This window comes from Microbacterium sp. CFBP 8794, assembly GCF_014841235.1.
Classification (GTDB): Bacteria; Actinomycetota; Actinomycetes; order Actinomycetales; family Microbacteriaceae; genus Microbacterium.
Genome location: NZ_JACYTT010000004.1, coordinates 226,923 through 452,816, shown reverse-complemented (window position 1 = coordinate 452,816; position 225,894 = coordinate 226,923). Strand labels below are relative to the sequence as shown.

Below are 225,894 nucleotides of genomic sequence, written 5' to 3'. Positions count from 1 at the left end.
CGAGGGCAGAACCGCCTTCAGGGCGTCGATGCCGGCCTCGTCCACGCGGGCGGGGTCGTAGGTGACCCAGATGGCGCCGTGCTCCATCGAGTGCACGGCGTTCTCGTTCTGCTGGGGCTCGGTGTAGACGCCGCAGTTGAGCCAGATCGGGTTGTGCGGGCCGCCGGCGGGAGGGGTCTGGTCGTACGTGACCGCATCTTGCACGTGATCGGAGCGGTTCTCGAAGGTCTGCACCCCGTCGATCTCGCGCCCGGTGCTGTTGCCGGCCTGGTAGCTCGTGGGGGGCTCGGGGGCGAAGGCGAAGGATGCCACGACCAGGCCGATCACCGCGAGGGCCGCCGTGGAACCGACGACCCACCAGACCAGCTTCCCGCGCTTTCGGCGCGCCATCTGCTTCTGGTATTCGGCGAGCTTCTGCTGCCGCTTCTGCTCGCGCTGCTGCTTGACGGTGAGGTCGATGTCGGCCTGCTTCGCGGGGTTGCCGCTCGCGCGCTTGTCGGAGGGGGAAGTCATGCGCTGTGTTCTGTCTCTCTTCGGGGCGGGACACATCGGCATGCGCCGACGATCCCAGCCTATTCGGGTGAATGGGCCGGTGGCCTGGGAGGAACCCGCGAGCCGGGATGGTGGCGCATGGGGTGGGACGCTAGTATTAACGACGTCGAATCGATTCGAGGTTCGACGATCCCCCCTTTTTTTCTCAGCCCGACTCGTTCGGGCTGTCCGTGTTGCGAAACGAAACTGACGCGTGCTCGATACTGCTTCCCACCCCGTGATCCCCGCAGCGGCTGCCGCCGCGCAGACCCCCACCGGCGCCATCCGCGCGCTGGGCAAGAACCCCGCCACCGCACCGATCGTGCTGCACCCGGGCGACGCGATCCCCGCGTCGCGCCGCGTGCTGTACATCATCGTGCTCGGCGCACTGACGGCACTCGGCCCGTTCACCATCGACCTCTACCTGCCGGCGTTCCCGGTTCTCGAGGCCGACTTCCAGACCTCGGCGGCGGCGATCCAGCTGACCCTCACGGGCACGATGATCGGCTTCGCCCTCGGCCAGCTGATCGTCGGGCCCCTCAGCGACAAGGTCGGGCGCCGTCTTCCCCTGCTGTCGGTGACCGCCCTGCACGTGGCCGCGAGCATCTTCGCCGCCCTCGCGCCGACGCTCGAGACGCTCTCGATCGCGCGCGTGCTGATGGGCGCGGGAGCCGCCGCCGGCGGTGTCGTCGCCGCGGCGATCATCCGCGACCTCTTCGGGGGGCGCCGCCTGGTGGTCATGCTCTCGCGCATGGCGATGGTGTCGGGCGTCGCACCCGTGCTGGCTCCGCTCGCGGGTTCCGCGCTGCTGCTGGTGATGAACTGGCGGGGCATCTTCGTCGTGCTCGCCGTGTACGGCGCGGTCATGCTCGTGTCGGCCATCCTGTTCGTGCCCGAGACCCTTCCGGCGGCCCGCCGCGGCGGCCCGGGAGCCACCACGGTGTGGCAGCGGTACGCGAGCGTCTTCCGCGACCGCGTCTTCATCGGCGTGCTGATCATCGGGGCGATGACCTTCAGCGGTCTGTTCTCGTACCTCTCGGCGTCGTCGTTCCTGTTCCAGGTGACCTACGGCTTCAACGCCCAGCTGTACGGCGTGCTGTTCGCGGCCAACTCGGTCGGCGTGGTCGTCGGCGTGCAGGTCGCGTCACGTCTCGCGGCCCGCTTCGGCCCCCAGTGGGTGATGGCCTTCTCGACCGCGGTGCTCGTGCTCGCCGGGGGTGCCATCGTGGTGACCGACCAGTTGGGACTGGGACTGTGGGGGACCATCGTGCCCCTGTTCTTCTTCATGACCGCGTGCGGCTTCACCTTCCCGTGCGCGCAGGTGCTCGCCCTCGACCGGCACGGCAAGGCCGCGGGGACGGCGCAATCGATCATCGGCGCGGCCAACTTCGGCATCGCCGGCATCATCTCGCCCCTCGTCGGGCTGCTGGCCACCGGATCGGGCATCACCGCCACGACCATGGCATCCGTGATGCTCGGGTGCGCGGTCATCGGCGTGATCTCGCTCTGGGTGCTCGTGCGCCCGCGCACGGTCGAGCGCCTCGCGCCCTGACCTCCCGGCGACACCCCGCCGACACCGGCGGCCGCGAACAGTAGCAGAGCGGGCGTCGGTGTTCCGCGGGGCCTCGGCGAGCGGCATCATGGGTCAATGGATGCCGCTGCGACCGACGACCCCGTTCTCGATGCGCGCCCGCAGCGGTTCCGCGCCGTCGTCGGAGTGGTGCTGGTGGCTGTGGCGTGCGGCCTGGGGGCGTGGGTGTACTTCCGCGGCCCGAGCCCGTTCGCGGTGGACGTCTGGTGGAACCAGTTGTTCGCGGCGGCGCCGTCGCAGCCGCTGTTCGTCTTCGCGCTCGCGATGGACCAGGTGGGCGGTCACCTCACCGCGGTGCTGATCATTCCGCTCGGAGGGGCGCTCGCGCTCTTCCTGTCGCGGCGGCGATGGTCGGCGCTGTACTTCCTGACCGCGTCCGCGGGCAGCGCCTTGTTCGTCCAGGTGCTCAAACAGACCTTCGGTCGCGCCCGTCCCGAAGACATCCTCATCCTCAGCGACTACGGCTCCTTCCCCTCGGGTCATACTGCGAACGCCGCGACGATCGCGGTCGTCGCCGCGGTGATCTTCCCCCACGCGTGGGTGCGTGTGGTGGGCGTGGCCTGGATCGTGCTGATGGCGTTCAGCCGCACCTACCTGCACGCGCACTGGCTGTCGGACACCCTGGGCGGCGCGCTGGTGGGAGCGGGGGCGGCGCTCATCCTGGCTGCCGCGTTCTCGCGGTTGCGGTACCGCGACGCCGACCGGCTCGTGATGAGACGCGCGCGCCGGGCGGATGCCGGGACGCGGGGCGCGTCGTAGGCTGACGCGCATGAGCGCCGCCGCCGACGAGACCCCCGCTATCTCCGACGCCGACGCCGAGGTCGCCCGTCTGAGGGCCGAGGCCGATGCCGCCGAGGCCGAGCTGCGACTCGCCCGTGCGCGCGCCGACCTGGCCGCGGCCGAGGCGGCGGCTGCCCGTGCGCGGGCGGCGGCGGCGCGGCCGGTGGGGGAGCCCGCGGCGGCGCCCGAGGTCGTGCCGACGACGACCGTACCCGCTCCGGCCGGGTCTGCGGCGACCGGGCAGTCCGACCCGTCCGCGTCGCCCCGCACCGCTCCGCCCGCAGACACCTCGGTCGGATCCGCCGCGTCGGGGCCGCTGTCCGACGCCCAGATCGCCGCCGTCGCCGCGGGCTACACCGCCGACGGCGCGACCCTCGACCTCGGCGTGCTGATGAACGGCGGGCCGGTGGCATCCGTTCCCGTACGCATTCCGCTGGCGATGACCAACCGCCACGGCCTGGTCGCCGGCGCCACCGGCACGGGTAAGACGCGCACCCTGCAGGTGCTCGCCGAGCAGCTGTCCGAGAACGGGGTGCCCGTGTTCGCCGCCGACATCAAGGGCGACCTCTCGGGTCTGGCCGCCCCCGGGACGCCGAGCGAGAAGCTCGCCGCGCGGACCGCCGCCCTCGGCCAGGACTGGTCGGCGCGGGCGTTCCCGACGGAGTTCTTCGCGCTCGGCGACGACGTGGGCGCGGGCATCCCCGTGCGGGCGACGGTCTCGGGCTTCGGGCCGCTGCTGCTCAGCCGGGTGCTGGGCCTGAACGCGACGCAGGAGTCGAGCCTGGGACTGGTGTTCCACTACGCCGACGAGAAGGGGCTCGCCCTCGTCGACCTGTCCGATCTGCGGGCGGTGCTGCTCCATCTGACCGCAGACGAGGGCAAGGCCGAGCTGAAGGGCATCGGCGGGTTGTCGGCCGCGACGGCGGGCGTGATCCTGCGCGAGCTCGTCGCGTTCGCCGCGGCGGGCGCCGAGACCTTCTTCGGCGAGCCGGAGCTCGACGTGAGCGTGTTCCTGCGCACCGATGCCACGGGTGCAGGCATCGTGAGCCTGCTCGAAGTGCCCAACGTGGCCGCGCGACCCGAGCTGTACTCGACGTTCCTCATGTATCTGCTCGCGGAGCTGTACGAGACGCTCCCCGAGGTCGGCGACCTCGACAAGCCCAAACTCGTGTTCTTCTTCGACGAGGCGCACCTGCTGTTCCGCGACGCGTCGAAGGCGTTCCTCGCCGCGATCACCCAGACGGTGCGGCTGATCCGCTCGAAGGGCGTCGGCGTCTTCTTCGTGACCCAGACGCCGAAGGACGTTCCCGGTGACGTGCTCGCCCAGCTCGGCTCGCGTGTGCAGCACGCCCTGCGGGCCTTCACCCCCGACGACGCGACAGCGCTGCGGGCCTCGGTGCGCACGTACCCCGACTCGGGCTACGACCTCGAACGGGTGCTGCAAGAGCTCGGCACGGGCGAAGCGATCGTCACCGTCATGAGCGAGCGCGGGGCTCCCACCCCGGTCGCCTGGACACGCCTGTTCGCCCCGAGTGCGTCGATGGCGCCGATCAGCGCCGACGCGATGGCCGCAGCGGTCTCGGCATCGCCCCTCTTCCCGACCTACGGCACTCCCGTCGACCCCGAGTCGGCGCGCGAGATCCTCGGCGCGCGCCTGCAGGCCGCGACCGACGCGCAGGAGGCCATCGAGCGGGCGAAGAAGGCCGCCGCCGACGAGGCCGAGTTCGAGAAACAGAAGGCCGCTATCGACAAGGCCCGCGCCGACGCGCAGAAGAAGGCGCAGCGCGAGTACGACGGGATCCTCAAGACCACCGCGGCCCCGCGCCGTCGGGCGAGCGCCCCGACGGCGCCTCTCGACGATCTGCTGGGGCGCGGGGCGACGAAGAGCATCGTGTCGGGGGTCATCCGCGGACTGTTCGGCAACGGGCGTCGGCGCTGAGCGTGTGCCCGGTCGAGCGGCGTCGTGCCACCGACCCGGGAAGAGCGGAACGGGGAGGGATGCCGTGACCTCCGGCATCCCTCCCCGTTCCGGTGCGGCTACGAGCGGCGGATCTGCAGCGGCATGGTCGAGGTGTCGATGAGCGGGTCGTCGTCCTGACGCTCGACGAGGGCCTCGGCCTCGGCCGTGGTCTCGACGGTGGGCATCGATCCGAGCAGCGGTCGGCGGGCCGTCTCGCGCATGGAGAGAAGGGCGACCAGCCCCAGAGCGGCGAAGAACATGATGTAGAACGCCGGCATGAGGGTGTTGCCGGTCAGGTCGATGAGCGCCTGACTGAACAGCGGGGTGGTGCCGCCGAACAGCGACACGGCGATGTTGTAGGCGACGGCCATCGCCCCGAACCGCGACGCGGTGGGGAACAGGGCCGGCAGAGCGGATGCCGAGATGGCGACGTAGAACGCCACCGGCACCGCCGCCATGCACAGGGCGATCATCACCGCCCACAGCTCACCGATCTGCATGATGAGGAACGCCGGAACCAGCAGCACCAGGGCGGACCCCGCGGCGATGGCGTACACGGGCTTGCGGCCGATCCGATCGCTCAGGCGACCGATCAGGGGGAGGGCTGCCGACATGACCAGCAGAACCGGCACGGTCGCCACCGCGGCCGACAGGTTGGATACGCCCACCTCTTTCTCGAGGTAGGTCGGCATGTAGCTGGTGAGGGCGTATCCGGCGGTGTTGGTGGCGGCGACGAGGGCGATACCGATCAGGAGCGCCCTCCAGTGGTGCCGCACGATGCCGATCAGACCCTGGCGGGCCATCGGGTCGTCCGCATCGATCTCGGCCGAGCCGGTGTGCTCGAAGGCGGGCGTCTCGGGAATGCGCAGACGGAAGTAGATCGCGACGATTCCGAGCGGGATCGCCAACAGGAACGGGATGCGCCATCCGTAGTCGACCATGGCGTTCTCACCCGAGATCGACGTGGTGATCGCGGTGGTGATCGCCACGGCCGAGGCGCCGGCGGCGAAGCCGACGTACGACCCGACATCGAGCCACGACGACCAGAATCCGCGCCGGCGGTCGGGCGAGAACTCCGAGACATAGGTGGTCGCCCCGGCGTACTCGCCGCCGGTCGAGAAGCCCTGCACCATCTTGAGCAGGTACAGGGGGACGATCGCCCACAGTCCGATCTGCGCGGAGGTGGGGAGGATGCCGATGAGCGCGGTGGCCGCGGCCATCATCGCCATCGTGAGGAACAGCACTTTCTGGCGGCCGATGCGGTCGCCCAGCGGGCCGAGCACGAAACCGCCGAAGGGGCGGACGAGGAAGGAGATGGCGAAGCCGAGGAGCGTGACCAGCAGGTTCCAGGGGGCGGGGACGTCGGAGGCGAAGACGACGGTGAGCGTGACGGCGAGGTAGCCGTAGATACCGAAGTCGAACCACTCCATGAAGTTGCCGACGACGGTGCCGCCGATGGCGGTGCGGACGCGCTTCTTGTCGATGACGATCACGTCGTCGACCTCGAGCCGCGCGGCTTCGGATGCCGAGGGGGGTTTCTCGTTCATCGATCCAGCTTCACTCGGATCGGCTTTCGTTTCCAGTCCGGGCGCTGCGCGAGAGCGTGTGATAGCGGAAGGTCAGCACCCGATCGCCCCACCCGCGGCCGGGATGCGCGTCGAGCGGACCGGAACGATCCGGCGGCACGCGCTCACCCTCGCGTCCGTCAAGCCCCCGGCGATGTCGGATGCCGCGCGTACCGTGGCGGTCATGACCGAGCTCTCCGCCCCCACCGGCCGCGAAACCGCGCTCGTCGCCCAGCCCCGGCCCGACGGCTCGGCCCCTCGCGCCCTGGTGCTGGGTGCCACCGGATATCTGGGCGGTCGACTCGTTCCCCGACTGCTCTCGGCCGGCTACCGCGTGCGCGTGATGGCGCGCGATCCGCGCCGCGTCGAGGCGTTCCCCTGGGGTGACGAGGTCGAGACGGTCGCCGGCGACGCGACCGACGCCGACGCGGTCCGCAGCGCCGTCGAGGGGGTCGACGTGCTCTACTACCTGATCCACTCGATGGGCAGCGGCCGCGACTTCGAGGCCACCGACCGGCGCGCGTCGCAGACGGTCGCCGACGCGGCGGCGGCGGCCTCGGTGTCGCGCATCGTCTACCTCGGCGGACTGCACCCCGACGACGCCACGCTGTCGGCGCACCTGCGCTCGCGCGTCGAGGTGGGCGACATCCTGCTGGCCAGCGGTGTGCCCACGCTCGTGCTGCAGGCGGGCGTCGTCATCGGCTCGGGCTCCGCTTCGTTCGAGATGGTGCGCCACCTCACCGACGTGCTGCCGTACATGCCGGCACCCAAGTGGGTGCGCAACCACATCCAGCCGATCGCCGTGCGCGACGTGCTGCACTATCTGCTCGGAGCCGCTCGGGTCGCGCCGAACGTCAACCGCGCCGTCGACATCGGCGGGCCCGACGTGCTGCGATACGGCCAGATGATGAACGGCTACGCCCTCGAGGCCGGCTTGCACCAGCGCGCGATCGCCTCGCTGCCCGTGCTCACCCCCCGGCTCGCGTCGCACTGGGTCAATCTCGTCACCCCCATCCCGAAGGCCATCGCACGGCCCCTGGTCGAGTCGCTGCAGAACGACTGCGTCGTGAAGGACCGGGCGATCGACGACCTGGTGCCTCGTCCCGAGGGGGGTCTGCTGCCGTACCGCGACGCCGTCCGCCGCGCCCTCGGGCGGGTGAACGACGACGCCATCGAGACCAGCTGGCAAGATGCCGAGGTCTCGGGCGTTCCGAGCGACCCGCTGCCGAGCGACCCCGACTGGGCCGGACGCCTGGTGTACACCGACGAGCGCACCATGACGACGACGGCGAACTCCGCGCAGCTGTGGTCGGTCATCGAGGGCATCGGCGGCGAGAACGGCTGGTACTCCTCGCCCCTGCTGTGGGCGATCCGCGGGTGGATGGACCGCCTGGTCGGTGGTGTGGGTCTCGCTCGCGGTCGCCGTAGCCGCTCGGTCGTGACCGTCGGCGACGCGCTCGACTTCTGGCGCGTCGAGGCCATCGAGCCCGGGCACCTGCTGCGCCTGCGCGCCGAGATGAAGGTGCCCGGGGGAGCCTGGCTCGAACTGCGCGCGACCCCCGAGGGCGACGGAGCGCGCTTCGACCAGCGCGCGCTCTTCTTTCCGACCGGTCTCGCCGGGCGCCTGTACTGGCTGGCCGTGCTGCCCTTCCACGGCCTCATCTTCAGCGGTATGGCCCAGCGCATCACCGCTGCTGCCGAGCACGTGCAGCGCGATAATCCGGAGCCGAAGGCCGAGGCGGGTCGCCTCGCGCCCGAGGTCCCCGAGGTCGAGACGGTCTGACGATGCTCTCGTGCGCTCCTCGCGTCTCGTCGCGCTCGTCGGGGTCCGCCGCTCGGGCGTCTGACCTAGGCTGATCCCGTGCCGCACGTCGCCCGGGTGATCACCGTTTCCGACCGCTCCGCTGCGGGCCTGCGCGAAGACCGCGGCGGCCCGCTCGCCGTGTCGCTGCTGCGCGAGGCCGGGTTCATCTGCGCCGACGCGGTCGTCGTGCCCGATGGGGCCGACAGCGTCGAGGCCGCGCTGCGCGCCGCCGTCGCCGAGGGGCCGGGACTCATCGTCACCACGGGTGGCACGGGCATCGCGCCCCGCGACCGCACGCCCGAGGGCACCGCCCGGGTGCTCGATCGTGAGCTGCCCGGCATCGCCGAAGAGCTGCGTCGCCGGGGCCTCGCCGACACCCCCCTGTCGGTCATCTCGCGCGGGCTGGCGGGGATCGTCGACCCCGGGGTGCTCGTCGTCAACCTTCCCGGATCCACGCGCGCCGTAGCATCCGGAATCACGGTGATCGCCGAGATCGCCCCGCACGTGCTTGACCAGCTCGCCGGAGGAGACCACGCATGAGTGCCGTCCGCATCGCCCGCCTGTCGGAGCAGCCGCTCGACCTCGACGTGCACCTCGATGCCGTCGAGGACCCTTCGTCGGGGGCCGTGACCACCTTCGTCGGGCGCGTCCGCGACACCGACCCCGATGCCTCCGACGCGGTGGTCGCCCTGGAGTACAGCGCGCACCCCGACGCCGAGCAGGCGCTTCACCGCATCGCCGAGGACGCCGCTGCCGGCACCGACGCGATCGTCGCCGTCAGTCACCGCGTCGGGCGACTGGGCGTGGGCGATGCGGCCGTGATCATCGCCGTGGCATCCGGTCACCGCGCCGCGGCGTTCGAGGTGTGCCGCACGGTGATCGAGACGATCAAGACCGACCTCCCCGTGTGGAAGCGTCAGGTCGAGGCCGACGGCACCACGGAATGGAAGGGCCTCGGCGGGTAGGTATCAGATCTGATGCCCTCCGGGCGTCGGCCGTTGGAGGTGCAGCGAGTGACGCTCCCCTCCGGGGGAGGGGTCACGGTCCCGACCGTCGCCGAGATCGCCCGCATCAAGGGTTTCCTGATCGTCAAGCGCAGTCAGATGCGCGACTACCTGGACGTCGCCGCGCGTCGCTTCGTGAGGCGCGCTCAGCCGCCCGCGAAGGGCGGCAGCACGTCGACGTGGGTCGCGCCGGTGAGCGCCACGTCATCGTCGTGGCGCGTCCCGTCGACGAGCACGGCGCAGCGATCCAGGATGCCGACGAGGGCGGGGTGGGCGGCGGCGATCGCCGTGCGCAGCGCGACGAGGGTCGTCTCGGCGCGGTCCTCGGCATCCGTGCCGGCCGCCTCGGCGGCGGCGGCGAAGTAGCGCACGCGGACGCTCATGCGGGCGTCCCGTCCGCGGCATCCGACTCGCCCGGACGCCGCCAGTCGCCCGACTTGCCGCCGGTCTTCGACACGATGCGCACGTTCTCGATGAAGGTGCCCTTATCCATGCCCTTCACCATGTCGACGATGGCGAGGGCGGCGACCGAGACGCTCGTGAGCGCCTCCATCTCGACGCCGGTGCGGTCGGCGGTGCCGACGGTGGCCTCGATCTCGACGCCGTCGTCGGTGATCTCGAGCTCCACCGAGGCGCGGTGCACGCCGATGACGTGGGCCAGCGGCAGCAGAGCCGGAGTCGACTTGGCGGCCTGGATGCCGGAGATCCGCGCCACGGCCAGCACATCCCCCTTGGGGGTGGTGCCGTCGCGGAGGGCCGCGACCACCTCGGGCGCGCACCGCACGAAGCCCCGCGCGGTCGCCGAGCGCACGGTGGGCTGCTTGAGCGTGACGTCGACCATGCGGGCGTGGCCCGTGGCATCCAGGTGGGTGAAGGTCATGGAATCAGCATGACATCGAGCGGGTCGCCCACGGCGACGGCCGACACGTCGGCGGGGACGATCGCGAAGGCCTCGGCGCGAGCGAGCGAGGCCGCGAGGTGCGAACCCGACCCTCCGGCCGTGGCCGGGCGCACGGTTCCGGCGACCAGATCGACCGCGGCGGGGAGGTACTGGCGGCGTCCGGGCGGAGTCGTCCAGCTCTCGGATGCCGTGAGGCGGGCGAGGCGTCGGTCGACGTCGGCGCGCCCCTGGAGCGCCAGCAGGGCGGGGCGCACGAACACCTCGAACGACACCGCGACGCTCACGGGATTGCCGGGCAGACCGAAGACGAGGCGACCGTCGGGGAGGACGCCGAAGGCCTGCGGCTTGCCGGGCTGCATGGCGATCCTGTCGAAGGCGATGCGGTCGGCGAGTGCCAGCCGTACGGGCTCGTAGGCGCCCGCGCTCACTCCGCCGGTGAACACGACGACGTGGGCGCGCGCCGCGCGGGCGAGCACGGCGTCGATGCCGGCGGGGTCGTCGCCGATGCGGTCGACGAGGTCGATCTCGGCGTCGGCCTCGGTGACGAGCGCGGTCAGCAGCGTCGCATTGGAATCGGGGGTCTGGCCGCGTTCGGGCGCTGCACCGGGGGCGACGAGTTCGCTGCCGGTCGACACGATCGCCACGCGGGGGCGGCGCGTGACCGACACGGTGTCGACGCCGGCGGCGGCCGCCGCGGCCAGGGCGAAGGCGCCGAGGCGCTCGCCGGGCGAGAGCACGATGTCACCCGCGCGCGTATCGCCGCCGCGGCGACGGATGAAGGCGCCCGCAGCGGCGGGACCCCGGCGCACCTCGACCGAGCCGAGCGAGTCGGCAAGGCCCCCGGCCGTGTCCTCGAACGGCACGATGGCGTCGGCGTCGGCGGGAACGGCCGCGCCCGTCATGATGCGCGCGGCCTCACCCGTCGCGAGCGTCGGGTCGTCGGCGGTGCCGGCCGGCAGATCGGCCACGACCCTCAGGGTCACCGGGGTCTCGGCATCCGCCCCCTCGACGTCGGCGAAGCGCACGGCGAAGCCGTCCATCGACGAATTGTCGAAACCGGGCAGGTCGTGGGCGGCGAGCACGGGCTCGGCGAGGGTGCGTCCGGCCGCGGCAGCCAGCGGCACCTCTTCGGCGGGAAGCAGCGCGACGGCGGCGAGCACGCGGTCGCGGTGCTGTTCGACGGTGAGCAGCGGGGTCATCGGGGCCTCCGGGATCTGGGCGAGACGGGTCACGGGTGCCGCGCGGGCACGAGCGGGAGGACGTCGTGACGCGCACGGAGCGCGTCGATCACGACGAGTCGGCCGAGGAGCGGTTCTCCGGCGCCGGTGATCAGCTTGATCGCCTCGGTCGCGAGCAGCCCGCCGACCTGCACGCAGAGCGAGCCGAGCACGCCGACCTGCGCGCACGTGGGCGGTTCTCCGGCCGAGCCGGGAGGGAACAGATCGCCGAGCACCACGGGCACGTGGCCCTCGGGCGGGGCCGACCAGAACACGGTCACCTGCGCCGCCCACTCCTGCACGGCTCCCCAGACGAGGGGGATGCCGAGGGACTCGGTCGCGGCGGCGACGGCCTCGCGCGTGTCGAAGGTGTCGCTGCCGTCGATGACGAGATCGGCGCCCTCGAACAGCTCGCGGGCATTGTCGGGGGTCAGCCGTACGGTGTGCTCGCGCACGACGGTGAGGGGGGAGAGGTCGCGAACGGCGCGGGCGGCGGATGCCGTCTTGGCGGTGCCGATGTCGTCGACGCGGTGCATCAGCTGACGCTGCAGGTTGGTGCGCTCCACGACGTCGTCGTCGATGACGATGAGTTCGCCGACACCGGCGGCCGCGAGCGACAGCAGCACGGGGGAGCCGAGACCGCCGGCGCCGACGACGGCGATGCGGGCGGCCGCCAGACGCCGCTGTCCCTCCTCGCCGATGCCGAGCAGCACGGCGTGGCGGGCGGTGCGGATCAACTCTTCGGGGGCGAGGGATGCCACCGGCTCGACGAGCGGCTTCATCCGCCGATCGCGCTCATCGTGCGCTCGGGCTGCACGAAGTCGGGTCGTGCCAGACCGACCGTGTCGGAACCGTGGGCGCGGGGCTTGGCCCACATCGCGTCGCGCCACACCTGCGCGAGGCCCTCGTCGTCGGCGCCGTCGCGCAGCACGCTCAGCAGGTCGGTCTCTTCGTGCGAGAACAGGCACGAGCGGATGCGGCCGTCGGCGGTGACGCGCGTGCGCGAGCAGGCGTTGCAGAACGGCTCGGTGACCGACGAGATGATGCCGACGTGACCGGCCAGGGCGGTCTCACCGTGGCGGCGCACCTCCCAGCGCTCGGCGGGCGCGGCACCGCGGCCGCGGGGATCGGCCGACAGCTCGAAGGCCTCGCCGATCGCGGCCCGGATGTCGCGGGCGGGAATGACGTTCGTCGCGGTCCACGAGCGGTCGCCGTCGAGGGGCATGTCCTCGATGAAACGCATCTCGAAGCCGTTCGACACCGCCCACTCGACCAGCGGCACGACCTCGGTGTCGTTGATGCCGCGCAGCAGCACGGCGTTGATCTTGATCGGGCCGAGGCCCGCGGCGCGGGCGGCCTGCAGGCCCGCGAGCACCTTGTCGAGGTGGGGGCGGCGGGTGAGAGAGGCGAAGGTCTCGGCGTGCAGGGTGTCGAGCGACACGTTCAGGCGGGTGAGGCCCGCGTCTTTCAACGCCTGGGCGCGGCGATCGAGACCGACCGCGTTCGTGGTCAGCGCGATCGGCAGGTCGGGATTGTCTTCGCGGATGCCGGCGATGATGAACTCGAGGTCCTTGCGCACGAGCGGCTCGCCGCCGGTGATGCGCAGCTCTTCGGCGCCCAGCGACTGCACGGCCACGCGGACGATCCGGCGGATCTCGTCGGTCGTCATGAGCTGCGACTGGGGGAGCCAGGGCAGTCCGTCGGCGGGCATGCAGTACGTGCAGCGAAGGTTGCACTTGTCGATGACCGAGACGCGCAGGTCGCGGGCGGTGCGACCGAAGCGGTCGAGCAGTCCGCCCTCTTGCGGGGCGCCGGTCGCGCGGACGGCGCCTGGTTCGCGTTGCGGTTCTGCCGTGCGCGATGATCCCGTGCGCGGTTCGCCCGTGCGCGGTGCGCCGGTGGCGCGGATCGCGCCCAGCTGGCCCGCCGGGGCGCCCGCGGTCACGGTGGCGCCGAGCGGCACGACGACCGGGCCCGGCCTCGTGGTGGTGTGCTCGGCATCCATGAGTCGAGCCTAAGCGCGCGGGGGCGGGGGAGGGCGGTGGGGAGCTACGGGGAATCTCCTGGTGTGACAGCTCCGCGAACCGCGCGGGCGATACGGTCGTCGAATGCCGAACACCTTCCGCATCGCCACGGCCGCGCGCCTGCTCGGCGTCAGCGACGACACCGTCCGCCGCTGGATCGACCAGGGCGTGCTGCCGACGACGGGTGCCTCGCCCGTCGAGATCCCGGGGGCGGCCCTCGCGGAGCGGGCCGTGGCGCTCGCCGACGAGCCCGACGACCCGACCGGGGTCGCCTCGAGCGCGCGCAACCGCTTCGTCGGCATCGTCACGCGCGTGCGGATCGACGGCGTCATGGCGCAGGTCGACCTGCAGTGCGGGCCGCACCGCGTGGTGTCGCTGATGTCGGCCGAGGCGGCGGAAGAGCTGGCGCTCGCCCCGGGGTCGCTCGCGGTGGCCTCGGTGAAGGCGACGGTCGTGACCATGGAGGCTCCGCGGGCGTGAGGCGGCGGCCTCGCTGAGCGCCCGACGCGGGCGTGGCTGGCCGGGGTCGACGGGCGGCCGAGCGGGCGTGACTCGCCGGCCTCGACGGGCGGTCGACGCGGGCCGAACTCCTGAGTTTCGGGGCCCGGCGCGCCGGATGGTGCCCGAGGGTGGCCTGGACGCCGTATTTCTCAGGAGTTCGGCTCGGTGCGACGGTGGTGGCGTGGAGCACCGGAAGGGCGAGTGCGGAGAATTGCGGCCATATTGTCCGCAAATGAGGGCACAATGGAGGTCGCGGGCCGCCGGCGCCGCCGAAAGGACCACCGTGCGCCGCCCCCTCCGTCTTCTCGTCGTCCTCGCCGCTGCCGCCCTGCTCGCCGCCTGCGCGAGCCCGACGGCATCCCCCGCCCCCGCGGCATCCGGGTCCGCCGCGTCCGCAGCCACGCTCGACGGAACCGTCGAGGTGTACGCCGCCGCCTCGCTGCAGCGGTCGTTCGACGAGATCGCCACGGCCTTCGAGGCCGCCCACCCCGGGGTCGCCGTGAGCGCCGTCTACGACGGCTCGAGCACACTCGCCACGCAGATCGGCGAGGGCGCGCCCGCCGACGTCTTCGCCTCGGCCGACGAGAAGAACATGGCGAAGGTGGCGGACCAGGCTCCCGACCCGCAGCTGTTCGCGGGCAACACGCTCGTCATCGCGGTGCCCACCGGCAACCCCGGCGCGGTGTCGACCCTCGCCGACCTCGCGCGCGTGACCACGGTGCTGTGCGCCCCCGAGGTGCCGTGCGGCGCGGCGTCGGCGACGCTGCTGTCGAACGCCGGCGTCACGGTGACGCCCGCCAGCGCCGAGCAGAACGTCACCGCCGTGCTCACCAAGATCGCCGCCGGCGAAGCCGATGCCGGACTCGTCTACGCCACCGACGTGGTCGGCCGGGATGACGTCGAGGCCATCGTGCCCGAGGGCGCCGACGCCGTGGTGAACCGCTACCCGATCGCCGCCCTCGCCGACGCCCCGAACCCCGACGCGGCCGCGGCATTCGTCGCCTTCGTGCTCTCGAACGACGGTCAGCGGATCCTCGCCGACGCCGGGTTCCGCGCCCCGTGAGAGCAGCGGGCTACGTTCCGCGCTGGCTGATCGTTCCGGCGGTCGTCGGGCTGCTGTTCCTGCTCGTGCCCCTGACCGCGCTCATCGCCCGGGTGCAGTGGGCGACGCTCTGGAGCGACGTGACCTCGGAGGCCGCGCTCTCGGCGCTCGGTCTGTCGCTGGGCACGGGGGCGGTGGCCACCGTGCTCTGCGCGATCGTCGGCATCCCTCTCGCGCTCGTGATCGCGCGGAGCCCGGGGCGCACGGCGGCGCTGCTGCGGGCGCTGGTCACCGTTCCGCTCGTGCTGCCGCCCATGGTCGGCGGCGTCGCTCTGCTGTACCTGTTCGGGCGGAACGGGTGGTTCGGCGCGCTCGGACTGCCGTTCACCACCCCCGCCGTCGTGCTCGCTCAGGTGTTCGTGGCCCTGCCGTTCCTCGTGCTCGCGGTCGAGGGGTCTCTGCGCAGCACCGGTGTCGAGTTCGAGCGGGCGGCGGCGTCTCTCGGGGCGAGCCGCGCGATGATCCTGCGCCGGATCACGCTGCCGCTGGCCGCCCCCGGCATCGTCGCGGGGATCGTGCTGTGCTTCGCTCGCGCGATCGGCGAGTTCGGTGCGACCGCGCTCTTCGCCGGGAACCGCCCCGGGGCCACGCAGACGATGCCGTTGGCGATCTACACGGCGTTCAACGGCGCGGGCGTCTCGCAGGGCACCGCGGTCGCCCTGTCGCTGCTGCTGCTGATCACGGCGGTCGCGGTGCTGCTGCTCGTGCGCGGGTGGCGGCCGGGGGTGGGGCGATGACGGCTCGGGATGCCGCGGTGCTCCGCGCCGAGGTGCGCGTGCGCCGCCGTGATTTCGACGTCGACATCGCGCTCGACGTCGCCGCGGGTGAGACCGTGGCCGTGATGGGCCGGAGCGGCGCGGGCAAATCGACGCTGATGGGTGCGCTCGCGGGTCTCATCCCGCTCGACGGCGGCGAGATCGCGGTGGACGGGCGCGTCCTCGATCGAGCCCCGGGGCTCCGCACGGCGCCGATGCACCGAGGCATCGTGCTGCTGGGGCAGGACGCGCGGCTGTTCCCGCACCTGACCGCGCGCGAGAACGTCGCCTTCGGCCCGCGTGCGGCCGGGGTCTCGGCATCCGTCGCCCGCTCCGGCGCCGACGAATGGTTGGCTCGCGTGGGGCTCCCGGGGGTGGGGGACCGGCGCCCCGTGGAATTGTCGGGCGGCGAACAGCAGCGCGTCGCCGTTGCTCGGGCGCTCGCCGCCGAACCGCGGGTCGTGCTGCTCGATGAGCCGCTCGTGGCGCTCGACGCGGTGACGGCCTCGGAGATCCGCGCGATGCTGCGTGAGCACCTCGCCGGAGTGACGGCCGTCGCGGTGACCCACGACGCCGTCGATGCCGCGGCCCTGGCCGACCGGCTCGTGATCGTCGAGCGCGGACGCGTGACGCAGGCCGGGCCCGTGCGCGAGGTGTTGACCGCTCCGGCGACCGACGTCGCGGCACGGATCGCGGGCCTGGAACGGCTCGTCGGGGTGGCCCAGGGGGGAGCGTTCGTGCGGGGCGGGGTGCGATTGACCGCATCGGATGCCGCGTCTCGCGCGCTCGCGGGCGTCGACGGCACGCCGCTCGCGGCGGTCTTCCGCGCGGTAGACGGGCGTCTCGGCGAGGGCTTCCGGGCGACCGTCGCCCACCTGGAGGCGACGCCGACGGGCGTGCGGGTCGTCACCGATGCGGGAGCCGTCGAGGTCACGCCGGAGGCCGCGGGCAGGCTGGGCCCGGGCGACGTGGTGTCGATGAGCGTCGCGCCCGAGCGGGTGCGGTTCGTTCCGGCGCCGTCAGAGGGCGCTCACGAGAACCGGGGCGGTCGCTGACGAGCGCGCTCCCTGACACCCGGGACCATGCGCCCGCCCTCCAGGCGCACCTCGCGGTCGACCAGCCCGGCGGGCACCTCGACGTGCGACACGAGCACCACGGCGCGATCGCGTCCGACGGCGCCGAGCAGATCGTGCAGCAGGGCATCGGATGCCGCGGGGTCCACGCCCGCCGTCGGCTCGTCGAGCACGAGCACGGGGAAGCCGCGCAGCAGCGCCCGCGCCAGCGCCAGGCGCTGCGCCTGCCCGCCCGAGACCAGCGCCCCGCGATCGCCGACACGCGCGTCGAGCCCGCCCCGCTCGGCGACCCAGTCGTCGAGGCCGACGCGGGCCAGGGCGGCCCGGAGGTCGTCGTCGGTGGCGGTGTCGCGGGCGAAGAGCAGGTTCTGGCGGACGGATTCGTCGAACAGATGAGGGGACTGCTCGACGAGACCCACCGTGCGGCGCAGGTCGTCGCCCGACAGGGTGCGCACGTCCACTCCGCCGATCTCGTATGTCCCCGCGACGTCGAGGAAGCGGACGAGCACGTGCGCGAGCGTCGTCTTGCCGGCGCCGCTCGGCCCGCTGACGAGCACGCGCTCGCCCGGGGCGACGTGCAGCGAGACGTCGTGCAGCCGCCCGGCGTCGGCATCGGTGTCGCCCCGCGCGGGCCAGTGCGCCGAGACGCCGACGAGGGAGAGGCCCGAACCCAGCGCCGGCGCGGAGCCCGTGGCGGCCGGCTCGTCGCGGGGAAGGCCCTCGGGCACGCCGTCGGGCACGGCCTCGGCGATGCGCTCCGCGGCGCGCCGGACCTGCCGCCACGACGCGAGCGCCAGCGGCACGGGACCGAACACTTCGAACACCGCCATCGGCAGCAGGACGACCACGGCGAGGCCCGGTCCTGACAGGGTGCCGCCGGTCACCGCGGGGGCAGCCACCAGCAGGGCAGCCACCGAGGCGAGTCCCGCGAGCACCGACACGGCCCCCGCGGTGAGTCCCTGCGCCCCGCCCCGGCGCACGACGGCACGGCGCAGCGCCCGGTCTGCCCGGCTGATGCGCTCGCGGGCGGCATCCCCCGCCCCGTAGGCCGTCAGCACGTCGAGGTTCGTCAGCAGGTCGTGCAGGGCGTCGGCGACATCGGCGCGGAGCGGCGAGATCGAGCGCTCGGCGCGGGCCCCCGCGGCCCACCCCACGGCGACGGCCACGGCGAAGGCCGCGGCGAGGCAGGCGAACAGCACCAGGGCGGCCGGCCACGACACGAGGGCCACGAACACCACGGCGGCCAGGGCCGTCAGCACCGCGGTCGCCAGCGGCAGCACGACGCGCAGCGGCAGGTTCTGCAACTCTTCAACGTCGTCGACGACGCTGGACAACAGTCCGCCGCGGCGGGCGCGGCCGAGACCATCGGGAGCGAGGGGCACGAGGTCGCGCACGAGCTCGGCGCGCACCCCGGCCAGCTGGTGAAGAGCGGCGTCATGCCCGCTCAGCCGTTCGAGGTAGCGGAACACCCCGCGCGACAGTGCGAAGGCCCGAACGCCCACGACCGCCAGCGACAGGTACATCACGAGGGGCTGCTCGGCCGCCCGCGCGATCAGCCACGCGCTCGCTGCCAGCAGCGCGATCGCGCTCGCCGCCGACCCGAAGCCCGACATCACGGCCGGAGCGAAGCGCCTCGGCGACGGCAGGGCGGATCGCAGGATCCCCCGCACCCGGTCGTTCACGACCGCGCCGCCCGACTCGCGCGCGAGTCGCCAGGATTCGTCGCCGCGACGAGCGCGGAAGCGACAGATCCTGGCGACTCACGCGGGGGGTCCACCTCGACCACGCGGTCGGCGATCGCGCGCGCCGACCGGCGGTGCGAGACGAGCAGGACCCCGCGGCCGGCGTCGGCCTCGCGGCGCAGCGTCGCCCACAGGTGCGCCTCGGTCGTGGCATCCAGGGCGCTCGAGGGCTCGTCGAGCACGATGAACGGCGTCCCCACGACCCGTGCCCGGTACAGCGCCCGGGCGACGGCGACGCGCTGCGCCTGCCCGCCCGAGAGTCCCGCGCCGTTCGCGCCGAGCGGGGTGGCCGGGTCGAGGTCGGCGGCCCCCGCGTCGTCGAGGGCGAGACGGATCGCCGCGGCGTCCGGGGTCGAGCCCAGGGCCACGTTCTCGCCGACGGTGCCCGTCACGAGTCCCGGCCGCTGCCCGGCCCACGAGATGCTGTCGCGGGCGTGCGGTACGGCGGTCCCGTCCAGGCGCACCTCGCCGTCGTGGTCGGCGAAACCGAGCAGGGCCGCGATCAGGCTGGACTTGCCGACACCGCTCGGCCCCGACACGACCACCACCTCGCGCGGCCCCACCGACAGCGACACCCGCGGCGAGCGGTGCCCCTCGCGGTGCACGCGCACCCCCTCGAGCGCGAGCGTCGTCCCGCGCGCCGGGGTGACGGCATCCGGAACATCGGCGGCGTGCGCGGCGTCGAGGGCGTCGAAGATCTGCTCGGTCGCCGCGACCCCCTCGCTCGCGGCGTGGAACTGCACGCCCACCTGCCGCAGGGGCAGGTACGCCTCGGGGGCCAGCAGCAGCACGAAGAGCCCGACGAGCAGGCTGAGGTCGCCCGCCAGCAGGCGGAAGCCGATGGTGACGGCGATGATGGCGACCGAGATGGATGCCAGGAACTCCAACGCGAAGCCCGAGAGGAACGACACGCGCAGCACCGTCATCGTCTCGCGCTTGTAGTCGCGCGTGACCGTCTCGATCGTGTCGGCGGCCCGGTGCTGGCGGCCGAACACCTTCAGGGTGCCGAGCCCCTCGACGGTGTCGGCGAAGCGCGCGGCGAGGCGACCGAGAGTGCGGTACTGCTTCTGCTGCACGCCGCGGGTCGCGAGGCCGATGAGCACCATGAACAGCGGGATCAGGGGAATGGTCAGCACGACCGTGAGGCCCGACAGCGGGTCGGCCAGGGTCATCGCGCCGATGAGGATCGGCAGGGTGATCACCGTCGCGACCAGCTGGGGCAGGTAGCGCCCGAAGTACGCGTCGAGGGCTTCCAGGCCGTGCCCCGCCGTCAGGGCGAGGCTCGCCGAGTTGCGCTGCGAGAGCCATGCCGGGCCGAGGCGCGCGACCGCCGCGACCAGCGCTCGCCGCAGCTGCAACGAGGCCGCCGCGGCTCCGCGCGCCGACACCCGCTCGGAGGCGGCGATCAAGAGCCCGCGCAGCAGGGCGAGCGAGGCGGCGATCCCCACGTAGCCCCAGAGCTCCGCGAGCGGTCGGCCCTCGATCGCGCCGACGAGGGCGGCGGTGAGCGCCCCCGCGAAGCCGACGATCACCCCCGTCTGGGCGAGGACGATCGCCGCCGTGACCGCGAAGAAGCGGCGCGAGGCGGTGGCGTGGCGCAGCAGCCGGGGATCGACGGGTTTCAATGCGCCACCAGCGCGGCCTTCTCGATGCGCGCGCGGGTCACGCGCTTGCGGAACACCCAATACGTCCAGCCCTGGTAGGCGAGGATCAGCGGCAGGAAGATCAGTGCCGCCCAGCTCATGATCGTCAGGGTGTAGTCGGTGCTCGAGGCGTTGTCGATCGTGAGGCTCGATCCGGCCCCCAGGGTCGAGGGCATCACGTTGGGGAAGAGCGCGAAGAACAGGGCCGCGACCGCGGCGACGATCGTGACCGCGCCGAGGGTGAACGCCGTCCCCTCGCGGTCGCGGAGGTTCGCGACCCACGCGCCGATGAGCGTCAGAGCGGCGATGCCCGCGAGGGCGACGACCCCGAGCAGCAGGGGTGCCTGGGCGTTCGCGGCGTTCACGATCGTCCACCCGAGGAACAGCGCGGCGAGGGCGATGGTCGCGAGCCCCGCCTTCTTCGCGAGCGACCGGGCGTCGGCGCGCACCTGCCCGTCGGTTTTCAGCGCGACGAAGAACAACCCGTGCAGGAAGAACAGGCTCAGCGTCGTGAGTCCGCCCAGGATGCCGTAGGGGTTCAGCAGGGTCAGCACGGTGCCGACGTACTCGTGGTCGGCGTCGAGGGGTACGCCCTGCACGATGTTCGCGAACGCCACGCCCCAGAGGAAGGCGGGCAGTGCCGAGCCGATCACGATCATGCGGTCGAACGAGCGCTTCCACCGCAGGGAGTCGCGCTGGTGGCGGTACTCGAACGAGACGCCCCGGGCGATGAGGGCCAGCAGGATCGCCAGCAGCGGCAGGTAGAAGCCGCTGAACAGCGTCGCGTACCACTCGGGGAACGACGCGAACAGGGCGGCGCCGGCGACGATGACCCACGTCTCGTTGAGGTCCCATACGGGACCGATCGTGTTGATGATCTGCCGGCGGGCGATGTCGTCCTTGCCGAGGAAGGGGATCGACATGCCCACGCCGAAGTCGAAGCCGTCGAGCACGAAGTAGCCGACGAAGAGGAAGGCGACGATCCAGAACCAGAGGTGTGCGAGGTCCATGAGGGGCTCCTAGTAGACCGTGGTCGGGGTGTTCTCGACGGAGTCGTCGTGCACGGCGTCCGGGTCGGGCAGGGGGTCGGGACCCTTCTGCGCGTACTTCTTGATGAGTCCGAACTCGACGACGGCGAGGCTGGCGTACACGAGGGTGAAGGCGACGAGCGAGATGAGCACGCTCCAGCCCGGCACGCTGGGCGAGACGCCGTCCTGCGTGAGCATGAGGCCGAACACGATCCAGGGCTGACGGCCCATCTCGGTGAACACCCATCCGACGAGGCTCGCGAGCATCGGCAGGGGAGCGGCCCAGATCGCGACGCGCCACATCCACGGAGCGACCGGGCGGGTGGCCTTCTTGCGCGTGACCCAGAGGCCCACGACGCTGACCAGCGCGGCGATACCGCCGAGGGCGATCATCCAGCGGAACGCCCAGTAGGTGACCCACAGCACGGGCGCGAAGTTGCCGTCGACCTGGTCGGCGAACTGCGGGAACATCTGCTGGCTGTACAGCGTGTTCAAGTCGTTGATGCCCTCGACGCAGCCGTCGAGCGAGTGCGTCGACAGGATGCTGAGCAGGAACGGCACCCGGATCGAGAACAGCTCGCTCGTGCCGTCGGGGGTGCCGAGCGTGAAGATCGAGAACGAGGCATCCTGACCGCAGACGGTGTGGAACGTCGCCTCGGCGGCGGCCATCTTCATCGGCTGCGTCGCGACCATGACCAGGCTGAGCTGGTCGCCGACGACGGCGACGAGGACGAACGATACGAGCGTCGACCACAGGCCGAAACGCAGGGTCTTGCGCATCATGTCGGTGTTCTGGCCGCGGGCCATATGCCAGGCCGAGATGGCGACGATGATCATGGCGGCGAACATCCAGCCCGCGAAGATCGTGTGCGGGAAGGCGGCGAGGGCGACGGGGTTGGTCAGCAGGGCCCAGAAGTCCACGAGTTCGGCGCGATGCCCCTCGGTGGACATCTGATACCCGACCGGGTTCTGCATGAAGGCGTTGGCGGCGATGATGAAGTACGCCGAGAGGGTGGCGCCGATCGTCGCCATCCAGATGCTCGCGAGGTGGGCGAGGCGGGGGAGCTTGTCCCACCCGAAGATCCAGAGGCCGATGAAGGTCGCCTCGAGGAAGAACGCGAGCAGTCCCTCGAAGGCGAGGGGGGCGCCGAAGACGTCGCCGACGAAGCGCGAGTACGACGACCAGTTCATGCCGAACTGGAACTCCTGCACGATCCCCGTCACGACGCCCATGGCGAAGTTGATGAGGAAGATCTTCCCGAAGAAGCGCGTGATGTGCAGCCAGCGCACGTCTCCGGTGCGGTACCAGACCGTCTGGAAGATGGCCACGACCAGCGACATTCCGAGCGTCAGCGGCACGAAGAGGAAGTGGTACAGGGTCGTCAACCCGAACTGCCAGCGGGCGAGAGCCAGGGGGTCGAGCCACTCCATCAGGAGCCTCCGATCGAACCGGGTTGTGTGGTCAGACCACATGCTACGCCGGGCTCCGGAGCGCCGTTCGGGGTTGCCTCGGCGTCGAACCATATACTGAGCAAGTCATTTTCGAGCCCGCCGGGAGGCCGCCGTGTCGGTACGTCAGAGCCTGCTCGCGATCCTCGATCGCGGTGCCTGCTACGGCTCTCAGCTGCGCGCGGAGTACCAACGGCGCACGGGCGCCACGGTCAACGTCGGGCAGGTTTACACGACCCTCGAACGCCTCGAACGCGACGGTCTCGTGGTCGGCTGCGGCCTCGACGACGAGGGGCGCATGCTGTGGGAGCCCACCGAGGCCGGACGCCTCGAAGCGCGCACCTGGCTGTCCACCGCGTCGCAGATCGAGAAGCGCGACGAGGTCGCCCTCAAGATCGCGCTGGCCGTCACTCTTCCCGGCGCCGACGTCGACGGCATCCTCTCGGCTCAGCGCGCGGCTGTGCGGCAGGCGCTTGCCGACCCCGAAGCGCCGAGCGAGACGACGGATGCCGTCTCGGCGGCCATCGTGCGCGCCGCACGACGCGCCCGGCTCGACGCCGACCTGCGCTGGCTCGACGACGTCGAAGAGCTCACGCGCGAGAGCGCCCCGTTCGCGCTGTCGGCCGATCGGCCGCGACGCGGTCGGCCCGCGCGCTCCGCGCTCTGACCCGCGAGTATCCCCGTCCGGGCCTTTCGTCAAGCCCGCGGTGCGTCACCGGGTCGCGTCGCAGTCTGGAGGGACGCGGACGACCCAAGGAGCACTCGCATGGTCATGGAAGCACCTCTCACCAGCCGAGGGTCGACGAAGAAGGTCGCCGCGAACGCCTCCTCGCCCGTCACGTCCCCCGCCTTCACCGAGATCCCGTGGACGCGCATCGACCTCGACCTGTACGAGGTCGCTCGCGACGGGTACATCGTCGGCTACGTCGAGGTCGTCGGAGCGGTCTTCGTGGCCCTGGGCGGCACGCGCTACGACCGCGCGGTCGAGGTGTCGCAGAACGTCACGTTCCATGCCGCCGTCGACGCGCTGCTGCGGCGCGTGCTCTGACCTCGCCCTCGAGAGGGCGGTCTCAGCGGGCGAGCGTGTAACCCGCCTCGTCGATCGCCGCGGCGAGCTGAGCTTCGTCGACGGCGCCCGTCGAGGCGATGCGCACGAGCGATTCCCCTCCGACGTGCAGCTCGACGTCGACCACCTCGACGCCGTCGAGGGCGGAGAGCTCTTCGGTGACCGCGCGCACACAGTGGTCGCACGTCATCCCCTCCACGCGCAGGGTGTCGGCGGCCGCCACGGAAGCAGCGGAGACGGCGGAGGCGGCGGGCGCCGACGCGTGTCCGCAGCCGCAGTCCGAGCCGCAGCCGCCGACGTTCGTCGAGGACAGGCCGAGGTCGAGGCGTCGTTCGGTCATGGGGGTCTCCTTCGATGGGGCGCTCACGGCGCGAGGGTCGTTGCGGAGGATGTGGCCGAGATTACGGTCGCGGTCGCGCCGACGGGGCCGCGGAGTCGGCGCTCGGCACGATCGGAGAGGTGCGCTCCGCCCGCGTCGCTCATGAGCGGACCAGACGCGCGATGGCCTGGTTCGCCTCTTTGAGCTTCTCTTCGGCGACGGGGCCGCCCTGTTGGGCCGCCTCGGCGACGCAGTGCGACAGGTGGTCGTCGAGCAACGAGAGGGCGACGTTCTCGAGGGCCTTGGTGACCGCCGACACCTGCGTGAGGATGTCGATGCAGTACTGGTCGTCGTCGACCATGCGGGCGATGCCGCGCACCTGTCCCTCCGCGCGGCGCAGGCGCTTCAGGAGATCGTCTTTGTGCCCCTCGTATCCGTGCATGTGTCGATGATACCCCCGTGGGGTATGCCTAGCACGGCGTCCCCCACTGTCAACCCCCTCGGCAGCGAGGCAGGAGTGACGGATCGTGGAAAGTCCAGGAGGTCGACATGTTCTCTCGTCGCACCGGTGGTGGTCAGCGATGACCGCCGATCCCTTCCCCACCGGCCCCCACCGTCCCGTGCGCATCCCGCACCTGCCCCCGTTGCGTTCGCAGCGGCGAGAATCGGAAGATGACGAGAACCCTGGCGGCGCTCCCCGGCGCGGCACGGAAGCTGTGTCTCAGCCGAAGAAACGGCGAGATCTGCACCCGTGAGGCCGGCCACCGAGGCCTCCACCACCGCCGTGGTGGGCGTCTGCTGTGGGACGACCTGCAGGCCGATCCGCCCGAGTGCGCGGGCGCGGGGACCCCGGCCGAGGCCGCCCCTCCGTTGCCCGACGGCTACCCCGGCGGCCGGGCGCTCTGCCCGGTGTGCTGGGCGTTCGTCGATCTCGAGGACGGGCGCCTCGCCCCGCACGATTCCTGGCGCGGAGACGAGAGCCGCGGCGAGGCCGACCGGCGGCGGGAGTGGTTCAACACCGTCGGGTGGTGACGCCCACGCTCCTCATCCCCGGCGGCGCGACCTCGCGCTCACGCCGGCGACGCCACGAGTGACGCCCGCCCGTCGACCACCTCGACCGTCGCATCCAGTGCACCCGCGTGCACGAGGTCGTGCGTGACGAGCAGCGTGGCCGTGTCGCGTTCGCGGGTGAGACGCGAGAGGAGCGCCATGATCTCGGCGCCTCGAGCGCTGTCGAGGGCGCTCGTCGGCTCGTCGACGAGCAGCACCCGCGGCTCGTGCACGAGGGCGCGCGCGATCGCCACGCGCTGACGCTGGCCACCCGAGAGCTGCGCGGGGCGGCGGTCGGCGTGGTCACCGAGGCCGACGGCATCCAGCAGCTCATCGACGCGGCCGCGCACGGCGGCCCGGCGCGCGCGCCGCCCTCGCCCGCCGAGCTCGGCCATCACGCAGAGCTGCTCGCGCGCGGTGAGGGCGGGGAGCAGTTGCGGCTGCTGGAACACGATGCCGATGCGCTCGCGTCGCAGCGCCGTGCGGCCCGCGGCGCTGAGCCCGGTGGCATCCACCCCGTCGACGACCACGCGTCCGGTGTCGGGGCTCGCGAGGGTCGCGGCGAGGGCGAGCAAGCTCGACTTGCCGGAGCCCGAGGGGCCGGTGATCCCGGTGACGAGCCCGGGGCGCCCCTCGAGCGAGACGTGGTCGACCGCGGTGACGCGGGCGTCCCCGTCGGGGTAGGTGAGGGTGACGTCGTCGAGAAGGATCATCGAGTGCTCCCGAGAGCGGTGAGGGGGTCGGATGCCGTGACGATGCGCAGCGAGACGGCTGCGCCGAGCACGCCGAGGGCGATCATGACGAGCGCGGGGGCGAGGGTGGTCAGCGGACTGAGGACGAAGGGCAGCGCACCGCCCGCGAGCGCGCCGAGTGCCGCGGTGAGGCCGATGCCGACTCCGACGCCCGCGACCAGCACGATCAGCGCCTGTCCGAGCGCATCGCGGAGGAGCATCGGGGTGCTCGCCCCCAGCGCCTTCAGCACGGCGACGTCGGCGGCCCGCTGCATCGTCCAGACGGTGAAGAACGCGCCGACCACCAGCGCCGAGACCGCGAACAGCATGGCGATCATGAGGGCGAGCGAGCCGATCTCGGAGCGGAACGTCGGCAGCGCGGTGAGGCTGGCGACGGGAGCGGATGCCATGGTGCCGGTGGCGGCCGAGGCGGCCGCCCAGTCGGGCGTCCCCGACACCGCGAGCACGGTCGCGTCGCCCTGCCCGCCCAGCCGGCGGTCGATGTCGGCCCACGCGGCGGGGGTCATCGCGACGACGGGGGAGTGGCTGTACCAGGAATCGCCGGTGACCTCGTCGACGCGGTACGCGGAGCCCGAGATCGTCACGTCGTCGCCCGCGGTGGCGCCGAGCGCTTTCGCCGCCCCCGCCGACAGCACGACGTCGCCGTCGGCGGTCGGCGAGATCCCGGCCGCGTCGAGCCCGAACAGGGCGACGCCGCCGCTGCCACCCGGCCCCGCGGCGCGGGTCTGCACGATGCCGACGGGCGTGACCGCCCGCACGCCCGGCGTCGCGGTCCACGCGGCGACGGTGGCGTCGCCGAGGCTCGAGTCGGCGAAGGTCGCCGCGGCGCCTCCGACCGGCTGCAGCACGAGCCGGTCGCCCGGCAGGGCCAGCACCGCCGAGACGTTCTGCGCGGCGAGGCCGCCGGTGAGCCCCGAGAGGAAGCCGACGAGCAGGGTGATGAGGGCGACGACCGCCCCGATGAGGGCGAACCGCCCGCGGGCGAACCGAAGATCGCGCCATGCGACGTACACGTCGCCTCCTTCCGCCGGCGGATCTCCCCGGCTCCTTCCACTGTCGCCGTGGCGCGGCGGCGGGTCATCGGCGGCCGGGACGAACTCCCTCTCCACCTTTCGGATGATCCGCCCGTGGCGCGGCATCCGTAGCCTGGAGATCGACATGCCCCACCGCACCCTCGCTCCCGTCTTCGCGGGCCTGCGCGCCGGACTCCACGCCCTCTTCGGCGGCCTGCTGGCGCTGGTCGTCGTGCGCGTGCTGCTGACGAACGGGCCGGTGCTCGCCCTGGTCCTGGCCGGGCTGCTCGGCGCGGTGTACCTCTCGGGGCTCTGGCTCGCACGGGGTGCGCGCTCCCGCGCCGCAGTCGTATGGTTGGCGGCCCTCACCGTCGTCTGGGCGGCGCTGGTCTGGCTCGTCCCCGAGGCGGCGTACCTCGTCTTCCCGCTGTTCTTCCTCTACCTGCACCTTCTGCCGGGCGTCGCGGGGCCCCTCTCCGTCATCGGCACCACGGCGCTGACGATCGCGGCCTTCGCCGTGCACGGCGGCCTCACCGTCGGCGGCGTGGTCGGACCCGTCGTCGGAGCCGGAGTCGCTCTGCTGATCGGCCTCGGCTACTCGGCACTCGAGCGGCGCGCGGCCGAACGCGAGGCCCTCATGGCCGAGCTGCTGGCGACCCGCGACCGGCTGGCCGCCGCCGAGCGCGAGCAGGGCACTCTCGCCGAGCGCGCCCGCCTGGCGCGCGAACTGCACGACACGGTCGCCCAGGGGCTCTCGAGCATCCAGATGCTGCTGCACGCCGCCGAGCGAGCCGATGCCGAGGGGCCGGGCATCGCGCACGTGCGCCTCGCGCGCCAGACCGCGGCCGACGGCCTGGCCGAGACGCGGCGTTTCATCCGCGAGCTCGCGCCACCCAGCCTCGATCGGGGACTCGGCTCCGCCCTCGAGCGTCTCGCCGCCGGCTGGGGCGCCCGCGAGAAGATCCCCGTCGACGTCGATGTGGATGCCGCGGTGTCCCTGCCGATGGATGCGCAGACGGCGCTCCTGCGCATCGCCCAGGGCGCTCTCGCCAACGTCGCCCAGCACGCCCGTGCCCACCGCGTCGGCATCCGGCTCAGCGCCGACCGGGGGACCGCGCGTCTGACGATCACCGACGACGGGGACGGGTTCGATCCGCGCGGCGCCGAAGACGCGGCATCCACAACCGACTCCTTCGGCCTGCGCGCCATGGGCGAGCGGGTCGACCAGCTCGACGGGCGACTCGCCGTCGACAGCATCGCGGGCTCGGGAACGACGATCACCGTGACGCTGCCGGGGGCGACGCCGTGATCCGCGTGCTCATCGCCGACGACCACCCCGTGGTGCGGGCGGGCGTGCGGGCGCTGCTCGATGCCGAGACCGACATCGACGTGGTGGGCGAGGCCGCCACCGCCGACGAGTCGGTCGCCCTGGCCGACACGCTCGCTCCCGAACTCGTGCTGATGGACCTGCAGTTCGGTGACCGCGCGGCCGGTGCCGACGCGACACGGCGGATCCGCGCGCTCGCCGCACCCCCGTACGTGCTCGTGCTGACCAACTACGACACCGACGGCGACATCCTCGGCGCCGTCGAAGCGGGGGCCAGCGGCTACCTGCTCAAAGACGCCCCTCCCCACGAACTGCTCGCCGGAGTGCGCGCCGCGGCCGCCGGCCAGAGCGCCGTGGCCCCCGCGATCGCCGGGCGCCTGCTGGCGCGGCTGCGCGAACCCCGCGTGACGCTGTCGGTGCGTGAGATCGAGGTGCTCCGGCTCGTCGCGCGCGGGGCCTCCAACGCCGACGTGGCCGCGCACCTGCACATCACCGACGCCACGGTGAAGTCCCATCTCGCGCACGTGTTCTCGAAGCTGGGCGTCTCGTCGCGCACCGCCGCGGTCTCGAGCGCGCGAGCCCTCGGCATCGTGCGCTGACCGGGTTCGCCGCGTCGCGGCACGTACGATGGGCGACATGATCCGGGTGCGCGTGGTCGGTGTGGCCCTCGACCCGGCCCAGCAGCACGTCATCCTGTTGAAGCCGGTCGACACCGCCACCGACGGCGACCTGGTGCTGCCGGTGTGGATCGGCGCGCAGGAGGCGATGTCGATCCTCGTCGCGATCGAGGGCACCGGCAGTCCCCGCCCCCTCGCGCACGACCTGACCACGGCCATGCTCGGGGAGCTGTCGGCCTCGGTCGAACGCGTCGAGGTCACGCACCTCGACGCGGGCACGTTCCATGCCCGTGTGCTGCTGGCGACGCCCGCGGGACCGCGCACCTTCGACGCCCGCCCGTCCGATGCCATCGCGCTCGCCGCCCGTTCCGGCGGGTCGATCTGGGTGGCCGCCGACGTGCTCGCCGAGGCCGGCGTGCCCGACGACGCGGTCGAGATCGAGCCGTCCGCCGAGGACGACCGGGTCGAGGAGTTCCGCCGATTCCTCGACGACGTCGACCCCGACGATTTCCAGGGCTGACACATCGACCGAGCGGCGCCGGGCGCTCCTAGACTCGCGGAGGGGCCGCCCGCGCGGCCGTGATCCACGAGGAACGGGGAACCAATGCAACTCGCCATGGTCGGGCTCGGACGAATGGGCGCCAACATCGTCCGCAGGCTCATGAAAGACGGTCACGACTGCGTCGTGTTCGACGTGAATCAGGATGCCGTGGCCGCCCTCGTGGCCGAGGGGGCGACCGGCGCCACCAGCATCGCCGACCTCGCCTCGAAGCTGACCAAGCCCCGTGCCGTCTGGCTGATGATCCCCGCCGGCCTCACCGGCTCGGTCGTCGACCAGGTCGCCGAGGTCTTCGAACCCGGCGACATCATCATCGACGGCGGCAACTCGAACTACCGCGACGACGTGCGTCGCGCCGCCAAGCTGAACGACTCCGGCATCCACTACGTCGACGTCGGCACCAGCGGCGGCGTCTTCGGGCTCGAGCGCGGCTATTGCCTCATGGTGGGCGGCCACGACGAGGCCGTCGCGCACCTCGAGCCGGTGCTGCGCACCATCGTCCCGGGACCGGGCGAGGTCGAGCGCACGCCCGGCCGCACCGGCGATTTCTCGACCGAGGAGCGCGGCTACCTCCACTGCGGGCCCTCGGGCGCCGGGCACTTCGTGAAGATGGTCCACAACGGCATCGAGTACGGCATCATGGCCGCGCTCGCCGAGGGCCTGAACGTGCTGAACAACGCCGACGCCGGGTTGCACCAGGGGGAGCACTCCGCCGAGGTGGCGCCGCTGGAGGAGCCCGAGTTCTACCAGTTCGACATCGACACCGCCCGCGTCACCGAGCTGTGGCGTCGAGGCTCGGTCATCTCGTCGTGGTTGCTCGACCTCACCTCGGCCGCTCTCACGCAGAACCCCACGCTCGACGGCCTGGCCGGTCGCGTCTCGGATTCGGGTGAGGGTCGCTGGACGGTCAAGGCGGCCGTCGACACCGGCGTTCCCGTGCCGGTGCTCGCCGCGTCGCTGTTCGAGCGTTTCGCCTCGCGGGGCGAGGACCACTTCGCCAACCAGGTGCTCTCGGCGATGCGTCTGCAGTTCGGCGGGCACCAGGAGCTCCCCGCCGGCGACGTGCTCGAGGCGGGCCAGAAGAAGGCCGAGAGCGGAACGAACTGACCCGCTCCGCCGGGTCAGCGGGTCAGCGTGATCTGACAGATGTGCAGGCCCTCGCCGTCGGTCCAGACCTCGACGGCGGGGGCGACGCACGGCCCGCTCTCGGCGGTGAGCAACTGCACCGCGCGCTCTTCGTACAGCGCGTACGGACCCACGGTTCCGCGGACCGGGGTGGAGATCCCCGAGGGGAGCGTCCCGGTCGTCGCGAGGGCGTCCATGAGCGGCACGCTCGCGGTCTCGGTGTAGTGCGACGCCGCGTCGTAGTCGCGGCAGTTGGCCGTGTCGTCGGCGCCGACGGGGAACCCCGTGCCGAGGCAGTAGCCGCCGACCGGCATGTCGGGGAGGGAGCCGTTCTCGGCGCGGTACTTCTCGAAGACCTCCTGCCACTGCACGAGGCGCCCCGTGGCCTCGGCGTTCGGATCGGACTGCTGCGCCGACAGGAACCACGCCAGAAAGGCGAGTGCGCCGACGACGAGGACTCCTCCGACGGCCAATGCGGTGACGGCAGCGGGGTGAAGGCGGGCGGAGGACTTCGTGGGCGTCGACATGGAGCGGACTTTCTCGAGGGACGCCGCAGCGCCGAGCGGGGGAGGAACGACCGGTGTAGGTTGCCACGCGGGCACGATCGACCCTCGCGACGGATGCGCCATCGCGCGCGGTATCGCCCGCGGGTTCACCTGCCGGTTCATCCGTTCGCCGTGCGGGGGACAGACGCGTCGCCGGCGCGGGGGAGACTAGAGGGATGAGCAGTTCCGCGTCGTCCTCGTCCTCCGACCGTTACGTCGTCGCCACCGACGGCGCGTGCAAGGGCAATCCCGGCCCGGCCGGCTGGGCGTGGGTCGGCGAAGACGGCCATTGGGCGGCCGGATCCATCCCCGAGGGGACCAACAACATCGGCGAGCTGCTGGGCCTGCTGCACGCGATCACCGACCACACCGACGTGCCGGAGCTCGTCGTGCAGGCCGATTCGAAGTACGCGATCGACACGTACTCGTCGTGGATGGACGGCCACCGGCGACGCGGCTGGGTCACGAGCGCGAAGAAGCCGGTGGCCAACCGCTCGATCCTCGAGGCCCTCATCGTCGCGCGTGACGCCCGACGCGAGGCGGGCATGCCCGACGTGGTCCTCGAGCACGTCCGCGGTCACAGCGGGCACGTGCTCAACTCCTGGGCCGACGAGCGTGCGGTGCGCGCGTCGCAGCACGCCGCGAAGGGCGAGGAACTCGTCTGGACGTCGTTGCGCGGCCTCGACCGCCTCGAAGTCTCATCGGCGCCGCCCCGCTCGGCGGCGGATCGCAACGGGCGCTGACGCCGCACTCTTCAGATCCGGCCACCTGACCGTTCCGGCCGCGAGGGGTCTTCGGCGTTCTCCCGCCGGGCGCGGCGCCGGGGCGCGGGTCAGGGCACGGGCGTGCCCGGGCGGGCTGCCGTCAGTACGACTTCGCGGCCAGCGACGGATCCTTGGCGATCTGGGTCTTGAGCACCTTCTCGCCCGCGAAGAGGGTGTCGCCGGACAGGTCGCCGAAGGCGAAGGGCGCGCGCATGTGCCAGATCGAGGCGCCCGTGCACCACCGTGATCGCAGCGGTGCCCGCAGCACCGAGGTGTACAGCAGCGCCTGGACGTCGTGGTTCGCCGCCCCCGTGGGAGGGGTGCTGCCCTCTTGCTGCGCGAGCCCGTCGACCCTGGGCTGCGCCCCGACCTCGGTGATGAGGAAGGGCATGCGCAGCTGGTCGCAGACGGCTTCGAGCTTGCCGAGGTGGTCGTCGGTCCGGCCTCCGGCACCCCGCCACCCGGCGACGAGCTCGTCGACGGTGATGTTGGGGGCGTCGGGGGTGTACACCTTGTCGGTCAGCCGGATCCACGAGTTGATGCCGAACACGTCGAGCAGCTGCGCCATGTGCGGGGTCTTCTGAGGCAGCCAGTAGGTGTACAGAAGGAACAGCTCGAGGGTCGTGAACGCCGCGGTGAGCTTGATGGCGGGGTGATCGGCGCGCACCTTCGCCAGCATCGGCACCCACCGCTCGTACTCTTCGGCGGTGGTCTGCGCCGGCTGTTCGCACGCCACCGACAGGTACTCGACGTCGTTGTCGGTGCACAGCTGCGCGAAGTGCGACAGCTGATCGGCCCAGCTGTCGAAGAAGGCGTCGACCGAGGCCGGGGTGTACTTCGCTCGGTAGAAGCTGTCGCCGTCCTTCACCGTGGCGATGTGCGGCTTGACGAGGGTGATGCGCACACCGCGGTCCTTCGCCAGCGCGAAGACGGCGTCGATGCGTTCGTCGGAGACGCGGGTGAAGGTCGTCGAGTCGGGGTCGGGGATGTAGCAGAGGATGACGAGCGTCGCGTTGGCGCCGAGCGCGGCGATGCGGTCGAGTTCGCGCGCGGTGACCTTGAGCGGCGTCGTCGCATCGAGGCTGAGCGAGATGCTCAGATCGCGCTTGATCTCGCCGACCGCGCCCGCGAAGGCCTGTCGGCGGCGGTTGTCGCCGTGGCGCACCTCGACCTCGAAGGCGTACGGTCCGGTGTCGGTGAGCCTGCCCGCCAGGGTCGATCCCGCGATGGCGAGACCGGCCGGCAGAACGCCGCGGGTCACCGCGATCGTCGCGTCGTCGGCGGGCGACAGCGAGCGTCGCACCGTATCCCAGACGTGCAGGTCGAGATCCTTCGTCGACGGGGTCGTCGCGTTCGCCGTCGGGCTCGGGGAGTGCGTGGCGCCCGAGGCGGAGGGCGTCGGGGCATCGGGTGCCCCGTGCGTCATCATCTTTGCCGCGGCGACCGACCCGGCGCCGAGGCCGATGATGCCGAGCGCCCCGAAGAGCACGCTGCGTCGTGTCAGCTCCACGCGGGCTCCCCTCTCGATGCGATGGCGTCGTCGACCGATGAAGGGGTGGTGCGTGCGCGCGGTTCGGCTCGCGCGACTCCCCGGCTTCCAGGGTACGGGGCCGCGCGGTCGCGACCCCCTCCCCTCGACGAGTTCCGGGCCGACTCACGTGCATTCTGCGGGGAGGACTCCGCGCCGACGACGCACCCACCCCCGCCGCGGCGGGCCGAACTCCTGAGAAACCGGAGGCCGAGGCCGACTCCGCCGCGAATCGACGCGCCGCGCGCTGCGCCGCCGTCGCGATTCTCAGGAGTTCGGCCCGCACCGGCCCGGTGGATACGCTGGGGCGACCCGCGCCGACAACGGTGCGGGAGAAAGAGCTCTGATGTCTTCCCGCACCACGACCGTCCGTTCCCTCCGCACCGCGTCGCTGGCCATCGCCGGCATCGGGGCGTCGATCTCGATGGGATCGCTCGGATCGTGGTGGACACCGGTGATCCTGCTCATCGCCACCGCCGGGGCGCTGCTGGTGATCTGGCGCACCGACGGCGCCCTCGTGGGATCGCGAGCCGTCGTGCCCGTGCTCATCGTCGTCGTCGCCCTGACCGCGGCGGGCCTGCTCGCGCTCACCGGTGCGCTGCCGTCGGCGTGGATGTGGGCGGCGCTCGGCGCCTACGCCGTCGCCTGGGGCGAGTACCTCGTGTCGCAGACCATCGCGCGCTCCCGCGGCGTGACCGCGCGCTGATCGTCCCGTCCCGCACGCGCAGAAACGTCGAAGGGCCCGGATGCCGTGATCGTGGCATCCGGGCCCTTCGGCGTCGCTGAGGTCAGACGCGGGCTGCGGCCGTGGTCGGCTGCCAGCCCAGGGCCGGAGCGACGTGACGAGCGAAGTTCTCGACCAGGCGCAGGTTGAACTCGACGCCCATCTGCGACGGGATCGTCAGCATGAGCGTGTCGGCGCTCATCACGGCGGCGTCGTTCTGCAGCTGCTCGATGAGCTTCTCGGGAGGCGCGGCGTAGGTCTTGCCGAAGGTCGAGCGCATGCCGTCGATGACGCCGATCTGATCGGAGCCCGCCGAGCCGCCGAAGTACATCTCGTCTTCGGCGGTGACGATCGGGAAGATGCTGCGGCTGACCGAGGTGCGGGGCTCACCGACGTGGCCGGCCTCGCGCCAGGCGGCGCGGAACGCGTCGAGCTGCTGAGCCTGCAGGATGTCGAAGGGCGTGCCGTCGGCCTCGGTGAGCAGGGTGGACGACATCAGGTTCACGCCGATGCGCCCGGCCCACTCGGCCGTCGCCGTCGTGCCGGCACCCCACCAGATGCGCTTGCGCAGCCCGGGGGAGTGCGGCTCGATGCGCTGCAGACCCGTGCCGCCACCGAAGGGGCTGTGCGGGTCGCGCTCGGCGAGACCCTCGCCGTCGATCGCGCGCAGGAACAGGTCGAAGTGCTCGCGGGCGAGGTCACCGCCACGCGGGTCGTCCGACCCCGTGTAGCCGAAGGCCTCGTAGCCGCGCACGACCGTCTCGGGTGAGCCGCGGCTCACACCCAGCGCGAGCCGGTTCGCGCTGATCAGGTCGACGGATGCCGCCTCCTCGGCGAGCATGAGCGGGTTCTCGTAGCGCATGTCGATGACGCCGGTACCCACCTCGATCCGCGAGGTGCGGGCGGCGATCGCGGCGAGCAGCGGCATGGGGGCCGCTTGCTGACGGGCGAAATGGTGCACGCGGAACGAGATGCCGTTGACGCCGAGGTCGTCCAGGCCCTGGGCGAGGTCGATCGCCTGGAGCATCGAGTCACCGGCGGTCAGGTGGTGCCCGCCGCCGAGGGGACCGTAATGGCCGAAGGAGAGGGTGCCGAAAGAACGCATGCCTGAGAGAACGCACCGGCGCCTGATCTATTCCCTCGCATGTATCAAGGGGCGGCCTCGGTGCGCTGCGGGTGTGGAAGCATTCAGGCATGGACGACGAGGTGCAGGACGAACTGCGACGTCTGCGGGCGCGGGCGTACGGCCCGGGGGCCGACATCGCCGACGATCCCGTGGCCGTCGCGCGTCTGCGCGAACTCGAGGAGCTCGACCGGACGCGACAGCACACGACGCTTCCGTCCGACGCCGTCGTCGAGGGCGGTGCCGAGGCGGAACGGACGGGTGTCGCGGCATCCGCAGGGCTCGACGACCTCGACTCGGCCGACATCGACCAGACACCGCGGCCCCCGCTCCTGCGCACGCGGAGGCGTGTATGGGTGGCCGCCGTCGGCGTCGCGGCCGTCGTGGTGGCGGCCAGCGCGCTCACCGCCGTCGGCATGTCGTTCACGACCGTCGAGCGCACGCCGGGCATCGCGCAGACCGACGCGCTGACGCCCGCCCCCGACCTCGATCCCGCGGCGGTCGGCTACCTCGGGTTCGATCCCGAGCAGTCGCGGGGCTTCGAGGACTACTACGGGCTGACGGCGTTCGCGGGGCCGACGCAGATCGACTCCGAGGGCAATCGGGCCGACTGTCTGCTCATCTCCGACACCGCCGATGTGGCAGACTCCGGCGGCGCTCTCCGCTCGAACGCGGGCGTGCGGTTCGGGGGCTGTGCGGCGGGGCTCTTCCCTGCGACGGCGGAGTTCATCGTGAACTCCACGTTCCCCGAGCAGTTCCGCGCCCGTTATCCGGTGGGCACGGCGGTGCAGTTCGTGCTCGACGGCGACGACGTCGGAGTCTTCTCCGACGCGGGCTGACGCCCCACGGATGAGAGGGTGGGGGAGTGACCCCCCTCCTCGAACTCGTGCCCGTCGGTGCCGACCCGGATGCCGTCTACCTGGGCTTCGTCGACTGGGCGGTCGCGCGCGGCCTGACGCTGTACCCCGCGCAAGACGAAGCGGTCATGGAGATCGTGTCGGGTGCGAACGTGATCCTGTCGACCCCGACCGGCACGGGCAAATCCCTGGTCGCGGTCGCCGCCCACGCGGCATCCCTCGCCCGGGGCGGCCGCACCTATTACACGGCGCCGATCAAGGCGCTCGTGAGCGAGAAGTTCTTCGCGCTGGTCGACATCTTCGGGGCCGAGAACGTCGGCATGGTCACGGGCGACTCGTCGGTCAATGCCGATGCGCCGATCATCTGCTGCACGGCCGAGATCCTCGCGAACCTGGCGCTTCGCCAGGGCGCCGACGCAAACGTCGACCAGGTCGTGATGGACGAGTTCCACTACTACGGCGAGGCCGATCGAGGCTGGGCCTGGCAGGTGCCGCTGCTGCTGCTTCCGCGGGCGCAGTTCATCCTCATGTCGGCCACCCTCGGCGACGTCACCGAGATCGCCGAAGACCTCTCGCGACGTACCGGCCGGCCCACCGCCCGGGTGACCGGCGTCGAGCGTCCTGTGCCGCTGCACTTCGAGTACGCGCGCACGCCCGTGCACGAGACGGTGCAGGAGCTGCTCGACACGAAGCAGGCGCCCATCTACATCGTGCACTTCTCGCAGGCGGCGGCGATGGAGCGGGCGCAGGCGCTGTCGTCGATCCGCATCATCGGGCGCGAACAGCGCGACGAGATCGCCGAGGCGATCGGCGGGTTCCGCTTCACGACCGGCTTCGGCAAGACCCTGTCGCGCTACGTCCGCGCCGGCATCGGCGTGCACCACGCCGGCATGCTGCCGCGTTACCGCCGCCTGGTCGAGACGCTCGCGCAGCGGGGGCTGCTGCGCGTCATCTGCGGCACCGACACCCTCGGCGTCGGCATCAACGTGCCGATCCGCACCGTGATGATGACGGCGCTCACCAAGTACGACGGTCAGCGCATGCGCCAGCTGACCGCGCGGGAGTTCCACCAGATCTCGGGCCGCGCGGGCCGCGCCGGGTACGACACCGCGGGCACGGTCGTGATCATGGCGCCCGACCACGAGATCGAGAACGCCGCGCAGATCCTCAAGGCCGGCGACGACCTGAAGAAGCAGAAGAAGATCGTGCGCAAGAAGGCGCCGCAGGGCTTCGTGAACTGGACCGAGCAGAGCTACGACCGCCTGGTGGTCGCCGAGCCCGAGCCGCTGCAGCCGCAGATGAAGCTCAGCGCCGCGATGCTCATCAACGTCATCGCGCGCGGCGGCGACGTGTTCGCCAACGTGCGCTCGCTGGTGTTCGACAACCACGAGCCCCGCGCCCGCCAGTACGAGCTCGCCCGCCGGGCCCTGGCGATCTTCCGCACGCTGGTGCAGGCGGGTGTGGCCGAGGTCATCCCGCGCGAGTCGCCGGATTTCGTCGCTTCAGACGGCTCCGAAGCGACGATTTCCGGCGACTCGCGCATCCGGCTCACGGTCGAGCTGCAGGCGAACTTCGCGCTCAACCAGCCTCTGTCGCCCTTCGCGCTCGCCGCGATCGAGATGCTCGACCCCGAGGTCGAGCTCGGACGGGGACCGGATGCCACGGCCGCCAGCGACAGCGTGGGCACCGGCCACTACGCGCTCGACGTCGTCAGCGTCATCGAGGCGACCCTCGACGACCCGCGTCCGATCCTGTCGCAGCAGCAGTTCCGCGCGCGCGGCGAAGCGGTGGCCGCGATGAAGCGCGAGGGCATCGAGTACGACGAGCGCATGGAGCTGCTCGAGGAGATCACCTGGCCCAAGCCGCTCGACGAGCTGCTCGCGCAGGCGTACGAGGTGTTCGCATCCAGCCAGCCCTGGATCCGCGACTTCGAGCTGTCGCCGAAGTCGGTCGTGCGCGACATGTTCGAGCGGGCATGCTCGTTCGGCGAGTACGTCTCGCTGTACCAGCTGGCCCGCAGCGAGGGGCTGGTGCTGCGCTACCTCAGCGACGCCTATCGCGCGATCCGTCAGACCGTGCCGGTCGACGCGCAGACGCCCGACCTGCTCGATCTGATCGCCTGGCTCGGCGAGCTCGTCCGTCAGGTCGACTCGAGCCTCGTCGACGAGTGGGAGCAGCTCATCAACCCCGCCGACGACCCCGATGCCCCGGTCGTGCCGCCGGCGCCGCCGTCGATCCTCACCAATCGGCGGGCGTTCGTCGTGCTGGTGCGCAACGAGATGTTCCGTCGCGTGCAGCTCGCCGCCCTGCAACGCGACGACGAGCTCGTCGAGCTCGACCCCGACATCGACTGGCCCACCGTGCTCGACCGCTACTTCGACGAGCACGACACGATCGGCACCGGGGGAGCGGCGCGCTCCTCAGCGCTCGTCGAGATCGACGAGTCGGCGGCCGCCGACGGCGTGTGGCGCGTCGAGCAGACGATCGACGACCCCGCGGGCGACCACGACTGGCGCATCCGCGCCGAGGTCGACCTCGCGGCCTCGGAGGAAGAGGGCACGGCGATCGTGCGGGTCACCGAGGTTCTCAGGCTGTAGCGGCGTTGCGCCGACGCGCCATCATCCGGCGCAGGACGAGGCCGACGACCGCGACGGCGATCGTCACCCCGATCACGCGCAGGCCCAGTTCGGGTTGGGTGAGGGCCGAGACGAAGACGTTCACGCCGTAATCGGCCATTTCGGGGAGGTCGGAGGCGAGCACCCGGGTGCCCGCAGCGGAGGCGAGAGCCGTCGTGAGCGGTGGGACGACCCAGACGAGCAGCAGCCCGACCACCCCGGCCACCACCCGCCCCACCGTGTCGACGCCCGTCCACGCGATGGTCGCCCCCACGAGCACCGGACCGAGGAAGAAGGTCAGGGGCAGGATGGCCGAGAAGGGCGACTCGGAGCCGAAGGGCAACGTCATCCACGCTCCGACCCAGATATCCGTCGCCAGTGCGCCGATCGAGAGGGCGACCCCCGTACCGGCGCGGGGAGCCGTCGACACCAACGACGCAACGAGCAGCGAGACCACGAACGCGAGCACGGCCACCGCGGTGAGCAGCACCAGGTACACGATCGATTCGAATCGCTCCTGGAGCACGTTCCACGTCGCGAGCGCGGTCTGAACGATCGCGACGAGCTGGACGAGCGCGAGCCCACCCACCGTCGCGAGTCCGCGCAGAACCCCCGGACGCGAGCGTTGCGCGCGAGCGATGATGCCGGCGGCGGCTCCGCCGACCACGAGCAGCACGATGATCGTCGTGATCTCGTACTGGCTGTACGGCAGCAGCACGAACGGCCCCTGCCGCGACACATCGTCGGCGTCCTCCAGGTTCTGCAGCGGCAGGAACGGTCCGCTCGTCAGCCAGGGGAGCAGCCCCACGACCGCGCCGAGCGCCCCGAAGAGCAGGAACCACGCGACCCTCCGTCGCGGGGGAACGTCGAGTGTCGGATCGGTCGTCATCAGGGTCCCCGTCCCCCGGCGATCCGCCGGACGCTCCGACGCTATCGGAGAGGGGGCGGGGACCGCTGTCGTGCGCGTCATCGAGTCGTTGCAGCTCCCACGGATTCTCCCCCGGCCAGGGGCGGGTGAACTTCTCCACCGATCACCGATCGAGGCTGTCGACGGCCGTGCGCACGCGGGTACCCTGTCGACACGCACACCCCGGAAGGACCACCGTGAACCTCGACGCGGCTCAAGCCCTCATCGCCCTCGGGGCCTTCTTCCTGACCTTCGCCGCCGCGATCCTCAGCGGGATGAAGTGGATGCTGGACCGCGTCGAGCGTCGCACCGAACAGAATTTCGCTCAGGTGGACCAGCGCTTCGCCCGCATCGAATCGCGCATGGAGCGCGCCGAGACACGGGTGGAGAGGGCTGACGCCCGCTTCGACGAACGCATGGTGCAGATCGACGCGCGAGAACGCCGGATCGACGCGCGTCTGCTCACGATCGACGGCAACATCGCCGAGATCAAGGCCTCCGTGTCGCGTCTCGAGGGGCCACGCTCGCCGTTCCTGATCGCCCGCAGCTGAACGCCCGCACGCAAAAACGCCGGATGCCGAGGCCACGACGAGGCCTCGGCATCCGGTGTGTACGTCGTCGTTCAGCTGCGGGCGACGCGGTTCTCCGCGCTGACCATCCACGACAGCTGCTCGAGGCGCTCGAGGATCGAGTGCAGGATGTCGGCGCTCGTGGGGTCTTCGTCGTCGACGTCGTCGTGCACCTCGCGGACGGTGCCGACGGTGGCGTCGAGGCGCTCCGTGATCAGGTCGACGACCTCCGAGGTGTCGACCTCGCCCTGGGGGAACTCGGGGAGGGTCGTGGTCTCGGCGATGGTGTCGCTGCGGCCGTCGGGAAGAGCGTGCAGGGCGCGCATGCGCTCGGCGACGGTGTCGCTGAACTCGCGTGCCGCGTCGATGATCTCGTCGAGCTGCAGGTGGGTGTCGCGGAAGTTCTTGCCGACGACGTTCCAGTGCGCCTGCTTGCCCTGGATCGACAGCTCGATCAGGTCGATGAGCACGCGCTGAAGGTTGTCGGTGAGCTCCTCCGAGGCCTGGAAGCCGCTCTCAGCGTTCTGCTCCTCGGTGGTTTCGGGGCCGTTGCCGCCGCGGGCGGGGCGACGGCGGTTCTTGGTGGTCTCCTGGGTGGCGGACATGCGCCTTCCTTTCACTCGCGGTCGGTAGCGACGTTAGGCGCTTCGTCGGCGGGCGCGGCAGGGGTTGCGAGCCTTCGCACAGCGGGGTAACCGCCGACGCGTGGGTCGGCGCCGTAGCCGCTCCCCTCGGAATGGACAACCCCGGCCTTGCCCCACCGCGCCGTTCTTAGCGTGGAGACGTGCCCCACACACCCCCTGCTCCGTCTCGCCCCCTCCGCGACTACGCCGCGATCGGTGACGGTCGGACGGTCGCTCTGATCGGTCTCGACGGATCGGTGGACTGGCTGCCGCTTCCGAACATCCACTCGCGCCCCGTGTTCGCGCGACTCGTCGACGAATCGGCCGGCGGGTGCATCGAACTCGCTCCGGTGGAGGAGTACGAGGTCACCCGGCGTTACCTGCCGCACACGAACGTGCTCGAGACGACCTTCACGACCGCGTCGGGGGTGGCCACCGTGACCGACGCCATGGTCACGGGCATCGCCGGACGCCTCCCGTGGGCCGAGCTCGCGCGGCGCGTCGACGGGGTGAAGGGCGACGTCGAGTTCGCCTGGTGCGTACAGCCCGGCACCATGCTGCGTTCCGCCGCCCCGTGGACCGAACGCATCGACGGCTTCTCGATCATGCGCATCGGACACGTCTCGCTCGCCGTGGTCGGCCATGAGCACGGTCTGCACGGCGACCCGGATGCCGGCAACGAGAGCATCGACGGCGCGTTCACGACGTCGAAGGGCTCGCGCCATCTGCTCGTGATCGCCGCGACCGAGGGGGAGCCGCTGCGCATCCCCGACGCGAAGAACGTCGACCGCGGCATCGACCGCACCGTCGACGGGTGGACGACGTGGTCCGACGAGTTCTCGTACGAGGGACCCTGGGCCGAAGACGTGCAGCGCAGCGCCCTCGCGCTGAAGCTGCTGTTGTTCAGCCCCACCGGGGCGATCGCGGCGGCGGCGACGACGTCGCTCCCCGAGAACCCCCGCGGGGGCAAGAACTGGGACTACCGCTACGCCTGGGTGCGCGATCTCGCCTACACGGCGCACGCCTGGGTGGGTTTCGGTCTGCGCGAGGAGACGCACGCGGCCATCTCGTGGCTGCTGCGCACGATCCGCAAGAACGGTCCCGAGGTGCAGGTGATGTACACCCTCGATGGTGAGGCCGAGATCGGGCTCGAGAAGCACGACGTGCCGGGTTGGAACGGCAACCAACCGGTCGTGACCGGGAACCCCGCGCAGGGGCAGCTGCAGCTCGGCGTATACGGCGACCTGATCGCCCTGTGCCGCACCTACGTCGAGGCGGGGAACCGTCTCGACATCCAGACCGGACGCCTGCTCGCCGACGTCGCCGACCGCACGTGCGACCTGTGGCGCCGCGAGGACTCGGGCATGTGGGAGCTCCCGGAGCTGCGTCACTACACCTCGTCGAAGATGGGCTGCTGGAAGGCCCTCGACGACGCCCAGTGGCTCGCGGCCGGCGGACACATCCCCGACAACGCCGACCGGTGGCGCGCGGAGCGCGACCGCATTCACCGCTGGGTCGAAGAGCACTGCTGGTCGGAGGAGCTCGAGGCCTACACGCTCGCCCCCGGAAGCTCCGATCTCGACGCGTCGGTGCTGCTGCACGCCCCCACCGGCTTCGACCGGGGCGAGCGCATGTCGAAGACCCTGGATGCCATCACCGAACGCCTCACGACGGAGAACCACCTCGTCTACCGGTACACCGGCATGGACCAGGAGGAGCAGACGTTCGTCGCCTGCGCGTTCTGGCGGGCCACGGCGCTCGCCTGCGTCGGACGCCACGACGAGGCGGTCGAGGCGATGGACGCCCTGGTCGCCCAGGCGAACGACGTCGGCATCTACTCCGAGATGATCGCCGAATCGGACGGGGCGTTCTGGGGCAACCTCCCGCAGGCGCTCAGTCACCTGGCCCTCATCAACGCCGCGCTCGTCATCCGCGAACTCGTGGATGCCGCCGAGCTCTCCGGCCGCTGATCCTCTGCCGCGACGTCTCGTCTCGGCATCCATCCCCCATGAAAGGACTCGCCATGAGCACGCAGTACACGTTCACCGATCCCACCAAGCTCTACGCCGACATCGAGCCCCAGGCGCAGGACCAGCCCGAGCCCGGCCTCGACGCCGAGCTGACCCCGAAGGCCGCGCTCGGTGAGGACACCTACGTCGGCAGCGAGCGGCTGAAGGGCCGCAAGGCGCTGATCACCGGAGCCGACTCGGGGATCGGCGCGGCCACCGCGATCGCGTTCGCCCGCGAGGGGGCCTCGGTGGCGATGTCGTACCTGCCGGAGGAGAAGGTGGATGCCGACCGCATCGCCGGAATCCTTCGTGAGGCCGGCGCGACCGTCGTGCAGATCCCCGGCGACCTGCGCGAGCGCGAGTACGCCCGCACGCTGGTCGAGGAAGCGGTCGAGGGCCTCGGCGGCCTTGACATCGTCGTCAACAACGGCGGCAAGCAGATCTTCAACGAAGACCTGACGACGCTGGACGACGAGCAGTTCGACGACACGTTCAAGACCAACGTCTACGCGATGTTCTGGATCTGCAAGGAGGCCATCCCGCACCTGCCCGCGGGCTCGGCCATCATCAACACCACATCGATCCAGGCGTACTCGCCCGCGCCGATCCTGGTCGACTACGCCTCGACCAAGTCGACCATCAACACCTTCACCAAGGCCCTCGGCCAGCAGCTCGCGCCCAAGGGCATCCGCGTGAACGCCGTCGCGCCCGGCCCGATCTGGACGCCGCTGCAGGTGACCGACGGTCAGCCGAACGAGAAGGTCGACGAGTTCGGCGAGGAGACGCCGCTCGGGCGCATGGGCCAGCCCGCCGAGCTCGCCCCCGCGTACGTGTACCTCGCCTCGGCGGAGTCGAGCTACGTCATCGGCGAGACGCTCAACGTCAACGGCGGTATGCCGACGCCGTAAGCGTGACGCGCAGAAGGGGCCGTCGTCCGGGACCGGGCGGCGGCCCCTTCGTCTGCGGTGCGCCACCCCCCCTGTTGAGTGTCCGACACACGCCGCGTTCGCGGTCGGCACTGCGGCGTGTCGTGGACGCTCAACAGGGGGGTGGCGTCCTGCTCAGGCGGTGAGCGGCTTGCGGTAGAAGATCTCGCCGTCGGCGGTGGTCTCGGTGCGGTGATACCCCTCGCGCTCGTACAGACGCTGGTTGGCTTCGCTCAGGCCGCCGGTGAAGAGCTCCGCCTCGGTGGCGCCGGCTTCGCGTCCGCGCTGCTCGACCGCTGCCAGCAGCAACGTTCCGAGACCGGCGCCCTGCTGATCGGGGGCGATCGCGAGGCGCCCGATCAGCAGCAGTTCCCCGTCACGGCGTGCGCGGACGGCGCCGACGATCCGGTGTCCGTCGACGGCGACGCAGCCGAGGTTCTCGACCAGCTCGGCTTCGAGCTCGGGCAGGGTCTGCGTGAGCGGAGGCATGTCGGGATCGCCGTAGATGAGCGCTTCGCTCGCGAAGGCGGCGCGCTGGATCGTGAGCACCTCTCCGGCGTCGTCGGGATGGATGGGGCGCACAGCGGGCGAGTCGGCCACGGGTGTCTCTCCTGGTGAGTCGGGGTGAGGGGGGTTAACTATCATGGGCATGAGCGGTCCGTTTTCCAGCGGTTCGCCGTCCTCGCCTATGAACGATTTCTTCGACTCGCGCGTCCGCACCGATGACGTGGCCGACACGCAGGCCTGGCTGCAAGAGCAGTACGGGCGGGTCGACGTGCTCGCCGAGAGGGCCTCGATCGCGGAGCACGCGGTCGGTGACGCGGCGTTCGCCCTGCGGCACCTGACCTGGGACTGCCGGGCCGAGATCGTCTACGAGGCGGATCGGTTCTACTTCGCCACCTCGAATCCCGGGTTCTCGTGGACCATCGGCTCCGAATCCGGCGACTACAGCGTGGAGCCCGGCATCGTGCAGCCCGGTCGCGAACTCATCGGGCGACCGATCGACACGTCGGTGCAGCTCGTGGCCTTCGACGCCGAGTGGCTGAGCGAGACGGCCCGCACGATCTACGGCGACGAGACGCTCGTGGCCCGGTTCGCCGGCACGGGACCGGTGTCGCGGCGCCTGGGCGACTACTGGCTCGCGACGCTGCGGTGGTCGCTGACGCAGGTCCCCCTGCTGGCGGAGCCTCTCGTGCGGGCGCACGTGCGACGCGCCCTCGCCGCGGCGACGCTCGAGGCGTTCCCCCTCGTGGGCGACGCGCGCGAGCGGCGGGCATCGGCCCTCGAGCAGGCGACGATCTACACCGCCGCGACGTCGTGGATCGACGATCACGCGTCGTTGCCGGTGACGGTCGACGACGCGGCGCGTGCCGTCGGCACGTCTGCCACCGGTCTGCGTCGCGCATTCGCGGCCAACGGGCAACTGGCATCCTCTCCCGAGGAGTACCTGTCTGCGGCGCGTCTGAGCGCGGCTCACGCGGACCTCCTCGACGCCGACGCGGGATGTGCATCGGTCGGGGAGGTCGCCGCCCGATGGGGTTTCGCCGATCCGGACGCCTTCGTGCGGTCGTACGTCGAGGTGTATCGCGTCGCACCGCAGCGCACGCTCGAGCGGTGATCGCCGGGTGCTGACCGAGGGACTCTGATCGCTCAGCGGTCGCGGTCGGTGTACTCGCCGGGGTTGTCGAGGTCTTCGTGCGCCTCGTCGCCGCTCGGCAGCTCGACGTCGGTGTAGGCGCCGGCCTCGTCGGTGCGGGGGCGCGACTCGCTCCCGTCGGCGTTCTCGCGGTCGACGTACTCGCCGGGCGCGTCGGCGCTCCCGCGGTCGTCGTCTCCGCCGGGCAGCTGCACGTCGGTGTACTCGCCTTCTTCGGGTCCGGTGCCGTGTCCGTTGACGTCGCGCTCAGTCATGTCCGCCTCCTGGGGGTCGTGATGACAGCGACGCTAGTCCGCGGATGCCGGGGGCGCAGCGGTCTTGACACGGCTTCCGCCGCGCAGCCCGCACGGCGCCACCCGCACGGCGCCACCCGCACGGTGTCAAGGGCGCAGACGAGGGGGCATCGACCCGGCAGAGTGGGACCATGCCCGCTCTCGCCATCATCCTCGTCATCGTCGGTCTCGTGCTCCTCTTCCTCGGCATCTTCGTCGAGGCCGTGAAGTTCCTGCTCTGGATCGGCGTGATCATCCTGATCATCGGTGTGATCGCCGCGCTCATGCGGTTCATCCGTCGCCAGGTCTGACCGTTCGTCCCCACCCCCGGATCCGACCGAGGTCGGAGCGATCAGAGGCCGTCCCCCGTGTGCCGCACCGACGTGCGTCACGCGGCCGGGGCGGCCTTTCGCGTGAGGCCGGCTCAGACCGAGAACAGGTCGCGACCGCGCGGGGGGCGCAGGGCCGCCACCGCCTCGAGTGCCGGGGCCAGCTCGGGATAGCGGAAGACGTAGCCCGCCTCGGTCAGCACGCGGGGCACCGCCCACCGGCTCTTCAGCACGAGTTCGGGCTCGTTGCGCAGCAGCGCCATCGCCGGATCGAGCATCCACCGGAACGCGGGCAGGCCGATCGGCGCCCGCGCGATGCGCCGGAGCTCTCGCATGAGGGTGCGGTTGTCGCTCACGGCGGGCGCGGCCAGGTTGACCGGACCGACGATGTCGTCGCGGTCGCGCAGGAATCGCACGGATGCCACGACGTCATCGATGTGGATCCAGCTGAAGCGCTGGTGGCCCGAGGTGCGGTGCCAGCTCGACCACAGGCGCCCCGTGGGGCGCGCGCCGATCCCGCGGTACCGGCGGTGGGGGAACCACCAGCTGTCGATCTGCGGGCCGCCCAGCCCGAGTCGGGCGAGGGCGAACAGCATGCGGGTCGCCGGACCGTCTCCGAGCACGATCGCCATGCGCAACGCCACACGGCGCGTGCGGGGCAGTTCTCCCTCGAAGAACGCGCGTTCCCAGCTCGTGGCCACATCGACCGAGAACCCCTGGCCGATCTCGCCGTCGACTTCGTCGTTGCCGTGCTCGGTGGCGTGGCGGTAGATCGTCGCGGTCGAGGCGTTCATCCACACCGCGGGCGCGTGGGCCGCGTGCGCGACGGCGGAGTGCAGGGCACGGGTGGTGTCGACGCGAGAGCGCAGGATCTCGTCACGGTTCGCGTCGGTGTACCGGCACGACACGATCTTGCCCGCCAGGTTCACCAGGACGTCGGCGCCGTCGACGACCTGCGCCACGGCGGCCGGATCGGCCCAGGTCGCGGTGCCGGTGCGGCCGATCGTGTCGACGTCGTAGCCGTCGTCTCGGAACGCGGCGACCAGCGCTCCGCCGACGAATCCGCTCGCTCCGGCGATCACGGCGCGGGGTCGGGGCACGGCATCCTCCTGGGTCGGGTGGCCTCAGCCTAGGGGCGGAGGCGTGCTGATCGCCCTCCTGTTGCTCGACGCCGATGCAGTGCGCGGAACGCGCGGGGAACCCCTGCCACAATGGAGGCCATGCGACGACGGGCACGGGGCGTACGCGTCGCGCGCGGGGGCGTCGCCGCATCGATCGCCACCCTCGTCGCGTTGCTGTCGCACGTGACCGGCGGGGGAGCCGTGCCCGGCTGGATGGGTGTCGTCGTTCCGCTCGCGCTGTCGTTCGTCGCCTGCACGGTCCTGGCCGGCCGCCGGCTCTCGGCCTGGCGTCTGAGCGCGGCCGTCGTCGTCAGCCAGCTGCTGTTCCACGCGCTGTTCGTGCTCGGCAGCTACGACCTCGGCGCGGCCGGCCACGTGCACGGGGCCGTCTTCCCGGCGGTCGCCGCGGATCCGGTGGGCGCCGCACTGACGCCGGATGCCACGATGTGGCTCTGGCACGCGCTCGCCGCGGCCGTCACCTCGCTGGCCTTGCACCGCGCGGAACGCACCCTGGGGGTGCTGCGTGCGCTCGCGGACCGCGCGGTCGAGGGGCTGCGTGCGCGCGTGCGCGTGATGGCGGCGACGTTCGGGCCCGTGTCGCCGCGCCATCGCGTTGCGGTCGTGGTCGCCGTCGTGCGCCCGACCTCGGTGCTGCTCGCCGCGAGTGCGCGACGTCGCGGGCCGCCGGTCTCGGCATCCTGACCCTGCTCCGCGTCACGCCGCGCCGTGAGCGGTGCGTCCCGGCCGTCTGACGGACCGGGCGGGCGGTCGCGCACGCCGAGTGCTCTCGCGCCGGCGCGACTCCCTTCCACGTCCCCTCGGGACGCCCCCCTTCCTCGGTCATCGTCGAGCGGCGATGTCGTATCCCGTGGCGCACCGCCCCGCGGCGACGTCGACCGCGCGCGGGACCCCGGCCCGTCGTGCACGCGCGCGGCGGCGCCGACCGACGGGCGCCACCCGGTGCCCGGAGAAGAGATCCTCCATGTTCCGTTCCCCTCCCCTCACCCTGCCGGCGTCGGTCGTCGCGGCATCCGCTCCCGACGAGTCCGCCCCGCCGTCCCCGTCGCCCCCGTCGCCCCCGCCGCCCGCGCCCGCCCCCGGCCGCCCCGTCGAGCCCGGGGCGCCGTCATGACGGCATCCACCCCGTCGAGTGTCCACAACACGCCGTCGGGAGACGACGCGGTGCGGCGTGTTCCGGACACTCGACGGTCGGGGAGCGGGCCGGGTGCTCCGCGACGAGGCTGGTTCACCGCGCTGCTGCGCCGGCTGCACTTCTTCGCGGGGCTGCTCGTGGGGCCGTTCATCCTGGTCGCGGCGCTGAGCGGCGCGCTGTACGCCCTCACGCCGTCGCTCGAGAGGGTCATGTACGCGCACGAGGTGACCGCCACCTCCACCCTGGTCGGGATGCCGCTGGCCGACCAGGTCGAGGCGGCCGAGGCCTACGTGGGCGGCGGGGCCTCACCGGTCGCCGTACGGCCCGCCCCCGCGCCCGGTGACACCACGCGCGTCCTGTTCGCCGACGAGGCGCTACCCGAAAGCACGACGCGGGCGATCTTCGTCGACCCCGCGACGGCCGAGATCCGTGGCGACCTGCCCGCGTACGGCACGAGCGGCGCGCTGCCCCTGCGGCACTGGATCAGCGACCTGCACCGCTCGCTGCACCTGGGCGAGCCGGGCCGGCTGTACAGCGAGCTCGCGGCATCGTGGCTCGGGATCGTCTCGCTCGCGGGCCTCGGGCTGTGGATCGGCCGCTTCGTGCGCAGCCGCCGCGGGCGCCGCGACCTGCTGCGCCCGAACCGCGCGCACCGGGGGTACCGCAAGCTGTCGGGCTGGCACTCGGCCGTCGGGATCTGGGTCGTGCTGGGCGCGGTCTTCCTCGCGGCGACGGGCATCACCTGGTCGGCCTCGGCGGGCGCGCACGTCTCCGACCTGCGTGCCGCAATCGGTGAGGGGACACCCGCGTTGACGACCTCGCTCGGTGCGGAGGCGGAGGCCGGCGGCGAGCACGCCGGACACGGCGGCGGGGCGCACGCCGACACCCCGGGGGCGGCGGACCCGGCCACGTTCGACGCCGTCCTCGCCGTCGCGAAGCGCGTCAACGTCAACACCGGCGACGTCGAGATCCGCCCGCCGGCCGCCGTCGGCGACGCCTGGGTCGTGCAGGAGGTGCACCGCAGCTTCCCGACCGAAGTGGATGCCGTGGCCATCGACGCATCGACCCTGCACGTGACCGATCGGGTCGACTTCGCCGACTATCCGCTGCTCGCCAAGCTGTCGCGCTGGGGTGTGGACCTGCACATGGGCACCCTGTTCGGTCTCGTCAACCAGCTCGTGCTGTTCGCCCTGGCGATCGGCATCGCCGCGCTCGTCGTCTGGGGCTACGCGATGTGGTGGAACCGTCGCCCGACCCGCGGCCTCGCGTCGGCGCCTGCGCGCGGCGCACTGCGCGGGGCGCCCTGGTGGGGGATCGGGGCGGTGCTCGTGGTCGCGGTGGCGATCGGGTTGTTCCTGCCGCTCGTCGGCTACACGCTCGCGGCGTTCGTGGTGCTCGACGTACTGCTCGGTCTGCGGGCGCGGCGGCGGTCCGGGGCGAGGCGGCCCACGGTGTGACGGCGCGGCGACGGGCCGCGGTGCGGCGGCCCGCTCAGCCCTCGAGCAGCAGGTGCATCGTCACCGAACCCGTCGTCGGCTCGGTGAAGCCCAGGCTGCGGTACAGCGCCTGACCCGGAGGGTCGGCCAGCAGGGTCACGTAGGCACCCTCGGGGGCCTTCGCGCGGATCTCCGCGAGAAGGTCCTCGAGGATGCGGCGGCCGAGACCGCGTCGCTGGTACTCGGGCAGCGTGGCCATGTCGGCGATGAGGAAGTACCACCCGCCGTCGCCGACGACCCGGCCCATCGCGATCGATCGACCCGTGGCATCCACGATCCGACGCCAGGCCCAGCTGTTCGCGAGCGCGGGCGCGCCCTGATCGGAACGCTTGGGGGTCAGGCCCGAGGCACGGCGCAGCTCGAGGTAGTCGTCGAGAGAGGGGGCGAGGGGTTCGAGGCGGAGGTCGTGCATGCCTCCACCTTCGCGTATCTCCGTCTCGCGAGGGAGGCGGCGTGCGAAGCGGGTCCGTAGCGTGGAAAGCCCCCCTCGGAAGGACTCCCGTGACTCTCGCCCGTCGCCTCGCCGCCGCCCTCTCGATCGCCACGATCGCCGCCCTCACCGCGTGTACCAGCTCCGCGCCCGACACTCCCGCAACCCCCGCGGCCTCGGTCGAGGTGCCGGCCACCCCCGTGGGGGAGCGGCTGACCTGGGTGATCGACGTGCTCGAGGCCGAGGCCGACACGACGGCCGGCGACTGGTCGCGCGTGCTGCACGAGGACTTCCAGCAGCAGGTGTCGGCCGACGACATCGCCGAGCTGCTCAATCGGCAGATCCGCCCGGCGGCGCCCTTCACCGTGACCGCGTACCAGGGCACCGAGACCCAGGCGGTCGCGACCCTCGCCGGGACGCTCGGCGACCCGTTCGATCTCTCGCTCGCGATCGACGGCAACGACCGCATCACCGGCATGGTGTTCGCCCCGGTAGCCGAGCCGTGGGAGCCCTCCGCCTCGCTCGACGAGGTGGAGCAGCGCCTGGGCGATCTTCCCGGCGAGGTCAGCGCGCTGATCCGGCGAGGAGACGACGACGTCGTGGCGGTGGACACCGAACGGGCAGCTCCCCTCGCCTCGATCTTCAAGCTGTACGTGCTGCTCGCGGCGGCCGATGCCGTGGCATCCGGGGATCTCGCCTGGGACGAGACGCTCGTGCTCGACGACGCCGACCGCAGCCTGCCCTCGGGCGAGCTTCAGAACGCCCCCACCGGTACCGAGGTGTCGGTGCGCGAGGCCGCCTCGGCCATGATCCGCATCAGCGACAACACCGCCACCGACCTGCTCATCGAGCGGCTCGGGCGTGAGCGCGTCGAAGCGGCGGTCGCGCGCAGCGGCCACGCCGACCCCGCCGCGTTGACGCCCTTCCTCTCGACCAAGGAGCTGTTCACCCTGGGCTGGGGCGACCCGGCTCTGCGCGAGGAGTGGGCGCGTGCCGACGACGCCGCGAAGCGCGCGCTGCTCGACCGCATCGACGCCGCCCCGCTGACCGTCGGCGTCACCGACGTGACGACCCCGGTCTGGCAGGACGGGTTCGACTGGTTCGCCTCGGCCACCGACATCGCCGCCGTGCATCGGGCGCTGCAGCAGACCCAGGATGCCGAGGTGCTCGCCATCGTGAGCGAGAACCCCGGTGCGGGACTCGACGTCGGCACGTGGCCCTACGTCGGCTTCAAGGGCGGTTCGAGCCTGGGCGTGCTGACCGGCAGCTGGTTCGTGCGCGACGACGAGGGCGAGGCGACGGTGGTGCTGCTTCTCTCGGCCGACGACGCGCAGGCCGTGACCGCGGCGATGGGCGACTTCTTCCACCTCGCCGAAGACGCCCTGCGCCTCGCACGCTGAGCCTCGCCGCCGCGGGAGGTCGGGAGCCCGCCGAGGGGCCGCGTGCGGGGGCGACCGGAGGGCCGCCCCCGCCGGGGTCACGCGTCGTCGGGGTCGGGCAGGCTCTGGGCGATCTTGCTGGATGCCGCGGAATCACGGCCGACGCCGGGCTGGAACTTCGCGATGGGGTCGTCGGCGTCGACGTGCGGTTCGCCCTCGGCCGGTGTGTCCGAGGCCGCGTGCGCGGTGGCGGAGCCGCCGCCGGTGTCCTCGGTGTGCCGTGAGGTCGAGCCGCCCTCGCCGCGGGCGTCGTCGGTGCCCCGCTCGGTGAGGCCGTCGGCGGCGCGGGTGCCGACTCCGGGCAGGTCGTTCTGGCTCGAGATGCCCTGGATGCGGGCTTCGTCGTCGGCGTCGATCTGCGCCGCTCCGACGGCACCGGTGTCGGCGCCGGCGTCGCCGGCGGGCACATCGGCGGCCAGGCCCTCGGACTCGGGGACGATGTTCTCTTCGTCGGCTCCGGGGAGCCGGTCGGCGGGAGTGTTCATGGCGTTCCTTCCGTGGGGTGTGCCGCCACGCTAGAGGCGACCGCCGACCGCGCGAACGGGCTTGACGACCGCCACGGGGTGCGCAGGGGGCGTCCGGTGAGGCGCGGCCCCGGTGCCGGACACGCTGGATAGGCTCGGAACCAGCTTCGAAAGGAACCGCAATGCAGCAGCGTCCCCTCTCCCGCACCGGCCGTGACGTCTCGGTGATCGGCCTCGGTACTTGGCAGCTCGGCCCCGACTGGGGCGGTGTCAGCGAAGACGAGGCCCTCGCCGTGCTGGCCGCCTCGGCCGACGCCGGCGTCACGCTCTTCGACACCGCCGACGTGTACGGCGACGGCCGGTCCGAAGAGATCATCGGAAAGTTCCTGAACGACACCGCCGCCACGGGCATCACCGTGGCGACCAAGATGGGCCGTCGCGAAGACCAGGTGCCCGAGAACTACACGATCGAGAACTTCCGTGGGTGGATCGACCGCTCGCGGCGGCTGCTCGGCACCGACACCCTCGACCTCGTGCAGTTGCATTGCCCGCCGTCAGCCGTGATCGACGACGACGCCACCTACGACGCGCTCGACCAGCTCGTCGCCGAGGGTGTCATCGCCGCCTACGGTGCGTCGGTCGAGACGATGGAGCAGGCCCTCTCGGCGCTCCGCCGGCCGAACCTCAGCAACCTGCAGATCATCTTCAACCCGTTCCGGCTCAAGCCCCTCGACGAGGTGCTGCCGATGGCGGCCGAGAAGAACGTCGCCGTGTTGGCCCGCGTGCCGTTGGCGAGCGGTCTGCTCTCGGGCAAGTACACCGCCGACACGACGTTCGACAAGGACGACCACCGCACGTACAACCGCAACGGCGAGGCGTTCGACAAGGGGGAGACGTTCTCGGGCGTCCCGTTCGCCGAGGGGGTGTCCGCGGCCGACGAGCTCAAGGCCTCGCTTCCCGAGGGAGTCACCCTGCCCGCCGCTACGCTGGCGTGGATCGCCTCGCGCGAGGGCATCACCTCGGTGATCCCGGGCGCCCGTTCGGTGGCGCAGGCCACATCGAACGCCGGGGCCGCACAGCTCCTCGACGAGGGCTTCGACCTCGACGCCTTCGACGCGTTGGTGCGTGACGTCTACGACCGCCGTCTGCGGGCGGAGATCCACCCGCAGTGGTGAGCGTCTGACACGCGAAAGCCGGGTCCGCCCCGAAGGGTGGACCCGGCTTTCCTGTCTATGACGTCAGCTGACGTCGCCGCGCCAGGCGCCGGACTCGGCACCGCGCGACTCGATGTACTTCTTGAAGTTGTCGAGGTCCTTCTTCACCGAGTGGTCGTCGGCGCCGAAGACGGCACCGAGCTTCTCGAGGACTCCGGTGGGCTCCCAGTCGATCTGCACGGTGACGCGCGTCTCGTCGTCGGAGAGACGGTGGAACGTCACGACACCCGCGTGGTTCTCGTCGCCGCCGACGCTGTTCCAGGCGACGCGCTCGTCGGGGTGCTGCTCGGTGATCTCGGCGTCGAACTCGCGCTCGGCACCGGCGATCTTCACCTTCCAGTGCGTGAGGGTGTCGCTCTTCTGCGTGATCGACTCGACGAAGCTCATGAAGTGCGGGAACTCCTCGAACTGCGTCCACTGGTTGTAGGCGACGCGGACGGGAACGTTGACGTCGATGGTTTCGATGACCTGTGCCATGGTGTCCTCTTTCGTGTGGTTTCCGGGGCTGGTCCCAGTCTTCGCTCGTCACGGGCGAGCTGCCCCCGGGGTTGAGGGATCGGCTCGCGTGCCCTATGGGCGTGCGCGGCGCGCCGGGGTCGTTCGGGGATTCGCCCCGCGGCTTAGGCGCGACCGCGCAGGATCAGGTGCCAGTAGACCCAGGGCAGCACCCGACGGTCGGCGATCCACGACAGGGCGCGCTCTCGATACAGCGAACGCCAGAAGGGGATCGTGGGCTGCAGGCGCCCCTGACGATCGAACTCGGCGAAGACGACGGTGCCGCGCGACACCGTGAACGGCACGACGCTGTAGCCGTCGTACTTCGCGGAGGGGGAGCGCCCGGCTCTCACCGCCGTCATGTTCTTCACGAGGGCTTTCGCCTGCTGCCGGATCGCGCCCCCGGAACGGCGGGTCGCCACCGCGGCGGCATCGCCGACCGACCAGATCTCGGGATACCGCGTGTGCTGCAGCGTCTCGGGATCGACGTCGACGAACCCGTGCGGATCGTCGGATGCCGCCAGCCCGCTGCCGGCGATCCACTCCGGCGCCCGCTGCGGAGGGACCGCGTGCAGCACGTCGTACGCCAGGGTCTCTTCGGCCTCGCCGTGACCGATCGTGATCGTCTGCGCCTCGGCATCCACCGACCGCACCTCGCGGCTGTAGTGCACCTCGATGCCGTACTCGTCGAGTTTGCGCTGCAGCTCGCGGTCGATGGCCGGGATGCCGAAGGGCACGGGGTCGGGGGCGACGAAGACCACGCGCAGGTCGTCGCGCACACCGATCGCGCGCCACCAGTCGCACGCGAGGTACATCGGCTTCTGCGCGGCCGCGCCGCAGGACGCGGGCTCGGGCGGCTGGGTGAACACGACCGTGCCGGAGCGCAGGTCGCGCAGCACCGGTGAGGCTTTCGCGGCGAGGTCGTAGTCGTAGTTCGAGATGCCGTTCGGTGCCGCCATGGCCTCGGGCAGGCCCGGGATCTGCTCCCATGCCATGCGCAGGCCGGCGCACACCACGAGCTGGTCGTAGTCGAGATGACCGCCCGACACGAGATGCACGCGGCGGGCCGCGGCATCCACCGTGAAGACCTCGTCGCGCAGCCAGCGGGTGCCCGGGGGGATCACGTCGGCCTGCGCGCGGACGGCCTCGCTGGCCCGTGCCGCGCCTCCCGCGATGTGCGACTGGAGGGGCGCGAAGACGTGCTGCGTCCGCGGCTCGATCACGGTGATGTCTCCGGCGCGGGCCCGGTGGAGGCGTCCGGCCACCGACAGTCCGGCGTTGCCCCCGCCGATGATCACGATGCGGGGGGTGTCGGCGCGAGCGACGGTGCGGCTCGAGTCGTTCATGGGGGATCCTCTCGTCTCCCTCACCGTGTCGTCATCGGCAGCGGGATACCACCCGGTTGACAGCGTCGGTCGGGCGGACGACCCGGGCGCTGGGGAACGACGAAGAGGGCTCGCCGTCGGCAGGAGCGCTTCTCCCGCGCCGGAGCGGGGGCGCACCCGTCGAAGCGCGTGGTCCGTGCGCGGGCCGGGCCTGTCAAGGGGCGGGGCGCGGCCGCGTCGGCATCGTTGGATGGAGGCACCGCCGATCAGCGGTGACGCACCCCGGTGCGTTCGACGAAAGGATCCTCATGAGCGACGCCTCGATCGACCCGTCCCCCGCCGACTCGTCGACCCCCGCCGCCGACGTCGGCATCGCGGGCGTGCAGCCCCTGCGCGACGGCGACACCTCGATCGAGCCCGACCCCGCGCTCGACCCCGCCCAGGCGGAGTGGGATGCCACGACGGCCCTCGACGAGGGCGTCGACCCGCAGGACATCGCCCCCGCGACCGCGACGGGCGCAGACCCGGCCGAGATCGCCGCCGACGACACCGACATCCCGTTCGACGACATCCACCCCGGGTCCACCGGCACCGACTCGCAGGGTCAGGATCCGGGCGTCGTCGAGCTCGGCGAAGAGGGCCAGGGCGACCTGGCGCCCGAAGACCTCTGAGCGACGCGCGAGAGAGGGGTCGGTCCGTTCGGGCCGACCCCTCTCTTCGCGATGGATTACTGCTCGATGAGCTGCGGTTCGCTCTCGTGCGCCCGGATGACGCCGTCGTGGTCGTCGGTGGCCACCGCGATGCGGCGCGGCTTCGCCTTCTCGCTCACCGGGATCGTGACCGACAGCACCCCGTTGCGGTAGGCGGCGCTGATGCCGTCGGTGTCGATGCCCTGGCCGAGGTTGAGCTGGCGGACGAAGGTGGCCGTCTCGCGCTCGCGGGTGATCCACTTGACGTCGTCGCCGGTGGCGAGGGTGCGTTCGGCGCGGATGGTCAGCAGCTGACCGTCGACGTCGATGTCGACCGAGCCCGGGTCGACCCCGGGAAGGTCGGCCGAGAGCACGTAGTGGTCGCCGTCGCGGTAGAGGTCCATCGGCATCCGGCGCGGTCCGCCCCCGCGACGGGCGTCGAGAAGGGTCGACGCGAGGCGGTCGAGGTCGCGGAAGGGGTCGTAAGTGGCCATGGTCGGTTCTCCTTTTCGGTCGGTCCGGATATCGGCATCCGGAGTTCGATGAAGTTGAGCCTTGTGCGCTCAACGTGGCAGCAGATTAGCACTCTCGATAGGAGAGTGCCAAGACCGTCGAGTGTCCAAGACGCGCCGTGCCGGGGTCGCTTTCTGCGGCGTGTCCTGGACACTCAACGGGCTGGCGCGCTGGCGCGGTGACGCCGTGGCGCGGTGACGCGATGGCGCGGTGACGGAGCGGGTCAGCGCGTTCGAGCACGGCGCCGCGGTAGCGTCATCGGGTGATGGATGCCGCGGCGAAGCCGCCCCTCGTGCGGGCGCTGTGGGGCGCGACCCACCCGGGGCCGACCCTGGTCGTGACCGTTCTGTCGCTGGCCCTCGGCCTCGCCGCCGGGGTCGAGCCCGGGCGACTCGCGCTGCTGGTGATCGCCGTGTTCGCGGGGCAGGTGTCGGTGGGCCTGTCGAACGACGCGATCGACGGCGCGCGCGACGCCGCCGTCGGCCGCTCGGACAAGCCCATCGCCGGGGGAGCGATCACTCCGGAACGTGCGCTCGGGGTGGCCGTGGCGTCCGCGCTCCTCGCCGTGCTCCTGTCGGTGCCGCTCGGCCCCGGACTCGTCGCCGCGCACGCGGTGGCCTTGGCCTCGGCGTGGGCCTACAACGCCGGGCTGAAGTCGACGCCGGTGTCGATCGTGCCGTTCGTGCTGAGTTTCGGGCTCTTTCCGTCGTTCGCGACGCTGTCCCTCGCCTCTCCCGCGCTGGCTGCCCCGTGGGCGTCGCTCGCGGGAGCCACCCTCGGCGCGGCCGTGCATCTGACCAACGTCGTTCGCGACCTCGACGACGATCGGCGCACGGGCGTGCGGGGCCTTCCGCACCGCCTCGGTGCGCGGGTCTCGGTGGTGCTCGCGGCGGTCGGCGTCGTCGCCGGAGCGGTGGCGGTGCTGATCGGCACGGATGCCACGGTGCTCGGCGCGATCTTCTTCACCGCCGTCGTCGCGGTGGCGGCCACGGCCGTGGTGCTCGTGCTCGTGCGCGCGCCCGGACGCGCGGTGTTCCAGCTCACGATGCTGGCGGCGCTGCTGCTCGCCGCTCAACTCGTCGTGACCTGACTCCTCCCACCCGGGCGGCTCGTCAGTCGCGGGCGGCGCGATCCAGTCGCATGGCGTACGCGCGCGTGAACAGCGCGCCCCCCGCCCCCCGCAGCATGGTGCGCAGCGCCCCGGTGCGCAGGGGGTGGGCGAGCGGGCCCGTGGCTCGCCCGAGCATCGTGTTGAGCCACGCCAAGCGCGCCGCGTGCCGCGCCGAGGCCAGACGGTCGGTCTCCCATCGTCCGAGGCCGACCGCCTCGCCCGTCCGCACCCACCCGGGCAGCAGCGGGGCCAGCGTGAGGGCGTCGAGCAGTCCGAGATTCATCCCCTGACCGCCGATGGGGCTCACCTCGTGGGCGGCGTCGCCGACCACCACGACGCGTCCGCGCCGCAGCGCCGGGGCCACGGCGCGCCGCACGCGGAACGTCGTCGCGTCGGCGATGTCGACCTCGAGCCCCGCGCGCTCGGCGACGGCCCGCGCGAGGGTGCCGGCGGCATCCGCCACCTCGTCGGTGCCCGCCCACGCCACCAGCCGGCGGCGTCCGCCGGGCAGCGGGAACGATTCCAGCACGCCCTGGCGTTCCAGGTGCACCCGGGCGATCGGGCCGCCGGGAGCGACGACGTCGGCCATGACGTAGCGGTCGGGGTAGTGGTGCGTCCGAACGGCGCCGGGGCGGTACACGAGGTCGCGGCCCGCCCATCCCGAGGCCACGACGACGACGCGGGCGCGGATCTCCTCGTCGCCGTGCGGACCGGTGGCGCTCACGCGTACGCCCGGGCCGTCGTCGTGCACGGCGGTGATCGCGACCCCCCGACGCACGCGCGGCGCGAGGCCGGTCAGCACCTCCATCGTGTCGGCCTGGGGGAGTGCGGCGACGTAGGGATGACGCGCCCGCAGGCGATCGAAGCGGATCGCCGCGAGCAGCCGGCCGTCGGCCCGCGCCTCGCCGCGGACGATCCTCTCGGCGCGCGCCAGCAGGGCCTCGGTCGCGCCCGACGCCTCGAGGAGGGCGAGAGCGGGGGAGTGGATGCCGATGGCCCGTGACCCGGATCCGGTGCCGGCGCGCTTCTCGACGATCTCGACGTCGACCCCGCCCACCCGCAGGTCGGCCGCCAGCGCGAGGCCGACGGGTCCGGCTCCGACCACCAGCACCTCAGGCACGCTCCGCCCGCCCCTCGGCCACGGCGAGAACACGGAAGGGCGCCGGCGTCTCGACCCGCCAGGGTGTTCCGAGCGCGGCGGCCAGCTCGGGGGCGCGATAGCTGCGTCGGATCGAGCGCAGTCCGTCGACGCGCAGGAACGTGCCGGCCGACAGCGGGGCGATCCCCGCGGCGTACAGGGCGTAGGCCAGTCGGCCGCGGGCGATGTCGGCGTGCAGCACCCGACCGCTCGAGAGGGCGAGCGAGTCCTCGGCGAACGTCGCCAGGGCCGCGGCGTCGAGGTGGTGCAGCACGTGGTTCGACACGACCAGGTCGTAGCGTTCGCCCGCGGCGCGCAGGGCGCCCGAGTCCTGGGCCACGAACCGCACGCCCGGTCGTTCGCGCGCGCGGGCCGAGGCGATGGCGCGGGGGTCGGGATCGGCGCCGGTCCACTCGACGTCGAACCCGTCGCGCGCGGCCAGGCCCGCCAGACGGACGGCGACGTCGCCGCCGCCGCACCCCAGGTCGAGCGCGCGGGCGGGGCGGCCGAGCGCCTGCAACTGCGGGCGGACGCGCGTGCGGTACACGTGCCCCCAGGCCGAGACCAGGCGGTTCACGACGTCGAACCGCCGATACGTCGCCGCCAGGGCGCGCGGGTCGCAGTCGGGGTCGTCCATCAGTTCGGTGAGCGCCGCATCGCGTCGGGCGAGGCTGCGCCAGAGGCCGGTGGCTCCGTCGCTGGTTGCGGGGCCTCGCGCGGCGCTCACGGGCGGCGCAGCGTCAGACGCGCCGCCTCGACCGTCAGGCCGGGGCCGAAGGCCAGCGCGGCGATCCGCTCCCCGTCGGGGTGCGCGACGTCGGCCAGCAGGTCGCGCAGGATGAACAGCAGGGTCGCACTCGACATGTTGCCGTGGGCGCGCAGCACCTCCCGCGAGGGCGCCAGGGCGGCGGCATCCAGGGCGAGAGCGCTCTCGACGCGGTCGAGGATGCTGCGGCCGCCGGGATGCACGGCCCACGCGTCGACGTCGCTGAGGTCGCCCAGCACGTCGGCGGCGATGCCGGCGATCTCGCGCCCGATGATGCGCGGCACCTCGGGGGTGAGGGTCATCTCGAATCCGGAGTCGCCCACCGTCCAGGCCATGTCCTTCTCGCCCTCGTCGGTGACGTGGGTGGCGAAGTCGTCGAGGTCGAGACCGGGGTGCGATGAGTCTCCGGATGCCACGACCGCGGCCGCCGCGCCGTCGGCGAACACCGAGGCGGCGACGATCTGGTCGGGGTGCGACGAGGTCTGCCAGTGCAGCGAGCACAGCTCGGCGCACGCCACGAGTACGACGGCGTCGGGGTCGGCGGTCACGATCCGCGCCGCGAGCCGCAGCGCGGGGATCGCGGCCGCGCATCCGATGAAACCGAGGTGGTACCGCTCGGCCGAGGTCGGCAGGCCGAGGTCGCGCACGAGGTGGTAGTCGGGACCCGGCGCGAACATGCCGGTGCACGAGACGGTCACGACGTGCGTGATGGCATCCGGCGTCCGCCCCGAACCCTCGATCGCGGCGCGCGACGCCTCGGCGAACAGGGCGGGTGCGGTGCGGCGGTACTCCGCGTTGCGGGCTCCCGTGGACGGCATGAGCAGCGTGTCGCCGTCGCGGACGCCGAGCCCGCCCCCGGTGCCGCCGGCGAGCTGCGGCAGCACGACGTGGCGGGTGTCGATGGCGGCGGCATCGAAGGCCGCACCCACCAGGCGTTGGCCCTTGCGGTCGAACCCGGGCTGCGCGGCGAAGAGGTCGCGCAGGGCCGATTGCTCGACGCGGGTCTCGGGCAGGGCCGTGCCGATCGAGAGGATGCGCGCGGTCATGCCCCACTGTAGACACGGATCGGAGCACCGGCGGCGGGGATAGCGCGGTGTCGGTGCGGCGTCTATGGTGACGCGCGGCCTCGCGTGAGCCGAGACGTCACGGAGCGCGCCGACTTCCCATCCCGTAGACGACGACGTTGACGGCGGGGACGGCGAGAAAAAGCATCCAGGACCACGCCCAACCCCCGGCCGCCCCGAGCGCGAAGGCCAGAGAAACACACACCGCCTGCACGATCAACGCCGCCACGACGCCCCAACCGCCGCCGAGGGGTCGCCTCGGCACCGAAGCATCGTCGATGCTCAGTCGCCCCATGACTCGCCACCGTATCCGGGTGTCGCGGAGGACGTCCATCTCGTGCGCGCCCGGTCTGTTTCTCGCCACCCGCGCGTGGGGCGAAATCCGTCGGTCCCGTGCCACAGGGGGACGGTGCTCTCACCCCGCGCCGAGGGTCAGGCGGCCAGGACGCTCGGCAGCAGCAGGCTCGAGATCGCACCGCGGTAATCGTCGACCATGCGCTTGCGGTCGATGCGCGTGCGCGCGGCGAGGGCGGCGCGGCGCAGCTCGCTGCGGCGACCCAGCGCGTCGTCCCAGGCGGCGGCGATCGCGGCGGCGTCGCGGGGCGTGACGAGGCCGAAGCCCGCGACCATCCGGGCGGCGTCGCCGACGTCGGTGGTCACGGGGACGGCTCCGGATGCCGCTCCCTCGGCCAGGCAGAGGGGCGAGGCTTCGCCGAAGGCGCTGGTGAGGGCCACGATGTCGGCCGCGCGATACAGCTGCGGCATGTCTTCGCGCAGTCCCAGGGCGTGCAGCGCCACCGCGCCGTCGATGCCGTTCTCGGCGAGCAGGGCGGTGAACAGGGGATTGTCGCGGGTCATGCCCGAACCGCACATGACGTAGTGGGCGCCGGGGGAGTGCGCCGCATGGCGCGCCACCGCCGCGAGGAACAGCCCCGGGTCTTTCATGGCGTCGAAGCGTGCCGCCAGCAGCACGACGGGGGCGGACTCCGGGATGCCGAGACCCTCGCGGATGCGGTGACGCTCGGCCCGGGTGCCCGGGCGGAAACGACGGGTGTCGATGCCGTTGTCGATGACCCACGCCTGCTCGGTGACGACGCCGGCGCGGGCGTAGGCGGTCGACGTCGACGAGGCGCAGGCGATCGTGGCCGACACGGCGCCGGAGGCCCCGGCATCGCGCAACCACCCCAGCGCCGGCCCCGAATGCGTGGGATCGGAGCGGTGCAGGCACGCCGCCACCGGCCGTGCGGGCAGGAGCCCGGCGCGATCGAGGGCCACCACGAGGCTGAGCGGCTGCTCTTTCAGTGAGAGCACGACGTCGGCGTCGGCGAAGAGATGGGCCGCCCGCTCGAGTTCGGGCCGGGTGAAGTCTTCGGGGTGCACCGGGTGATCGCCCGCGATGCGGTCGAGGGCGTCGATGCGCACCCCGGCGCGGCGCAGACGGCGATAGCGCGTGTCGTCGCGGGCGAGCTGCAGCGACGCGTCGCGACGGGCGGCGGAGGTGAGCGAGAGCACCCGGTGGTGCTGCGCACCGCCGGCGGCGAGACCCGCGATGACGTCGGAATGCAGAATCCGTGCGCCCCCGGCGAAGAAGCCCTCGTACAACGACAGCACGCGCAGGGGTCGAATCATCGAGGGGCCTTCCGGGGGAGGAGCACCGCTCGTGGCGGTGCTGTCGCCGATCACCGCGGATGCGGTCGTCCCATGCTGAAGGGTGGGCCCGGTGCGGCGGGTTACGCCGTGGAAACCATCGTATGAACGCCCGGACACAGGCCGACGCGCCGGCTCCCGGGGGCGGGAGCCGACGCGTCGGCGGAAGGGGCGGTGGTTCAGGCGCGGGGCGCGACCACCATCGGCTCGACGATCGTGCGGGTGCGCGACCAAGGCCAGCGCGGGGCCGGACGCGTCCCCCGTCGGTCCTCGGCCGCCCTCGGCACGATGCCGTTGCCCATCGCGGTCGACATCGCGATGCTCCACACCGAGCCCGCGTGCTGGGCGTCGTCCTGTGCGCCGTGTTGTCCGTAGATCATGGTCTTCTCCTCGCTCCCGTCTCCCGACGGAACTGTCCTTCCTCCGTCATAGACCGGCGGCGAGCGGCGGGGCCCGCCCTTGACAGCGCCGCCCTGCTGCGCATGCGGGGCAACGCCGCGGGTCCAGACGACGGGCCCGGCTCGAGGCGGAGGAGACGAGGGCATCATCCGGCTCCTCCGCGTCGCGACGAGACGGCCTCTGGGATGGAGTCGCTACGATCGGGGGTCGTGCAGACGTCTTCCGATTCTTCGTCGTCCCCCTCGCCGGGGTCCGACCTGGGGCGCGCCCTGCTCGCATACGGCGAGGCTCGGCGCGTCGCCGCCGCCGCCGCCCGCCGCGAACTCGCGCTTAACGAGCTCGACGCCCGCGCGCTCGTGTTCGTCGCCGACAACCCCGGCGCGCGTCCCTCCCACGTGCGCGATCACCTGGGGATCACCTCGGCCGGTGTGACCACCCTCATCGACCGTCTCGTCCAGCGTGGCGCCGTTCGCCGCGATCTCGACGAGGACGATCGGCGGGTCAACCACATCACGGCGACGGTCGATCTCGACAGCCCCCCGTGGAACGCGCTGCGCGCTTTCGACGACGGCATCGAGGCGGCGATCGCCGGCCTGGATGCGGAGCGCGCGGCTGCGGCGGCGTCGCTGCTGCAGCACCTCATCGCGACGGTGGCGATAGCGGACGAGCGCTGAGTCGCCACGCTGAGGCGTGACCGCTCGACCTCCACACCGCGGTGGAGGCGAGGGTGTCAGGCTCGCGCGAGGAACGCCTCGGACCGGGCCTGCAGGAACGAGCACAGTGCCGCCAGGGTGGCCAGCTCGCCGGACAACGCCATGACCCGACCGGCGGGCAGCGGAGCCGCGTCTTCTCGAGGTTCGAAGGTGACGGCCCAGTCGGTCGATCCGACCTCGCTGCTCGGCGCCACGTAGAAGGTCGTCGAGACGCTGCGCAGCTGCGCGGCGACGAGGCCGGCGTCGGCGCCGTCTTCGCCATCCTGCGGGATGACGCGCAGGATCTCCGCGTCGTCGAACCCGAGCGCCCGGAAGTCGTCGACCCACTCCTGGAGCGTGCTCATCGTGCGAAAAGGCATCGGCATCCCCTCGGGTATCGGCACACCCGGCGGCGGCTGCCTCCATTATGTCCGTGCCGGGGCTCCCGCGCGGGGTGGGCCGTCTCGGTGCGGGGTCACGAGCGCCGTACCGAGACGATCCGACCGTCGCGCCGGGGAACGGGGGACGCCGGATGCCGCACCCCGAAGGAGCTGCGTCCCAAATCTTCCCGAGCACGGCGGTGGCGGTCAATGCGATGTGAGACGGGTTGCGCGCCCCGGCCGGAGGTGCGCGCGCGGCGGCCGACGGCGCTGTGGCTGCTTGCTATGAATTGCCCCAGTACGCTGGAACGTGGATGGGGGGCATCCAGGTTCGTGCACGGACGCCCGCGGAGCGCGCGTGAGAGCGGTCCCATATCGATCCTTGCCACGGAGCGCAATGGTCTTGCCGCACGACTTCGGACAATTTAGGAAGACCTCGTGGAGCATACGAACATCGAGACCCGCGACGCCGAGACGGTGGAGCAGTTGTGGCAGTCGGTCGTCCCGGGCGCGCGCATCTCGCGCGCGGAGGTGATCCAGCCCGGTCTGTCCTGGCATGCCGCGACGGAACCGGGGTTCGGTTTCTTCGACTACACGATCGGGTCGACCATGCTCGTCGAGTCCGACCCGCTCGATCACGTGGTCGTCGGCCGTATCGCGGGGCCGCGGGTCGCGGGAACGTATCGGCGGGAGCGCATCGACACCGCGGTGCCGTTCATGGTCGTCGACCGTCCGCTCGAGATCGCGTTCAGTGGGCGCATCGCCGGGGCCGGCGTGTCGTTCGCGCGATCGGAGTTCGACGAGGCCGCCCGGCGTCTGTCGGGCGATGACACGCTGCGCGTGCGGCCGACCGGCTACGCCCCCGTCAGCGAGCAGCGTCTGCGCTACTGGTCGCGCACCTGGGAGTACGCCCGCGACGTGCTGCTGCGCTCGCAGGAACGCTCGCCGCTCGTCGAGAAGCAGGCGCGCACGCTCATGCTCGAGGCGTCGCTGCTGACCTTTCCGACCACGTTGACCGAGGTCCTCGCCGCCGGGCGTCCGGCCCGCCCGCTCCCCGCTCCCGTCCGCCGGGCGAAGGCCTACGTCGAAGCCCACGCCGCAGAGCCCGTGGTGCTGGCCGACATCGCCACGGCGGCTCGACTGTCGCCGCGGGGGCTGCAGTACGCCTTCCGTGCCGCGACCGGGCGCACGCCCATGCAGTACCTGCGCCGCGTGCGGCTCGACGCCGCGCGCGCGGAGCTGCGCAGCGCCGATCCGTCGGTCGACACCGTCGCCGCCGTCGCCGCACGTTGGGGGTTTTCGAACCTCGGCCGTTTCGCGGCGATGTACCGCGGCGAGTTCGGCGAGACGCCGTCGACGACGCTGCGCAGCTGACCCGCGCGCGCGTCGGCGCGTCGCGGTGCCCAGCGGAGCGCGTGGGACGAGGGGAGGACGTTTCTCGTCCTGGCATCCTCCCTGCGTCGCAGCTCCTCCGCTCCGCACGCCGTTGGCGATCCGGGCCGGCTCCGCGGCGCGCCGTCGGTGGTCACGGCCTCGCGCAGCCGGCGTGTTGCGGTGGCGGTGTCGCCCCGGCGTCGGCCTGTTCCGGTGCCCAGCGGAGGGCGTGGGATGAGGGGAGGACGTTTCTCGTCCTGGCATCCTCCCTGCGTCGCATCTCCTCCGCTCCGCACGCCGTCGGCCTGGCCCCCACCCGCGTAGAGGGGCCCCGCGCAGCCGGCCCCGCCCAGCCCGCATGGCGCGGCCCCGGAGCGCAGCCGGTGTCAGTGCCCGGCGCCGAGCCCACCGGTGAGGCGCCCGTGGAATCGGGCGGCGGCGGTGTTCATGCCCTGGAGTTCGACGGTCGTGCCCAGGTGCGCGTACTTGGTCTGAACGGCGTCGAGGGCTGCCACCGTCGAGGCGTCCCACACGTGCGAGCGCGACAGGTCGATGACCACGTGCGCCGGGTCGTGGTGGTAGGCGAACTTCGTCGTCAGGTCGTTGCTCGAGGCGAAGAACAGCTCACCCTCGACGGTGTAGCGCGCCACCTCGCCGTCGACCTCGCGGGTCACCGTCGTCAGGCTCGCGACCCGGCGGGCGAAGAGCACGGCCGCGGCGATCACGCCCACGCCCACACCGATGGCGAGGTTGTGCGTCCACACCGTGATCGCGACGGTCGACACCATCACGACCGTTTCGCTCACCGGCATCCGGCGCAGGGTCGAGGGGCGGATGCTGTGCCAGTCGAACGTGGCGACCGAGACGACGATCATCACGGCCACGAGCACCGCCATCGGAATGATCGCGACGACGTCGCCGAACACGAGCACCAGCAGCAGCAGGAAGACGCCGGCCAGGAAGGTCGAGATGCGCGTGCGCGCGCCCGACGCCTTGACGTTGATCATCGTCTGGCCGATCATCGCGCAGCCGCCCATGCCCCCGAACAGGCCCGACAGCACGTTGGCCGCGCCCTGACCGAGTGACTCGCGCGTCTTCGACGAGGGGGTGTCGGTGATGTCGTCTACGAGGGCGGCGGTCATCAGCGATTCGAGCAGCCCGACGATCGCCATGGCCACGGCGAACGGCAGGATGATCGCGAGCGTCTCGCCGTTCAGCGGCACGTTCGGCAGCAGCAGCGACGGCAGGCTCTCGGGCAGCGCGCCCTGGTCGCCGACGGTCGGCACCGAGATGCCGAACACCACGGCAGCGCCGGTGAGCAGCACGATGGCCACGAGCGGCGCGGGCACGGCCTTGGTCAGTCGCGGCAGCAGGTACATGATCAGCAGCCCCGCCACGGCGATCGGATACACCGCCCAGGGCACGCCGATCAGCTGCGGCACCTGCGCCGTGAAGATGAGGATCGCGAGCGCGTTGACGAAGCCCACCATGACGCTGCGGGGGATGTAGCGCATGAGTTTGGCGACGCCGAGGAGGCCGAGGATCACCTGCAGGATGCCGCCGAGGATCACCGTGGCGAGCAGGTAGTCGACGCCGTGCTCGCGGGCGACGGGGGCGATGACGAGGGCGATCGCGCCGGTCGCGGCCGAGATCATGGCCGGGCGACCGCCCAGGAACGCGATGGCCACGGCCATCACGAACGAAGAGAACAGTCCGAGGCGCGGATCGACCCCGGCGATGATCGAGAAGGCGATCGCCTCGGGGATGAGGGCGATCGCCACCACGAGGCCGGCCAGCACCTCGCGGGTGAGCAGGCGGGGCGAGCGGAGTGCCTGCAGCACGGTCGGCTCGGGGCGCGGACGCGCGAAGACGTCGGTCATGGAGATGCTCCCGGGGGACGCGGCGGAGGGATCCCGCCGATGAGCGGGGAGAATGAGGGGGTCGCGATCGCGACCGAACACACTCTACCGTAACGAGAGGGTTGCGGGATCGGGGATGCCATGAGCGACGCGCGACCGATGCAGATCGGCGAGCTCGCGGAGCGGACGGGCCTGTCGATCCGCACGCTGCGCCACTACGACGAGATCGGGCTCCTCGTGCCCTCCGCCCGCAGCGACGGCGGCTTCCGCCTCTACACGCCCGACGACGAGTCGCGCCTGCTGCTGATCCGCCGGATGAAACCGTTGGGCTATTCGCTCGAGCAAATGGGGGAGTTGCTCTCGGTGGTCGACGGCCTCGCCGACCGGCCCGATGACGCCGCCCTCGGCGAGCGTCTCGAGGCCATCCGGACCGAGGCCATGGAGAGGCGCGAGACACTCCGCCGCCAACTCGACGCGGCCGACGAGTTCGTCGCCCAACTGGCCGCGCGATGACCGTCCACGACATCGAGTTGACGGGGTTCGGCGTGCGGCTCACCCCGGCCCACCCCGACGACGCCGCCGCGGCCTGGCCCCTCACCGACGCCGACCTCTGGGCCCGGATGACCACGCCATGGCCCGAGTCCGTGCCGGCCTATGCCGCGCGCGTCGAGGAGCAGCGGGCGGCACCGGGACTCTTCGCCTTCACGGTTCGGGATGCCGCGACCGGCGAGGTCCGCGGCTCCACGACGCTCTACGACTACGCGCCGTCTCAGTCCCGGGTCGAGATCGGCACCACCTGGTACGGCCGGGCGTTTCAGGGCGGTGCCACCAACCCCGCCGCGAAGCGGTTGCTGCTCGCGCACGCCTTCGACGGGTGGGGCGTGAACCGTGTCGCGCTGCGCTGCGATGCACGCAATGAACGCAGCGCGCGAGCGATCGAGAGGCTCGGCGCCACCCGGGAGGGTCTGCTCCGTCACCACCGCATCGCACCCGACGGCTCCATCGGTGACACGCTGTACTTCTCGATCCTCCGTGCGGAGTGGCCGGCGGTGCGTACGGGGCTGGATGAGCGCCTCGGGCGCTGAGTTCCGGGGTGTCGTGCCCGTGCCGCGGTAGCGGTGGATGCCGTACCGGTCATGCCCTCGCGGGGACAGGGTCCCGGTGTCAGTCGGTGGGGGCCGGTGCGTCGGTGCGGCTGCGCCGCACGTCGCCGGGCTGCGCGACGTCGGTCGGATCGGCCGTCGCGATCATGTGCTCGACCATTCGCAGGTGCTTTTCCATGGCGGCTTTGGCGAGTTCGGGATCGCGCGCGGCGATGGCCGCATAAATTGCCTCGTGCCCCTCGTGCGATGTGCGCCGTGATTCGCTCGTGATGTGCGATTGCTGGCGCACGCCGGACACCCATTCTGCGGCCAGCTCCTGCAGTGTGGAGAGCAGTGGATTGCGGGCGGCGTGGGCGACGAGCTGATGGAACTCGATGTCGAGTCTCAACGATTCCGAAGGCGTCAGTCCGCTGTGGCTTCGTTCCAGGGCGTCCCGCAGTTGTACCAGGTTCGCCCGGGTCGCCCGTTGCGCGGCGAGGGCGGCGATCGGCGGCTCGATGGTGGCTCGCAACTCGGCGGCGTGTGATTGCTGGGTGCTGCGCGCCGAAATCAATGCACCGAACTGGGGGCGGTGGTCGGTGTCGAGAACAATGGTGCCGCGACCGCGCGTGCGCTCGATGAGGCCCTTTGCCTCGAGCTCGTACATCGCTTCTCGCAGTGTCGTTCGAGACACCGACAAAGTGGTGGCGAGTGCTCTTTCCGCGGGGAGGCGCGAGCCTGCCTCGAGATGACCGGTGACGATGAGGTGCTCGAGGTGCGCGGCCAGATTCACGGCGACGGACTCCACGCGTTGCGGAGCGGGGGGTACTACGACGGGGTCCACACTTCGCCTTTCCTGGTGATTCATCCTAGGGGCCCGCCGTAATCGTCGAGATATTTCGGGACGATCACCACTCGTGAAGTTCCTGTTACGACGACGGGACGACGTCGAGGATGCCCCTAACGTCAGTGGTCCAACCATCCAACCAATTGCATCCTGCCGCTGACCTCCCGAAAGGCTCGCCATGTCCTTGCGTCGTCCCGCCCTCGTGTTCACCGCCGTCGCGCTCCTCGCCCTCACCGGTTGTTCCGGTGGCGCCTCCTCTTCCCCCGGTTCCTCCGGAGACTCCGCGGCTCCCGCGAACGCGACCGACTTCAGCGCCGTCGCCGACTCGGCGGCCTGCGCGAGCCTGCGTGACGCGCACCCGGATCTGGTCGGCACCACCCAGACGAACGCCATCAACCCGTTCACGCCCGGCTACGAGACCGTCAATCCCGAGAACCCCGACGAGTACCAGGGTTTCGACATCGACCTGGGCAACGCCATCGCCGCGTGCCTCGGCTTCACCGTCGATTACGTTCCGGTGGGCTTCGCCGAGCTGGTCCCGACGGTGGCGAGCGGTCGCGCGGACTGGATCATCTCCAACCTGTACGCCACGAAGGAGCGCGCCGCGGGCGGAGTCGACTTCGTGAACTACTCCAAGGTGTACGACGGGGTCCTCGTGGCCTCGGGCAACCCCAAGAGCATCACGGGCATCGACACCTCGCTGTGCGGCCTGACCGTGGCCTTGAACAAGGGCTACGTCGAGGTGCCGCTGGTCGAGGCGGTCGGTCCCGACTGCGAGGCCGCGGGGCTGGACGCCCCGACCCTGAGCCTGTTCGACAGCAGCGCGGACTGTGTCCAGGCGATCCTCGCGGGCCGGGCCGACGCCTACATGAACGACGTGAACACGGTGAACCGGTACATCGCCGAGCACCCCGACGAGCTCGCGTCGGCCGACACCGTGATGCTCGACTACACCATCGGCATCGGTGTGCCCGCGGGCAACACCGACTTCCGCGACGCCGTGGTGGGAGCGCTGACCGAGATCCAGGGGTCGGGTCTGCAGGCGGAGTTCGCGACGAAGTGGCAGCTGGATGCCAACGCGGTCGCGGAGCCGACCATCCTGAGCGCCGACTGAGCACGCAGCCTTCCACGAGCAGAGATCGAGAACCATGGACGAGTTCCTGCGATATCTGACCTTGCCGTACCTCTGGCAGGGCATCTCCTTCACCGCCCAGCTCACCGCTCTGGGGTTCGTCGGTGGTCTGCTGCTCGGAGGGGTCTTGGCTGCCATGCAGCTGACACCCTTCCGGGTGGTCCGCGGCATCGCCCGGGCCTACGTCGTGATCTTCCGCGGCACCCCGCTGATCCTGCAGCTGGTGTTCGTCTTCACGGCGCTGCCGCACGCGGGGATCTCGCTCCCGCCGATCCTGGCGGGCGGTGTCGCACTGGCTTTGAACGAGGCCACGTTCATCGCGGAGATCATCCGCAGCGCCATCCGTGGTGTGGACCCGGGGCAGACGGCCGCGGGTCGCTCCCTGGGGCTCGCCCCGACCCGGGTCCTGCGATCGGTCGTCTGGCCGCAGGCCGTGCGCTCGATGGTGCCCGCGCTGGGGAACGAGGCCGTCGCGACGATGAAGAACTCGGCCCTGGCCTCGGTGATCGCCGTGCCGGAGCTGACGTTGCGCACGCAGCAGCTCGCCTCGGCGACGTTCGACTACTTCTCGATCTACTTCGCCACCGGCGTGATGTATCTGCTTCTGACGGGGGTGCTCACGGGGGTGCAGCTGCTGCTGGAAGACGTGCTCGACCTCGATCGCACGCACCGTCGGTCGCTGCTCGGGCGCATGTTCGGTGGTCGGCGCGGCCGAAAGGCCGCGCCGACTCCGATCGAGCCGCTCTCCGAGCAGAAGGCCCGTGAGCTGCAAGCGGAGGTCGCCGATGCGTTGACCACCGAAACTCGCCCAGCCGGTGAGGTGCTCGTGCGCCTCGAGGGCGTGGAGAAGTCGTACGGAGACACGACGGTGCTGCGCTCGGTCTCGCTCGAGGTGCGAGAGGGAGAGGTCGTGGCACTGCTGGGCCCGAGCGGTTCCGGCAAGAGCACACTGCTACGGGCGATCAGCGCGCTGGAACCGTACGACGGCGGGCTCATCCAGATCGGCGACGCACGGATCGGCTTCGATGCCGCCGGCAAGCGGCTCGGGGAGCGCGCGCTCGCCGCGCAGCGCCGGACGGTCGGCATCGGAATGGTGTTCCAGCAGTTCAACCTCTTCGCCCACCTCACCGCTCGGGCCAACATCGCCCGACCGCTGCAGTGGGTGCGAGGAACGTCGAAGACGGACTCCGCCGAGAGGGCGGAGGAACTGCTCCGCCGGGTGGGGATGTTGGGGCGCGCCGACGACCTTCCCCGCCGACTGTCGGGAGGACAGCAGCAGCGCGTGGGCATCGCGCGCGCGATCGCGATGGACCCGCGCGTGCTGCTGCTGGACGAGCCCACCAGCGCCCTGGATCCGGAACTGGTGATCGAGGTGCTCGCGGTGATCCGTGGCCTCGCACACCACCACGGGCTGACCATGATCATCGCCACCCATCAGCTCGGCTTCGCCCGCGAGGTCGCCGACCGCGCCGTGTTCATGGCCGGGGGAGTGGTCGTGGAAGAAGGCCCCGCCCGCACCCTCCTGACCGCGCCTCGAGAAGAGGCCACCAAGCGCTTCGTGCGCACGATGACAGAGGCAGAAGTATGACCCAGCTCCAGAGATTCACCTTCGACCCTGGCACCGGCGCACCGCCGCCCGTCGGACCGTTCTCGCACGCCACCCGGTGGGGCGACCAGCTCTTCGTCACGGGGCAGATGCCCACCGATCCCGCCACCGGTGCGCTGATCGCCGGCGGGGTCGTCGAGCAGACCCGCCAGGTGATGCGCAACTTGCAGGCGGTGCTCCAGCCGTTCGGCGCCTCGCTCGACGACGCCCTGATGGTGCGGGTCTACCTCACCGATTTCGGGGACTTCGCCGCCATGAACGAAGAGTACGAACGATGGTTCTCCGCCCCCAGGCCGAGCCGTACCTGCGTCGGCGTCACCGGACTCGCCGTCGACGCCCTCGTCGAGATCGACCTCATCGTCGGACTCCCCGACGATGCCGCACACCGCACGGAGGGCACATGAGCGCTCACATCCTGCAGCCGCACACCGGCGCGATCCGGGGCGACCGCTATCTCGCATCCGACCCCGACACGGTCAGCTGGGGGTGGCTCGCCAATCGGGCCACCGCACCGGTCGCCTCCCTCGGATCCGGGCAGTCGATCACCATCGACACCGTCAGCCACGAGGGGATCCTCGACGACCAGGGTCGCGACCCCCTGCGTTACCTCGCTCAGTTCGGCGTCGACCGCGCAGCCGTTCTCGACGACGTCGTCGCCATCGCCGGCAGCTCCATCGCGAACGGCCCCGACGACGGTCCCCATGTGGTCACCGGGCCCATCCACGTGGATGGCGCGAGACCCGGCGATCTCTTGAAGATCGACATCCTCGATCTGGCACCGCGCGTGCCCTACGGCTTCGTGAGCAGTCGACACGGCTACGGATCCCTCGTGGACGAGTACCCCGAACCCGACGGGTGGCGCCACGACGACGACACGATCACCGCCCCGGGGACCATCTCGCACTTCTGTCGGGTCCGCGGGGCCGACGGGTCACCCGCCCAGGGCGTGCTGGACGCCGGGAAGGGGCGCACCCTCCCCTTCGACCTGGCGCCCTTCCTGGGGCTCATGGGGGTGGCCGTCGACACCGACGACCCCGTTCCCTCGGTCCCACCCGGACGGCACGGCGGGAACATCGACGTGAAGCACGCCGTCGTCGGCACCACGCTGTACCTCCCGGTGCAGGTCGACGGTGCGGGCTTCTACACCGGGGATCCGCACTTCGCCCAGGGCAACGGCGAGGTGGCCCTCACCGCGCTCGAAGCGTCGTTGCGCGCCACTCTCCGGCTCACCGTCCTGCCGGCGAATCTGCTGGCGAGCACCGTCGGCGGCGTCGACGTGCCGTTCCTCGAGACGCCGACGCACTGGATCCCCACCGGAATGGACCCCGACCTCGACGTGGCGACGCAGCGGGCGGTCCGCAACGCCATCGCGTTCCTGAACACCAGATTCGACGTGCCCCGCTCCATCGCCATGGCGTACCTCTCGGCGGCCGCCGACTTCGAGATCTCCCAGGTCGTCGACGCCGTGAAGGGCGTGCATTGCATGATCCGCAAGGCCGACTTCGCCACCTGGATCTGACGCGCACTCACGGAGCGATGGCGGGGTCGGCGGCGCTCGCCGTGTAAGCTTTCCCGTTGGAAGTGTGTCCGAGCGGCCTAAGGAGCATGGCTGGAATCCATGTAGGCGGGGTAACTCGCCTCGCAGGTTCAAATCCTGTCACTTCCGCCGAACGAAGAGCGTCGTCCCTCACCGGGGCGGCGCTCTTCGCTTTCCCCGGCGGACCGCGACGCCGACTCCGAGCAGAGCTTGGACTCGACGCGCGACCGGTCCCGCCCCCTACCGTCCGACGGGTTCGCGCTCCGCGGACGCCGCACCCGGGCGCACGAGCAGCGAACGCGGCGCGAGTCGCGCGCCGAGGCGCCGGGGACGAGAGGCCGCGGCGGCGAGCGTGACGCGCGTCCGGTCGACGGCGTCGGCGAGGCCCGCTCCGGCGGAGGGGTCTATCGCGTCTCCGGCGTAGCTGACCTGCTCCAGCGCCGCGCGCAGCAGATCGAGGGCGTCGGCATCAGCGCCGTGGTCGGCGATCAGCCGCGCCGCGAACGCGCGGGGCGACTCGGCGGCGGGCGAGGGGATGCCGAGGTCGACGGCGTCTTCGCGCAGGGCGGTCCACGCGGCGACGGCGTCGCCCGCGCGCGCGGCGTGCAGACGTCGGCGACGCACGACGAGGCGCACCACGGCGGGGGTGGCCGCGAGCAGCACGACCAGCAGACCGGCGAGCGCCGCCGGCACCCAGGCGGCACCCCGGCCCGCGCCGGCGCCGGTGCCGACGCCGTCCTGGTCGCCGACATCGACGCGTCCGTCCTGCGAGGGCGCCGTCGACGGCTGGGCGCCGGGGGTGGCGGCATCCTGCTGCGGCGTGGCGGGGGCGTTGGACGCCCCGTTGGGCGACGACGAGGCGAAGTTCGTCGGCACGCCGAGGCTGTTCGTCGGTTCGAACGGCACCCATCCGATGCCCTCGAAGTACACCTCGGGCCACGCGTGCAGCTGGCTGGAGCTGACGACGAAGGTCGTCCGTCCGTCCGAGGGGGTCCCGGTCGCCGAACCCGGGAGGTAGCCCACCACGATGCGCGACGGCATGTCGAGCGTGCGCGCCATCACGGCGAACGCCGAGGCGTAGTGCACGCAGTACCCCGCGCGCACCTGCAGGAAATCGGCCACGGCGTCGAGCCCCGCTCCGTCGAAGCCCGAGTCGACCGGGGCGTCGAGCGAATAGCGGAACTCGCTGCTGCGGAACCAGGTCTGCAGGGCGATCAGCGCGTCGTACGGGTTCTGCGTGCCCGCCGTGACCTCTCGCGCGGTGTCGCCGATGATGGCGGGCACGTTCGCCGGGAGCGTGCGCACCGCGTCGCCGAGGTTGCCGCCGCCGACCGGCCGCGCGCGGATCTGCTCGAGGGTGGGACGCGCGACGGTCGACTGCACCTCGTACACCTGATCGCGCGTGGAGCCGGAGCGTGAGACGACGGTGCGGTTCTGCGGCATCCCGAGCCAGTCGCCCTGCAGACCCGTCACCGTGGAGGCCGGGTAGGGCACCGGCAACCAGGGGCTGTCGAGCTGGTCGACGTCGATGTCGGTGGTCCAGTCGGCCACCGCGATCTCGCCGTCGACGACGAGCGGGTCGAACACGGGTGCGTCGTCGCGCACGGGCACGGTGTCGGAGCTGTCGGGCTGCCACACCGAGCCGTCGAAGCTCGACAGGGTCACCGCGCGCAGGTAGGGCGCCGACGGCGCGGTCGTGCGCACGCTCAGCACGTCGACGTCGCGCGGCTGACGCAGGTCGTTGCCGAGTTCGAGGTTGGGGTTGATGGTCGTTCCCACCCCGCCCGTGCCGCCCGAGGCGAAGCGCAGGCCGGGCTGGGGCAGCAGGGGGGTGGCGACGACGGCCACGATGACCGCGACGGCGGCGACGCCGAGGGCCGTCGCCGACGCGCCGACACGGCGCGGAGTCCTCGGGCGACGCGCGACGGGATCGGCCTGCACCCGCGCGCGGGTGTCGATGCGCAGCAGGAAGAGCAGAGCCGCGGCCAGCACGACGAAGCTCCAGACGTCGACGTCGGAGGGGATCGCGATCGTCGGGATGAGCGACACGGCGACCAGTCCCACGCCCGCGAGCAGGGGCATGCGCGCCGTCAGGACGACGTGATCGAGCACGATCGCCAGGGCCCCGAAGGCGGCGACCAAGAGGAAGCTCAGCCCGGTGGCGGCCGACACCGGGGCCACGCCGACGCGGATCTCCTCCGCCGCGGCGTCGAGCAGTCCGGGAACGGATGCCACGGTGGCCGGCGTCGGGATCAGCCCGAGCAGCGCGGTCGGACGCCCGAACATCGCCGTCAGCAGCACCACCCAGACGACGACCTCGACGAGGCTGGCCGCGAGGGCCGGCAGACGCGCGAGCCGCACGCCGAGACCCGCCGCGAGGACCGCCGCCGAAAGACCGGCGGCGCCCGCCACCCACGAGCCCGGCGCGATGACCGAGAACGCCGGCAGCATCGCCGCGGCGAGGGCGACGAACAATCCGATGCTGAGCAGTGTCGCATCGCGTCGGCGCCGCGGGGAGCGCAGCACCGTCACATCACCGGTCGACACGGGCGTACCCCTGTTCCATCGCTGCGTCCCAGCTCTCGGCGATGTCGCCGCGGGGTCGCAGGGTGCTCGCGCGCCAGCCGGCGTGCCGTAGGGCGTCGAGCTCGGTGTGCTCGGCCACCGCGAGCAGCACCGCGAGAGACGATCGCGGAGCGGTCGATCCGAGGCCCGCGCGGTCGTCGGGGGTCAACGAGCCCGTGACGACCACGAGCGGTCCGAGCAGGGCGGCGGCCGAGGCGGGCAGCACGCGCCGCGACTCGTCGTCGGGCCGCGCCGTGAGCGTGGCGAACATCGCCGCGGCGGCGCGCGCCTCGACGTCGTCGCCGCCCTCGACGGGGTCGACCAGCAGGGTGCCGTCGCTGTCGACGACGTCGACCGTGTACCCCTCGTGCACGAGACGCGCGAGAACCGAGACGCAGGCGCTCACCGCCGTCTCGAACGCGGGGTCGCTCGCGGGGGCAAGCGCGGCGGCCGACGACCAGCGCGAGACGGCGCGGTCGAGGACGACGGTCGCCGCGGGGCTGGACTCCTGCTCCTCCTGGCGCACCATGAGCATGTCGCGGTGCGCGGTGGCGCGCCAGTGGATGCGGCGCATCGAATCGCCGGGCGCGTAGGGACGGGCGACGAGGTTGTCGGCCCCTTGCCCCAGCTGCAGCGCGGCGGTCTGCCGTGTTCCCCCGGCCTCGCCCGCAGCCGAGGGGAGGGCGGCGAGGTCGATCACGGCCGGGGCGACGGTGACGGGGGTCGGGCGGCCCAGGCGCAGGCGTCGCCGGATCACCCCGAACGGATCGGTCGTGGTCACCTCGAGCGGTCCGAGCGAATGGATGCCGCGCGCCGCGCCGACGACGTCGTAACGCAGCTCCACCGCGGCGGCGGCGGGGAAGCTGCCCCGGGCGCGTCCCGCGAGGCCGGCGGGAACGACGTCGCTCCATCGCCCGGCCGACGCGGGGAGGGCGCTGCGCAGACCCGCGCGCACGACCACCTCGGCCCGAGCGCCGACCTCGGGCACATCGGGTGAGACCGCGCGGGTCACCTCGCCCGCGCCGCGGGTCAGCAGCAGCACGACGGCCGAACCCGCGAGCAGCGCGACGAGCAGCGTGCCGAAGTACATCAGTTCGGGGATGCCGGCTTGCCGCGCCACCACGAACGACGTCACCGCCACCACCAGCGCCCCCGTGCCTCGCAGGGTGAAGGGCCAGAGTCGACTCACGCGGGGCTCACGGTCGCGGGGCGAGCGGCACGCGCACGCTGGCGGCGATCCGATCGAGCGCCTCGGCGACCACCGCGGCTCCGGCACGCCCACCGGCCGCTGAGCGATTGGCGATGAGGCGGTGGGCGAAGACGGGCGACAGCAGCGCGGTGAGGTCGTCGGGAATGACGTACGAGCGCCCGTCGAGGGCCGCGCGCACCTTCGCCGCGCGCACGAGCTGCAGGGTCGCGCGCGGGCTGGCGCCCAGACGGATGTCGGGGTGGCTGCGGGTGGCCTGCGCGAGCGCCACGACGTACTCCTCGAGCGCGGGGGCGAGGTGAACACCGCGTGCCCACGCGATCATCGCGGTCACCTGTTTGGCCGTGACGGCGGGCGTCAGGGCGTCGAGCGGATTGACCGTGTCGCGCTGGCGCAGCATGAGCGCCTCGGCCGCGGCATCGGGGTAGCCCATCGAGATGCGCAGCAGGAAGCGGTCGCGCTGCGCCTCGGGAAGGGCGTACGTGCCCTCCATCTCGAGGGGGTTCTGGGTCGCGACGACCAGGAACGGCGAGGGGAGCACGTGCGTGCGCCCGTCGACGGTCACCTGGCGCTCCTCCATCGCCTCGAGCAGCGACGACTGCGTCTTGGGGGAGGAGCGGTTGATCTCGTCGGCGATGACGATGTGGGCGAACACCGCGCCGGGGGTGAATTCGAACTGCCGCTGGACCGGGTTGAACACCGACACGCCCGTGATGTCGCCGGGCAGCAGGTCGGGGGTGAACTGGATGCGACGGACGTCGGCGTCGACGGTCGCGGCCAGCGCCCGCGCGAGCATGGTCTTACCCACGCCCGGCACGTCTTCGATGAGCAGGTGGCCCTCGGCCAGCAGCGCGATCAGGGCACTCCGCACGGCATCCTGCTTGCCGTCGATGACGCGCGAGATGGATGCGACGATCTCCCCGGTCAGACGGGCGAACGTCGCCGCGGTGAGCGGCTCGTCGATCCCGGGCCGTGCGGGGGCGGTGTCGGAGCGGCGCATCCGTGAGGCCGCATCGGGCATGACCGTCTCGTCCATGGCATCCCTTGGGTCGCGGGCGGAGGCGCGTCGTGGCCACCGTGACCTGATCGTAACCCGGGCCGCGGACACCGGGGCCCGAAACCAGCGGGTGCCCAGGCGTCACTCGGTCGATGCACCGGCCCCTAGGATCGGGGAGCGTTGATCCACCCGAGGAGCCGCGCATGTCCGATGCCACCCCGTCCCTGCCCGTTTTCACCCACGTGCTCGCCGTCGACATCGGCGGTACCAAGGTCGATGCGGCCCTCGTGTCGGTCTCGGGCGAGGTGGTGCGCGAGAGCGTGACCCGCCGTCCGACCGGCCGCGAGAACGATCGCGCGACCATCGCGAGCAACGTGCGCGCGGCCGCCGAAGAGGCGCTCGCCGCGGTCCCCGGGGCCTCCGTCGGGGCGATCGGGGTGGGCAGCGCCGGTCCCGTCGACCTGCCGTCGCGCTCGGTCTCGCCGCTGAATCTGCCGCTGGCGGCGGGCCTTCCGATCGACGAGGTCTTGGCCGGCCTCGTCGACGGCCCCCTGCACCTCGCCCTCGACGGCACGTGCATCGCGCTCGCCGAGCATTGGCGCGGCGCCCTGGTCGGGTGCGACGACGCGATGGCCATCGTCGTGTCGACCGGGGTCGGCGGGGGCTTCGTTCTGGGAGGTCACCCCGTCACGGGTGCGAGCGGCAACGCGGGGCACCTCGGTCAGACGTTCGTGCGCACGATCGAGGGCGATGACGTCGTGGCCTCCACCCTCGAGGCCGCCGCCGCCGGGCCCGGCACCGTCGCGTGGGCGCGCACCCAGGGCTGGACGGGCGAGACGGGACTCGACCTGGCGGCCTCGCACGCCGCGGGAGACGCGATCGCGATCGCGGCCGTGAGCCGCTCGGCGACCGCGGTCGGGCAGGCGATCGCGGCGGCGGCGACGCTCTGCGACTTCGAGGCGGTGGCCATCGCCGGCGGGTTCTCCCAGGTCGCTCCCGACTACGTCGATCAGGTGCGCGCCGCAGCCCACGCGGCGTCGCTGCACGCCTACGCCCGCCGGTGCCGCGTGGTGGGTTCGGGTCTCGACGGTGACGGTCCGCTGCTCGGTGCGGCGGCGCTGGCGCTGCAGTCCTGACCGCCCACGGTGTCGCTGCGCCGCGTGGGGTCGATCCCCGCGCGGGCGTAATCTGAGGCGCAGGGCCCGCGCCGCGGACCGACGAGCGGAGGCGGGGGCCATGCGTACGGGATCCAACCTGCCCGCCGTGGGCGAGTACAACCAGACGCTGGTGCTCGACCTCATCCGCCGCTCGCCCGAGGGGCTCAGTCGCGTGGAGCTCTCGGCACGCACGGGGCTGAGTGCCCAGACGCTCAGCAACGTGACGCGCCGTCTCGCCGACGAGGGACTCATCGTCGAGGCCGGCAAGGTCATCTCGGGACCGGGAAAGCCCCGCACCCTGCTCAAGCTGCAGCCGCGCTCGCGTTTCGCGGTCGGGGTGCACCTCGACCCCGTCGTCGACACGATCGTGGTCGTCGACATGGCCGGCGAGGTGATCGCGCACGACGAGATCCCGCGTCTGCCGCACGCCGATGCCGCTGAGCTCGTGGAGGCCGTGGGCGCCGCCGTCGACGCGATCGTCGAGCGCGCCGGCATCCCGCGGGAACGCGTGCTCGGCGTCGGCGTCGCGGCCCCGGGCCCCTTCGACGCGCGCGGGGGCCGGCTGCTCGACCCGCCCCTGCTTCCGCAGTGGCACAACGTCCACGTCCGCGAGGATCTCGGGGCGGTGACCGGGCTTCCCGTCGTCGTCGAGAAGGACGTCACCGCGGCCATGATCGGCGAGATGTGGTTCGACCGCTCCGACGTGCTGAGCGACGCGATGTTCCTGTACTACGGCGCCGGAGTCGGCCTGGGAGTCGCCATCTCGGGCGCTCCGGTGCGCGGACGCACCGGCAACGCCGGCGGCATCGCGCACGTGGTCGTCGATCCCGACGGACCGCCCTGCGCGTGCGGGTCGCGCGGGTGCCTCGGGGTGTCGATCGAGCCGCGCGTGCTGTTGGCCGAGGCGGGCTACGACGCGGTCTCCGCCGACGACACGCGCCCCGATCTCGACCGTCTTGTGTGCGAAGCACGCGACGGGCACGCTCCCGCCGTCGCGGTGCTGCAGCGCACGGGGGAGCGGATCGCGCGCGCGCTGGTCGTGACGAACAACCTGCTCGACGTCGACGAGGTGGTGCTGGGGGGTCCCGTCTGGGAGCGTCTGGCCGAGGTGCTGCACGACACGGTCGCGACCCGCGTGGCGACCGACCCGGTGTCGACGTCGACGCGGGCGATCGTCGTCCGCGCCTCGAGCGTGGGCCTCGACGTCGCGGCCGTCGGCGCCGCCTGCCTCATGCTCGACGGGGCCTTCGCGGCTCGCCCGGCGCGCATGATGATCGCGATCTGACCCGTAATCCGGCGGGTCATAGCGCGCCGTGTCCTGATCGTTACGTCGCCGGTGGCCGCGCGACTTGCCGAGTTAGTCCATTTGATTTATAAAAGGTTCTGGCGACGCGGTGTCTCCACCCGAGCAAGGGAGCTTCCATGAAGAAACTGACGATGGCGGGCGGTCTTCTGACCGCGACCGCCCTGACCGTGGCCCTGGCCGGCTGCTCCGGCGGCAGCGGCGACGCGGGCGACGCGAACACCATCCGCGTGGCGTACCAGACCACGGCGACCTTCAACTCGATGCAGACGTTGATGGAGAACGCCAAGACGCAGTACGAGGCCGCGCACGAGGGCATGACGGTCGAGCTCGTTCCGATCCAGGCCGAGGGCGCCGACTACTACACGAAGCTCGCGCTGATGAACAAGTCGGCCAGCACCGCCCCCGACGTGCAGTACGAAGACACGTTCAAGATCCAGTCCGACGCGGCCGCCGGCTACCTGCTGCCCCTTGACGACTACCTCGCGAAGTGGGAGGACTGGTCGCAGTTCGCCGAGGGCGCCAAGCAGGCCGGCCTCGGCCCCGACGGCAAGACCTACGGCGTCTCGCTCGGCACCGACACCCGCGGCCTCTGGTACAACAAGGCCGTCTTCACCGCCGCCGGTATCCCCGTACCGTGGCAGCCGAAGACCTGGGACGACGTGCTCTCGGCCGCCGAGAAGGTCAAGTCGTCGAACCCCGACGTCATCCCCCTCAACGTCTACTCCGGCAAGACCGCCGGTGAGGCCGCGTCCATGCAGGGCCTCGAGATGCTGCTCTACGGCACCGAGGACACCCTCTACGACACCGACGCCAAGAAGTGGGTCGTCGGCAGCCAGGGCTTCAAGGACTCGCTGCAGTTCGTCTCCGACGTCTACCAGGGCGGCCTCGGCCCGTCGCTGCAGCAGGCGCTCGACCCCAACATCTTCACCAGCGTGACGGCCGATTGGCTGCCGTCGGGCAAGCTCGCCATGGCGCTCGACGGCTCGTGGCAGTCGGCCGCGTGGGTCGAGGGCGGCTCGGCCGCGTGGCCGGAGTGGAGCGACGCCCTCGGCATCGCCGCCATGCCGACCCAGGACGGTCAGGCTCCCGGCTCCACGAGCATGTCGGGCGGCTGGACCCTCGCGATCGGCAAGAACACCAAGAACGCCGACGCCGCGTGGGACTTCCTCTCGACCGCGGTGAACAAGGACAACGCCACCGCGTACGGCATCGACAACAGCCAGATCGCCGTGCGTGCCGACGTCGCCGAGTCGAGCGAGTACCTCGACGCGAACCCGAGCTTCAAAACCTTCTCGAGCTTCGTCGACACCACCCACTTCCGCCCCGCCACCGAGGACTACGACAAGATCTCCAACCAGATCCAGGTCGCCATGGAGGCCGTCATGACGGGCCAGTCCAGCGTCGATGACGCCGCCGCCGCCTACGACCAGGCCGTCATCGGCATCGTCGGCGAAGAGAACACCCAGCAGGGCTGATCGTGACCGCCCTGGCTTCCCCCGGGGCGACCGGAACCGGCCGGGGGTCGCGCGTGAAGACGCGCGGCCTCCGGTCGTCGGCCCGGGCGCTCCCCCTTCTGCCGGCAGCCCTGCTGCTCGCGGTGTTCCTGCTCGGCCCCATCCTGGTGTCGCTGTGGGGCTCCCTCACCAACGCCACCCTCTCGGGCTCGACGGCGGTGGACTCGCAGTTCATCGGATTCGACAACTACACCCAGCTCTTCCAGGCCCCCGACTTCCCGGTCTCGGTGATCAACACGATCGTGTTCGTGTTCTTCTCCGCCGTGATCGGTCAGAACGTGCTCGGCCTCGCTCTGGCGCTCATGATGCGCTCGGCGAACCGGGTCGTCACCGCCGTGGTCGGCACGATCGTCGTGACGGCGTGGGTGCTGCCCGAGATCGTCGCCGCGTTCGCCGCGTACGCGTTCTTCCGTGACAACGGCACGCTCAACGGCATCCTCGCGATCTTCGGTGCGGAGCCGGTGAGCTGGCTGTTCACGATGCCGGTGCTCATGATCATCTTCGCCAACATCTGGCGCGGTACGGCGTTCTCGATGATGGTCTACTCGGCCGCCCTCGCCGACGTCCCGCCCGAGATCACCGAGGCCGCCGAGGTCGACGGTGCCAGCGGCATCAAGCGCCTCTTCTTCATCACGATCCCGATGATCCGTTCGACCATCGGCACCAACTCGATGATCGTCACCCTGCAGACCCTCTCGGTCTTCACCCTGATCTTCGTCATGACCGGCGGTGGTCCGGGCAACAAGAGCACGACGCTGCCGATCCTCGCTTACCAGCAGGGTCTGAAGTTCGGCGAGCTGGGCTACGGCACGGCGATCGCGACGATCATGCTGCTCATCGGTGCGGTCTTCTCCTTCTTCTACGTCCGCGCCCTGCGCGAGGAGGTCTCGTCATGACCACCGCCACACTCCCCGAGGTGTCGGGCCGCAGCCGGGCCGCCGCCCGAGCCCCGAAGCGCACGAAGGCGTCCCTGTCGTCGCCCCGCACCCGCGTGCTGAGCTGGATCTCGAACACGCTGCTGATCGTCGTCGCCATCCTGTTCGTGGTGCCGCTCATCTGGCTGGTCACCGCCTCGCTCGACGCGCAGCCGACGCTGGCGATCAAGATGCCCGAGGTCGTCACCCTCGACAACTTCGCCGCCGTGATGAAGCCCGACCTGCTGTTCCTGCCGCTGTGGAACAGCGTGATGCTCGCCGGTGGCACCGCGATCGCGACGGTCGTGCTCGCGTCGCTGGCGGCGTACCCGCTGTCGCGCTACAAGATGCGCGTCGGAAAGCCCTTCCTCTACGCGGTGCTGTTCGGCACGTGCCTGCCGATCACGGCGATCATGGTGCCCGTCTACAGCCTGTTCGTGCAGCTGAACCTCATCGACTCGGTCGGCGGGACGATCCTGTTCCTCACCGCCAGCGCGCTGCCCATCGCGATCTGGATGATGAAGAACTTCATGGACGGCGTGCCCGTCGAGCTCGAGCACGCCGCGTGGATGGACGGCGCGGGTTCGATGCGCACGCTCGTGCAGATCGTGCTCCCGCTCATGCGCCCCGGCATCGCGGTGGTGTTCATCTTCACGTTCATCCAGGCGTGGGGGAACTTCTTCGTGCCCTTCGTGCTGCTGCTCAGCCCCGACTACCAGCCGGCCGCCGTCAGCATCTTCAACTTCTTCGGGTCGTTCGGAGCCGTGGCGTACGGCCAGCTCGCCGCGTACTCGATCGTCTACTCCCTTCCCGTCCTCGGCCTGTACGTCCTCGTGCAGCGCGGCCTCGGTGGTCCGTCGGCCCTCGCCGGCGCGGTCAAGGGCTGACCCGTCCCCCCAGACAAGGAACACTTCATGCACGACCGCACCGCGCTCATCGAGATGCGCATCGACCGCTTCATCCGCGAGCGGCTCGCCCCCGCCGTCTACCGCACCCGCGAACCCCTCGACGTCTCGGCCTGGGAGGCCCCGGGCGAGCCCGTGACCTTCGCCGAGGCCCGGGATGCCGAATACCGTCCCTTCGCCGTCGGCACGCCGTGGGGCCGGGCGTGGGGGACCACCTGGTTCGCCGTCTCGGGTCGGATCCCGACCGACTGGCGCGACGCCGCGGGCGACCTGCCCGAGGGCACGGTGGCCGAGCTGGTCATCGACCTCGGCTTCACCGCCGGCCAGAGCGGCTTCCAGTGCGAGGCCCTCGTCTGGAACCGTGACGGGGCGCCGATCAAGGGCGTCTCGCCGTTCAACAACGCCACCCCGGCGGCCCTCGACGCCGACGGCCGCGTCGACGTGCTCGTCGAGGCCGCGTCGAACCCCGACGTGGGGAGCCTCTTCACCTTCGAGCCCACGCACCTGGGCGACCTCGCCACCGCGGGCGACGCTCCTCTCTATACGCTCCGCGACATGTCGATCGGTCTGCGCGACCTCGCCGTGTGGGAGCTGCTGCAGGACTTCCGTCTGCTGCAGGGCCTGCTCGCCGAGCTCGACGCGACTTCCGCGCGCCGCGCGACCCTGCTGCAGGGCATGGATGCCGCGATCGACGCGGTCGATCCCGACGACGTCGCGGGCACGGCCCCGGCCGCCCGCGAGGTGCTCGCTCCGCTGATGGCCGCGCCCGCGGCATCCAGTGCGCACGTGCTGCACGCCGTCGGCCACGCCCACATCGACTCGGCCTGGCTCTGGCCGGTGCGCGAGACCGCCCGCAAGGTCTCGCGCACGTTCAGCAACGTGCTCTCGCTCATGGACGAGGACCCCGAGTTCGTGTTCGCGAGCTCGTCGGCTCAGCAGTTCGCCTGGATGAAGGAGCACTACCCGGCCCTCTGGGAGCGGCTGAAGGCCCGCGTCGCCGAGGGGCGCTTCGTGCCCGTGGGCGGCATGTGGGTCGAGTCCGACACCAACATGGTGGGTGGCGAGGCCATGGCCCGTCAGTTCGTCGAGGGCAAGACGTTCTTCCTCGACGAGTTCGGCATCGACACCGAAGAGGTGTGGCTCCCCGACTCGTTCGGTTACAGCGGCGCGCTGCCGCAGATCATGAAGGCCGCGGGGGCCCGCTGGTTCCTCACGCAGAAGATCTCGTGGAACGAGACCAACCGCATCCCGCACCACACCTTCCGCTGGGAGGGCATCGACGGCTCGCGCATCTTCACCCACTTCCCGCCGGTCGACAAGTACAACTCCGAGGTGACCGCCGCCGACCTCGCGCACGCCGAGCGCAACTTCGCCGACAAGGGCCGCGCCCGCACCTCGCTGCTTCCTTACGGCTTCGGCGACGGCGGCGGCGGACCCACCCGCGAGATGACCGCGACGATCGCCCGCACGCACTCGCTCGAGGGTGCGCCGATCGTGAAGCACTCCACCCCGCGGGAGTTCTTCGAGACGGCCGAGGCCGAGTACGCCGACCCGGCCGTCTGGGCGGGGGAGCTGTACCTCGAGTTCCACCGCGGCACCTACACCAGCCAGCTCCGCACCAAGCAGGGCAACCGTCGCAGCGAGCACCTGCTGCGCGAGGCGGAGCTGTGGGCGGCGACCGCGACCGTGCGCACGGGAGCCGCCTACCCGGCCGAGACGTTCCAGCGGCTGTGGCGTCTGGTGCTGCTGCAGCAGTTCCACGACATCCTGCCCGGCACCTCGATCGCCTGGGTGCACCGCGACGCCGAGCGCAACTACGACGCGATCGCCGCCGAGCTCGAACAGGTCATCGCCGACAGCCTCCGCGCCCTCGTGGGCACCGGCGACCGCGCGGTCGTGGCCAACGCCGCCCCGCACCGTCGCGCCGGCGCCCCCGCGCTCGCGATCGCCCCCGTCACGCCCGCGGGCGACGTCGCCCCGCGCGCCGCGGGCGAGGCGTTCGTGCTCGACAACGGCATCGTGCGCGCCGAGATCGACGGCCGGGGCCTGATCGTCTCGCTCGTGGATCTGGCATCCGGCCGTGAGGTCGTCCCGGCGGGGCAGGTGGCGGGACTGTTCGAGGTGTTCCGTGACACGCCCACCCAGTGGGACGCGTGGGACATCGACGAGACGTACCGCCGACACGTCACGCCCCTCGACGCGGCCGACAGCGTACGCATCGAGGGCGACGCCCTCGTCGTCGAGCGATCCTTCGGCGAATCGACTCTCGTCACGCGCATCGCGCTCGGCGAGGGGGCGCGCACCGTGCGTCTGTCGCTCGACGTCGACTGGCACGAGCAGCAGAAGCTGCTCAAGCTCGGCGTCCCCGTCGACGTGCACACCGACCGCGCGGCATCCGAGATCCAGTTCGGGCACATCGTGCGCCCGACCCACACGAACACGTCGTGGGATGCCGCGCGTTTCGAGACCGCCGCGCACCGCTGGGTGCGTGTCGCCGAGCCCGGCTTCGGCGTCGCGGTGACGAACGACTCCACGTACGGCCACGACATCACGCGGCACGAGCGGGCGGCGGGCGGCACGTACTCGCTGGTGCGCCTGTCGATCATCCGCTCGGCGGTCTTCCCCGACCCGGGTCAGGACCAGGGCGCGCATCACCTCGAGGTGGGTATCGTCATCGGCGCCGACGTGGTCGACGCGGTGGCCGAGGGCTACCGCACGAACCTGCCCGCGCGAGTGGTGACGGATGCCGCGGAAGAGCACGTGGCGCCCCTGGTGGCGATCGACACCCCCGGCGTCGTGGTCGAAGCCGTCAAGCTCGCACAGGACGGCTCGGGTGACGTGGTCGTGCGTCTCTACGAGGCCCTCGGGCAGCGCTCGCACGCGCGGCTTGAGGCGGGCTTCGAGGTCGACGGAGTGAGCGAGACCGATCTGCTCGAACGCGAGATCGACGCCGTCGCGGTGTCGAACGTCGCGGGCGGCGCGGTCGAGCTCGACCTGCGCCCCTTCCAGCTGGTGACGCTGCGGCTGAAGCGCTGAAGACGGGCGCCGTCGGGCGCGAGAGAGACGCGGTGCGGCCGGGGTGCGAGATGCCCCCGGCCGCATCGTTCGTTCGCGGGTGCCCTGCCGGGGGTGGTGGGGGTGACCACGAGCGCCCGTTCCCGTCGGGTAAGCTGTACACGGCTCTCCGCGTGGCGGTATCCCGGCCAACTCCCCCAGGACGGAAACGTAGCAAGGGTAACCAGGCTCTACCGGGTGCGCGGAGGGTCTTTTCTTTTGCCCCGACGCTCGAGCGGCGCCTCGTCTCAGGCCCGCGCGAAGGGTCCGTCGAGCACCGCCCACTGCAGCAGCAGGATGGTCTTGGCATCCTGGATCGCACCGTCGCGGATCATCGACAGGGCGTGATCGATGTCGTACTCGAGGATCGCGATCTCTTCGCCCTCCTCGATCAGACCACCGTGTGCGCCGACTCCGCTCGCGCCGTCGTAGGGGGCGGCGAAGAAGTGCAGGCGCTCGGTGACGGAGCCGGGGCTCATGTAGACGTCGAACACGTGCTGCACCTCGGCGACCCGCACCCCGGTCTCTTCCTCGGCCTCGCGGCGGATCGCGGTGACGGGGTCGTCGTCGTCGAGGAGCCCCGCCGCGGTCTCGATCAGCATCCCGTCGGGGTGGCCGTTGACGTACACGGGGTAGCGGAACTGCCGGGTGAGCAGAACCGTGCGCCGTGACGGGTCGAACAACAGGATCGTCGCCCCGTTGCCGCGGTCGTAGGTCTCGCGCGTCTGGGTGGACCACTCGCCGCGGTCGTCGCGGTAGCGGAAGGTCGTCGCGCGCAGCACGTGCCACCCGGCGGCGAGGAGCTCCACGTCGGTGACCTGCACGCGGGGGTTCCGGTCGAGGTCGCGTCCGGTGAGGTGCAGGCCCGTGCGGCCGCGGTGGTCGGGGACGGTGGTGCCGGGGCGCGCGGGGGAGAGATCAGCCATGATTCGGAACAATAATGTAGAAACGTGAAAGAATGCGAAGCGTGTTACTCCCCGCCGCTCGCAGAGACGCCCTGCTCGACCGCCTGCGCCGGGACGGTCGCCTCGTCGTGAAAGACGTCGCGCTCGACCTCGGCCTCTCCGAGGACAGCATCCGTCGCGACCTCCGCGAACTGGATGCCGCGGGCCTCGCCGTGCGCGTCTACGGCGGTGCCCTTCCGGCTTCGCCGGCAGTCGCCGACTACGACACCCGCGCCCGTGTCGCCCGAGACAGCAAGACGCGCGTGGCCGAGGCCGCGGTGGCCCTGATCGAACCCGGCGCCACCGTGCTGCTCGACGGCGGCACGACGACGCTCGCGCTCGTCGACGCGCTGCCCCGCACGTTCGCGGGCACGCTCATCACGCACTCGCCCACGATCGCGGCGGCGCTGCTGCACCACGACGCCGAGGTCGTCATGCTCGGCGGGCGCCTCTTCAAGCATTCCGCCGTGGCGTGCGGGGCCGCGGCCGCCGAGGCCGCCCGGGGAATCAGCGCCGACGTGTTCTTCCTCGGCGTCACGGGCGTCCACCCCTCGGCGGGATTGACCACCGGCGACGCCGATGAGGCGGCGATGAAACGCGTGCTCGCCGAGCGGGCCGCCGAGACGTTCGTGCTCGCGAGCGAAGAGAAGCTCGGCGCGGCCTCGCGATTCGGCATCCTCCCCCTCGACGCGGTGGCGGGCGTGGTCGCCGATCTCGATGGCGACGCGGTCCTCGCCGACGAGCTGACCCGGGCGGGCGCGCGGCTGATCGGCACGGGGGCGCGCCGCGAGACCTGAGCGGGCGCATCCCGATCACTCGACGCCGAAGCAACCCCGGTGCGATGTCCCCGGGCCGCAATAGGCTGGCTGCGTGACGCAGAGCATCTACATCACGTCCGCCGAGGGGCACTCGGGCAAATCCTCCGTCGCGCTCGGAGTGCTCGACGCACTCAGCCGCGTCACCCCGCGCGCGGGGGTGTTCCGGCCCATCGCGCGATCCACCGCCGAGCGCGACTACGTGCTCGAGATGCTTCTCGACCACGACAGCGTCGACCTGGCGTACGACGACTGCGTCGGCGTCACCTACGACGACGTGCGCGACGACGCCGACGCCGCGCTCGCCCGCATCGTCGAGCGCTACAAGGCCGTCGAGGCCCAGTGCGACGCCGTCGTCATCATCGGCAGCGACTACACCGACGTCGGCAGCCCCGCCGAGCTCGCCTACAACGCGCGTATCGCCGCCAACCTCGGCGCACCGGTGCTGCTGGTGCTGGGCGGTCGTGCGCAGCAGGGCCACAGCGAGACCCTGGGCCTGTCGGTCGCGCGCACCCCTCAAGAGGTCGGGCAGATCGCCTCGCTGGCGATCTCCGAACTGCAGCACGAGCGCGCCGCCCTGTTCGCCGTCATCGCGAACCGCGCCGACGCCGACCGGCTCGACGAGGTCGTGGCATCCGTCCGCCAGGTCGTCGATGCGGCGCACGTGGCAGACACCGCCGAGCGGCGCCGCGTGCCGGTCTGGGCCCTGCCCGAAGACCGATTCCTCATCGCCCCGTCGGTGCGGGGCGTGCTGCGCTCGGTCGAGGGCGAGCTGATCAAGGGCGATCCGGCCCTGCTCACCCGCGAGGTGCTGGGCGTGGTCGTCGCTGGCATGTCGATGGTCAACGTGCTGCCCCGGCTGAAAGAGTCCGCGGTCGTGGTGATCCCCGCCGACCGCTCCGAGGTGCTGCTCGCCGCCCTGCTCGCCAACGCGTCGGGCACCTTCCCCTCCCTCGCCGGCATCGTGCTCAACGGCGGGTTCGAGCTGCCCGACGCGATCGTTCGTCTCATCGACGGCCTCGGCTCGCCGCTGCCGATCATCGCCACCGACCTCGGTACGTACGACACGGCCGTGCGCATCATGAACACCCGCGGGCGCCTGGCCGCCGACTCGCAGCACCGGTACGACACGGCGCTGGCGCTGTTCGAGCGTCACGTCGACACCGAGCTGCTCACGAGCGAGCTCGGCGTCGCGCGCCCGAGCGTCGTCACCCCGCTCATGTTCGAGTACGGCCTGGTCGATCGCGCGCGCACCGACCGCCGCCGCATCGTGCTGCCCGAGGGCACCGACGATCGCGTGCTCCGCGCCGCCGCCACCGTGCTCGCGCGCGGGATCGCCGATCTCACCATCCTCGGCGAGCCCATCGAGGTGCGCGGGCGGGCGATCGAGCTCGGCATCGACATCCGCGACGCCGAGGTGCTCAGCCCCTTCGACGCGGTGCACGTCGAGAAGTTCGCCACCGAGTACGCGCGGCTCCGCGCGCACAAGGGCGTCACCCACGCGCAGGCCGCCGACACCGTCACCGACGTGTCGTACTTCGGCACGCTGATGGTGCACCTGGGACTGGCCGACGGCATGGTCTCGGGTGCCGCGCACACGACCGCGCACACGATCCGCCCCGCGTTCGAGATCATCAAGACCGCACCCGGCGTCTCGGTCGTCTCGAGCGTGTTCCTCATGGCGCTCGCCGACCGCGTGCTCGTGTACGGCGACTGCGCCGTCATCCCCGATCCCACCAGCGAGCAGCTCGCCGACATCGCCGTGTCGTCGGCCGCGACCGCCGAGCAGTTCGGCATCGAGCCGCGCGTGGCGATGCTGTCGTACTCGACCGGCGAGTCGGGCACCGGCGCCGACGTCGAGAAGGTGCGCACCGCCACGGCCCTCGTGCGCGAGCGAGCCCCCGAGCTTCTCGTCGAGGGCCCGATCCAGTACGACGCCGCCGCCGACGCCGCGGTCGCCCAGGCCAAGATGCCCGGATCCGAGGTCGCGGGCCGCGCGACCGTGTTCGTCTTCCCCGATCTGAACACCGGCAACAACACCTACAAGGCCGTGCAGCGCTCGGCCGGAGCCGTCGCGATCGGCCCCGTGCTGCAGGGGCTCAACAAGCCCATCAACGACCTGTCGCGCGGCGCCCTCGTCGACGACATCGTCAACACGATCGCGATCACCGCGATCCAGGCCCAGGGGAGCCCCGCGTGAGTGTCGTGCTGGTCGTCAACAGCGGTTCGTCGTCGTTCAAGTACCAGTTGCTCGACATGGAGCACGAGCAGGTGCTCGCCTCGGGACTGGTGGAGCGCATCGGCGAGCCTTCGACGGGCCCGGGGACCGGCGGAGTCGCCCAGCACACCGTGAAGGCGGCGGCCCTGGCCGCCGGCGACGGCCCCGCACCCGCGGTGACCGACGCCACCTTCACCATCGAGCGCGAGATCCCCGACCACACGGCGGGCTTCGCCGTCATGCTCGAGGCGTTCGCCGCGCACGGACCCTCGCTCACGCAGCGCCCGCCCGTCGCCGTCGGCCACCGGGTGGTGCACGGAGGCGCGCGCTTCTTCGAGCCGACGGTGATCACGCCCCTCGTCGAGATCAACATCGACGAGCTCTCGGTGCTCGCCCCGCTGCACAACCCCGCCAACCTCGCGGGCATCGTGGCGGCCAAGAAGGCCTTCCCCGGCGTGCCGCACGTCGCCGTCTTCGACACCGCGTTCCACCAGTCGCTGGCGCCCGAGGCGTACACCTACGCCATCGACCGCGAGGTCGCCGAGGCCCACCGCATCCGCCGTTACGGGTTCCACGGCACGAGCCACAAGTTCGTCAGCGAGTCGGCGGCGGCCTTCCTCGGTCGCCCGCTCGGCGAGCTCAAGCAGATCGTCTTCCACCTCGGCAACGGTGCGTCGGCCGCCGCGATCGAAGGCGGTCGCTCGGTCGACACCTCGATGGGCCTGACCCCCCTCGAGGGGCTCGTGATGGGCACGCGGTCGGGCGACCTCGATCCCGCGGTGCTGTTCCAGCTCGCGCGCCGAGCCGACATGTCGATCGCCGACCTCGACACCCTGCTCAACAAGCAGTCGGGGCTCAAGGGGCTCGCCGGCGTCAGCGACATGCGCGACATCGGCGAGCGACGGGATGCCGGTGACCCGGCCGCCCAGCTGGCCTTCGACGTCTACATCCACCGGCTCCGCGCGTACGCCGGTGCCTACCTGGCGCAGCTCGACGGCGTCGACGTCATCTCGTTCACCGCCGGGGTGGGCGAGAACTCCTTCCGCGTGCGCGAAGAGGCGATGGCCACCCTGGGCTTCGCCGGCGTCGAGATCGACCCCGAGCGCAACGCGCGGCGCGAGCGCGGCATCCGTCGAATCTCCTCCGACGCCTCGCGCGTCGAGGTGCTCGTGGTTCCCACCGACGAAGAGCTCGAGATCGCCCGCCAGACCCTGTCGGTCACCTCCTGAGTCACCCCTCGCCGCTACGCTGATCACCGCGGCGCCAGGGGCGGCCGTTCGCCCTCTTCGCCGATTCGGAGCCCGCCATGACCGACACCTCCACGTTGCCCGACCTCACCGCCTACGACGCGGTGCTGTTCGACCTCGACGGAGTGCTCACGCCCACGGCCGAGGTGCACATGCGCGCGTGGAAAGAGATGTTCGACGAGCTGTTCGCCGTGTGGAAGATCGAGCCGGCGTACACCGATCGCGACTACTTCGAGTACGTAGACGGCAAGAAGCGCTACGACGGCGTCGCCAGTCTGCTGCGCAGCCGTGACGTCGAGGTGCCGTGGGGCGATCCGTCGGACGACCCGTCCGAAGACACCGTGTGCGGCGTCGGCAACCGCAAGAACGCCGTGTTCTCGCGCATCCTGCGCGCCGAGGGCATCGCTCCCTACCCCGGCTCGGTGGCGCTGCTGGACGTGCTCGAGACCGCGGGCATCCCCATCGCCGTCGTGTCGAGCTCGAAGAACGCAGTCGAGGTGCTTGAGGCCGCGGGCCTGCGCGAGAGGTTCCCCGTCGTCATGGACGGCATGGTCGCCGAGCGCGACCACCTGGCGTCCAAGCCCGCCCCCGACGTGTTCGCCGAGGCGGCGCGCATGCTCGGCGTCGACCCGGCCCGGTCGGTCGCCGTCGAAGACGCGCTCAGCGGTGTGCGCTCCGCCGTCGCGGCCGGATACACCGTCGTCGTGGGCGTCGATCGCGGCGTCGGAGCCGAAGACCTCGCTGCAGCCGGCGCCACGGTGGTCGTCGACGACCTCGCCGCGTTCGTAGACTGAGCCGTCGCCACCCGCGACGCCCCCACCGTCGTCCCCACGACGAACCCGAGCTCCACCCGCGCGAACGGCATGCCGCCTTTTCGCGGAGACCCGAACCCGCCACCGGAAGGCACGCCCCGATGATCGATCGCGATCGCTTCCCCATCGACGAATGGCGCCTCGTCGAGACCGAGTTCTCGCTCGACGACGTCGGCGTCACCGAGACCCTCTTCGCCCTCGGCAACGGCTACCTGGGCCTGCGCGGCAACTCCATCGAGGGCCGCTTCGCTCTCGAGCAGGGGACCTTCATCAACGGGTTCCACGAGACGTTCCCGATCCGTCACGCAGAACAGGCCTACGGCTTCGCCGAGGTCGGTCAGACGATCATCAACGCGCCGGATGCCAAGGTCATGCGCGTCTACGTCGACGACGAACCGCTCTCGCTCGACGTCGCCGACGTGCGCGAGTACGAGCGCGTACTCGACATGCGCCAGGGGATCCTGCGTCGCACCCTGCTCTGGGTCACCCCCTCGGGCAAGCACGTGCGCATCGAAGACGACCGCTTCGTGTCGTTCGACGAGAAGCACCTCGCGGTGCTGCGTCTCACGGTGACCGTGCTCGACGCCGACGCACCCGTCACCGTCAGCAGCCAGCTGCTGAACCGTCAGGACGGCGAGGGCATCTACGGCGGCTCGCCGATGGCATCCAAGCAGTCCGGTTTCGACCCGCGCAAGACCGAGAAGCTCAGCGACCGTGTGCTGCAGCCGCGCGAGTACTGGCAGGACGGCAACCGTTCCGCGCTCAGCTACGAGGTCACCGAGTCCAACATGACGCTGGCCGTCATCGCCGACCACCTGGTCGACACCGAGAACGACTACACCGCGCGTCAGCTCATCGAGCCCGACATCGCCAAGAACGTCTTCCGGGTGCACGCGCGCGCGGGGGTGCCCACCACGATCACCAAGCTGGTGAGCTACCACTCCTCACGCGGCGTGCCCACGGGGGAGCTGCTCGACCGGTGCCGCCGCACCCTCGACCGCGCGGTCGAGACCGGCATCGACAAGCTCATCGAGAAGCAGATCGCCTGGTACGCCGACTTCTGGGAGCGCTCCGACGTGCGCATCGGCGGTCACGGCGACCTGCAGCAGGCCACCCGCTGGTGCCTGTTCCAGCTCGCCCAGGCGGCGGCGCGCGCCGACGGCCAGGGAGTCCCCGCCAAGGGCGTGACCGGGTCGGGCTACAGCGGCCACTACTTCTGGGACACCGAGGTCTACGTGCTGCCGTTCCTGGCGTACACGTCGCCGCAGTGGGCCCGCAACGCCCTGCGCATGAGGTATCTGATGCTTCCGGCTGCGCGCAAGCGCGCGCACCAGCTGAACGAGGCCGGGGCGCTGTTCCCGTGGCGCACGATCAACGGCGAGGAGGCCTCGGCGTACTATGCCGCCGGCACCGCGCAGTACCACATCAACGCCGACGTCGCCTTCGCGCTGGCGAAGTACGTGCGCGCGACGGGTGACGAGGAGTTCCTCGCCCGCGAGGGCGTGGACATCGCCGTCGACACGGCGCGGCTGTGGTCGACGCTGGGCTTCTGGCGGTCCAGCGACGCCGCCGAAGACGGCGAGCACGACTCGTTCCACATCCACGGTGTGACGGGTCCCGACGAGTACACCACCGTCGTCAACGACAACCTCTTCACCAACGTCATGGCCCGCTTCAACCTGCGCTTCGCCGCGCGGACGGTGCGCGACCTCGCCGACAACAACCCCGACGCGTACGCCCACATGGCCGACCGCATGAACCTCGACCCCTCCGAGCCCGAGCGGTGGGAGCGCGCCGCCGAGGCGATGCACATCCCCTTCAGCCCGGCCCTCGGCATCCATCCGCAAGACGCCGTGTTCCTCGAGCGCGAGATCTGGGACCTCGAGAACACCCCGCCTGACCAGCGTCCCCTGCTGCTGCACTTCCACCCGCTGGTCATCTACCGCTACCAGGTGCTCAAGCAGGCCGATGTGGTGCTGGCGCTGTTCCTGCAGGGCAATCACTTCACGGATGCCGAGAAGCTCGCCGACTTCGAGTACTACGACCCATTGACCACCGGCGACTCCACGCTGTCGGCGGTCGTGCAGTCGATCCTCGCCGCCGAGGTGGGGTACCAGGACCTGGCGCTGGAGTACTTCCGTCAGGCCGCGTTCGTCGACCTCGGCGACCTGCACCACAACGCCGCCGACGGCGTGCACGTCGCGTCGGCCGGTGGTGTGTGGACGGCGCTCGTCAGCGGCTTCGGCGGCATGCGCGACCACTTCGGACTGCTGACGTTCGACCCGCGCCTACCCGCCGACTGGCCCGAACTGTCGTACGTGCTGCACTGGCACGGCACTCGGCTCAACGTCACCCTCACCGCCGATGCGCTCACGCTGCGCGCCGGGGAAGAAGGCGACTCCGTCACTTTCGCCGTGCGCGGCGTCGACTACACCGTCGCGCCCGGTGCCACCGTGCGGGTGACCCTGCACGGACAGGGCCCGGTGCGCCCGGGGCGCCCCTCGATCCGTCAGCTCGAGGGCTCGGTGCGCGAGGACGGCACTCTGCTGTCGGCCTCGGTGCCGATCGTCACGGCGACGATCCCGGTCCTGAACGACGAGGACTCTCCCATCGCGGTCGGCCTCGACGGCGGTTTCTGACCCGCGCGCACGCGGCGGCTCCCTATGCGGGGGTCGCCGCGTGCGGCGTTTCCGGCGTGCCGGGTCTCCAGCCGTAAGTGGCGGCTGGTCGGGCCGCGAGGTGCGGGTGGCCGCGGATGAGCGGGAACATGCCCGCGCCCGTGCGGGGCGGAGGGTCGGGGACCGGGGGAGGACCTGGGCGCCCGTGGCATCCTCCGTTCGTCCCTCGTCCTCCCCTCGCCCCGCGTCGCTGCGCCTTCGCGCCCCGCGCGGTCGCTGTGCCTGCGCTCGCGACGCGCAGTCGAGGTTTCGGACCCGGACGGACGAGGCCGCGGAGGCGATGTCGGAGGTACGCCGTAGGCTGTTCGGGTGACGACAGCCCTGTACCGCCGATACCGCCCGCAGGCGTTCGGCGAGATGATCGGGCAGTCCCAGGTGACCGACCCGCTCATGACCGCCCTGCGCAGCGACCGGGTCGGCCACGCCTACCTGTTCTCGGGTCCGCGCGGGTGCGGAAAGACCACCTCGGCCCGCATTCTCGCCCGCTGCCTCAACTGCGCGGCCGGTCCCACCGACACCCCGTGCGGCGTCTGCGACAGCTGCGTCGAGCTCGGTCGCGGCGGGGGAGGGTCGCTCGACGTCGTCGAGATCGACGCGGCCAGCCACAACGGTGTCGACGACGCGCGCGACCTGCGCGAACGCGCCATCTTCGCGCCGGCCCGCGATCGCTTCAAGATCTTCATCCTCGACGAGGCCCACATGGTCACGCAGCAGGGCTTCAACGCTCTGCTCAAGCTCGTCGAAGAACCCCCCGCGCACGTGAAGTTCATCTTCGCCACCACCGAGCCCGAGAAGGTCCTCGGGACCATCCGCTCGCGCACGCACCACTACCCGTTCCGGCTCGTTCCGCCGGCGGCCATGCTCGAGTACGTCCAAGAACTCTGTGAGACCGAGGGCGTCGCCGTCGAGGCCGGAGTCCTGCCTCTCGTCGTCCGAGCCGGCGGGGGATCCCCGCGTGACACGCTCTCGCTGCTCGATCAGCTCATCGCGGGGTCCGACCCCTCGACGGGGTCCGAGACCGCGCAGGCCGGACAGGTGCTCGTGCGGTACGAACGCGCCGTCGCCCTGCTGGGGTACACCCACTCAGAGCTGCTCGACGAGGTCGTCGACGCGTTCGCCGCGAACGACGGCGCCGGCGCCTTCGCCTCCATCGACCGCGTCGTGCAGACCGGCCAAGACCCCCGGCGCTTCGTCGACGATTTGCTCGAGCGCCTTCGCGATCTGATCATCGTCGCCGCCACCGGGGCCGGAGCCGCGGCCGTCCTGCGCGGCGTCCCCGACGACGAGCTCGAGCGCATGTCGCGTCAGGCCACCGCTTTCGGTACCGCGCGTCTGTCGCGCACGGCCGACCTCGTCGTCGCCGCCCTCGACGAGATGACGGGGGCCACGTCACCGCGTCTGCAGCTCGAGCTGTTGGTGGCGCGCGTGCTCACCCACGCCGGGGTGTCGCAGGGGACGTCTCCCGCCACCGCGCACGACGTCGAAGCCTCGCGCACCTCCGCACCGGCGACGGGGCGTCCCGCCTCGCCGGCGGGCGAGATCGCCGCGCCGGCTGCTTCCCAGTCGCCTGCCGCTCAATCGCCTGCCGCTCCGCGCGTTGCGTCGCCGGGTGCGGCGTCGCCCCGCGTCGCTTCTCCGGGCGCATCCGCGCCGGGGGTCGCGAACCCCGGCACCGCCTCGTCGGGCGCCGTCGCAGCTCCCACGCGCGTCACCGCGCCGGGCATCGCGTCACCCGGCATCGCGACGCCGAACGTCGCGTCGCCGGGCATCGCGTCGCCGGGCATCGCCTCACCCATCGTCGAGTCGTCGGGAGTCGCATCGCCGACGGTCGCCGCGCCCGGATCCGCGGCACCCGCCGTCGCGTCGCCGGGAGCCGCACAGCCGCCGCGTTCCACCCCGACCCCGGCGCCCGCGTCGAACACGTCCGACGATGACGCGCCGCCGCCGTTCACCGACGACGATGCTCCTCCGCCCTACGGCGACGACGACGGTGCGCCGGTCGACACCGGGTCGTTCCGGTCCGGTGCTCGTTCGGGAGCAGGTCGCCCGACGGCTTCGGCTTCGAGCACGGCCCCCGCGGCCGAAACCGAGGAGCCGGTGACGTCCCGTCCGACGGCGGCCGCCAGCTCGCCGCCCGCGGCGGCGTCCGACACCATGTCACCTTCGTCCGCCGGGTCGCGCCCCGCGCCGGCCGAAGAGGCGCACCCGTTCGACACGGCGCCGACTGCCGCCGATGACGCGTCCGACGTCGACGCGTTCCCGGCCGCCCCCACCGACACCGGTTCGGCCGACGCGGCGGATGCTCCCGCGGTGGATGCTCTCGCGGCGGATGCTCCTGCGGCGGATGCTCCCGCGACGGAAGCCCCCGCGACGGAAGCCCCCGCGACGGAAGCCCCCGCGACGGATGCTCCCGCGACGGATGCTCCCGCGACGGATGCTCCCGCGACCGAAGCCCCTACGGCGGAACCTCCCGCGCAGACGGAACCTGCAACGGATGCCCTCACGGCGGACGCCCCGGACGCCTCGGCGGCCCCCGAGGCATCGCCGCTCGAACCGTCGGCCCCCACCCTGCCGGCCACGCCCGTCGGGCCGATCGAGCTGGGCCACGTGCGTGACGCGTGGCCCGAAGTGCTCGGCCAGCTCGAGGTGGCGAGCCGCTCGTCGTGGCTGGTGGTCTCGACGTCGACCGTCGCCGCCTTCGACGACGACGTGCTCACCCTGTCGTTCCGCACGGCGAGTGACCTGGGTGCCTTCAAGACGCGGACCCCCGAGGGAGGCCCGAGCGAAGACCTCCGCCAGGCCATCCAGGCCGTGCTGGGCGTGCGGGTGAAGTACCTCGCCCGTCTCGAGGGCGACCCACCCGGTTCCGGTGGTGCGGGTCCGGGCCGCCCCGGTGGACCCTCCCGTGGCCCCGCCGGCCCCCCGCCCCCGTCGGCGAGCCCGTCGGGCGCGCGGTCGTCGGCGCCGTACGCGTCATCGGTCACCGAGTGGGCCGTCGCTCCCATCCCCACGTCGGGTGGTGCCGCCCCCGAGGCGCGGCGTGCGCCGATCGCCCCGACCACGGCTCTCGCCGTCGACGACGAACCGGCCGACGCGGCGGGCTCGGCTGAGGCGGTCGTCGTTCGCGAGGGTGCCGTCCTTCCCCCGCGCGATGTCGTGGCCTCCGTTCCGGCCCCCGACGAGGTCGACGACGACGACGTCATCCCGCCCGCCGACGAGGTCGAGGCGCCGCTGCCGCCCGTCGTCGTGCCGCGCATGGCACCGCTCGGTGGTGGCGTTCAGCGCTACGGCGAGGCGGTCGTCCGCCAGATGCTCAGCGCCACCTACGTGCGCGACGAGCCCTACGAGCCCCCGACGAGGTTCAACTGATGTACGACGGAATCGTTCAAGACCTGATCGACGAGTTCGGACGCCTGCCCGGCATCGGGCCCAAGTCGGCGCAGCGCATCGCGTTCCACATCCTGCAGTCGCCCTCGTTCGACGTGTCGCGACTGTCGACGCTGCTCGGTGAAATCCGTGACAAGGTCAAGTTCTGCGAGATCTGCGGCAACGTCTCCGAACAGGACCGCTGCTCGATCTGTCGCGACCCCCGGCGCAACCCGGCGCTGATCTGCGTCGTCGAAGACGCCAAGGACGTCGCCGCGATCGAGCGCACCCGCGAGTTCCGCGGGCTGTACCACGTGCTCGGGGGCGCGATCAGCCCGATCGCCGGCATCGGTCCCGACGACCTGCGCGTCACGCAGCTCATGCAGCGTCTCGCCGACGGAACGGTGCAAGAGGTCATCCTCGCCACCAACCCCAACCTCGAGGGCGAGGCCACCGCCACGTACCTCAGTCGGCTTCTGCACACCCTCGAAATCCGCGTCACGCGTCTCGCCTCCGGCCTGCCCGTCGGCGGCGACCTCGAGTACGCCGACGAGGTCACCCTCGGCCGCGCCTTCGAGGGGCGCCGCACGCTCTGACCGAGGGCCGCCGCACGCTCTGACTGCTGCCGCCCGACCCGCGCGACGCGGCGGCGCCTACCGCCGCGTCCGCGAACGCGCCCGCACGACGCTCGACAACGTCGCCCGCAACGGCTGCCCCAGGTAGATGCCCAATGACGCGCCCACGGCCAGGGCGATACCGATCGTGGCCGCCCCGGCCAGGGTGGTGACGCCCGTCATGAGCACGGCCGGGTCGTCGCCCGACTCGACGATGCCGAGCAGGCCGCGGAAGACCGCGGCACCGGGGACGAGAGGCAGGATCGCCGCCGTCGTGATCGCCACCGAGGGCACGTGCAGGCGGTAGGCGACCACGATGCCGATGAAGCTGCCGATGAAAGCGCCCAGGCCGCTGGCCGCCGCCACTTCGAACCCGAGGGTCGAGGCGCCCACGTACCCGGCCCAGGCCACCAGGCTGAGAGCTGCGCTGACGACGATGATGCGCGCGCCGGCGCCGTTGAAGACGGCCACGGCGATGGCGATGACCGCGGCGCCGATGAACTGCACGGTGACGGGGCCCAGCGGCAGGGCGTTCGACGGAGGCGACATCCCGAGCCCGATCACCCGCACGGTCTCGAGGCCCGCGAGGATGCCGAGTACCACGCCGAGCGTTTGCGTGGTGAGTTCGAGGATGCGCCCGGTCGCGGTCAACGCGAATCCGTCGATGGCATCCTGGGCCGCGCCGACCACGGTGAGTCCCGCGAGCATGAGCACGATCCCGGATGCCACGATCACCGACGGGCGGATCGCCGCGGCGGCGTCGAGCCCGGTGTACCGCAGCAGCGGTGAGAGCGCCGCGACGACGGTGAGCACGAAACCACCGGCGATCTGCGCGAAGAAGTAGGGAACGCGGGCGCGGGCCATCAGATGCTGGGTCGTGGCCGCCAGCGCGGCCGCGATGAACGACAGCACGAGGGCGAGCCAGTTCGCCCCGAACATGATGGCGACGCCGGCCGCGAGCGACGCCTGCGAGGCGATGACGATCGCGGGACGGTACCGGAACGGCAGACGCCGGATGGCGCGGCACCGGCTGATGGCGTCGTCGAGCGCGAGCCCGCCCGTGATCTCGGTGATGAGCGCCTGCAGGCGCTGGAGCTTGGCGTGGTCGGGCACCGATCCGCGCACCACGCGCAGCAGCGTCGTCGGGCGGCTCGCCCCCGGCCGACTGTGCGCGATCGTGATCGAGTTGTAGGTGACGTCGACGTGCACCGGGTCGAGTCCGTACGCGCCGCAGACCCGCACGATGGTCAGCGTCACCTCGCTGGCGGGCGCCCCGACGACGAGCATGGTCTCGCCGATGCGGATCGCGAGGTCGAGGATGCGCGTCGACAGCGCCTCGTCGATGACGGGCAGCAGCTGCGTGTCGGGGCTCGCCTCGTCGTCGGTGTGCACGAGACGGCGAAGCGACGACAGCAGTCGACGCGAGGTGGGGGACAACCGCGGGCCTCCAGGAACACGAACCGGGCGGGAGGGCTCGATCCTATCCGCGCGGGGCTGGGTGCACGCATGACGGGGGCGGCATGCGGCCGCCCCTAGGATGGGTCCTCGGGCGCGGCATCCGAGCGCCCCGTCGTGGCATCCCGACGCCCGACCCATCCGGGAGTTCCTCTTATGGCGCTGATCGTCCAGAAGTACGGCGGTTCCTCCGTCGCCGATGCCGAGAGCATCAAGCGGGTCGCGAAACGCATCGTCGACACGCGTCGCGCCGGTCACGAGGTCGTCGTCGCCGTCAGCGCCATGGGCGACACGACCGACGAACTGCTCGATCTGGCGAACCAGGTCGCGCCGATCCCCGCCCCCCGCGAGCTCGACATGCTGCTCTCCAGTGGTGAGCGCATCTCGATGGCGCTGCTGGCGATGGCGATCCACTCGATGGGCTTCGAAGCGCGCTCCTTCACCGGCAGCCAGGCGGGCATGATCACCGATGCCACGCACGGCGCCGCCCGCATCGTCGACGTCACCCCCGTGCGCTTGCGCGAAGCCCTCGACGAGGGGGCGATCGTCATCGTCGCCGGTTTCCAGGGCTTCAACCGCGACACCCGCGACATCACCACCCTCGGCCGTGGTGGCTCCGACACGACCGCCGTCGCGCTCGCCGCCGCCCTGAAGGCCGACGTGTGCGAGATCTACAGCGACGTCGACGGCATCTTCACCGCCGACCCGCGCGTCGTGCCGCTGGCCCGCAAGCTCGACCGCGTGGGCAGCGAAGAGATGCTCGAGCTCGCCGCCAACGGCGCGAAGGTGCTCTACATCCGCGCCGTCGAGTACGCCCGCCGTCACGGCGTGCTGATCCACGCGAGGTCCACGTTCAGCGCGGGCGAGGGCACCTGGGTGCTCGACGCCTCCAAGAAGTCCCCGCTCGTCCCCGAGGGAGCCACCATGGAAGAGCCCATCGTCGCCGGCGTCGCCACCGACCTCAGCCAGGCCAAGATCACCGTGATCGGTGTTCCCGACGTCCCCGGCAAGGCCGCCGACATCTTCAAGATCGTCGCGAAGTCCGGCGCCAACGTCGACATGATCGTGCAGAACGTGTCGGCCGCCGCGACCGCTCGCACCGACATCTCGTTCACGCTTCCCAAGACCGACGCCGCGACCGCCCTGCGCGCCCTCGCCGGCGAGCAGTCCGAGGTCGGGTTCGAGAGCCTGGTGCACGACGACCAGATCGGCAAGCTCTCGGTCGTGGGCGCCGGCATGCGCACCCACTCGGGCGTCTCGGCGACCCTCTTCGAGGCGCTCAGCCTCGCGGGCGTGAACATCGAGATGATCTCGACCTCCGAGATCCGCATCTCGGTGGTCGTGCGCGGCGTCGACCTCGCCGAGGCCGCGCGCCTCGTGCACACCGCCTACGGCTTGGACGGCGAGGCCGAGGCCACCATCCACGCCGGCACCGGTCGCTGACACTCCCGTCCGGGCGTCGCGGGTGCGAAACTCCTGAGTTCCGCCGCGCCGCTTGCGCGCATCCGCGCAATACCGCCATCCACCGGCGCATCCAGGTCGACTTCTCCGGAGTTCGGCCCCCGGCAGCCGACCTGTCCCGGCCCGCGCGCTAGCCTGACCCGAACGCCGCGTTCGCGGCATCCACTCCCGAACACCCGAGGACCTCGCATGACCCGCATCTCCGATTCCGGAATCTCCCTCGCCGTCGTCGGCGCCACCGGCCAGGTCGGCGCCGTCATGCTCGAGATCCTCGCCGAGCGTGCGTTCCCGATCCGCGAGCTCCGTCTGTTCGCGACGGCCCGCTCCGCCGGCTCCTCCATCGAGTTCGCCGGACACTCCGTGATCGTCGAAGACGTCGCCACGGCCGACCCCGCCGGTGTCGAGGTCGCGCTGTTCTCGGCCGGTGCCACCGGCAGCCGCGCGCACGCCCCGCGTTTCGCCGAGGCGGGCGCCCTGGTCATCGACAACTCCAGCGCCTGGCGCATGGATGCCGAGGTGCCCCTCGTCGTGAGCGAGGTCAACCCCCACGCCATCGACCAGGCCGTCAAGGGCATCGTCGCCAACCCGAACTGCACGACGATGGCCGCGATGCCCGTGCTGAAGGTGCTCGACACCGAGGCCGGCCTCGAGCGTCTCATCGTCAGCACCTACCAGGCCGTCAGCGGCTCCGGTCTCGCCGGAGCGCAGGAGCTGCTCGGTCAGGTCGAGGGCGTGCTCGCCCAGGGCGGCGTCGAGCGCCTCGTCCGCGACGGTTCGGCTCTCGACTTCCCGGCGCCCGAGAAGTACGTCGCGCCCATCGCCTTCGACGTCATCCCCTTCGCCGGCAACCTCGTCGACGACGGCCAGAACGAGACCGACGAAGAGAAGAAGCTCCGCAACGAGAGCCGCAAGATCCTCGAGCTCCCCGACCTCCGCGTCGCCGGCACGTGCGTGCGCGTTCCCGTGTTCACCGGTCACTCGCTCAGCATCAACGTCGAATTCGCCCGCGATCTCACCCCTGAGCGCGCGCGCGAACTGCTCGCCGAGGCCCCCGGCGTGCGCCTCGAAGAGGTCCCCACGCCGCTGCAGGCCGCCGGCACCGACCCCAGCTACGTCGGACGCATCCGCGCCGACCAGTCCGCCCCCGAGGGCAAGGGGCTCGTGCTGTTCATCAGCAACGACAACCTGCGCAAGGGCGCGGCGCTGAACGCGGTGCAGATCGCCGAGATCGTCGCGCAGAAGCTCTCCGCCACGGTCTGAACCTCGGCATCCGGATGCCGTTACCCGGGGTTGTCTCGACATCGAACCGACCGATCTCTCGATGTCGAGACACCTCTCGGCGCGCACCTAGAATCGTCGGGTGACTGAAAACGTCGATGTTCTCCTCATCGGTGGCGGCATCATGTCCGCCACTCTCGGCACGCTGCTGAAAGACCTCCAGCCCGATCTGAAGATCGCTGTGCTGGAGCGCTTGAGCGACGTCGCGCAGGAGAGCTCCAACGCCTGGAACAACGCGGGCACCGGACACGCGGCGCTCTGCGAGCTGAACTACATGCCCGAGGGCAAGGACGGCTCGATGGACCCGGCCAAGGCCGTCGCCATCAACGAGCAGTTCCAGCAGAGCCGCCAGCTGTGGGCCTCGCTGGTGGCCGAAGGCGTGCTCGATGAGCCGTCGACGTTCATCAACGCCACCCCGCACATGACGTTCGTCCGCGGCGAGAAAGACGTCGCGTTCCTGCGCAAGCGCTACGAGGTGCTCAAGCTGCAGCCCCTGTTCGCGGGCATCGAGTACAGCGAGGACTCCCGCGTCATCAACCAGTGGGCCCCGTTGCTCATGCAGAAGCGTCGCAAGGGCGAGCCGTTCGCCGCCACGCGCGTCCCCGCCGGAACCGACGTCGACTTCGGCTCGCTCACGCGCCAGCTGTTCACGAACCTGCGCGAGAAGGGCGTCGACGTCGCCACGAACCACGACGTCAAGAAGCTCAAGAAGCAGAAGGACGGGTCGTGGCAGGTCTCGTACCGCCACGTCATCGGCGGTACGCCCGGATCGATCAATGCGAAGTTCGTCTTCGTGGGGGCCGGTGGCTGGGCGCTCAAGCTGTTGCAGCGTTCGGGCATCCCCGAGATCAAGGGCTACGGCGTCTTCCCGATCGGCGGACAGTGGCTGAAGACCTCCGACCCCGGCATCGTCGCCCAGCACCAGGCCAAGGTCTACTCGCAGGCGTCGGTCGGCGCGCCGCCCATGTCGGTGCCCCACCTCGACACCCGCGTCGTCGACGGAGAATCGGCTCTGCTGTTCGGCCCGTTCGCGACCTTCAGCCCCAAGTTCCTCAAGAACGGCTCGATGCTCGACATCGTCACGCAGGTGCGTCCGCACAACCTGCTGCCGATGCTCAAGGTGGCCGTCGACAACCCCGGTCTCATCAAGTACCTCGTGAGCGAGCTGGTGAAAACGCACGCGAAGAAGGTCGACAGCCTCCGCGAGTTCATGCCCACCGCGAAGGACGAGGACTGGGAGCTCCTCGACGCCGGTCAGCGCGCCCAGGTCATGAAGCGCGACAAGGACAAGGGCGGCGTGCTGCAGTTCGGCACCGAGGTCATCACCGCCGAAGACCGCTCGATCGCGGGACTGCTCGGCGCCTCGCCGGGAGCCTCGACCGCCGTGTCGATCATGCTGGGACTCATCAAGACGTGCTTCCCCGAGCGCATGGCCGAGTGGGAGCCGCGTCTGCGCACGCTGATCCCCAGCTACGGCGAGACGCTCAACACGCGTCCCGAGGCCGCCCGCACAGAGCTGGATGCCACGGCCCAGGCGCTCAAGATCAACGCCTGAGGTCGTCGTGGCGAAGCTGTACTTCCGCTACGGGGCGATGAATTCGGGCAAGTCGACGGCCCTGCTGCAGGCGGCGTACAACTACGAGGAGCGCGGCCAGCGCGTGCTCCTGGCCAAGCCCGAGATCGACACCAAGGGTGCCGACCAGATCGACAGTCGGCTCGGCGTGAATCGCCCGGTCGACTTCCTGGTCGCTCCCGACGACGACCTCCGCGCCGTGTTCCAGAGCGCGGCGGGGCACGCCCCGGTGGCGTGCCTGCTGGTCGACGAGGCGCAGTTCTTCACCCCCGCGCAGGTCGACGACCTGTTGCGCATCGCGGTGCTCGACGGCATCCCGGTGCTCGCCTACGGCATCCGCACCGACTTCCGCACCGAGGCGTTCCCGGGTTCTGCGCGGCTCATGGAGATCGCCCACAGCCTCGAAGAGCTCAAGACCATCTGCCGGTGCGGGCGCAAGGCGATCTTCAACGCGCGCCTGGTCGGCGGGCGGTTCGTCTTCGACGGCGATCAGGTAGCGATCGACGAGGGCCAGATCGCGGGCGAGGTCACCTACGAGTCGATGTGTGCCGTGTGCTACCTGCGCGAGTCGGGCGGGCGGCTCGACGGTCGCTGACGGGCGCCCCGCTGCGAGGGCCGCGGGCGCCGGGCGATAGCCTGGGGGCATGCGCGTACTCCTGGCCGGCGGTGCCGGTTATATCGGAACCCACACGGCCGTAGCCCTTCTCGAAGCCGGGCACGACGTCGTCCTCCTCGACGATCTGTCGGGCACGCACGCCGTCGCCGCTGAGCGCGTCGAGCGCATCACCGGCAAGCCGGCGCCGCTCGTGGTGGGCGACGCCGCCGACGATGCCGTCGTGTCGGCCGTCTTCGACGAGCACGGCCCGATCGACGCGATCATCCACCTGGCGGCGTTCAAGGCGGTGGGGGAGTCCACGCAGAAGCCCCTGGAGTACTACTCCAACAACCTCGACACGACCTTCGCCCTGCTGCGCGCCGGTATCGCCCACGGCATCCGCTCGTTCGTGTTCTCGAGCACCGGCACGGTGTACTCCGACCCGGCCGACCTGCCGTTCACCGAGGAGTCCACCACGAGCGTCGACCTGTCGAACGCGTACAGCAAGTCCAAGCGCATGAACGAGGTCGTGCTCGCCGACGTGGCGCGCGTGAACCCCGAGCTCAACGTTACGGTGCTGCGCTACTTCAACCCCGTGGGGGCGCACCCGTCGGGCCTGATCGGCGAAGACCCCGCCGGCATCCCGAACAACCTCATGCCGTTCGTGTCGCGCGTCGCGATCGGAACGCTCGACGAGATCGGCGTCTTCGGCTCCGACTACGACACCCCCGACGGCACGGGCCTGCGCGACTACATCCACGTCGTCGACCTGGCCGAGGGGCACGTCGCCGCCCTCGAGCAGGCGCAGCCCGGTCACCAGGTGTTCAACCTCGGAACCGGTCGCCCCGTGAGCGTTCTCGAACTCGTCGCGTCGTTCGAGAAGGCGGTCGGCCACGATCTGCCGAAGAAGATGCTCGACCGTCGTCCCGGCGACGTCGCCGCGACGTACTGCGACCCGACGAAGGCCGCCGACGTGCTGGGGTGGCGCACGCGCTTCTCGATCGACGACGCCTGCCGCGACTACTGGAACTGGCAGACGACCAATCCGGCGGGCTACGCGAGCGCCGACGCCTCCTGACGAGGGCACACGTAAGGTGGTGTGGTCCGGCCACGCCGCCTCGGTCGGTCGAACGGGGGATGCCATGCCGGACACCGCACCGCGCGCCTGGCAGGTCGTCCTGGAGCGCATCGAGGCCGACCTGCGCGATGGACGCCTCACCGCCGGTGATCGGCTGACGCCCGAGCGCGAACTCGCCGCCCAGCTCGGGGTGGGACGCTCCAGCGTGCGCGAGGCCATCCGCGTGCTCGAGGTGCTGGGCGTCGTCCGCACGGCAACCGGCTCGGGACCGAACGCGGGGGCGATGATCGTCACCACACCGCGTGGGGGACTGGGGGCGTTCCTGCGCCTGCAGGTGGCCGCCAACGGCTTCCCACTGGCCGACGTCGTGCGCACCCGCGTGGTGCTCGAGTGCGACGTCGCCGAGCGCCTCGCCCGGGGCGACGCCGACCTCACCGAGGTCACCGGCATCTTGGATGCCATGGATGCCGCCGACCTCGACCCCGTCGAGTTCCTCGCCCTCGACGCGCGCTTCCACCAGGCGCTCGCCGAGGTGTCCGGCAACGCGGTCGTCTCGGCGATGATGGCGGGGCTCCGGAGCTCCATCGAATCGTACACGCAGGCGGGGGCCGCGCGACTGAGCGACTGGCCCGCCACCGCCGCCCGGTTGCGCGGCGAACATCGCCGCATCGTCGCCGCCGTCGCGGCGGGCGAGGCCGCGCAGGCGCGCGAGAGCGTGCGAGCGCACATCGCCGACTACTACGCCCAGGTGGCTGTCGCGCTGAGTCCCGACGACCGCGGCGACGCCGCCGTCGCCGGTGCGGCGCGAGACGCCGCGACCGTGGACCGGGCCTCGATGCCCGCGAGAGAGGACCCCTCATGACCGACCGTCCCGCGCGCCCGCCGCGCCCCCAGCACGTTCTGCACGTCGTCGCGACGGAGCGGCTCACGCCGCACCTCGTGCGCGTGCGGGCACGGGGCGACGACCTCGCCGCGTTCCGAGAGAGCCCGCACACCGACAAGTACGTCAAGATCACGTTCGCCAAGGCGGAACTGGGATTGGAGCCGCCGTACGACCTGGCGGCGCTGCGCGAGACGCTGAGTCCCGAGGATCTTCCGGTCACCCGCACCTACACGGTGCGTCGGGTCGACGGTGACGAGCTCACCATCGACTTCGTCGTGCACGGTGACGAGGGCCTCGCGGGCCCCTGGGCGGCGTCTGCGCGTCCCGGCGACCGCCTGGTGGTGTCGTCACCCGGGGGAGGCTACGCGCCCGACCCGGCGGCCGCCTGGCACCTGTTCGTCGGAGACGAGTCCGCCATCCCCGCGATCGCCGCCGGCCTTGAGGCGCTCGCCCCGGATGCCATGGGCACGGCCTTCCTCGAGGTGCAGAACGCCGACGAGCAGGTCGAGCTGGTCGCCCCGGCCGGCGTCGAGGTGCACTGGGTGTACCGCGGCGCAGCGCAGGCGGGTGCGTCAGCGGTGCTGGCCGACGCGGTGGGCTCGTGGCATCCGCTTCCGGGGCGGGGCCAGGTGTTGGCCCACGGGGAGCGCGAGGCGATGAAAGCCCTGCGCGACATCGTCTTCACCCGGTGGGGTCTCGCCCGCGATCAGGTCTCGCTGTCGGGCTATTGGGCCTACGGCCGGACCGAGGACCGGTTCCAGGCCGAGAAGCGCGAGCCGATCGGTCAGATCCTCTGACACGGGCATCGCCGCGGCCTCGGCCCGGCTCACCGAGCCGGGCGCGACGTCAGGCGCCGGTGCGCTCCGGCAGTGTGGGCACGAGCGTCTCGAGGAACGCGGCGGTGTCCTCCCACCCGTGCACGGCCTGGCACTCCACGCCCATCGCCAGCACGGGGTAGTCGTTGCCGTCGGGGTCGAGGCGGTCGCCGACGAAAAGCATGTCGTCGAGGGGGATGCCGGTGGCCTCGGCGAGCTTGTTCATGCCGTAGGCCTTGTCGATGCCGCGGTGGGTGATGTCGACGGACGTCGACCCGCCCGAGCGCACCTCGAGATCGGGGATACGGGCGGCGACGGCTTCGCGCAGGGCGTTCTTCTTCTCGCCCGTCGGGTCCCACGCCATCTTCGCGTCGAGGGGAGCCGACTGTCCGAGCGCCGAGAAGGTGATCTGCGAGCCCCGGTCCTCGAGGATGTCGCCCCAGGGCTCGGCCTCCCACAGCCCCAGGCGCTCGGCCTCTTCCTTCACGGCGGCCAGGGCGCGCTGCTTCTCGTCGTCGGTGAGCGAGTGGGCGTAGACGGTCTCGATGCCGTCGGTCGACAGGCGGTAGTACTGGGTGCCGCACGTGGGCATGAGGTGCAGGTGTGCCAGAAGGGCCGGGTCGGCCTGCGGCAGACGCTCGACGACCTGGCTGCGGAACTGCTGCAGCTGCCCACCCGAGATGATCGCGACCTCGACGCGCTCGGCGAGAGCCAGGAGCAGGTCGCCGATGCGCGGATCGATCGCGGACTTCGACGGGGCGAGGGTGTCGTCGAGGTCGAAGGCGACGAGGCGGGGCGAGGCGTCGGACACGGTTCTCCTGAGGAGGTCGGTGGTCGTCGCCACGCGGACGTGCGGGGCGCGGGCCGGCGGAGTGCGCTGCCTCGTCGATTCTACGGGCGAGGGTGTGCTCGCCCCGTCGACCGCGGAGACGGCCGAGGTGGGTGACCCGGTGAGCTGCGGCGTCTCACGCCGCGCGGGTCAGGGTGCCGATGCGCGTGCCGTCACGGTCGAACACCGTCATGGTGTCGCCGTCGACGCGCGCGCGGGCGGCGGTCCGCAGCCAGGTGTCTACACCGAGGCAGGCCTTCATCGTCGACATCCCCCGCCGGAACTCGAGCGTATCGCCGTCGCGCACGTAGGAGCCGGCGACCCCGTTGCAGCCGTCGCTGCCGCGCAGATCGCCGTCGGTGAACTCGAGGAATTCGGAACCGTGCCCGTTCCAGCGACCCTCTTCTTCGGCGGGGGAGGACCCATTGATCCGCCCGCCGCCGGACACCATTCCGATTCCGACGAATGCAGTTGCGGCGAGGGCGAGAATGCGGGGGAACATGAGAGTCTCCTCATTTACGAACGAATGCGGAAAAAAAGTCATAAAGAACTATCAGGTTGTCGTAGGGTAGGCCGCGACGCTGAGAGGTGGGTGGGGACCCGAATGGCGATCCCCGTCCTTCTCGTTGTGCGTTTTTCCATCAAACACATGAGATGAGACGATGACACGAAACATGAAGCGTTTGGGGTGGGCCGGAGCATCGGCCGCCGTCGCGCTCACCGCGTCCGGTCTGCTGGCCCCTGCTGTGGCCTTCGCCGGTGAAGACCAGTCGACCGCCCCCACCACGGGCCCCGAATTCGATGCCACCGCGCAGCGGCTCATGACGAGCAGCGACCAGGTGCAGGGCGTCGCCAAGGACGGCTCGGGCAACGTCGTGGTGTACACCACGGCCGACGAAGCCGACCTCCAGGGTGAGGCCAAGTCGTTCGTCGACACGAAGTCGAACGTCGTCGTCAAGAAGATCGACCCCATCAAGGCTGCCGCGACCAACGACCTCGTCGGTGGCGCCGGATACCTTTCCCCCGCCGGTGGCAACTCCGTCGCCCTCTGCTCGGTCGGTTTCACCGGCTGGACGCCGCAGGGTGACCCCGCGGTCATCACCGCCGGTCACTGCAACGCCGACGGCTCCCTCACCGAGAGCCTGCTCTCGCTCCCCTCGGGCGACCCGGCAGGCGGCGGCGACAAGAACAACGCCGACATCGCCGTCAAGGCGCCGCTCGGCACCCTGGCGTTCTCGCAGTTCGGCGGACCGGGCAACACCCCGGGCGCCGAGGGCGACACCTCGTCGGTCGACATCGCCACCATCGATGTGACCAACACCGACCTCGACCTCCTCCCCGAGATCACCGACTGGACCACGGCCTCGTCCGAGGACCTGTCGGCGTCGACGACCGACGTCCGCGCCATCGGCTCGGCGCAGGTCAACCAGCCGGCTTCCAAGTCGGGCCGCACGACCGGTCTCACCACCGGTAACGTCACCGGCGTCGAGGGCTGGATGCGCGTCGCCGAAGAGAACGACGTGCGTTGGGTCTACGGATTCGCCGTCGAAGGCGACATCGACACCGTTCAGGGTGGCGACTCCGGAGGAGCCGTCTTCCAGGGCACGACCGCTGTCGGCGTGGTCTCCGGTGGTAACGAGACCGGTACCTTCCTCTGGGCCGCCGACCTGCAGGCCGGCCTGGCTCGCACCGACGGCTACTCGGTCGCCGTGAAGGTCGACGCCCCCGCACTGACGACCCCCGCCGATGGCGGCACGGTCGGCGTCGGCGGCGCCATCTCGGGCACCGCCCCCGCGGGCACCACCCTGAAGGTCACCCCCGAGGGTGGCGACACCTTCGACGTGGCCGTCGACGGTTCGGGCAACTGGAGCTTCACCGCTCCCGACAAGCTCGGCACCTTCTCCTTCTCGCTGCGCGCGGTCAACGGCTTCAACAAGTCGGCTTCGGTCGACGCGTCGGTCGAGGTCAAGGCGGAGGCCCCGGTCATCACGAGCCCGGCCAACGGTTCGACCGTCGAGAACGAGGTCACCTCGATCTCGGGCACCGGTCTCGCCGGCGCCACCGTGACCCTCACGGGTGACGCGAAGGGCAGCGCCAAGGTCGCCGCCGACGGCACCTGGTCGGTCACCACTGACCTCGCCATCGGCACCTACTCCGTCACCGCCACGCAGGCGCGCGACGGTCAGACCTCGGCCGAGGCCACCTCGTCGTTCACGGTCGCCCCGTCGGCTCCGACCATCACGGGCATCCAGGACGGTGCCTCGTACTCGGGTGCGGCGATCCCCACCTCGGTCTCGGGCACCGGTGTCAACGGTGCGGCGATCTCGGTCACGATCAACGACGCGAAGGTCGGCGAGACCACCGTCAAGGACGGCAAGTGGTCGATCGTGCTGAAGAACGCTCTCGGTGAAGGCGCCTACGCGGTCGTCGCCACCCAGACGGTCAACAGCGTCTCCAGCTCGGCTTCGGTCAGCTTCTCGGTCGCCGCGGCTCCCGCCCCGGCGCCCTCGCCCTCCGGTACCCCTGCCCCCGGTGGCAACCCCGGTAACGGCAACGGCAATGGCAACGGTGGCGGCGGCCTCGCCGTGACCGGTATGGGTGACCCGACTCCGCTGGCCTGGGGTGCTGTCGCGCTCCTGCTCGGTGGCTTCGGTGCCTTCGGTTACCGTCGTCTGCGCCGCGCAACCCGCTAAGCGCATCTGAAGAGCACCCCCGGTGCCTCCCCGTTTCGGGAGGTACCGGGGGTGCTTTTTGTCGCGTGGGCCGTTCCCGTCGCCGCGCGGACGTCGTGTCCTCGAAGGTCCCCCGGAGGGCACGTTCATTCCGGTTGATCGAAGGGGCGCAGAAGAATGCGAGAGCACGGGGATCATTCCTCGCGCTTCGGCTTCGCCGGCTGACCCGAGAATGCGGGCTTCGCAGCTGCCGGCGTCCACGTCGCTGTGACGTTCGCCGCACGGAGAGAATGCCCCCGCTCTCTCGCGAACATTCGCGGCCCCGAGAGAACCAGAAAGGCCCCCCGCTTCGCGGAGGGCCTTCTGTGATGCAGTGGTCGGGGTGACAGGATTTGAACCTGCGGCCTCGTCGTCCCGAACGACGCGCGCTACCAAGCTGCGCCACACCCCGTTGCAACTAGGAAAGTCTACCCCGTCGGGCGGCATGCTTCGAACCATTGCGGGATTCGAGCGCGTTCGGGAGGGCGTGTTCCGGTGTCCTGGTTCGTCCACGTGGGTTTCGTCCGCGCTGCGCCCGCGCAGGGAGGCCGCGCGTGACGCAGCGGCCTCCCCGCGGCTCAGGACCGCGGAGTGCGACGTCGCCGGGCCGTGTGGGCCGCGACGAGCCCCGCACCGAGCAGCACCACCGCGAGGCCGCCAGTGGCGCCGAGCGAGGCCGTCGTGACCCCCGTGGCCGCCAGCACGGGTACCGCGGGCAGCGCTGCGGGTGGCGCCGTAGGCAGGGCAGCCGGCACCGGAACCACCGTGGCCGCGGGTGTCAGCGCGGGTGTCGGGTCTGCCGGGGGCGTCGGAACGAGCTGCTCGGTCTGCGTGGGCGAGGCGAACCGCTCTACCCACAGGAAGGACGGCGGCAGGTGCGGCACGACATCCGCATCTTGCGCGGAGCGCTCGATGCGCCAGACGGCCGTGTACACACCGGCGCCCGGCAGATCCGCCTCGGTCTGCACGGTGTACGTTCCCGCCCCCTCGAGCGGATCGGTGCGCAGCGTGAGCTGGGCCACGGGCTTCAGCGACGCCGGGACCTCGTCGGCCTCGGCGGGGAATGCGCCCGTCCGGTAGACGTCGGCGGTGGCCGAGAGGATGACGAACGACCCGTCCGCCCGGCGAGGCCACACGCCGTCCTGTGTCGACACCGTGACGTCGTCGACGAAGCGGCGCCCGTCGAGACGGGCGACCGTCTGCACGCGCGGCGAGAACTGCACGGGCCGGGGCGCGGCATCCTGGGTCGAGAGTTCGAACGTCTGGGGGCCGGCGGGACCGGCGGACTCCTGCTGATCGGGTGTCGAGTAGTACCGGATGGCGGCGGCGCGCACCGAGAAGGAGCCCGTCGCGCGCACCGTGTAGGGCCGCCCGTCGTCCGAGGCCGAGGCGGGGGCGATGATCGCGTAGGTCGCACCCCCGCGCACGTCGTGTCGATCGGCGGACCCCGTGTCGGCGAACACCGCGTTCTGCAGATGCAGTGTGCCCGTGGCATCCGGGTCGACGTCGACGGAGAGCGTGCCGCGCGTGGGGTCGTCCTGCGCCGCCGAGAGCGTCAGCGAGCCGCCGGTGCGGGGCACCCGGATCGCCTCCGCTTCGGCGAGGTACTGCAGGGTGCGTTCCTGGATCGCCGCGCTGTTCTCGGGGCTCGCGCGACGCATGATGAAGTCGATGGCCTCCGGTAACTGGTCGCCGGAATACCCCCACGAGTGGAGCGTCGTGTCACGGTCGACGATCGCCTTCACGGCCCAGCCCACGCTGGCCGCCTGCACGGCGTCGTCGGTCTGGCCGTACGTGCTGACGAGGTGGTTGATCGAGACCAGCTGCTGCGGGCTGAGGCCGTTCACGTCGGAGGTGACGCCGTGGTCCGTCGTGGGCCCGGTGGCGACGGGCAGACCCGGGTGGATGCAATAGGTGTGCACGTCGCCCACTCGCATGGAGCCGTGCCAACCGGTGCGCGAGAGGGGAGCCCAGGTGCCGAAGCCGGTGCCCTGATCGGCGGCGTGGGCGACCGGAGCGATGGTCAGGCTGCTGAGCAGCACGGCCAGGAAGGCCAGGAAGGCCGGGAGGCGACGGCGGGTGGGCGGGGGAGCATGGTTCATGCGGAGTCCCTTCGGTCGAGGAGACTCGATCGTGCTCGCTGAAGGGATGCCCCGGACGGCGAAAGGGGCCGTTCCGTGGAAGGAACGGCCCCTTTCGAGGATGGGGAGAACGGGTCAGCGGGGGAGCAGCGTGAGCAGTGTCGCCTCGGGCCGGCACGCGAAACGCACCGGGGCGTAGATCGAGTGCCCCAGGCCGGCGCTGACGTTGAGGGGCACCGTGCGCCCGTCGTACGTCCACTCGCTCAGGCCGCGCGCCTGGTCGAGCGGCAGGTCGCAGTTGGAGACGAGCGCCTTGCGGCTGAACGGCACACGCACCTGGCCACCGTGCGTGTGGCCCGCGAGCAGGACGTCGGCGCCGAGACCCGTGAACGTGTCGAGCGTCCGCCGGTAGGGCGCGTGCATCACGCCGATCCGGAGGTCGGCGGCATCCAAGGTGTCGAGCACGGGCGGGATGAGCTCGGGGCGATCCCAGTTGCGGTGGGCGTCGTTCACACCGAACGCCGTGATGCGCGTGCCCTTCACCTCGAGCGAGACGGCCGTGTCGTCGAGGATGCTCCATCCCAGATCCACGGCGAAGAAGCGATCGAGCGCGTCGATGTCGAGGTGCTTGTGCGCGGGAAGGTGGCCCGAGGGGCCGAGGAAGTACCGCAGCGGGTTGCGGGGCGCGGGCTCCTGGAAGTCGTTGGATCCGTGGACGACCAGACCCGGAACGCCGCGGAGCGACGAGAAGGCGGTGCGCACCCCGACGAGACCGTCGCGGTGGCCCATGTTGTCGCCGGTGTTGACGACGAGGTCGGGGGCCAGCTCGACGAGCCTCGACATCCACTCCTGCTTGCGGTGCTGCCAGGGAGCCATGTGCGCGTCGGACACATGAAGCACCCGGAGGGGCTCCGCACCCGGCCGCAGCACGCGGACGGCGTGATAGCGCACGGTGAAGAGATACCGCTCGATGCCCGCTCCCCACACCGCTGCCCCGACAGCGGCCGCCCCCGCGACCCCGAGGGGTGCGAGGGCGGCCGTCGCGAGGGGGCGCGTCACGGGCAGTCCTTGGCGACGATGGCCAGCGTGATGGGCGTGCTCTTGTTCGCCGAGGTACCGCCGGAGGGGCTCGTCGAGGCGACGCGTCCCTCTGCGGGCGCATTGCCGTCCCGCTGACAGGACCCGATCGATACGGTTCCGAACCCGGCCGACAGCATCGCCGCACGCGCGGAGCTGACCGGCTGCCCGGACACATCGGGAACGGTGCCGCCCTGCCCGTTGCCGGGGCTGAGCGTGATGACCGAACCCGCGGCCGCCGAACCCGCGCCGGGGTTCATCGCGGCCACGCGGTCGCCGCCGAACTCGGAGTCGACCGGGTCGCCGATCGAGACGCGGAAACCGGCGCCTTCGAGGGTGGACCGGGCGCTGTCGATGCTCTGACCGACGACATTCGGGAGGTCGCGCTGGATGGTGCGCAGCAGGTTGGAGGCGGGGTCGGGGAACCGGTCGCCGCCGTAGAAGTCGTCGGACGAGCGTTGGACGTCGGCGGCGAGCGGGTAGCGGATGTCGGACAGCGCCCGCCCGCCCCAGTACTTGCGGAACAGGTCTTCGCTGCCCTCGTAGTTGCCGACCCAGGCCGCGGTCGTCGTGTTGGTCGACGACTCGATCATCCAGGTCTGCCATCCCTCGTGGGTACCCGTCTTGCCGAGCACCGGGGTGCCGTCGCGCGGGTTGCCCTGCGAGCCGGTGCCGCCGCCGGCCATGACGCCCTGCAGGGCGTAGGCCGCGGTCGCCGCGATCTCGGGGGTCAGCGCGGGCGAGCACGTGCGCTCGGGGATCGCGCGGTCGGCGCCCTTGTTGTCGGTGATCTTGTCGATGACCTTGGGCTGGCACAGCGTGCCGCCGTTCGCCACGGTCGCATACGCGCCGGCCATGGCGATGGGCGAGACGTTGTCGTTTCCGATGACGTTGTTGGCGTACTGCATCGTGATGTCGGTGCCGTCGCCCCGGGTGACGCCCAGCTTCTTCGCGGTCTTGGCGATGTCGCAGAGATCCAGCTGAGCGGCCATCTGCAGGTAGCCGGTGTTCAGCGAGTCGCGCGTGAACATCATGGGGGTTCCCACGTAGCCGCCGTTGTTGGCGAAGTTGTTGATGCGGTCGTTGTTCATGTTGACGTAGTTGCCGGTGCAGGAGTTCGTCATGTTCGGCACCGGACCCATGCGGCCGTTCAGCGTCTCGTTGAGCGAGTGGCCCTTCTCGAGCCAGTCCACGAGCGTGAAGAGCTTGAACGTCGACCCCGCGCTGAAGCCGATCGAGCCGCCGTTCGTGCTGTCACCGGCGAACACGACCGAGTTGAACGACGGATCGGCCTCGGCCTGACCCGGGTCCTGCGTGAACTTCGTGTTCTGCGCGATCGCGAGGATGCGACCGGTCTTCGACTCCGTGTTCACGACCGTCGAACCGAACTTCATGCCGTCGAAGCTCTGCGGCGCGTAGGCGTTCATCGCGTTCTGCGCGGCATCCTGAACCCGCCAGTCGAGCGTCGTCTGGATCGTGAGGCCGTCCTGACGCAGCGCGCGGACGCGCTCGTCGGTGTCGGTGCCGAAGGCCGGGTCGCTCAGGATCGTCGAGACGACGTACTGGCAGAAGTACGGAGCGGCCGACGAGGCGCAGCCCTGGCTGGTGGGCGTGATCACCGGGCTGATCGGCTCGAGGGCGGCCGCCACGTACTGCTCGTGCGTGATCTTGCCGTCGACCTCCATGCGGCTGAGCACGTAGAGCTGTCGGCCCTTGGTCTCGCTGTAGCCGTCGGCGGCGTTGAGCAACTGCTCCTGCGTGATCTCGCCGTTGTCGCGCAGCGTGTACAACGCCTGGATCGTGCCCTGATCGACGTCGTCGATCGAGCCGTCGGGCTGCTTGTTGTACGCCGTGCCGTCGTTGTCGAAGATCGACCCCTCGGCGCGGTCGATGCGGAAGCGGTTGGGGTTCTGCACCATGCCCGCGAGGATCGCCGACTGGCTGACGCTCAGCTGCGAGGCCGGGGTGTTGAAGTAGTACCGCGCGGCGGCGTCGATGCCGTACGTGGTGCCACCGAAGTTCGCGATGTTCAGATAGCCCAGAAGGATCTGATCCTTCGTGTACTCCTTCTCGAGCTGGATGGCGTAGCGCATCTCCTGCAGCTTGCGCTGGTAGCCCTCGGTGCCCTCGGACTGCACGGCCTCGAGGGCGCACTTCTGAAGTGCCTCGTCGCGCGTCATGCCGGGGTCGCTGTCGGTGGGCTCGACGGCGCGGGCCTCGAGCTCGCAGCGCTGCACGAGCACGTTCTTGACGTACTGCTGGCTGATCGACGAGCCACCCTGCGTCTCGCCGCCCGAGGCATTGCTCAGCAGCGCGCGGGTGGTGCCGATGAGGTCGACGCCGCCGTGCTGGTAGTACCGCGGGTCTTCCGACGACAGGATCGCGTCGTACATCACCGGGTTGACCTGGTCGAACGTGACGGGGGAGCGGTTCTGGTCGTAGAACTTCGCCAGCACCCGGTCGCCGGCCATGAGCGTCGTCGGCTCCATGAGCTCGTCGGGCTGCAGGTAGCTCGGCATCTTGTCGAAGATGGTGATGGCGCTGGAGGCGGCGGCGCCGGACACGGCGATGGCCGGCGTCACAGCGGCGGTGACCAGGAGTCCGGCGACCGCGCTCAGGCCGACGAGGCCGACGATGCCGCCGAGGGCACCGCTAGCCGTACGTTTGTTCTCGGGCATAGGGTTGATGCTAAGCGACGTTGCTGGGCGATGCCTCGAAGGCGTGCGCCCGCACGCGTACGCGTTCATCCCGCGCGCACGAGTCTGCGCGCGCCGAGTCACCGCCGGGAGCCCGAATGATCACGTGGGAGTACGTCACCACGCCGCTGTTGATCCACAACACCGCCGCGATCCTCAACAACTGGGGCAAGCAGGGCTGGGAGCTCGTGCAGGTCGTGCCCGGTCCCGAGGGTGGGCTCGTCGCCTACCTCAAGCGGCCCACGGGCGGCGGGACGGCCAACGCCGGTCTCGGCGCGGCCGAACAGGCGGCCCGCCAGTTCGAGGGCCAGCAGTGAGCGTCTCGCAGCGCCTGGCGGAGCTGGGCGTCGAGGTGCCCGCCGTCGTCCCGCCCGTGGCGTCCTACATTCCGGCCAAACGGTACGGTGACCTCGTCTACACCTCGGGCCAGTTGCCGATGGTGCAGGGATCGTTGCCGGCGACCGGCAAGGTGGGGGAGTCCGCCGGACTGGTGAGCCCCGCCGACGCCCGCTCGTTCGCCCGCCAGTGCGCGTTGAACGCGATCGCCGCGGCCGCCGCCGTGGCCGGCGGTGTCGACAATCTCACCGGTGTGCTCAAGCTCACCGGATTCGTGGCATCCGTTCCCGAGTTCACCGGTCAGCCGGGAGTCATCAACGGGGCGAGCGAGTTCCTGGGCGAGGTGTTCGGCGAGGCCGGCGCGCACGCCCGCTCCGCCGTGGGCGTTCCCGTGCTGCCGCTCGACAGCCCCGTCGAGGTCGAGGTGGTCTTCACCGTCGTGTGAGGATCGATTCCGGATGCCGGGCACCCGGCGAGACGAAGGGGACGTGCGGTCGTACCGCGCGTCCCCTTCGTCGTTTCTCGTCCGCGACGGGGATGGCGTCGCGAACGATGGTCTCTGCGATGGCGCCACGCGCCCGCACGGAGTGAGACCGTCGGTCGTGGACGCCGTCGAACACGGCATCCACGACCGGTGATCACTTCACCTGGGCGCTGATCACGCTCATGACGGCGGTGTCGGCGAGCGTCGTGGTGTCGCCCACCTCGCGCCCCTCGGCGACGTCGCGGAGCAGCCGGCGCATGATCTTGCCCGAGCGCGTCTTCGGCAGCTCGCCCACGATGTACACGTCGCGGGGACGCGCGATCGGACCGATCTGCTCGCCCACCCACCTGCGCAGCTCGTCTCCGAGGCCCTCCACCGGGTTCTGCTTGAGGAAGCGGCTCTTGATGATGACGAACGCCACCACCGCCTGCCCGGTCGTCTCGTCGGACGCACCGACCACCGCCGCCTCGGCGACGCCCTCGTGGCCGACCAGGGCCGACTCGATCTCGGCGGTCGACAGGCGGTGGCCCGAGACGTTCATGACGTCGTCGACGCGCCCGAGCAGCCAGACGTCGCCGTCATCGTCGAGCCGAGCGCCATCGCCCGCGAAGTAGTACCCCTTGTCGGCGAACTTGTCCCAGTAGGTCTCGCGGTAGCGGTCGGGGTCGCCCCAGATGCCGCGCAGCATGCTCGGCCACGGCTCGGTGACCACGAGCAGACCGCCTCCGCCATTGCCCACCTTCTCGCCCTGCTCGTCGACGACCGCGATCGAGACGCCGGGGATCGGCACCTGGGCCGATCCGGGCTTGGTTTCGGTGACGCCCGGCAGGGCCGAGATCATGATCGCGCCCGTCTCGGTCTGCCACCAGGTGTCGACGATCGGAGCCTCGCCGGCGCCGATGATGTCGCGGTACCAGATCCACGCCTCGGGGTTGATGGGCTCGCCCACCGAGCCGAGCAGCCGGATCGACGACAGGTCGAACTTCTGCGGGACGTCGCGCCCGATCTTCATGAACGAACGGATCGCGGTCGGAGCGGTGTAGAACACGCTCACACCGTGCTTCTCGATGAGCTCCCACCAGCGGCCCGGGTGCGGCGCGTCGGGGGTGCCCTCGTACAGCAGCTGGGTGGCGCCGTTGGCGAGCGGACCGTAGGTGACGTACGTGTGGCCGGTGATCCACCCGATGTCGGCGGTGCACCAGTACACGTCGGTCTCGGGGTGCACGTCGTGCACGACGCGGTTCGTGAAGGCCGCCTGCGTCAGATACCCGCCGGAGGTGTGCAGGATGCCCTTCGGCTTACCGGTCGTCCCCGACGTGTAGAGGATGAACAGGGGCGTCTCTGCCGGGAATGCCTGCGCCTCGTGCTCGGCCGATGCCGACGGCACGACATCGTGCCACCAGAGGTCGCGGTCGTCGGTCCAATCGACCTCGTTCGCGCCGCGCTTCACGACGATCACGTGTTCGACGGTCTCTTGGATGCCGGATCCGTTGCGGTCGGCGAGAGCCTGATCGACCGCGGGCTTCAGGGGCGACACCTTGCCCTTGCGCCACCCGCCGTCGGCGGTGATGACGACCTTCGCCCCGGCATCGTCGATGCGGGCGCGCAGGCTGTCGGCCGAGAATCCGCCGAAGACGACGGAGTGCACCGCGCCGATGCGGGCGACGGCGAGCATCGACGCAATCGCCTCGGGGATCATCGGCAGATACAGCGCGACGCGGTCACCCTGCTCCACGCCGAGCTCGGTGAGGACGTTGGCGAGGCGTTTGACCTCGTCGGTGGGCTCGGCGTAGCTGACGTTGCGCTGGTCGCCGGGCTCACCCTCCCAGCGCAGAGCGATGCGGTCGCCGTGCCCGGCCTCGACGTGGCGGTCGAGGCAGTTGTAGGCCACGTTCAGCTCGCCGTCGCCGAACCACTCGGCGAACGGCGGGTTCGACCAGTCGAGCACGCGGGTGAAGGGAGTGCGCCAGTGCAGCTCGCGAGCCTGGTCCGCCCAGAAGCCCTCGCGATCCGCGGCGGCGCGCTCATACAGGCTACGATCCGCGACGGCTTGCGCTGCGAACGACGCCGCCGGGGCGAACCGGCGGGTCTCGTTGAGGAGATGGTCGATCTGGCTGCTCATCGCGGCGCTCCTTCGCGTTCACGCGACGCCGCGTCGGTGCGCGACGTCATCACCCGGGTCACGCTATCGACCCCCTCCGACACCGGCCACCTCCGATAGTTGGCATCGGCTCGGGATCAAAACAGGTGATATATCGGGGTGAATGGGTCTGGGAGTTGGCCAGGCCGTTCTCCCACGCGTAACCTAGTCATGCCGGAACATTGTTTCGGCACTCGCGTCGGGGGGAGCCCCCCAATTTTCCTCCGGCGCCTGGCGGCATCCCTCGCCCCCCACTGTAGGGATGCCGCCCCCTCCTCTTTCCGCGGCCGGTGGCCTGCGATGCCGGCCCCGAGGGGCCATCCCTCGCCGGGGCGCACACCCGCTGACGCGGCGAGAACGACCGTTCCTCCCCACGGTGTCGATGCGTCGGAGCATCCACCGATCGCTGTTTTCGCTCGACGCGCGCGGGGGCGTCCTCCCTACGTTCGTCGTCGTGTCTTCCGTCATTCCCCTGCACCGGCCCGATCCCGCTGAAGCGCCCCCCGTCTGGGACGATCCGGCGTTGGCGTTCCTGCGGCCGTTCCTCGACGACGGGTCGGTGACCGATCTCTTCGTCAACGGAGACCGGGGACTCTTCATCGATCGAGGGCGCGGCATCGAATGCGTGGCGTCATGGCGCGCGAGCGAGCTCGAGGTCCGTCGGCTCGCGGTGCGTCTCATCGCGCTCGGCGGTCGCCACCTCGACGACGCGTCGCCCTGCGTCGACGTGCGGCTCGAACGCGGGGTCCGCGTACATGCCGTGCTCGCACCGGTCGCCGTGGGCGGAACGAGCATCTCTGTGCGGGTGCCGCGGTGGGACGCCCCCGATCTCGTCGGGCTCGAACGCGGGGGCATGTTCACCGCGACGCAGCGCGCGCGTCTGGAAGACATGGTCGATCGGCGGTGGAACATCCTCATCAGCGGCGCCACCGGGGCCGGCAAGACGACGTTGCTCGCCGCCCTGCTGGGGCGAGTCCCCGCCGGGGAACGTCTCATCACCGTCGAAGAGGTGGCCGAGCTCCGGCCGGATCACCCCCATCACGTCGCGCTCGAGGCCCGCCAGGCGAACCTCGAGGGCGCCGGGGCTCTCACCGTGGCCCGCCTCGTACGCGAGGCGCTGCGCATGCGACCCGACCGCCTCGTTCTGGGGGAGTGCCGCGGCGAAGAGGTACGCGACCTGCTCATGGCGCTCAACACCGGCCACGACGGAGGCGCCGGCACGCTGCATGCGAGCAGCCTGCGCGACGTGGCGACGCGACTGGAGGCTCTGGGATCGCTGGCGGGAATGGATGCCACCACCACCGGCCGGCAGGCCGCGAGCGCCATCGGTGCCGTGGTGCACGTCGAACGTCGTGACGGACGCCGCCGGGTCACGGGATGGGGGCGCCCGGTACTGAGCGACGGGCGTCTGCGCATCGATGCGGAGCCGTGGTGAAAGCGGGGCGCGCCGCGATCGGTCGCGCCGACGCCCTCGAGACCACGATGCGTCTCGCCGTGCTGCTGGGCGCGGGGCTGACCCCGGCGCGCGCGTGGGCCGCCGTCGCCGAGCAGGGGGATGCGACGGCGGTGGGCGCGGCACGGGCGGCGGCGCGCGGCGACGATGTCGCCGAGGTCCTGCGCTCGGCGGGTGAGACCTGGAGCGATGTCGCCGCGGTCTATGCGGTCGCCGTCGATGCCGGTGCGCCGTTGGCCGATACGCTGCGCACGATCGGGGGAGCCCTGCGGGACGCGGCCGAGATCTCGGCCGACGTGCGCGTGGCACTCGCCGAACCCGCGGCGACCGCGCGGCTGCTCGCGTGGCTCCCGGTTCTGGGGGTTCCGCTGGGGCTCGCCCTGGGCTTCGATACAGTCGGCATCCTGGTGACCGATCCGCTCGGCACGGCCTGTCTCGTCGGGGGCGCGCTCCTCGTCGTGGCCTCACGCCTCTGGGCCCGCCATCTCGTGCGCCGAGCGAGGCCACCCCGAGGTGTGCCGGGTCTGAACGCCGAGCTGTGGGCGGTCGCCCTCTCGGCGGGGATCTCGGTCGATCGGGCGCGTCAGCTCGCCACCGCAGCCGGCCGCGTCGAGCCGCCGCTCTCCGAGGCCTCGGGGGACCAGGCCATCGAGGCGACCCTCGATCTTGCCGTGCGCGCCGGTGTGCCGGCGAGCGAGCTGCTGCGCGGCGACGCGTGGATGGCACGTCATCGCGCCCGCACCGAGGGGCGCGCGGCGGCCGCGCGCCTGTCGACGCACCTTCTCGTGCCGCTCGGCGCCTGCACCCTGCCCGCGTTCCTCCTGCTCGCCGTCGTGCCGATGATGCTCGGCCTGCTGCGTTCCAGCGGGTTCCCCTAGCGAGGGGTCACTCTCGCCCCCACCCGCTCACCTCCCCTCGATCCGATGGGCGGAGATGCCTCTTCGCCCGGGTCTCTCACCGAAAAGGAGTCGCCATGACCATTCCCTTCCTTCCCACCGCCGCCGACGCTCGTCACGAGACGTGCGTCCCCGCGCTGACCTCGAGGCGCGCGGGTGCCCTCTTCCTCGATGAGAGAGGAGCCGCGACCGCCGAATACGCCATCGCGACCATGGCCGCCGTCGCCTTCGCCGGGCTGCTCGTCGTCATCATGCGCAGCGACGAAGTGCGCGGGATCCTCACCGATCTCGTTCGTCGTGCGCTGACGGTGCAGTGATGTCCGCGGTTCGCCGGGCCGAGCGTCGATGGCCGCGGCTCGACGAGCGCGGTGCCGTGACCGCGGAGTTCGCCGTCGCGCTGCCCGCGCTGATCGTCGTGTTGGCGCTGGGGGTGGGGGCGCTCGGCTCGGTCGCCACGGCCGTCCGGCTGCAGCACAGCGCCACCGAGGCCGCGCGACTGCTCGGGCGGGGAGACGGCGGCGGGCTCGCCGTCGTCGACGGCGTCGGGGGCAGCGCGTCGGTCGAACGCGTCGACGGCCTCGTCTGCGTCACGGCTTCCGCCCCGATCGCGTCGGCGCTCCCGCTCGCGCCCGTGACCGCGCGGGCCTGCGCCCTCGACGGAGGGCGCTGATGGCGGGCACGGTCGCGGTGGTCGGCGTCACCGCGGTGGTGGCGGGCGCCACCGTCGCTCTCGGACTCGCTCTCGGCGCCGTGGTGCAGGTGCAACGGCTGTCGGGGATCGCGGATGCCGCCGCCCTCGCCGCGGCCGACACGGTGAGCGGGGCGGTGACGGGGGTGCCCTGTGAGGCGGCGACGGTCGTCGCCGAGCAGGGGGGTGCGAGCCTGCAGGAGTGCGATGTCGACGGCCTGGTCGCCACCGTCACCGTCGCTGGGGCGTACGGTGGGATTCCATTCGATGTGCGCGCGCGGGCCGGACCACCCGATGTCCCGAGCCCATGAGTCCTCCCGGAACCCCGCCAGGCAGGCGTGTGTATGGTGTGCATCGACGAAAGGACCCCAGTGGCAAACGGCAAGAAGCTCGTCATCGTCGAGTCCCCGACGAAGATGAAGTCGATCCAGGGATACCTCGGCGACGACTACGAGGTGCTCAGCTCGGTCGGTCACATCCGCGATCTCGCGTCGAAGAAAGAGATCCCGGCCGACAAGAAGGCGGCGTACGGCAAGTACTCCATCGACGTCGAGAACGACTTCGACCCGTTCTACGTGGTCAACGACCGCAAGACCAAGACGGTGGCCGAGCTCAAGCGCGCGCTGAAGACGGCCGACGAAGTCCTGCTGGCCACTGATGGTGACCGCGAAGGCGAAGCCATCGCGTGGCACCTGCTCGAGGTTCTCAAGCCCAAGGTCCCCGTGCGTCGCATGATCTTCCACGAGATCACGAAGGACGCCATCCGCGAAGCCGCCGAGAACACTCGCGAACTCGACGTGTCGCTGGTCGACGCGCAGGAGACCCGTCGCGTGCTCGACCGCCTGTACGGCTGGGACGTCTCGCCCGTGCTCTGGCGCAAGGTGGGATCCGGCCGCGAGGGCACGGCGCTCAGCGCCGGCCGCGTGCAGTCCGCCGCGACCCGCATGGTCGTCGAACGCGAGCGGGAGCGCATGGCGTTCGTGTCGGCGTCGTACTGGGACGTCGAAGCGCTCGCGTCGCAGACCGGGTCTTCGTTCACCACTCGCCTCGCCCGTCTCGACGGCGCTCCCATCGCCCGCGGCAGCGACTACGACGACAACGGAAACCTCAAGAAGGCCGTCGTGGTGCTCGACGAGGCGAAGGCCCGCGCACTCGCCGCGGCCATCACCGCCGCCGGCCGCGCGACGGTCGCCAAGGTCGAGGCCAAGCCCGGCACGCGCAGCCCCCGCGCCCCCTTCACGACCTCCACCTTGCAGCAGGAGGCCGGCCGCAAGCTCTCGATGAGCGCCAAGCACGCCATGGGCGTCGCGCAGCGTCTGTACGAGAAGGGCTTCATCACTTATATGCGTACCGACTCGGTCGCCCTCTCGGGGCAGGCCATCTCGGCGGCGCGCGCACAGGCCGTCTCGCTGTACGGCGACAAGGCCGTCCCCGCCAACCCGCGCGTCTACAAGAGCAAGTCGAAGAATGCGCAAGAGGCGCACGAGGCCGTCCGCCCCTCGGGTGAGACCTTCCGCACGCCGGCGTCGCTCGCGTCGTCGCTCGACCGCGACGAGCAGAAGCTGTACGACCTCATCTGGAAGCGCACGGTCGCCAGCCAGATGGCCGATGCCAAGTACGAGACCACCACGGTCACCCTCACCGTCGCCGCGGGCGAGCAGGTCGCGGAGTTCACGGCATCCGGAACCGTCTACACCTTCAAGGGCTTCCTCGAGGCCTACGAAGAGGGCAACGACGAGAAGCGCAACGGGCGTGACGACGACGAGGACCAGTCCCTGCCCGCGGTCGCGGCGGGCGACGAACTCACCGTCAGCGACGTGGAGCCCAAGGGGCACAGCACCTCGCCCAAGCCGCGCTACACCGAGGCCAGCCTCGTCAAGGCGCTCGAAGAGAAGGGCATCGGCCGCCCGTCGACGTTCGCCAGCATCATCGGCGTCATCCTCGATCGCGGCTATGTCTCCAAGCGCGGCCAGGCCCTGGTGCCCAGCTGGCTGGCCTTCAGCGTCGTGCGCCTGCTCGAAGAGCACTTCGCCGATCTCGTCGACTACGACTTCACGGCCGCCCTCGAAGACGACCTCGACGCGATCGCCCGCGGGGAGCAGCGTCGCACGGAGTGGCTGAAGTCGTTCTACTTCGGTTCGGAGAAGCAGGTGGGCCTGCGGCACATCGTCGACAACCTCGGCGAGATCGATGCCCGCGAGCTCAACTCGACCCGCATCACCGACACGGCCACCCTGCGCTTCGGCAAGTACGGTCCGTACCTCGAGATCACCGAGCCCGGAGCCGACGCCGAGGCGAAGCCACGCATCGTCAACATCCCCGAAGAGCTCGCGCCCGACGAGCTCACGCCCGAGAAGGCCCAGGAGCTCATCGACGCCCCCGTCGCGGGCGACCGCGTGCTCGGCGAGAACGCCGAGAACGGCAAGCTCGTCGTCGTGAAAGACGGCCGCTTCGGTCCGTACGTGCAAGAAGTGGATGCCGAAGAGCCCGACGAGGTCGACCAGGCCACCGGCGAGGTCGTCGAGCAGCCGAAGAAGCGCGGCGTGAAGAAAGAGGTCGCGCCCAAGCCCCGCACGGCCTCGCTCTTCCGCTCGATGTCGGTCGACACGATCGACCTCGACACCGCGCTGCAGCTGCTGTCGCTTCCGCGCGTCGTCGGCGCCGACCCCGAGACCGGTGCCGAGATCACCGCGCAGAACGGGCGGTTCGGGCCGTACCTCAAGAAGGGCACTGACTCGCGGTCGCTCGACGATGAGAAGCAGATCTTCGAGATCACGCTCGACGAGGCGATCGCCAAGTACGCCGAGCCGAAGTACGGCGCACGTCGTGCGTCGAGCGCCCTGAAGGAGTTCGACGCCGATCCGGTCAGCGGCAAGGCGATCAAGCTCAAGGACGGCCGCTTCGGACCGTACGTGACCGATGGCGAGACCAACGCCACGGTCCCGCGCGGTGAGGACGCCATGGCCGTCACCTTCGAGCGCGCCGTCGAGCTCATCGCCGACAAGCGCGCCAAGGGTCCCGCGCCCAAGAAGGCTCCGGCACGCAAGACGACGGCGACGAAGACGACCGCCGCCAAGACGACCGCTGCCAAGACGACGGCGGCCAAGACGACGGCGGCCAAGACCACGGCAGCCAAGACCGCGGCGGCCAAGACGACCGCGGCCAAGACGGCGGCCAGCAAGACGACCGCCGCCAGATCGACCGCCAGCAAGACGGCGGCAGCCAGCAAGACGGCCGCGCCGAAGGCCACGACCACGCGCAAGGCGCCGGCGACGCAGTCGTGACCGTCGAGGACACCCGGCCGCTGCACGCCCCACGCGCGGCGGCGGCCGGGGGCCCCGGCCTCTTCGTCACCTTCGAGGGCGGCGACGGGGCGGGCAAGACCACCCAGGCGTCGCTGCTCGAGCAGTGGGTGCGCTCCGGCGGTCGCGACGTGGTGCGCACGCGCGAACCGGGCGGCACCGAGGTGGGCGTGAGGATCCGCGACATCGTGCTGCACCACCGGGGGCACATCAACGCCCGCGCGGAGGCTCTGCTGTACGCCGCCGACCGCGCGCACCACGTCGAGACGGTCGTGCAGCCCGCCATCGCCCGCGGTGACGTCGTCATCCAGGATCGGTACCTCGACTCCTCCGTGGCGTATCAGGGGGCGGGCCGCGTCCTCGACGCCGACGACGTGCGGGCGCTGTCCCTCTGGGCGACCGACGGACTGCTGCCCGACCTCACGGTGCTGCTCGACCTCGACCCGACCGCCGCGCGAGCGCGCCTCGATGCCGACGACAAGCCCTTCGACCGCCTCGAAGCCGAGAAGAACGAGTTCCACGCCCGGGTGCGCGACGGCTTCCTGGCTCTCGCACGACGTGAGCCGGAGCGTTTCCTCGTGCTCGACGCGACCGAGGCGCCCGAAGTTCTGGCCGCGCGCGTGCGCGACGCCGTGACGGCGCGACTGCGCTGACGCTTCCTCGACCGCGGTACCCCGGCGGTATCGACGTCCGTCGCCAGCCGACGAGTGCGCCCTCCATCACGCTGTGACGGGCCCGGGAACGCTGTCGGTGCCCCCGGTTAGGCTGGATCCCATGTCCGTCGCCCTCGACCCGCCGTCCACGCCCGCCGCGGCGGCGCCGTTCCCGTGGGACGCCGTGTGGGGGCAAGACGACGCCGTCGACACCCTGCGCGCCGCGGCATCCGACCCCGCCGCCCTGGCTCACGCCTGGTTGATCACGGGCCCTCCCGGGTCGGGGCGCTCGACCCTCGCGTACGCGTTCGCGGCGGCGCTCATCGCCGAGCCGGGCGACGAGCGGGCGCAGCAGCAGGTGCTGGCCCGCACCCATCCCGACCTCACCGCGCTGCGCACCGAGCAGGTCGTCATCCGCATCGACGAGGCCCGCCGTCTGGTGGAGCGATCGTCGTTCGCGCCATCGCTCGGGCGACACCGGGTGATCGTCGTCGAAGACGCCGATCGCATGGCCGAGCGCACGTCCAACGTGCTGCTGAAGGCCCTCGAGGAACCCCCCGAGAAGACCGTGTGGGTGCTGTGCGCCCCGAGCGACGCCGACCTTCTGCCGACCATCCGCTCCCGCGTCCGACTCCTGCGCCTGCGAGAGCCCTCGGTCACCGACGTCGCCGCCCTCATCGTCGAACGCACGGGTGTCGCCCCAGACATCGCCGAGGAGTCCGCGCGCCACGCGCAGCGCCACATCGGCATGGCCCAGCGCCTCGCCACCGACGACGACGCCCGCGCCCGTCGTGCCGAGACCCTGGCTGCGGTCCTCGCGGTGCGCGGCATCGGCGACGCCGTCGAGGTGGCGGGACGCATCGTGCGCCTGGCCACCGACGACGCGAAGGCCCTCACCGCCACCCGCGACGAAGAAGAACGGCGTGCGCTGCTGCGCACCTTCGGTGTCGCCGAGGGGGCCGCGGTGCCGCCGTCGGTCCGCGGCCAGGTCAACGCCCTCGAAGACGACCAGAAGCGGCGCGCCACCCGCAGCCTGCGCGATGGCATCGACCGCGTGCTCACCGACCTTCAGTCCCTGTTCCGCGACGTCGTGATGATCCAGTACGGCCGCGAGGGCGACCTGGTCAACAGCGAGCGCCTCGACGACCTGCGTTCCCTCGCGGCCGAGTGGACGCCGAGCCGTACCCTCGGCGTGCTCGACCGCATTTCCGACACCCGCTCGCACCTCGAGCAGAACGCGGCGCCCCTCTTGGCATTGGAGAGTCTCATGATCACCGTCGCGAATGGTTCCGCCCCGTGAGCGCGCGCCGTCGTCTGGCCGCCGTCATCGCCGGCACGGCCGGGGTCGCCCTGGCCCTGTCCGGTTGCCTGTACGCCCAGATCCCGCCGATGGCGCCCGACGGGGGGCGCTCGCTCGCTCCGCAGACCGAGGGCGTCGACGCGGCACTCCTGCCGTACTACGGCCAGACGCTCGCGTGGGAAGCGTGCGGAAGCGCCGGGTTCGACTGCACGACCGTCACCGCTCCCCGCGACTACGCCGACCCCTCGGCCGGTGACCTGCAGCTGGCCGTCATCCGCCACCGGGCGACGTCGGGGGAGCCCCTGGGCTCCCTGCTGACCAACCCCGGTGGGCCGGGGGTCAGCGGCGTCGACACGGTGCGAGACTCGCTCTCGCTCGTCGCCGACGAGGCGCTCACGAGCGCGTACGACGTCATCGGGTTCGACCCGCGCGGAGTGGGTCAGTCGTCGCCGGTGACGTGCTACGACGCCGCGGGCATGGACGCCTACCTATACGACATCCCGCCCGGAGCGCGCGGCAGCGACGAGCGCAACGCCGCCCTCGAGCAGCGGCAGGTCGACTTCGCCCAGGCGTGCGAGAGCAACAGTGCCGGTATCCTGCCCTACGTCTCGACCGAGAACTCCGCGCGCGACATGGATCTTCTGCGCGGCGTACTCGGCGACGCGAAGCTGAACTACCTCGGATTCTCGTACGGCTCACTGCTGGGCGCGACGTACGCCGGCCTGTTCCCCGAACGCGTCGGGCGCATGGTGCTCGACGGGGGCATCGACCCGAGCCTCCCGGCCAGCGCGAGCGGGATCGCTCAGGCGGTCGGTTTCGAGAACGCGCTGCGGGCGTTCATGGCCGACTGCGTGACGACGTCGGACTGCCCGTTCACGGGCTCGGTCGACGACGCGATGGCCGATCTGTCGTCGCTGCTCGAGCGGGTGGACGCGCGACCGATCACGGCGGGTGACGGTCGTCAGCTCGGAGCGGATTCGCTCATGACCGCGATCATCGCCGCGCTGTACAGCGACCAGAACTGGCCCTACCTGCGTGCCGCTCTGAGCGGGGCGCAGAACGGCGACGCGTCGGTGGCGTTCCAGCTCGCCGACTTCTACAACGGTCGCACCGACGGCGTCTACACCGACAACACGATGCAGGCGCTGCGCGCGTACAACTGCGTCGACTACCCGGCCGAGAGCGAGGCCGACAGCGACGCGCTGCTGGCCGAGCTCGAGCAGAAGGCCCCGGTCGTGGCGCCGTACTGGGTGGGACCCGATCCCTGCGACGCGTGGACCGCCCCGCCGACGGGAACGCGTGCGGCCATCACCGCGCCCGGCTCGCCGCCGATCGTAGTGCTCGGAACGACCGGCGATCCCGCGACCCCGTACGCCGAGGCGCGGAGCCTGGCCGACCAGCTGTCGCAGGGCGTGCTGGTGACCTACGTCGGCGAGGGACACCTCGCCTACAACAAGGGCAACGATTGCGTGAACGGCGCCGTCGACGACTACCTGGTCGACGGCACGGTGCCGGCCGAGGGCCTGCGCTGCGAATGACCCCGAACCCACCGCCGGCGCCCGCGCCTAGGCTGGATCCGTCACACCCCGAGGAGACCCCCATGACCGCGCCCACCGCCGACCTGGCGTCGTACATCGACCACACCCTGCTCAAGCCCGAGGCCACGCGCGCCGACGTCGAGCGCATCATCGCCGAGGCAGCCGAGCTCGGCACCTACAGTGTCTGCCTGTCGCCGTCGTTCCTGCCCGTCGAGGTGCCCGCGGGGCTCAAGGTCGCCGTCGTCTGCGGCTTCCCCAGCGGCAAGCACCACGCCGAGGTCAAGGCCGCCGAGGCCGCCCTGTCGGTGGCGCAGGGCGCCGACGAGATCGACATGGTCATCGACGTCGGCGCGGCGATCGAGGGGCGCTACGACGTCGTCGAGGCCGAGATCCGCGCGGTGCGACTGGCCGCTCCGGCCCCGACCGTGCTGAAGGTCATCATCGAGTCGGCCGCACTGTCCGACGAGGCCATCGTCGCGGTGTGCGAGGTCGCGGTCGCCGCCGACGCCGACTTCGTGAAGACCTCCACCGGTTTCCACCCCGCCGGCGGGGCCAGCGTGCACGCCGTCGAGTTGATGAAGCGCACCGTCGGCGATCGCGCCGAGGTCAAGGCATCCGGAGGCGTCCGCACCCGTGCGGCGGCCGAAGAGATGATCGCCGCGGGCGCGACCCGCCTGGGCCTGTCGTCGAGCCGCGACATCCTCGCCGACCGTTCGGCGACCGGAGACTACTGATCCCACCCCGGCGCGCGTACCTCAGACCCCGCTGGAGCATGTAGAATCGATGATCGTGCACGCGACAGCGCGCACATGCCGCCTTAGCTCAGACGGCAGAGCGATTCACTCGTAATGAATAGGTCAAGGGTTCGATTCCCTTAGGCGGCTCCACCAGACCCTCACCCGCATATCGGGTGGGGGTCTTTTGGTTCGTCGGCGAGACGAACCTCGGAGCGACCCGCGGTGTACCCGTGCCCCTCGGGCTGACGCAAGTGTGGATGCGGCGTCGCGAGCGTGGAGCTGCGGGGGCGGGGGAGCCCGCCCGATAGGCTGGGATCCGTTTCGTCCCGTGCCGTGCGGCGGCGATCATCCGCCCGCTGACCGCAGGAGCCCCCGTGTCGAACGCGCTCGACGCCCTCATCGAGATCTTCACGTGGGTGGGGCTCGGTGGGGGCATTCTGCTCGCGTTCGTCGCTGTCGTCCTGGTGCTCGCCGACGGCACCTGGGTGCCCACGCGTGCCGTGGTCGAGCACGCCGAGGGCGGACGAGTGGTGCGGTGGTTCGACGAGGGCGGCGGTGTCAACGAAGCCCCTCTGGCGCCGCACGACGACGCCCGCCTCGGCGACGCGGACATGGCCGACATCTTCTACCGGCGGGGCTCGGCGCACCGCATGCGGTTGACGCGGTCGTCGCCGTCGGTGCGATTCGTCTCGTTGCTCGCGGCCGGAGTGCTGGGGCTCGGAGCGGTGTCGTTCGTCACCTCGATCGTGCTGCTCTTCGTGCAGGGGTAAGACTTGACGCGAGGGACATATTGCTAGATAAGCTAGCGATATGTCCGGTTCTCCTGCGCCCACCCCGTCTCGACGCCGCGCTTCCGGCGACCCCGCCTCGTCGCGAGGCGACCGCCGACGCCGCTCCGCGCCCACGGTGTCGCGGTGGCTGCGCATCGGCATCCCGAGTCTGCTCGTGCTGCTCTGGGTGGTGGGCGGCTCGATCGGCGGACCCTTCTTCGGCAAGGTCGACCAGGTGGCCACGAACGACCAATCGTCGTTCCTGCCGCAGTCGGCGGACGCGACCGAGGTCAGTGAGCGACTCACCGATTTCACCGGGGGCGACACGATCCCGGCGCTCGTGGTCGCGGCCACCGACGACGCCAGCGCGCTCACCGACGCGCAGCTGAGTGCACTGCAGACCCTCGCGACCCAGGTGGCCTCGATCGACGGCGTCGCGGGCGAGGCGTCGGTACCGCTCGTGTCCGACGACGCCACGGCCGCGCAGATCTTCGTGCCGATCGACAGCTCCGGTGAGGTGCGCGAGGTCGTCGAGCAGGTGCGGGAGCGCGTCTCGGCCGACGTCCCCGCCGGGGTCGAGGCGTGGGTGACGGGACCCGCGGGGTTCACCGCCGACCTGGTGAAGGGTTTCCTCGGCATCGACGGGCTGCTGCTGATCGTCGCGCTCGGCGCGGTGTTCGTCATCCTCGTGGTGGTCTACCGCTCGCCGCTGCTGCCGCTGCTCGTGCTGCTGACGTCGGTGTTCGCGCTGTGCGTGGCGCTGCTGACCGTGTGGTGGCTGGCGTTCGCGGGGATCGTGGTGCTGAACGGGCAGGTGCAGGGGATCCTCTTCATCCTCGTCATCGGCGCGGCCACCGACTACGCCCTGTTGTACGTCGCCCGATTCCGTGAGGCGATCGGTGAGGGCGAGAAGAGGTGGGATGCCACGATCCGGGCCTGGAAGGGAGCGGTCGAGCCGATCCTGGCCTCGGGCGGAACGGTCATCGCGGGCCTTCTGTGCCTGCTGCTCTCCGACCTCGCCACCAACCGAGCGCTCGGGCCCATCGCCTCGATCGGCATCGCGTTCGCCGTGCTGTCGGCTCTGACCTTCTTGCCGGCGCTGCTCGCCCTCTGCGGCCGCGCCGCCTTCTGGCCGTTCCTGCCGAAGCCGGGAGCTGCGGCCCTGCCCGCCGACCTCACCGCGCCCGCGAAGGGCGTCTGGCCGCGACAGGCGCGGTTCGTCGCGCGCCGCGCACGCCCCGTGTGGATCGTGTGCACCCTGGTGCTCCTCGCCGCCTGCGTGGGGGTGACCCAGCTGCGCGCCGACGGCGTTCCCGCCAGTGACCTCGTGCTCGGCGCCTCCGAGGCGCGCGACGGACAGGCGGCCCTGGCCGAGCACTTCCCGGGCGGATCGGGCAGCCCCGCCTATGTGCTGGTGCCCGAGGGCCGGGCGGCCGACGCCGTCGCGGTGCTCGAACGCACCGCCGGCATCGACAGCGTGGGCGTCCTCGCCGCCGACGCCCCCGGCGGACAGGCACCCGTGTCGGTGAGCGACGGTGTCCTGCAGACCACCGCTTTCGGTGCACCGGGAACGCCCGCGCCCGCGCCGACCGTCTCCGACGGTGACGTGCTGCTGGCCGCGACGCTGTCCGATACCGCCGACTCCCCGGCCGCCGACGACACGGTGAGGTCATTGCGCGCCGACCTGACCACCGAGCTCGGCGAGGGGACGGCGATTGTGGGCGGCGTGACGGCGACCGACATCGACTCGGTCGACACCTCGATCCGCGACCGCACCCTGATCATCCCCATCGTGCTCGTCGTCATCCTGCTCATCCTCATGGCGCTGCTGCGCTCGATCGTCGCGCCGCTCATCCTGATCGGGACCGTCATCGTGTCGTTCGGCGCGGCGCTGGGCGTGAGCGCCCTCGTCTTCGACGGCGTGTTCGGGTTCCCCGGTGCCGACCCGTCGGTTCCGCTGTACGGATTCGTGTTCCTTGTCGCCCTCGGCGTCGACTACAACATCTTCTTGATGTCGCGGGTGCGCGAGGAGTCCCTCGTGCACGGCACCCGTCCCGGCATCCTGCGGGGACTCGTCGCGACGGGCGGCGTGATCACTTCGGCCGGCCTGGTGCTGGCGGCGACCTTCGCCGCCCTGGGTGTCATCCCGATCCTGTTCCTCGCGCAGATCGCGTTCATCGTCGCGTTCGGTGTGCTGCTCGACACCTTCGTCGTGCGTTCCCTGCTCGTTCCCGCGCTGGCCTACGACCTGGGACGCCGCATCTGGTGGCCGTCGAAACTCGGCCGGGCCGATGCCGACGCGCGTAGGCTCGACGCATGACCCGGGCGCTGTTCATCGTCGATGTCCAGAACGATTTCACCGAGCGCGGAGCGCTGGGCGTCGAGGGCGGTGACGCGGTCGCGGAACGCATCTCGCGCCACCTCGAGGCCCACGCCGACGACTACGCGGTCGTCGTCGCCTCGCGCGACTGGCACCACGGCGACGACGACAACGGGGGCCACTTCTCGGCCACCCCTGATTTCGTCGACACCTGGCCGGTGCACTGCGTCGGCGGCACGTACGGGGCGGACTACGACGAGGTGTTCGACACCGCGCGGGTGACCCACCACCTCAAGAAGGGGCAGGGCAAGCCCGCCTACTCGCTCTTCGAGGGCGTGTCCGACGACGGTGAGACGGCCGCGGGCATCCTCGACGAGCATGGCATCCGCCACATCGATCTCGTCGGCATCGCGACGGACTACTGCGTGCGGGCGTCGGCTCTCGACGCGATCGCCGCGGGGCGTTCGGTGCGCGTGCTGACCGACTTGATCGCCGGCGTGCACCCGACCTCGAGCGCCGCGGCGCTGGCCGAGATCGAGGCGGCCGGCGCAGAGCTCACGCGCTCTCGGCGATGACGTCGTCGGCGCGGGGGATCGTGATGGTCACGCTCGTCCCCTCGCCCGGGTCGCTCGCGATGCGCAGCGTCCCACCGTGCGCCGACACGATCTGGCGGACGCTCGCGAGGCCGATGCCGCTTCCTCCGTCGCTCGCGTCGGCGTAGCGGCCGCGCTGGCCCTCGGTCGTGATCGTCGCCAGGTCGTCGGGGTGGATGCCCCGGCCGTGATCGCGCACGCGGACGGCTGCACCCTCGTCGGTCTCGAACAGGTCGATCTCGATGACGTCGTCGGAGTACTTGGCGGCGTTCTCGAGCACGTTGGCGACGGCGCGACGGAGCCCCAGGACGTCTCCCAGCACCGGAACGGCGTCGACATGTCCGAACTGCACCCGGGTGGGCGCGTGTCCGGGAAGAACGAGAGCGACCGCACCGCGGGTGATGAGGTCGAGCGTCGCGCGGCGGCGACCGCGATCCGCCGTCGTGGTCGAGTCCGCGAGCAGCGCCTGGGCCATGGCGATGAGGTGGTCGCTCGCCTCGCCGGCGAGACGCAGCAGGCGGTGATCCGGGTCGAGCTCCTCGCCGATGAGATCGAGGTACCCGCGCAGAGCGGTCACGGGCGAGAGCAGGTCGTGCGCGAACGTGCGCTGCAGCGCGTCGCGATGGTCGACCTCCTGCTTCTCGGTGGTGAGGTCGCGCACGATCTTCACGAAACCGAGCACCTGGCCCTGATCGTTGCGGATCGCCGAGATCGTCACGCGGGCCCAGAACTCACTGCCGTCCTGCCGCACGCGCCAGCCGGTGTCTTCGACGTGCCCGTCGCGCTGGGCGGCGGCGAGCAATTGGTCGGGGACGCCACGACGCCGGTCTTCTTCGCGGTAGAAGGTCGAGAAGTGCGACCCGACGATCTCGGCTTCGCTGTACCCCTTGATCAGTTCGGCGCCGAGGTTCCACCCCCGCACGAATCCGCCGCTGTCGAGCTTGACGATGGCGAAGAGGTCGACCTGACCGTCCCAGTCCGCCGGCATGGAGCGTCGGATGGGTAGAGGAGTCGGCTTCGCAGAAGAAGGAAGGTGGGCGTCTGTCATCGGAGGCTCGCTCTCTGCGGTGCTCATCGGCGCACGCAGAAGCGGCTCGGGATGCTTGCTGAAGGCATTCTCCGATCATCCCCGACGCGGCGACCCCGCGACAGAGATTGACAAGATCAATACGCCTCCGAAACCGTCACGACACGGTGACGAGGGTGCGCTGCCACCCGCTGGAGCCGTTGGGCGCGATGGGGGCCGCGTCCTCGATCTGCACGTTGCCCTGCTTGTCGGTCGCCCGCACGGCGATGTAGTGCGTGCCCTTCTCGGCGGTCCAGTCGTACTTCCACTGCACCCACGACTGATCGTTGATGGGCGTCGACAGGGTGGTCGGCTGCCACTCGCCGTTGTCGATGCTCACCTCGACCGTGGCGACGCCGATCGGCTGCGCCCACGCCATACCGGCCACGGTGATCGCACCGGCGGTGACCGGCGTACCGATCTTCGGGGTGTCCACCCGCGACGACATCTTGATGGGGGCTTCGGCGGAGTAACCGCGGGGGGTCCAGTAGGCCTCGACCTGGTCGAAACGGGTGACGGTGAGCTTGGTGACCCACTTCGTCGCCGACACGTAGCCGTAGAGACCCGGGACGACCATGCGCACGGGGAAGCCGTGTTCGAACGGCAGGGGTTCTCCGTTCATGGCGACGGCGAAGATGGCATCCAGGTTGTCGTCGGTCAGCGAGCCCAGGGGAGTGGATGCCGTGTACCCGTCGACGCTCTCGGAGAGCACCATGTCGGCCCCGGACTGCACCCCCGCCATCCGAAGGATGTCGCGGATCGGCACGCCGGTCCAGATGGCATTGCCGACCAGACCGCCGCCGACCTCGTTCGACACGCAGGTCAGGGTCACGCCGTACTCGTCGAGACCCATGTTGACCAGGTCGTCGAAGCTGAGCTCGATCGGTGTGTCCACCATCCCCTCGATCGACAGGCGCCAGGTGGTCGGATCGACGTTCGGAACGGTCAGGGCGGTGTCAACGCGGTAGAAGTCGGCGTTGGGCGTGATGATCGGGCTGAGGCCCGGGAGCTCCCAGTTCGCGCCCTCGGGGAGGGTGACGGTCGTGCGGGCCGTGGGCAGGCGCAGGGCGTCGCGCGCGGCGGCCACCGACGAGCTGGTCGCGTTGAGCACGCGGGCACCCACGCCGACGACGACCGCGCCCACGGCGGTGAGGCCGGTGAACAGCAGGAAGCCGCGTCGATCGGTGCCGCGCGTGTCGGCGTCGGCTGCGGCAGCGGTCATCCAGCGGCGCAGCTTGGTGGTCGAGAACATCAGCACGAACACGCCGGCGGCGGTGCCGATCACGGGGGGCAGCCAGGCGAGGGCGCCGGCTCCCGTGCGGGTGAGGATGGCGACGGTGGCGAGGACGCCGCCGATGGCGAGCACCACGGCGCCGGCGGGGCGCAGGCGGTACTGCAAGATGCCGGCGATGGCCGCGGCGACGGCGGCACCGAGTCCGACGCCGGCGAGGAGGGCGATCTTGTCGGTCTCGCCGAACAGCGTGATCGCGAGTTCCTTCAGCGGCCGGGGCACGATGTCGACGATGACGGAACCGACCGCGAGGATCGGGCTCGCCGACCGCGCGAAGAGGGCGGCGAGCAGCTCGGCGACGGCCAGCAGGACCGCCGCCGACACGATGCCGGCGAACGCGGCCCACGGCCACGCGTGCCGCTTCCGGGCCTTCGTCGGGGTGGAGTTCTTCACCGCGGTGTCGGTCGACATGGCATCCCTCGTTCCTGCTCCCCACGCACGCGCGGTTACGCCTCACCTTCTGTTCGGAGCGGCGGGCGAAACGGATGTCGCGTCGAGCGGCCGAGCGGCGCGTCGGGGCGCCGAGGTGAAGACGACGACTCCCGTGACGATCAGCGCGAGCGCCACGGCGAGGCCCGCCGTCAGCGGCTCGTGCAGCAGCGGGACCGCGACGAGGGCGGTGAGGACCGGGCTCAGGGCTCCGGCTGTCGCGGTGATGCTGCTGCCGAGGTTCTTCACCGCGACGACGTAGCACGCGGTCGAGAGCAGTCCGGTGCCGATGCCCTGCACGAGGGCGTAGGTGCCCAGGCTCGCGAGGTCGGCGGTGCCGGCAAGAAGGTGCGAGGGCATCGCGCCCGTGGCGATGAGCACGACGGCGGCGAGCGTGGAGCTGAGTGAGACGAGGACGATCACGCCGAGCGGATCGAGCCGCGTCCGGGCGAGACCGAGCGTGTAGACGGCCCAGACGAAGCCGGCGCCCACGAGCACGGCGACGCCGCCGACGCTCGCGGTGTCGCCGGTGAGGGCTGCGGCGGCGGCGATGCCCGCGACGATCGCCCCGAGCGCGAGCAGGCGCCGGCGCGAGACGGCGGCGCGATGGCGGAGGAAGAGCAGGACGGCGACGAACAGGGGCACGGTACCGGGCACGAGCAGCCCGGTGAGCGCCGCCGAGGTGAGGTGCGCGCCCCACGCGAAGATCAGGAAGTGCGGAAGGCCGGCCAGCAGCACGAGCGCGACGACGGCGGGGCGTTCGGTGCGCAGGATGCGGAGGGTCCGCGGGATCCACGGGACGAGCAGCAGGCCGGGCACGGCGAAACGCACGACCGCGGCGTCGGCCACCGTCAGCCCCGCGCCGTCGAGGGCGCGCGTCGACAGGGCGAACGCCGACCACAGCGTCACGACGGCCACGAGGGCAGCGATGCCGACGGCGACGCGGGGCGACAGCAGAGAAGGGCGGGGGAGGGCGAACGTCGTCACCCCTCGACGGTAGGGAGCGCCGCGCCGCAGCCGATTGCGAATATTGCCGAACAGTGACGTGGATTGGCAGAATCTGCTGCATGCACTCGCTCGACCGCATCGATCACCTCATTCTGCGCGAACTCCAGCAGGACGCCCGCCTGACCAACCAGGAGCTCGCCGACCGCGTCGGGCTGTCGCCCTCGCCCTGTCTGCGGCGCGTGCGACAGCTGGAGCAGGCGGGCATCATCGAGGGCTATCGCGCCGTCGTCTCGCCCCGCGCCGTCGACCTCCCCATCACCGCGTTCGTGCGCCTGCGCCTCGCCTCGCACGAGGGGGCGACGGTCGACGCCGTCGAGGAGCGCCTGCGCGCCATTCCGCACATCGTCGAGGCGCACCTGCTCGCCGGAGACTGGGACTACCTCGTGCGCATCGTCACGTCGAGCTTCGACGCGTACGAGCGACTGCTGCGCGAACACCTCCGCGCCATTCCCTCGCTGGCCTCGATCGACACGACGTTCGCGTTCGGGGTCACCAAGCCCGTGTCGGCGTTGCCGCTCGACGCCCGGTGAGCGGTGCCCCTTCCGCCGGGGGCGGTGTCTCACGCCGCACGATCGCCCGGCGAGCAGGGCGGTGCCGACGGATCGCGCGTCGATACGATGAGATGACCCGTGGTCACGGCATCCGGGATCCGTTCGTGCGAAAGGAACCCGCGACGTGGACGACCTCGCCCGCTGGGCCGCGGCTCTGACGACGATGGTCGGTCTGGGACTCACCCTCGGGCTGAACCCCGCTCTGTACGGGGCGACCGCCGACATGCTCGCCCAGAACACCCGCGTCCCGGCGCGGATGGGGTGGATGGTCGGGGGCCTGGCGACCGGGGCGACGATCCTGTACCTGCTGCTGCAGAGCTTCGACCCCACCGAGTTCGTCGCAGCGGCCGAGCGCAGCACGACCGAGGCGGTGCTCGACCGGCGGGTCGACCTGATCGCCGGAACGCTGTTCCTGCTCGGTGCGGCTGCGGTGGCGTGGTGGAAGCTCCGCGTTCCGGTGCGTTCCACCGCGCGCCGACCGGTCCAGGCTCGCGCGCACTCGTGGAGCTACTACGTGCTCGGCGTCAGCTGCTCGGTCATCGGATTCACCACGCTGCCGATCATGTACATGACCGGGCGGATCGCCGACGGCGTCAGCGACCACCCCCTGCTGCGGTGGCTGGCCTACGCGGTGTTCCTCGTGGCGCTCGCCGCGCCGTTCGTGCTGCTGGCCACGGCGTGGATCCACTTCCCCACCACCGCGGCACGGGTGAACCGCGTCTACTCGCACCTGATCGATATGGATCATCGGTGGGTCTACGCGACCGTGCTCGCGGTGGCGGGCGTGGCCTGCCTCGTGCTCGGAGTCCTTCCGGGGCGCTGAGCTCTCAGCGCGCGTTGCGCTGCTTGAGCAGCTTCGCCTGCACCTTGCGGCGGATCTTCTGCACCTTCGGGTCCTTCCAGACCCGGTAGGCGACGGTCCCCGCCGCAGCGGCACGACCGATCGCCGTCCGCGCGAGCACAGCGCCCGCGAGTCCCACCGCTCCGGTTCCGATCCAACGTCCGACACCCATGGTCACTCCTCGTTCTGCGTCGTGGGGTTCCCACTCAACGCGAACGGATGCCGGATACCGCGGCGGTTGCGCAACGCCCGCCGATGTGGGTGAGGGTCAGCGCAGCGATCCGCCCACCGCCGCGGCGAACGGCTCGAGGGCGGCGATGACGTCGTCGGTCAGCGTGACCTTGCTCGCGGCGACCGCGTCGTCGATCTGGCTCGTGCGCGAGGCGCCGATGATTGCCGTCGTGACCACCGGGTCGCGCAGCACCCACGCCACGGCGAGCTGGGGGATCGACAGGCCGGCCTCGCGCGCGACGCCGTCGATCCCGCGGATGCGGCGGAGGTAGTCGTCGGTCAGGGCGGACTCGTCGAGGAAGCGGCTGTCGGCGGCGCGCGAGTCGGCGGGCACCGTGCCGTCGAGGTACTTGGCCGTCAGCAGTCCCTGGGCGAGGGGCGAGAAGACGGCGCTGCCGACCGAGAGGTCGCGCAGGACCGGGAACAGCTCGGCCTCGGGCGTGCGGTCGAACAACGAGTACCGCGGCTGGTGGATGAACAGGCGCACGCCCTCGGCGGCGAGCAGCTCGTGCGCGCGCCGGGTGAGGTCGGCCGGGTAGTTCGAGATGCCCGCGTACAGCGCCTTGCCGCTGCGGACGATGTCGGCGAGCGCTCCGACGGTCTCTTCGATCGGGGTCTCGGGGTCGACGCGGTGCGAGTAGAAGACGTCGACGTAGTCGGTGCGCATGCGCGTGAGGCTCTGCTCGAGCGAGCGGATCAGGTACTTGCGCGAGCCGCCGTCACCGTACGGGCCGGGCCACATGTCGTAGCCCGCCTTCGTCGAGACGAACAGCTCGTCGCGGTACCGGCGCAGGTCGGTGTCGAGCACCGTGCCGAAGGTGGTCTCGGCGGCGCCGTAGGGCGGGCCGTAGTTGTTGGCGAGGTCGATGTGCACGACCCCGCGGTCGACCGCGTGGCGCAGGATCTCGCGCTGCGTGTCGAGCGTGCGCCCGCTGCCGAAGTTCTGCCACAGACCGAGCGAGATGCGAGGAAGGGGGATGCCGCTGGCCCCGGCGCGGGCGAAGGGCACGTCGTCGTAGCGAGTGGGTGCCGCCTCGAACGGGGAGGACAGGCGGGGGTCGTCGGCGGCGATGGGCATGGTTCTCCTCGGAACGAAAAGCGGTGTGATCCGACTCTGCCACGCCCACGCCGCCCGCGTGGCATCCGCCGTTCGGGACTCAGGCGGCGGTGCCGGACAGTTCGTCGCGCAGCAGGGCCGCCCCGGCCGACAGCGCGCTGAGCTTGTCGAAGGCGACACCGCGCGGTAGCGGAGCCATGCCGCAGTTGGAGCTCGGGATGAGCTTGTCGGCGTCGACGAACTCCAGCGCGCGCCGCAGGGTGTCGGCCACCTCTTCCGGGGTCTCGATCCGCTCGCTGGCGACATCGAGCGCTCCGAGCATGATCTTCTTGCCGCGGATCAACTCGATGAGATCGATCGGCACGTTCGAGCGGTGGCTCTCCAGCGACACGATGTCGATCGACGACTGCTGCAACAGGGGGAACGACTCCTCGTACTGCCGCCACTCCGATCCGAGGGTGGCCTTCCAGTCGGTGTTGGCTTTGATGCCGTAGCCGTAGCAGATGTGCACGGCCGTCTCGGCGCGCAGGCCTTCGGCTGCGCGTTCGAGCGCGGCGACACCCCAGTCCTTCATCTCGTCGAAGAAGACGTTGAAGGCGGGCTCGTCGAACTGGATGATGTCGACCCCCGCCGCTTCGAGCTCGCGTGCCTCGTGGTTGAGGATGGTCGCGAACTCCCACGCCAGCTTCTCGCGGCTGCCGTAGTAGCGGTCGGAGAGCGTGTCGATCATCGTCATGGGTCCCGGCAGTGCCCACTTGATCGGCTGATCGGTCTGCGTGCGCAGGAAAGCGGCGTCGTCGACGAACACGGGGCCGCGGCGGCTCACGGCGCCGACCACGGTCGGAACGCTCGCGTCGTACCGGTTGCGGATGCGGACCGTCTCACGGTTCTCGAAGTCGACGCCGTCGAGGTTCTCGATGAACGTCGTGACGAAGTGCTGACGCGTCTGCTCGCCGTCGCTGATGATGTCGATGCCGCGTCGCTCCTGCTCCTGCACCGCGGAGCGCAGGGCATCGTGCTTGCCCTCGACGAGGATCTCGCCCTCGAGCTCCCACGGCGACCACAGCACCTCGGGCTTCGCGAGCCACGCGGGCTTGGGAAGGCTGCCGACGGTGGAGGTGGGAAGAAGGGTGGGCACGGGGGTGGATCCTTCGCGGGTCATCGGACGGGGGCGGCGTAGGCGGCGGCCCACTGGTCGAGAACGAGGCGGTGGGGTTTCACGAAGTGCTCCTCGGCGTAGCGCCCCTGCGTGACGGCGAGCTGGCTGCGCTCTTCGCGGTCGTAGTCGATGCCGGTGCGCACGAAGTCGGGCTGGTCGAGCGTCGGACGGTAGACCGCGCCGGCGGGGGTGACGGCGTTGTAGACCTCGGGGCGGTAGATCTTCTGGAAGGTCTCCATCGTGCTGATGGTGCCGATCAGCTGCAGGTCGGTGTAGTCGCCCAGCAGGTCGCCGCGGAAGTAGAACGCGAACGGCGCCACGCTGCCCCGCGGCATGAAGTAGCGCGCCTGCAGGCCCATCTTGGCGAAGTATTCGTCGGTCATCGAGAACGAGTCCTGCTCGTACTCGATGCCCAGCACGGGGTGCACCACGCCCGTACGGCGGTAGGTACGGCTCGTCGACACGCTGATGCAGATCACGGGCGACTGGGGGAAGCGCTTGCGATAGGCGTCGGAGTCGAGGAAGTGCTGGAAGAGCTTTCCGTGCAGGATGCCGAAATCGTCGGGCACCGTGAACCCGGAGCCGCTCGCATTGGCCGCGGGCAGGACCACGCTGAAGTCGTAGTCGCGCAGGTACGACGAGAAGTTGTTGCCGACGATCCCTCGATGGCGCTCGCCGGTGACGGTGTCGACGACGTGCACGTCGAGCACCTCGATCACGGGGATGTGCTCGTCGTCAGCGCCGTCGGTGAACTGCAGCTGCACCGAGACGATGTCGAGCTCGACGCGGTACCGGTCGCCGGTGGGGTTGTCGTCGCTCGCGAGGTCGTTGAAGCGGCGGTCGATCATCGAGAGGGCGTTACGCAGGTTCTGCTGCCGGTGCTCTCCCCGCGCGAGGTTGGCGAAGTTCGTCGTGACGCGCGAGGTGTCGGCCGGGGCGTAGTCCTCGTCGAAACGGGTGGTGCTGATGCTGAACGTGATGTCGTTCGCCATGAGAAGCCAATCGGGGCCGAGAGGCACGGGCCTCGGGGAAGTCGGTGATTCCATCGTGCTCGGATGCCGCGGTCATCGGGTAATTTCGCTCAGCTATGCACGCCTATAGCCTGGGGCTATGGCCAAGCGCACGAGCGGCATCACCCTGCAACAGCTCCAGTACTTCATCGAGGTCGCCGCCGAGGGATCGATCACCGCCGCGGCCGACATCCTGTTCGTCGCGCAGCCGACCATGTCGGCCGCGATGAAAGACCTCGAGCACCGGGTGGGACGCGATCTGCTCACGCGTTCCGCGCGCGGGGTCACCCTCACCGTCGACGGCGTGGAGTTCCTCGGCTACGCGCGACAGGTCGTCGAGCAGGCCGAGTTGCTCGAGCAGCGGTACCTCGGCCGGCCGCCCTCGCGGCGCCTGCTCGGGGTCTCGACCCAGCACTACTCGTTCGCGGTCGACGCGTTCGTGCGCATGGTCAAGGGCACGAACGCGGCCGAGTACGAGTTCTCGCTGCGCGAGACCCGCACCTTCGACATCATCGAAGACGTCCGTACTCTCCGCAGCGAGCTCGGCATCCTGTTCCGCAACGACTTCAATCGCAACGTGCTCGACAAGCTGCTGCGCGACTCGGGGCTCGCGTTCCACCCGCTGTTCGTCGCCGAGCCGCACATCTTCGTCTCGCGACGCAACCCGCTCGCCCGGCGCACGCGCGCCACCCTCGACGACCTCGTCGCCCTGCCGCGCCTGACCTTCGACCAGGGGGCGAACAACTCCTTCTACTTCGCCGAGGAGATCCTCTCGACGCTGTCGAGCGCCCAGGAGATCCGGGTCTCGGACCGCGCCACGATCTTCAACCTCATGATCGGTCTCGACGGCTACACGATCTCGACCGGCATCATCAGCGACGACCTCGACCCCGAGATCGTCGCCGTGCCCCTCGACGTCGACGAGCACATCGAGATCGGCTGGATCGGCCGTACCGCGATCCCCCTCACCGAGCAGGCGCAGCGGTACCTCGCCGAGGTACGCGACGTGGTGGCGGGGTTCGGCGTGGAGGTGCTCGGGTAGGGGGAGCGGATGCCATGTCTCCCGCCCGCTGTCGGGTGCGGCGCTGACCGTCAGAGTCCGAGGCGACCCAGGCGCTCCTCGACGCGAATCTGCACGTCTTCCGGCTCGTCGTCCGTGGACTCGGTCCACATCGCGGCGAGCTCTTTCTGGACGGACTCGGGGAGTGCGGCGAACTTCTCGTCCCACGCGGCGACCGGCGTCCAGTATCCGACGACCTTGAACCTGGTCGCGGGCAGGCCGAGCTCCTTGCGCAGGTATTTGCGGACGTCTCGCAGCGCGACGGTCTCGCCGGCGACCCAGACGTAGCCCTCGTCGAGTGGGAGACGCGCGTCTACGACGCCGCGCACCAGGTGACCCAGAGCGCTCGGGCTGTGGCCGTTGCCGCCGATCACCCAGGTGACCTCGACATCGGGGCCCGCGTCGAAGGGCAGCCGGTCGTCTTCGTGGGGGACCTCGAGCACGACGCGGGTGCGCACGCCCTCCGGCGCGTTCGCGGCGATGCGTGCCGCAGCGGGCAGGCCGGTGAGATCGGCCACCAGAACCTGCCAGGTGATGCCGGCCGGGGGAGCGTACAGACCGGTCGGCGCGTTCAGGCCGAGCACGTGGCCGGGCTCTGCGCGGAGCGCCCACGGCCCCGCGACACCGGATTCGTGGGTCACGAAGTCGATGTCGAGTTCGCCGGCATCCTGGCGCACGGCACTGATCGTGTACGTGCGCATCGGAGCCTCCGGCGCCCCGCCGGGGTCTCCCACCAGTCCCCGGCGGGAATGGGCAGTGAGACGTCGGTGGGGTCCTCGCCGTGCGGGAAGAACACGCGCACGTATTCGTCGCCGATCCCCGTGCTCACGAAGTCAGCGACGCCGTCGCCGCCGAGGGTGATGCGGACCAGGTTCGGGGTGAGGGTGGTGGTGCTGCTGACGATACCGCGGTGGATGATCACGGAGTCTCCGTCTCTGGGCTCGGGGAGGGCTGGCGGGGGTAACGGGTGGTCGTGTTCTGCGCCGAGGGGGTCTGGGCGGTCCAGGCGTCGCGGTAGAGCCCGTCGACGGCGAGGAGCGTCTCGTGCGTGCCGCGCTGCGTCGGACGCCCGTCGGCGAAGACGACGATCTGCTCGGCCGTGGCGGCCTGCTGCAGCCGGTGCGCGATGAGCAACGCCGTGCGGCCGTGGCGCAGGGCGGTAATCGCCTTCTCCACCGCGTCGCGGTGGTGCAGCCCGACGTCGGCGGTCGCCTCGTCGAGGATCACGACCGCGGGATCGGCCAGGAACGCCCGCGCGATGGCGAGCTGCTGAATGCGGCCCTCGTCCAGGGGCACGGCGGGCTCATGCGACGAGTTGGAGCCGCCGGATTGCGCGGTGAGCGCGTCGACCGCCCAGTCCGCCCCGACCGCCCTCACCGCGGCGACCATCTGGTCGAGGCTGGCGTCGGGTGCCACCAGGCGCAGGTTGTCGGCGATCGTGCCCCGGAAGTGGTGCAGCTCCTGCGAGAGGTAGTAGGGCGCATTCGCGGTGGAGGCCAGGTGCACGCTGCCCGACGTCGGCGGGTGGTGTCCGGCGATCACCCGGGCAAGGGTGCTCTTGCCCGACCCCGAGGCGCCGACCAGCGCGGCGGTCGTGCCCGCAGGCACGTGCAGGTTCACGTCGCTGATACCGCGGCCGGTGGTCGGGTAGTGGAACGTCACCTGCCGCACCTCGAGCCCTCCGGATGCCGTCGAAGCGGCATCCGATTCCCCCTCCCGTGCGCTCGAGGGCGCCGGAGCGAGGTCGATGACGCCCACGAGGCGCGCGAGTCCGATCGCCGCGCGCTGGATGTCGTCGAGTCCGAAGATCAACTGACCGACCGGCCCGAACAGCCGATGGAAGAGCAGTGCCGCCGTCGTCACCATGCCCACCGTGATCGCCCCGGCGGACTGCAGCAGAAAACCCGTACCGAGGATCGCGGCCAGGCCGACCAGCTCTCCGGCGTTGATCCACCGGAACAGCCGGTTCGTCACCCGGACGCCCTCGATCTGCATCCGGATCGAGGCTTCGGCGCGCTCGGACACGCGAGCGAGCGCGTGATCCTGCTCGTTGAACGCGGTGAGCGTGTCGATGCCCTCGACCGCCTCGAGCACGGCCTGACTGCGCGCGGCCTCACGTATGCGCACCTCGCGGAAAACGACGCGCGACCGACGCAGGAACGCCCGGGTCCCGAGCACGTAGAACGGCGCCGAGGCGATACCGGCGAGCGCGAGCCAGGGGTCGAGCGCGGTCAGTGCGACCACCGAGACGGCGATGGCGAAGGCGGCGGACAACAGGGTGGGCGCGACGTTGCCCCCGGCTTCCGCGACGGCGTCGACGTCACCGGTGAGGCGGGAGAGCAGGTCGGCGCTCTCGCCGTCATCGACGGTGCTCACCGGCAGGCGCATGGCCGAGGTGAACACGTCTTCGCGCAGGCGGGCGAGCATGTCCTGCACCAGTGCGGTGAGCACACGCACCGCCCAGAGCATCACGACCGCAGATCCGATCGCCCCGGCACCGGCGCCGATGACCCAGCCCGCGATCGTGAGGGATCCCGCGTCGGACGAGACGGCGTCGACGATGCGCCCCAGACACGCGGGCATCACGATGCCCAGAGCGGATGCCGCGAGGAACAGCACGGCGACGCCGGCCACTCTGCCCGGGTGCTGTCTCAGCAGTGCCCCGATCGCCGTGCGCACGCGCGCGCCGGAGGCGATCGGCAGAAGGGGCGGGGCGGTGTCGAGGGCGTCGCTCATGCCGACTCCGATCCGTGGGAGGAGAGTTCGATGACCCGGTCGCAGGCTCCCAGCAGCACGGGGGAGGTGGTGATCACGATGACGGTGTCGCTGTGTCGGGCGAGCGAACGGGCGATGTGCGCCTCGGTGACGGCATCGACGGCCGAGGTCGGCTCGTCGAGCACGAGAACGTCGGCATTCGCGTGCAGTGCGCGGGCGATCCCGATGCGCTGCCGTTGTCCTCCGGAGAGTCGTCGGCCGGCCTCGCCGACCGGCGAGTCCCAGCCCCCGATCTGCATGACGGTGTCCTGCAGCGCCGCCATGTCGACGAGCGAGGGATGCGGGGATCCGTCGGTGCCGTGTCCGCGCACGGCCTCCCGCAGGGTGCCGTTCACGATCGTCTGGCCGTGCGGCGGGGCGACGACGCGGAGGCGGTATTCGACCGGATCCCACTCGGACAGGTCCCGCCGTTCACCGTCGACGGCGAGTTGCACGTGACCCGGCACGGGCGGCGTGCGCAGGCCGAGGCGTCGAGAGAGCGCTCGGGCCGTGTCGCTGTCGGGAGGAAGGATGCCGAGCAGCTCGCCCTTCTTCACCTCGACGAGCGACTCGGGCGCGGCGCCGGCCCGGAAGGCCAGCACGACGTCGTCCGCCGCATCCCGACGGCGCTCGTGCGTCACGGGCGGGGCGAGCAGGTCTTCGGCGTCGATGACCTCGGCGAGCCGCTTGGCCGAGGCGAGCTTGTGGATCCAGTTCGAGGGGAACGAGCCCGCGTAGGCGAGGTAGCCGCTGATGAACTGGGCGAGGCCGAGCACGGCGACCAGCTCGCCGATGCTGATGCGGCCCTCGGATGCGAACCATGCCGACATCCCCGCGAGCGCGGTCGTCGCGACCGCGGCCAGCGTGCTGCTGATCGCCTCGTACGAGGCGAGGGATCGACCGGCGGCCGTCGCGGCTCGCCGGGCGGTGTCGCTCGCGGCGACGTAGCGTCGCACGGCCTCTTCGCGGGCGCCGATGCCCACCAGCACACGGAATCCGCTCAGGAAGTCGGCGGCGACGGCCCCCGCCTCGGTGGCGGCGTGTTGTTCGACGAACCCTCGGCGCTCGAGCGGACGCGAGACGACCTGCATCACGAACATCATCGCGATCGTCGAACCGAACACGACGAGAGTCGCGACCGGCGAGATCACCAGGATCGCCAGCCCGGCGCCGACGATCGCGGCGATCGTGGAGCACTGCTGCGCCACCGACCAGGCGACACCGGCCACGCGATAGGTGTCGGAGGTCACGAAGGTCAGCGCTTCACCCGGCGTCACCGTGCGGCGGGACAGTCGGGGGCGCAGCATCCGTGACAGGGCGAGGTGGCGCAGCGCCTGCTCGCCGTAGCCGTAGATCGAGACCATCAGGCGGGATGCCGACTGGTAGCTCACGGTGAGCACCAGGAACGTCGCGACCAGCACACTGATCCAGACGGCGAGCGCGACCGGGTCGGCGGGGAGCACGGCACGGTCGATCGTCGCGCCGATGAGAACGGGGATCGTGGCCTCGGCCAGCGCGTGCACGATGAGCAATGCGGTTGCCGCGGCGAGGGCCGCACCGCGCCCCTCGGCCTTCAGCGCGATCCCGAAGAGCCGCCGCGGAGTCTTCGTCGCTGTTGTCGTCACGGCATCCGCCGACCGAGCGGCAGCACCAGCGGTGTGCCCGAGACGGGGTCGGTGATCACCGTGCAGGGCAGGTCGTACACGGCCTCCACGAGATCGGCGGTGATGATCTCGCGGGGGTCGCCCTGCGCCACGATGGCCCCGTCGCGCATCGCCACGAGGTGGGTCGCGTAGCGCGCGGCGTGATTGAGGTCGTGCAGCACGGCCACGAGGGTGGTGCCGCTGCGGTGCAGATCGGCGAACAGCTCCATCAGGTCGATCTGGTGCGCGATGTCGAGGAAGGTCGTCGGCTCGTCGAGCAGCAGGTGCGGGGTCTGCTGGGCGAGGGCCATCGCCACCCATACGCGCTGCCGCTGGCCGCCCGAGAGTTCGTCGACCGGGCGGCGGGACAGATCGGCGACCCCGGTCGCCGCCATCGCCTCGGACACCGCGCGCTCATCGGCGGCGCTCCAGGTGCGCATCGCACTCTGGTGGGGGAATCGGCCCCGTCCGACCAGGTCGGCGACGGTGATCCCGTCGGGGGCGAGGGATGACTGGGGGAGGAGCCCCAGCTTGCGAGCGGCATCCTTCGGCTTGAGGGAGCGCAGCTCGGCGCCATCGAGCAGCACGGCACCGGTGCGGGGACGGAGCAGCCGGGCGAACCCGCGCAGCAGGGTCGACTTGCCGCAGGCGTTCGGCCCGATGATGATCGTGAACGAGTTGTCCGGTACCTCCAGCGACAGCTCGGAGATGACGGGGGTCTCCCCGTAGCCCAGCGTGATGTCGTGGGCCTGCAGCGAAGCGATCATGCGTGTTCCTTTCAGGTGCGGCGCGCGTACTGCGCGGCCAGCAGCCAAGCGAGATAGATGCCGCCGATCGAGACCGTCACGACCCCGACGGGGACCGCGACGAGCTGGGCGACCGCGTCGGAGACCACGACGAGGGCGGCGCCGGTCAGCATCACCGGGACGGGGTCCATCGGGGTGTTCGAGCGGGTGAGGCGCTGCGAGATCTGCGGAGCCGCCAACGCGATGAACGAGAGAGGACCGGCGGCCGCGGTGACCAGCGCCACCAGGGCGACGCCGAACACCATCGCGGCGAGCCGAGTGCGGCCGGGAGCGATGCCCAACGCGGTCGCTGCGTCGTCGCCCATCTCGAGCACCGGCAGTGTGCGCTTCAGTGGAAGCGACAGCACGGTGACGATGGCGAACACGATCGCGGCGGGGATCAACTGATCGAAGCCCAGCGAGGCGAGCGAACCCGCCCCCCAGGTCGCCGCCATCATGGCCTTCTCGACGCTGACCGAGATTAGGATCCAGGAGGTGAGCGACCCGAGCCCGGCCGAGACGCCGATACCGACGATGATCAGGCGAAACGACGACAGGGTCTTCTTGTTCGCCAGCACGTACACGAGCAGTGCGGTGAGCAGGCCGCCGACGAGTGCCCCGGCGGCCTTGAACATGTAGGTGTTCAGCTCCAGCACCACCATCGTGAGGGTCACGCCGAACTGCGCGCCGATGCCGAAGCCGATGATGTCGGGCGAGCCGAGCGGATTGCGGGTGAGCGACTGGAAGATGCCGCCGGCGAGGGCGAGAGCGGCGCCGCAGAGCACCGCGAACAAGACGCGCGGCAGTCTCCACTCGAGGACCACCTGGCGGATGTCGGCGTCGGAGGACGGGTCGACGACGGCGCGGATGACCGCCGCGAGGTCCACCTCGTAGGCGCCGATCGTCATCGATCCGAGACCCGCGGCGACGATCACGACAGCGAGCAGCACGCAGACCACGATCGAGCGGACCGGGATGAGCATCGCGATGCGCGCGGTGTCGATCCGGATGTGCCGACGTCCGTGGTCGACGGGCGCGAAGGCTGCGTCGTCGTGTGCGGTGGGGGCGGGGCGCCGATCGATGCTCACAGTCCGCTCACCCGCTCGCGGCGCACGAGCGCGATCAGGAGCGGGGCGCCCAGCAGAGCGGTGACGATCCCGACGCGCAGCTCGCCGCTGGGCAGCACGATGCGGCCCACGACGTCGGCGAACAGCAGGAAGGTCGGGCCGATGATCATCGAGTACGTCAGCACCCAGCGCTGATCGGGGCCCGTGAACCACCGCACGATGTGGGGGATCATCAGCCCCACGAAGGCGATGGGACCGGCGGCGGCGACGCTCGTGCCCGCCAGCAGGGTGACCGCGACGATCACGAGTACGCGGGTGACACGCACCCGAGCGCCGAGCGCCTGGGCCAGGTCGTCGCCGAGGGCCAGCGCATTCAGGGAACGAGCGCAGAACAGCCCGATCAGCAGACCGCCGACGATCAGCGGGGTGGCCCAGGCGAGCTGGTCGAGGGTGCGTCCGCCGATCGAGCCGACGCCCCAGAAGCGCATGACCTGGAGCGTGCCCAGATCGCGCAGCACGATCGCGGTCGTGAGGCCGGTGAGCGCCGCGCCGAGGGCGACCCCGGCGAGCGTCAGCTTCATGGGCGTCGCCCCGGAGGCCCCGAACGAGCCGAGCGCGTACACGACGATGGTCAGCACGAAGGCGCCGGCCAGCGCGAAGGGCACGTACGCGCCGGGGGTGGTCAGCCCCAGCACCCCGACCGCGAACGTGACGGCGAAGGATGCCCCCGCGTTCACACCCAGGATGCCGGGGTCGGCCAGGGGGTTGCGGGTGAAGGCCTGGATGAGCCCGCCGCACACGGCCAAGGCGGCGCCCACGACGATGCCCAGCACCGTTCGGGGCACCCGCAGCTCCACCACCATGAGGTGCAGGGGGTTGGCATCGTCGTAGGCGAACATGGCGTGCAGCACGGTGAGGGGATCGATCGCGCGGTTGCCGACGGCCAGCGAGGCGAGGGCGGCGAGCACCAGCACCACCGCCGAGACGACGAGTCCCAGCACGAGGGTCGCGTTGCGGTGCGGAGAGCCGACTGCCCGGCCCTCCGCACCTGTGTTCGAGACGTCCGTGCCGTCTGCCGTCGTCAGGGACATCTCGCGGGTCACTCTCCCGCGATGGTCGGCATGCCCTGCAGCGCGGCCGCGAGGTCGTCGACGTACGTCGGGAGGATGTACTTCAGCGACAGCACGGTCGGAGCGCTGATCGCGGAGGCCTTCACGGCATCCGCGTAGATCACGTAGGAACCGTTCACGATCGGGTTCCAGCGCGAGACGACCTTGTTCTCGACCGTGTACGTGCCTTCCGCGGCGCTCCCGCCCCAGGCGGCGAAAAGGTCGGCCTGCACGTCGTAGAGCTTCTCCAGGCTGACGCCCGTGTACCAGTTGTCGCCCTCGGCGCTCGCGAGGAAGCTGTCCATGGCCGAGGTGGAGGTGAATCCGAGCGCCTCTGTGATGCGCACGCGGGGGTCGTAGTTCAGATAGACGCCGAGGTCGGTGCCGCCCTCGTTCAGGGTCAGACCCCAGACGAAGGTCTTGTCCTGGAACTCGGGGTGCTCGCCGGCGAGGGTGGTGATCTGCTCCTCGGTCTCGGCGATCAGCTCCTCGGCCTTGGCATCCTCCGACAGCGCTTTGCCGACGGTGCGTGTCATGCCCTCCCAGGTGCCCGGATTCCACGGTCCGTCGATGTACGGCACGGTCGGCGCGATCTCACTGAGGCGCTCGTACTCGATGTCGCTCACGCCCGAGTACAGGCTGAGGATCAGGTCGGGCTTGAGTGCCTTGATCGCCTCGTAGTTGGGTCCGTCTTCGGTGAACGGGATGATCTCGGGGGTCTCGCCGTACTTCTCGGTCACGAACTCCTCGAACCACGGCTGGTAGCCGCTCTCGCCGGCGCCCCAGACCTCTTCGATGCCGACCGGGTTCGTGCCGAGGGCGGCGACGACGTCGGGCGTCATCCAGCCGAGGGCGACGACGCGCTGGGGCTTCTCGGGAATGACGGTCTCGCCGTGGCCGTGCTCGATGACCACGCCACCGGCGGAGGTCGAAGGAGTGGTGGATCCGGCGGTCTCACCGGCGGTCGAGCACCCGGTCAGGATGAGGGCAGCGGTGATGGCTGCGGCGACGAGCGCGGAGGCGCGCCGGATTTTCGGGCGCGCGAAAGCGTGCGACATGGTTCTCCTTGAGAGATGGGAGGGGAGTGCCGCGGCAACGCGGCGAGAAGTTAGGTAAGCATGGCCTAACAAACCGATGCTAGATCGCGGATGCGGCGGCCAGTGTCGATCGACGGACGACTTGTGTCGTCAAACAGACACGCCGGTCGAGCCGGCGCGACAGTCAGCGCCAATAGAGGTGGTGTGCGGAGTCCGCCTGCACGCGTGCGACATGCTGACGCGGGGTGAGTCCGAACCGCTCCTTGAAGCTCGCGGAAAAGGCGCTGGTTGTCGCGTAGCCGCACCGGTGAGCCGCGGCGCCGATGGGGGTGCCATCGATGATCAGCCGGGCGCCGAGGGTCAGTCGAACCCCGGTGCGCCACCGCCCGAACGTCATGCCGACATCGTTCTGGAAGATGCGCAGCACGGTGCGCTCATGCAGGCCGTGGGCGAGGAACAGCTCGCCGGCGCTGCGCGGATCGCCCGGGTCGTCCAGCACCGCCTGCGCCAGCGCGCGCACGCGCTCGTCTGTGGGCAGCGGGACCTCGCCCCAGCCATTGAGCGCGTCGGGGGTCGGCTGCTGCAGCATCTCGATCAGGGTGGACTGGATGCGCACGCGCAGGTCGGTGGGCATGTCGTTGATGCCGAGGTGCAGCAGCATCTCCTGCACGGCGCGCGGCACGAGGACCCGGATGATGTCGTCGATCGGTGTGATCGCGGACGTTGCCGGCAGATAGGTGTAGCAACCGACGGAGTCCCGCTCGTGGTGCGCCGTGTGCGGCGTATGCGCGGGGATCCAGACCCCTTGGCCCGGAGCGAGTCGCCACATCGCGTCCTGCAGGTGGATCCACACGGTGCCGCGGTAGCACCACGCGAGCATCGCGTCGGCGTGCGAGTGCGGAGGCGAGAGCGGGCGGGTGCCGGTGTCTTCCCCGGTCACCACTCCTGTCCCCATCAGGTACGGCTTCACCACGGTCGATGGATGCTCGGGGCTCGCGTCCCAGTCGGCCTGCCGGTATGAGTTCATCGTCTGCTCCAACGAAAACCGCCCCTGGGGACAGGGGCGCGGATACGACAGCGGCCGAGGCAGCGAGTTCCGTAAACATCGCTGTGGGCGATTCTTCGAGTAACAACGAAGTGGTGGGCACGGTAGGAGCAGCCTCCAAAAATTCAGGAGGGCTGCTTCCACCTCTGGAAAAACTGCAGAAGCTGGCCGAACTCGCCGCGGTCGTGCCTACAGATTCAGCCGCTGACCTGGACGAAACGAGTCGCTCCTGGCTCATCCGTCGCCGTCTCGCCGACAAGCAGGTTGCGGAGTTAGTCGAGTTGTACCGATCGGGTGTTGGCACACCGGCGCTCTGTGAGCAGTTCGGTATCTCTAAACCAAGTGTGCTGGAGCTCCTCCATGAACGTGGTGTGCAGATGCGGCGTCAGCCCTTGACGAAGACGCAACGAGCTCACGCTGTTCAGCTCTACGAAGAGGGTCTTGCGATCAAGCCGATTGCGGCTGAGCTTGGCTCCAGCTTCGGCGCGGTGCATCGAGTGTTAAAGGCAGAGGGTGTCAGACTACGTCCGCGCCCTGGGCGATAGAGTCGCATTCACACCGTTAGTTTCGGCTTGCTGACGGGCACCACTTCAGCTCGATCGCGATGCCCGGGCGCTTGATGGAGCAGAACCGAACTCACCAGCTTGCCCCCGATGTGCCCGACCGAACTATTGCCGGAGGTGGTCGAATCGCCAACTACTGGACGACGCAGGACCTAAGGCGAAAGAGCGAGCCCGCCGACGAGGTGTCGGCCCGTCTCACTCTGCGAGCCCTAGCACGCTCCCCGGTCGGAACGTTTGATGTATTCCTGAGCCACAGCATTGCCGACGCGCGAGTCGTGCTTGGTGTTCGACAGCTCCTGATCGCGCAGGGGCTGACCGTCTATGTCGACTGGGTCGACGATCCTCAGCTCGAGCGGTCAGAGGTGTCGGCGGCCACGGCTGCACGGCTCCGTGAGCGTATGCGGTCCTGCCGTTCGCTTCTCTACGCAACCTCGCGCGCAGCACGTAGATCGCGATGGATGCCGTGGGAGCTTGGCTACTTCGATGGGTCCAAGGGGAGCGCACGCGTTTCAATCATGCCAATCGAAAACTGGGGTGGCAACGAGTTCATCGGCGAAGAGTATCTCGGACTCTATAAGTTGGTGACAAAGCCCGACGGGCCGCTAAACCCTTCTAATGCTTACGTTGTACCCCCGTCCGGGCGAGCGGAATCGATCTTCTCTTTCGGCAAAGGGCTCGAGTCTTACAATCTTTACGTACAGCGCTGATTTCGCACCCTAGCCCACTCGATCGAGTCCATCCTGCAGACGCGTCCGTCCGTCTGGGCTGCGCAAAGTCCTGATCCTCAACAGAAGGGCGCTGACCTTCGGGGATTTCCTCGTCCGGGCGGCGCCAACCTTGTTGACAGTGTGTCAAGCAACTGAACCCCTACACTTGGGCTGTTTCATGGGCATCACCTCCGTGTCCGCGCCAGGTTTTCCTTCCGGTGCCAGTCGAATGGCTTTCCGACAACGCCCCGCGGAAGCGTGCGAAGCCATGCTTCGGCTTCTGCTACTTGCTCAGCGGGGAATCGATTGCGGTGACCTCGCAAGCTGACGAGATCCATTGGGTAACGCGTTCGCAGCTCTGACGGCACGGGCGGACCGTCCTTGCCGAAGTAGACGAAGTCGCTACTTATCAATACTCGATCCGATTTAGTGTCGCGTTCGATGTGGATGGGCTCAGGTGTGCCGTCCGCGCGACTGTGACGTGAGTTCTCCTGGACCCAAACTCCTGTCTCGCAGTGATAAATATTGTCCCCGAATCGCACCTTACGGCTACCGGATAGATCCGGTCGCTTACGACCGAACCGCGAATCTCGCCAATAGTCATCGAATGTGAGGGCCTCCTCAATTCGCATGGCGTAGACGAGGTAGCCTGCACGACGATTCTTTGCCGCACCAGTGCCGATGACCCAATCATCAACTTCGGCTACGCGACGAATTTCCTGTTTGCAGGTGGCCAGTGTGCAATAACCGTGGTATGGATTCGGCGCGAAACCGATGTCGTGATCGACAACGTAGCTGTGGATTCGCACGATGATTCAGCAAGGAGCGCGGGGGATCGAGTGAGGGGCCGCGGGCGCACCGTCTGGATTCATCCAGTGGTCGTTCTCCAGCGCATCAATGATTGCGTCAGCGTCCCAGTTCACGATCGAGTCGGCCATGTCCTCCAAACCCTCGGGTAGGTCGTCTGTCGTCGTGCCGGGAGCAAAGATTCCGATGACGCGCTTGTCGGCGAAGCTCTGCGCGTATTCGATCTCCCAGTCAACCCATTCATGCTGGTGTGTCTCCGGTGAAATGATCACGAGTATCTTCCCCGCCCACTCGATGCGTCCTCGCAGCAGACTCTTGATGTATTCCTCGTTGTGCGCGTTGTTGGGATTCTCACTCGTGATGGACGAATCGCTGACCTCAGCGCCCGCGCGCGAAAGGACCTCCTTGAGGTCGGCAACAAGGGCATCATCCTCGTGTCGATGGCTGATAAAGATGTTGTGCTTGGCCACAGTGACTCCTTTCGCAGCTAACCTACGTCTACCCACCGACATTGGTGGCAGACGGACGGCGAGGTCAACATGCCAACTCCCCCCATCCTTGATGTGTTCGTAGTCTGGCATCCAGACGATCCCACAGGCGAGCAACGATTCACCGAGCTACTGACGCACTTCCATGGTCCAGCATTCTCCGGGTTGGTGGGCGGCGCGGTGGAGGTCTACGCGAGGAGCGCACCGTGGGGAGACAGTGACGCGCCGCGACCGTTTGGTATCAAGGAACCGCTTGTGGAAGGGCTGCCTCGGGCGCAGTTCAACGCGATTGTGCCTGTGCTCAGTGTCGAGATGGCTCGAGCAGCTCAAGATACCGGGTGGGACCAGTTCGTCGACTCCATACGTGGTCTGGCAGACGACGATCGGGTTGGTATCTTCTCCATCCCAGGAGACGGAGTCGACCTGGGGTCCGGATCACTGTCGCAGGCACTCGGGCCGTTCCAAACGCTCGATGAGGGCGTGCGACATGATCCCGTGCTGCTAGGCCGTGAACTCGATCAGGCAATCGCACAGCACGTCCGTGGGAGGAGCGGCGATGCGCCGCGGCTGACGGTATTTGTGAGCCACGCCAAGCATAGATCGCTTGCTGAGATGGATGATGATGCGCCGTACATTTACGATTCGGTGAGGTCGCGTATAGCGGACAGTCGTCTCGCCGAGTTCTTTGACGCGAGCGACATTCAGACGGGTACTGATTGGGCTGAAGCACTTGAGCAGAACGCCTCGAATCATGCACTTCTGATTGTCCGCACCGATCGCTACGCGGAACGGGAGTGGACCAAGCGCGAGGTGAAGGCTGCAAAGCAGGCCGGTGCTCCGGTCGTCTCGATGTATGCGCTGCGTTCGGGCGAAGAGCGCGGATCATTCTTGATGGACCATGTTCCGACGGTGGTCTGCAACCTTGATGAACGCGACAGCGGTATAGACTCTGCGCTCGCATCTCTGGTCAGCGAGGCGCTCAAGTCAGCCCTGTGGGAGGCGCAGAGCGCCTACCTCAAGGAAGATGGATTTGACTGGCTGCCTACCCGATCGCCTGAACCAACCACGCTAGCTGCCTGGCTTTCTGAGCATCGTGAAACCCATCCAGACGATCAACACCTTTGGATCATGCACCCAGACCCGCCTCTGGGTGAAGCTGAACGGGACGTTCTGACGCAGCTTTGCGAGTTGGCTGGCTTCAACGCAGACGTCAACATCTACACGCCGCGCACCTTTGCAGCGCGTGGGGGAGCGTCATGACCGACCCGACAGTCGTCCCGCACAATGCGCTTAGCGGGCGCCGGGTATCGCTTTCCGCGTCAGAGAGCGATGATCTAGGACGGTTGGGGTTGAGCGAGTGGCATTGCCGTCTAGTCATCGCTGAACTCGGGCGAGCTTTGATGCTCGCTGGAGCTACCGTGATGTACGGCGGTCGCCTTGGGGCCGACACCTATACCGAAATTCTGATCGACGAGGCGCAGCGTTTCGGCGGACGTCGGCGCACCCTAGAACTCGCGGTTCCGGAGTCGGAATACGCCAAGCTGTCTACGAACCAACTGCGTGAAGCTGATGCCAGACTTGGTGAATTCGGGCGGCTGATTCTTATTCGAGCCTCCGGGGAGCCAGAATCTATCAATGCGTTCGATCGCCGCCCCGTGGCGCTCGTGGACGACGCGTTGGCACTGACGGCCGCGCGTACTTACGTTGCTGACACCTCTGATGCACGCGTCCTTGTTGGTGGGCGGCTTACCGGCTACGCCGGCAGAGAACCTGGTGTCATCGAAGAAGCACGGTTGACAGCAGAGCGCAGCAAGCCAGTTCTCGCAGCTGCCGGATATGGAGGAGCTGCCGCTGCTGTCTCGAACGCCCTCGAGTTCGGCGGAGCGACCGATTGGCAACCATCGAGCTTCCCTGCGCACGCCGATGACGCCGACGTAGTTTCCGCGCTGGGCCGCCTCCGTGCGGCGGTTGTCGATTCGGATGGGCCAGAGGTGGACCATGAGCTTCTTCGCATCCTCACGGTCAGTCATCGGCCGGCTGACATTGCATCGACCGTTGTGCGCATCCTCTACGCGACTTTGCCTCGCGCGTAGCCGGGAGTCGGTTGTCAAGTGCTGTCAGTGCGACCTGACGAAATCAGAACAGGGGTTCGAGTCGGCTCTCTATCTTCGCGCCGAGGACGGGGGCTTTCGGGAGCTTGTCGTTGAGGCCCCATTTGGGCGGAAAGAACAGGGTCATGGGCTCGCTCGTCTGTGAGAACCGGGCTTTGATTCGCGATCTTGCGCTGCGGAGCTCGGGTAACGCTTCTCGGCAGTACTTGTCCGTCTCGCAGAAGAGGCCCTGGGCGTCTATTGCGTGCAGAGGACGTCCCCACAGGCCGTCAAATCTCAGCCCCAACCGCGCGAACTCCTCCTCCTGGTGCTCGACCATCCACATAATCACTTCCCGCGGGGTTAAACCGCCAAAGTCACTGAATACCTTTCTCAGTCCTCGAAGTGCTCCAGGTCCGGGTTGCGTGAAGTCATCTTCGGAGAAGTTAACGAATTCGGAGTAGTTCAAATCCACCGCAGTCTGATACGACATGAAGTCGCCCATCAGGGGAAAGCGGTGAAGCGCCTCGTAGACGGCTTGCAAGGACTGCGCAGCTAGCAACTCGTCCGCAAGCCCCTGAATGACGAACATATCTCGGAACAGCTCGACGTGATTCAAGTGCTTCTGAGTTCGACCATAAGCATTCGTCGCGCATAAGATGAAAGCGCCGGTATAAAGGCCACTGTTTCTTTCCTTGGTCATGGTGAGCGCATTTTCGAACGAGTCGTCCTCGAGGTCGGTAATGCGCGGAGATCGCCCAAGAATCTCAGTTAGCGTGTCCCACGTGCGCGTGTTGCTAAATGTGCGAAATGCAACGATCTGGAAGATTCGATCCTGCGGACTCGAGTCATCAGCGCGGTAGGCGACGTCGCGAATCATGTACTGGGAGACTCGATCCGCAGCCCGGAAAACATTGCAGAACTTGTAATTCTGGATGATCGGGTCATCCGTGAACGGTGCCTCATCTCCTCTGACGCGCGCCTCAAATGTGCGCTGGCGCTCTGCTGCAAACTTCCAATATATTTCGTAAACGCCGGGGCGAGGGGTAGGGCTATTCATGCAAGATTCTCTTTCAATTACTGTTGTCTCAAGAATACTCCGGTACCGTGCAGATTAAAATACCTCGGGTCCTCGAGCAATGGAGTGGCTGCCATGCGCTCGCCCAGGGTGTATCGAAATCTGTCCACACCGGTTAGGTGGTCGAATATAATCGCACCACCCACGACGACGTTATCGCGCAGCGCGGTCGTGGCAGCGGTCGCGGAGCTATAATTATCGGTGTCAATAAACCCTAGTACGACGGGACGGTCTCCAAGCTGTGAAGCCGTCTCTACAATGTCGCCCTTGACCAGTTCGATTTCGGCATCGGACAGATATCGTTGTACTGCCTCGAAGTCGTGAAATTCTGCGCCGGGGTGGTCGTACATGTCTAGTGGTGACCGTCGTGGAGGAAATCCGCCGAATGTATCGAACCCTAAAATCGGCCATGATTGTCGAAGGGCGTAACGGAGTTTCGCCAAGAACATTGTGGTGCCACCCCTGAATACTCCAAATTCCACGAGGGCACCCTTGAGTTCGAGCTCAGCGGCGCGACGAACGCATTGGAATATGTGGGTCAGCGTGTTGGGGTAGCCGTTTGCAATTGATGGGACGAGCAGGTCTGCGAGAAGGGATGAAAACAGGGGATCAGTGAATGAGTAGTGTTCGTACCCCGCTACGACCAGCTTCGGTGAATAGCCAAGATGCGGCAGCGCTGCTCGTATGATCGCTTCCTTCGCTTGATCCTCCATGACCACGACAACTGGTGGTTGATCTAGGCCGAGCGTGGAGAGGGGGCGAGCCGAAGCGGGCCCCGCGTCAGCTAGTGGGCCGCCGCCATACCAGGTGAGTTCGCACCCGGGCAGGTGACTGCGGAACCAGCTGGCAAACCCAACTCCTGCCACGTCTTGGCCGATCATTCCGAACTCGGTGACCCCTTGCGACGCGTGCGTTAGTGCGTCTTCACGGATCTTCTCGATTGCTTGGGGGTTCATCGATCAGCCCCCAATCTCGCGACGGATTGCGGAGACTGCGTCCGGCAAATTTTGCGCGGCGGCGAGCAGGAGCCGGATGGCGGCGTCGCTCAGCGAACGCGCCGCGATCGCTTTCGCGTCCACACTCGTTGCGCTACTCCTCACGAGCAGGTCGAGTTGAGAGAAGAGTTCTACTACCTGCGGCACCTCTTCGCGCACCGTGCCGTGTGGGACATCGAACGGACGTGATGCAATAAGAACCTCGAACCCGGCCGGTCCGTCGCTGTGGGGGCCGCTGGTGGATTCGCCATACAACCCGTGTGCAATCTTCTCGTCTTCGTCCGCCAAGAACGTTTCGTACTTCAATGCGTAGACAGCCAGATCGACAGCGGTGTCGAGGAGACTTTCTGCACCGGTCGGGGCGCCACCCGCGACGTTCTCGAGTCGGTCCGCCTTGCGGGCGAGGTTTGCCATGATGCTGACCTGCTCGCCGCGGCGCTTCCAAGCGCTGCCGTAGCCTGCGTCCTTGCTGCGGTGTAGATCCGCTACCGCCTCGCGAAGGCCGTCGGCGGAGGACTCCGCTTTGTCAGATCGGGGGAGACTGAGCGAATCCCGGAACAGAAGTTCGTGGAGCGCAAAGGCTATGTCGGACTTTCCGAGCTCCTCGACCATTGCGCGGAGCGTACTGTCGCTGGCACCTTGATGCGACGCCCACTTGACCCTCAATGCCCGCAAGAAATCACGCAGCAGCGGGTCCGGGAAGTTGAGAATGTCTGCCTGTGCATCCGAGCCTGATGAAAGCTTGGCTTCGATCTCGAACCATTGGTGCATCACGCCAGAGAGATCCTGCCAGGGCGTTGCAAAGCGCGCTCCGATCCATCCGTCTTCGTAGCCAGCGCGACCGCTGTAACCCGCTAGAGACGCTCTGACCTGTGGAGAGCGTTCGTCGTAGTAGTGGAGCGAAGAAACGAAGAAGGTCACGGGACCTACGTTCGCACCCACCCAGTGGGCCATCATCTCATGAAGAACACTCCACTCGAAGGTGTTGATCCCCGAAAATCCCCAGATCAAATCATTGGAACGAACGACGACGTTGAGATGGAGCACCCCATCTCGCTGTACAAAGTGGAGCCAGTTATTGCACGGCACATCACGTGTCTCGACGTAGTCTCGTGCCGGATCGAAGATGGACATGACGGCGCGTCGCGTCAGTGGGTCTTCGAGGAGGAGCTTCCTCACTTCGTTCACCTGGTCGACGCCCAACCAGTCCCGAAGTCGCGGCCCGTAGGCCCCTCTCCAATGGATACCGTCATCAGAGAACTGCGGCGCACGGGGGAGGTACCGAGAGAGAAAGGATACGTCGTCGCGCCCTGAGAGGACCCACATAGACTCCGCAATCGTGGCGAACGGGTCGTTTCTCCGCCCCGGAATTGTGATGAAGCGTTCCATCGGCCTCTCGATGGTCAACGTTCGGGAGAGTAGCTCACGCGTCCCCGCCCCACGCACCGTGACGCTTTGCCCCGCAGCGTCAACCTGAGACAACTCCCCGATAAATGCTGATGCCGCATTCCTGTACCTCATTGTTCCCCTGCCCCCGAGACCCACGCCCTACACGACACGATCTAGCTGCACTCTCCCACGAACGCAGGACAGACTGTATCTGCCACGCTATGGCGGGCCGCGCATCACACCGCGTGCGACGGTGCGCCGGTGAGGAAGCTTCCAAGCGACCACTCCTGATGGATGCCCGATGAGTCTCTTACCTACAGTGAGCGGTACTCCATCGGTTGAGCGCTGGGTTGCGGGTTGTGTTGTAGATTCAGCGATGACTGGCGCGCCTTGACGGGAGAATCGTGGCGAAAAACACAGGCAAGGGCTATCGCATCGGACAGCAAAAGAACCGCTATCAGCAGAAGAACTTGCTGACCATGCTGTTCGATCTCTTCGATGGGAACGGGAATTATGTCCGCTCGAAGAAGTCCAAGGGAAAGTTCAAGGGTGTAGAAACGCGGCGGGCTCGTAAGCCACCTCGTGGCTAACGAACCGCCACCGAAATGAGGGAGGCGGTGGCCATCGGGCTGACCACCGCCCCTCGTCATGGCTGACTATCCATGTCGCCGCTGCCGTCAACGCGCTCGATCCGCACCTCCAGCGCGGGCGACATCTCTTGCAGAAGCACCGCCCATACCATCGTTTCGACGTAATCGTCTCGGTCGATCGGCTCTTCGTGCCACCGGGTAGCGCCACTCTCACGGGTCCGAACTCGGTACATCCCCGGCTCAAGTAGCCGCCGCCAGAGCTCACTCGGCATGTCTGTGTTCTCACCCTCCTCGTCGGTCAGTCCAACAACCGCGATGTCGCCGACGAGTCGGGCGTCGCGAGCCTGCGGAACGTGAAACCGCCACAGGAACGTGGCGCGCCGATTGAACGGCAGGTCGCGGATAAGTCCTTCCTCGTTGACGTACATCGTGACGCCGAGCTCGGGGATATCGACCGCCTCGATCCAGCCGCCGACGGCCCGCTGGTAGTCCTCCAAGAAATCCAACGTGGTGGTCCTGAGCGGTGCGGTGTTGTCTGCCGGGATGATGATGCCCTGCACCATGGTGGTGTTCCTCCTTTGTGCGTGCGACCGGGAACCGGGGTGGTTCTCGTGGAATCGCAGAGCACAAACGAGGTCGGGCAGTCGGCGCGGGGGAGTGGGGCGGGGCGGCCGACGAGCGAGCGTCCGAATGGACGAAGCTCAAGCCGGCCGCCCGGGTGGGGTGGAGCCGTCAGGTTCCCTGGGGCTTCGGCGGCGTGCGCGGCGTCTTCGGTGCCGGGGCGGCGTTGAAGATTGCCGCGATCGCATCGCGTTTGCCGGCTGCCTCGCGTTCGATCTCGTCGCGCACGTCTTTCGCGCGGCGTTGGATGTGCGGGTCAGTTCGGGCCTTGTCGATCCAGGCTTCGACGGCGAGGCGGACTTCGTCGGTGACGGTCCGGTCGTTGAGCTGGGCGATGATGTCCAGCTGGGTGCGGGTGGACTCGTTAAGTCTAACCGCGAGGGGTTTGATCGGGCCGTAGCCGAGTCCGTTGGCGGACGCGGGCGGGGGCGGGGTAGTGGCGTTGGACTCGCTCACGAGCAGGTTTCCTCCTTGACGGGTGCGGCCCGAGAACTCTCTTGGTTCTCTACAAGACCGCATGCCGGCAACGAAGCTTCGGGAGCGGGTGCCAGGACTGAACTGCAGCACCCGCTGTTCCCAGTGAACGACGGAACGTGTGCGGTGCCAACCATCCGATCGGACGAGCTCGGAGACGAAGAGGCGAGACGAGCAGAGCCGGACAGTGTGACCTTACTAAGTCTCAGGAGAGATGCTCGATCCATCTGGGCCACGCGCATCGTCCATTGCCGCCCTTGAAATCAGGCTGGTCTATACCGCCGACATCATCGCGGACCTTTTCAGCCGCAGCCTCCGGCGCGTTGACGGGACGGAGGTCAGCTGGTCTGGGCGCCTGTCCACATGGGAATGGGCTCGTCGGGTTGTACCCACAGCCACATATAGCCGTATGCGGCTCGGACCCTGTCCATCGCATCCTCGGGTGGTTCGAGTAGCGACTGCGCCACGTCTGCTCCGGTTGACCCCGGGTCGCGGTCAACTGCGTGAGGCGGAAACGTCACTCGGCGATAGAACAAACGACCTGACTCCTCGCCAAAGCGACGCACGAGGCGAGGCCCGACCAAAACACATCGAGACCCCAGCAGCACCGATCGGCGATCCACGAACAGACGAGCGAACGGACCGCTTCGCGTCACCCCTGGGATTGCTTACGTTGCGTCTCGAGCAGGTTCGCTTCCCTTGGCGCTGGTGAGAGCCAGGCCTACGAGCCCAAAGACGACGGCCGGTAGGGTGAATCCGGTTAAAAATACGACCCGCAACAAGACCGGTAGAGTGCTGACCCCGCGCATGATTTCCGCATTGCCATATAAGTTGAGTATGACGATCACCCACGTCCCTGCGAGAAGAACGACTAGTAGGCCGGAAATCTCTAAACGGATCGACAAGATCCGCGCTAGCGAACGCGACTGTGTCATGGCTACCAGTACCGCGAGCGCCGCAGCGGCGAGGCCAAGGACGACGGTGACTCCGTTCTCTCCCTCATCGCTCGATGACCCGAGAGAACCCAAGCTGACAACAGCCCCGAGTCCGCACAAAACCAGAATAGGTAGTCCCGTGAGCACACTTGCAAGGGCTCGCCATAATCTCCGCCGAGACGACTCCAACACTGGGCTCATGAACGGAAGTCCTGGTGCCAACGCTGAATGAGATAGTACAAGGTCATGCGCTTTCTCCCGTATATGCCATCGCCGTTATACCCGGTCAGCGCACTCATTACTTGCGCCGGAGTTAGGTAGCGCATGTCGGTAGCACCTACACTCGTCCGGGTGTTCGCGTAGTACATCATTACCAACAGGCAGGTCTCGATGCTGTACTCGAAATCGGTCGACAGCTTTTGCCAGACCTCCCAGCGATCCCGCCACGCCGAGAATTTGTACTCCCGCTCAGTAATGAGTTTGGCGTCTCGCGCCCAAGTACGTGCAAGAATGGCGGTCCTGGCGAAGATTTGCGCTGGCCCTGTGGACGAGTCGACCTGCTCCGGCGAAGGGACCTCATTACCGTTTGCCGCCTGCTTTTCCAAGTTGCGATAGAACGAGCGAACGTACTCGTCCTTCGCTGCGTCCGACCCCCATATCGCCAAACCCTCCCAAATAAGGGGCGTGAGCACCAGCGCCTTGTAAACTTTGTACTTTCGAGCCAGGCCAGTGATGAATGAATCGTACGTGCGAACCCAGCCCGTGACTGCCTCGCGATTGTTTGTCATAAAAGACTTCTGTAGTGCGGAGTCGCCGTACCCGTAACAATGATCGAACCATGCGGTCCCAAACGCAGCGAATCTCGCGGATGGGATGAGCGGATCGTCTCCGACGTTCGTAGCGGTAGCTAGCGCAGAAACGCCCGCATCCCGACCGGAGACAATATTCTTATCAATCTCGATCATTCCCGGACTGCCGGCAGCTACCGTCAACGTCTGGATCTGGTCGAAAGCCCAATTTGTTGGCAGAGTTTGGCCGATATTGCCTGCGTAGCCAGTTGACATATCACTCACGAAGCTAAAAACCGCCAGCCCAGCTGCACTGACCTGTTTACACACACTACGTGGCCCGTAGATACCCACACGATAGCTTCTGCCGTGTTTCGAAAGGTTGTCATTGACTGCGCGGAAGTAGGGAATAACGTTGCGGGTGATTTCCGGATCAGAGATATCGTAGTCCACGCTGAAGTAGATGACAGCATTGGCTGGAATTCGATTCGCCCACGCCGTGACCGCCGCTTCTTCAGCAACCTCTTTTCCGCGCTGGGCGGTGAAATGTTCCGGCTCGCTCCCACCCGTCTGGAAAAGAGGAAAAATCCGGCCGCCGCTAGAGACGATGCGCGCGGCCTCACCGCGCTTGAGTTCCTTGTCGGGCACGTTGTCGATTGTGTTGGCCAGATACCGACCGAAGTGTGTGTACCCGGCCGCCTTCAGAGTAGAGAGGCGCTGCGACGTCAAGGTCGTGATGCAGTCAGCAGCGGCGCCCGGGCGGGAGTCGTCGCCAGTGCTTACGAGCAGAGACCCCCACGTTTGCACGTTTCCACGGCCAGTCACTGGAAGGGCCGCGAACTGTTCAAAACTTTTCACGAAAGATGCGGTCGTTGCTGTGAATGAGCCACTGAATGTGGAGGCGAAACCATTCACCCTAAGCGCGAAGTTGAACCACCGCACAAAGTATTTAGAGGAGTCGACGGAGCCCTCGCCTATGTTCGCGAGACTCTGGATCTTGGATTTCGTAGTCGGTCCAAAATTGCCGTTGGCGGTGTCGTCATCCAATCCAAGTTCGTACTGAACGGCGTACATCAAGGCGCGGTGGATGTCGCGCTGAAAGACGCCGTCGGTGGGGACTACGTAGAAATTGCGCCGGTTGATGTAACGCGCGTTCATCGCGCGTTGGCCGGCCCGGATCACGGAGTCTCCGTTCGCGACGAGCGTTGCGGCGTCCATGGTCAGCAAGAACTTGAAAATCTTGGGATGGAGATCGCTTGAGGATACGCCGAGCCCTAGATCGCTACGGAGGGAAGTCACGGCCTGCTGCGTAGTAGCGTCCCAGAGCCCGGTAAAACCGCCATTGCCGGCGTTGTACCCCTTACAATATAGGGCGCCCTGAGCAATTTTGACTATATTCGAGATTTTTCCTGGATTGGAAGCACTAAGAGACCCGAAGCTCGTCAGAGCAGCAAGCGTGCCAGCGCCAAAATTATCAGAAAGTGGGCTGACGCCTAGCTCAAATTGAAGTGAGCGCGTAAGGGCGTACATAGTCTGCCACCCGCTGACGCCATCCTCGTCGAGTCTAGAAAAGCCAGCCTTGGGGCTGAAGTTGATGTTCAGCCACTTTTGAGTATTTGAGACCCACGGATCCGACATACGCTATTCCTTCTCAATCTCTCGGTTCAGAACAGTAGGCGTCGGAACAAAGCTGCTGAGGGGTGCGCCTGAAGGGGTGACAGGGTACGCCGCAAGCAGCCTGGTGTCGCGAAATTCGAAGTCGCTCTCAGATGGTCGAAGGACGACGGCCGGCAACCTGATACCAAATTCCGAAGGCTCTGAGTTCGAGGTCTTGACCGCACTGATAATCACAAGTTTGTCACCCGCGGCTATTTCCTCGGCGAGGATGAAAAGCGTTTCTTGCAGACCGTCACCGAGATCCTCTCGTGAGGACGGAATAGACCGCCCTTGATCTCCGTTGATAAGCCCCACCATCTCCGGCGCTCCGTTTGAGCCCCGCAGCGCGAGGTGCGTACCGGGCGGTATCGGCTTCGGTCCCATACTACAAACCTCGGTCACGCCTGGGAGAATTTGACCATCCACGCACAGCCACGTCACTAAAACTTCGGCGCCCCAGGGGCTCGCGGCGCGGTACGTTGCGCTCAAGACGGCCCGCGCGATTTCTTCGCCTGCTTCGGAGTTGAGCTGGAAACAGGTGTCTACTGCATCCCCAACATTCTCCTGGGGATAGAGGTTGATAGCGCGCACGCGAAACAAGACCGTTGAAATACCGGCCGGGACGGCCAGTGTCGCTACGCCGCTCTCAGCTCCGATGACAACAGTCTGGGTGGGCGCGTCCAACTCATCGCTGTCGAGCTGAGCCAAAGGTTCAATCTGAAAGAGCCGAGAATCCCATTTTGCGACAAATAGTCTGCGGTCGTCGGAGAGGCCGACGTCTATCGCACGGGGGAAGAACGCGGTTCCGGCCGAGGCCCAATCACCGACAAAGAACGAGGATTGACCTAGGTCTTGCTCGCTCCACGAGATCTTACTTTCCGGCGTGTTCGCGGAAGCTGTCGCAGCGCGGGAAGCTGGCGGGCCCGCAAGCACAGCGCCTCCGATAGCTGTCGCTACCTGTAGCACCGTTCGTCTGCTGATACTGCTAATCATTTTCTCCATTCGTATGACTTGGGCGCGTCGATGAACGCGGCCGCACGGCGGGGGCAAAAGTTAACCGGTCAATATCGGCGCCCGACACTAGCGACTATCTCGGATACGTCTTGCGGATAAGACAGAAAGGACGCCGAATCTCGTGGCAATGGACGACGATCGTAATTTATGGGCCACAAGCAACCACGTCGGGGACGTCTCCGGGAGGGACTGTGTTCTGCGCGCTCCGCCCGTCACGAATTTTGCAGCACCTTCCCACACCCCACGCGTGTTCGATGAACGGGGAGGGTGGGGTTCGTCGCGAACGCGCCACATCTGGCTGGAGTTGCGGCCTTCAGCATCGATCTCCGGGGCAACTTTGGGCACATCGTTAACCATTCGGGAGTCGTAAGCGGTCGTATGGGACGGCAGAGGTCGACGCTATCGGTTCGCACGAAACTCGTCTGTCCCCCGAACGGTGGACGGCTCAGACGTCAACCCCATTGCAACATCAGCTCGCGTGTGATGCTGGTGGCATCACTGCACGTGGTCGCCTACGCTCTGCCGTATGAATCGACGATCAGTTGCCGTCCTAGGAATCGTTGCGAGCATCGTTCTGCTGGCTGGATGTGCAACTGGGGCGTCGACGACTTCACCCAGTAGCTCCTCCGCTGCAGATGCGCCCACGTCCGGCTCTCCGAGCGCGGCAGATCCTGTCGCCCGAGAACGAGTCGACGAGTGGATGAGCCAGATCAGCCTGCCCTCGGGGGTTCAGGCGTCAGCAGCGGAACCCCGAACCACGCCGAGTCTTGACTCGCAGACTTACGAGTGGTGGTGCAGTCCAATGGAGGAGAAGACTGAGTACTGGACTCTTCCGGGTGCGACGGTCTCGAGCACTGTCCAGTGGCTGGCGGATCACCCGACCTCGGGGCTGATCACATCTGCCGGAGCTGGAAACCTGTCCGAAGACGCGAACATCGCGATGCTCGGTCATGTTCCCTCCCGGAACTCCTTCGAGGGGATCGTGTTCACGGTTGCGCGCATGACTGATGGCGTCGCGATCAAGGCCACTGCTGGCGCCGTCCCCGAACAGGCAACCTGTCCGACATCTCCGTCCGGTGGAACGTTCGGGGGCCCGGGCGAGGGGTGAGTCGGGCAACAAGGTCGAGCACCGCCACCAGCGTCGTACGACGCCCGCCCTTGTGGACATCCGCCATGGGCTCACAGCGCGCGATGGAAAGGCACCTAGCGAGGACCGAACAGCCAGATCACATTCGATCTCCACGTAATCTCTTAAATTTTTGGTTTGTCCCCCAAAAGGACTACAGATCGCGACCGACCGGTGTCGATAAATTGAGGGCGCTAGATGCCGGGCGGCGCAAACGAGGTCCGCAGGTATCGAAAGGGGGAACAAGGTGGGGAATCAGAATCGGACGGTCCTGTCACGACGTCTCTTCTTGCTGACGGCGGGCGCGGGCGCGGCGGCCTTAGCGACGGGCGTTGGTCCGATCAGTGCTGCGAGCGCAGAAACATCGGCAGGCCGGGCAGCGACTCACGCAGCCAGCTCGAGAGCGTCATTGACCCTCGAACAGGTGTGGGCTGAGTACAAGGACGCTATCGCTCGCTTCCCCCTGGCGCTCCCTTCAGGCTGGTCCTTCCCGGCCGATTCGGCTCTGCGCAGTGCAGTCCCGGATGCGTCCTGGGAAGTCGGCAGCGGGGAGTCGGAGGCGTATCTCGTTTGGCAGGAGGCAGTTGCCTTCGCCGCGAACGAAGCCCAGTCTCGCGGGGACCTGGATGAAGCCGACAGAATGTTGAGCTTGCTTGAGGCTGGTTACTCCAGCAACACCCGAAAGCGTGCCCTCGAGGATCCGAACCAGATCATCATGACGGACGCTCTCGACGCCGCTCGCGATGATGAACGCGGTGCGGACTACGAGTCTCTCCTGCAGGCAGTTGCTGCAGGGTGAGACTCCCCGGCGCCTAGGAGTACAAACTCGGATTCGTGGGGCAGAGGTCCGGCACTAGTCCGCGTCACACGTGCCCCTCGCGGGCTGTTCCGCCGGGGGTCATAAAGCGCGAGCAAGATACCTCTTGCCGAGGTGGCTCGTGGGTGCGCCGCCAATCAGATCAAGTTAGACATTAGGGAAGATCATGGCTTGGACCAACACCAACCCCTCTGGCGCCGCCCAGATCAGCGGCGGCACAGTATCGGGATACAGAGAATTCGCGACGTATCGCACTGTCCTCGGGCGTGTCGAGATGCGCTTCACAGACGTCGCGTTCGATAGCGGGTACCAGTTCCAGGCAATGTGGGCAAACCTAGAATTAGCGACTCGCAGCGGCAGTGTGGTTGGACGAGGGCAGCTGAGCAAGGCTTGGGGTGTCATGCCCGGCTTCACTCATCTGGGAACCTTTTCGAACCCCGTGACGGTTCGCCTCCAAATCCGGAGCTCGAACGATACGCCTCGCAACGGCTCGGGCGCGTGGTACCAGTTTCAGTCGCAACTGCGCTGGAACAATCTGACCTAAGTCGCGATTAGCGACGCGGGTAGGCAGCTGCTCCACTGCTGCGCTGATCGAGGCGTCGCTGATCGCGTGTGCTTCTGGGTTTGCGAGCCAGCCTCAAAGCACCGCGGTGACGATGCTTTCTCCGACGATCAGAGTGTGCACGGGGCGGGCGAAGCTCCGCGCGATCCTGCGCGACATGTCGACGGTGACAGTGAGGTTGACGAAGTCGCCGTTCGCGAATCCGCGTTCGCGAAGCTCAGCGGTGATTTGTTTGTGGAGCGCCGGCCTGAAGCTGTGTGGTCCCGAAGCAAACAAGTCAGAAAAATGACTGTCGGATTTCTTCTCGGAAACAACTGCATCGGCTTTCCACGGCAATCGCGTCGCGACGACCGAAGGAGATAACGAGCTACTTTTCCTGACTTCACGTCAGTAGAAGCACTTCACGCGGCCAGGTTATAGTGCGAAGTGTGCCAAACAGCATCGAGCGAATACATCTGGTTGTCGATGGATCCCTTCATGAACTCGGTCCTGAAGAGCGTGTGGACGACCTCGAAGCGCAGATTCTCCAGGCGACACGAGCTGGCGGCGGGTTTGTCAGGGCCACCCTCGATCGCGGACAACGGCTCAGCATCTTCGTCTCGTCCACCAGTTCGATTCAGATCGTGGCGTCAAACGTGCAACCCGACCATGCCTCCGCTGACGACGATGACCATGACGAACGATGGCCAAACTTCATCGACGACGAGGCAAGGCCGTTCGACCACTCCTGATCGAGAATGCGGCTCGGCCACCACAGCTACGAACTCGGTGCTGCGTTCCGGCGTCGATGTTCATGTGCTGATGCGAGGGCAATGCGGATTGCCGCGTTCAGGCGCTCGGCGCTGTCGGTGGTGACTGCGATGAAGCGAGTGCCATCTTCAAGCGGCCCAATGTAGAGGTAGGTGGCCTGAGCGTCCCTCTCCAGCGCCACCACGTAGTCCTCCGCGGTGAGGGGCGCCGGGGCGGAGCCGCCGAGCGTCACTCGGCGGCGCTCTACGACGGGCACAATGTGCCCGTCGCTGCGATGCCAGCGTGGTGGGGAAGGTTCTTGTCCGTCATCGTGGCCGGCACACCACGGTGGACATTCGCTTGCGTTGCCGGTGTGCGTCATGACAGGCCTTTTCGTTCCGGTAATTCGCCAGTCCCGGCGACTGCGGGGTGCGCTCGGTTGCTCAGTCTTACCCTTTTCTGTGCCCCGGTCGACATGTTCGATGACTTACAATTCCGGCTTCCTAAGACACAAGATGCAGACACCAGGGCCCTTCTAGAAGCGGCCTGCGAGAAGCTCGAGGAAATGGCAGTGAAGACTTGGTCTGGGGCACCGGCACCGAAAAACCATCAACGCCCCCACGAAACAGTGGGGGCGTTGATGTTCATAGGGAGACGCGCAAGAGAAGAGCAGGGTCAGGCGTTTGCAGCCTTGTACGCGTCGATCACGGTCGCCGGCACGCGACCACGGTCGCTGACGGTGTGTCCGTTGGCGCGCGCCCATTCGCGCACAGCGCCCAGGTCGAGGTCGCTCTTGGTTCGCGCGCCGCGAGAAGCAGCGGACCGACTCGCAGACCCGATGGAGCGGGCCGCGTCGACAAACGGGGCGAATGCGCCGAAGAGCTTGTCGGCGTTCGTGTCGGAGAGGTCAATCTCGTAGGCGCGTCCTTCGATAGAGAAGGAGATCTGCTTTCCTTCGCCTTCTTCGAGAACGCTGCCATCAAGATCATCGATGAGGTGGGAGATGTGTCGGGTAGCCATGTATAGCAATCTACTCGCCGTGGAGAAGCGAATCCATTCGTGTCGATAGAGGGTCGACGATTTGATCCCGCGCGACCGGCGTTGGGGGAAATCTCACCCGGATGCCTGGTCTTTCAAATTCAGCAGGCCGGCTTTCGCTCTGAGGAGCAACAGATCGGCCCGCCGCCCCATTCGAACGACGGGCCGATCTGTTGCTCCTATCAGGAGTGTGCGCCTGCGCGGCGACGCGCCACTAGGACAAAGGCGATACCACCGAGAATAAGCACGCTTGCCCCGATGCCTGCCGCGGTTGTACTGGAGCGATCGAAGCCCGTCACGGCCAGGCCGTTGGCGACAGTGAGCGAGGCGTAGGCAGAGCCGCTGGTCGCCCCGCGCACCTCGATCCTGTGGGAGCCAATGGCAGCGTTGGACGGGATGGTCACCGTCTTAGAGATGGTGCCGTCTGCGCTGGCCGAGGTCGACAGCAGCTTGATCGGCGTGGAGTGCAACCAGATCTCGACCGACTCACCGGCCGCGAGGCCGCTTGCACTCACCGTGACCTGGTTGCCTCGGGCGACCGTGGTCGACGAGAGCGAGACGGCGACCGGGGAAGCCGATGCAGTGGGAGAGGGGGACGCCGTTTCGGTCGGCTGCGGAGTGGGCGTGGCCGTCGGTTCGGTTGTCGGTTCCGGCGAAGGTGTGCTCGTGGGCTCGGGCGACGGAGCCACAGTAGGGGTGGGGGTGGGGTCGATCTTCTCGGGCACGGTGAAGGTGTAGGGCTCGACGATGTCTTTGGTGCCGAAGCAGTCGCAGTTGAGTACGTAGTAGCTGCGGATGTAGCGGGTATAGGTGCCGGGGGCGAGCGTGATGGTCTGCGTGAAGGCACCCGGGCCTGTGACGTCGAGGAACTGCGTCGTGTCGGAACCCGTGAAGTAGGTGTAGTTCTCGGCATCGTCGACGACGTAGGCCTCAAGGGGGGTGTTGTCGCGCTCGGGTTCCACGCCGGGGCGCAGGTCGTAGCCGAACGAGAGCGTCACGTCGCCGCTGGCGTCGACCGTCTGATCGGGGCCGCTCGTGATCATGGCGTAGGTGTCGTCGTAGGGGCCCGCCTCTGACGGTGTTGCGGACGCCGCCTGGGCAGTCCCTCCGATGGTCAGGACGAGCAATCCGGCGGCAAGGAGGACGGTGGCCGTAGTGCGGCCTGCCCGTCCGGCTTTGCGAGTGGGTACGGGTCGGGTCATGGCGGAATCCCCCAGGTATGCGGATGAGCGCCGAGCAGGGTGGCCGGCGTGCGCCTGTCCAGGACGGCAGGCAGGGTACGTCCGGAGATTACCAATTTCTATTGGTTACCACCAAATCTTCTTGGTCCCAGGCTTGAAGGGTGAGCACCAACCCCGCGAGTACGCCCGAATGGGCAGAGTTCTCGCGGGCGCTCGGAATGAACCTTCGACGACGGAGAGACGCGCTCGGGCTGACGCAGGAGGCGGTGGCCGAACGGGCAGGCATCTCGCTGTACGCGTACCAGCAGTACGAGCGCGGTGCGGTGACGAAGGATGGCGCGGCTACCAATCCTCGGCTTGCCACTGTGCTCATGATTTGCGAGGTGCTCGACGTGTCGGCGGAGGATCTCTTGCTACAAGTACCGCGGTTGCTGCCTCGTCGCGTCTAGGCCACCGAACGATGGCGGGGTTCTCATCCCAATTCTGACGTTGACTGATCGACCGAGGTGGAACAGTCTTATCCCTGAGAGTGGGGGGTACTGTTGAAGGTTCTCATTACTGGCGGCCTTGGATATCTGGGCCAGTGTCTGGCCAGGAAGCTTTCTGGTAAAGCAGCTGTTCATATCTACGACAACGGTCAATACCTGCGCAATAGAGAAGCAAGCTACCGTCGCAAGAAAGATGGGAACGTCCTCGACTACCAGACGCTCGCGTCCCGAATGTCTCAATACGATGTAGTCGTTCATCTCGCTGCCATAGTCGGAGAAGCCGCGTACGCTGTAGACCCGACGTATGCCACCGACGTCAACGTCGGTGGCACAATTAATGTCCTCCGAGCGGCCCGGACACACGGTATCCCATTATTCTTCGCATCTACCTGCTCCGTCCTAGGTAGGCAGCAAGGCGAATCGACGTCGGCCACGCGGGCGCACGAAGGACATTTACCGGCGTACGCATCGAGCAAGCGAATATGTGAGAACGAACTGCTCGCATCCGGGTACGACAAAGTTTACATCTGGCGGTTCGCAAGCTTGTTTGGGGCGTCTCCACGGCTGCGGAATGATCTGGTGATCAACCGCTTCTGCGAGAAGGCCCGCGGACGCGAGGTGTTGGATATTCACGGCGGCGGCGACCAGATTCGCCCATTTCTCCACGTTCGCGACGCGGCTAATATTTGTGCTCAGCAGATCCTCGGCTCTACCGTGCAGTTGCCTAATATCGCAGCCATCGGGCGAACCGACCAAAATGCTTCCATCCAGGAGATTGCTTCCTTGATTGCAGCAAGGGCGGATGTCGAAGTGCGTAGCGTTGACATCTCTCTCGATGGAGATGAGCGATCCTATTTTGTCCAATTTGACGAGCAGTATCTTCCACCTCGCAAACCTGAGGACACCATCAACGCCGGAATTGACGAGCTACTCACATCTGCATCATTTTGGCCCGACTATGCCTGGAATTCAAATGAGACGGGGCTGCGTCATAATCACGCCATTCGTTGACAATGCCGTAATTAAGAATATATTGAGAGTATGGAAATGAGCTATAGACATTCAGTCAGTGTTGCCGGTGTAGTTTACGACGAACGCATCGATTCATTTCTAGTTATAGAAAGAATGGATAACGGCGCCTGGCAGCTTCCCGGGGGTGTACTCGAGAAAGATGAGGACCCTCGGGCCGGTGCGATACGTGAGGTTTTCGAAGAGACGGGCGTGGATGTTGAGCCTTTGCATCTTTCGGGCGTATACAAGAACACCGAGATTGGTGTGATCGCTCTGGTTTTCAGGTGTCAGATCAAGAATGGAACACCACGAGCAACTGCTGAGGCGCGCTCGGTCCGCTGGATGCCCCGGGCTGAGATAGAAAGCTCGATGCCGCCAGCTTTCGCGTGCCGACTTCTGGATACTCTTGGCGACGCCATGCCCTACGTGCGCAGTCACGATGGAATTAACTTGATTGGCTGATCTTGCGAAGAAAAACCGTAGAGCTAAAGACGGCCCTGAGCAATCTTCCCGCTCCTGATACGCACGACTTCGGGCTCGAAGTGAGACGGATTCTTGCGAATCAGGGAGATCTCAGTCGTTACAGCGAGATTGCGATTGATTCTCAGGTTACTAACGATATTCGATTTGCGGCGGTATACGCCACGGGTGTCAGGTTATGGCGGGAGTACCGTGCGGAGGAGTACATTCGACTAGTCGAAGAATACGACGGTACATTAGGAGGTTTCCCTCTATTCGATGTGCTGCGGTCGCAAGCGGAGCGAATGAAGGGCATCGACGCAAGTCATTTGCTCACGGCTCTGGAGTACATGGCCAGAGCCGTTGCGAGTTTGCCGCTGGTCCCGGGCGTTCTTCATGGTTTCGCCGAACTCGTGGCAGCGGCGGAGGAAAGAGGTCTGGGCGTCGGCCGGAAGAAGATCGCTCAAGCTGAGGAGACTTGTCGCCGTGCGATCTCGCTAAGCCAAGGTAAGTATGCGAAGTACCACGCGACGTCGGCGCGGATCCTCGCCTTGCAAGGGAAGTTCGATGACGCAAGGCGGTCCATACGGCGCGCACTGGAGGCCGAGGACTATCAATCGATGGACTACCCGGCGAGAATGACCGAGTATAGGCTCATCGAAGAGCGGGTTAATCTCCTGGAACAGCAGCAAAAAACGCTCTCCGTCGAAGCAAGAGCAATGAGAGAATTGCGGGAATTTCGTGGTCAACTGATTGCGACGCTCGGGCTTCTCGCGGCCGTCATCGCGTTGATCGTAACGGCATTCTCGTCGTCGTCCTCATCCTCAGACTTTGCGACGGCCGCCGCACTCATGATACTTCAGAGTGCATTGATTCTTTTTGTGTTTTGCGGCTTCGCCGTGTCGTTCAGGCTGGGTAGTTGGCGACTGGCGGCCGCAGGGGCTGTGGCATCACTAGCCGCGGCCGCGGTTGCTCTTTGGATTGGTGGTTGGATTCACGCGTGATGCAACTCAATACGTTGGACTTGATCAACGACGCTGGCAGTTCGGTCGTTGCGTCGCAGGACCGCATTGGCGCCAACTCTCATACGCTCTGGGCAGTGGATGGTGCAACGCCTGCCTCCGGCGGCGAGTTAAATACTTCGAAAGACGTCTACTGGTTGGTCGATACTGTGAGTCGAATGATTCAGTCCAGCCAGAGGGAAGAGGATCTAGCGGTACTGTTATCGCGTATCGCTGGTGTTGTGGCTGACGAGCTCGATCCTCGTCAGGTGCACCGCAACAATCCACCGTCGTGTTCGGTCCTCATCGCCCGGGTCAATGGAGACCGGCTGTCGTGGGTGTGCCTGGGCGACATCAGCCTCGCTGTCCAGGACGGCCATTCGCACCGCCTAACCGTTGTGGAGAATGACGTCATGCAACGGCGCGAGGTTGAAGTCATTGCAGCACGTGCTGATTTGGACGATGCGCGTTTCGCAACGTTCTTGACGAAGCGCCGCGAATCAGACATGAATACGCCCCATGGATATTGGGTGCTTGCGGCCAAGCGTGATATCGCTAGGCATGCCCGTTATGGCCAGATTAGTATCTCTCCGGAGTCGACCGTCGTCGCTGCTACGGACGGATTCGCCCGCGGTGTGCAGTTATTTCACCTCTTTTCGTGGCAGGACATGCTGGACAAACCCGACGAGGTCTCGCTAACAGATCGATGCCGTGACATACGAGACATCGAATGCCGTCCCGACCCTCGAAACAGATTCCCACGGATTAAGATTTCGGACGATGCTGCGGCTGTTCTTGTCAGAGTGGTCTAGACCGCATCCATTTGCCACTGGGTGAATCGCGAATAAGGGCACTTCGGAATCTGGCTCAGCTTGTAATCGGAGCCCGTCGGCGTCGCTCGACTTACTTGCTATGTGAACTGCGCTCATAGTCTCTGCCGTCCTTGATCCCCTGAGAGAAGCCGGAGAACCAGGAGCCTTCGCCTGATTGTGCTCTCGCTGTACTTCCGCCGCCGAAGCAGTGCCACATACTGCTTCTTGTCCTGCTCTGTAAGCGCCAGCACATCCTTGTCGCGCTCCACTGCCCACTCGAACCAGTCCTGTAAGTCCGCCCAGTAGGCCCGCGCAGTGTTGTAGCCGTAGTTAATCAGCAGCGCCTCGCGGCGGTCGGCGAACTCGCGCCACCGCTCCGGGATCTCGGGCGCGAACGGCATCCCGTCGTCTGGGTACCGCCCCGAGCTCATGCCCCTCAGGGTAGCAGGGGTGTTATCACGCTTATGCTTTAGCCCAGGTCATGCCCGCTTTTAAGCTCACCTTCGTCACCACTTCGGTGGCCCTGGTCTTACCACCAGGTCAGACGAAAGGAGTCGTCTCATGTTCGAGACGAAGAAGGAGCTGGCGCCGCTGGGTGGTGCCTTCACCTCCACCGGGTTGGCTCAGATGGGCGCTGGTATGCAGCGTCAGACGGGCCGCGAGGTGGAGCGTGTGCAGGGTCAGGCGATCGTGGCGGAGGTGAAGGAGCAGGGCCGCGCGTTCCTGACCAACTCCGTGCTGCAGAGCGTCGGCGCTCTCACCGCACTGGAGCAACACCTGATCCAAGTGGCCCCGCTCGGCGAGGCCCGCTACAAGCACATCGTTGACTCATTCACGATGGGCGCAGCCCAGGCAATCTCCCGGTGGTGACCCCGTGCCTCTGCCCGTCGTCGAAGTGCTCAGTATCCTCGGCGTCTACGTCGCTGCCTTCGCCATCTACATCGTGGTGCTCCTCGTGATCGCCTTCGGTCGCCAGCCTCTGGAGAACTGGATGCGCCAGCGGCGTGATCGCAAGCGTGCCCGTATCGAGGCGGAACTCGACCGCACCCAGGCCGAACTCCGCCAGACGATTCTCCAGATTGCGTCTGCCCTCGGTGGGGACGCGCTGGAGGCCCGCAAGGCCCTTATCCGCGAGTCGTACCTGGCTCGCGGTGAGGTGCCGAAGGAGTAGACCTCCGAACCGGCCGGGGTGGTGACATCACAAACGTGTGCGTGGCTTGCGCCGCCCCGGCCCCCTCCCTGACGAGTACGCCCGTCGATAACGTGGGCGGCTTTTGCCTCCTGTGGAAGAGCGCGTGTGCTTTTCGCAACGTGCTCACGGTTATCCACACCCGCACCTCTGGCGGGACCTTGGCGGGGCTCTCGCATGGCGCGATCGGACGGTTGCTGAAACGCAGCTGAAAGCGCATAACCAGGGGGCAGCCCCGCACGGCCCCTCATACTCGGCCGTCATTCCCAGCGGGTAAAGACCGCTGCCGGAAGGAGCACAACCATGCACACCACCAACATCAATACGCCCCCCGAGGGGAAGACAGGTATCTCGCCGAACGTCACCAAGGAGACCGCCGTCGAAGGCTCGACGAGCCGCCGCCGACGATACAAGACGATTCTCGCCGACGTGCCCTGGCCGACCGGTCAGCAGGGGAAATACGGTGCCGAGCGCCACTACAACCTGATGACCCTCGAGCGCATCAAGGCGATGCCGGTTGGCGACCTCGCCGCCGACAACGCCCATCTCTACTTCTGGTGCTACCCGGCCACCCGCTACATCGCGGAGGACATCATGCGCGGCTGGGGGTTCGAGTTCAAGGACGAGTTCGTTTGGGGCAAGGACCAGATGGGCCTTGGCCAGTACTTCCGCCACGCGCACGAGACGTTGCTGCTGGGCGTGAAGGGGAAGCTGCCGGTCAAGTTTCGCGGCCAGCGCTCTTTCGCGATGCTGCCGCGCCAGGACCACTCCCACAAGCCGGAGGAGGTCCACGTCATGATCCAGCGTCTCAGCCCCGGCCCCTACCTGGAGCTCTTTGCTCGTCGCCCGGCACCTACAAGCGACTGGGATGACGTCTGGGGTGACTCCGTCTCAGCGACCATCTCGATCCCGGGTTACCCCGTGCCCAGCGACATCAAGACGAAGTCCGTCGACAATCACGTCACCCGTGATCAGGAGGCTGACCATGCCTAGCCGCCTTGCCCCGATCCTGACATCCCTCATCGACCGCCTGAATGGAGTGCGCCATGCCCTCGTCCGACCGCGGCCCGCTGGAGGCCGCGAAGGCCTTCGCCTGGGCCGTGTTCCTCGTCGCACTGCTGCTGTGGCTGTCCGTCTGGCTCATCCAGCAGATCTGGGTCTGGCTCCTCGTGATACTCGCCGTCGTCCTGGTCGCGAGCGGGCTCGTCTGGTGGCTGCGCGTGCGCCGCGACCGGTGGTGAAGAGAGCCCGCCAATGAGCCGCTCCTCGTCGCCGAAGCGTGGGCGAGGCCGCCCGCGCCGCGAATACCGCATCCGCGTCCGCGGAGAACGCCGAGAGCACCCGGACTACGACAAGCTCGCCCGCGCCCTCCTTGAGCACGCTGCGATGGAGGAGGCGAAGCGCCGCACGAACACCACGGGCAGCGAGCCGACCAAGCCCGCGAACCTCGACAAGACCGACGCGACGCCTGTCGACACCTTCGACGGGGACGCCGATGACTGACACCTGGCGTCAACTGCACTGGCCGCGGCCCTTCGACGCGGCCACCGCGCTCGGCTTCCTTGAAACGCTCGCCGCCGACGAAGCCCGTGGACCTGTCGTTCTCGAAGCCCGCGCCGAACACGGCAGCATCCGTCACCTCATGGGCGGGCACCGCACCACGCTGTCGGCGGTCAGCAGCAGCCTCCGTCGGCTTCTTCCCGGCGTCGCCGTCACCGACCTTGAGTCCAACCGGGTGCCGGTGGAGCGGGCAGGGCGAGTACGTATCCGGCAGCGCAACCTCGGCCTCAGTCTCGACACCACCGGAGCCGGCCTCCGCGGCCTCTACGCGGCGCTGTCGGGGGCAGTGGGGAAGGGAGATGTCCTGGTGCTACAGGTCGTTCTCGGGGCCAGCGTCCCACCACAGCCGCTGCCGGCCTCCACCCCGGACCCGAACCTCAGCCTGTTCGACCTCATCACCAAGGGCAGCCGCCCCGCGCCGCTGGAGATCCGAGCGGACCTGCGGGACAAGCTCGCCCAGTACCGCTTCCGCGCCACCATCCGCATTGGCGTCGGTGCTGCCAGCCCTGTCCGCCGTCGACTCTTGGTGCACGCTGTCCTCGCCGCGCTTCGTCAGCTGCAGACTGGGTCGACCCGCATCGATCTCGTCTCCGACCGCCCCGAGCTGGTCGACGAGGCAGTCATCCCGACGAGGAAGCCGCTACGCCTGACCGCCGCCGAGGCTCTCTGCCTGGTCGGGTGGCCGACGGGTGACACGCCGCTGCCGGGGATGCCGCCGATCTACCCACGCCGGATTGCCCGGCCCATCGGGTTCGCGCCCAGCAAGGACCGGGTGTTCGCGACCACCAACGCTCCGGGGAAAGCGCTGCCGGTAGGGATCTCGATCAAAGACGCCGTCCGCCACACCCACGCCATGGGACCAAATGGAGTTGGTAAGAGCACCGTGCTCCTCAACCTGATCGCCGCCGACATCGCCGCAGGTCGGAGTGTGGTCGTGATCGACGCCAAACGCGACCTCGCCATGGACGTTCTCACCGTCATCCCGGAGTCGCGCTCAGGCGACGTCGTCGTCCTCGACCCAATCAGCCCCGACCCGGTCGGGCTGAACCCCTTCGCCGGGGCAGGTGAGGATGGTCCGCTCGTCGCCGACCGCCTCCTCGCCGTCTTCCGTGGCCTGTTCCCGTCAGCGTTCGGCCCGAGAACTAGCGACGCCGTTCACGCTTCGCTCCTGACTCTCGCCGGACGAGAAGGGACTACCCTCGCAGATCTCCCGCGCCTGCTCACCGACGACCCCTACCGACGCAGCTTCACGAAGACCATCACCGACCCGTCACTGGTGGAGTTCTGGGCGCAGTACGACGCGACGAGCGCCGGAGCCCGCGCCGCCATGATCGGCCCCGTCCTAACGAGACTCCGCCAGTTCCTCCTGAGACCGTCCATCCGCGCGGTGCTGGATCAACCTGCACCGCGCTTCGACCTCCGCGACCTGTTCACCAAGCCCCGCGTCCTCGTAGTACCTCTGAACCGGGGACTCTTGGGGCCGGTCGCGGCCGAGCTGGTCGGGTCGCTGCTCGTGAGCCAGCTCTGGCAGTTGACCCTGGCCCGTGCCGAGGTGCCAAAAGAGCAGCGCCGCCCCGTCTCGATCTACCTGGACGAAGCCCAGATGTTCGTGAAGCACGAGTCCGATCTCGGCGAAGCGCTGGAGCAGTCCCGGTCGATGAACGTCGCCTGGCACCTCGCCCACCAGCACCGGGCTCAGATGCCGACGAGCCTGCTCGCCGGCATCGCGGCGAACGCGAGGAACAAGATCCAATTCCAAGCAGACCCGGTCGACGCCGCCGCTGTCACGAGATACTCCGCCCTCACGCCGGAGGACGTGATGAAGCTGCCGCCGTACCACGTCTACGTCGATCTCATGGCTGGTGGCGTGCAGTCCGGTTGGTTTTCTGCCGTCACGCTCCCACCGCCCGTCACCCTCTCCGACCCCGATGCGGTGCTCGCCGAGAGTCGCCTGCGCTACGGATCCCAGGTCACGAGTCAAAACCCGCCCGCGACCGACGCGACCGTTCCGACCCCCGAGCAGGGTGACGTGGGCGTCACCCTCAAGGGTGATGGAGCGGGTGATGAGGGTGACGCTGAACCCATCGGGCGACGCCGAAAGGCCCGCCCATGACCACCCAACTCGACAACCTGAGAAGAGGGGAAGCGTGTCCGGTCGCTCGTCCGTTCGCCCGTCCGATCGCTGAAACTTCCACCCCCGCATTCCCGCGTGATTCTGCGGCTCATGGCCTCAGTTGGGAGCGGACTACTCCGCCTCTGGCGGAGTGCTCCGCCGCCGACCAACTCGGCGCCCGCGACACCATCGACGCCCCACACGACAGGGGGCGCTCATGACGATGCGTTTACCGCGCACCGGAGCAGGACCATCCCGGCTGGTGCTGCTGCGGACCGAGCTATCCGTCCGCGACGAAGAGATCCTGGCGTTCTTGAACGATCACCGGTACGCCACCACCACGCACCTGCGCGACGTGTTCTTCGCCGAGCATGCCACCCTCACCGCCGGGACCCGCGCCTGCATCCGTGTCCTTCACCGGCTCCTCCATAACCGGCTCATCGCCCGACTCGAACGACGCGTCGGCGGCACCGCCCGAGGGTCTGCGGCCACCATCTGGTACCTCGACGCCGCCGGCGAACGCCTCACCCGACCAGAAGGCGCCCGCAGGCGACGCTTCGCCGCCGTGTCCACGCCGTTCCTCGCCCACACCCTGACGATCACGGACACCCACGTCGCCCTTATCCACCGCGCCCGAAGCGGAGCGTTCGCGATCGAGCGCGTCGACCTCGAGCCAAACACCTGGCGATCGTTCGTGACGAGCGCCGGGACGGCCTGGATCCTCAAGCCAGACCTCTTCGCCCACCTGACCACCGACGAATACGACGACCTCTGGTACCTCGAAATCGACCTCGGCACCGAGAGCATCCCCGTCCTGCTGGCCAAGTGCCGCACTTACGCGGCCTACAAGGCCACCGGGCGCGCCCAAGCCGAGCACGGCGTGTTCCCCGGGGTGCTCTGGATCGTGCCCACACCGCGGCGCGTGCAGCGCCTCGCGGACGCCATCCACGCCGACCCCGCGCTCCCGAACCGGCTGTTCACCGTCATCACACCCGACCAGCTCGCCGCCACGATCAGCCCGGCCGACACCCGCCCATCCTCACTACGAAAGGAGGAACCATGAACCCCGAAACGCCACCCCCAAATCAAGGCCCCGAGAACCGCTCCTGGAACGACGACCGGTTCGGCCCCGAAGCCGCCGCCGCTGTCGATGCCACCCTCGCCACCCTCGAAAACCCCAACCACGCCCTCCGCCTCCTCACCCTCGCCGAAGAAGCGGGGGCAGGCTTCGCGGCGTACCTGCTGCTGTCCGACACCGACGCGGCGGCCGACGATCTGGACGAAAAGTTCTCGACCGCGTACCTCGACGCCTGGGAGCAGTTCAGCCAGTTCCGCCGCGACGTCCTCGAATGGCTCGGCTGGCTGGACGCCGTGAAGAACGTCATGACCACCCAAGGCATCCCAGAAGACCACCTCACCTGGAACACGGCCGCGATCGACATCCAGATCTTCGACACCTACGACCTGGTCCGCCTCGACGGCTGGTGGCACGTCTTCTACAAGTAGCAGCGCGAGTTTTCCCCAGATCAACGATGATAAAACCACAACGCCAAACATCTCGACTTAAGAGGTGAAGTGAGCGTAAATCAAGGAGCTACGTCCGCCCGAACAGTGGGCAGAAAGGAGGCAAGAATGAGCAAATCAACTACACCCCCGCGCAGGACATCATTCTCGGGTTGGGAGCAGCTCCTCGGTCTCGACGGCTCTGCACCGTCGATCGCCGAGCAAAGCGACGGCCACGCGGTCGTCTATCTGAGAGTGTCCACGCCGCGTCAGATGCTTACGGCGATCGACATTGATGCCGACGGGAACTCCATCGCCACCCAACGCGAAGCCTGTCTCGTGCGCGCCAGACGCGCCAAAGCTCCCATCGCGGCCGAGTTCGTTGAGCCGGGGAACTCGGCTCAGTCCATCGCCAAGCGCCCGGTCTTTCGCGAGATGCTGCGGTATATCGAGGAACACCCAGACATCAGCTACGTGGTGATCTACATGCGCTCCCGCGCCTTCCGTAACCTCGCTGACGCGGCAATCACGAAGCGCATCCTCGCGAGTATGGGGGTGAAACTCATCTCCGCCAAGGAGGACTTCGGCGAGGGGTACATGGCCGACGCCATGGAAGCTGTCACCGACATCATGAACGAAGTCCAAGTCCGCCAGAGCGGCGAGGACATCAAGCAGAAGATGCTGCACAAGGCGATGAGCGGAGGCACAACCGGTCGCGCCAAGATTGGTTACCTCAACGTGCGTAAGGACTTCGACGGACGATTGGTCAACACGATCGACGTCGATCCTCAGCGCGCCCCTTTCATTCGATGGGCTTTCGAGCAGTACGCGACGGGGGAGTTCAGCATGTCGACGGTGCGCGATCAGCTCGCGGTACAAGGTCTGACGACTCGTCCGACGGCGAAGTGGAAAGAGGGGCCGCTCTCACTAAACCAGCTCAGCCTGGTTCTCCGCGATCCGTACTACCTGGGGATGGTGACGTATAAGGGGCAGGTGTTCGACGGCCGACACGAGGCATTGGTCTCGGCGGAGACGTTCGAGCGGGTGCAAGAGGTTCTCGCTTCTCGCCGGCGCCCTGTGCAGCGCGACCAGATCCACGCGCATTTCCTCCGTGGCCTGATGTGTTGTGACAGGTGCCTAGAGTCGGGGCGAGAGCATCGAATGATCTACACCGAAGCGCGGAACAGATCCGGACAGCTTTACGGCTACTTCCTGTGCCGGGGACGCCAAGAAGCGACCTGTGACCTTCCCCATCTTCCGGTGAGAGATCTCGAGCGTGCGGTTGCTCGGGAAGTGAAGGCGCTTACGCTTGCTCCTGACTTCGCCGCAGAGATGAAGCGGCATGTTCACGAAGCGCTTAGCGTTCAGCAGCAGGGTGAGCGTGAAGCTCGTACCCGACTCGCGGCTCAGCTGAAGAAGCTAGAGGTGCAGGAGTCGAATTTGCTGGACATCGCTGCGGATGGGGAACTCGCTGCGGACGCGGTGAGATCCCGTCTACGCGCCCTCGCGGTGCAGCGCCGGAACATCGTTGACAAGCTCGAGCGCTCCGACCAGCAGATCCAGCGGCATGCCGACACCGTGTTGGCATACCTGGATCTCCTCGCGCGCCCCTATAGCTTCTACGTCTCAGCCTCCGACTCAATCAAGCGGCGGATCCTTGAGGCCTTCTTCTCAGTTCTCTGGCTGGAGGACGAGTCGCACCAGGTTCGGGCGCGGGGTGAGGTTCACGAGCCAGTCGCCCTCATTCAGGAGGCCGCTGCCGAGTGGGCGGCGTCTAACGCAAAGAGCGTCAGCGATGTCGCTGACGCTCTAGATTCCACCCCGAGCAACCTTTATCTCAGGGCAATTTGTTCGAGTAAGACAAGTTTGGTGGGCCCCGTGGGGCTCGAACCCACGACCCGCGGATTAAAAGTCCGATGCTCTACCGACTGAGCTAGAGGCCCTCGTCGTCCAGCTTACCGGGCGCGGTGACGAGCTCGTGCTCACCGACGCGTTCGCGCCACGATCCAGAACAGGTAGGCGCCTCCGACGACGGCCGTCAGCAATCCGACGGGGATCTGCAGTGGTGCCAGCGCCCGCTGGGCGATGACGTCGGCGACGAGCAGCACCGTGGCACCCGTGACGGCCGATCCCCACAGGGGGATCCCGCTCGTGCCCATGGTGCGGCGGGCGAGCTGCGGGGCAGCGAGGGCGATGAACCCGATGGGACCGGCGACGGCGGTGGCGGTTCCGGTCAGAAGAGCCGCGACCACGACGAGCAGCAGCCGCAGGCGCCCGATGCGAACGCCCAACGAGCGGGCGGTGTCGTCGCCGAGCTCGAGGGTGCGGAAGTCGCGATGCACCAGGACGAGGACGAATCCCAAGACCCCGAGGGCCCCGACGAGCAGGGCCACGTCGTCGAGCGTGGTCGCGACGAGGCTGCCGTGCAGCCACTGGTCGGCGTTGCGGGCGATCTCGATCGGTGCGCGGGTGAGCAGGTAGTCGTTCACGGCCGCCAGCAGGGTACTCAGCGCGATGCCGGCGAGGATGGTCCGCTCGCGCGAGACGCCGACGCTGCGCGCGATCGCCATGACGACCACGACCGTCAGGATGCCGCCGATCCACGCGCCCGCCGCGGGCGACGCGGTGGGCGCGATGAGCGTGAGTCCGACGAGGGCGCCGGTGGCCGAGCCCGCGCTGAACCCGATGATGTCGGGGCTCGCGAGCGGGTTGCGTGCCAGGGTCTGGAAGACCGCGCCGGCCAGGCCCAGCGCCGCGCCGATCGCGAGGGCGGCGAGCATGCGTGGAACGCGCATTCCCATGACAACGACGGTGGTGGGCCCGTCGGCCGTTCCCACCAGGGCGGATGCCACGTCGCGCAACGAGGTGTGGAAAGAACCCGTCGTCAGGCCGGCGATCGCCGCGAGGACGGCGATCGCGATCGTCACGCCGACCACGAGCGTCGCGCGGCGCCGCCGTCGGGGGAGCGTGCGGCTCGGCGGGTGGGATGCGGCGATCACGACGCCCTCCGAACGACGAGCCAGAGCAGCAGCGGCGCCCCGACGAACGCCGCGACGATCCCGGCTTCGACCTCGCCCGGTATCGCGATGACGCGTCCGATCACATCGCTCGCGAGGGTGAGCGCCGCACCCGACAGGGCGGCGAGGACGATCGTCGAGCGCACGTCGCCGCCGACGGTGCGGCGCACGATGTGGGCGACGATCAGGCCGATGAAGGCCAGCGGCCCCGCGGCCGAGGTCGCGGCGGCACAGAGCAGGGTGATGGCCGCGCCCGCGCCGACGATCGTCAGGGCGGGCGAGGTTCCGAGCGAGCGGGCCAGGTCGGTGCCCAGGCGCAGCTGGTCGAGTCCCCGCGCGATCACGAGGGTCAGGATCAGGCCCGCGATCGCGAACGGGAGCACCTGCGCCGCCACGTCCGCATCGCGCCGCTCGAACGAGCCGACGGCCCAGAACCGGAACGACTCGAACGTGTCGTCGTCGGCGAGCGTGATGATGCGCACGACCGCGCCGAGACACGCACTCAGCGCGACTCCGGCCAGGATCAGTCCGACGGTGTCGCCGCGGCGACCGGGACGGGCGGCGGCGTTCACCAGCAGGGCCGCCGACGCGGCTCCCGCGAAGGCGAACCAGACGTATCCGCTCGCCGTCCCCACGCCGAAGAACGCGATCGCCACGACCACCCCGACGGCCGCTCCCGCGTTGACGCCCAACAAACCCGGATCGGCGAGGGGATTACGGGTGACGGCCTGCATGAGCACACCCGCCACCCCGAGGCACGCGCCGGCCAGCAGGGCGGTGAGCGTGCGCGGAACACGGAGTTCGTGCACGATCACGCCCGCGGCATCTCGCCGGTCCGAGAACAGGGCGGCGATGACGTCGGCGGGGGCGAGCGCACGCGACCCGACGGCGAGGCTGGCGACGGTGAGCACGATGACCGCCACCACCATCGCGACGGTCAGAGCCACCAGACGCATGCGCGCGGCCCTGTGACGGGTGATGAGTCTCGTGACCGCCGTCGGGGGAGTGACGGTGGCGAGGTCAGACACGAAGGTAAGGATAACCTCACTTGGTGACTGTTTTTCGTTCTCCGTCCTTCCGCACCCGTTTTCGTCCTCGTCGCCTCGGCGCTGTCATCGGCGTGACGGCCGTGCTCGCCCTCGCCGGCTGCTCGGGCTCGCCCGCCCCCGCGTCGACCGTCGACGCCGAAGCCGGTTCCACCGGCGAATGGGTCGTGGCGCGCGACCTCGAACCCGGCATGGGCTCGACCGAGCCGGACGGCGTCTTCCCGCGCACGGTGACGCACTTCGAGGGGGCGACCGAGATCCCCGCCGCGCCGACGCGCATCGCCGTCGTGTCGACCGGTCAGCTCGACGCACTCCTCGCCCTCGGCGAGGTCCCCACCGCCGCGACGCGCGCCGAGAACAGCGGGCTCGTGCCGCAGTACCTCGTCGACGCCTTCACTCAGGATGCCGCGGCCCTCAGCGCCATGACCGACATCGGCCAGCGCACCGAGCCCGACCTCGAGGCCATCGCGCAGGCGGCCCCCGATCTCATCCTCATCAACTCCACGCGCGGCGCAGAGCTGTACGACGCGCTCTCGGCCATCGCTCCGACCGTCGTCACCAAGGGCAACGGCGTCAACTGGAAGAGCGACTTCCTGCTCATCGCCGACGCCCTCGGCGACGAGGGCGCGGCGCGCGGCATTCTCGACGCTCTGCACGCCGACAGCGCGGCGTTCGCGCAGACGCACCCGGAGGGGGAGCCGACCGTGTCGTTCCTGCAGTCGACGGGCGACCGCACCCGCATCATGGGGGTGCCGTCGTTCGCGGGCGGCATCGCCGAGGATCTGGGGCTGGGGCGGCCCGCGTCGCAGCAGTTCGACGAGACGTCGCAAGAGATCAGCGCCGAACAGATCGACCTCGCCGACGCCGATCGCCTGTTCTACGCGGGAACCGGCCAGGGCCTGGCGTTCATCGAGGACGCGCCGCTGTGGCCGACCCTGAACGCGGTCGCCGACGGGCGTTCCGTGGCCGTCGATTTCGACCCCTGGTTCATGAATGCGGGTCCGGTCGCCGCGCGCCTGGTCCAGGATGAGATCGTCCGCGCGATCGACGACTGACCCACGAACGAAAGCGAGCGCCGGACCCCCTCGCCTGGGGTCCGGCGCTCGCCGTCTACTTCGGTCGTTGATCGACCGATCGAGTGCGCGGAAACCGCGCAGTCGAGAATTACATCGGGGGCATCAGCACCGAGTCGATGAGGTACACCGTGGCGTTGGCGGTCTGGACGCCACCGCAGATGACGTTGGCCGAGCCGTTGACCGTGATCGAGTCGCCCGAACCGGCGACCGTGACGTCCTGGCCCTCGACCGTGGTGTGGGTGCCGTCGATCTCGTCGGGGGTGATCTGGCCGGGAACCACGTGGTACGTGAGGATCTTGGTCAGCGTGGCCGAGTCGGTCTTCAGGCCCTCGATGGTGGCGGCGTCGATCTTGGCGAACGCGTCGTCGACCGGAGCGAAGACGGTGAACTCGCTGCCGTTCAGCGTGTCGACCAGGTTCACGTCGGGGTTCAGCTGGCCGCTGACCGCCGCGGTGAGCGTGGTGAGCAGCGGGTTGTTCGAGGCGGCGACCGCGACCGGGTCAGCAGCCATGCCGGCGACCGAGCCGGAGCCCGAGGGAACGGCGGCGGCGTAGTCGGCACAGCCGGCACCGACGAGGTTGGCGGCCGGGTCCATCATCGACGACGACGCCGAAGCGGAGGGCGAGGCGGCCATCGAGGGAGCCATGCTCTCCTCAGTGGTGCCGCCCGAGGTGGTGGAGCCGCCGGAGCAGGCGGTGAGTGCGAAGGCCGAGCCCAGAACGAGGGCGAGACCAGCAACGACGGGCTTCTTGTTGATGAGCATGACATTCCTCCGAGAATCATTCGGATCGCGTCTGCGACCCGTCAGGGACACCCCGGTGCGAGGGGCGGTTCACCGTGGAGCGGCTTACACAGGGTCTTCGGGACCCCCGGGGGATCGGATTGCGGATTGTTGCGACCTAGGTCGGATTTCGGCATCCGGTGGCAGGAAAATCGCAGGTCAGAGGCTCGTAAATATTCTTCAGAATCTTTTTGATCCGAGTTCGATCGGCCCGAGGATGGCGGGCCGGCCTCGCCGAGCTGCGCGGCTCGCGCGCGCGCGTACGGGGGTCTCTGTATGCGTAAGGAATGATGGGGGCCATGGTGATCGACGGTTTCGACCTTCCCGACGACGGGACGGAGCCTGTCGATCAGGTCGGAGCGCTGCTGCAGCGCGTCGCGACGGGCGACCGCCTCGCCTTCGCCGAGCTGTACGACGTCCTGTCGGCTCGTGCCTTCGGCCTCATCCTGCGCGTGCTCGTCGACCGATCGCAGAGCGAAGAGGTGCTGCAGGAGGTCTTCCTCGAGATCTGGCAATCCGCCGCGCGGTTTACTCCGAATAGAGGCCAAGGAAGGTCGTGGGTTCTCACGATCGCCCACCGGAGAGCGGTGGACCGCGTGCGGTCGTCGCAGTCCAGTGCCGATCGTGACGTACGCGCGGGGTTCCGCGATATGGACGTTGCCTATGACAACGTCTCTGAAAAAGTCGAGATGAAGATCGAGGGGCGACGCGTCGTCGATGCACTGGCGGCGCTTCCCGAAGCGCAGAAAGAAGCCCTCACCCTGGCCTACTTCGGTGGATACAGCCAGAGTGAGATCGCTACTCTCGTCGGGGCGCCGCTCGGAACGATCAAGACGAGGATGCGCGACGGATTGTCACGCTTGAGGATGGAAATGGGGGTGGACAAGTGAACGAGAGGGACTTCGCCGACCTCGCTGCCGGGCACGCGCTTAACGCGCTCTCGGCAGCAGATGAGCGCGCGTACCAGGAGGCTCTGGCGGGTAATCCGCACTGGGACTCCCACGTTCGATCTGCCGCCGACGCCGTGGCCGCGATCAGCGAAACCATCGAGCCCGTCGAGCCGCCCGCTTCCGTGCGTGCGTCATTGTTCGCCCGCATCTCCGATCTTCCCCAAGACGATTCCCCCGCTGCGGCGACCCCCGCCCCGCTCGACGACGAGGACTTCGCCGCAGCGGGCCTCACCCCTGTCGTGACGGAGCGTGAGCCCGTATCGACTGGTTCCGTCGCCTCGGCATCCGGCTGGGGCCGTCGCCGGTGGTTCACCCTGGCTGCGTCGTTCGCCGCTGTTCTCGCTCTCGGCTTCGGCGCCGTGAGCGTGGGTCAGCTGATGGCACCCCCGGCCGCCGTCGTCGCCCTGGAGCAGATCGAAGGATCGCCCGACGCCCGCTCGGCCACGGCCACCATGCCCGACGGCACCGTCGCGACCGCCCATTGGTCGGCGTCGACCGGACGCAGCGTCCTGGTCTCCGACGGCATGCCCGCGCTTCCGTCCGACAAGACGTACGAGCTGTGGTTCGTGCGCGAGGGCACCCCGATCGCCGCCGGAACCTTCGAGCCGGATGCCGATGGCTCGGCGACCACCGTCCTCGAGGGTCAGATGCACGAGGGCGACGTCATCGCCGTCACCATCGAGCCGGCGGGCGGATCGCCCGACGGAACGCCCAGCACCGACGCCGTCGTCGCCGTCGCGACAGCCTGAGCCCCGGCGTCGCTCTCGGCCCACGGTGAGGGTCGACGCCCTAGCCTGGAACGATGAGCGATTCCTCACGCGAGTTCCACAAGCCCGTGCGACGGCCCGCTGAGCTGTTCGACCGCCTGTTCGCGGCGGAGGACCCCGCCGAGGTGTCGCGCGTCGCGCACAGCACCGCGCAGGCCCTGCTGTCGAGGGTGCGGGCAGACCCCACCGTCGACGTCGTCGAGCGACTGGTCGCCTTCACCGACGACAACGGGATCGACGACATCGCGGAGCTGTGGTCGCGTTCCCCGGCGAAGTCGCTTCCGGGCGCGCTCTGGCGCCTGTACCTGTTGCAGTTGATGATCCACGACGACGCCGCGACCGCGGCTCTGCTCTACGAGCGCGGACGCACCGAGATCGCCACGGTCGACCCCGTCGTGGCGGGCGCGCCCGCCCCCGCCGGCCCGGAAGAACTCGTGCAGCTGATCGACACGATCCTGCGGGGTCTCTTCGAGGGGGACTTCGCCGTGGCGCTCGATCGCGCGGCGGCCTTCTGCCGTGTGCAGGCGTCGGGGTCGAGTCACCTGGCCGACGACTACGAGAACACCGAGTCGGAGCGCGCGACGGCGCTCACCACCCGCGCGTTGCGCCTGGCGACGTACGCCGACGATCTGTCGGCCTCCGCCGCGCTCTGGCGCCGCGACGCGCTCGCCTGAGTCGGAGCGGATGACGCGGCCCGTCGGGCCTGCGGCGGTGGATCGTGGTGCCGCCCGCGTTCCGCCGGCGCCGGACGACGAGAAGAGTGCCGCGCAGACGAGGGCAATGCCTCTCGAGCCTGCGACGCGACGTCTGCCGCAGAAAAGATAAGTGCCGGACCGCAGAACGCCTCTCGGCGCATGGCCGCTCAGAGCGGCAAAAGATGGAGCCCGGGGTTACTGCGGCCCGGCTAGAAGAGTGTAACAAGGGTCGGCCGAAGACATTCCCTTCGCGCGACCCGTTGACAAGCCCCGGGCGTGTCGCTTCGGCGGCCCTAGGCTCGCTGCATGGCTTGGCGTTTCGCTCTCGTGATCGACCCCGTGGCATCCGACGATCAGCGGGAGGACTTCTCCGACACGCTGCACGCGGTGGATCCGAACGCTCCCGTGCTGCCGCTCGGTGAGCTCAGTGCGCAACGGGGCGACGGGGTCTTCGAATCGCTCGGCGTCGTCGACGGCCACCCGCAAGAGGTGGGGCCCCACCTCGAACGTCTGGCCCGGTCTGCGGGGCTGTGCGACCTTCCCACGCCGAATCCGGCGCAGTGGCGGGCCGCGATCGAGCGCGTCGCCGCCGAGGCCGGCGCCGGCGAGAGCGTCATCAAGCTCATCCTCAGCCGCGGTGTCGAATCCGGGGCGTCGCCGACCGCGTGGATCACCCTCGCCACGGCCCCCGACAACGCCCGCGCCCGACGCGACGGCGTACGCATCGCCACCCTCGACCGGGGCTACCCGGCCGACGTCCCCGCCCGCGCCCCGTGGTTGCTGCTGGGGGCCAAGACCCTGTCGTACGCGGTGAACATGGCCGCAATCCGCGAGGCCCAGCGCCGCGGCGCCGACGACGCCGTCTTCGTCACGAACGACGGGGTCGTTCTCGAGGCGCCCACGGCATCCGTCCTGCTGCGCGTGGGCGACCGGTTCGTCACCCCCGAGCCGCAGGTCGGCATCCTGCACGGGACGACGCAGCTGAGCCTGTTCTCCCACCTGGAGTCGCGCGGGTTCTCTACCTCGTACGAGACCGTCCTGCTCGACGACCTCGAAGATGCGGATGCCGCGTGGCTGCTGTCGAGCGTGCGTCTCGCCGCGCCCGTGTCGGCCGTCGACGGTCGTCCGAAGACGGTGGACCGGGAGCTCACCGCCGACCTCAACGCGTACCTGCTGAGCCCGCGCGACTGAGCTCACGCGCCCAGCCCGCGCGACCGGCCCGCCCCGGCGCGGAAACGACGAAGGCCCCGCTGAAGCGGGGCCTTCGTCGTTCTGGCGCTTACCCGAAGCGGCCGGAGACGTAGTCTTCCGTGGCCTGCACGGTCGGCGCGGTGAAGATCGCCGACGTGTCGTTGTACTCGATGAGCTTGCCGGGCTTGCCGGTTCCGGCGATGTTGAAGAACGCCGTCTTGTCGCTCACGCGCGACGCCTGCTGCATGTTGTGCGTGACGATGACGATCGTGTACTCGTTCTTGAGCTCCGAGATGAGCTCCTCGATCGCGAAGGTCGAGATGGGGTCGAGCGCCGAGCAGGGCTCGTCCATCAGCAGCACGTCGGGCGAGACCGCGATCGCGCGGGCGATGCACAGACGCTGCTGCTGACCACCCGAGAGTCCGCCGCCGGGCTTCTCGAGGCGGTCCTTGACCTCGTTCCACAGGTTGGCGCCCTGCAGGGACTTCTCGACGAGGGCGTCGGCGTCGCTCTTCGACATGCGCTTGTCGTTGAGCTTCGCGCCGGCCAGCACGTTCTCGCGGATCGACATCGTCGGGAACGGGTTGGGGCGCTGGAACACCATGCCGACGTGACGACGCACGAGCACGGGATCGACACCGGGACCGTAGAGGTCGTCGCCGTCGATGAGCACGCGTCCCTTGACGTGGCCGCCGGGGATCACCTCGTGCATGCGGTTCAGGGTGCGCAGGAACGTGGACTTGCCGCAGCCCGAGGGGCCGATGAAGGCGGTGACCGAACGCGGCTCGATGTCGATCGAGACGCCCTCGACCGCGAGGAAGTCGCTGTAGTAGACGTTGAGGTCCTGGACCTCGATGCTCTTGGACACGGGAGTGCCTTTCCTAGCTCAGCGCGCCTTCGGCGCGAACACGGCCGCGACGATCCGGGCGATCAGGTTGAAGATGACGACGAGGACGACCAGCAGGAACGCCGCGCCCCAGGCCTGGGCCTGAGAGGCGTCGATGTCTTGGCCGGGGAAGCTGTACGCGGTGTAGGCCATGACGGGGAGGGTCTGCATGGGGCCGTCGAACGGGTTGGCGTTGAAGTTGTCGGTGAAGCTCGCCGCGATGAAGATCGGCGCCGTTTCACCCACCACGCGGGCCACGGCCAGCACGACACCCGTGATGATGCCGCTGGCGGCGGTGCGCAGCACGACCTTGATGATCGTGGCCGAGCGCGGCACGCCCAGGGCGAGCGACGCCTCACGCAGATCGGCCGGCACCAGACGCAGCATCTCCTCGGTGGAGCGGATGACGATGGGGATCATCAGCACGCAGAGGGCGATGGATGCCGAGAAGCCGCTGAAGGCCTTCGGACCGACGACGAGGCTGAACAGCGAGAACGCGAACAGACCGGCGACGATCGAGGGGATACCGGTCATCACGTCGACGAGGAACGTGATCGCGCGGCGGAGCGGGTTGTTCGGCTGTGCGTACTCGACGAGGTAGACCGCGGCCAGGATGCCGATGGGCACCGAGATGAGGGCCGCGATCCCCGTGATGATCAGCGTTCCGGTGACGGCCTGCCAGGCACCGGGGGTCGCGACGACCTCGAGGGTGTTCGGGTCGAAGGCGGTGCCTCCCACCTGCGTGATGAACTGAAGGTTGACCACCGCGAGGCCCTTCGACACCACGGTGTAGAGGGTCGAGATGAGCGGCGCCACGGCGAGAAGGAAGGCCACGGTGACGAGGCCGCGCACGACCCGGTCGACCGCTTTGCGGCGGTTCTCGACGATGCTGGAGCCGACGCCGATGGCGATCAGGTACAGCACGGCGGTCAGGATCAGCCAGGTCGCGATGTTGAAGCCGCCCATGAGCAGCTGCATCGCGGCGACGACGACGGCGACACCGGCGAGCAGCGCGGGCTCGATGTAACGCGGGAGCCGGCCGCTGGTCAGCGCCAGGGGGGTCGAGGCCGCGGGGGTGACGGAGGCGGTCACGAGCGCTTTCCCTTCTTGCGACCCTTGGCCCCCGGGCCCGTCGCGGCGACGATGTAGCGCGCGAACATGTTGACCGCGAGCGAGACGACGAACAGCATCAGGCCCGTGCCGATCAGCGCGGAGCGCTGCAGGTCGGTCGCGATGGGGAAGTTCAGGGCGATGTTGGCGGCGATGGTCTGCGAGTTGTAGCCGTCGGTCAGCAGCAGCACCGAGTAGATGAGGCTCGGCGAGATGATGAGCGCGATGGCCATGGTCTCACCCAGCGCGCGGCCGAGGCCGAGCAGGGTGGCCGAGACCATGCCGCTGCGGGCGTAGGGGAACACCGCGAGGCGGATCATCTCCCAGCGCGTCGCCCCGAGGGCGAGGGCGGCCTCTTCGTGCAGGCGCGGGGTCTGCAGGAAGATCTCGCGGGTGATCGAGGTGACGATCGGGAGGATCATGACCGCGAGCACCACTCCACCGGTGAACATCGTCGAGCCGGTGCTCGACACGGGGCCCTGGAACAGCGGGATCCAGCCGAGGTACTCGTTGAGGAACTGGCTCACCGGCAGCAGCAGCGGGCGCATCACGATGATGCCCCACAGTCCGAAGACGATCGAGGGCACCGCGGCGAGCAGGTCGACGACGTAGCCCAGGGCTCCGGCGATCTTGCGGGGCGCGTAGTGCGAGATGAACAGCGCGATGCCGATGGCGACCGGGGTGCCGATGACCATGGCGATGAGCGCCGCCCAGATGCTGCCGAACAGCAGCGGGCCGACGTACTCCCAGAAGTTGGTCCACGTGCCGTTCTGGTACCCCGCGAGGTCGCCCTCGGTCCAGTTGGCGGTGATGGCGGGAAGCCCACGCAGGATCAGGAAGATCGCGACGCCCGCGAGGATGATCATGATCGACACGGCAGCCGTGGTCGACAGACCCAGGAAGACCGTGTCGCCGACGCGACGCTTCCCGACGATGCTCGCTCGAGGCGGCGGAGGGGACGACGGGGCGGTCTCGGTGTCAGCGACGGTGTCAGTCACGCGGGACCTCACGCTCGGCACGGGTCATGGGGTGCTCCTCGGTCGGGTGTTCTGTGAGGATTCGGCTCAGCGAAACGCTCGATGATGATCGATCGCTTCGATCAGCCCGGCCCGACCCGCACGAGAGGTGCGAGCCGGGCCGAGTCCGACAGATGTTTACTTGATGGCCGAGAGGGTCTCGGCGGCAGCCTCGAGGACCGAGTCCGGCAGCGGTGCGGAGCCGGCGTTCTTGGCCGCGACCTGCTGGCCGAGCGAGCTCGTGACGAAGCCGAGGTACGACTTGACCAGCTCGGACTGCTTGGCGTCCTTGAACGTGCTGCAGGTGATCGCGTACGACACCAGCGGGATGGGGTACGTCTCGGCCGTGAGCTTCGAGTAGTCGAACTTCTTCGACAGGTCACCCGCGATGCCGTTGCTGGCGTCGACGGCCGCAGCCTCGAAGGTCGCGGTGACGGCCTCGGGGCTGTAGGCGACGGCGGTGCCGTCCTGGATGACGGCAGCCGAGTTGAGGTCGCCGACGGCCGAGTGGTCGGCGTAGCCGATGGTGCCCGAGCCCGCCTTGACGGCCTCGACGACGCCGGAGCCGCCCTTCTGCTTCGACACGTTGCCCTCGACCGGCCAGTCCTTGCCCGCGGGGTAGGTCCACACCGACGACTGGGTCGCGGCGAGGTAGTTGGTGAAGTTCTGCGTGGTGCCCGAGCCGTCCGAACGCGCGACGGTCGTGATGGCGCCGGCGGGGAGCTCGGTGCCGTTGTCGGCGGTGATGGCCGGGTCGGACCAGTCGGTGATCTGCAGCGCGAAGATCTTGGCGATCGTCTCGCCCGAGAGCTTCAGCTCGGTGACACCGGGGATGTTGAAGATCATCGCGACGCCGTCGAGGTAGACGGGGATGTTCACGCCGCCCTCGGTGCACAGCGCCACCGACTGCGAGGTCTGGTCGGCGTTCAGCGGCGAGTCGGAGCCGGCGAAGTCGTACGCGCCGCTCAGGAAGTTGGTGACGCCACCGCCGGAGCCCTGCGACTTGTCGTAGTTGATCGTGACGCCCTTGGCCTGGGCGTTGTAGGCGCTGGTCCACGCGGCCTGCGCGTTGGACTGGGCGCTCGAGCCACCGGCGGTGATGGTGCCCGAGAGCGAGGAGTCGATCGTGAACGCCACGTCGGAGGAAGAGGGGGATTCCGAGGAGCCCGCGGCGCCGCCGGAGCTCGAGGGGCCGGCGCAGCCGGCGAGGGTCAGAGAGGCCACGGCGGCCACGGTGCCCAGCTGGGCGATTCGGGAGAGCTTCACTGTGTGAATCCTTCGCATGTCGGGAACAGGAACCCGGTGCAGGGTTCGTCGTGAACGGTAAACAGCGACTCTTACGAGACTGCGCCCCACGGGTGAACGGGAGGTGAACCGGTGTGGCCCGTCCGGGGTGTTTTCCTGGGGGTTGTACTGTTCACCCCCGTGACGAACTCTGCCTCCGCCGCACAGGCTCCGCTGGACCGACGGGATGCCGCGGCTCCTGCGCGCACCCTCATCGATCTGCTCTCGGACGTCGCCGCCCGGCATCCGGAGGCCTCGGCGATCGACGACGGCTCGGGCGCCCTGAGCTACCGGGAGCTGCTCGCGCGCGTCTGGCGCACGGCCGGCGCCCTGCACGCGGCAGGTGTGCGCCGCGGCGACCGCGTGGGGGTGCGGATGCCGTCGGGCTCCAAGGAGCTGTACGTCTCGATCCTCGCGGTCATGGCCGCCGGCGCCGCCTACGTGCCCGTGGATGCCGATGATCCCGACGAGCGCGCCCGCTTGGTGTTCGGCGAAGCCGGGGTCCGCGGCATCGTCGTGGGCGCCGGGGAGTTCGTCTCCCACGACGCGGATGCCGACCTCGTGCGCCTGTACGACGGCGACGCGCCGCATCCCAGCACGAACGCGGTGCCGGTGGTGGCCCCGCCCGGAGTCGACGACGACGCGTGGATCATCTTCACCTCGGGTTCGACGGGCGTTCCCAAGGGCGTCGCCGTGTCGCACCGTTCGGCGGCGGCATTCGTCGAAGCCGAGGCGCGCCTGTTCCTCCAGCAGGAGCCGCTGGGACCGGGCGACCGAGTGCTGGCCGGTCTGTCGGTCGCGTTCGACGCCTCGTGCGAGGAGATGTGGCTCGCGTGGGGGCACGGCGCGTGCCTAGTGCCCGCCCCGCGCTCGCTCGTGCGCTCCGGCGAAGACCTCGCGCCGTGGCTGCTGCGCCAGGGCATCACCGTGGTGTCGACCGTGCCGACGCTGGCGGCGATGTGGCCCGCCGACTCGATCGAGAACGTGCGCCTGCTGATCTTCGGCGGCGAGGCCTGCCCGCCCGAGCTCGCCGCCCGCCTGGTCGCCGACGGTCGCGAGGTGTGGAACACGTACGGGCCGACCGAGGCCACCGTGGTCGCGTGCGCGGCCGCGCTCGACGGCTCGCTGCCGGTGCGCATCGGTCTGCCGCTCGACGGATGGGCGTTGGCCGTCGTCGACGCCGAAGGACTCCCCGTTCCCGAGGGGGGCACCGGAGAGCTCATCATCGGCGGGGTCGGTCTCGCCCGCTACCTCGACCCCGCGAAGGACGCCGAGAAGTACGCGCCCATGCCGACGCTCGGGTGGGATCGTGCCTACCGCTCGGGCGACCTGGTGCGATTCGAGTCGGAAGGCCTGGTCTTCCAGGGCCGCGCCGACGACCAGGTCAAGGTCGGCGGACGACGCATCGAGCTGGGGGAGGTCGAGTCGGCGCTGCAGGATCTGGCGGGCGTGAGCGCCGCCACGGTCGCCGTGCGCACGACCGAGGCCGGCGTGCCCGTGCTCGTCGGCTACCTGGTCATGGACGAGGGCGTCGACCTCGACCGGGGCGCCGCGCGCGCCGCGCTCGCCGAGCGCCTGCCGGCGGCGACCATCCCGCTGCTCGGCGTCGTCGACGCGCTGCCGGTGCGCACCTCGGGCAAGGTCGACCGCGCGGCACTGCCCTGGCCGCTCCCGGGCGTCGACGCCCCCGCGCCCACCGACTTCTCGGCCGACGAGGCCTGGCTCGCCGAGCAGTGGCAGGCGGTGCTCGGCGTCGCCGTCACCGAGCGCAAGACCGACTTCTTCGACCTGGGCGGCGGTTCGCTCGCGGCCGCGCAGCTGGTCTCGCGTATCCGTACGCGGGTGCCGGAGTTCTCGGTCGCCGACATCTACGACGTTCCCCGTCTGGGCGCGATGGCGAAGGCCCTCGGTCCGCAGCTGGTCGACGAGGGCGCGGCGGAGTTCCACCGCGCCGAGCCCACCCCGCGCACGACCCAGTGGGCTCAGACGCTGCTGGGCGCGCCGCTGTTCGTGCTCTCCGGCGTGCGGTGGCTGCTGTACCTGCTCACCGCGTCGGCCGTGCTGCGGCTCCTCCCCGGCTTCGACGTGCTGCCGTCGGTGCCCTGGCCCCTGCTCGTGGTCGGTCTGCTGATCTTCGCGACGCCGTTCGGACGCATGGCGATCGCCGTGGCATCCGCTCGTCTGCTGCTGGCGGGGGTACGCCCCGGGGATCACCCGCGGGGCGGCTGGGTGCACATCCGTCTGTGGCTCGCCGAGCAGATCGCCGACCAGGTGGATGCCGTGGGGCTGGCCGGCGCCCCCTGGGTGTCTTACTACGCCCGCGCTCTGGGCGCGCGGATCGGCCGGAACGTCGACATGCACGCGCTGCCGCCGGTCACGGGCATGCTCGTCGTCGGCGACGGCGCATCGATCGAGCCCGAGGTCGACCTCACCGGGTACTGGATCGACGGCGACCTCGTGCGCATCGGCGAGGTGCGCATCGGTACCGAGGCGACGGTGGGCGCGCGCTCCACGCTCGCGCCGGGCACCCGCATCGGCCGGCGAGCCGAGATCGCCCCCGGATCCGCGGTGTTCGGCCGCGTCAAGGCCGACCAGTCGTGGGCGGGTTCGCCTGCCGTGCGCGTCGGCGGGACGGCGAAGGGATGGCCGACCGAGCGCCCGCCCGCGCCCACCCGCTGGCTGTGGGCGTACGCGGCGTCGGCGCTCGTGCTCGCGCTGCTGCCGCTCGCGGCCTTCACCGTGGGCGCGCTCGTCGTCGCCCAGGGTATGCGCGGCGCGGATTCGCTCGCCGGGGCCGCGGGCGGCGCCTTCGTCTGGCTCGTGCCGGCCGTCGCCGTCACGGGCCTCGTGTTCGCGGCATCCGTCGTCCTGCTCGTGCGGCTGCTCTCGATCGGCCTGACCGAGGGGACCCACCCCGTGCGCAGCCGCGTCGCGTGGCAGGCGTGGACCATCGAACGACTCCTGGATGCCGCCCGCACCATCCTCTTCCCGCTGTACTCGTCGTTGTTCACCCCCGTGTGGCTGCGCCTGCTCGGCGCCGAGGTGGGTCGCGACGTCGAGGCATCGACCGTTCTGTTGATCCCGTCGATGACCCGAATCGAAGACGGCGCGTTCTTGGCCGACGACACGATGGTGGCGTCCTACGAGCTGCGCGCCGGATGGCTGCGGATCGGCCCGGTGCGCATCGGCAAGCGCGCGTTCCTCGGCAACTCGGGCATGGCTGCGCCGGGGCACCGCGTGCCACGCGACGGATTGGTCGCGGTGCTGTCGGCGGCGCCGATGAAGGCCAAGGCGGGTTCGTCGTGGCTCGGCTCGCCCGCGGTGCGTCTGCGCCGTCTGTCGGCCGCGGGCGACGAGTCGCGCACCTACCGCCCCACGTCGGGTCTGCGCCTGGCGCGGACGCTGTGGGAACTGGGGCGCTTCGTTCCCGTCGTCGTCACCTGCGCCATCGGGCTCGGGGTGATCTTCGCCCTCGCCGGGCTCTGGCAGAGCGTCGGACCGGTGTGGACGCTGCTGCTGTCGGGCCTGGTGATGCTGGCCGCGGGGGCGGTCGCCGCCGGGGTCTCGACCGCGGCCAAGTGGGCCATCGTCGGCGTCATCCGCGCGGGGGAACAGCCCCTCTGGTCGAGCTTCGTGTGGCGTACCGAGGTCTCGGACACCTTCACCGAGATGGTCGCCGCCCCGTGGTTCGCGCGCGCGGCGACCGGAACCCCCGCGCTCGCCGTGTGGCTGCGGAGCCTCGGCGCCACGATCGGTGCCGGCGTCTGGTGCGAGAGCTACTGGCTACCCGAACCCGACTTGGTCACTTTGGGGGCCGCGTCAACCGTCAACCGCGGATGCGTGGTGCAGACGCATCTGTTCCATGATCGAATCATGAGTATGGATACCGTCGAGCTGGAAGCGGGGGCGACCCTCGGTCCGCACAGCGTGGTCCTTCCCGCCTCCACCCTCGGTGCGCACGCGACCGTGGGGCCGGCTTCGCTGGTCATGCGCGGTGAGACCGTTCCGGTCGGCTCGCGCTGGAGCGGCAACCCCATCGGTCCATGGCGCGCCGTGAAGGTCCGCGCCTACCAGTCGACCACGTGAGCGCCACCGACTCCTACGCCCCGCAGAGCGGTGACGCCTCGTACGACGTGCAGTCGTACGACCTCGTCCTCGGTTATCGCGTGCGCACCAACCGTCTCGAGGGAACCGCGACCATCGTCGCCGTCGCCCGCGCCGCGGTGACCTCGTTCGCCCTCGACCTCGTCGGGCTCCGCACCTCGCGCGTGCGCGTCGACGGAGCCGCCGCGCGGGTGACCGCCGGGCCGCACGCGATCCGCGTGACGCCCGCGCGCGCTCTCGCCGCGGGGGATCGGTTCGAAGTCGAGGTCGCGTACGCCGGCACCCCGGCGCCCCGTCGCTCGCGCTGGGGGACCGTCGGGTGGGAAGAGCTCACCGACGGCGCTCTGGTCGCCGGTCAGCCCACGGGGGCTCCGACGTGGTTCCCGTGCAACGACCGCCCCGACAACCGGGCCTCGATGCGCATGCAGATCACGGTCGACGACGGCTACGAGGTCGCCGCAACCGGCGTCGCGGGAGCGAGCCTCCGCCGGGGCGGTCGCACCACCCGCGTGTTCACCTCCGACGTGCCCACCGCCACGTACCTGGCGGCGGTGCACGTGGGCCGATATCGCACGCGCCCCCTGGCGGGCAGTGGCGTCGATGTCGTGCCGCCGGTGACCGTCAGCGCCCCGCCGGCGCTGACGGCCGCGGTCGACCGCGCCTTCGCCCCCGTGCCCGAGATGCTGCGGCTCTTCGACCGCCTGTTCGGGCCGTACCCGCAGCAGGCGTGCACGCTCGTCGTCACCGCCGACGAGCTCGAGATCCCGCTCGAGGCGCAGGGCCTCGCCGTCTTCGGCATGAACCACCTCGTGCCCGCGGCGCAGCGCCTCATCGCGCACGAGCTGGCGCACCAATGGTTCGGCAACAGCGTCGGTCTCGCGCGGTGGAGCGACATCTGGCTGAACGAGGGGTTCGCCTGCTACGCGGAGTGGCTGTGGTCCGAGGCCTCGGGCGGCCCTTCGGTGCAGACCTGCGTCGACGACCACTACGCCCGACTCGCCGCCAAGCCGCGCGATCTGCTGCTGATCGACCCCGGACCCGACGACATGTTCGACGACCGCGTGTACAAGCGCGGTGCGCTGACGCTGCACGCGCTGCGGCGGACCCTGGGCGATGTCGCGTTCTTCGATCTGCTGCGCGCCTGGACCGCCGACCACCGCCACGCACTCGTCACGACCGACGACTTCCGCGCCGCGGTGGCTCGGGCCGGGGGAGCGGATGCCGCGGCGGTGCTGTCGGCGTGGGTCGACCGCACCGCTCTGCCGTCGCGGGTGTGAGGTTCCGGCCCCGGTCGCCGGGGCGAGCGGAGGGCGAGGGGCGGAGGGAGGGGGCCTGAGCGCTCCGCGTCCTCCGCTCGTCCCTGGCCCTCCGCTCGTCACGCGTCACGCGTCGCGCCCGCCTTGCCCCCGGCCACCGCTATCGAGCGGCACACGCCCCGGGTGACACCGCGACGGCGACCACGACGCCCGGCGGGCCCACCACGTCGTACCCGTCGTACGGGGCGCCGTCGTCGACCCGACCGACCCAGGTGTCGTCCGCCCGGGGCTCGATCCGCACGCGCGCCGGGTCGACGGTGAGCCCGCGACCGTCGGCCTTGAGCACCGCCTCCACCCGCGCCCAGGTGCGGGCATCCGCTCCCGGCAGGACGTTGTCGATGCCGGTCGCCTCGGCGGGAACCGCGTCGACTCCCACCGACCTCGCTGAGCATGAGGTCGCCACCACGGCCCACCCCTCCACGTACGAGACGGATGCCGTGGCCTCGACCCCCGTGACCCGCACGCGCCCGTGTTCACCGCCGCACGCGGAGCACCGTGACGCGACGTCTGCCCCCGGGAGCAGCTCGGCGAGCAACGACCGCGACACCTCGCGGCGCACCGCGCCCGGCGGGACCTCGCGCCACGCGACGCGGACGTCGGGGGGCAGGGTCACACCGGCGGCTCGTGCGTCTCGATGGCGACGATGCCCGCACCGGGGTGCGCCACCGGAATGTGCACGACCGAGAACCCGCCGGGTTCGAGCGCCGAGGAACTGCCCAGGTACGACCCGCGCATGGTGCCGGTGGCCAGTGCCATCTCGTTCAGGATGTCGGGCAGCACGGGACCGTGGCTGGCGAGGACGACGGGCTTGCGCGCCCGCACCCGCTCGCCGATGACGGTCCGCGCGTCGGAACGGCCCTCTTCCCAGGCGTCCTGGCTGATCTCGCCGCTGACCTGGATGCGTTGTCCGAGCGCGTGCGACAGGGGAGTGACCGTGCGGACGCAGCGCTCGGCGGGGCTCGAGACGATCCGGCGCACGCCGAAGGCGAGCAGCGGTCCGACGATGGCCTCGGCCTGTCGGCGTCCCCGCGTGGTGAGGGGGCGATCGCTGTCTTCGCCCTCCCATTCCTCGCGCGAGCGGGCCTTGGCATGGCGCAGGGCGATCACGGGGAACGTGGGAAGCGCCTGCTCGTCGACCAACCGCGTGAACTCGTCGAGGATCTCGATGTCGACGGGGTAGCTGAGGTTCTTCCGCGCCTTCTTCAGGCTCACCCACTCGACGGCCGCCACCTCTTTGTTCGGCACGAACGTCGAGGTGCGCACGGCGGCATCGGTGGCCTCGGCGGCCCAGTAGTGCACGATCTTGGTGCGCGAGCTCGGCATCCGGTACCGCGACACTCCGACCGGCACGCCCAGCGCCACGCGGATGCCCGTCTCTTCGCGGATCTCGCGCACGGCCGTCTCGGCGAGGGTCTCGCCGGGATCGACCTTGCCCTTGGGCAGCGTCAGGTCGCGGTACTTGGTGCGGTGGATGAGCAGGACGCGCAGCTTTCCGTCGACGACGCGCCACACCACGCCGCCGGCCGCATAGATCGCGGTCTCGGTCACCGCGCCGACCGTGCGCGGCGCTTGCGCTGGACGAGCGCCATCGTGTGCTCCTGCAGGTCGACCAGCGGCGCGCCGTCGGCGTCGACACTGTGACGCACCCACTCGCCCTCGGCACCGAGGTGCCACGAGCTCGTGCCGTCGTCCATCGCGAGGCTGAACAGCGTCATCAGTTCCTGAACCTGCGCGGGATCGACCACGCGCACCAGGGCCTCGACGCGGCGGTCGAGGTTGCGGTGCATCATGTCGGCGCTGCCGATGAACACCTGCGGGTCGCCGTCGTTGTCGAACGTGAAGATGCGCGAGTGCTCCAGGTAGCGACCGAGGATGGAGCGCACGGTGATGTTCTCGCTCATCCCCTCGACCCCGGGCTTGATCGAGCAGATGCCGCGCACCCAGACATCCACGGGTACCCCGGCCTGGCTGGCGCGGTACAGGGCGTCGATGATCTCTTCGTCGACCATCGAGTTGACCTTGATCCGCACGCCCGAGGTCTTGCCCTCGAGGGCGTTGCGACGCTCTTTGTCGATGTGGCGCAGCAGACCCTTGCGCAGGTGCAGGGGGGCGACGAGCAGGCGCTTGAACTTCTTCTCGATCGCGTACCCGCTGAGCTCGTTGAACAGACGGGTGAGGTCGCGCCCCACCTGATCGTCGACGGTGAACAGGCCGAAGTCTTCGTAGATACGGCTCGTCTTCGGGTTGTAGTTGCCCGTGCCCACGTGGCTGTAGTGGCGCAGGCGTCCCTCTTCTTCTCGGATGACGAGGGCGAGCTTGCAGTGGGTCTTCAGCCCCACGAGGCCGTAGACGACATGCACGCCGGCCTTCTCGAGCTTGCGCGCCCAGACGATGTTGTTCGCCTCGTCGAAGCGCGCCTTGACCTCGACGAGGGCGAGCACCTGCTTGCCGGCTTCGGCGGCGTCGATGAGCGCCTGCACGATGGGGCTGTCGCCCGAGGTGCGGTACAGCGTCTGCTTGATGGCGAGCACGTGCGGGTCACGGGCGGCCTGCTCGAGGAAGGCCTGCACACTCGTGGCGAACGACTCGTAGGGGTGGTGCACGAGCACGTCGGCCTTGCGGATCGCGCCGAACAGGTCGGCGCGGCCATTCTGCTCCGCCGGCTGGAAGGCCAGCGCGGTCTTGGGCACGTGGGGCGGGTAGCGCAGATCCGGGCGATCGATGCGCGACAGGTCGAACAGGCCGCGCAGGTCGAGGGCGCCGGGCAGACGGTAGACCTCCTGCTCGGTGATGTCGAGCTCGCTCAGCAGCAGCGAGCGGGTCACGTCATCCATGTCCTCGGTGATCTCGAGGCGGATGGGCGGCCCGAACCGCCGGCGCAGCAGCTCGGCCTCGAGCGCCTGGATGAGGTTCTCGGTCTCGTCCTCTTCGATCGTCATGTCTTCGTTGCGGGTCAGACGGAACGCGTGGTGGTCGAGCACCTCCATCCCGGGGAACAGATCGCCGAGGTGGTTCGAGATGAGCTCCTCGAGCGGCAGGTAGCGCACGCCGGGGCCACCGCTGATCTCGACGAAACGGGGGAGCATCGGGGGCACCTTCAGGCGCGCGAACTCCTGTCGACCGGTGCGCGCGTTGCGGATGCGGATCGCGAGGTTGAGTGAGAGGCCCGAGATGTAGGGGAACGGGTGCGCCGGGTCGACGGCGAGCGGCATGAGCACCGGGAATACGTTGCGCTGGAAGTACTCGGTCAGGCGAGCGGCCGTGTCTTCGTCGAGCGAGTCCCACGACACGACCTCGATGCCGGCCTCGGCCAGCGCGGGGCGCACCTTCTCGGTCCAGGCGGCGGCGTGGCGCTCCTGCAGGCGGTGCGCTTCGGCCGAGATGTCGGCGAGCACGTCGAGCGGTGCGCGGCCCACGTTGGTCGGTACGGCGAGGCCGGTGACGATGCGGCGTTTGAGGCCGGCGACACGCACCATGAAGAATTCGTCGAGGTTGCTGGCGAAGATGGCGAGGAAGTTGGCTCGTTCGAGCACCGGGACCATCGGGTCTTCGGCCAGTTCGAGGACGCGCTGGTTGAACGACAACCAGCTGATCTCGCGATCGAGGTAGCGGTGATCGGGGAGCTGGTCGTCGGCGGCCTCGACGGCCTCGTCGAAGTCGTCGTCGTCGGCGTCGCCGAGCCCGGCATCCAGCGCGTCGTGTTCCATCATTCCCACATCATGTCAGGGGTCGGTGACACGCGAGTGAACACGAGGTGCGTGCGTCGTCAGGAGGGGGAGGATGCCGCGGGAGCGGGGTCGTCTTCGTACACGTTGAAGCGGTACCCGACGTTGCGGACGGTGCCGATCAGCTGTTCGAGATCGCCGAGTTTCGCGCGCAGTCGTCGCACGTGCACGTCGACCGTGCGGGTGCCGCCGAAGTAGTCGTAGCCCCAGACCTCGCTGAGCAGCTGCTCGCGCGTGAACACCCGCGAGGGGTGCGTGGCGAAGAAGTGCAGGAGCTGGAACTCCTTGTAGGTCAGATCGAGGGGTTTGCCGTGCACCTTGGCCGAGTACGAGGACTCGTCGATCGAGATGCCCGAGGTCTGGATGCGCGTGGACACCTGGTCGGCGGCACGGCGCCCCATGGCCAGGCGGATGCGGGCGTCGATCTCGGCGGGGCCGGCGCCGACGAGCACCACGTCGTCGATGCCCCAGTCGGTCGAGACGGCGGTGAGACCGCCCTCGGTGACGATCAGCACGAGCGGTGCTTCCATGCCGGTCGTCGAGATGATCTTGCACAGCGACTTGGCGCCGACGAGGTCGAAGCGCGCGTCGATGAAGACGACGTCTGCGCTGGGCGCGTTCACCAATTGAGCGGGCTCGGCGGGGATCTGGCGCACGCGGTGGCTCAGCAGTTCGAGCGCAGGCAAGGCCGCTCCGCCGCCGGGTGCGGAGCTCAGAACCAGAAGCTGTGCCAAAGGGACCTCCCGCGCGACCTGCCGCGCACCCGCCCATCTTAGGGTGACGCGCCGCCGCGCGCCGTCATCGGCCCGCGCTCGCGCTCTCGGCCCGTCCTGGGTGATGATGGACCCATGTCGACTCCCGACCTCGCGCCGCGCCGGACTTTCGGCGGCATCGTCGCCGTGTGGGTACTCGCGCTGATCGCCGGAGTGGCCATCGGGGTGTTCGCCCCCGAGGGCTGGCGTGCGCAGTGGGTGACCGTCGCGCTCGGTGGTTGCCTGATCGTCGCCTTCGCCATCCAGCTCTGGTACGGGCGGTCGCAGGCGTTCATCCAGCGCATGGCGCTGAGCGCCCTCGGTTCGCTGCTCGTGCTCGGCATCGTCACGGCGGGTTTCGGTCTGGCATCCATCGTCAACGGATGACGGGTCGCGACGATCCGTCGCGCGCGGTTCCCGGATAGACTCACCTCATGGACCTCCTCGCGCTCGAACTCTTCTTCGTGGGACTTCTCGGCCTCGCATCGCTGGCGATCGCTTTCGTCTCCGGCACGGTCGTCTGGAACCTCTATCGCGGCCAGCGCTGAGCGCACCGTGATCGAGATCCCGACCGATCTTCCGGCCGACCTCGTCCCTCTGTCGTGGCTGGTCGGCGTCTGGGAAGGCACCGGCGTCATCGACTACGAGGTCGACGGGCACGCGTTCTCGGGTGAGTTCGCGCATCGCGTGAGCTTCAGCCACGACGGTGGGGGGTACCTCAACTACTCCGCCGACGCCTGGCTGCTCGACGGCGACGCGCGTCGTGCCCTGGTCGCGGAGACCGGGTACTGGCGCCTCGCGCGACCGGCGACCGACGCCGACGCGGGTCCCGCGTTGCTCCCGCCGTCCGCCCCCGCGGCGGTCCGCACCGCCGACGACGTCGAGGCTCTGCGCAACGCCGACGGCGGCTTCGACCTCGAGGTCAGCCTCGCCCACGCCGACGGCGTGCTCGAGCTGTACGTCGGTCAGGTCAAGGGTCCGCGCATCGATCTGGCGACCGACGCCGTGGTGCGCGCTGCCGGCGCGAAGCCGTACGCTGCGGCCACGCGCCTCTACGGTCTCGTCGACAACCACCTGCTGTGGGCCTGGGACATCGCCGCCCTCGGCCGCGAACTGGGCTCGCACGCGTCTGCGCGCCTGGCCCGGGCGGAGTGACCATGGCTTCCCTGTCGCAGGTTCCCGGCGCGGTCGTCGACGACGCGGGGCTGCGCCACGTCGGTTCTCCCGTCGCGGAACAGCGCCGTCTGGCATCCGGAACCGCCCTTGCCCCTCTGGGCGATCGCCGCGTCATCTCGGTGGGCGGCGAGGACCGGCGCAGCTGGCTCGACTCCCTGTCGTCGCAGGCGCTGACGCACTTGGCCCCGGGAGTGTCGACGGAACTCCTGATCCTCGACCCGCAGGGGCGCGTCGAGCACGCGGCGTCGGTCGTCGACGACGGTGAGACGACCTGGCTGATCGTGGACGCGTCCGACGCCGAGGCGCTCCTGACCTGGCTCACCCGCATGCGCTTCCGCCTGCGGGTGGACGTGCGCGATCGTTCCGACGAGTTGTCGGTGATCGGGGGCACGCGTGCCGCCGTCGAAGCCCTCACCGCGGCGGCTCCGGTCTGGGTCGACCCGTGGCCCGACGTCACCCCCGGCGGCTGGGCGTACGCCCGTGTCGACCCGCATCCGGGAGCCGACCGCGACTGGGCCGAGGCCATCGTGGATGCCGAAGAGCTCGACCGCCTGATCGATGCCGCTGTCGCGGGAGAGATGGCGTTCGCGGGTCGTGACGCTGTCGAAGCGCTGCGCGTGGCCGCGTGGCGCCCGCGCGTGAGCGTCGACGCCGACGAGCGGTTGCTCCCGCACGAGATGGACTGGCTGCGCACCGCCGTGCACCTGTCGAAGGGCTGCTATCGCGGTCAGGAGACGGTGGCGAAGGTGCACAACCTGGGCCACCCGCCGCGTCGGGTCGTCGCGCTGCAGCTCGACGGGAGCGACAGTGTGCTTCCCGCGCGCGGTGATGCCGTGCGCGCGGGTGACAGCGTGATCGGCACGATCACCTCGGTCGCGATCCACCACGAAGACGGGCCCATCGCGTTGGCCCTCGTCAAGCGCACGGCCCCCGAGGGCGTGCCGCTCGTGGTCGACACGGCCGACGGCCCCATCGCCGCGGCCGCCGAGACCGTCGTGCCCGCCGACGCGGGTGCCACCGCGTCTGTACCGCGTCTGCCGCGCCTGGGTCGCCGCCGCGCCGCGGAATGAGCGCCGACGACGCGTCGACGACGGTCGGCGTCGTCGTTCCTCCCTCCCGTCTGCGTTCCACCCTGGGGCGACGTGTCGCGCGGGTGCGCGAGTCGCTGCCCGCTATCGTCCAGATCGTGGTCGCGGCCACCTCGGCGTACGCCTTCGCGCACTTCGTCCTGGGCCACCCGGTTCCGCTGCTGGCGGCGACGGTCACGGTGTCGAGCCTCGGACTGGTGCGTGACGCGCGACCCTGGCGTGTCGGTGAGACCGTCGTCGGCATGCTCGTCGGCATTTTGATCGCCGAGATCGTGCTCGTGACCGCCGGAAGCGGCTGGTGGCAGATCGCCGTGGCCATGTCGGTCACCCTGGTGGTCGCGCGCTTCCTCTCGCCGCAGCCGGGGTTCGCCCTCGCGGCGGTGGTGCAGTCGCTCATCGCCCTGGTGGTGGTGACCGGGGCGCCCTTCCTCCGCCTCGTCGACGGGGCCATCGGCGGTGTCGTCGCTCTGATCGTGACGGCGCTCATCCCGCGCACGCTGCGCCGCACCGAGCTCCGCGACGCCGACGAGCTGTTCGACGCTCTCGATGTGGCCATGGCGACGATCGTGCGGGCGCTCCGTCGAGGGGATCGTGCGCGGGCCGAGCGGGGCCTGGAACGCGCGCGGTCTCTGCAGACATACGTCGACGCGTGGAGCGGATCGCTGGAGTCGGGCCGCGAAGTGGCGCGCATCTCGCCGTTCCTGCGCCGCCAGCGCACCGAGCTGCAGCGGCATGCCCGCGTGCGCGAGGCGCTCGATCTGGCCACGCGCAACCTGCGCGTCGTCGCCCGCCGTGCGGCGTACCTCTGCGCCGACGGTGAGGCGCGTCCGGTCCCGGCCGATCTGCTCGCCGAGCTCGCCCGTGGGGCGGGGCTGGTGCGCGACAGCCTCGATGACATCTCACTCGAGCCCGTCGCCCGCGCGGCGGTGGTCGCGGTGATCCGACGCCTCGACCCCGCCGCGCTGCTGCCGGGCGGGGGTGTCGGAGAACTCAACCTCGTCGCGGCCCTGCGTCCGCTCGCCGTCGACCTGCTCGTGGCGGCGGGGATGCCGTCGGCCGAGGCGCGGGCGCTTCTGCCGCGCATCTGAGCGACCACGCCGGGTCGTGCTCAGAGCGGCGCGACGGCCTCCCATGCGATGCCCACCTCGCCCAGCCGCCACCGTTCCCGTCTCAGCAGCGGCCAGCCGGCGTCGGCGAGGGCGATCATGGCGACGCGCCACCGGTGGACGGAGCCGAAGGGCGCGACCACGGCCGCCCGCGTCCACTCCCGCTCGAGGGATGACACGAAGGCGTGCACCCGCTCGCCGTCGACGTTGCGGTGGATCAAGGCCTTGGGCAGACGCTCGGCCGCGATCGCGGGGGACTCGAGCTCCGCCAGACGCAATGAGATGGTGAGGCTGCGGGGAAGGGCATCCGCCCCGATCTCGGCCCAGGTGGCGACGCGCCCGATCTCGTCGCAGGTACCCTCGACCAGGATGCCGCCGGGTTGAAGCCGCGCGCACATGCGGCCCCAGGCGTCGGCCACGTCGTCTTCGTCGTATTGACGCAGCACGTTCATCGCACGGATGACGGCGGGGCGACGCTTGCCCGGCAGCGGCACCTCGAACCCCCCGCGGGCGAAGGTGACGCCCGCAACGCCCTCGGCCTGCGCGCGGGCGCGGGCGACGCGATCGGCGTCGATCTCGAGCCCGACGACCGTGGCATCCGCTCTCTGCTTCGTCAGACGGCCGAGGAGTTCCAGGGGCGTCACCGCGCTCGCCCCGAAGCCGAGGTCGACCACGAGCGGGTCGTCGGTGCGGCGCAGCACCGGATGCCGGGCGATCCACCGGTCCACCCGACGAAGCCGATTGATCCCGGTCGTCCCGCGGGTCGCGCGGCCGACGGGGGAGGGAGTCACCGGAACATGATGCCAGCCGCGCGCGTCGATAGCATGGAGGCATGACCGCGCCTCACACGCTGATCCTCCTCCGCCACGGGCAGAGCGAGTGGAACAAGACCAACCAGTTCACCGGCTGGGTCGACGTGCGACTCACCGACCAGGGCAAGGCCGAGGCGCAGCGCGGCGGGGAGATGCTCGCCGAGTCGGGCGTGCTGCCCGACGTGCTGCACACCTCCGTCCTCAGTCGCGCCATCCAGACCGCCAACATCGCGCTCGACGCCGCCGACCGTCTGTGGATCCCGGTGAAGCGCTCGTGGCGCCTCAACGAGCGTCACTACGGCGCCCTGCAGGGCAAGGACAAGGCCCAGACGCTCGAGGAGTTCGGCAACGAGCAGTTCATGCTCTGGCGCCGTTCGTTCGACGTTCCGCCGCCGGCCCTGCCCGCCGACGACCAGTACAGCCAGGTCGGCGACCCGCGCTACGTCGGCATCGACGGTGAGGTCCCCGCGACCGAGTCGCTGTCGATCGTCATCGACCGCATGCTGCCCTACTGGCACAGCGACATCGTCCCCGACCTCCAGGCCGGCAAGACCGTCCTGGTCACGGCGCACGGCAACTCGCTGCGCGGTCTCGTGAAGCACCTCGAGGGCATCAGCGACGCCGACATCGCCGAGCTGAACATCCCGACGGGTATTCCGCTCGTCTACCGCCTCGACGCCGACCTGAAGCCCCTCGGACCGGGGGAGTACCTCGACCCCGAGGCCGCCGCTGCGGGCGCCGCAGCGGTCGCCGCGCAGGGCAACAAGCACTGACGTCGCAACGGTGAAGGGGGTGGGTGCCGATCGGCACCCACCCCCTTCACCGTCGCTCGATCAGATGACCGGGCTGGGCTCCGCGGCGGATTCGTCGTCGGCGCCGGCCCAGTCGCCCGTCGCGAGGTAGACGACCTTCTTGGCGACCGAGACCGCGTGGTCGGCGAAGCGCTCGTGGTAGCGGCTCGCAAGGGTGGCGTCGACGGTTGCGCCGGCTTCGCCCTGCCAGCTGTCGCTGAGAACCTTCTCGAAAACGCTGATGTGCAGCTCGTCGATCGCGTCGTCGTCGTTGCGGATCTTGTCGGCGATGTTCAGATCCTGCGTGCGCAGCAGCTCGGTCAGCTGGCGGGCCACGTCGACGTCGAGTTCGCCCATTCGGAGGAACGTGCTCTTCAGCCCCTTGGGAATGGCGCGCTCGGGAAAACGCATCCGCGTCAGCTGGGCGATGTGCTCGGCGATGTCGCCCATGCGCTCGAGTGAGGCGCTGACCCGCAGGGCCGTGACGACGATGCGGAGGTCGCGGGCCACCGGCTGCTGGCGTGCGAGGATCTCGATCGCCAGCTCGTCGAGCTCCAGCGCCTTTTCGTCGATGATCGCGTCGGCTTCGATGACTTGCTCGGCCAAGGCGATGTCGCTGGTGCCGAAGGCGCGCGTCGCGCCGTCGATCGCCGTGGTGACGAGTTCGGCGATCTCGACCAAGCGGCTCTGGACGTCCTCGAGGGACTGGTGGAATACTTCGCGCATCGCGGTACCTTCCGTCGGCGGCACGGCACACATACGTCCCGCTACCTTCGGGGATTCTTCCCAGCGAAGGTTAACGAGCGGTGCAGTGACAGTGAATAGTAGCCTCTCCCGACTGCCCGGCGGGGGTGAACGGCGGGTGACGTTCGATCGGCGGCTCTACGCTGGTGCCATGGAACACACGCAGCTCCCGCTGCTCGCGCTCCTCGTCGGACTCCTCGTCGGAGGCTCGGTGGTCGGTCTGCTGGTCGTCGCGCTGCGGGCCCGTGACCGCTCCATGGCGCAGACCTCCGTCGAAGTGCCCGAGGGCGTGGAAGCGATGCTGGGGGCGATGGACGACCCCGCGATCGTGTGCGACATGTCGTCGACCGTGCTGGCGCTCTCACCCGCCGCCGAAGTCTTCGGGCTGCGATCCGGCGAGGTCATCGCCAGCGACGACCTGCGCCGCGTGGCGCGGGTGGCGCGCGACACGGGCGCGGGCATCGGTGAGAACCTCCGGCTCCGCCGCGGTGCGGCCCCGGCCGAGCCCCGGCTGGTCGCCGTCCGCGCCACGCCCATCTCGGGACGCCTCACCCTGCTGGTGCTGCGCGACATCACCGAGCGCGAGCGCGTCGAAGAGATGCGACGAGACTTCGTGGCCAACACCAGTCACGAGTTGAAGACCCCCGTGGGCGCTGTCAGCCTGCTCGCCGAGGCCATCGAATCAGCCGCCGACGACCCCGATCAGGTCCGCCACTTCTCGTCGCGGCTGCAGGCCGAGGCCACGCGCCTGGGGGCGCTGGTCAACCGCATCCTGAGCCTGTCGCGGCTGCAGGCCTCCGATGAGCTGCGCGACGTGCGCGCGGTCTCGATCGACGAGGTCGTCACCTCGGCCGTCGAAGCCCACACCGTGCAGGCCGATCAGGCGCAGGTGACCGTGGTGCGCGGCGGCACGAAGGGGCTGTGGGTGCGGGGAGAACCGCAGATCCTGACCGAGGCGGTCGGGAACCTCGTCGCCAACGCGATCGCCTATTCGCCACAGGGGTCCAAGGTCGGGCTCGGCGTCAAACTCGACGACGGCGTGGTCGAGATCGCCGTCACCGACCGCGGCATCGGCATTCCCGAGGCCGATCAGGCCCGCGTCTTCGAACGCTTCTACCGTGCCGATCAGGCACGCTCGCGCCGCACCGGCGGAACCGGGCTCGGCCTCTCGATCGTCAAGCACGCGGTGCAGCGCCACGGCGGTGAGGTGCGACTGTGGTCGCGGCCCGACCGAGGATCGACCTTCACCATCCGCCTCCCCCTGTCGGAGGCGCCCGACATCGACCCCGCCCGTTCCAAACCGCGTCGCAAGGGCCGTAAGGCCGGCGGCGCGCCGACCGTCCCCGCGAAGGGAGACACCGCATGACTCGCGTTCTGATCGTCGAGGACGAACCCGACCTGGCCGACCCCCTGGCCTACCTGCTGCGGCGAGAGGGATACGAGGTCGAGATCGCCGAAGACGGCACGCTCGCACTCGCCGCCTTCCGCGAGCGGGGAGCCGACATCCTGCTGCTCGACCTCATGCTCCCGGGCATGCCCGGAACCGAGGTGTGCCGCCAGCTCCGGCTGACGACGCAGGTGCCCATCATCATGCTCACGGCGAAGGACTCCGAGGTCGACATCGTCGTGGGTCTCGAACTCGGCGCCGACGACTACGTGACGAAGCCCTACTCCACCCGCGAGCTGCTGGCCCGCATGCGGGCGGTCCTGCGCCGACGCGCCCCGGAGGAGGCCGATCTCGACGACCGCATCCTCACCGGCGGACGAGTCGTGCTCGACATCGACCGGCACACGGTCGCCGTCAACGGTGCCGAGATCAGCATCCCGCTGAAGGAGTTCGAGCTCCTCGAGGTGCTCATGCGCAACGCCGGGCGCGTGCTGACCCGCGGCCAGCTCATCGACCGGGTGTGGGGCACCGACTACTTCGGCGACACCAAGACGCTCGACGTGCACATCAAGCGCATCCGCTCGCGCATCGAAGAGAACCCCAGTGACCCGAGCATGCTCGTCACCGTGCGTGGGCTCGGCTACCGCTTCGAGGGCTGACCCTCCCAGGAACGACGAAGGCGCCGACGATCGGATCGTCGGCGCCTTCGTCGTGTTTCAGGACGAGGGGGTCGGGCTCGGCGTCGGGGTCACCGTGGGCAGCACGGGGATCGGCGTCAGCGAGGGCGACGGGGTCGCGGTCGGCGCCAGCGGCGCGAGGTACTCCAGGGCACCGTCGAGGACGGGGACCTGCATGAGCGCCCCTTCGCCGTCACCGGACTGGAAGTAGACCGACACCGTGGATCCGGGCTGGGCGTCGATGCCGTCGAGGCGCAGGGGCTCGACGTCGTTCGCGAGGTCGCCCAGGCTCAGCGTGCGCTGGGCGGGGACGTTCACCGAGGAACGTACGGCCGACGAGCCCTCGCCGACCTCGATGCGCAGGGTCTGCGGGTCCGTGGTGTCGTTGACGACGGCGGCGACGAAGTTGCCCACCGTTCCGTCGCCGTTCGCGACGATCAGGACGTTGCGTACCGACAGCGGGCCGGACTCCGCGGGGACGTTGATCCCGTCGGAGGCGGAGTAGTCGATGGTGGTCGCCTGCGGGGCGAGGATGTTGCATCCAGTCGTGCCCAGCACGACGGCGGCACCCACGGCGATGGACGCGATCAGGCGCGTTTTCACGGATCCTCCAAGATCGACAGACGACATCGTCATCATCCTACGGGGTTCGCGGTGTCCGCCCGCCCTCGCACGCACGGGAGGGGGAGGTCGGCAAAGGTGGGCGGAACAATAGCGCATCTGAGCCTGTGGTATCCTGGGTGTTGCCGAAAGGACATAACTCCATGCTTTTTGAGGTTGGCGAGACCGTCGTTTACCCGCACCATGGCGCGGCCACGATCATCGAGGTCAAGGAACGCGTCATCAAGGGCGAGACGAAGAAATACCTGAAGCTCAACGTCACGCAGGGAGACCTCGTCATCGAGGTCCCGGCCGACAACGTCGACCTCGTCGGCGTTCGCGACGTGATCGGCAAAGAGGGTCTCGACCGCGTCTTCGAGGTGCTGCGTGCACCCTTCACCGAGGAGCCGACCAACTGGTCGCGTCGCTACAAGGCGAACCTCGAGAAGCTCGCCTCCGGCGATGTCATCAAGGTCAGCGAGGTCGTCCGCGACCTGTGGCGCCGCGACCAGGATCGCGGACTGTCGGCCGGCGAGAAGCGCATGCTCGCCAAGGCGCGGCAGATTCTCGTCTCCGAGCTCGCTCTGGCCGAGAAGACCGACGAAGACCGTGCGGGCCTCGTGCTCGACGAGGTCCTCGCGTCCTGACGCCCGCCGCTCCGGTCGACGGGGCGCGCGCTAGCGTGGGCGGGTGACTTCTGCACCCGCTCCTCGTCTCGCGATCATCGTCGTCGCCGCCGGTTCCGGTACACGCCTGAACGGCGGCGGCCCGAAGGCGTTCGTCGCGCTCGACGAGCACACGATCCTGCACCACGCGTTGCGGGGCGTGTTCTCGGGGTCCGACGCGCAGACCATCGTCGTCGTGCCCGTCGGCTACGAGACCGAGGCCCTCGCCTCGGCGCGCGCCGCGGGCGGGCGCGACGACCGCGTGACGGTGGTCACGGGGGCGCAGACGCGTCAGCAGTCGGTCGCCGCCGGTCTCGCGGCGCTCGGCGCCGAGGTCGACATCGTCCTCGTGCACGACGCGGCCCGCGCGCTCACCCCGCCCGCCGTGTTCGATCGTGTGGTCGCCGCCGTCGCCGCGGGGGCGGCCGCTGTCATCCCCACCGTCCCGGTCGTCGACACCATCAAGCGCGTCGACACCGACGGCCGCGTCGTCGAGGGCGTCGACCGTTCCGAGCTCGCGGCCGCACAGACGCCGCAGGGCTTCCGCCGGGCCGAGCTCGAGGCGGCCGTGGCCGCGGCTGACGCGGATCACACCGACGACGCCGCACTGGTCGCGGCGGCCGGCCATGCGGTGGTCACGGTCGCGGGAGACGCGTCGTCGTTCAAGATCACCACCGCCCCCGATCTGCAGCGCGCCCGCGCGCTCGTTTCATCGTCGGCATCCGCCGAGGCCGCGAACGACGTGCCCCGCGTCGGACTCGGCACCGATGTGCATGGGTTCGGTGGAGAGGGCACGCTCTGGCTCGCCGGCCTCGAATGGCCCGGGGAGCCGGCGCTGTCGGGGCACTCCGACGGTGACGCCGTCGCACACGCGATCGTCGATGCGCTGCTCGCGGCCTCCGGCCTCGGCGACATCGGAACCCACTTCGGCACCGATCGCCCGGAGTTCGCCGGGGCGCACGCCGAGGCGTTCCTGGCCCACACCCTCGGGCTGCTGCACACGGCGGGGTGGCGGGTCGGCAACGTCGCCGTGCAGGTGCAGGCCAATCGTCCGCGCTTCGCCGCGCGACGCGAAGAGGCGGAGCGGGTGCTGTCGGCCGCGCTCGGCGGCGCACCCGTCGCGGTGAGTGCGACGACGACCGACGGTCTCGGCTTCACCGGCCGCACCGAGGGCGTCGCGGCCTTCGCCACCGCCCTGGTCGTTCCGATCTAGAGCTGCCTCGTCATGAAGGTCGACAGGGGGTCGGCCGCGTAGGGCGGGAAGGGCGGGCATTCGACGAATCCCTCGCTCGCGTACAGGCGTCGCGCCGCAAGGAAGTCGTCGGTGCTCCCGGTTTCGAGCCACAGGCTCCGGATGCCGCGTTCCCGGGCGTCGTCGACGATGTGGCGCAGCAGCGCGCGGCCGATGCCCTGACCGAGGAAGCGGTCGACCACGCGCATCGACTTCACCTCTGCGCGGTCGGCGGTGAGGTCTTTGCACGCGCCGATACCGGCGAGTTCGTCGTCGACCCAGGCGGACCAGACGGTCACCCCCTCGGCGGTGAGCAGGTCGATGTCGAGCGCGTGCACGCTCTCGATCGGGGTGTTCTTGAGCATGCCGGCCAGGTGCGCGGCGACCAGGTCGCGGGTCTCGTCTCCGGAGAGGTCGTCGGGACGGATGATGAGGGGCATGTCGGCACCGTACCGAGCGCATGTTTCCCTCACATGTCGTCGTGAGGGGCGGCCGGTAGGCTAGGGCGGTGACTGTTCGGCTGTACGACACGAAGGCGCAGGTCCTGCGCGACTTCGTCCCTCTCGACCCCTCGAACGTCACGGTCTACGTCTGCGGACCGACGGTGCAGTCCGGGCCGCACATCGGGCACGTGCGCGCGGCGCTCGCCTTCGACCTGCTGCGCCGCTGGCTCGCCCACCGGTTCGGGCGCGTGACGTTCGTGCGCAACGTCACCGACATCGACGACAAGGTGCTCGCGAACGCCACCGATGCCGAGCCGTGGTGGGCCCTGGCGTATCGCATGGAGCTCGAGTTCTCGCGGGCCTACGCCGCCATCGGCATCCTCGCCCCCACGTACGAGCCGCGGGCGACCGCATCGATCACCCAGATGCAGGAGCTCATCACCGAGCTCCTCGAGCGGGGGCACGCCTACGCCGCCGACGGCGACGTGTACTTCGACGTGCGCTCCTGGGCCGCCTACGGCGAGCTCACCCGCCAGAGCCCGGATGCCATGGAATCGGCGGCAGATGCCGACCCCCGCGGCAAGCGCGACCCGCGCGATTTCGCTCTGTGGAAGGGTGCGAAAGACGGGGAGCCCGAGTCGGCGATCTGGGCGTCGCCCTGGGGCGCGGGACGCCCGGGGTGGCACATCGAATGCTCGGCCATGTCGCGGCGCTACCTCGGGCCCGAGTTCGACATCCACGGCGGCGGCCTCGACCTGCGCTTCCCACACCACGAGAACGAGATCGCCCAGTCGACCGCCGCGGGTGACGCCTTCGCGCGCTACTGGGTGCACAACGGACTCGTGACCGTCGACGGACAGAAGATGTCGAAGTCGCTCGGAAACTTCACCCTCGCGAGCGATGTCCTCGATGCGCGCGACCCGATGGTGGTGCGCTACGCGCTCGCTGCCGCGCATTACCGCTCGAACCTCGACATCTCCGATCGGGCCTTCGACGAGGCCGCCGCGGCGCTCGAGCGCATCTCGACCTTCGTGCAGCGCGTGCTCCGAGCCGCCGGCGCCGACCCGCTCGCAACCGTGCCGGGCGAGATCCCCGCAGATTTCGCTTCGGCGATGGACGACGACCTCGGGGTGCCCCAGGCTCTCGCCGTGCTGCACGAGACCGTGCGTGCGGGCAACGCGGCGATCGACGGGCACGACCTCGACGCCGCGATCACGGCTCACTGCTCCGTCACCGCGATGCTCGGCATCCTGGGTCTGGATGCCTCGGAGCCCGCGGTCGCGACCGGGTCGACGGACATGGCTCTCGACGCCCTCGTGCAGACGATGATCGCCCAGCGATCGCAGGCGCGAGCCGACAAGGACTGGGCAGGGGCCGATCGCATCCGCGACGCCATCGCTGCCGCAGGAATCACGCTGGAGGACACTCCGGCCGGAACACATTGGAGTATCAATGCCTAAGCCAGGACGCCCGGGCGCGCGCAACACGGGCAAGAAGAAGGGTCCCCTGAAGGGCACCGGCGGGCACTCCCGCAAGGCGCTCGAGGGTCGGGGACCGACCCCCAAGGCCGAGGACCGCGCCTGGCACCCCGCCGGCAAGCGCAAGGCCGCCCAAGAGCGCTACGCCGCCGCCGGGGGCACGTCCAAGCCCGGCGTGCGCGCGGTCGGGGGGAACCAGAACCGCGGTGGCCGTGCCAAGGCGAACGACGACACCGAGACGGTCACCGGCCGCAACTCGGTGCTCGAAGCCCTGCGCGCGAAGATCCCCGCGACCGCGATGTACATCGCGCAGCGCGTCGAGATGGACGACCGCGTCAAAGAGATGCTGTCGATCGCGACCAACCGCGGCATCCCGGTGCTCGAGGTCACGCGCCCCGAGCTCGACCGCATGGCCGGCTTCGACGGCGTGCACCAGGGCGTGGCCCTCAAGGTCCCCCCGTACGCCTACGCGCACCCGCAGGACCTGCTCGAGCAGATCGTCGACCGCGGCGAGCTGCCGCTGCTCGTCGCCCTCGACGGCATCACCGATCCTCGCAACCTCGGCGCGATCATCCGCTCCACCGGTGCCTTCGGCGGGCAGGGTCTGATCATCCCGCAGCGCCGGTCGGCGAGCGTCAACTCCGCGGCGTGGAAGACGAGTGCGGGAGCTGCCGCGCGCATCCCCGTGGCGCTCGCGGCGAACCTCACCGCGACGCTCAAGGAGTTCAAGAAGCAGGGCGTGTTCGTGCTCGGGCTCGACGGTGACGGCGACGTGTCGCTGCCCGCCCTCGCCCTCGCCGACCGGCCCGTCGTGATCGTCGTGGGTTCCGAGGGCAAGGGGCTGTCGCGCCTCGTCACCGAGACCTGCGACCAGGTCGTGTCGATCCCGATCTCGACCGCCACCGAGTCGCTCAACGCCGGCATCGCGGCATCCGTCGCGCTGTACCAGGTGTCGTCGCTGCGCGCCGCCCACTGACCGTCGAGAGGAACACCATGCCCCGCATCGCTGTCATCGGAGGCACCGGCTACGCCGGGAGCCACATCGTCACCGAGGCCGTCCGCCGCGGCCACACCGTCGTCTCCGTCGCGCGCTCGGTCCCGGCCGAGCGCGTCGAGGGTGCGACGTACATCGAGGGCACCGTCCTCGACGTGCCCGGTCTCGTCGCCGAACTCGAAGGCGTCGAGGTCGTCGTGTCGGCGGCCGCCCCGCGCGGCGACATGGAGGGCAAGCTCCGCCCCGCCATCGCCCAGCTGGCCACCGCGCTGCCCGACGGGGTGCGTCTGGGAGTCATCGGCGGCGCCGGCGGTTCGCTCGTCGCCGACGGTGGTCCTCGCCTCATCGACACCGACGGCTTCGCCGAGGAGTACAAGCCGGAAGCCCGCGAGGCCATCGGCATGCTCGAAGACCTGCAGGCCGACGACACCGGCCGCGACTGGTTCTACGTGCACCCGGCCGGGGGCTTCGGCTCGTGGGCACCGGGGGAGCGCACGGGAACCTATCGCGACGGCGGCGACGTGCTCGTCGTCGACGACAACGGCGACTCGTTCATCGGCGGTGCCGATTTCGCGGTCGCCGTCCTCGACGAGATCGAGAACCCGCGCCACTCCCGGGGACGCTTCACCGTCGGTTACTGAGGCCCTCCACGGTTCGAGGCCGTGGCATCCCGGATTCGTCCCGGATGCCACGGCCTCGCCGTTTCAGACGAGATCGCGCCAGTCGACGGCGTCCGTGTCGGTCGTGGGCACCGCGCCGGTCTCGGGCGCGTCGACGTCGGACACCGTCGCGAGCGACATCGTGTCGGTCGGCGGCCCCATGACCGTCGCCTCGTCGCGCCGGTGGCGCAGCACGTCGTCGATGTAGGAGGCGACCACCTCGGCCAGGGGCACGGAGCGCCCCCGCGCCTGCGACATGTACCAGCGGTGCTCGAGCACCTGGTGGAAGACCTCGGCCGGTTCGAGCTTGGCGCGCAGATCCCACGGGATCGCCATCACGATCGGCTCGAACACGCGCGTGAGCCACTCGTGCGCGACCATCTCTTCGTCGGCGCCGAGACGCGAGACCCGGGCGCGGAACTCGTCGAGGTCGTTCAGCAGGCGTCGCGCCTGGTTCTCTTCGACATCGAGGCCGGTGAGGCGCAGGAGACGCCGCTGGTGGTGGCCCGCATCGACGACCTTGGGCTGGATGGACACCTGCGTGCCGTCGCTCGCGGTGCGGATCGACATCTCGCCGATGTCGAACCCGAGCGCGTTCAGACTGTGCACGCGCTCGGTGATACGCCAGGACTCGTCGACGGCGAAGGTCTCTTTGTCGGTGAGGGCCGCCCACAGCGAGTGGTACGACGCCACCAGTCCGTCGGCGATCGCCACGGCATCCACACCGCCCTCGAGTCGCCCGCCGGCCTCGAGGTCCATGATCTCGCCGGCGATGTTGGTGCGCGCGATGTCGAGATCGTGGGCGCGCTGGCCGGGACTCAGGCGGTTGCCGTGCAGCTCGCCCGTCTCGGCGTCGACGAGGTACGCCGCGAACTCGCCGGCGTCGCGGCGGAAGAGGGTGTTCGACAGTGACACGTCACCCCAGTAGAAGCCCACGTTGTGCAGCCGCACGAGCAGTACCGCGAGGGCGTCGACGAGACGCGTGGCGGTGTGCGGGCGCAGCACCTGCGTGAAGAGGGCGCGGTAGGGGAGTGAGAAGCGCAGGTGCGAGGTGACCAGCGCCGCCGGCAACGGGCGGCCCGAGGCGTCGGTGCGCCCGGCGATGACGGCCACCCGCTCGACGCACGGCGACGCGAGACGGTCGAGGTTGCCGAGCATGTCGTACTCGCGACGCGCCATCTCTTCGGTGGTCTCTTTGATCGCCACAACCCGGCCCGACAGGTTGGCGAAGCGCACCAGGTGGCGGGAGATGCCCTTGGGCAGGGCGACGATGTGGTTGCTGGACCAGTCGGCGAGCCCGGTCGACCACGGCAGCTGAAGCAGTCCCGGGTCGACGGTGCTGGCGGTGATGCTGAGCGAATCGCTCACGGTACCTCCGGAAAAAGCGGTGCGGCGCGCCCCTGCCCCCGATGAATCGGGAACCGGGACGCGCCGCGACGGTGCGTCAGGTCAGGCCGAAGCGATGGCCCGGTCGGTCAGACGGTCGCCCGACTCGAGGTCGAACACGTGGATGTGGCCGGGGACCGGCGCCAGCACGACCGTCTCGCCCGCGTTGGGGTGACGGCGGCCGTCGACGCGCGCGACGAGGTCGGTGCGCTTGCCGTTGATGTCGGTGTGGCCGTAGAGGTAGCCGTCGGCGCCGAGCTCCTCGACGAGGTCGACGACGACCTTGAGGCCGCGGCCGTCGGCCGGGGCGACCTGGATGTCCTCGGGACGCACACCGATGGTGACCTCGGAGCCGTGCGCCTTGCCGATGGTGTCGGCCTCGACGGGAACGACCATGTCACCGAACTGCACGCCGCCTTCGGCGAGGTCGACGGTGAAGAGGTTCATCGCGGGCGAGCCGATGAAGCCGGCCACGAAGACGTTCTTGGGCGTCTCGTACAGGTCGCGCGGGGTACCGACCTGCTGGAGCAGGCCGTCCTTGAGCACGGCGATGCGGTCGCCCATGGTGAGCGCCTCGGTCTGGTCGTGCGTGACGTAGACCGTGGTGACGCCGAGGCGGCGCTGCAGCGACGCGATCTGCGTACGCGTCTGCACGCGGAGCTTGGCGTCGAGGTTCGACAGCGGCTCGTCCATGAGGAACACCTGGGGCTGACGCACGATGGCGCGACCCATGGCGACGCGCTGACGCTGGCCACCCGAGAGGGCCTTCGGCTTGCGCGTGAGGTACTGCTCGAGGTCGAGGAGTTTGGCGGCCTCGAGCACGCGAGCGGCACGCTCTTCCTTGCCGATGCCGGCGATCTTGAGCGCGAAGCCCATGTTCTCGGCGACGGTCATGTGGGGGTACAGCGCGTAGTTCTGGAAGACCATCGCGATGTCGCGGTCCTTCGGGGGCACGTCGGTGACGTCGCGGTCACCGATCATGATGCGGCCCGAGTTGACCTCTTCGAGGCCCGCGAGCATGCGCAGCGAGGTGGACTTTCCGCAGCCGGAGGGGCCGACGAGAACCAGGAACTCGCCATCGGCGACGTCGAGGCTGAGCTTGTCGACGGCGGCGCGGGTTCCGCCGGGGTACAGACGGGTTGCGTTGTCGAATGTGACGGACGCCATTTTTTCTTCTCCTTCACCGGCAGGTACGTGCCGGACGATCCGTAGTGAATGGAAAACGGGGGCGACCCCGTGCGCCCGACAGTGGACGCAAGGGTCAGTATGCCACGTGTCTGGTCATTTCCCAGACTGCCTAGCTAGCATCGGTGCTCGTTCGCTCACCCGTGCGTCCCCCCAATTCCTGCGGCAGAAAGCCCGTGCCCGAGAGGTTCCATGTCCAACGACCAGTCACCGAATTCGCCCGCCGAGCGCGACCGCCGCGGGGCGGTCCGCGAGAAGGCGCAGCAGGTCAAGGCGAAGCAGACGCGCTGGCGAATCGCGCGTCGCTCGTTGATCGGCGTCGGTGCGGTGGCCGTCGTTGCCGTGGGTGCCGTCGCGGTGACCTCGGCCCTCAGCTCGCACGACCCGCGTTCCCAGGCCCTGCCGGGAGCTGCGGCCGACGACGGCTTCATGGTGTCGAGCGCCTCCGGCGTCGCCGACCCGGGTGCGCAGCAGACCATCGACGGCAATGCGGCCACGATGGCCGCGGGTGCGGAGCCGACGGCGGAGCCCACGCCGACCCCCACGGGGACGGCGTCCCCCGTCGACATCCGCGTGTACGTCGACTACATGTCGACCGAGGCCCGCGAGTTCGAGACGGCCAACGCCGACCAGCTGTCGAAGTGGGTAGGTGACGACGCTGCCTCGCTGACGTACTACCCCGTCGCGATGCTCACCTCGAAGTCGAACGGCACCAAGTACAGCCTGCGTGCCGCCGGCGCGGCCGCGTGCGTGGCCACCCACGCGTCGGATCGCTTCTTCGCGTACAACCACGAGCTGCTCACGAACCAGCCCGCGGTCGACTCCGACGGCTACAGCGATCAGCAGCTCGCCGACATGGCGCAGGGCGCGGGAGTGGGCGACATCGCCGCCGTGCGTTCCTGCATCGAAGACGAGACGTACACCGGGTGGGCGAAGGCCGCGACCGATCGTGCGATCAAGGGACTCCCCAACACCAACGGTCAGGCACTGACGGCCACCCCGACGGTGCTGGTCAACGGAACGCCGTACGTGGGACGCATGGATGACGCGAAGGAGTTCGCGCAGTTCGTGCTCACGGTCGACAGCAACGCCTACTACTCGACCGCCACGCCGACCCCGTCGGTGACGGCGACGCCCGCGGGCTGAATCGCTATCCCGCAGGTGAACGCATCGCTGTACGATTCAGGTGACATGGACCAGATCGAGGATTCCCCGCCACGCCGTTCCGGCGCGCAGCTGGAGGAGTGGGTGCAGGAGTTCCGCGAGCAGGGACACCTGTTCGCCGGCCGGTTGAAGGTCGTCGAACAAGAAGACGCCGACAGCCAGGACACCGGTCTCGTGGTCATGAGCCTCATGAACGCCAAGGCGTCGATCTACATGCAGCCCAAGGGCTACGACCAGCCCCTGTGGGAGGCGACCCTGACGGGACGTCCCGAAGACCTGACGCTCTCGCCGCACGACATGGCGAGCCTCGCGGCAGAGCTCGTCGTGGCGGGCAACCTCTGCTCGTTCCTGCAGTGGAAGTCGCTCGAATGGGACCGAGAGAGCGGAACGCACGCGAGGTCCAGCGCGTCCTGAGGGACGCCCTAGACTCGTGCTCCGGGGCTCCTCGGGGCCTCACGCCGGCTTGGCGCAATTGGTAGCGCACCGTACTTGTAATACGGGGGTTGCAGGTTCAAGTCCTGTAGCCGGCACCCCGCTCACGCGAAGAGCGCGCGCCTCTCACAGAGGTGGAAAATGCGCGATCCGGTGAGGTGAACGCGACCGAGACCCGGTCGTCGCCGGGCGTGCGATCGGCTCCGTTCCGCCGTCGTCATCCCAGTGCTCCAGGGCGATGACGTCGGCGCCGGGCTCT

Annotated in this window: 215 protein-coding genes, 5 tRNA genes, 1 other RNA gene and 2 pseudogenes (2 of these 223 running past the window's edge); 125 read left to right on the top strand and 98 right to left on the bottom strand. The window is 69.6% G+C overall.

Annotation, left to right across the window (positions count from 1 at the left end; genetic code table 11):
- Window positions 1–513: the 5' portion of a DUF3105 domain-containing protein gene (locus IFU19_RS13045; protein ID WP_055838789.1), read on the bottom strand. Its footprint begins 195 nt before the window's first position; the window shows 513 of its 708 coding nt (coding positions 1–513); its start codon is at window positions 511–513; its stop codon lies beyond the left edge, outside the window.
- A gap of 232 nt (window positions 514–745) precedes the next feature.
- Here IFU19_RS13045 and IFU19_RS13040 point away from each other — a divergent pair, with 232 nt between their 5' ends.
- The 3 genes from IFU19_RS13040 (at window position 746) to IFU19_RS13030 (ending at window position 4,841) form a co-directional block, all read left to right on the top strand.
- Window positions 746–2,083 carry a multidrug effflux MFS transporter gene (locus IFU19_RS13040; RefSeq protein ID WP_191915955.1) on the top strand — a complete coding sequence of 446 codons (1,338 nt, stop codon included), beginning with the start codon at window positions 746–748 and terminating at the stop codon, window positions 2,081–2,083.
- A 96-nt stretch (window positions 2,084–2,179) separates the two neighbouring features.
- Window positions 2,180–2,881, top strand: a complete 702-nt coding sequence (locus IFU19_RS13035; RefSeq protein ID WP_055838786.1) for a phosphatase PAP2 family protein — start codon at window positions 2,180–2,182, stop codon at window positions 2,879–2,881.
- A gap of 10 nt (window positions 2,882–2,891) precedes the next feature.
- On the top strand, window positions 2,892–4,841 hold the full coding sequence (locus IFU19_RS13030; RefSeq protein ID WP_192014301.1) for a helicase HerA-like domain-containing protein: 1,950 nt from the start codon (window positions 2,892–2,894) through the stop codon (window positions 4,839–4,841).
- Window positions 4,842–4,939: 98 nt separating this feature from the next.
- Here IFU19_RS13030 and IFU19_RS13025 read toward each other — a convergent pair whose 3' ends face one another.
- A complete protein-coding gene (locus tag IFU19_RS13025) occupies window positions 4,940–6,409 on the bottom strand; it encodes an MFS transporter (protein WP_192014299.1) in 1,470 nt (489 codons plus the stop codon).
- Between the two features lie 202 nt (window positions 6,410–6,611).
- Between IFU19_RS13025 and IFU19_RS13020 the strand changes: the two genes are divergently transcribed.
- From IFU19_RS13020 to IFU19_RS13010, 3 genes are all read left to right on the top strand, one after another.
- Complete coding sequence (locus IFU19_RS13020) at window positions 6,612–8,210, top strand: SDR family oxidoreductase (RefSeq protein ID WP_055838780.1); 1,599 nt, start codon at window positions 6,612–6,614, stop codon at window positions 8,208–8,210.
- 78 nt (window positions 8,211–8,288) lie between these two features.
- On the top strand, window positions 8,289–8,771 hold the full coding sequence (locus tag IFU19_RS13015) for a molybdopterin-binding protein (RefSeq protein WP_192014297.1): 483 nt from the start codon (window positions 8,289–8,291) through the stop codon (window positions 8,769–8,771).
- Window positions 8,768–9,196 carry a molybdenum cofactor biosynthesis protein MoaE gene (locus IFU19_RS13010; RefSeq protein ID WP_055838775.1) on the top strand — a complete coding sequence of 143 codons (429 nt, stop codon included), beginning with the start codon at window positions 8,768–8,770 and terminating at the stop codon, window positions 9,194–9,196. The genes IFU19_RS13015 and IFU19_RS13010 overlap by 4 nt, the downstream gene beginning before the upstream one ends.
- A 185-nt stretch (window positions 9,197–9,381) precedes the next feature.
- Here IFU19_RS13010 and IFU19_RS13005 read toward each other — a convergent pair whose 3' ends face one another.
- From IFU19_RS13005 to moaA, 5 genes are read right to left on the bottom strand one after another with little or no spacing between them, the layout of a single operon-like run.
- Window positions 9,382–9,618, bottom strand: coding sequence for a MoaD/ThiS family protein (locus tag IFU19_RS13005; RefSeq protein ID WP_055838773.1), 237 nt, complete (start codon window positions 9,616–9,618; stop codon window positions 9,382–9,384).
- Window positions 9,615–10,115 carry a cyclic pyranopterin monophosphate synthase MoaC gene (gene moaC, locus IFU19_RS13000; protein WP_055838771.1) on the bottom strand — a complete coding sequence of 167 codons (501 nt, stop codon included), beginning with the start codon at window positions 10,113–10,115 and terminating at the stop codon, window positions 9,615–9,617. Before moaC ends, IFU19_RS13005 begins: the two co-directional genes overlap by 4 nt.
- On the bottom strand, window positions 10,112–11,335 hold the full coding sequence (locus IFU19_RS12995) for a molybdopterin molybdotransferase MoeA (RefSeq protein WP_192211981.1): 1,224 nt from the start codon (window positions 11,333–11,335) through the stop codon (window positions 10,112–10,114). The genes moaC and IFU19_RS12995 overlap by 4 nt, the downstream gene beginning before the upstream one ends.
- 29 nt (window positions 11,336–11,364) lie before the next feature.
- Window positions 11,365–12,135 (bottom strand): HesA/MoeB/ThiF family protein, encoded by a 771-nt coding sequence (locus tag IFU19_RS12990; protein WP_055938563.1) that lies wholly within the window; start codon window positions 12,133–12,135, stop codon window positions 11,365–11,367.
- Complete coding sequence (gene moaA, locus IFU19_RS12985) at window positions 12,132–13,358, bottom strand: GTP 3',8-cyclase MoaA (protein ID WP_191915961.1); 1,227 nt, start codon at window positions 13,356–13,358, stop codon at window positions 12,132–12,134. The genes IFU19_RS12990 and moaA overlap by 4 nt, the downstream gene beginning before the upstream one ends.
- A 103-nt stretch (window positions 13,359–13,461) precedes the next feature.
- Here moaA and IFU19_RS12980 point away from each other — a divergent pair, with 103 nt between their 5' ends.
- The 4 genes from IFU19_RS12980 to IFU19_RS12965 all read left to right on the top strand — a co-directional run bounded on the left by IFU19_RS12980 (window position 13,462) and on the right by IFU19_RS12965 (window position 16,790).
- Window positions 13,462–13,857, top strand: a complete 396-nt coding sequence (locus tag IFU19_RS12980) for a TOBE domain-containing protein (RefSeq protein ID WP_192014295.1) — start codon at window positions 13,462–13,464, stop codon at window positions 13,855–13,857.
- A 304-nt stretch (window positions 13,858–14,161) separates the two neighbouring features.
- A complete protein-coding gene (gene modA, locus IFU19_RS12975) occupies window positions 14,162–14,941 on the top strand; it encodes a molybdate ABC transporter substrate-binding protein (RefSeq protein ID WP_192014293.1) in 780 nt (259 codons plus the stop codon).
- Complete coding sequence (gene modB / locus IFU19_RS12970; protein WP_342343421.1) at window positions 14,938–15,717, top strand: molybdate ABC transporter permease subunit; 780 nt, start codon at window positions 14,938–14,940, stop codon at window positions 15,715–15,717. The genes modA and modB overlap by 4 nt, the downstream gene beginning before the upstream one ends.
- Complete coding sequence (locus IFU19_RS12965; RefSeq protein ID WP_192014291.1) at window positions 15,714–16,790, top strand: sulfate/molybdate ABC transporter ATP-binding protein; 1,077 nt, start codon at window positions 15,714–15,716, stop codon at window positions 16,788–16,790. The genes modB and IFU19_RS12965 overlap by 4 nt, the downstream gene beginning before the upstream one ends.
- Here the strand turns inward: IFU19_RS12965 and cydC are convergent.
- From cydC to IFU19_RS12945, 4 genes are read right to left on the bottom strand one after another with little or no spacing between them, the layout of a single operon-like run.
- Window positions 16,766–18,490, bottom strand: coding sequence for a thiol reductant ABC exporter subunit CydC (gene cydC, locus IFU19_RS12960; RefSeq protein WP_192014287.1), 1,725 nt, complete (start codon window positions 18,488–18,490; stop codon window positions 16,766–16,768). The two genes, IFU19_RS12965 and cydC, sit on opposite strands and share 25 nt — an antisense overlap.
- Complete coding sequence (gene cydD, locus IFU19_RS12955) at window positions 18,487–20,175, bottom strand: thiol reductant ABC exporter subunit CydD (RefSeq protein WP_192014285.1); 1,689 nt, start codon at window positions 20,173–20,175, stop codon at window positions 18,487–18,489. Before cydD ends, cydC begins: the two co-directional genes overlap by 4 nt.
- Window positions 20,172–21,203 carry a cytochrome d ubiquinol oxidase subunit II gene (cydB, locus tag IFU19_RS12950; protein WP_192014283.1) on the bottom strand — a complete coding sequence of 344 codons (1,032 nt, stop codon included), beginning with the start codon at window positions 21,201–21,203 and terminating at the stop codon, window positions 20,172–20,174. Before cydB ends, cydD begins: the two co-directional genes overlap by 4 nt.
- A gap of 9 nt (window positions 21,204–21,212) precedes the next feature.
- A complete protein-coding gene (locus IFU19_RS12945; RefSeq protein WP_192014281.1) occupies window positions 21,213–22,652 on the bottom strand; it encodes a cytochrome ubiquinol oxidase subunit I in 1,440 nt (479 codons plus the stop codon).
- A 133-nt stretch (window positions 22,653–22,785) separates the two neighbouring features.
- On the opposite strand from IFU19_RS12945, the gene IFU19_RS12940 reads away from it, so the two are divergent.
- Together IFU19_RS12940 and IFU19_RS12935 are read left to right on the top strand one after the other, a co-directional pair.
- The gene (locus tag IFU19_RS12940) at window positions 22,786–23,337 is read left to right on the top strand and encodes a helix-turn-helix transcriptional regulator (protein ID WP_192014279.1); all 552 of its coding nucleotides are present in this window, start codon (window positions 22,786–22,788) and stop codon (window positions 23,335–23,337) included.
- Between the two features lie 99 nt (window positions 23,338–23,436).
- Window positions 23,437–23,718 carry a hypothetical protein gene (locus IFU19_RS12935; RefSeq protein ID WP_055838747.1) on the top strand — a complete coding sequence of 94 codons (282 nt, stop codon included), beginning with the start codon at window positions 23,437–23,439 and terminating at the stop codon, window positions 23,716–23,718.
- A 22-nt stretch (window positions 23,719–23,740) separates the two neighbouring features.
- Here the strand turns inward: IFU19_RS12935 and IFU19_RS12930 are convergent, their stop codons facing one another.
- Window positions 23,741–24,076 carry a heavy-metal-associated domain-containing protein gene (locus IFU19_RS12930; RefSeq protein ID WP_082509534.1) on the bottom strand — a complete coding sequence of 112 codons (336 nt, stop codon included), beginning with the start codon at window positions 24,074–24,076 and terminating at the stop codon, window positions 23,741–23,743.
- 139 nt (window positions 24,077–24,215) lie between these two features.
- Window positions 24,216–24,497 (bottom strand): metal-sensitive transcriptional regulator, encoded by a 282-nt coding sequence (locus IFU19_RS12925; RefSeq protein WP_055838744.1) that lies wholly within the window; start codon window positions 24,495–24,497, stop codon window positions 24,216–24,218.
- A 230-nt stretch (window positions 24,498–24,727) separates the two neighbouring features.
- Here IFU19_RS12925 and IFU19_RS12920 point away from each other — a divergent pair, with 230 nt between their 5' ends.
- On the top strand, window positions 24,728–25,087 hold the full coding sequence (locus tag IFU19_RS12920) for a hypothetical protein (RefSeq protein ID WP_249405451.1): 360 nt from the start codon (window positions 24,728–24,730) through the stop codon (window positions 25,085–25,087).
- 38 nt (window positions 25,088–25,125) lie between these two features.
- On the opposite strand, the gene IFU19_RS12915 is transcribed toward IFU19_RS12920, so the two are convergent.
- Both IFU19_RS12915 and IFU19_RS12910 read right to left on the bottom strand, forming a co-directional pair.
- On the bottom strand, window positions 25,126–25,818 hold the full coding sequence (locus IFU19_RS12915; protein ID WP_192014277.1) for an ABC transporter ATP-binding protein: 693 nt from the start codon (window positions 25,816–25,818) through the stop codon (window positions 25,126–25,128).
- Window positions 25,815–26,870, bottom strand: coding sequence for an ABC transporter permease (locus IFU19_RS12910; RefSeq protein ID WP_192014275.1), 1,056 nt, complete (start codon window positions 26,868–26,870; stop codon window positions 25,815–25,817). The genes IFU19_RS12915 and IFU19_RS12910 overlap by 4 nt, the downstream gene beginning before the upstream one ends.
- Window positions 26,871–27,015: 145 nt before the next feature.
- On the opposite strand from IFU19_RS12910, the gene IFU19_RS12905 reads away from it, so the two are divergent.
- The 4 genes from IFU19_RS12905 (at window position 27,016) to gnd (ending at window position 30,480) form a co-directional block, all read left to right on the top strand.
- Complete coding sequence (locus IFU19_RS12905; RefSeq protein ID WP_192014273.1) at window positions 27,016–28,179, top strand: sensor histidine kinase; 1,164 nt, start codon at window positions 27,016–27,018, stop codon at window positions 28,177–28,179.
- Window positions 28,176–28,796 (top strand): response regulator, encoded by a 621-nt coding sequence (locus IFU19_RS12900; RefSeq protein WP_191915973.1) that lies wholly within the window; start codon window positions 28,176–28,178, stop codon window positions 28,794–28,796. Before IFU19_RS12905 ends, IFU19_RS12900 begins: the two co-directional genes overlap by 4 nt.
- A gap of 37 nt (window positions 28,797–28,833) precedes the next feature.
- Complete coding sequence (locus IFU19_RS12895; RefSeq protein ID WP_055939407.1) at window positions 28,834–29,334, top strand: bifunctional nuclease family protein; 501 nt, start codon at window positions 28,834–28,836, stop codon at window positions 29,332–29,334.
- Window positions 29,335–29,418: 84 nt separating this feature from the next.
- The gene (gene gnd / locus IFU19_RS12890) at window positions 29,419–30,480 is read left to right on the top strand and encodes a phosphogluconate dehydrogenase (NAD(+)-dependent, decarboxylating) (protein ID WP_192014271.1); all 1,062 of its coding nucleotides are present in this window, start codon (window positions 29,419–29,421) and stop codon (window positions 30,478–30,480) included.
- 14 nt (window positions 30,481–30,494) lie between these two features.
- Here the strand turns inward: gnd and IFU19_RS12885 are convergent, their stop codons facing one another.
- Window positions 30,495–31,025: a hypothetical protein gene (locus tag IFU19_RS12885; RefSeq protein ID WP_192014269.1), complete on the bottom strand. Its 531-nt coding sequence runs from the start codon at window positions 31,023–31,025 to the stop codon at window positions 30,495–30,497.
- Between the two features lie 194 nt (window positions 31,026–31,219).
- On the opposite strand from IFU19_RS12885, the gene IFU19_RS12880 reads away from it, so the two are divergent.
- Window positions 31,220–31,786 carry a ribonuclease H family protein gene (locus IFU19_RS12880; protein WP_192014267.1) on the top strand — a complete coding sequence of 189 codons (567 nt, stop codon included), beginning with the start codon at window positions 31,220–31,222 and terminating at the stop codon, window positions 31,784–31,786.
- Between the two features lie 121 nt (window positions 31,787–31,907).
- Here the strand turns inward: IFU19_RS12880 and IFU19_RS12875 are convergent, their stop codons facing one another.
- Window positions 31,908–33,317 carry a hypothetical protein gene (locus tag IFU19_RS12875; protein WP_192014265.1) on the bottom strand — a complete coding sequence of 470 codons (1,410 nt, stop codon included), beginning with the start codon at window positions 33,315–33,317 and terminating at the stop codon, window positions 31,908–31,910.
- A 364-nt stretch (window positions 33,318–33,681) separates the two neighbouring features.
- Here IFU19_RS12875 and IFU19_RS12870 point away from each other — a divergent pair, with 364 nt between their 5' ends.
- Complete coding sequence (locus IFU19_RS12870) at window positions 33,682–34,041, top strand: hypothetical protein (RefSeq protein ID WP_055838711.1); 360 nt, start codon at window positions 33,682–33,684, stop codon at window positions 34,039–34,041.
- A gap of 82 nt (window positions 34,042–34,123) precedes the next feature.
- Here IFU19_RS12870 and IFU19_RS12865 read toward each other — a convergent pair whose 3' ends face one another.
- Window positions 34,124–35,164 (bottom strand): LLM class flavin-dependent oxidoreductase, encoded by a 1,041-nt coding sequence (locus tag IFU19_RS12865; protein WP_192014263.1) that lies wholly within the window; start codon window positions 35,162–35,164, stop codon window positions 34,124–34,126.
- Between the two features lie 89 nt (window positions 35,165–35,253).
- Between IFU19_RS12865 and IFU19_RS12860 the strand changes: the two genes are divergently transcribed.
- Entirely contained in the window at window positions 35,254–36,021 is a 768-nt protein-coding gene (locus IFU19_RS12860) for a hypothetical protein (protein WP_192014261.1), read from the top strand.
- Window positions 36,022–36,047: 26 nt separating this feature from the next.
- Window positions 36,048–38,636, top strand: coding sequence for a DUF3516 domain-containing protein (locus IFU19_RS12855; protein ID WP_192014258.1), 2,589 nt, complete (start codon window positions 36,048–36,050; stop codon window positions 38,634–38,636).
- On the opposite strand, the gene IFU19_RS12850 is transcribed toward IFU19_RS12855, so the two are convergent.
- The gene (locus IFU19_RS12850) at window positions 38,626–39,543 is read right to left on the bottom strand and encodes a hypothetical protein (protein ID WP_192014256.1); all 918 of its coding nucleotides are present in this window, start codon (window positions 39,541–39,543) and stop codon (window positions 38,626–38,628) included. The genes IFU19_RS12855 and IFU19_RS12850 overlap by 11 nt on opposite strands.
- A gap of 215 nt (window positions 39,544–39,758) precedes the next feature.
- Here IFU19_RS12850 and IFU19_RS12845 point away from each other — a divergent pair, with 215 nt between their 5' ends.
- Window positions 39,759–40,112, top strand: coding sequence for a hypothetical protein (locus IFU19_RS12845; protein ID WP_192014254.1), 354 nt, complete (start codon window positions 39,759–39,761; stop codon window positions 40,110–40,112).
- Between the two features lie 71 nt (window positions 40,113–40,183).
- Here the strand turns inward: IFU19_RS12845 and IFU19_RS12840 are convergent, their stop codons facing one another.
- Window positions 40,184–40,735, bottom strand: coding sequence for a Dps family protein (locus tag IFU19_RS12840; protein ID WP_055938511.1), 552 nt, complete (start codon window positions 40,733–40,735; stop codon window positions 40,184–40,186).
- 179 nt (window positions 40,736–40,914) lie between these two features.
- On the opposite strand from IFU19_RS12840, the gene IFU19_RS12835 reads away from it, so the two are divergent.
- Both IFU19_RS12835 and IFU19_RS12830 read left to right on the top strand, forming a co-directional pair.
- Window positions 40,915–42,723 carry a glycoside hydrolase family 15 protein gene (locus IFU19_RS12835; RefSeq protein ID WP_192014252.1) on the top strand — a complete coding sequence of 603 codons (1,809 nt, stop codon included), beginning with the start codon at window positions 40,915–40,917 and terminating at the stop codon, window positions 42,721–42,723.
- Between the two features lie 53 nt (window positions 42,724–42,776).
- A complete protein-coding gene (locus tag IFU19_RS12830) occupies window positions 42,777–43,670 on the top strand; it encodes an SDR family oxidoreductase (RefSeq protein ID WP_055938506.1) in 894 nt (297 codons plus the stop codon).
- A 153-nt stretch (window positions 43,671–43,823) separates the two neighbouring features.
- On the opposite strand, the gene IFU19_RS12825 is transcribed toward IFU19_RS12830, so the two are convergent.
- Complete coding sequence (locus tag IFU19_RS12825) at window positions 43,824–44,333, bottom strand: GNAT family N-acetyltransferase (RefSeq protein WP_055839517.1); 510 nt, start codon at window positions 44,331–44,333, stop codon at window positions 43,824–43,826.
- Window positions 44,334–44,376: 43 nt separating this feature from the next.
- Here IFU19_RS12825 and IFU19_RS12820 point away from each other — a divergent pair, with 43 nt between their 5' ends.
- Window positions 44,377–45,306 (top strand): helix-turn-helix transcriptional regulator, encoded by a 930-nt coding sequence (locus IFU19_RS12820; protein WP_192014250.1) that lies wholly within the window; start codon window positions 44,377–44,379, stop codon window positions 45,304–45,306.
- Between the two features lie 32 nt (window positions 45,307–45,338).
- Here IFU19_RS12820 and IFU19_RS12815 read toward each other — a convergent pair whose 3' ends face one another.
- A complete protein-coding gene (locus IFU19_RS12815) occupies window positions 45,339–45,599 on the bottom strand; it encodes a hypothetical protein (RefSeq protein ID WP_055938500.1) in 261 nt (86 codons plus the stop codon).
- A gap of 170 nt (window positions 45,600–45,769) precedes the next feature.
- Between IFU19_RS12815 and IFU19_RS12810 the strand changes: the two genes are divergently transcribed.
- Window positions 45,770–45,928 (top strand): hypothetical protein, encoded by a 159-nt coding sequence (locus IFU19_RS12810; protein ID WP_181015936.1) that lies wholly within the window; start codon window positions 45,770–45,772, stop codon window positions 45,926–45,928.
- A 113-nt stretch (window positions 45,929–46,041) separates the two neighbouring features.
- On the opposite strand, the gene IFU19_RS12805 is transcribed toward IFU19_RS12810, so the two are convergent.
- The gene (locus IFU19_RS12805) at window positions 46,042–47,046 is read right to left on the bottom strand and encodes a DUF1731 domain-containing protein (protein ID WP_192014248.1); all 1,005 of its coding nucleotides are present in this window, start codon (window positions 47,044–47,046) and stop codon (window positions 46,042–46,044) included.
- A 120-nt stretch (window positions 47,047–47,166) separates the two neighbouring features.
- On the opposite strand from IFU19_RS12805, the gene IFU19_RS12800 reads away from it, so the two are divergent.
- A complete protein-coding gene (locus IFU19_RS12800) occupies window positions 47,167–47,769 on the top strand; it encodes a hypothetical protein (RefSeq protein WP_192014246.1) in 603 nt (200 codons plus the stop codon).
- 426 nt (window positions 47,770–48,195) lie between these two features.
- Window positions 48,196–49,677 carry a PepSY-associated TM helix domain-containing protein gene (locus tag IFU19_RS12795; RefSeq protein ID WP_192014244.1) on the top strand — a complete coding sequence of 494 codons (1,482 nt, stop codon included), beginning with the start codon at window positions 48,196–48,198 and terminating at the stop codon, window positions 49,675–49,677.
- Window positions 49,678–49,711: 34 nt separating this feature from the next.
- Here the strand turns inward: IFU19_RS12795 and IFU19_RS12790 are convergent, their stop codons facing one another.
- Entirely contained in the window at window positions 49,712–50,128 is a 417-nt protein-coding gene (locus tag IFU19_RS12790) for a GNAT family N-acetyltransferase (protein ID WP_191915986.1), read from the bottom strand.
- A gap of 89 nt (window positions 50,129–50,217) precedes the next feature.
- Here IFU19_RS12790 and IFU19_RS12785 point away from each other — a divergent pair, with 89 nt between their 5' ends.
- Window positions 50,218–51,546, top strand: coding sequence for a Cpe/LpqF family protein (locus tag IFU19_RS12785; RefSeq protein ID WP_192014242.1), 1,329 nt, complete (start codon window positions 50,218–50,220; stop codon window positions 51,544–51,546).
- A 77-nt stretch (window positions 51,547–51,623) separates the two neighbouring features.
- Here the strand turns inward: IFU19_RS12785 and IFU19_RS12780 are convergent, their stop codons facing one another.
- Window positions 51,624–52,070, bottom strand: coding sequence for a hypothetical protein (locus tag IFU19_RS12780; protein ID WP_192014240.1), 447 nt, complete (start codon window positions 52,068–52,070; stop codon window positions 51,624–51,626).
- A 161-nt stretch (window positions 52,071–52,231) separates the two neighbouring features.
- On the opposite strand from IFU19_RS12780, the gene IFU19_RS12775 reads away from it, so the two are divergent.
- Window positions 52,232–53,224, top strand: coding sequence for an aldo/keto reductase (locus tag IFU19_RS12775; protein WP_192014238.1), 993 nt, complete (start codon window positions 52,232–52,234; stop codon window positions 53,222–53,224).
- 63 nt (window positions 53,225–53,287) lie between these two features.
- On the opposite strand, the gene IFU19_RS12770 is transcribed toward IFU19_RS12775, so the two are convergent.
- Together IFU19_RS12770 and IFU19_RS12765 are read right to left on the bottom strand one after the other, a co-directional pair.
- Window positions 53,288–53,740, bottom strand: coding sequence for an SRPBCC family protein (locus IFU19_RS12770; protein ID WP_055838580.1), 453 nt, complete (start codon window positions 53,738–53,740; stop codon window positions 53,288–53,290).
- A gap of 143 nt (window positions 53,741–53,883) precedes the next feature.
- Entirely contained in the window at window positions 53,884–55,104 is a 1,221-nt protein-coding gene (locus tag IFU19_RS12765) for an NAD(P)/FAD-dependent oxidoreductase (RefSeq protein WP_055838577.1), read from the bottom strand.
- Window positions 55,105–55,391: 287 nt separating this feature from the next.
- Here IFU19_RS12765 and IFU19_RS12760 point away from each other — a divergent pair, with 287 nt between their 5' ends.
- Window positions 55,392–55,754 carry a hypothetical protein gene (locus IFU19_RS12760; protein WP_055838574.1) on the top strand — a complete coding sequence of 121 codons (363 nt, stop codon included), beginning with the start codon at window positions 55,392–55,394 and terminating at the stop codon, window positions 55,752–55,754.
- Window positions 55,755–55,810: 56 nt separating this feature from the next.
- On the opposite strand, the gene IFU19_RS12755 is transcribed toward IFU19_RS12760, so the two are convergent.
- Entirely contained in the window at window positions 55,811–56,266 is a 456-nt protein-coding gene (locus IFU19_RS12755; RefSeq protein ID WP_055938475.1) for an Hsp20/alpha crystallin family protein, read from the bottom strand.
- Between the two features lie 284 nt (window positions 56,267–56,550).
- Between IFU19_RS12755 and IFU19_RS12750 the strand changes: the two genes are divergently transcribed.
- Entirely contained in the window at window positions 56,551–57,375 is an 825-nt protein-coding gene (locus tag IFU19_RS12750) for a UbiA family prenyltransferase (RefSeq protein ID WP_192211978.1), read from the top strand.
- 22 nt (window positions 57,376–57,397) lie between these two features.
- Here IFU19_RS12750 and IFU19_RS12745 read toward each other — a convergent pair whose 3' ends face one another.
- From IFU19_RS12745 to IFU19_RS12720, 6 genes are all read right to left on the bottom strand, one after another.
- The gene (locus tag IFU19_RS12745) at window positions 57,398–58,516 is read right to left on the bottom strand and encodes an FAD-dependent monooxygenase (protein ID WP_192014236.1); all 1,119 of its coding nucleotides are present in this window, start codon (window positions 58,514–58,516) and stop codon (window positions 57,398–57,400) included.
- On the bottom strand, window positions 58,509–59,171 hold the full coding sequence (locus IFU19_RS12740; RefSeq protein WP_192211977.1) for a methyltransferase domain-containing protein: 663 nt from the start codon (window positions 59,169–59,171) through the stop codon (window positions 58,509–58,511). Before IFU19_RS12740 ends, IFU19_RS12745 begins: the two co-directional genes overlap by 8 nt.
- An 86-nt stretch (window positions 59,172–59,257) precedes the next feature.
- On the bottom strand, window positions 59,258–60,346 hold the full coding sequence (locus tag IFU19_RS12735; RefSeq protein ID WP_192014234.1) for a type III polyketide synthase: 1,089 nt from the start codon (window positions 60,344–60,346) through the stop codon (window positions 59,258–59,260).
- Window positions 60,347–60,443: 97 nt separating this feature from the next.
- A complete protein-coding gene (locus IFU19_RS12730) occupies window positions 60,444–60,659 on the bottom strand; it encodes a hypothetical protein (protein WP_199858752.1) in 216 nt (71 codons plus the stop codon).
- Between the two features lie 137 nt (window positions 60,660–60,796).
- A complete protein-coding gene (locus IFU19_RS12725; RefSeq protein WP_192014232.1) occupies window positions 60,797–61,993 on the bottom strand; it encodes a glycosyltransferase in 1,197 nt (398 codons plus the stop codon).
- Window positions 61,994–62,190: 197 nt separating this feature from the next.
- Window positions 62,191–62,391: a hypothetical protein gene (locus tag IFU19_RS12720; RefSeq protein WP_055938459.1), complete on the bottom strand. Its 201-nt coding sequence runs from the start codon at window positions 62,389–62,391 to the stop codon at window positions 62,191–62,193.
- Between the two features lie 228 nt (window positions 62,392–62,619).
- On the opposite strand from IFU19_RS12720, the gene IFU19_RS12715 reads away from it, so the two are divergent.
- Window positions 62,620–63,084, top strand: a complete 465-nt coding sequence (locus tag IFU19_RS12715; RefSeq protein WP_192014230.1) for a MarR family transcriptional regulator — start codon at window positions 62,620–62,622, stop codon at window positions 63,082–63,084.
- Between the two features lie 56 nt (window positions 63,085–63,140).
- On the opposite strand, the gene IFU19_RS12710 is transcribed toward IFU19_RS12715, so the two are convergent.
- On the bottom strand, window positions 63,141–63,482 hold the full coding sequence (locus IFU19_RS12710; protein WP_070410021.1) for a hypothetical protein: 342 nt from the start codon (window positions 63,480–63,482) through the stop codon (window positions 63,141–63,143).
- A gap of 438 nt (window positions 63,483–63,920) precedes the next feature.
- Between IFU19_RS12710 and IFU19_RS17070 the strand changes: the two genes are divergently transcribed.
- Complete coding sequence (locus IFU19_RS17070; protein ID WP_199858750.1) at window positions 63,921–64,856, top strand: helix-turn-helix domain-containing protein; 936 nt, start codon at window positions 63,921–63,923, stop codon at window positions 64,854–64,856.
- 386 nt (window positions 64,857–65,242) lie between these two features.
- On the opposite strand, the gene IFU19_RS12700 is transcribed toward IFU19_RS17070, so the two are convergent.
- Window positions 65,243–66,736, bottom strand: a complete 1,494-nt coding sequence (locus IFU19_RS12700) for a SulP family inorganic anion transporter (RefSeq protein WP_192014228.1) — start codon at window positions 66,734–66,736, stop codon at window positions 65,243–65,245.
- 120 nt (window positions 66,737–66,856) lie between these two features.
- Here IFU19_RS12700 and IFU19_RS12695 point away from each other — a divergent pair, with 120 nt between their 5' ends.
- Together IFU19_RS12695 and IFU19_RS12690 are read left to right on the top strand one after the other, a co-directional pair.
- Complete coding sequence (locus IFU19_RS12695) at window positions 66,857–67,228, top strand: MerR family transcriptional regulator (RefSeq protein ID WP_070409470.1); 372 nt, start codon at window positions 66,857–66,859, stop codon at window positions 67,226–67,228.
- Entirely contained in the window at window positions 67,225–67,800 is a 576-nt protein-coding gene (locus IFU19_RS12690; RefSeq protein WP_192014226.1) for a GNAT family N-acetyltransferase, read from the top strand. Before IFU19_RS12695 ends, IFU19_RS12690 begins: the two co-directional genes overlap by 4 nt.
- Before the next feature lie 79 nt (window positions 67,801–67,879).
- Here IFU19_RS12690 and IFU19_RS12685 read toward each other — a convergent pair whose 3' ends face one another.
- Window positions 67,880–68,605, bottom strand: a complete 726-nt coding sequence (locus IFU19_RS12685) for an FCD domain-containing protein (RefSeq protein ID WP_199858749.1) — start codon at window positions 68,603–68,605, stop codon at window positions 67,880–67,882.
- Window positions 68,606–68,822: 217 nt separating this feature from the next.
- On the opposite strand from IFU19_RS12685, the gene IFU19_RS12680 reads away from it, so the two are divergent.
- The 5 genes from IFU19_RS12680 to IFU19_RS12660 all read left to right on the top strand — a co-directional run bounded on the left by IFU19_RS12680 (window position 68,823) and on the right by IFU19_RS12660 (window position 73,048).
- Entirely contained in the window at window positions 68,823–69,758 is a 936-nt protein-coding gene (locus tag IFU19_RS12680; RefSeq protein ID WP_192014222.1) for an ABC transporter substrate-binding protein, read from the top strand.
- A gap of 34 nt (window positions 69,759–69,792) precedes the next feature.
- Complete coding sequence (locus tag IFU19_RS12675) at window positions 69,793–71,364, top strand: amino acid ABC transporter permease/ATP-binding protein (RefSeq protein ID WP_192014220.1); 1,572 nt, start codon at window positions 69,793–69,795, stop codon at window positions 71,362–71,364.
- Window positions 71,361–71,786 (top strand): RidA family protein, encoded by a 426-nt coding sequence (locus IFU19_RS12670; protein ID WP_192014218.1) that lies wholly within the window; start codon window positions 71,361–71,363, stop codon window positions 71,784–71,786. Before IFU19_RS12675 ends, IFU19_RS12670 begins: the two co-directional genes overlap by 4 nt.
- A complete protein-coding gene (locus tag IFU19_RS12665) occupies window positions 71,783–72,901 on the top strand; it encodes an acetamidase/formamidase family protein (protein WP_192014216.1) in 1,119 nt (372 codons plus the stop codon). Before IFU19_RS12670 ends, IFU19_RS12665 begins: the two co-directional genes overlap by 4 nt.
- A gap of 58 nt (window positions 72,902–72,959) precedes the next feature.
- Window positions 72,960–73,048, top strand: a tRNA-Ser gene (locus IFU19_RS12660).
- Window positions 73,049–73,159: 111 nt separating this feature from the next.
- Here the strand turns inward: IFU19_RS12660 and IFU19_RS12655 are convergent.
- Genes IFU19_RS12655 through IFU19_RS12645 form a run of 3 tightly spaced genes read right to left on the bottom strand, consistent with a single transcriptional unit; the run spans window position 73,160 to window position 77,691 of the window.
- Window positions 73,160–75,466, bottom strand: a complete 2,307-nt coding sequence (locus IFU19_RS12655) for a transglutaminase TgpA family protein (RefSeq protein ID WP_235561624.1) — start codon at window positions 75,464–75,466, stop codon at window positions 73,160–73,162.
- Window positions 75,453–76,673 (bottom strand): DUF58 domain-containing protein, encoded by a 1,221-nt coding sequence (locus tag IFU19_RS12650; RefSeq protein WP_192014214.1) that lies wholly within the window; start codon window positions 76,671–76,673, stop codon window positions 75,453–75,455. The genes IFU19_RS12655 and IFU19_RS12650 overlap by 14 nt, the downstream gene beginning before the upstream one ends.
- Before the next feature lie 7 nt (window positions 76,674–76,680).
- Window positions 76,681–77,691 carry an AAA family ATPase gene (locus IFU19_RS12645; protein WP_192211974.1) on the bottom strand — a complete coding sequence of 337 codons (1,011 nt, stop codon included), beginning with the start codon at window positions 77,689–77,691 and terminating at the stop codon, window positions 76,681–76,683.
- A gap of 200 nt (window positions 77,692–77,891) precedes the next feature.
- Here IFU19_RS12645 and IFU19_RS12640 point away from each other — a divergent pair, with 200 nt between their 5' ends.
- The 7 genes from IFU19_RS12640 (at window position 77,892) to ffs (ending at window position 86,756) form a co-directional block, all read left to right on the top strand.
- Window positions 77,892–78,824 (top strand): ROK family protein, encoded by a 933-nt coding sequence (locus tag IFU19_RS12640; protein ID WP_192014212.1) that lies wholly within the window; start codon window positions 77,892–77,894, stop codon window positions 78,822–78,824.
- 100 nt (window positions 78,825–78,924) lie between these two features.
- Window positions 78,925–80,130, top strand: a complete 1,206-nt coding sequence (locus IFU19_RS12635) for an ROK family transcriptional regulator (RefSeq protein WP_192014210.1) — start codon at window positions 78,925–78,927, stop codon at window positions 80,128–80,130.
- A 137-nt stretch (window positions 80,131–80,267) separates the two neighbouring features.
- On the top strand, window positions 80,268–81,626 hold the full coding sequence (locus tag IFU19_RS12630) for an extracellular solute-binding protein (RefSeq protein WP_055838514.1): 1,359 nt from the start codon (window positions 80,268–80,270) through the stop codon (window positions 81,624–81,626).
- A gap of 2 nt (window positions 81,627–81,628) precedes the next feature.
- Window positions 81,629–82,561 carry a carbohydrate ABC transporter permease gene (locus tag IFU19_RS12625; RefSeq protein ID WP_055838512.1) on the top strand — a complete coding sequence of 311 codons (933 nt, stop codon included), beginning with the start codon at window positions 81,629–81,631 and terminating at the stop codon, window positions 82,559–82,561.
- The gene (locus IFU19_RS12620; protein WP_235561623.1) at window positions 82,558–83,466 is read left to right on the top strand and encodes a carbohydrate ABC transporter permease; all 909 of its coding nucleotides are present in this window, start codon (window positions 82,558–82,560) and stop codon (window positions 83,464–83,466) included. The genes IFU19_RS12625 and IFU19_RS12620 overlap by 4 nt, the downstream gene beginning before the upstream one ends.
- A 27-nt stretch (window positions 83,467–83,493) precedes the next feature.
- Entirely contained in the window at window positions 83,494–86,520 is a 3,027-nt protein-coding gene (locus IFU19_RS12615; RefSeq protein WP_192014208.1) for an alpha-mannosidase, read from the top strand.
- Between the two features lie 139 nt (window positions 86,521–86,659).
- Window positions 86,660–86,756: signal recognition particle sRNA small type (gene ffs / locus IFU19_RS12610), an RNA gene on the top strand.
- Window positions 86,757–86,786: 30 nt separating this feature from the next.
- Here the strand turns inward: ffs and IFU19_RS12605 are convergent.
- Window positions 86,787–87,464 carry an NUDIX domain-containing protein gene (locus IFU19_RS12605; RefSeq protein WP_192014206.1) on the bottom strand — a complete coding sequence of 226 codons (678 nt, stop codon included), beginning with the start codon at window positions 87,462–87,464 and terminating at the stop codon, window positions 86,787–86,789.
- 41 nt (window positions 87,465–87,505) lie between these two features.
- Here IFU19_RS12605 and IFU19_RS12600 point away from each other — a divergent pair, with 41 nt between their 5' ends.
- The 7 genes from IFU19_RS12600 to recR all read left to right on the top strand — a co-directional run bounded on the left by IFU19_RS12600 (window position 87,506) and on the right by recR (window position 99,214).
- Window positions 87,506–88,279 carry a DeoR/GlpR family DNA-binding transcription regulator gene (locus IFU19_RS12600; protein ID WP_342343419.1) on the top strand — a complete coding sequence of 258 codons (774 nt, stop codon included), beginning with the start codon at window positions 87,506–87,508 and terminating at the stop codon, window positions 88,277–88,279.
- Between the two features lie 73 nt (window positions 88,280–88,352).
- Complete coding sequence (gene pta, locus IFU19_RS12595; protein WP_055838501.1) at window positions 88,353–90,497, top strand: phosphate acetyltransferase; 2,145 nt, start codon at window positions 88,353–88,355, stop codon at window positions 90,495–90,497.
- Entirely contained in the window at window positions 90,494–91,744 is a 1,251-nt protein-coding gene (locus IFU19_RS12590; RefSeq protein ID WP_192014202.1) for an acetate/propionate family kinase, read from the top strand. The genes pta and IFU19_RS12590 overlap by 4 nt, the downstream gene beginning before the upstream one ends.
- 77 nt (window positions 91,745–91,821) lie before the next feature.
- Window positions 91,822–92,556: an HAD family hydrolase gene (locus tag IFU19_RS12585; protein ID WP_192014200.1), complete on the top strand. Its 735-nt coding sequence runs from the start codon at window positions 91,822–91,824 to the stop codon at window positions 92,554–92,556.
- Between the two features lie 119 nt (window positions 92,557–92,675).
- Window positions 92,676–95,213 (top strand): glycoside hydrolase family 65 protein, encoded by a 2,538-nt coding sequence (locus tag IFU19_RS12580; RefSeq protein WP_192014198.1) that lies wholly within the window; start codon window positions 92,676–92,678, stop codon window positions 95,211–95,213.
- A 348-nt stretch (window positions 95,214–95,561) separates the two neighbouring features.
- Window positions 95,562–98,621 carry a DNA polymerase III subunit gamma and tau gene (locus IFU19_RS12575; protein ID WP_192014196.1) on the top strand — a complete coding sequence of 1,020 codons (3,060 nt, stop codon included), beginning with the start codon at window positions 95,562–95,564 and terminating at the stop codon, window positions 98,619–98,621.
- Window positions 98,621–99,214 carry a recombination mediator RecR gene (gene recR / locus IFU19_RS12570; RefSeq protein ID WP_192014194.1) on the top strand — a complete coding sequence of 198 codons (594 nt, stop codon included), beginning with the start codon at window positions 98,621–98,623 and terminating at the stop codon, window positions 99,212–99,214. The genes IFU19_RS12575 and recR overlap by 1 nt, the downstream gene beginning before the upstream one ends.
- A 57-nt stretch (window positions 99,215–99,271) precedes the next feature.
- On the opposite strand, the gene IFU19_RS12565 is transcribed toward recR, so the two are convergent.
- Window positions 99,272–100,669: a threonine/serine ThrE exporter family protein gene (locus IFU19_RS12565; protein ID WP_192014192.1), complete on the bottom strand. Its 1,398-nt coding sequence runs from the start codon at window positions 100,667–100,669 to the stop codon at window positions 99,272–99,274.
- 174 nt (window positions 100,670–100,843) lie between these two features.
- Here IFU19_RS12565 and IFU19_RS12560 point away from each other — a divergent pair, with 174 nt between their 5' ends.
- The 7 genes from IFU19_RS12560 (at window position 100,844) to IFU19_RS12530 (ending at window position 108,352) form a co-directional block, all read left to right on the top strand.
- Window positions 100,844–102,130, top strand: coding sequence for an aspartate kinase (locus IFU19_RS12560; RefSeq protein ID WP_055838480.1), 1,287 nt, complete (start codon window positions 100,844–100,846; stop codon window positions 102,128–102,130).
- A gap of 207 nt (window positions 102,131–102,337) precedes the next feature.
- Entirely contained in the window at window positions 102,338–103,408 is a 1,071-nt protein-coding gene (locus tag IFU19_RS12555; RefSeq protein ID WP_192014190.1) for an aspartate-semialdehyde dehydrogenase, read from the top strand.
- A 100-nt stretch (window positions 103,409–103,508) separates the two neighbouring features.
- Window positions 103,509–104,981 (top strand): malate:quinone oxidoreductase, encoded by a 1,473-nt coding sequence (locus tag IFU19_RS12550; RefSeq protein ID WP_055838473.1) that lies wholly within the window; start codon window positions 103,509–103,511, stop codon window positions 104,979–104,981.
- Window positions 104,982–104,988: 7 nt separating this feature from the next.
- Window positions 104,989–105,594 carry a thymidine kinase gene (locus IFU19_RS12545; RefSeq protein ID WP_055838470.1) on the top strand — a complete coding sequence of 202 codons (606 nt, stop codon included), beginning with the start codon at window positions 104,989–104,991 and terminating at the stop codon, window positions 105,592–105,594.
- A gap of 49 nt (window positions 105,595–105,643) precedes the next feature.
- Window positions 105,644–106,672: a UDP-glucose 4-epimerase GalE gene (gene galE / locus IFU19_RS12540; RefSeq protein ID WP_191926592.1), complete on the top strand. Its 1,029-nt coding sequence runs from the start codon at window positions 105,644–105,646 to the stop codon at window positions 106,670–106,672.
- Window positions 106,673–106,736: 64 nt separating this feature from the next.
- Window positions 106,737–107,534: a FadR/GntR family transcriptional regulator gene (locus IFU19_RS12535; protein ID WP_082516610.1), complete on the top strand. Its 798-nt coding sequence runs from the start codon at window positions 106,737–106,739 to the stop codon at window positions 107,532–107,534.
- Window positions 107,531–108,352, top strand: coding sequence for a siderophore-interacting protein (locus IFU19_RS12530; protein WP_192014179.1), 822 nt, complete (start codon window positions 107,531–107,533; stop codon window positions 108,350–108,352). Before IFU19_RS12535 ends, IFU19_RS12530 begins: the two co-directional genes overlap by 4 nt.
- 49 nt (window positions 108,353–108,401) lie before the next feature.
- Here the strand turns inward: IFU19_RS12530 and IFU19_RS12525 are convergent, their stop codons facing one another.
- Both IFU19_RS12525 and IFU19_RS12520 read right to left on the bottom strand, forming a co-directional pair.
- Window positions 108,402–109,181, bottom strand: a complete 780-nt coding sequence (locus IFU19_RS12525; RefSeq protein ID WP_055838461.1) for an HAD-IIB family hydrolase — start codon at window positions 109,179–109,181, stop codon at window positions 108,402–108,404.
- 154 nt (window positions 109,182–109,335) lie between these two features.
- A complete protein-coding gene (locus tag IFU19_RS12520) occupies window positions 109,336–109,701 on the bottom strand; it encodes an META domain-containing protein (RefSeq protein ID WP_192014177.1) in 366 nt (121 codons plus the stop codon).
- A gap of 172 nt (window positions 109,702–109,873) precedes the next feature.
- Here IFU19_RS12520 and IFU19_RS12515 point away from each other — a divergent pair, with 172 nt between their 5' ends.
- Complete coding sequence (locus tag IFU19_RS12515) at window positions 109,874–111,892, top strand: S1 family peptidase (RefSeq protein WP_192014175.1); 2,019 nt, start codon at window positions 109,874–109,876, stop codon at window positions 111,890–111,892.
- A 353-nt stretch (window positions 111,893–112,245) separates the two neighbouring features.
- On the opposite strand, the gene IFU19_RS12510 is transcribed toward IFU19_RS12515, so the two are convergent.
- From IFU19_RS12510 to IFU19_RS12495, 4 genes are all read right to left on the bottom strand, one after another.
- A tRNA-Pro gene (locus tag IFU19_RS12510) sits at window positions 112,246–112,322 on the bottom strand.
- A 166-nt stretch (window positions 112,323–112,488) separates the two neighbouring features.
- Window positions 112,489–114,012 carry a hypothetical protein gene (locus tag IFU19_RS12505; RefSeq protein ID WP_192014173.1) on the bottom strand — a complete coding sequence of 508 codons (1,524 nt, stop codon included), beginning with the start codon at window positions 114,010–114,012 and terminating at the stop codon, window positions 112,489–112,491.
- A gap of 114 nt (window positions 114,013–114,126) precedes the next feature.
- On the bottom strand, window positions 114,127–115,050 hold the full coding sequence (locus IFU19_RS12500) for a metallophosphoesterase family protein (RefSeq protein ID WP_192014171.1): 924 nt from the start codon (window positions 115,048–115,050) through the stop codon (window positions 114,127–114,129).
- Window positions 115,047–117,746, bottom strand: coding sequence for a transglycosylase domain-containing protein (locus IFU19_RS12495; RefSeq protein ID WP_055838423.1), 2,700 nt, complete (start codon window positions 117,744–117,746; stop codon window positions 115,047–115,049). Before IFU19_RS12495 ends, IFU19_RS12500 begins: the two co-directional genes overlap by 4 nt.
- A 116-nt stretch (window positions 117,747–117,862) precedes the next feature.
- Here IFU19_RS12495 and IFU19_RS12490 point away from each other — a divergent pair, with 116 nt between their 5' ends.
- Together IFU19_RS12490 and IFU19_RS12485 are read left to right on the top strand one after the other, a co-directional pair.
- Window positions 117,863–118,081 (top strand): DUF4177 domain-containing protein, encoded by a 219-nt coding sequence (locus IFU19_RS12490; protein ID WP_055838421.1) that lies wholly within the window; start codon window positions 117,863–117,865, stop codon window positions 118,079–118,081.
- Entirely contained in the window at window positions 118,078–118,545 is a 468-nt protein-coding gene (locus tag IFU19_RS12485) for a RidA family protein (RefSeq protein WP_055838418.1), read from the top strand. The genes IFU19_RS12490 and IFU19_RS12485 overlap by 4 nt, the downstream gene beginning before the upstream one ends.
- Window positions 118,546–118,738: 193 nt before the next feature.
- On the opposite strand, the gene acs is transcribed toward IFU19_RS12485, so the two are convergent.
- Window positions 118,739–120,706, bottom strand: coding sequence for an acetate--CoA ligase (gene acs, locus IFU19_RS12480; protein WP_192014169.1), 1,968 nt, complete (start codon window positions 120,704–120,706; stop codon window positions 118,739–118,741).
- A gap of 472 nt (window positions 120,707–121,178) precedes the next feature.
- Between acs and IFU19_RS12475 the strand changes: the two genes are divergently transcribed.
- The 14 genes from IFU19_RS12475 to IFU19_RS12410 all read left to right on the top strand — a co-directional run bounded on the left by IFU19_RS12475 (window position 121,179) and on the right by IFU19_RS12410 (window position 134,956).
- The gene (locus IFU19_RS12475; RefSeq protein ID WP_441004776.1) at window positions 121,179–122,159 is read left to right on the top strand and encodes a TadA family conjugal transfer-associated ATPase; all 981 of its coding nucleotides are present in this window, start codon (window positions 121,179–121,181) and stop codon (window positions 122,157–122,159) included.
- On the top strand, window positions 122,153–123,055 hold the full coding sequence (locus IFU19_RS12470; protein ID WP_342343418.1) for a type II secretion system F family protein: 903 nt from the start codon (window positions 122,153–122,155) through the stop codon (window positions 123,053–123,055). Before IFU19_RS12475 ends, IFU19_RS12470 begins: the two co-directional genes overlap by 7 nt.
- Window positions 123,056–123,150: 95 nt before the next feature.
- Window positions 123,151–123,390 (top strand): DUF4244 domain-containing protein, encoded by a 240-nt coding sequence (locus tag IFU19_RS12465; RefSeq protein WP_192014158.1) that lies wholly within the window; start codon window positions 123,151–123,153, stop codon window positions 123,388–123,390.
- Window positions 123,390–123,743: a TadE family type IV pilus minor pilin gene (locus tag IFU19_RS12460; RefSeq protein ID WP_192014156.1), complete on the top strand. Its 354-nt coding sequence runs from the start codon at window positions 123,390–123,392 to the stop codon at window positions 123,741–123,743. Before IFU19_RS12465 ends, IFU19_RS12460 begins: the two co-directional genes overlap by 1 nt.
- Complete coding sequence (locus IFU19_RS12455) at window positions 123,743–124,072, top strand: Rv3654c family TadE-like protein (RefSeq protein ID WP_055838404.1); 330 nt, start codon at window positions 123,743–123,745, stop codon at window positions 124,070–124,072. The genes IFU19_RS12460 and IFU19_RS12455 overlap by 1 nt, the downstream gene beginning before the upstream one ends.
- A 60-nt stretch (window positions 124,073–124,132) precedes the next feature.
- The gene (gene topA / locus IFU19_RS12450; protein ID WP_192014154.1) at window positions 124,133–127,045 is read left to right on the top strand and encodes a type I DNA topoisomerase; all 2,913 of its coding nucleotides are present in this window, start codon (window positions 124,133–124,135) and stop codon (window positions 127,043–127,045) included.
- Window positions 127,042–127,716 carry a dTMP kinase gene (tmk, locus tag IFU19_RS12445; protein ID WP_192014152.1) on the top strand — a complete coding sequence of 225 codons (675 nt, stop codon included), beginning with the start codon at window positions 127,042–127,044 and terminating at the stop codon, window positions 127,714–127,716. Before topA ends, tmk begins: the two co-directional genes overlap by 4 nt.
- A 121-nt stretch (window positions 127,717–127,837) precedes the next feature.
- Window positions 127,838–129,016, top strand: coding sequence for a DNA polymerase III subunit delta' (locus IFU19_RS12440; RefSeq protein WP_192014150.1), 1,179 nt, complete (start codon window positions 127,838–127,840; stop codon window positions 129,014–129,016).
- Window positions 129,013–130,554 (top strand): alpha/beta hydrolase, encoded by a 1,542-nt coding sequence (locus IFU19_RS12435; RefSeq protein WP_342343417.1) that lies wholly within the window; start codon window positions 129,013–129,015, stop codon window positions 130,552–130,554. Before IFU19_RS12440 ends, IFU19_RS12435 begins: the two co-directional genes overlap by 4 nt.
- A gap of 62 nt (window positions 130,555–130,616) precedes the next feature.
- Window positions 130,617–131,288, top strand: coding sequence for a deoxyribose-phosphate aldolase (gene deoC / locus IFU19_RS12430; protein ID WP_055838391.1), 672 nt, complete (start codon window positions 130,617–130,619; stop codon window positions 131,286–131,288).
- Window positions 131,289–131,365: 77 nt separating this feature from the next.
- Window positions 131,366–131,441 (top strand) — tRNA-Thr (locus IFU19_RS12425).
- Window positions 131,442–131,665: 224 nt separating this feature from the next.
- On the top strand, window positions 131,666–132,061 hold the full coding sequence (locus IFU19_RS12420) for a hypothetical protein (RefSeq protein ID WP_192014148.1): 396 nt from the start codon (window positions 131,666–131,668) through the stop codon (window positions 132,059–132,061).
- Between the two features lie 40 nt (window positions 132,062–132,101).
- A complete protein-coding gene (locus IFU19_RS12415; RefSeq protein ID WP_192014146.1) occupies window positions 132,102–134,381 on the top strand; it encodes an MMPL family transporter in 2,280 nt (759 codons plus the stop codon).
- Window positions 134,378–134,956, top strand: a complete 579-nt coding sequence (locus IFU19_RS12410; RefSeq protein ID WP_191926621.1) for an isochorismatase family protein — start codon at window positions 134,378–134,380, stop codon at window positions 134,954–134,956. The genes IFU19_RS12415 and IFU19_RS12410 overlap by 4 nt, the downstream gene beginning before the upstream one ends.
- Here IFU19_RS12410 and IFU19_RS12405 read toward each other — a convergent pair.
- The 3 genes from IFU19_RS12405 to IFU19_RS12395 form a co-directional block, all read right to left on the bottom strand.
- Window positions 134,937–136,022, bottom strand: a complete 1,086-nt coding sequence (locus IFU19_RS12405; protein ID WP_192014144.1) for a PAS domain-containing sensor histidine kinase — start codon at window positions 136,020–136,022, stop codon at window positions 134,937–134,939. The genes IFU19_RS12410 and IFU19_RS12405 overlap by 20 nt on opposite strands.
- 136 nt (window positions 136,023–136,158) lie before the next feature.
- Window positions 136,159–137,742, bottom strand: coding sequence for a molybdopterin-dependent oxidoreductase (locus tag IFU19_RS12400; RefSeq protein ID WP_192014142.1), 1,584 nt, complete (start codon window positions 137,740–137,742; stop codon window positions 136,159–136,161).
- Window positions 137,743–137,784: 42 nt separating this feature from the next.
- Window positions 137,785–138,747 (bottom strand): EamA family transporter, encoded by a 963-nt coding sequence (locus IFU19_RS12395; RefSeq protein ID WP_192014140.1) that lies wholly within the window; start codon window positions 138,745–138,747, stop codon window positions 137,785–137,787.
- A gap of 80 nt (window positions 138,748–138,827) precedes the next feature.
- On the opposite strand from IFU19_RS12395, the gene IFU19_RS12390 reads away from it, so the two are divergent.
- Together IFU19_RS12390 and IFU19_RS12385 are read left to right on the top strand one after the other, a co-directional pair.
- The gene (locus IFU19_RS12390; protein WP_055838369.1) at window positions 138,828–139,298 is read left to right on the top strand and encodes an Lrp/AsnC family transcriptional regulator; all 471 of its coding nucleotides are present in this window, start codon (window positions 138,828–138,830) and stop codon (window positions 139,296–139,298) included.
- A 145-nt stretch (window positions 139,299–139,443) separates the two neighbouring features.
- The gene (locus IFU19_RS12385) at window positions 139,444–140,142 is read left to right on the top strand and encodes a hypothetical protein (RefSeq protein ID WP_192014138.1); all 699 of its coding nucleotides are present in this window, start codon (window positions 139,444–139,446) and stop codon (window positions 140,140–140,142) included.
- A gap of 4 nt (window positions 140,143–140,146) precedes the next feature.
- Here the strand turns inward: IFU19_RS12385 and IFU19_RS12380 are convergent, their stop codons facing one another.
- The 4 genes from IFU19_RS12380 to IFU19_RS12365 all read right to left on the bottom strand — a co-directional run bounded on the left by IFU19_RS12380 (window position 140,147) and on the right by IFU19_RS12365 (window position 143,599).
- A complete protein-coding gene (locus tag IFU19_RS12380) occupies window positions 140,147–140,332 on the bottom strand; it encodes a hypothetical protein (RefSeq protein ID WP_070409513.1) in 186 nt (61 codons plus the stop codon).
- Window positions 140,333–140,428: 96 nt separating this feature from the next.
- Window positions 140,429–141,469 (bottom strand): aldo/keto reductase, encoded by a 1,041-nt coding sequence (locus IFU19_RS12375; protein ID WP_192014136.1) that lies wholly within the window; start codon window positions 141,467–141,469, stop codon window positions 140,429–140,431.
- A gap of 79 nt (window positions 141,470–141,548) precedes the next feature.
- Window positions 141,549–142,586, bottom strand: coding sequence for a methionine synthase (locus tag IFU19_RS12370; RefSeq protein WP_342343416.1), 1,038 nt, complete (start codon window positions 142,584–142,586; stop codon window positions 141,549–141,551).
- 20 nt (window positions 142,587–142,606) lie between these two features.
- On the bottom strand, window positions 142,607–143,599 hold the full coding sequence (locus IFU19_RS12365; RefSeq protein ID WP_192014132.1) for a putative oxygenase MesX: 993 nt from the start codon (window positions 143,597–143,599) through the stop codon (window positions 142,607–142,609).
- A gap of 118 nt (window positions 143,600–143,717) precedes the next feature.
- Between IFU19_RS12365 and IFU19_RS12360 the strand changes: the two genes are divergently transcribed.
- A complete protein-coding gene (locus tag IFU19_RS12360) occupies window positions 143,718–144,659 on the top strand; it encodes a LysR family transcriptional regulator (protein WP_055838351.1) in 942 nt (313 codons plus the stop codon).
- 50 nt (window positions 144,660–144,709) lie between these two features.
- Here IFU19_RS12360 and IFU19_RS16690 read toward each other — a convergent pair whose 3' ends face one another.
- From IFU19_RS16690 to IFU19_RS12320, 9 genes and pseudogenes are all read right to left on the bottom strand, one after another.
- The gene (locus tag IFU19_RS16690; RefSeq protein ID WP_342343429.1) at window positions 144,710–145,195 is read right to left on the bottom strand and encodes a siderophore-interacting protein; all 486 of its coding nucleotides are present in this window, start codon (window positions 145,193–145,195) and stop codon (window positions 144,710–144,712) included.
- Window positions 145,196–145,294: 99 nt separating this feature from the next.
- Window positions 145,295–145,599 (bottom strand): annotated as a pseudogene (locus IFU19_RS16685) (siderophore-interacting protein); the annotation flags it as partial.
- Window positions 145,596–147,413, bottom strand: a complete 1,818-nt coding sequence (locus IFU19_RS12350; RefSeq protein ID WP_192014130.1) for an ABC transporter ATP-binding protein — start codon at window positions 147,411–147,413, stop codon at window positions 145,596–145,598. The pseudogene IFU19_RS16685 and the gene IFU19_RS12350, both read right to left, overlap by 4 nt.
- Window positions 147,410–149,056, bottom strand: coding sequence for an ABC transporter transmembrane domain-containing protein (locus IFU19_RS12345; protein ID WP_192014128.1), 1,647 nt, complete (start codon window positions 149,054–149,056; stop codon window positions 147,410–147,412). Before IFU19_RS12345 ends, IFU19_RS12350 begins: the two co-directional genes overlap by 4 nt.
- On the bottom strand, window positions 149,053–149,841 hold the full coding sequence (locus IFU19_RS12340) for an ABC transporter ATP-binding protein (protein ID WP_192014126.1): 789 nt from the start codon (window positions 149,839–149,841) through the stop codon (window positions 149,053–149,055). Before IFU19_RS12340 ends, IFU19_RS12345 begins: the two co-directional genes overlap by 4 nt.
- An 11-nt stretch (window positions 149,842–149,852) precedes the next feature.
- Window positions 149,853–150,947: an iron chelate uptake ABC transporter family permease subunit gene (locus tag IFU19_RS12335; protein ID WP_192014124.1), complete on the bottom strand. Its 1,095-nt coding sequence runs from the start codon at window positions 150,945–150,947 to the stop codon at window positions 149,853–149,855.
- Window positions 150,944–152,017 (bottom strand): FecCD family ABC transporter permease, encoded by a 1,074-nt coding sequence (locus tag IFU19_RS12330; RefSeq protein ID WP_192014122.1) that lies wholly within the window; start codon window positions 152,015–152,017, stop codon window positions 150,944–150,946. The genes IFU19_RS12335 and IFU19_RS12330 overlap by 4 nt, the downstream gene beginning before the upstream one ends.
- A gap of 8 nt (window positions 152,018–152,025) precedes the next feature.
- Complete coding sequence (locus IFU19_RS12325) at window positions 152,026–153,093, bottom strand: ABC transporter substrate-binding protein (protein ID WP_192014119.1); 1,068 nt, start codon at window positions 153,091–153,093, stop codon at window positions 152,026–152,028.
- Between the two features lie 163 nt (window positions 153,094–153,256).
- The gene (locus IFU19_RS12320; RefSeq protein WP_192014117.1) at window positions 153,257–154,099 is read right to left on the bottom strand and encodes a helix-turn-helix transcriptional regulator; all 843 of its coding nucleotides are present in this window, start codon (window positions 154,097–154,099) and stop codon (window positions 153,257–153,259) included.
- Window positions 154,100–154,182: 83 nt separating this feature from the next.
- On the opposite strand from IFU19_RS12320, the gene IFU19_RS17065 reads away from it, so the two are divergent.
- The gene (locus IFU19_RS17065; RefSeq protein WP_192014115.1) at window positions 154,183–154,662 is read left to right on the top strand and encodes a helix-turn-helix domain-containing protein; all 480 of its coding nucleotides are present in this window, start codon (window positions 154,183–154,185) and stop codon (window positions 154,660–154,662) included.
- 910 nt (window positions 154,663–155,572) lie between these two features.
- On the opposite strand, the gene IFU19_RS17165 is transcribed toward IFU19_RS17065, so the two are convergent.
- Together IFU19_RS17165 and IFU19_RS12305 are read right to left on the bottom strand one after the other, a co-directional pair.
- Window positions 155,573–156,196 (bottom strand): hypothetical protein, encoded by a 624-nt coding sequence (locus IFU19_RS17165; RefSeq protein ID WP_199858747.1) that lies wholly within the window; start codon window positions 156,194–156,196, stop codon window positions 155,573–155,575.
- A gap of 6 nt (window positions 156,197–156,202) precedes the next feature.
- Window positions 156,203–156,664: a TIR domain-containing protein gene (locus IFU19_RS12305; protein WP_199858746.1), complete on the bottom strand. Its 462-nt coding sequence runs from the start codon at window positions 156,662–156,664 to the stop codon at window positions 156,203–156,205.
- 69 nt (window positions 156,665–156,733) lie between these two features.
- Between IFU19_RS12305 and IFU19_RS12300 the strand changes: the two genes are divergently transcribed.
- Together IFU19_RS12300 and IFU19_RS12295 are read left to right on the top strand one after the other, a co-directional pair.
- Window positions 156,734–157,942 (top strand): toll/interleukin-1 receptor domain-containing protein, encoded by a 1,209-nt coding sequence (locus tag IFU19_RS12300; protein WP_192014113.1) that lies wholly within the window; start codon window positions 156,734–156,736, stop codon window positions 157,940–157,942.
- Window positions 157,939–158,775 (top strand): hypothetical protein, encoded by an 837-nt coding sequence (locus tag IFU19_RS12295; protein ID WP_192014111.1) that lies wholly within the window; start codon window positions 157,939–157,941, stop codon window positions 158,773–158,775. Before IFU19_RS12300 ends, IFU19_RS12295 begins: the two co-directional genes overlap by 4 nt.
- A 43-nt stretch (window positions 158,776–158,818) precedes the next feature.
- Here IFU19_RS12295 and IFU19_RS12290 read toward each other — a convergent pair whose 3' ends face one another.
- The 3 genes from IFU19_RS12290 to IFU19_RS12280 all read right to left on the bottom strand — a co-directional run bounded on the left by IFU19_RS12290 (window position 158,819) and on the right by IFU19_RS12280 (window position 162,366).
- On the bottom strand, window positions 158,819–159,832 hold the full coding sequence (locus tag IFU19_RS12290) for a nucleotide kinase domain-containing protein (protein WP_192014109.1): 1,014 nt from the start codon (window positions 159,830–159,832) through the stop codon (window positions 158,819–158,821).
- Between the two features lie 17 nt (window positions 159,833–159,849).
- Window positions 159,850–160,731 carry a TylF/MycF/NovP-related O-methyltransferase gene (locus IFU19_RS12285; RefSeq protein WP_192014105.1) on the bottom strand — a complete coding sequence of 294 codons (882 nt, stop codon included), beginning with the start codon at window positions 160,729–160,731 and terminating at the stop codon, window positions 159,850–159,852.
- A gap of 78 nt (window positions 160,732–160,809) precedes the next feature.
- Entirely contained in the window at window positions 160,810–162,366 is a 1,557-nt protein-coding gene (locus tag IFU19_RS12280; protein WP_274604688.1) for a thymidylate synthase, read from the bottom strand.
- A gap of 272 nt (window positions 162,367–162,638) precedes the next feature.
- On the opposite strand from IFU19_RS12280, the gene IFU19_RS12275 reads away from it, so the two are divergent.
- Window positions 162,639–162,824: a hypothetical protein gene (locus IFU19_RS12275; RefSeq protein WP_192014099.1), complete on the top strand. Its 186-nt coding sequence runs from the start codon at window positions 162,639–162,641 to the stop codon at window positions 162,822–162,824.
- Window positions 162,825–162,880: 56 nt separating this feature from the next.
- Here IFU19_RS12275 and IFU19_RS12270 read toward each other — a convergent pair whose 3' ends face one another.
- The 4 genes from IFU19_RS12270 to IFU19_RS12255 form a co-directional block, all read right to left on the bottom strand.
- Window positions 162,881–163,387: a DUF3846 domain-containing protein gene (locus IFU19_RS12270; RefSeq protein WP_192014097.1), complete on the bottom strand. Its 507-nt coding sequence runs from the start codon at window positions 163,385–163,387 to the stop codon at window positions 162,881–162,883.
- 169 nt (window positions 163,388–163,556) lie between these two features.
- Window positions 163,557–163,901 carry a hypothetical protein gene (locus IFU19_RS12265; RefSeq protein WP_192014093.1) on the bottom strand — a complete coding sequence of 115 codons (345 nt, stop codon included), beginning with the start codon at window positions 163,899–163,901 and terminating at the stop codon, window positions 163,557–163,559.
- Between the two features lie 1,150 nt (window positions 163,902–165,051).
- Window positions 165,052–167,280 carry a glycoside hydrolase domain-containing protein gene (locus IFU19_RS12260; protein ID WP_192014091.1) on the bottom strand — a complete coding sequence of 743 codons (2,229 nt, stop codon included), beginning with the start codon at window positions 167,278–167,280 and terminating at the stop codon, window positions 165,052–165,054.
- 3 nt (window positions 167,281–167,283) lie between these two features.
- Complete coding sequence (locus tag IFU19_RS12255; protein WP_192014087.1) at window positions 167,284–168,006, bottom strand: hypothetical protein; 723 nt, start codon at window positions 168,004–168,006, stop codon at window positions 167,284–167,286.
- Window positions 168,007–169,847: 1,841 nt separating this feature from the next.
- Between IFU19_RS12255 and IFU19_RS12250 the strand changes: the two genes are divergently transcribed.
- Both IFU19_RS12250 and IFU19_RS12245 read left to right on the top strand, forming a co-directional pair.
- Window positions 169,848–170,237, top strand: coding sequence for a hypothetical protein (locus IFU19_RS12250; protein WP_192014085.1), 390 nt, complete (start codon window positions 169,848–169,850; stop codon window positions 170,235–170,237).
- Between the two features lie 184 nt (window positions 170,238–170,421).
- A complete protein-coding gene (locus IFU19_RS12245; protein WP_192014083.1) occupies window positions 170,422–170,799 on the top strand; it encodes a hypothetical protein in 378 nt (125 codons plus the stop codon).
- A gap of 93 nt (window positions 170,800–170,892) precedes the next feature.
- On the opposite strand, the gene IFU19_RS12240 is transcribed toward IFU19_RS12245, so the two are convergent.
- Window positions 170,893–171,153, bottom strand: coding sequence for a hypothetical protein (locus tag IFU19_RS12240; protein WP_192014081.1), 261 nt, complete (start codon window positions 171,151–171,153; stop codon window positions 170,893–170,895).
- A 92-nt stretch (window positions 171,154–171,245) separates the two neighbouring features.
- Here IFU19_RS12240 and IFU19_RS12235 point away from each other — a divergent pair, with 92 nt between their 5' ends.
- Window positions 171,246–171,548 (top strand): hypothetical protein, encoded by a 303-nt coding sequence (locus IFU19_RS12235; RefSeq protein WP_192014079.1) that lies wholly within the window; start codon window positions 171,246–171,248, stop codon window positions 171,546–171,548.
- Between the two features lie 26 nt (window positions 171,549–171,574).
- Here the strand turns inward: IFU19_RS12235 and IFU19_RS17160 are convergent, their stop codons facing one another.
- The 3 genes from IFU19_RS17160 to IFU19_RS12225 form a co-directional block, all read right to left on the bottom strand.
- On the bottom strand, window positions 171,575–171,928 hold the full coding sequence (locus IFU19_RS17160; protein WP_441004775.1) for a DUF6907 domain-containing protein: 354 nt from the start codon (window positions 171,926–171,928) through the stop codon (window positions 171,575–171,577).
- 293 nt (window positions 171,929–172,221) lie between these two features.
- Window positions 172,222–172,566 carry a histone-like nucleoid-structuring protein Lsr2 gene (locus IFU19_RS12230; RefSeq protein WP_192014077.1) on the bottom strand — a complete coding sequence of 115 codons (345 nt, stop codon included), beginning with the start codon at window positions 172,564–172,566 and terminating at the stop codon, window positions 172,222–172,224.
- Window positions 172,567–172,766: 200 nt separating this feature from the next.
- Window positions 172,767–173,786: a hypothetical protein gene (locus tag IFU19_RS12225; RefSeq protein WP_192014075.1), complete on the bottom strand. Its 1,020-nt coding sequence runs from the start codon at window positions 173,784–173,786 to the stop codon at window positions 172,767–172,769.
- Between the two features lie 140 nt (window positions 173,787–173,926).
- Here IFU19_RS12225 and IFU19_RS12220 point away from each other — a divergent pair, with 140 nt between their 5' ends.
- From IFU19_RS12220 to IFU19_RS12200, 5 genes are all read left to right on the top strand, one after another.
- Complete coding sequence (locus IFU19_RS12220) at window positions 173,927–174,214, top strand: helix-turn-helix domain-containing protein (RefSeq protein ID WP_199858745.1); 288 nt, start codon at window positions 173,927–173,929, stop codon at window positions 174,212–174,214.
- A gap of 93 nt (window positions 174,215–174,307) precedes the next feature.
- Window positions 174,308–175,264 (top strand): NAD-dependent epimerase/dehydratase family protein, encoded by a 957-nt coding sequence (locus tag IFU19_RS12215; protein ID WP_192014073.1) that lies wholly within the window; start codon window positions 174,308–174,310, stop codon window positions 175,262–175,264.
- A gap of 30 nt (window positions 175,265–175,294) precedes the next feature.
- Window positions 175,295–175,726: an NUDIX hydrolase gene (locus IFU19_RS12210; RefSeq protein ID WP_192014071.1), complete on the top strand. Its 432-nt coding sequence runs from the start codon at window positions 175,295–175,297 to the stop codon at window positions 175,724–175,726.
- 302 nt (window positions 175,727–176,028) lie between these two features.
- On the top strand, window positions 176,029–176,727 hold the full coding sequence (locus tag IFU19_RS12205; protein WP_192014069.1) for a hypothetical protein: 699 nt from the start codon (window positions 176,029–176,031) through the stop codon (window positions 176,725–176,727).
- Window positions 176,724–177,536: a protein phosphatase 2C domain-containing protein gene (locus IFU19_RS12200; RefSeq protein ID WP_192014067.1), complete on the top strand. Its 813-nt coding sequence runs from the start codon at window positions 176,724–176,726 to the stop codon at window positions 177,534–177,536. Before IFU19_RS12205 ends, IFU19_RS12200 begins: the two co-directional genes overlap by 4 nt.
- Window positions 177,537–177,649: 113 nt before the next feature.
- Here the strand turns inward: IFU19_RS12200 and IFU19_RS12195 are convergent, their stop codons facing one another.
- Window positions 177,650–177,967, bottom strand: coding sequence for a site-specific integrase (locus tag IFU19_RS12195; RefSeq protein ID WP_192014063.1), 318 nt, complete (start codon window positions 177,965–177,967; stop codon window positions 177,650–177,652).
- Window positions 177,968–178,097: 130 nt separating this feature from the next.
- Between IFU19_RS12195 and IFU19_RS12190 the strand changes: the two genes are divergently transcribed.
- The 9 genes and pseudogenes from IFU19_RS12190 to IFU19_RS17155 form a co-directional block, all read left to right on the top strand.
- On the top strand, window positions 178,098–178,406 hold the full coding sequence (locus tag IFU19_RS12190; RefSeq protein ID WP_192014058.1) for a hypothetical protein: 309 nt from the start codon (window positions 178,098–178,100) through the stop codon (window positions 178,404–178,406).
- A 4-nt stretch (window positions 178,407–178,410) separates the two neighbouring features.
- Window positions 178,411–178,707, top strand: a complete 297-nt coding sequence (locus IFU19_RS12185; protein ID WP_192014056.1) for a hypothetical protein — start codon at window positions 178,411–178,413, stop codon at window positions 178,705–178,707.
- A gap of 321 nt (window positions 178,708–179,028) precedes the next feature.
- Complete coding sequence (locus IFU19_RS12180) at window positions 179,029–179,718, top strand: MT-A70 family methyltransferase (protein ID WP_192014054.1); 690 nt, start codon at window positions 179,029–179,031, stop codon at window positions 179,716–179,718.
- 53 nt (window positions 179,719–179,771) lie between these two features.
- Window positions 179,772–179,966 carry a hypothetical protein gene (locus IFU19_RS12175; protein ID WP_192014052.1) on the top strand — a complete coding sequence of 65 codons (195 nt, stop codon included), beginning with the start codon at window positions 179,772–179,774 and terminating at the stop codon, window positions 179,964–179,966.
- A gap of 13 nt (window positions 179,967–179,979) precedes the next feature.
- Entirely contained in the window at window positions 179,980–180,228 is a 249-nt protein-coding gene (locus tag IFU19_RS12170; protein ID WP_192014050.1) for a hypothetical protein, read from the top strand.
- Window positions 180,221–182,398 carry a type IV secretory system conjugative DNA transfer family protein gene (locus tag IFU19_RS12165; protein ID WP_192014048.1) on the top strand — a complete coding sequence of 726 codons (2,178 nt, stop codon included), beginning with the start codon at window positions 180,221–180,223 and terminating at the stop codon, window positions 182,396–182,398. Before IFU19_RS12170 ends, IFU19_RS12165 begins: the two co-directional genes overlap by 8 nt.
- Before the next feature lie 217 nt (window positions 182,399–182,615).
- Window positions 182,616–183,461, top strand: a complete 846-nt coding sequence (locus IFU19_RS12160; protein ID WP_192014046.1) for a replication-relaxation family protein — start codon at window positions 182,616–182,618, stop codon at window positions 183,459–183,461.
- Window positions 183,458–183,904, top strand: a complete 447-nt coding sequence (locus IFU19_RS12155) for a hypothetical protein (RefSeq protein ID WP_192014044.1) — start codon at window positions 183,458–183,460, stop codon at window positions 183,902–183,904. The genes IFU19_RS12160 and IFU19_RS12155 overlap by 4 nt, the downstream gene beginning before the upstream one ends.
- Before the next feature lie 126 nt (window positions 183,905–184,030).
- A pseudogene (locus IFU19_RS17155) lies at window positions 184,031–184,909 on the top strand (recombinase family protein); the annotation flags it as partial.
- A gap of 859 nt (window positions 184,910–185,768) precedes the next feature.
- Here IFU19_RS17155 and IFU19_RS12145 read toward each other — a convergent pair.
- The 3 genes from IFU19_RS12145 to IFU19_RS12135 form a co-directional block, all read right to left on the bottom strand.
- Window positions 185,769–185,844, bottom strand: a tRNA-Lys gene (locus IFU19_RS12145).
- Window positions 185,845–185,883: 39 nt separating this feature from the next.
- On the bottom strand, window positions 185,884–186,900 hold the full coding sequence (locus tag IFU19_RS12140; RefSeq protein ID WP_192014042.1) for an iron chelate uptake ABC transporter family permease subunit: 1,017 nt from the start codon (window positions 186,898–186,900) through the stop codon (window positions 185,884–185,886).
- Window positions 186,897–187,946, bottom strand: a complete 1,050-nt coding sequence (locus tag IFU19_RS12135) for an iron chelate uptake ABC transporter family permease subunit (protein WP_199858744.1) — start codon at window positions 187,944–187,946, stop codon at window positions 186,897–186,899. Before IFU19_RS12135 ends, IFU19_RS12140 begins: the two co-directional genes overlap by 4 nt.
- 23 nt (window positions 187,947–187,969) lie before the next feature.
- Here IFU19_RS12135 and IFU19_RS12130 point away from each other — a divergent pair, with 23 nt between their 5' ends.
- Complete coding sequence (locus tag IFU19_RS12130; RefSeq protein WP_342343415.1) at window positions 187,970–189,019, top strand: iron-siderophore ABC transporter substrate-binding protein; 1,050 nt, start codon at window positions 187,970–187,972, stop codon at window positions 189,017–189,019.
- Between the two features lie 109 nt (window positions 189,020–189,128).
- On the opposite strand, the gene IFU19_RS12125 is transcribed toward IFU19_RS12130, so the two are convergent.
- Window positions 189,129–189,803 carry a fasciclin domain-containing protein gene (locus IFU19_RS12125; protein WP_192014039.1) on the bottom strand — a complete coding sequence of 225 codons (675 nt, stop codon included), beginning with the start codon at window positions 189,801–189,803 and terminating at the stop codon, window positions 189,129–189,131.
- A 317-nt stretch (window positions 189,804–190,120) separates the two neighbouring features.
- Between IFU19_RS12125 and sigK the strand changes: the two genes are divergently transcribed.
- From sigK to IFU19_RS12105, 4 genes are all read left to right on the top strand, one after another.
- Window positions 190,121–190,711 (top strand): ECF RNA polymerase sigma factor SigK, encoded by a 591-nt coding sequence (gene sigK / locus IFU19_RS12120; protein ID WP_055839471.1) that lies wholly within the window; start codon window positions 190,121–190,123, stop codon window positions 190,709–190,711.
- The gene (locus tag IFU19_RS12115; RefSeq protein ID WP_192014037.1) at window positions 190,708–191,520 is read left to right on the top strand and encodes an anti-sigma factor domain-containing protein; all 813 of its coding nucleotides are present in this window, start codon (window positions 190,708–190,710) and stop codon (window positions 191,518–191,520) included. The genes sigK and IFU19_RS12115 overlap by 4 nt, the downstream gene beginning before the upstream one ends.
- A gap of 53 nt (window positions 191,521–191,573) precedes the next feature.
- Window positions 191,574–192,212, top strand: coding sequence for a hypothetical protein (locus IFU19_RS12110; protein WP_055838342.1), 639 nt, complete (start codon window positions 191,574–191,576; stop codon window positions 192,210–192,212).
- Window positions 192,213–192,539: 327 nt separating this feature from the next.
- On the top strand, window positions 192,540–193,424 hold the full coding sequence (locus IFU19_RS12105) for an aminodeoxychorismate lyase (protein ID WP_192014035.1): 885 nt from the start codon (window positions 192,540–192,542) through the stop codon (window positions 193,422–193,424).
- An 88-nt stretch (window positions 193,425–193,512) separates the two neighbouring features.
- Here the strand turns inward: IFU19_RS12105 and pstB are convergent, their stop codons facing one another.
- The 4 genes from pstB to IFU19_RS12085 all read right to left on the bottom strand — a co-directional run bounded on the left by pstB (window position 193,513) and on the right by IFU19_RS12085 (window position 197,702).
- On the bottom strand, window positions 193,513–194,292 hold the full coding sequence (pstB, locus tag IFU19_RS12100; protein ID WP_055838337.1) for a phosphate ABC transporter ATP-binding protein PstB: 780 nt from the start codon (window positions 194,290–194,292) through the stop codon (window positions 193,513–193,515).
- 18 nt (window positions 194,293–194,310) lie between these two features.
- A complete protein-coding gene (pstA, locus tag IFU19_RS12095; protein ID WP_055838335.1) occupies window positions 194,311–195,402 on the bottom strand; it encodes a phosphate ABC transporter permease PstA in 1,092 nt (363 codons plus the stop codon).
- Window positions 195,399–196,418: a phosphate ABC transporter permease subunit PstC gene (pstC, locus tag IFU19_RS12090; RefSeq protein ID WP_055938237.1), complete on the bottom strand. Its 1,020-nt coding sequence runs from the start codon at window positions 196,416–196,418 to the stop codon at window positions 195,399–195,401. Before pstC ends, pstA begins: the two co-directional genes overlap by 4 nt.
- Window positions 196,419–196,574: 156 nt before the next feature.
- The gene (locus IFU19_RS12085; protein ID WP_055838330.1) at window positions 196,575–197,702 is read right to left on the bottom strand and encodes a phosphate ABC transporter substrate-binding protein PstS; all 1,128 of its coding nucleotides are present in this window, start codon (window positions 197,700–197,702) and stop codon (window positions 196,575–196,577) included.
- 159 nt (window positions 197,703–197,861) lie between these two features.
- Between IFU19_RS12085 and IFU19_RS12080 the strand changes: the two genes are divergently transcribed.
- On the top strand, window positions 197,862–201,806 hold the full coding sequence (locus IFU19_RS12080; RefSeq protein ID WP_342343414.1) for a Pls/PosA family non-ribosomal peptide synthetase: 3,945 nt from the start codon (window positions 197,862–197,864) through the stop codon (window positions 201,804–201,806).
- Window positions 201,803–203,101 carry a M1 family metallopeptidase gene (locus tag IFU19_RS12075; RefSeq protein ID WP_192014033.1) on the top strand — a complete coding sequence of 433 codons (1,299 nt, stop codon included), beginning with the start codon at window positions 201,803–201,805 and terminating at the stop codon, window positions 203,099–203,101. Before IFU19_RS12080 ends, IFU19_RS12075 begins: the two co-directional genes overlap by 4 nt.
- Window positions 203,102–203,240: 139 nt before the next feature.
- Here IFU19_RS12075 and IFU19_RS12070 read toward each other — a convergent pair whose 3' ends face one another.
- Genes IFU19_RS12070 through IFU19_RS12055 form a run of 4 tightly spaced genes read right to left on the bottom strand, consistent with a single transcriptional unit; the run spans window position 203,241 to window position 207,599 of the window.
- On the bottom strand, window positions 203,241–203,753 hold the full coding sequence (locus IFU19_RS12070; protein ID WP_192014031.1) for a 4-phosphopantetheinyl transferase: 513 nt from the start codon (window positions 203,751–203,753) through the stop codon (window positions 203,241–203,243).
- The gene (locus IFU19_RS12065) at window positions 203,750–204,688 is read right to left on the bottom strand and encodes an NUDIX hydrolase (RefSeq protein WP_055838315.1); all 939 of its coding nucleotides are present in this window, start codon (window positions 204,686–204,688) and stop codon (window positions 203,750–203,752) included. Before IFU19_RS12065 ends, IFU19_RS12070 begins: the two co-directional genes overlap by 4 nt.
- On the bottom strand, window positions 204,685–206,850 hold the full coding sequence (locus IFU19_RS12060; protein ID WP_055838313.1) for an RNA degradosome polyphosphate kinase: 2,166 nt from the start codon (window positions 206,848–206,850) through the stop codon (window positions 204,685–204,687). Before IFU19_RS12060 ends, IFU19_RS12065 begins: the two co-directional genes overlap by 4 nt.
- A gap of 56 nt (window positions 206,851–206,906) precedes the next feature.
- Entirely contained in the window at window positions 206,907–207,599 is a 693-nt protein-coding gene (locus tag IFU19_RS12055) for a winged helix-turn-helix domain-containing protein (protein ID WP_055838310.1), read from the bottom strand.
- A 114-nt stretch (window positions 207,600–207,713) separates the two neighbouring features.
- Between IFU19_RS12055 and IFU19_RS12050 the strand changes: the two genes are divergently transcribed.
- From IFU19_RS12050 to IFU19_RS12035, 4 genes are all read left to right on the top strand, one after another.
- On the top strand, window positions 207,714–208,004 hold the full coding sequence (locus IFU19_RS12050) for a hypothetical protein (RefSeq protein ID WP_191915621.1): 291 nt from the start codon (window positions 207,714–207,716) through the stop codon (window positions 208,002–208,004).
- A 168-nt stretch (window positions 208,005–208,172) separates the two neighbouring features.
- Window positions 208,173–208,772, top strand: coding sequence for a heme-binding beta-barrel domain-containing protein (locus IFU19_RS12045; protein WP_192014029.1), 600 nt, complete (start codon window positions 208,173–208,175; stop codon window positions 208,770–208,772).
- A gap of 2 nt (window positions 208,773–208,774) precedes the next feature.
- On the top strand, window positions 208,775–209,863 hold the full coding sequence (gene ygfZ, locus IFU19_RS12040; protein WP_082509508.1) for a CAF17-like 4Fe-4S cluster assembly/insertion protein YgfZ: 1,089 nt from the start codon (window positions 208,775–208,777) through the stop codon (window positions 209,861–209,863).
- Complete coding sequence (locus IFU19_RS12035; protein ID WP_192014027.1) at window positions 209,860–210,969, top strand: FUSC family protein; 1,110 nt, start codon at window positions 209,860–209,862, stop codon at window positions 210,967–210,969. Before ygfZ ends, IFU19_RS12035 begins: the two co-directional genes overlap by 4 nt.
- Window positions 210,970–210,989: 20 nt before the next feature.
- Here IFU19_RS12035 and IFU19_RS12030 read toward each other — a convergent pair whose 3' ends face one another.
- Window positions 210,990–211,778 carry a class I SAM-dependent methyltransferase gene (locus tag IFU19_RS12030; protein WP_192014025.1) on the bottom strand — a complete coding sequence of 263 codons (789 nt, stop codon included), beginning with the start codon at window positions 211,776–211,778 and terminating at the stop codon, window positions 210,990–210,992.
- 41 nt (window positions 211,779–211,819) lie between these two features.
- On the opposite strand from IFU19_RS12030, the gene IFU19_RS12025 reads away from it, so the two are divergent.
- Window positions 211,820–212,572 (top strand): phosphoglyceromutase, encoded by a 753-nt coding sequence (locus tag IFU19_RS12025; RefSeq protein ID WP_055838296.1) that lies wholly within the window; start codon window positions 211,820–211,822, stop codon window positions 212,570–212,572.
- A 60-nt stretch (window positions 212,573–212,632) separates the two neighbouring features.
- Here the strand turns inward: IFU19_RS12025 and phoU are convergent, their stop codons facing one another.
- Window positions 212,633–213,316, bottom strand: a complete 684-nt coding sequence (gene phoU / locus IFU19_RS12020) for a phosphate signaling complex protein PhoU (protein WP_192014023.1) — start codon at window positions 213,314–213,316, stop codon at window positions 212,633–212,635.
- Window positions 213,317–213,485: 169 nt separating this feature from the next.
- Between phoU and IFU19_RS12015 the strand changes: the two genes are divergently transcribed.
- Together IFU19_RS12015 and IFU19_RS12010 are read left to right on the top strand one after the other, a co-directional pair.
- Complete coding sequence (locus IFU19_RS12015) at window positions 213,486–214,700, top strand: sensor histidine kinase (protein WP_070409536.1); 1,215 nt, start codon at window positions 213,486–213,488, stop codon at window positions 214,698–214,700.
- The gene (locus tag IFU19_RS12010; protein WP_055838286.1) at window positions 214,697–215,380 is read left to right on the top strand and encodes a response regulator transcription factor; all 684 of its coding nucleotides are present in this window, start codon (window positions 214,697–214,699) and stop codon (window positions 215,378–215,380) included. The genes IFU19_RS12015 and IFU19_RS12010 overlap by 4 nt, the downstream gene beginning before the upstream one ends.
- A gap of 57 nt (window positions 215,381–215,437) precedes the next feature.
- Here IFU19_RS12010 and IFU19_RS12005 read toward each other — a convergent pair whose 3' ends face one another.
- Entirely contained in the window at window positions 215,438–216,001 is a 564-nt protein-coding gene (locus tag IFU19_RS12005) for a hypothetical protein (RefSeq protein WP_055838283.1), read from the bottom strand.
- Between the two features lie 161 nt (window positions 216,002–216,162).
- Between IFU19_RS12005 and IFU19_RS12000 the strand changes: the two genes are divergently transcribed.
- Window positions 216,163–216,645, top strand: a complete 483-nt coding sequence (locus IFU19_RS12000) for a CarD family transcriptional regulator (RefSeq protein WP_055838280.1) — start codon at window positions 216,163–216,165, stop codon at window positions 216,643–216,645.
- A 43-nt stretch (window positions 216,646–216,688) separates the two neighbouring features.
- Complete coding sequence (gene ispD, locus IFU19_RS11995; RefSeq protein ID WP_192014021.1) at window positions 216,689–217,876, top strand: 2-C-methyl-D-erythritol 4-phosphate cytidylyltransferase; 1,188 nt, start codon at window positions 216,689–216,691, stop codon at window positions 217,874–217,876.
- On the opposite strand, the gene IFU19_RS11990 is transcribed toward ispD, so the two are convergent.
- On the bottom strand, window positions 217,873–218,334 hold the full coding sequence (locus IFU19_RS11990) for a GNAT family N-acetyltransferase (RefSeq protein WP_192014019.1): 462 nt from the start codon (window positions 218,332–218,334) through the stop codon (window positions 217,873–217,875). The two genes, ispD and IFU19_RS11990, sit on opposite strands and share 4 nt — an antisense overlap.
- A 68-nt stretch (window positions 218,335–218,402) precedes the next feature.
- Between IFU19_RS11990 and cysS the strand changes: the two genes are divergently transcribed.
- From cysS to IFU19_RS11975, 3 genes are read left to right on the top strand one after another with little or no spacing between them, the layout of a single operon-like run.
- Entirely contained in the window at window positions 218,403–219,797 is a 1,395-nt protein-coding gene (cysS, locus tag IFU19_RS11985) for a cysteine--tRNA ligase (protein ID WP_192014017.1), read from the top strand.
- Complete coding sequence (gene rlmB, locus IFU19_RS11980; protein WP_055838266.1) at window positions 219,790–220,791, top strand: 23S rRNA (guanosine(2251)-2'-O)-methyltransferase RlmB; 1,002 nt, start codon at window positions 219,790–219,792, stop codon at window positions 220,789–220,791. Before cysS ends, rlmB begins: the two co-directional genes overlap by 8 nt.
- A 17-nt stretch (window positions 220,792–220,808) precedes the next feature.
- On the top strand, window positions 220,809–221,450 hold the full coding sequence (locus IFU19_RS11975) for an NAD(P)-dependent oxidoreductase (protein WP_070409539.1): 642 nt from the start codon (window positions 220,809–220,811) through the stop codon (window positions 221,448–221,450).
- A 63-nt stretch (window positions 221,451–221,513) separates the two neighbouring features.
- Here the strand turns inward: IFU19_RS11975 and IFU19_RS11970 are convergent, their stop codons facing one another.
- Together IFU19_RS11970 and IFU19_RS11965 are read right to left on the bottom strand one after the other, a co-directional pair.
- Window positions 221,514–222,836, bottom strand: coding sequence for a DUF4032 domain-containing protein (locus tag IFU19_RS11970; protein WP_055838263.1), 1,323 nt, complete (start codon window positions 222,834–222,836; stop codon window positions 221,514–221,516).
- An 81-nt stretch (window positions 222,837–222,917) separates the two neighbouring features.
- Window positions 222,918–224,021 carry an ABC transporter ATP-binding protein gene (locus IFU19_RS11965; protein WP_055838259.1) on the bottom strand — a complete coding sequence of 368 codons (1,104 nt, stop codon included), beginning with the start codon at window positions 224,019–224,021 and terminating at the stop codon, window positions 222,918–222,920.
- A gap of 210 nt (window positions 224,022–224,231) precedes the next feature.
- Here IFU19_RS11965 and IFU19_RS11960 point away from each other — a divergent pair, with 210 nt between their 5' ends.
- The 3 genes from IFU19_RS11960 to IFU19_RS11950 all read left to right on the top strand — a co-directional run bounded on the left by IFU19_RS11960 (window position 224,232) and on the right by IFU19_RS11950 (window position 225,733).
- Window positions 224,232–225,185 carry a DsbA family protein gene (locus IFU19_RS11960; RefSeq protein WP_055838256.1) on the top strand — a complete coding sequence of 318 codons (954 nt, stop codon included), beginning with the start codon at window positions 224,232–224,234 and terminating at the stop codon, window positions 225,183–225,185.
- A 45-nt stretch (window positions 225,186–225,230) separates the two neighbouring features.
- Window positions 225,231–225,617, top strand: coding sequence for a hypothetical protein (locus IFU19_RS11955; protein WP_055838253.1), 387 nt, complete (start codon window positions 225,231–225,233; stop codon window positions 225,615–225,617).
- Between the two features lie 43 nt (window positions 225,618–225,660).
- Window positions 225,661–225,733, top strand: a tRNA-Thr gene (locus IFU19_RS11950).
- 28 nt (window positions 225,734–225,761) lie between these two features.
- Here the strand turns inward: IFU19_RS11950 and IFU19_RS11945 are convergent.
- Window positions 225,762–225,894 carry the 3' end of a hypothetical protein gene (locus tag IFU19_RS11945; RefSeq protein ID WP_192014015.1) on the bottom strand. Its footprint extends 188 nt past the window's final position, so the window shows 133 of its 321 coding nt (coding positions 189–321); its start codon lies beyond the right edge, outside the window; the stop codon is at window positions 225,762–225,764.

Bases quoted from the DNA above. Each gene is read 5' to 3' on its own strand.
- IFU19_RS13035 (WP_055838786.1), top strand. From the start codon at position 2,180: ATGGATGCCGCTGCGACCGACGACCCCGTTCTCGATGCGCGCCCGCAG.
- IFU19_RS13030 (WP_192014301.1), top strand. From the start codon at position 2,892: ATGAGCGCCGCCGCCGACGAGACCCCCGCTATCTCCGACGCCGACGCC.
- IFU19_RS13025 (WP_192014299.1), bottom strand. From the start codon at position 6,409: ATGAACGAGAAACCCCCCTCGGCATCCGAAGCCGCGCGGCTCGAGGTC.
- IFU19_RS13020 (WP_055838780.1), top strand. From the start codon at position 6,612: ATGACCGAGCTCTCCGCCCCCACCGGCCGCGAAACCGCGCTCGTCGCC.
- IFU19_RS13010 (WP_055838775.1), top strand. From the start codon at position 8,768: ATGAGTGCCGTCCGCATCGCCCGCCTGTCGGAGCAGCCGCTCGACCTC.
- IFU19_RS13005 (WP_055838773.1), bottom strand. From the start codon at position 9,618: ATGAGCGTCCGCGTGCGCTACTTCGCCGCCGCCGCCGAGGCGGCCGGC.
- moaC (WP_055838771.1), bottom strand. From the start codon at position 10,115: ATGACCTTCACCCACCTGGATGCCACGGGCCACGCCCGCATGGTCGAC.
- IFU19_RS12995 (WP_192211981.1), bottom strand. From the start codon at position 11,335: ATGACCCCGCTGCTCACCGTCGAACAGCACCGCGACCGCGTGCTCGCC.
- IFU19_RS12990 (WP_055938563.1), bottom strand. From the start codon at position 12,135: ATGAAGCCGCTCGTCGAGCCGGTGGCATCCCTCGCCCCCGAAGAGTTG.
- moaA (WP_191915961.1), bottom strand. From the start codon at position 13,358: ATGGATGCCGAGCACACCACCACGAGGCCGGGCCCGGTCGTCGTGCCG.
- IFU19_RS12980 (WP_192014295.1), top strand. From the start codon at position 13,462: ATGCCGAACACCTTCCGCATCGCCACGGCCGCGCGCCTGCTCGGCGTC.
- IFU19_RS12965 (WP_192014291.1), top strand. From the start codon at position 15,714: ATGACGGCTCGGGATGCCGCGGTGCTCCGCGCCGAGGTGCGCGTGCGC.
- cydB (WP_192014283.1), bottom strand. From the start codon at position 21,203: ATGGACCTCGCACACCTCTGGTTCTGGATCGTCGCCTTCCTCTTCGTC.
- IFU19_RS12945 (WP_192014281.1), bottom strand. From the start codon at position 22,652: ATGGAGTGGCTCGACCCCCTGGCTCTCGCCCGCTGGCAGTTCGGGTTG.
- IFU19_RS12935 (WP_055838747.1), top strand. From the start codon at position 23,437: ATGGTCATGGAAGCACCTCTCACCAGCCGAGGGTCGACGAAGAAGGTC.
- IFU19_RS12930 (WP_082509534.1), bottom strand. From the start codon at position 24,076: ATGACCGAACGACGCCTCGACCTCGGCCTGTCCTCGACGAACGTCGGC.
- IFU19_RS12925 (WP_055838744.1), bottom strand. From the start codon at position 24,497: ATGCACGGATACGAGGGGCACAAAGACGATCTCCTGAAGCGCCTGCGC.
- IFU19_RS12920 (WP_249405451.1), top strand. From the start codon at position 24,728: ATGACGAGAACCCTGGCGGCGCTCCCCGGCGCGGCACGGAAGCTGTGT.
- IFU19_RS12915 (WP_192014277.1), bottom strand. From the start codon at position 25,818: ATGATCCTTCTCGACGACGTCACCCTCACCTACCCCGACGGGGACGCC.
- IFU19_RS12905 (WP_192014273.1), top strand. From the start codon at position 27,016: ATGCCCCACCGCACCCTCGCTCCCGTCTTCGCGGGCCTGCGCGCCGGA.
- IFU19_RS12895 (WP_055939407.1), top strand. From the start codon at position 28,834: ATGATCCGGGTGCGCGTGGTCGGTGTGGCCCTCGACCCGGCCCAGCAG.
- gnd (WP_192014271.1), top strand. From the start codon at position 29,419: ATGCAACTCGCCATGGTCGGGCTCGGACGAATGGGCGCCAACATCGTC.
- IFU19_RS12885 (WP_192014269.1), bottom strand. From the start codon at position 31,025: ATGTCGACGCCCACGAAGTCCTCCGCCCGCCTTCACCCCGCTGCCGTC.
- IFU19_RS12880 (WP_192014267.1), top strand. From the start codon at position 31,220: ATGAGCAGTTCCGCGTCGTCCTCGTCCTCCGACCGTTACGTCGTCGCC.
- IFU19_RS12870 (WP_055838711.1), top strand. From the start codon at position 33,682: ATGTCTTCCCGCACCACGACCGTCCGTTCCCTCCGCACCGCGTCGCTG.
- IFU19_RS12865 (WP_192014263.1), bottom strand. From the start codon at position 35,164: ATGCGTTCTTTCGGCACCCTCTCCTTCGGCCATTACGGTCCCCTCGGC.
- IFU19_RS12860 (WP_192014261.1), top strand. From the start codon at position 35,254: ATGGACGACGAGGTGCAGGACGAACTGCGACGTCTGCGGGCGCGGGCG.
- IFU19_RS12850 (WP_192014256.1), bottom strand. From the start codon at position 39,543: ATGACGACCGATCCGACACTCGACGTTCCCCCGCGACGGAGGGTCGCG.
- IFU19_RS12840 (WP_055938511.1), bottom strand. From the start codon at position 40,735: ATGTCCGCCACCCAGGAGACCACCAAGAACCGCCGTCGCCCCGCCCGC.
- IFU19_RS12830 (WP_055938506.1), top strand. From the start codon at position 42,777: ATGAGCACGCAGTACACGTTCACCGATCCCACCAAGCTCTACGCCGAC.
- IFU19_RS12825 (WP_055839517.1), bottom strand. From the start codon at position 44,333: ATGATAGTTAACCCCCCTCACCCCGACTCACCAGGAGAGACACCCGTG.
- IFU19_RS12820 (WP_192014250.1), top strand. From the start codon at position 44,377: ATGAACGATTTCTTCGACTCGCGCGTCCGCACCGATGACGTGGCCGAC.
- IFU19_RS12815 (WP_055938500.1), bottom strand. From the start codon at position 45,599: ATGACTGAGCGCGACGTCAACGGACACGGCACCGGACCCGAAGAAGGC.
- IFU19_RS12810 (WP_181015936.1), top strand. From the start codon at position 45,770: ATGCCCGCTCTCGCCATCATCCTCGTCATCGTCGGTCTCGTGCTCCTC.
- IFU19_RS12800 (WP_192014246.1), top strand. From the start codon at position 47,167: ATGCGACGACGGGCACGGGGCGTACGCGTCGCGCGCGGGGGCGTCGCC.
- IFU19_RS12795 (WP_192014244.1), top strand. From the start codon at position 48,196: ATGACGGCATCCACCCCGTCGAGTGTCCACAACACGCCGTCGGGAGAC.
- IFU19_RS12790 (WP_191915986.1), bottom strand. From the start codon at position 50,128: ATGCACGACCTCCGCCTCGAACCCCTCGCCCCCTCTCTCGACGACTAC.
- IFU19_RS12780 (WP_192014240.1), bottom strand. From the start codon at position 52,070: ATGAACACTCCCGCCGACCGGCTCCCCGGAGCCGACGAAGAGAACATC.
- IFU19_RS12775 (WP_192014238.1), top strand. From the start codon at position 52,232: ATGCAGCAGCGTCCCCTCTCCCGCACCGGCCGTGACGTCTCGGTGATC.
- IFU19_RS12770 (WP_055838580.1), bottom strand. From the start codon at position 53,740: ATGGCACAGGTCATCGAAACCATCGACGTCAACGTTCCCGTCCGCGTC.
- IFU19_RS12765 (WP_055838577.1), bottom strand. From the start codon at position 55,104: ATGAACGACTCGAGCCGCACCGTCGCTCGCGCCGACACCCCCCGCATC.
- IFU19_RS12760 (WP_055838574.1), top strand. From the start codon at position 55,392: ATGAGCGACGCCTCGATCGACCCGTCCCCCGCCGACTCGTCGACCCCC.
- IFU19_RS12755 (WP_055938475.1), bottom strand. From the start codon at position 56,266: ATGGCCACTTACGACCCCTTCCGCGACCTCGACCGCCTCGCGTCGACC.
- IFU19_RS12750 (WP_192211978.1), top strand. From the start codon at position 56,551: ATGGATGCCGCGGCGAAGCCGCCCCTCGTGCGGGCGCTGTGGGGCGCG.
- IFU19_RS12740 (WP_192211977.1), bottom strand. From the start codon at position 59,171: ATGGACGACCCCGACTGCGACCCGCGCGCCCTGGCGGCGACGTATCGG.
- IFU19_RS12735 (WP_192014234.1), bottom strand. From the start codon at position 60,346: ATGACCGCGCGCATCCTCTCGATCGGCACGGCCCTGCCCGAGACCCGC.
- IFU19_RS12730 (WP_199858752.1), bottom strand. From the start codon at position 60,659: ATGGGGCGACTGAGCATCGACGATGCTTCGGTGCCGAGGCGACCCCTC.
- IFU19_RS12725 (WP_192014232.1), bottom strand. From the start codon at position 61,993: ATGATTCGACCCCTGCGCGTGCTGTCGTTGTACGAGGGCTTCTTCGCC.
- IFU19_RS12720 (WP_055938459.1), bottom strand. From the start codon at position 62,391: ATGATCTACGGACAACACGGCGCACAGGACGACGCCCAGCACGCGGGC.
- IFU19_RS12710 (WP_070410021.1), bottom strand. From the start codon at position 63,482: ATGCCTTTTCGCACGATGAGCACGCTCCAGGAGTGGGTCGACGACTTC.
- IFU19_RS12700 (WP_192014228.1), bottom strand. From the start codon at position 66,736: ATGACCGACGTCTTCGCGCGTCCGCGCCCCGAGCCGACCGTGCTGCAG.
- IFU19_RS12695 (WP_070409470.1), top strand. From the start codon at position 66,857: ATGAGCGACGCGCGACCGATGCAGATCGGCGAGCTCGCGGAGCGGACG.
- IFU19_RS12690 (WP_192014226.1), top strand. From the start codon at position 67,225: ATGACCGTCCACGACATCGAGTTGACGGGGTTCGGCGTGCGGCTCACC.
- IFU19_RS12680 (WP_192014222.1), top strand. From the start codon at position 68,823: ATGTCCTTGCGTCGTCCCGCCCTCGTGTTCACCGCCGTCGCGCTCCTC.
- IFU19_RS12675 (WP_192014220.1), top strand. From the start codon at position 69,793: ATGGACGAGTTCCTGCGATATCTGACCTTGCCGTACCTCTGGCAGGGC.
- IFU19_RS12670 (WP_192014218.1), top strand. From the start codon at position 71,361: ATGACCCAGCTCCAGAGATTCACCTTCGACCCTGGCACCGGCGCACCG.
- IFU19_RS12665 (WP_192014216.1), top strand. From the start codon at position 71,783: ATGAGCGCTCACATCCTGCAGCCGCACACCGGCGCGATCCGGGGCGAC.
- IFU19_RS12645 (WP_192211974.1), bottom strand. From the start codon at position 77,691: ATGCGCCGCTCCGACACCGCCCCCGCACGGCCCGGGATCGACGAGCCG.
- IFU19_RS12640 (WP_192014212.1), top strand. From the start codon at position 77,892: ATGTCCGATGCCACCCCGTCCCTGCCCGTTTTCACCCACGTGCTCGCC.
- IFU19_RS12635 (WP_192014210.1), top strand. From the start codon at position 78,925: ATGCGTACGGGATCCAACCTGCCCGCCGTGGGCGAGTACAACCAGACG.
- IFU19_RS12630 (WP_055838514.1), top strand. From the start codon at position 80,268: ATGAAGAAACTGACGATGGCGGGCGGTCTTCTGACCGCGACCGCCCTG.
- IFU19_RS12620 (WP_235561623.1), top strand. From the start codon at position 82,558: ATGACCACCGCCACACTCCCCGAGGTGTCGGGCCGCAGCCGGGCCGCC.
- IFU19_RS12615 (WP_192014208.1), top strand. From the start codon at position 83,494: ATGCACGACCGCACCGCGCTCATCGAGATGCGCATCGACCGCTTCATC.
- IFU19_RS12605 (WP_192014206.1), bottom strand. From the start codon at position 87,464: ATGGCTGATCTCTCCCCCGCGCGCCCCGGCACCACCGTCCCCGACCAC.
- IFU19_RS12585 (WP_192014200.1), top strand. From the start codon at position 91,822: ATGACCGACACCTCCACGTTGCCCGACCTCACCGCCTACGACGCGGTG.
- IFU19_RS12580 (WP_192014198.1), top strand. From the start codon at position 92,676: ATGATCGATCGCGATCGCTTCCCCATCGACGAATGGCGCCTCGTCGAG.
- recR (WP_192014194.1), top strand. From the start codon at position 98,621: ATGTACGACGGAATCGTTCAAGACCTGATCGACGAGTTCGGACGCCTG.
- IFU19_RS12560 (WP_055838480.1), top strand. From the start codon at position 100,844: ATGGCGCTGATCGTCCAGAAGTACGGCGGTTCCTCCGTCGCCGATGCC.
- IFU19_RS12555 (WP_192014190.1), top strand. From the start codon at position 102,338: ATGACCCGCATCTCCGATTCCGGAATCTCCCTCGCCGTCGTCGGCGCC.
- galE (WP_191926592.1), top strand. From the start codon at position 105,644: ATGCGCGTACTCCTGGCCGGCGGTGCCGGTTATATCGGAACCCACACG.
- IFU19_RS12535 (WP_082516610.1), top strand. From the start codon at position 106,737: ATGCCGGACACCGCACCGCGCGCCTGGCAGGTCGTCCTGGAGCGCATC.
- IFU19_RS12530 (WP_192014179.1), top strand. From the start codon at position 107,531: ATGACCGACCGTCCCGCGCGCCCGCCGCGCCCCCAGCACGTTCTGCAC.
- IFU19_RS12520 (WP_192014177.1), bottom strand. From the start codon at position 109,701: ATGTTCCCCCGCATTCTCGCCCTCGCCGCAACTGCATTCGTCGGAATC.
- IFU19_RS12515 (WP_192014175.1), top strand. From the start codon at position 109,874: ATGAAGCGTTTGGGGTGGGCCGGAGCATCGGCCGCCGTCGCGCTCACC.
- IFU19_RS12505 (WP_192014173.1), bottom strand. From the start codon at position 114,012: ATGAACCATGCTCCCCCGCCCACCCGCCGTCGCCTCCCGGCCTTCCTG.
- IFU19_RS12495 (WP_055838423.1), bottom strand. From the start codon at position 117,746: ATGCCCGAGAACAAACGTACGGCTAGCGGTGCCCTCGGCGGCATCGTC.
- IFU19_RS12490 (WP_055838421.1), top strand. From the start codon at position 117,863: ATGATCACGTGGGAGTACGTCACCACGCCGCTGTTGATCCACAACACC.
- acs (WP_192014169.1), bottom strand. From the start codon at position 120,706: ATGAGCAGCCAGATCGACCATCTCCTCAACGAGACCCGCCGGTTCGCC.
- IFU19_RS12465 (WP_192014158.1), top strand. From the start codon at position 123,151: ATGACCATTCCCTTCCTTCCCACCGCCGCCGACGCTCGTCACGAGACG.
- IFU19_RS12460 (WP_192014156.1), top strand. From the start codon at position 123,390: ATGTCCGCGGTTCGCCGGGCCGAGCGTCGATGGCCGCGGCTCGACGAG.
- IFU19_RS12455 (WP_055838404.1), top strand. From the start codon at position 123,743: ATGGCGGGCACGGTCGCGGTGGTCGGCGTCACCGCGGTGGTGGCGGGC.
- IFU19_RS12440 (WP_192014150.1), top strand. From the start codon at position 127,838: ATGTCCGTCGCCCTCGACCCGCCGTCCACGCCCGCCGCGGCGGCGCCG.
- deoC (WP_055838391.1), top strand. From the start codon at position 130,617: ATGACCGCGCCCACCGCCGACCTGGCGTCGTACATCGACCACACCCTG.
- IFU19_RS12415 (WP_192014146.1), top strand. From the start codon at position 132,102: ATGTCCGGTTCTCCTGCGCCCACCCCGTCTCGACGCCGCGCTTCCGGC.
- IFU19_RS12410 (WP_191926621.1), top strand. From the start codon at position 134,378: ATGACCCGGGCGCTGTTCATCGTCGATGTCCAGAACGATTTCACCGAG.
- IFU19_RS12405 (WP_192014144.1), bottom strand. From the start codon at position 136,022: ATGACAGACGCCCACCTTCCTTCTTCTGCGAAGCCGACTCCTCTACCC.
- IFU19_RS12400 (WP_192014142.1), bottom strand. From the start codon at position 137,742: ATGTCGACCGACACCGCGGTGAAGAACTCCACCCCGACGAAGGCCCGG.
- IFU19_RS12390 (WP_055838369.1), top strand. From the start codon at position 138,828: ATGCACTCGCTCGACCGCATCGATCACCTCATTCTGCGCGAACTCCAG.
- IFU19_RS12380 (WP_070409513.1), bottom strand. From the start codon at position 140,332: ATGGGTGTCGGACGTTGGATCGGAACCGGAGCGGTGGGACTCGCGGGC.
- IFU19_RS12375 (WP_192014136.1), bottom strand. From the start codon at position 141,469: ATGCCCATCGCCGCCGACGACCCCCGCCTGTCCTCCCCGTTCGAGGCG.
- IFU19_RS12365 (WP_192014132.1), bottom strand. From the start codon at position 143,599: ATGGCGAACGACATCACGTTCAGCATCAGCACCACCCGTTTCGACGAG.
- IFU19_RS12360 (WP_055838351.1), top strand. From the start codon at position 143,718: ATGGCCAAGCGCACGAGCGGCATCACCCTGCAACAGCTCCAGTACTTC.
- IFU19_RS12350 (WP_192014130.1), bottom strand. From the start codon at position 147,413: ATGAGCGACGCCCTCGACACCGCCCCGCCCCTTCTGCCGATCGCCTCC.
- IFU19_RS12340 (WP_192014126.1), bottom strand. From the start codon at position 149,841: ATGATCGCTTCGCTGCAGGCCCACGACATCACGCTGGGCTACGGGGAG.
- IFU19_RS12330 (WP_192014122.1), bottom strand. From the start codon at position 152,017: ATGTCCCTGACGACGGCAGACGGCACGGACGTCTCGAACACAGGTGCG.
- IFU19_RS12325 (WP_192014119.1), bottom strand. From the start codon at position 153,093: ATGTCGCACGCTTTCGCGCGCCCGAAAATCCGGCGCGCCTCCGCGCTC.
- IFU19_RS12320 (WP_192014117.1), bottom strand. From the start codon at position 154,099: ATGAACTCATACCGGCAGGCCGACTGGGACGCGAGCCCCGAGCATCCA.
- IFU19_RS12300 (WP_192014113.1), top strand. From the start codon at position 156,734: ATGCCAACTCCCCCCATCCTTGATGTGTTCGTAGTCTGGCATCCAGAC.
- IFU19_RS12295 (WP_192014111.1), top strand. From the start codon at position 157,939: ATGACCGACCCGACAGTCGTCCCGCACAATGCGCTTAGCGGGCGCCGG.
- IFU19_RS12290 (WP_192014109.1), bottom strand. From the start codon at position 159,832: ATGAATAGCCCTACCCCTCGCCCCGGCGTTTACGAAATATATTGGAAG.
- IFU19_RS12285 (WP_192014105.1), bottom strand. From the start codon at position 160,731: ATGATCGGCCAAGACGTGGCAGGAGTTGGGTTTGCCAGCTGGTTCCGC.
- IFU19_RS12280 (WP_274604688.1), bottom strand. From the start codon at position 162,366: ATGAGGTACAGGAATGCGGCATCAGCATTTATCGGGGAGTTGTCTCAG.
- IFU19_RS12270 (WP_192014097.1), bottom strand. From the start codon at position 163,387: ATGGTGCAGGGCATCATCATCCCGGCAGACAACACCGCACCGCTCAGG.
- IFU19_RS12260 (WP_192014091.1), bottom strand. From the start codon at position 167,280: ATGTCGGATCCGTGGGTCTCAAATACTCAAAAGTGGCTGAACATCAAC.
- IFU19_RS12245 (WP_192014083.1), top strand. From the start codon at position 170,422: ATGGCTTGGACCAACACCAACCCCTCTGGCGCCGCCCAGATCAGCGGC.
- IFU19_RS17160 (WP_441004775.1), bottom strand. From the start codon at position 171,928: ATGACGCACACCGGCAACGCAAGCGAATGTCCACCGTGGTGTGCCGGC.
- IFU19_RS12230 (WP_192014077.1), bottom strand. From the start codon at position 172,566: ATGGCTACCCGACACATCTCCCACCTCATCGATGATCTTGATGGCAGC.
- IFU19_RS12225 (WP_192014075.1), bottom strand. From the start codon at position 173,786: ATGACCCGACCCGTACCCACTCGCAAAGCCGGACGGGCAGGCCGCACT.
- IFU19_RS12210 (WP_192014071.1), top strand. From the start codon at position 175,295: ATGGAAATGAGCTATAGACATTCAGTCAGTGTTGCCGGTGTAGTTTAC.
- IFU19_RS12205 (WP_192014069.1), top strand. From the start codon at position 176,029: ATGAAGGGCATCGACGCAAGTCATTTGCTCACGGCTCTGGAGTACATG.
- IFU19_RS12195 (WP_192014063.1), bottom strand. From the start codon at position 177,967: ATGAGCTCGGGGCGGTACCCAGACGACGGGATGCCGTTCGCGCCCGAG.
- IFU19_RS12190 (WP_192014058.1), top strand. From the start codon at position 178,098: ATGTTCGAGACGAAGAAGGAGCTGGCGCCGCTGGGTGGTGCCTTCACC.
- IFU19_RS12180 (WP_192014054.1), top strand. From the start codon at position 179,029: ATGCACACCACCAACATCAATACGCCCCCCGAGGGGAAGACAGGTATC.
- IFU19_RS12175 (WP_192014052.1), top strand. From the start codon at position 179,772: ATGCCCTCGTCCGACCGCGGCCCGCTGGAGGCCGCGAAGGCCTTCGCC.
- IFU19_RS12170 (WP_192014050.1), top strand. From the start codon at position 179,980: ATGAGCCGCTCCTCGTCGCCGAAGCGTGGGCGAGGCCGCCCGCGCCGC.
- IFU19_RS12165 (WP_192014048.1), top strand. From the start codon at position 180,221: ATGACTGACACCTGGCGTCAACTGCACTGGCCGCGGCCCTTCGACGCG.
- IFU19_RS12160 (WP_192014046.1), top strand. From the start codon at position 182,616: ATGACGATGCGTTTACCGCGCACCGGAGCAGGACCATCCCGGCTGGTG.
- IFU19_RS12155 (WP_192014044.1), top strand. From the start codon at position 183,458: ATGAACCCCGAAACGCCACCCCCAAATCAAGGCCCCGAGAACCGCTCC.
- IFU19_RS12125 (WP_192014039.1), bottom strand. From the start codon at position 189,803: ATGCTCATCAACAAGAAGCCCGTCGTTGCTGGTCTCGCCCTCGTTCTG.
- sigK (WP_055839471.1), top strand. From the start codon at position 190,121: ATGGTGATCGACGGTTTCGACCTTCCCGACGACGGGACGGAGCCTGTC.
- IFU19_RS12110 (WP_055838342.1), top strand. From the start codon at position 191,574: ATGAGCGATTCCTCACGCGAGTTCCACAAGCCCGTGCGACGGCCCGCT.
- IFU19_RS12105 (WP_192014035.1), top strand. From the start codon at position 192,540: ATGGCTTGGCGTTTCGCTCTCGTGATCGACCCCGTGGCATCCGACGAT.
- IFU19_RS12060 (WP_055838313.1), bottom strand. From the start codon at position 206,850: ATGATGGAACACGACGCGCTGGATGCCGGGCTCGGCGACGCCGACGAC.
- IFU19_RS12050 (WP_191915621.1), top strand. From the start codon at position 207,714: ATGTCGACTCCCGACCTCGCGCCGCGCCGGACTTTCGGCGGCATCGTC.
- ygfZ (WP_082509508.1), top strand. From the start codon at position 208,775: ATGGCTTCCCTGTCGCAGGTTCCCGGCGCGGTCGTCGACGACGCGGGG.
- IFU19_RS12035 (WP_192014027.1), top strand. From the start codon at position 209,860: ATGAGCGCCGACGACGCGTCGACGACGGTCGGCGTCGTCGTTCCTCCC.
- IFU19_RS12025 (WP_055838296.1), top strand. From the start codon at position 211,820: ATGACCGCGCCTCACACGCTGATCCTCCTCCGCCACGGGCAGAGCGAG.
- phoU (WP_192014023.1), bottom strand. From the start codon at position 213,316: ATGCGCGAAGTATTCCACCAGTCCCTCGAGGACGTCCAGAGCCGCTTG.
- IFU19_RS12015 (WP_070409536.1), top strand. From the start codon at position 213,486: ATGGAACACACGCAGCTCCCGCTGCTCGCGCTCCTCGTCGGACTCCTC.
- IFU19_RS12010 (WP_055838286.1), top strand. From the start codon at position 214,697: ATGACTCGCGTTCTGATCGTCGAGGACGAACCCGACCTGGCCGACCCC.
- IFU19_RS12000 (WP_055838280.1), top strand. From the start codon at position 216,163: ATGCTTTTTGAGGTTGGCGAGACCGTCGTTTACCCGCACCATGGCGCG.
- IFU19_RS11990 (WP_192014019.1), bottom strand. From the start codon at position 218,334: ATGCCCCTCATCATCCGTCCCGACGACCTCTCCGGAGACGAGACCCGC.
- rlmB (WP_055838266.1), top strand. From the start codon at position 219,790: ATGCCTAAGCCAGGACGCCCGGGCGCGCGCAACACGGGCAAGAAGAAG.
- IFU19_RS11975 (WP_070409539.1), top strand. From the start codon at position 220,809: ATGCCCCGCATCGCTGTCATCGGAGGCACCGGCTACGCCGGGAGCCAC.
- IFU19_RS11965 (WP_055838259.1), bottom strand. From the start codon at position 224,021: ATGGCGTCCGTCACATTCGACAACGCAACCCGTCTGTACCCCGGCGGA.
- IFU19_RS11960 (WP_055838256.1), top strand. From the start codon at position 224,232: ATGTCCAACGACCAGTCACCGAATTCGCCCGCCGAGCGCGACCGCCGC.
- IFU19_RS11955 (WP_055838253.1), top strand. From the start codon at position 225,231: ATGGACCAGATCGAGGATTCCCCGCCACGCCGTTCCGGCGCGCAGCTG.